Annotated in this window: 212 protein-coding genes, 6 pseudogenes and 1 other annotated feature (2 of these 219 cut by a window edge); of the genes and pseudogenes, 141 read left to right on the plus strand and 77 right to left on the minus strand. The window is 60.8% G+C overall.

Annotated features, from left to right (window positions below):
- Positions 1 to 441, plus strand: partial view of a hypothetical protein gene (locus IZV00_RS19160; protein ID WP_196227684.1) — the 3' portion only. The gene continues 291 nt to the left of window position 1, outside the view; only the last 441 of its 732 coding nucleotides appear in the window; its start codon lies off the left edge, out of view; its stop codon occupies positions 439 to 441.
- A gap of 201 nt (positions 442 to 642) precedes the next feature.
- Here IZV00_RS19160 and IZV00_RS19165 read toward each other — a convergent pair whose 3' ends face one another.
- Positions 643 to 1215: an EF-hand domain-containing protein gene (locus IZV00_RS19165; RefSeq protein WP_230463518.1), complete on the minus strand. Its 573-nt coding sequence runs from the start codon at positions 1213 to 1215 to the stop codon at positions 643 to 645.
- Positions 1216 to 2109: 894 nt separating this feature from the next.
- On the opposite strand from IZV00_RS19165, the gene IZV00_RS19170 reads away from it, so the two are divergent.
- Positions 2110 to 3762, plus strand: coding sequence for an FMN-binding glutamate synthase family protein (locus tag IZV00_RS19170; protein WP_443020091.1), 1653 nt, complete (start codon positions 2110 to 2112; stop codon positions 3760 to 3762).
- Positions 3763 to 3792: 30 nt separating this feature from the next.
- Here IZV00_RS19170 and IZV00_RS19175 read toward each other — a convergent pair whose 3' ends face one another.
- The 5 genes from IZV00_RS19175 to IZV00_RS19195 form a co-directional block, all read right to left on the minus strand.
- The gene (locus IZV00_RS19175) at positions 3793 to 3987 is read right to left on the minus strand and encodes a hypothetical protein (RefSeq protein ID WP_044663551.1); all 195 of its coding nucleotides are present in this window, start codon (positions 3985 to 3987) and stop codon (positions 3793 to 3795) included.
- Positions 3988 to 4127: 140 nt separating this feature from the next.
- Positions 4128 to 4358 (minus strand): hypothetical protein, encoded by a 231-nt coding sequence (locus tag IZV00_RS19180; protein ID WP_196227685.1) that lies wholly within the window; start codon positions 4356 to 4358, stop codon positions 4128 to 4130.
- A gap of 50 nt (positions 4359 to 4408) precedes the next feature.
- Positions 4409 to 5770, minus strand: coding sequence for a sensor histidine kinase (locus tag IZV00_RS19185; RefSeq protein ID WP_099185631.1), 1362 nt, complete (start codon positions 5768 to 5770; stop codon positions 4409 to 4411).
- The gene (locus IZV00_RS19190; protein ID WP_099185964.1) at positions 5767 to 6486 is read right to left on the minus strand and encodes a response regulator; all 720 of its coding nucleotides are present in this window, start codon (positions 6484 to 6486) and stop codon (positions 5767 to 5769) included. Before IZV00_RS19190 ends, IZV00_RS19185 begins: the two co-directional genes overlap by 4 nt.
- Positions 6487 to 6561: 75 nt before the next feature.
- On the minus strand, positions 6562 to 6906 hold the full coding sequence (locus IZV00_RS19195; RefSeq protein WP_044663548.1) for an RcnB family protein: 345 nt from the start codon (positions 6904 to 6906) through the stop codon (positions 6562 to 6564).
- Positions 6907 to 7430: 524 nt separating this feature from the next.
- Between IZV00_RS19195 and IZV00_RS19200 the strand changes: the two genes are divergently transcribed.
- The gene (locus tag IZV00_RS19200) at positions 7431 to 7700 is read left to right on the plus strand and encodes a CopG family ribbon-helix-helix protein (protein WP_044663547.1); all 270 of its coding nucleotides are present in this window, start codon (positions 7431 to 7433) and stop codon (positions 7698 to 7700) included.
- On the plus strand, positions 7697 to 7990 hold the full coding sequence (locus tag IZV00_RS19205) for a type II toxin-antitoxin system RelE/ParE family toxin (protein WP_044663546.1): 294 nt from the start codon (positions 7697 to 7699) through the stop codon (positions 7988 to 7990). Before IZV00_RS19200 ends, IZV00_RS19205 begins: the two co-directional genes overlap by 4 nt.
- Before the next feature lie 139 nt (positions 7991 to 8129).
- On the opposite strand, the gene IZV00_RS19210 is transcribed toward IZV00_RS19205, so the two are convergent.
- The 6 genes from IZV00_RS19210 to IZV00_RS19235 all read right to left on the minus strand — a co-directional run bounded on the left by IZV00_RS19210 (position 8130) and on the right by IZV00_RS19235 (position 14081).
- Complete coding sequence (locus IZV00_RS19210; RefSeq protein ID WP_230463519.1) at positions 8130 to 8774, minus strand: energy transducer TonB; 645 nt, start codon at positions 8772 to 8774, stop codon at positions 8130 to 8132.
- 361 nt (positions 8775 to 9135) lie between these two features.
- Positions 9136 to 10116 (minus strand): hypothetical protein, encoded by a 981-nt coding sequence (locus IZV00_RS19215; protein WP_230463528.1) that lies wholly within the window; start codon positions 10114 to 10116, stop codon positions 9136 to 9138.
- 104 nt (positions 10117 to 10220) lie between these two features.
- Entirely contained in the window at positions 10221 to 10880 is a 660-nt protein-coding gene (locus tag IZV00_RS19220) for an FABP family protein (protein ID WP_048574816.1), read from the minus strand.
- Between the two features lie 280 nt (positions 10881 to 11160).
- Positions 11161 to 12474, minus strand: a complete 1314-nt coding sequence (locus IZV00_RS19225; RefSeq protein WP_196227687.1) for a chloride channel protein — start codon at positions 12472 to 12474, stop codon at positions 11161 to 11163.
- Positions 12475 to 12537: 63 nt separating this feature from the next.
- The gene (locus tag IZV00_RS19230; RefSeq protein WP_230463520.1) at positions 12538 to 13527 is read right to left on the minus strand and encodes a YihY/virulence factor BrkB family protein; all 990 of its coding nucleotides are present in this window, start codon (positions 13525 to 13527) and stop codon (positions 12538 to 12540) included.
- Between the two features lie 65 nt (positions 13528 to 13592).
- Complete coding sequence (locus tag IZV00_RS19235; protein ID WP_196227688.1) at positions 13593 to 14081, minus strand: MarR family winged helix-turn-helix transcriptional regulator; 489 nt, start codon at positions 14079 to 14081, stop codon at positions 13593 to 13595.
- A 275-nt stretch (positions 14082 to 14356) separates the two neighbouring features.
- Between IZV00_RS19235 and ectA the strand changes: the two genes are divergently transcribed.
- From ectA to IZV00_RS19275, 8 genes are all read left to right on the plus strand, one after another.
- A complete protein-coding gene (gene ectA / locus IZV00_RS19240) occupies positions 14357 to 14836 on the plus strand; it encodes a diaminobutyrate acetyltransferase (RefSeq protein WP_196227709.1) in 480 nt (159 codons plus the stop codon).
- 33 nt (positions 14837 to 14869) lie between these two features.
- Complete coding sequence (ectB, locus tag IZV00_RS19245; protein ID WP_196227689.1) at positions 14870 to 16177, plus strand: diaminobutyrate--2-oxoglutarate transaminase; 1308 nt, start codon at positions 14870 to 14872, stop codon at positions 16175 to 16177.
- Between the two features lie 10 nt (positions 16178 to 16187).
- Positions 16188 to 16601 (plus strand): ectoine synthase, encoded by a 414-nt coding sequence (locus IZV00_RS19250; protein ID WP_044663540.1) that lies wholly within the window; start codon positions 16188 to 16190, stop codon positions 16599 to 16601.
- Between the two features lie 24 nt (positions 16602 to 16625).
- Positions 16626 to 17561, plus strand: a complete 936-nt coding sequence (thpD, locus tag IZV00_RS19255) for an ectoine hydroxylase (RefSeq protein WP_044663618.1) — start codon at positions 16626 to 16628, stop codon at positions 17559 to 17561.
- Between the two features lie 6 nt (positions 17562 to 17567).
- A complete protein-coding gene (locus IZV00_RS19260) occupies positions 17568 to 18815 on the plus strand; it encodes an MFS transporter (protein ID WP_044663539.1) in 1248 nt (415 codons plus the stop codon).
- Positions 18812 to 20158 (plus strand): MFS transporter, encoded by a 1347-nt coding sequence (locus tag IZV00_RS19265; RefSeq protein WP_044663538.1) that lies wholly within the window; start codon positions 18812 to 18814, stop codon positions 20156 to 20158. The genes IZV00_RS19260 and IZV00_RS19265 overlap by 4 nt, the downstream gene beginning before the upstream one ends.
- Positions 20155 to 21402 carry a mechanosensitive ion channel family protein gene (locus tag IZV00_RS19270; protein ID WP_044663537.1) on the plus strand — a complete coding sequence of 416 codons (1248 nt, stop codon included), beginning with the start codon at positions 20155 to 20157 and terminating at the stop codon, positions 21400 to 21402. The genes IZV00_RS19265 and IZV00_RS19270 overlap by 4 nt, the downstream gene beginning before the upstream one ends.
- Positions 21403 to 21538: 136 nt before the next feature.
- Positions 21539 to 23941, plus strand: coding sequence for a membrane-bound PQQ-dependent dehydrogenase, glucose/quinate/shikimate family (locus tag IZV00_RS19275; protein WP_230463521.1), 2403 nt, complete (start codon positions 21539 to 21541; stop codon positions 23939 to 23941).
- Positions 23942 to 24444: 503 nt separating this feature from the next.
- On the opposite strand, the gene IZV00_RS19280 is transcribed toward IZV00_RS19275, so the two are convergent.
- Entirely contained in the window at positions 24445 to 25764 is a 1320-nt protein-coding gene (locus tag IZV00_RS19280) for an SLC13 family permease (RefSeq protein WP_044663535.1), read from the minus strand.
- 112 nt (positions 25765 to 25876) lie between these two features.
- On the opposite strand from IZV00_RS19280, the gene IZV00_RS19285 reads away from it, so the two are divergent.
- Entirely contained in the window at positions 25877 to 26734 is an 858-nt protein-coding gene (locus IZV00_RS19285) for a hypothetical protein (RefSeq protein WP_044663534.1), read from the plus strand.
- 52 nt (positions 26735 to 26786) lie between these two features.
- Here IZV00_RS19285 and IZV00_RS19290 read toward each other — a convergent pair whose 3' ends face one another.
- Both IZV00_RS19290 and IZV00_RS19295 read right to left on the minus strand, forming a co-directional pair.
- Positions 26787 to 27533 (minus strand): hypothetical protein, encoded by a 747-nt coding sequence (locus IZV00_RS19290; protein WP_044663533.1) that lies wholly within the window; start codon positions 27531 to 27533, stop codon positions 26787 to 26789.
- A gap of 75 nt (positions 27534 to 27608) precedes the next feature.
- Positions 27609 to 28064 (minus strand): response regulator, encoded by a 456-nt coding sequence (locus tag IZV00_RS19295; protein WP_230463522.1) that lies wholly within the window; start codon positions 28062 to 28064, stop codon positions 27609 to 27611.
- A 268-nt stretch (positions 28065 to 28332) separates the two neighbouring features.
- Here IZV00_RS19295 and IZV00_RS19300 point away from each other — a divergent pair, with 268 nt between their 5' ends.
- Together IZV00_RS19300 and IZV00_RS19305 are read left to right on the plus strand one after the other, a co-directional pair.
- Positions 28333 to 29844: an ATP-binding protein gene (locus IZV00_RS19300; RefSeq protein ID WP_196227690.1), complete on the plus strand. Its 1512-nt coding sequence runs from the start codon at positions 28333 to 28335 to the stop codon at positions 29842 to 29844.
- Positions 29841 to 30527 carry a response regulator transcription factor gene (locus tag IZV00_RS19305; protein ID WP_044663531.1) on the plus strand — a complete coding sequence of 229 codons (687 nt, stop codon included), beginning with the start codon at positions 29841 to 29843 and terminating at the stop codon, positions 30525 to 30527. Before IZV00_RS19300 ends, IZV00_RS19305 begins: the two co-directional genes overlap by 4 nt.
- A 37-nt stretch (positions 30528 to 30564) precedes the next feature.
- Here IZV00_RS19305 and IZV00_RS19310 read toward each other — a convergent pair whose 3' ends face one another.
- Positions 30565 to 30894: a hypothetical protein gene (locus IZV00_RS19310; protein ID WP_196227691.1), complete on the minus strand. Its 330-nt coding sequence runs from the start codon at positions 30892 to 30894 to the stop codon at positions 30565 to 30567.
- Positions 30895 to 31063: 169 nt separating this feature from the next.
- Between IZV00_RS19310 and IZV00_RS19315 the strand changes: the two genes are divergently transcribed.
- Positions 31064 to 31414 carry an MbcA/ParS/Xre antitoxin family protein gene (locus IZV00_RS19315; RefSeq protein WP_044663530.1) on the plus strand — a complete coding sequence of 117 codons (351 nt, stop codon included), beginning with the start codon at positions 31064 to 31066 and terminating at the stop codon, positions 31412 to 31414.
- 8 nt (positions 31415 to 31422) lie between these two features.
- A complete protein-coding gene (locus IZV00_RS19320) occupies positions 31423 to 31923 on the plus strand; it encodes an RES family NAD+ phosphorylase (protein ID WP_044663529.1) in 501 nt (166 codons plus the stop codon).
- 80 nt (positions 31924 to 32003) lie between these two features.
- On the opposite strand, the gene IZV00_RS19325 is transcribed toward IZV00_RS19320, so the two are convergent.
- Positions 32004 to 32954, minus strand: a complete 951-nt coding sequence (locus IZV00_RS19325; RefSeq protein ID WP_044663616.1) for a serine hydrolase — start codon at positions 32952 to 32954, stop codon at positions 32004 to 32006.
- A gap of 326 nt (positions 32955 to 33280) precedes the next feature.
- Here IZV00_RS19325 and IZV00_RS21385 point away from each other — a divergent pair, with 326 nt between their 5' ends.
- The 3 genes from IZV00_RS21385 to IZV00_RS19340 all read left to right on the plus strand — a co-directional run bounded on the left by IZV00_RS21385 (position 33281) and on the right by IZV00_RS19340 (position 34732).
- Positions 33281 to 33661, plus strand: a complete 381-nt coding sequence (locus IZV00_RS21385) for a DUF4168 domain-containing protein (RefSeq protein WP_044663528.1) — start codon at positions 33281 to 33283, stop codon at positions 33659 to 33661.
- A gap of 159 nt (positions 33662 to 33820) precedes the next feature.
- The gene (locus tag IZV00_RS19335) at positions 33821 to 34198 is read left to right on the plus strand and encodes a Rap1a/Tai family immunity protein (protein ID WP_044663527.1); all 378 of its coding nucleotides are present in this window, start codon (positions 33821 to 33823) and stop codon (positions 34196 to 34198) included.
- Positions 34199 to 34273: 75 nt separating this feature from the next.
- Positions 34274 to 34732: a hypothetical protein gene (locus tag IZV00_RS19340; protein ID WP_044663526.1), complete on the plus strand. Its 459-nt coding sequence runs from the start codon at positions 34274 to 34276 to the stop codon at positions 34730 to 34732.
- 37 nt (positions 34733 to 34769) lie between these two features.
- Here IZV00_RS19340 and IZV00_RS19345 read toward each other — a convergent pair whose 3' ends face one another.
- Positions 34770 to 36725, minus strand: a complete 1956-nt coding sequence (locus IZV00_RS19345; protein ID WP_230463529.1) for a lytic transglycosylase domain-containing protein — start codon at positions 36723 to 36725, stop codon at positions 34770 to 34772.
- A gap of 312 nt (positions 36726 to 37037) precedes the next feature.
- On the opposite strand from IZV00_RS19345, the gene IZV00_RS19350 reads away from it, so the two are divergent.
- Entirely contained in the window at positions 37038 to 37628 is a 591-nt protein-coding gene (locus IZV00_RS19350) for a septal ring lytic transglycosylase RlpA family protein (protein ID WP_044663524.1), read from the plus strand.
- Between the two features lie 40 nt (positions 37629 to 37668).
- Here the strand turns inward: IZV00_RS19350 and IZV00_RS19355 are convergent, their stop codons facing one another.
- Positions 37669 to 38031, minus strand: coding sequence for a hypothetical protein (locus tag IZV00_RS19355; protein ID WP_044663523.1), 363 nt, complete (start codon positions 38029 to 38031; stop codon positions 37669 to 37671).
- Between the two features lie 459 nt (positions 38032 to 38490).
- On the opposite strand from IZV00_RS19355, the gene IZV00_RS19360 reads away from it, so the two are divergent.
- Positions 38491 to 38676: a hypothetical protein gene (locus IZV00_RS19360; protein ID WP_044663522.1), complete on the plus strand. Its 186-nt coding sequence runs from the start codon at positions 38491 to 38493 to the stop codon at positions 38674 to 38676.
- A gap of 267 nt (positions 38677 to 38943) precedes the next feature.
- Here the strand turns inward: IZV00_RS19360 and IZV00_RS19365 are convergent, their stop codons facing one another.
- A complete protein-coding gene (locus tag IZV00_RS19365; RefSeq protein WP_044663521.1) occupies positions 38944 to 39192 on the minus strand; it encodes a hypothetical protein in 249 nt (82 codons plus the stop codon).
- 543 nt (positions 39193 to 39735) lie between these two features.
- Between IZV00_RS19365 and IZV00_RS19370 the strand changes: the two genes are divergently transcribed.
- Positions 39736 to 41346, plus strand: coding sequence for an ATP-binding protein (locus IZV00_RS19370; RefSeq protein ID WP_052628306.1), 1611 nt, complete (start codon positions 39736 to 39738; stop codon positions 41344 to 41346).
- Complete coding sequence (locus IZV00_RS19375; RefSeq protein WP_044663520.1) at positions 41343 to 41927, plus strand: response regulator transcription factor; 585 nt, start codon at positions 41343 to 41345, stop codon at positions 41925 to 41927. The genes IZV00_RS19370 and IZV00_RS19375 overlap by 4 nt, the downstream gene beginning before the upstream one ends.
- A gap of 192 nt (positions 41928 to 42119) precedes the next feature.
- Here the strand turns inward: IZV00_RS19375 and IZV00_RS19380 are convergent, their stop codons facing one another.
- Together IZV00_RS19380 and IZV00_RS19385 are read right to left on the minus strand one after the other, a co-directional pair.
- Positions 42120 to 43118 carry a DMT family transporter gene (locus tag IZV00_RS19380; RefSeq protein ID WP_157009889.1) on the minus strand — a complete coding sequence of 333 codons (999 nt, stop codon included), beginning with the start codon at positions 43116 to 43118 and terminating at the stop codon, positions 42120 to 42122.
- 67 nt (positions 43119 to 43185) lie between these two features.
- Complete coding sequence (locus tag IZV00_RS19385; RefSeq protein ID WP_044663519.1) at positions 43186 to 44085, minus strand: LysR family transcriptional regulator; 900 nt, start codon at positions 44083 to 44085, stop codon at positions 43186 to 43188.
- A gap of 122 nt (positions 44086 to 44207) precedes the next feature.
- Between IZV00_RS19385 and IZV00_RS19390 the strand changes: the two genes are divergently transcribed.
- Positions 44208 to 44948, plus strand: a complete 741-nt coding sequence (locus IZV00_RS19390) for an SDR family oxidoreductase (RefSeq protein WP_044663518.1) — start codon at positions 44208 to 44210, stop codon at positions 44946 to 44948.
- Positions 44949 to 45080: 132 nt separating this feature from the next.
- Here the strand turns inward: IZV00_RS19390 and IZV00_RS19395 are convergent, their stop codons facing one another.
- Complete coding sequence (locus IZV00_RS19395; RefSeq protein WP_044663517.1) at positions 45081 to 46544, minus strand: catalase; 1464 nt, start codon at positions 46542 to 46544, stop codon at positions 45081 to 45083.
- A gap of 387 nt (positions 46545 to 46931) precedes the next feature.
- Here IZV00_RS19395 and IZV00_RS19400 point away from each other — a divergent pair, with 387 nt between their 5' ends.
- From IZV00_RS19400 to IZV00_RS19430, 7 genes are all read left to right on the plus strand, one after another.
- Positions 46932 to 47771 (plus strand): helix-turn-helix domain-containing protein, encoded by an 840-nt coding sequence (locus IZV00_RS19400; protein WP_044663516.1) that lies wholly within the window; start codon positions 46932 to 46934, stop codon positions 47769 to 47771.
- A 97-nt stretch (positions 47772 to 47868) separates the two neighbouring features.
- Positions 47869 to 48315 carry a hypothetical protein gene (locus IZV00_RS19405; RefSeq protein ID WP_044663515.1) on the plus strand — a complete coding sequence of 149 codons (447 nt, stop codon included), beginning with the start codon at positions 47869 to 47871 and terminating at the stop codon, positions 48313 to 48315.
- Between the two features lie 89 nt (positions 48316 to 48404).
- The gene (locus IZV00_RS19410) at positions 48405 to 48863 is read left to right on the plus strand and encodes a protease inhibitor Inh/omp19 family protein (RefSeq protein WP_230463525.1); all 459 of its coding nucleotides are present in this window, start codon (positions 48405 to 48407) and stop codon (positions 48861 to 48863) included.
- A gap of 672 nt (positions 48864 to 49535) precedes the next feature.
- The gene (locus tag IZV00_RS19415; RefSeq protein ID WP_044663513.1) at positions 49536 to 50228 is read left to right on the plus strand and encodes a hypothetical protein; all 693 of its coding nucleotides are present in this window, start codon (positions 49536 to 49538) and stop codon (positions 50226 to 50228) included.
- Positions 50229 to 50658: 430 nt separating this feature from the next.
- A complete protein-coding gene (locus IZV00_RS19420; RefSeq protein ID WP_044663512.1) occupies positions 50659 to 51855 on the plus strand; it encodes an AAA family ATPase in 1197 nt (398 codons plus the stop codon).
- Complete coding sequence (locus IZV00_RS19425; RefSeq protein WP_044663511.1) at positions 51852 to 52910, plus strand: ParB/RepB/Spo0J family partition protein; 1059 nt, start codon at positions 51852 to 51854, stop codon at positions 52908 to 52910. The genes IZV00_RS19420 and IZV00_RS19425 overlap by 4 nt, the downstream gene beginning before the upstream one ends.
- A 72-nt stretch (positions 52911 to 52982) precedes the next feature.
- The gene (locus IZV00_RS19430; protein ID WP_044663510.1) at positions 52983 to 54107 is read left to right on the plus strand and encodes a replication initiator protein A; all 1125 of its coding nucleotides are present in this window, start codon (positions 52983 to 52985) and stop codon (positions 54105 to 54107) included.
- A 1637-nt stretch (positions 54108 to 55744) separates the two neighbouring features.
- On the opposite strand, the gene IZV00_RS19435 is transcribed toward IZV00_RS19430, so the two are convergent.
- A complete protein-coding gene (locus IZV00_RS19435) occupies positions 55745 to 56803 on the minus strand; it encodes a hypothetical protein (protein ID WP_196227695.1) in 1059 nt (352 codons plus the stop codon).
- Positions 56804 to 57158: 355 nt separating this feature from the next.
- Here IZV00_RS19435 and IZV00_RS21285 point away from each other — a divergent pair.
- The 8 genes and pseudogenes from IZV00_RS21285 to IZV00_RS19475 all read left to right on the plus strand — a co-directional run.
- Positions 57159 to 57489, plus strand: a pseudogene (locus IZV00_RS21285) (transposase); the annotation flags it as partial.
- A gap of 1393 nt (positions 57490 to 58882) precedes the next feature.
- The gene (locus IZV00_RS19440) at positions 58883 to 60529 is read left to right on the plus strand and encodes a ShlB/FhaC/HecB family hemolysin secretion/activation protein (protein ID WP_044663509.1); all 1647 of its coding nucleotides are present in this window, start codon (positions 58883 to 58885) and stop codon (positions 60527 to 60529) included.
- An 88-nt stretch (positions 60530 to 60617) separates the two neighbouring features.
- Positions 60618 to 61178, plus strand: a complete 561-nt coding sequence (locus IZV00_RS19445; RefSeq protein ID WP_196227696.1) for a 2OG-Fe(II) oxygenase — start codon at positions 60618 to 60620, stop codon at positions 61176 to 61178.
- Between the two features lie 157 nt (positions 61179 to 61335).
- Positions 61336 to 61851 carry an A24 family peptidase gene (locus tag IZV00_RS19450; protein WP_044663507.1) on the plus strand — a complete coding sequence of 172 codons (516 nt, stop codon included), beginning with the start codon at positions 61336 to 61338 and terminating at the stop codon, positions 61849 to 61851.
- Between the two features lie 1741 nt (positions 61852 to 63592).
- Positions 63593 to 65050 (plus strand): beta strand repeat-containing protein, encoded by a 1458-nt coding sequence (locus tag IZV00_RS19460; RefSeq protein WP_196227719.1) that lies wholly within the window; start codon positions 63593 to 63595, stop codon positions 65048 to 65050.
- 181 nt (positions 65051 to 65231) lie between these two features.
- A complete protein-coding gene (locus IZV00_RS19465; RefSeq protein ID WP_084694449.1) occupies positions 65232 to 66536 on the plus strand; it encodes an EAL domain-containing protein in 1305 nt (434 codons plus the stop codon).
- Between the two features lie 112 nt (positions 66537 to 66648).
- Positions 66649 to 67878 (plus strand): autotransporter outer membrane beta-barrel domain-containing protein, encoded by a 1230-nt coding sequence (locus IZV00_RS19470; protein WP_044663504.1) that lies wholly within the window; start codon positions 66649 to 66651, stop codon positions 67876 to 67878.
- Between the two features lie 102 nt (positions 67879 to 67980).
- The gene (locus IZV00_RS19475; RefSeq protein WP_044663503.1) at positions 67981 to 69018 is read left to right on the plus strand and encodes a ParB/RepB/Spo0J family partition protein; all 1038 of its coding nucleotides are present in this window, start codon (positions 67981 to 67983) and stop codon (positions 69016 to 69018) included.
- 124 nt (positions 69019 to 69142) lie between these two features.
- On the opposite strand, the gene IZV00_RS19480 is transcribed toward IZV00_RS19475, so the two are convergent.
- The 13 genes from IZV00_RS19480 to cpaB all read right to left on the minus strand — a co-directional run bounded on the left by IZV00_RS19480 (position 69143) and on the right by cpaB (position 80483).
- Positions 69143 to 70021 (minus strand): response regulator, encoded by an 879-nt coding sequence (locus IZV00_RS19480; RefSeq protein ID WP_230463495.1) that lies wholly within the window; start codon positions 70019 to 70021, stop codon positions 69143 to 69145.
- A 69-nt stretch (positions 70022 to 70090) separates the two neighbouring features.
- Complete coding sequence (locus IZV00_RS19485; RefSeq protein ID WP_196227533.1) at positions 70091 to 70552, minus strand: hypothetical protein; 462 nt, start codon at positions 70550 to 70552, stop codon at positions 70091 to 70093.
- Entirely contained in the window at positions 70553 to 70939 is a 387-nt protein-coding gene (locus IZV00_RS19490) for a TadE family protein (RefSeq protein ID WP_196227534.1), read from the minus strand. It abuts the gene before it with no gap.
- Positions 70940 to 71004: 65 nt separating this feature from the next.
- On the minus strand, positions 71005 to 71199 hold the full coding sequence (locus IZV00_RS19495; RefSeq protein ID WP_099185159.1) for a Flp family type IVb pilin: 195 nt from the start codon (positions 71197 to 71199) through the stop codon (positions 71005 to 71007).
- 79 nt (positions 71200 to 71278) lie between these two features.
- Positions 71279 to 73156 (minus strand): pilus assembly protein TadG-related protein, encoded by a 1878-nt coding sequence (locus tag IZV00_RS19500; protein WP_267253127.1) that lies wholly within the window; start codon positions 73154 to 73156, stop codon positions 71279 to 71281.
- Entirely contained in the window at positions 73153 to 73392 is a 240-nt protein-coding gene (locus tag IZV00_RS19505; RefSeq protein WP_196227536.1) for a hypothetical protein, read from the minus strand. The genes IZV00_RS19500 and IZV00_RS19505 overlap by 4 nt, the downstream gene beginning before the upstream one ends.
- Before the next feature lie 3 nt (positions 73393 to 73395).
- Positions 73396 to 74064 carry a tetratricopeptide repeat protein gene (locus IZV00_RS19510; protein WP_196227537.1) on the minus strand — a complete coding sequence of 223 codons (669 nt, stop codon included), beginning with the start codon at positions 74062 to 74064 and terminating at the stop codon, positions 73396 to 73398.
- On the minus strand, positions 74061 to 74924 hold the full coding sequence (locus IZV00_RS19515) for a type II secretion system F family protein (RefSeq protein ID WP_230463496.1): 864 nt from the start codon (positions 74922 to 74924) through the stop codon (positions 74061 to 74063). Before IZV00_RS19515 ends, IZV00_RS19510 begins: the two co-directional genes overlap by 4 nt.
- Before the next feature lie 20 nt (positions 74925 to 74944).
- Positions 74945 to 75847 (minus strand): type II secretion system F family protein, encoded by a 903-nt coding sequence (locus IZV00_RS19520; RefSeq protein WP_196227539.1) that lies wholly within the window; start codon positions 75845 to 75847, stop codon positions 74945 to 74947.
- Positions 75841 to 77187: a CpaF family protein gene (locus IZV00_RS19525; protein WP_044663495.1), complete on the minus strand. Its 1347-nt coding sequence runs from the start codon at positions 77185 to 77187 to the stop codon at positions 75841 to 75843. Before IZV00_RS19525 ends, IZV00_RS19520 begins: the two co-directional genes overlap by 7 nt.
- Positions 77184 to 78353 (minus strand): AAA family ATPase, encoded by a 1170-nt coding sequence (locus IZV00_RS19530; RefSeq protein ID WP_044663494.1) that lies wholly within the window; start codon positions 78351 to 78353, stop codon positions 77184 to 77186. The genes IZV00_RS19525 and IZV00_RS19530 overlap by 4 nt, the downstream gene beginning before the upstream one ends.
- Before the next feature lies 1 nt (position 78354).
- Complete coding sequence (locus IZV00_RS19535) at positions 78355 to 79572, minus strand: type II and III secretion system protein family protein (RefSeq protein WP_196227540.1); 1218 nt, start codon at positions 79570 to 79572, stop codon at positions 78355 to 78357.
- Positions 79569 to 80483, minus strand: coding sequence for a Flp pilus assembly protein CpaB (gene cpaB, locus IZV00_RS19540; protein WP_196227541.1), 915 nt, complete (start codon positions 80481 to 80483; stop codon positions 79569 to 79571). Before cpaB ends, IZV00_RS19535 begins: the two co-directional genes overlap by 4 nt.
- Before the next feature lie 343 nt (positions 80484 to 80826).
- Here cpaB and IZV00_RS19545 point away from each other — a divergent pair, with 343 nt between their 5' ends.
- Complete coding sequence (locus IZV00_RS19545) at positions 80827 to 81888, plus strand: EAL domain-containing protein (protein WP_048574863.1); 1062 nt, start codon at positions 80827 to 80829, stop codon at positions 81886 to 81888.
- Positions 81885 to 83057 carry a hypothetical protein gene (locus IZV00_RS19550; protein ID WP_048574864.1) on the plus strand — a complete coding sequence of 391 codons (1173 nt, stop codon included), beginning with the start codon at positions 81885 to 81887 and terminating at the stop codon, positions 83055 to 83057. The genes IZV00_RS19545 and IZV00_RS19550 overlap by 4 nt, the downstream gene beginning before the upstream one ends.
- Here IZV00_RS19550 and IZV00_RS19555 read toward each other — a convergent pair.
- Both IZV00_RS19555 and IZV00_RS19560 read right to left on the minus strand, forming a co-directional pair.
- Positions 83021 to 84898, minus strand: a complete 1878-nt coding sequence (locus IZV00_RS19555; protein WP_082165917.1) for a sensor histidine kinase — start codon at positions 84896 to 84898, stop codon at positions 83021 to 83023. The two genes, IZV00_RS19550 and IZV00_RS19555, sit on opposite strands and share 37 nt — an antisense overlap.
- Positions 84891 to 85298 carry a response regulator gene (locus tag IZV00_RS19560; RefSeq protein WP_048574866.1) on the minus strand — a complete coding sequence of 136 codons (408 nt, stop codon included), beginning with the start codon at positions 85296 to 85298 and terminating at the stop codon, positions 84891 to 84893. The genes IZV00_RS19555 and IZV00_RS19560 overlap by 8 nt, the downstream gene beginning before the upstream one ends.
- 769 nt (positions 85299 to 86067) lie before the next feature.
- Between IZV00_RS19560 and IZV00_RS19565 the strand changes: the two genes are divergently transcribed.
- On the plus strand, positions 86068 to 86703 hold the full coding sequence (locus IZV00_RS19565; protein ID WP_048574867.1) for an acyl-homoserine-lactone synthase: 636 nt from the start codon (positions 86068 to 86070) through the stop codon (positions 86701 to 86703).
- Positions 86704 to 86902: 199 nt separating this feature from the next.
- Here IZV00_RS19565 and IZV00_RS19570 read toward each other — a convergent pair whose 3' ends face one another.
- Entirely contained in the window at positions 86903 to 87418 is a 516-nt protein-coding gene (locus IZV00_RS19570) for a MucR family transcriptional regulator (protein ID WP_082165919.1), read from the minus strand.
- A 757-nt stretch (positions 87419 to 88175) separates the two neighbouring features.
- Here IZV00_RS19570 and IZV00_RS19575 point away from each other — a divergent pair.
- The 4 genes from IZV00_RS19575 to IZV00_RS19590 all read left to right on the plus strand — a co-directional run bounded on the left by IZV00_RS19575 (position 88176) and on the right by IZV00_RS19590 (position 92751).
- The gene (locus IZV00_RS19575) at positions 88176 to 88553 is read left to right on the plus strand and encodes a hypothetical protein (protein WP_099185154.1); all 378 of its coding nucleotides are present in this window, start codon (positions 88176 to 88178) and stop codon (positions 88551 to 88553) included.
- A 429-nt stretch (positions 88554 to 88982) separates the two neighbouring features.
- Positions 88983 to 89414, plus strand: a complete 432-nt coding sequence (locus IZV00_RS19580; RefSeq protein ID WP_230463497.1) for a thermonuclease family protein — start codon at positions 88983 to 88985, stop codon at positions 89412 to 89414.
- 267 nt (positions 89415 to 89681) lie between these two features.
- On the plus strand, positions 89682 to 92006 hold the full coding sequence (locus IZV00_RS19585) for a catecholate siderophore receptor Fiu (RefSeq protein WP_196227542.1): 2325 nt from the start codon (positions 89682 to 89684) through the stop codon (positions 92004 to 92006).
- A 67-nt stretch (positions 92007 to 92073) separates the two neighbouring features.
- Complete coding sequence (locus tag IZV00_RS19590) at positions 92074 to 92751, plus strand: Fe2+-dependent dioxygenase (RefSeq protein WP_196227543.1); 678 nt, start codon at positions 92074 to 92076, stop codon at positions 92749 to 92751.
- A 520-nt stretch (positions 92752 to 93271) separates the two neighbouring features.
- Here the strand turns inward: IZV00_RS19590 and IZV00_RS19595 are convergent.
- On the minus strand, positions 93272 to 93805 hold the full coding sequence (locus tag IZV00_RS19595) for a hypothetical protein (RefSeq protein ID WP_196227544.1): 534 nt from the start codon (positions 93803 to 93805) through the stop codon (positions 93272 to 93274).
- 42 nt (positions 93806 to 93847) lie between these two features.
- Between IZV00_RS19595 and IZV00_RS19600 the strand changes: the two genes are divergently transcribed.
- The 10 genes from IZV00_RS19600 (at position 93848) to IZV00_RS19645 (ending at position 104237) form a co-directional block, all read left to right on the plus strand.
- A complete protein-coding gene (locus tag IZV00_RS19600; protein ID WP_196227545.1) occupies positions 93848 to 95146 on the plus strand; it encodes an EAL domain-containing protein in 1299 nt (432 codons plus the stop codon).
- A gap of 449 nt (positions 95147 to 95595) precedes the next feature.
- On the plus strand, positions 95596 to 97269 hold the full coding sequence (locus tag IZV00_RS19605) for an ATP-binding protein (protein ID WP_230463499.1): 1674 nt from the start codon (positions 95596 to 95598) through the stop codon (positions 97267 to 97269).
- 165 nt (positions 97270 to 97434) lie between these two features.
- A complete protein-coding gene (locus IZV00_RS19610) occupies positions 97435 to 99354 on the plus strand; it encodes a hybrid sensor histidine kinase/response regulator (protein WP_196227546.1) in 1920 nt (639 codons plus the stop codon).
- 271 nt (positions 99355 to 99625) lie between these two features.
- A complete protein-coding gene (locus IZV00_RS19615; protein ID WP_048574873.1) occupies positions 99626 to 99913 on the plus strand; it encodes a CopG family ribbon-helix-helix protein in 288 nt (95 codons plus the stop codon).
- On the plus strand, positions 99871 to 100203 hold the full coding sequence (locus tag IZV00_RS19620) for a type II toxin-antitoxin system RelE/ParE family toxin (RefSeq protein ID WP_196227547.1): 333 nt from the start codon (positions 99871 to 99873) through the stop codon (positions 100201 to 100203). The genes IZV00_RS19615 and IZV00_RS19620 overlap by 43 nt, the downstream gene beginning before the upstream one ends.
- Positions 100204 to 100575: 372 nt before the next feature.
- Positions 100576 to 102870 (plus strand): putative bifunctional diguanylate cyclase/phosphodiesterase, encoded by a 2295-nt coding sequence (locus tag IZV00_RS19625; RefSeq protein ID WP_196227548.1) that lies wholly within the window; start codon positions 100576 to 100578, stop codon positions 102868 to 102870.
- Positions 102871 to 103083: 213 nt separating this feature from the next.
- A complete protein-coding gene (locus IZV00_RS19630) occupies positions 103084 to 103557 on the plus strand; it encodes a hypothetical protein (protein ID WP_196227549.1) in 474 nt (157 codons plus the stop codon).
- Between the two features lie 5 nt (positions 103558 to 103562).
- On the plus strand, positions 103563 to 103853 hold the full coding sequence (locus IZV00_RS19635; RefSeq protein WP_196227550.1) for an excalibur calcium-binding domain-containing protein: 291 nt from the start codon (positions 103563 to 103565) through the stop codon (positions 103851 to 103853).
- Complete coding sequence (locus IZV00_RS19640; RefSeq protein ID WP_196227720.1) at positions 103846 to 104052, plus strand: DUF5818 domain-containing protein; 207 nt, start codon at positions 103846 to 103848, stop codon at positions 104050 to 104052. The genes IZV00_RS19635 and IZV00_RS19640 overlap by 8 nt, the downstream gene beginning before the upstream one ends.
- A complete protein-coding gene (locus IZV00_RS19645) occupies positions 104049 to 104237 on the plus strand; it encodes a DUF6961 family protein (RefSeq protein ID WP_196227551.1) in 189 nt (62 codons plus the stop codon). The genes IZV00_RS19640 and IZV00_RS19645 overlap by 4 nt, the downstream gene beginning before the upstream one ends.
- A gap of 727 nt (positions 104238 to 104964) precedes the next feature.
- Here IZV00_RS19645 and IZV00_RS19650 read toward each other — a convergent pair.
- Positions 104965 to 105141, minus strand: coding sequence for a hypothetical protein (locus tag IZV00_RS19650; protein ID WP_196227552.1), 177 nt, complete (start codon positions 105139 to 105141; stop codon positions 104965 to 104967).
- Between the two features lie 1203 nt (positions 105142 to 106344).
- Here IZV00_RS19650 and glmU point away from each other — a divergent pair.
- From glmU to IZV00_RS19695, 9 genes are all read left to right on the plus strand, one after another.
- A complete protein-coding gene (glmU, locus tag IZV00_RS19655; RefSeq protein WP_329604534.1) occupies positions 106345 to 107637 on the plus strand; it encodes a bifunctional UDP-N-acetylglucosamine diphosphorylase/glucosamine-1-phosphate N-acetyltransferase GlmU in 1293 nt (430 codons plus the stop codon).
- A complete protein-coding gene (locus IZV00_RS19660) occupies positions 107637 to 108488 on the plus strand; it encodes a metallophosphoesterase (protein ID WP_443020088.1) in 852 nt (283 codons plus the stop codon). Before glmU ends, IZV00_RS19660 begins: the two co-directional genes overlap by 1 nt.
- Positions 108489 to 108513: 25 nt before the next feature.
- Positions 108514 to 109617, plus strand: a complete 1104-nt coding sequence (locus tag IZV00_RS19665) for a DUF1311 domain-containing protein (protein WP_196227554.1) — start codon at positions 108514 to 108516, stop codon at positions 109615 to 109617.
- A 619-nt stretch (positions 109618 to 110236) separates the two neighbouring features.
- The gene (gene bktB, locus IZV00_RS19670) at positions 110237 to 111424 is read left to right on the plus strand and encodes a beta-ketothiolase BktB (RefSeq protein ID WP_196227555.1); all 1188 of its coding nucleotides are present in this window, start codon (positions 110237 to 110239) and stop codon (positions 111422 to 111424) included.
- A 126-nt stretch (positions 111425 to 111550) separates the two neighbouring features.
- A complete protein-coding gene (locus IZV00_RS19675; RefSeq protein ID WP_196227556.1) occupies positions 111551 to 112486 on the plus strand; it encodes a spermidine synthase in 936 nt (311 codons plus the stop codon).
- A 385-nt stretch (positions 112487 to 112871) separates the two neighbouring features.
- Complete coding sequence (locus IZV00_RS19680; RefSeq protein ID WP_196227557.1) at positions 112872 to 113063, plus strand: hypothetical protein; 192 nt, start codon at positions 112872 to 112874, stop codon at positions 113061 to 113063.
- Positions 113064 to 113226: 163 nt separating this feature from the next.
- Entirely contained in the window at positions 113227 to 114312 is a 1086-nt protein-coding gene (locus IZV00_RS19685) for an NAD(P)H-dependent flavin oxidoreductase (protein WP_196227558.1), read from the plus strand.
- Positions 114313 to 114499: 187 nt separating this feature from the next.
- Positions 114500 to 114964: a MarR family winged helix-turn-helix transcriptional regulator gene (locus tag IZV00_RS19690; protein WP_230463502.1), complete on the plus strand. Its 465-nt coding sequence runs from the start codon at positions 114500 to 114502 to the stop codon at positions 114962 to 114964.
- Between the two features lie 40 nt (positions 114965 to 115004).
- Positions 115005 to 115406 carry a DUF1398 domain-containing protein gene (locus tag IZV00_RS19695; RefSeq protein ID WP_196227559.1) on the plus strand — a complete coding sequence of 134 codons (402 nt, stop codon included), beginning with the start codon at positions 115005 to 115007 and terminating at the stop codon, positions 115404 to 115406.
- A gap of 817 nt (positions 115407 to 116223) precedes the next feature.
- Here IZV00_RS19695 and IZV00_RS19700 read toward each other — a convergent pair.
- The 4 genes from IZV00_RS19700 to aqpZ form a co-directional block, all read right to left on the minus strand.
- Positions 116224 to 116484 carry a GlsB/YeaQ/YmgE family stress response membrane protein gene (locus IZV00_RS19700; protein WP_196227560.1) on the minus strand — a complete coding sequence of 87 codons (261 nt, stop codon included), beginning with the start codon at positions 116482 to 116484 and terminating at the stop codon, positions 116224 to 116226.
- Positions 116485 to 116532: 48 nt separating this feature from the next.
- Complete coding sequence (locus IZV00_RS19705) at positions 116533 to 116709, minus strand: YegP family protein (protein WP_196227714.1); 177 nt, start codon at positions 116707 to 116709, stop codon at positions 116533 to 116535.
- A gap of 129 nt (positions 116710 to 116838) precedes the next feature.
- The gene (locus tag IZV00_RS19710) at positions 116839 to 117162 is read right to left on the minus strand and encodes a hypothetical protein (protein WP_196227561.1); all 324 of its coding nucleotides are present in this window, start codon (positions 117160 to 117162) and stop codon (positions 116839 to 116841) included.
- A 76-nt stretch (positions 117163 to 117238) separates the two neighbouring features.
- On the minus strand, positions 117239 to 117964 hold the full coding sequence (gene aqpZ / locus IZV00_RS19715; RefSeq protein ID WP_196227562.1) for an aquaporin Z: 726 nt from the start codon (positions 117962 to 117964) through the stop codon (positions 117239 to 117241).
- 246 nt (positions 117965 to 118210) lie between these two features.
- Here aqpZ and IZV00_RS19720 point away from each other — a divergent pair.
- A pseudogene (locus IZV00_RS19720) lies at positions 118211 to 119844 on the plus strand (nitrite/sulfite reductase).
- Positions 119837 to 120271: a DUF934 domain-containing protein gene (locus tag IZV00_RS19725; protein ID WP_196227563.1), complete on the plus strand. Its 435-nt coding sequence runs from the start codon at positions 119837 to 119839 to the stop codon at positions 120269 to 120271. Before IZV00_RS19720 ends, IZV00_RS19725 begins: the two are co-directional and overlap by 8 nt.
- 301 nt (positions 120272 to 120572) lie before the next feature.
- Here the strand turns inward: IZV00_RS19725 and IZV00_RS19730 are convergent, their stop codons facing one another.
- Entirely contained in the window at positions 120573 to 120809 is a 237-nt protein-coding gene (locus tag IZV00_RS19730) for a hypothetical protein (RefSeq protein ID WP_196227564.1), read from the minus strand.
- A gap of 484 nt (positions 120810 to 121293) precedes the next feature.
- Positions 121294 to 121557 (minus strand): DUF7662 domain-containing protein, encoded by a 264-nt coding sequence (locus IZV00_RS19735; RefSeq protein ID WP_196227565.1) that lies wholly within the window; start codon positions 121555 to 121557, stop codon positions 121294 to 121296.
- Positions 121558 to 121732: 175 nt separating this feature from the next.
- Between IZV00_RS19735 and IZV00_RS21440 the strand changes: the two are divergent.
- Positions 121733 to 122071: pseudogene (locus tag IZV00_RS21440) on the plus strand (type II toxin-antitoxin system CcdA family antitoxin); the annotation flags it as partial.
- Between the two features lie 667 nt (positions 122072 to 122738).
- On the opposite strand, the gene IZV00_RS19745 reads toward IZV00_RS21440, so the two are convergent.
- Positions 122739 to 123788: a M48 family metallopeptidase gene (locus IZV00_RS19745; RefSeq protein WP_196227566.1), complete on the minus strand. Its 1050-nt coding sequence runs from the start codon at positions 123786 to 123788 to the stop codon at positions 122739 to 122741.
- A 47-nt stretch (positions 123789 to 123835) separates the two neighbouring features.
- Between IZV00_RS19745 and IZV00_RS19750 the strand changes: the two genes are divergently transcribed.
- From IZV00_RS19750 to IZV00_RS19840, 19 genes are all read left to right on the plus strand, one after another.
- Complete coding sequence (locus IZV00_RS19750) at positions 123836 to 124606, plus strand: metallophosphoesterase family protein (protein WP_196227567.1); 771 nt, start codon at positions 123836 to 123838, stop codon at positions 124604 to 124606.
- A 34-nt stretch (positions 124607 to 124640) separates the two neighbouring features.
- Positions 124641 to 124967, plus strand: coding sequence for a hypothetical protein (locus IZV00_RS19755; RefSeq protein ID WP_230463503.1), 327 nt, complete (start codon positions 124641 to 124643; stop codon positions 124965 to 124967).
- A 1171-nt stretch (positions 124968 to 126138) separates the two neighbouring features.
- A complete protein-coding gene (gene glmS, locus IZV00_RS19760) occupies positions 126139 to 127962 on the plus strand; it encodes a glutamine--fructose-6-phosphate transaminase (isomerizing) (RefSeq protein WP_196227568.1) in 1824 nt (607 codons plus the stop codon).
- Positions 127963 to 128061: 99 nt separating this feature from the next.
- Complete coding sequence (locus IZV00_RS19765) at positions 128062 to 129987, plus strand: polysaccharide biosynthesis protein (protein WP_196227569.1); 1926 nt, start codon at positions 128062 to 128064, stop codon at positions 129985 to 129987.
- A 104-nt stretch (positions 129988 to 130091) separates the two neighbouring features.
- Entirely contained in the window at positions 130092 to 131255 is a 1164-nt protein-coding gene (wecB, locus tag IZV00_RS19770) for a non-hydrolyzing UDP-N-acetylglucosamine 2-epimerase (RefSeq protein WP_196227570.1), read from the plus strand.
- Positions 131252 to 132511 carry a UDP-N-acetyl-D-mannosamine dehydrogenase gene (gene wecC, locus IZV00_RS19775; RefSeq protein WP_196227571.1) on the plus strand — a complete coding sequence of 420 codons (1260 nt, stop codon included), beginning with the start codon at positions 131252 to 131254 and terminating at the stop codon, positions 132509 to 132511. The genes wecB and wecC overlap by 4 nt, the downstream gene beginning before the upstream one ends.
- 60 nt (positions 132512 to 132571) lie before the next feature.
- The gene (locus IZV00_RS19780) at positions 132572 to 133939 is read left to right on the plus strand and encodes an oligosaccharide flippase family protein (protein ID WP_196227572.1); all 1368 of its coding nucleotides are present in this window, start codon (positions 132572 to 132574) and stop codon (positions 133937 to 133939) included.
- Positions 133940 to 134002: 63 nt separating this feature from the next.
- A complete protein-coding gene (locus IZV00_RS19785; protein ID WP_268934801.1) occupies positions 134003 to 135181 on the plus strand; it encodes a polysaccharide pyruvyl transferase family protein in 1179 nt (392 codons plus the stop codon).
- Positions 135182 to 135334: 153 nt separating this feature from the next.
- Positions 135335 to 136420 (plus strand): EpsG family protein, encoded by a 1086-nt coding sequence (locus tag IZV00_RS19790; protein ID WP_196227574.1) that lies wholly within the window; start codon positions 135335 to 135337, stop codon positions 136418 to 136420.
- 140 nt (positions 136421 to 136560) lie between these two features.
- Entirely contained in the window at positions 136561 to 137463 is a 903-nt protein-coding gene (locus IZV00_RS19795) for a glycosyltransferase (protein WP_196227575.1), read from the plus strand.
- Complete coding sequence (locus IZV00_RS21570; RefSeq protein ID WP_196227576.1) at positions 137415 to 137732, plus strand: glycosyltransferase; 318 nt, start codon at positions 137415 to 137417, stop codon at positions 137730 to 137732. The genes IZV00_RS19795 and IZV00_RS21570 overlap by 49 nt, the downstream gene beginning before the upstream one ends.
- A gap of 75 nt (positions 137733 to 137807) precedes the next feature.
- On the plus strand, positions 137808 to 138854 hold the full coding sequence (locus IZV00_RS19805; protein WP_196227577.1) for a CapA family protein: 1047 nt from the start codon (positions 137808 to 137810) through the stop codon (positions 138852 to 138854).
- 147 nt (positions 138855 to 139001) lie between these two features.
- Positions 139002 to 140285, plus strand: coding sequence for a phenylacetate--CoA ligase family protein (locus IZV00_RS19810; protein WP_196227578.1), 1284 nt, complete (start codon positions 139002 to 139004; stop codon positions 140283 to 140285).
- 11 nt (positions 140286 to 140296) lie between these two features.
- A complete protein-coding gene (locus tag IZV00_RS19815) occupies positions 140297 to 142426 on the plus strand; it encodes a bi-domain-containing oxidoreductase (RefSeq protein ID WP_196227579.1) in 2130 nt (709 codons plus the stop codon).
- 56 nt (positions 142427 to 142482) lie between these two features.
- A complete protein-coding gene (locus IZV00_RS19820) occupies positions 142483 to 144240 on the plus strand; it encodes a heparinase II/III family protein (RefSeq protein ID WP_329604523.1) in 1758 nt (585 codons plus the stop codon).
- A 1-nt stretch (position 144241) separates the two neighbouring features.
- The gene (locus tag IZV00_RS19825; RefSeq protein ID WP_196227581.1) at positions 144242 to 145552 is read left to right on the plus strand and encodes a glycosyltransferase family 4 protein; all 1311 of its coding nucleotides are present in this window, start codon (positions 144242 to 144244) and stop codon (positions 145550 to 145552) included.
- On the plus strand, positions 145549 to 146145 hold the full coding sequence (locus tag IZV00_RS19830) for a sugar transferase (RefSeq protein ID WP_196227582.1): 597 nt from the start codon (positions 145549 to 145551) through the stop codon (positions 146143 to 146145). Before IZV00_RS19825 ends, IZV00_RS19830 begins: the two co-directional genes overlap by 4 nt.
- A complete protein-coding gene (locus IZV00_RS19835) occupies positions 146142 to 146789 on the plus strand; it encodes an acetyltransferase (protein ID WP_196227583.1) in 648 nt (215 codons plus the stop codon). The genes IZV00_RS19830 and IZV00_RS19835 overlap by 4 nt, the downstream gene beginning before the upstream one ends.
- Positions 146783 to 148015 (plus strand): DegT/DnrJ/EryC1/StrS family aminotransferase, encoded by a 1233-nt coding sequence (locus tag IZV00_RS19840; RefSeq protein ID WP_196227584.1) that lies wholly within the window; start codon positions 146783 to 146785, stop codon positions 148013 to 148015. The genes IZV00_RS19835 and IZV00_RS19840 overlap by 7 nt, the downstream gene beginning before the upstream one ends.
- Positions 148016 to 148496: 481 nt before the next feature.
- Here the strand turns inward: IZV00_RS19840 and IZV00_RS21290 are convergent, their stop codons facing one another.
- Positions 148497 to 148730 (minus strand): hypothetical protein, encoded by a 234-nt coding sequence (locus IZV00_RS21290; protein WP_230463533.1) that lies wholly within the window; start codon positions 148728 to 148730, stop codon positions 148497 to 148499.
- Between IZV00_RS21290 and IZV00_RS21295 the strand changes: the two genes are divergently transcribed.
- The 6 genes from IZV00_RS21295 (at position 148677) to IZV00_RS19870 (ending at position 156517) form a co-directional block, all read left to right on the plus strand.
- Entirely contained in the window at positions 148677 to 149429 is a 753-nt protein-coding gene (locus tag IZV00_RS21295) for an O-antigen ligase family protein (RefSeq protein ID WP_230463531.1), read from the plus strand. The two genes, IZV00_RS21290 and IZV00_RS21295, sit on opposite strands and share 54 nt — an antisense overlap.
- Before the next feature lie 107 nt (positions 149430 to 149536).
- Positions 149537 to 150190 (plus strand): polysaccharide biosynthesis/export family protein, encoded by a 654-nt coding sequence (locus tag IZV00_RS19850; RefSeq protein ID WP_230463504.1) that lies wholly within the window; start codon positions 149537 to 149539, stop codon positions 150188 to 150190.
- Between the two features lie 13 nt (positions 150191 to 150203).
- Positions 150204 to 152408, plus strand: coding sequence for a GumC family protein (locus tag IZV00_RS19855; RefSeq protein WP_196227587.1), 2205 nt, complete (start codon positions 150204 to 150206; stop codon positions 152406 to 152408).
- Positions 152408 to 153652 (plus strand): hypothetical protein, encoded by a 1245-nt coding sequence (locus IZV00_RS19860; RefSeq protein ID WP_196227588.1) that lies wholly within the window; start codon positions 152408 to 152410, stop codon positions 153650 to 153652. The genes IZV00_RS19855 and IZV00_RS19860 overlap by 1 nt, the downstream gene beginning before the upstream one ends.
- Before the next feature lie 1010 nt (positions 153653 to 154662).
- Positions 154663 to 155352: a hypothetical protein gene (locus IZV00_RS19865; RefSeq protein WP_196227589.1), complete on the plus strand. Its 690-nt coding sequence runs from the start codon at positions 154663 to 154665 to the stop codon at positions 155350 to 155352.
- A 94-nt stretch (positions 155353 to 155446) separates the two neighbouring features.
- Positions 155447 to 156517 carry a hypothetical protein gene (locus tag IZV00_RS19870; RefSeq protein WP_230463534.1) on the plus strand — a complete coding sequence of 357 codons (1071 nt, stop codon included), beginning with the start codon at positions 155447 to 155449 and terminating at the stop codon, positions 156515 to 156517.
- 199 nt (positions 156518 to 156716) lie between these two features.
- On the opposite strand, the gene IZV00_RS19875 is transcribed toward IZV00_RS19870, so the two are convergent.
- Positions 156717 to 156977: a hypothetical protein gene (locus IZV00_RS19875; protein ID WP_230463505.1), complete on the minus strand. Its 261-nt coding sequence runs from the start codon at positions 156975 to 156977 to the stop codon at positions 156717 to 156719.
- Between the two features lie 133 nt (positions 156978 to 157110).
- Between IZV00_RS19875 and IZV00_RS19880 the strand changes: the two genes are divergently transcribed.
- The gene (locus IZV00_RS19880) at positions 157111 to 157506 is read left to right on the plus strand and encodes a glycine zipper 2TM domain-containing protein (protein ID WP_044663457.1); all 396 of its coding nucleotides are present in this window, start codon (positions 157111 to 157113) and stop codon (positions 157504 to 157506) included.
- Between the two features lie 208 nt (positions 157507 to 157714).
- Here the strand turns inward: IZV00_RS19880 and IZV00_RS19885 are convergent, their stop codons facing one another.
- Positions 157715 to 158458, minus strand: a complete 744-nt coding sequence (locus tag IZV00_RS19885; RefSeq protein ID WP_044663456.1) for a MucR family transcriptional regulator — start codon at positions 158456 to 158458, stop codon at positions 157715 to 157717.
- Positions 158459 to 158549: 91 nt separating this feature from the next.
- Positions 158550 to 159842 carry a hypothetical protein gene (locus tag IZV00_RS19890; protein ID WP_044663455.1) on the minus strand — a complete coding sequence of 431 codons (1293 nt, stop codon included), beginning with the start codon at positions 159840 to 159842 and terminating at the stop codon, positions 158550 to 158552.
- 111 nt (positions 159843 to 159953) lie between these two features.
- Between IZV00_RS19890 and IZV00_RS19895 the strand changes: the two genes are divergently transcribed.
- A complete protein-coding gene (locus tag IZV00_RS19895; RefSeq protein WP_157009876.1) occupies positions 159954 to 160835 on the plus strand; it encodes a lytic transglycosylase domain-containing protein in 882 nt (293 codons plus the stop codon).
- A gap of 218 nt (positions 160836 to 161053) precedes the next feature.
- Here the strand turns inward: IZV00_RS19895 and IZV00_RS19900 are convergent, their stop codons facing one another.
- Complete coding sequence (locus IZV00_RS19900) at positions 161054 to 161554, minus strand: GNAT family N-acetyltransferase (protein WP_044663454.1); 501 nt, start codon at positions 161552 to 161554, stop codon at positions 161054 to 161056.
- A 223-nt stretch (positions 161555 to 161777) separates the two neighbouring features.
- Between IZV00_RS19900 and IZV00_RS19905 the strand changes: the two genes are divergently transcribed.
- Together IZV00_RS19905 and IZV00_RS19910 are read left to right on the plus strand one after the other, a co-directional pair.
- Positions 161778 to 162683 (plus strand): DNA-processing protein DprA, encoded by a 906-nt coding sequence (locus IZV00_RS19905; protein WP_044663453.1) that lies wholly within the window; start codon positions 161778 to 161780, stop codon positions 162681 to 162683.
- Positions 162652 to 163317, plus strand: coding sequence for a phosphoribosyltransferase (locus IZV00_RS19910; RefSeq protein ID WP_044663452.1), 666 nt, complete (start codon positions 162652 to 162654; stop codon positions 163315 to 163317). Before IZV00_RS19905 ends, IZV00_RS19910 begins: the two co-directional genes overlap by 32 nt.
- Before the next feature lie 1178 nt (positions 163318 to 164495).
- Here the strand turns inward: IZV00_RS19910 and glmM are convergent.
- Entirely contained in the window at positions 164496 to 165836 is a 1341-nt protein-coding gene (gene glmM / locus IZV00_RS19915; protein ID WP_044663451.1) for a phosphoglucosamine mutase, read from the minus strand.
- Positions 165837 to 166094: 258 nt separating this feature from the next.
- Here glmM and IZV00_RS19920 point away from each other — a divergent pair, with 258 nt between their 5' ends.
- The 3 genes and pseudogenes from IZV00_RS19920 to mazF all read left to right on the plus strand — a co-directional run bounded on the left by IZV00_RS19920 (position 166095) and on the right by mazF (position 167755).
- Positions 166095 to 166739, plus strand: coding sequence for a hypothetical protein (locus tag IZV00_RS19920; protein ID WP_157009874.1), 645 nt, complete (start codon positions 166095 to 166097; stop codon positions 166737 to 166739).
- Between the two features lie 437 nt (positions 166740 to 167176).
- Positions 167177 to 167419, plus strand: a complete 243-nt coding sequence (locus IZV00_RS19925; protein WP_044663450.1) for an AbrB/MazE/SpoVT family DNA-binding domain-containing protein — start codon at positions 167177 to 167179, stop codon at positions 167417 to 167419.
- Positions 167419 to 167755 (plus strand): annotated as a pseudogene (gene mazF / locus IZV00_RS19930) (endoribonuclease MazF). Before IZV00_RS19925 ends, mazF begins: the two are co-directional and overlap by 1 nt.
- Positions 167756 to 168169: 414 nt before the next feature.
- Here the strand turns inward: mazF and IZV00_RS19935 are convergent.
- Both IZV00_RS19935 and IZV00_RS19940 read right to left on the minus strand, forming a co-directional pair.
- Entirely contained in the window at positions 168170 to 168670 is a 501-nt protein-coding gene (locus IZV00_RS19935) for a hypothetical protein (protein ID WP_157009873.1), read from the minus strand.
- 109 nt (positions 168671 to 168779) lie between these two features.
- A complete protein-coding gene (locus tag IZV00_RS19940; RefSeq protein WP_196227591.1) occupies positions 168780 to 169001 on the minus strand; it encodes a hypothetical protein in 222 nt (73 codons plus the stop codon).
- Positions 169002 to 169336: 335 nt separating this feature from the next.
- Here IZV00_RS19940 and IZV00_RS19945 point away from each other — a divergent pair, with 335 nt between their 5' ends.
- The 21 genes and pseudogenes from IZV00_RS19945 to IZV00_RS20045 all read left to right on the plus strand — a co-directional run bounded on the left by IZV00_RS19945 (position 169337) and on the right by IZV00_RS20045 (position 189916).
- Positions 169337 to 169657: a hypothetical protein gene (locus IZV00_RS19945; protein ID WP_044663449.1), complete on the plus strand. Its 321-nt coding sequence runs from the start codon at positions 169337 to 169339 to the stop codon at positions 169655 to 169657.
- Between the two features lie 61 nt (positions 169658 to 169718).
- Complete coding sequence (gene traL / locus IZV00_RS19950) at positions 169719 to 170009, plus strand: type IV conjugative transfer system protein TraL (protein ID WP_044663448.1); 291 nt, start codon at positions 169719 to 169721, stop codon at positions 170007 to 170009.
- Between the two features lies 1 nt (position 170010).
- Positions 170011 to 170577, plus strand: coding sequence for a type IV conjugative transfer system protein TraE (locus tag IZV00_RS19955; protein WP_044663447.1), 567 nt, complete (start codon positions 170011 to 170013; stop codon positions 170575 to 170577).
- Positions 170574 to 171377 carry a type-F conjugative transfer system secretin TraK gene (locus IZV00_RS19960; RefSeq protein ID WP_044663446.1) on the plus strand — a complete coding sequence of 268 codons (804 nt, stop codon included), beginning with the start codon at positions 170574 to 170576 and terminating at the stop codon, positions 171375 to 171377. Before IZV00_RS19955 ends, IZV00_RS19960 begins: the two co-directional genes overlap by 4 nt.
- Positions 171377 to 172702 (plus strand): TraB/VirB10 family protein, encoded by a 1326-nt coding sequence (locus tag IZV00_RS19965; RefSeq protein WP_044663590.1) that lies wholly within the window; start codon positions 171377 to 171379, stop codon positions 172700 to 172702. Before IZV00_RS19960 ends, IZV00_RS19965 begins: the two co-directional genes overlap by 1 nt.
- Positions 172689 to 173558: a DsbC family protein gene (locus IZV00_RS19970; protein ID WP_044663445.1), complete on the plus strand. Its 870-nt coding sequence runs from the start codon at positions 172689 to 172691 to the stop codon at positions 173556 to 173558. The genes IZV00_RS19965 and IZV00_RS19970 overlap by 14 nt, the downstream gene beginning before the upstream one ends.
- Positions 173555 to 174409: a TraV family lipoprotein gene (locus IZV00_RS19975; RefSeq protein ID WP_052628292.1), complete on the plus strand. Its 855-nt coding sequence runs from the start codon at positions 173555 to 173557 to the stop codon at positions 174407 to 174409. Before IZV00_RS19970 ends, IZV00_RS19975 begins: the two co-directional genes overlap by 4 nt.
- 1 nt (position 174410) lies before the next feature.
- Positions 174411 to 176996: a type IV secretion system protein TraC gene (gene traC / locus IZV00_RS19980; protein ID WP_044663443.1), complete on the plus strand. Its 2586-nt coding sequence runs from the start codon at positions 174411 to 174413 to the stop codon at positions 176994 to 176996.
- 4 nt (positions 176997 to 177000) lie between these two features.
- Positions 177001 to 177342, plus strand: a complete 342-nt coding sequence (locus tag IZV00_RS19985; protein ID WP_052628291.1) for a hypothetical protein — start codon at positions 177001 to 177003, stop codon at positions 177340 to 177342.
- Positions 177335 to 178000 (plus strand): TrbI F-type domain-containing protein, encoded by a 666-nt coding sequence (locus tag IZV00_RS19990; RefSeq protein ID WP_044663441.1) that lies wholly within the window; start codon positions 177335 to 177337, stop codon positions 177998 to 178000. The genes IZV00_RS19985 and IZV00_RS19990 overlap by 8 nt, the downstream gene beginning before the upstream one ends.
- Positions 177981 to 178517 carry a S26 family signal peptidase gene (locus IZV00_RS19995; protein ID WP_196227592.1) on the plus strand — a complete coding sequence of 179 codons (537 nt, stop codon included), beginning with the start codon at positions 177981 to 177983 and terminating at the stop codon, positions 178515 to 178517. The genes IZV00_RS19990 and IZV00_RS19995 overlap by 20 nt, the downstream gene beginning before the upstream one ends.
- A complete protein-coding gene (gene traW / locus IZV00_RS20000; RefSeq protein ID WP_044663439.1) occupies positions 178514 to 179170 on the plus strand; it encodes a type-F conjugative transfer system protein TraW in 657 nt (218 codons plus the stop codon). The genes IZV00_RS19995 and traW overlap by 4 nt, the downstream gene beginning before the upstream one ends.
- Positions 179170 to 179439 (plus strand): hypothetical protein, encoded by a 270-nt coding sequence (locus tag IZV00_RS20005; protein ID WP_044663438.1) that lies wholly within the window; start codon positions 179170 to 179172, stop codon positions 179437 to 179439. The genes traW and IZV00_RS20005 overlap by 1 nt, the downstream gene beginning before the upstream one ends.
- A complete protein-coding gene (gene traU, locus IZV00_RS20010; protein WP_044663437.1) occupies positions 179436 to 180455 on the plus strand; it encodes a conjugal transfer pilus assembly protein TraU in 1020 nt (339 codons plus the stop codon). Before IZV00_RS20005 ends, traU begins: the two co-directional genes overlap by 4 nt.
- Positions 180452 to 180916, plus strand: coding sequence for a hypothetical protein (locus IZV00_RS20015; RefSeq protein ID WP_044663436.1), 465 nt, complete (start codon positions 180452 to 180454; stop codon positions 180914 to 180916). The genes traU and IZV00_RS20015 overlap by 4 nt, the downstream gene beginning before the upstream one ends.
- On the plus strand, positions 180913 to 181662 hold the full coding sequence (gene trbC, locus IZV00_RS20020; protein ID WP_044663435.1) for a type-F conjugative transfer system pilin assembly protein TrbC: 750 nt from the start codon (positions 180913 to 180915) through the stop codon (positions 181660 to 181662). Before IZV00_RS20015 ends, trbC begins: the two co-directional genes overlap by 4 nt.
- Positions 181663 to 183590: 1928 nt before the next feature.
- A pseudogene (locus IZV00_RS21575) lies at positions 183591 to 184460 on the plus strand (conjugal transfer protein TraN); the annotation flags it as partial.
- Between the two features lie 34 nt (positions 184461 to 184494).
- Entirely contained in the window at positions 184495 to 184836 is a 342-nt protein-coding gene (locus IZV00_RS20030) for a hypothetical protein (RefSeq protein ID WP_044663588.1), read from the plus strand.
- A gap of 9 nt (positions 184837 to 184845) precedes the next feature.
- Positions 184846 to 185664, plus strand: coding sequence for a conjugal transfer protein TraF (locus IZV00_RS20035; protein ID WP_443020089.1), 819 nt, complete (start codon positions 184846 to 184848; stop codon positions 185662 to 185664).
- 65 nt (positions 185665 to 185729) lie between these two features.
- Positions 185730 to 187130 carry a conjugal transfer protein TraH gene (locus IZV00_RS20040; RefSeq protein WP_044663586.1) on the plus strand — a complete coding sequence of 467 codons (1401 nt, stop codon included), beginning with the start codon at positions 185730 to 185732 and terminating at the stop codon, positions 187128 to 187130.
- An 11-nt stretch (positions 187131 to 187141) separates the two neighbouring features.
- Positions 187142 to 189916: a conjugal transfer protein TraG N-terminal domain-containing protein gene (locus IZV00_RS20045; RefSeq protein WP_044663434.1), complete on the plus strand. Its 2775-nt coding sequence runs from the start codon at positions 187142 to 187144 to the stop codon at positions 189914 to 189916.
- A gap of 1 nt (position 189917) precedes the next feature.
- Here the strand turns inward: IZV00_RS20045 and IZV00_RS20050 are convergent, their stop codons facing one another.
- On the minus strand, positions 189918 to 190106 hold the full coding sequence (locus IZV00_RS20050; protein ID WP_196227593.1) for a hypothetical protein: 189 nt from the start codon (positions 190104 to 190106) through the stop codon (positions 189918 to 189920).
- A gap of 642 nt (positions 190107 to 190748) precedes the next feature.
- On the opposite strand from IZV00_RS20050, the pseudogene IZV00_RS20055 reads away from it, so the two are divergent.
- A pseudogene (locus tag IZV00_RS20055) lies at positions 190749 to 192706 on the plus strand (BCCT family transporter).
- A 347-nt stretch (positions 192707 to 193053) separates the two neighbouring features.
- On the opposite strand, the gene IZV00_RS20060 reads toward IZV00_RS20055, so the two are convergent.
- The 5 genes from IZV00_RS20060 to IZV00_RS20080 all read right to left on the minus strand — a co-directional run bounded on the left by IZV00_RS20060 (position 193054) and on the right by IZV00_RS20080 (position 201966).
- On the minus strand, positions 193054 to 195579 hold the full coding sequence (locus tag IZV00_RS20060; RefSeq protein ID WP_044663432.1) for a DEAD/DEAH box helicase: 2526 nt from the start codon (positions 195577 to 195579) through the stop codon (positions 193054 to 193056).
- Positions 195580 to 195608: 29 nt separating this feature from the next.
- Positions 195609 to 196649: a HamA C-terminal domain-containing protein gene (locus IZV00_RS20065; RefSeq protein ID WP_052628286.1), complete on the minus strand. Its 1041-nt coding sequence runs from the start codon at positions 196647 to 196649 to the stop codon at positions 195609 to 195611.
- Between the two features lie 251 nt (positions 196650 to 196900).
- Positions 196901 to 200131 (minus strand): hypothetical protein, encoded by a 3231-nt coding sequence (locus IZV00_RS20070; RefSeq protein WP_044663431.1) that lies wholly within the window; start codon positions 200129 to 200131, stop codon positions 196901 to 196903.
- Between the two features lie 72 nt (positions 200132 to 200203).
- Entirely contained in the window at positions 200204 to 201526 is a 1323-nt protein-coding gene (locus tag IZV00_RS20075; protein WP_044663430.1) for a hypothetical protein, read from the minus strand.
- Positions 201499 to 201966 (minus strand): hypothetical protein, encoded by a 468-nt coding sequence (locus tag IZV00_RS20080; RefSeq protein ID WP_157009870.1) that lies wholly within the window; start codon positions 201964 to 201966, stop codon positions 201499 to 201501. The genes IZV00_RS20075 and IZV00_RS20080 overlap by 28 nt, the downstream gene beginning before the upstream one ends.
- An 85-nt stretch (positions 201967 to 202051) precedes the next feature.
- On the opposite strand from IZV00_RS20080, the gene IZV00_RS20085 reads away from it, so the two are divergent.
- The 3 genes from IZV00_RS20085 (at position 202052) to IZV00_RS20095 (ending at position 204297) form a co-directional block, all read left to right on the plus strand.
- Positions 202052 to 202207, plus strand: a complete 156-nt coding sequence (locus IZV00_RS20085; protein WP_196227594.1) for a hypothetical protein — start codon at positions 202052 to 202054, stop codon at positions 202205 to 202207.
- 81 nt (positions 202208 to 202288) lie between these two features.
- Positions 202289 to 203131 carry a hypothetical protein gene (locus IZV00_RS20090; RefSeq protein WP_044663429.1) on the plus strand — a complete coding sequence of 281 codons (843 nt, stop codon included), beginning with the start codon at positions 202289 to 202291 and terminating at the stop codon, positions 203129 to 203131.
- A 119-nt stretch (positions 203132 to 203250) separates the two neighbouring features.
- Entirely contained in the window at positions 203251 to 204297 is a 1047-nt protein-coding gene (locus IZV00_RS20095; protein WP_044663428.1) for an AlbA family DNA-binding domain-containing protein, read from the plus strand.
- A gap of 431 nt (positions 204298 to 204728) precedes the next feature.
- Here IZV00_RS20095 and IZV00_RS20100 read toward each other — a convergent pair whose 3' ends face one another.
- On the minus strand, positions 204729 to 205121 hold the full coding sequence (locus IZV00_RS20100) for a MerR family transcriptional regulator (RefSeq protein WP_172668347.1): 393 nt from the start codon (positions 205119 to 205121) through the stop codon (positions 204729 to 204731).
- A gap of 35 nt (positions 205122 to 205156) precedes the next feature.
- On the opposite strand from IZV00_RS20100, the gene IZV00_RS20105 reads away from it, so the two are divergent.
- The 8 genes from IZV00_RS20105 (at position 205157) to IZV00_RS20135 (ending at position 210423) form a co-directional block, all read left to right on the plus strand.
- Positions 205157 to 205945, plus strand: coding sequence for a glutaredoxin family protein (locus IZV00_RS20105; RefSeq protein ID WP_044663427.1), 789 nt, complete (start codon positions 205157 to 205159; stop codon positions 205943 to 205945).
- A 44-nt stretch (positions 205946 to 205989) separates the two neighbouring features.
- Entirely contained in the window at positions 205990 to 206334 is a 345-nt protein-coding gene (locus tag IZV00_RS20110; RefSeq protein ID WP_044663426.1) for a hypothetical protein, read from the plus strand.
- Between the two features lie 42 nt (positions 206335 to 206376).
- On the plus strand, positions 206377 to 206601 hold the full coding sequence (locus IZV00_RS20115; protein ID WP_044663425.1) for a hypothetical protein: 225 nt from the start codon (positions 206377 to 206379) through the stop codon (positions 206599 to 206601).
- Between the two features lie 116 nt (positions 206602 to 206717).
- The gene (locus IZV00_RS20120; RefSeq protein ID WP_052628285.1) at positions 206718 to 208019 is read left to right on the plus strand and encodes a hypothetical protein; all 1302 of its coding nucleotides are present in this window, start codon (positions 206718 to 206720) and stop codon (positions 208017 to 208019) included.
- A 249-nt stretch (positions 208020 to 208268) separates the two neighbouring features.
- Positions 208269 to 208826, plus strand: a complete 558-nt coding sequence (locus tag IZV00_RS20125) for a DUF305 domain-containing protein (RefSeq protein WP_044663582.1) — start codon at positions 208269 to 208271, stop codon at positions 208824 to 208826.
- Between the two features lie 151 nt (positions 208827 to 208977).
- On the plus strand, positions 208978 to 209100 hold the full coding sequence (locus IZV00_RS21395; RefSeq protein WP_268934802.1) for a hypothetical protein: 123 nt from the start codon (positions 208978 to 208980) through the stop codon (positions 209098 to 209100).
- Entirely contained in the window at positions 209097 to 209537 is a 441-nt protein-coding gene (locus tag IZV00_RS20130; RefSeq protein WP_044663424.1) for a hypothetical protein, read from the plus strand. Before IZV00_RS21395 ends, IZV00_RS20130 begins: the two co-directional genes overlap by 4 nt.
- Positions 209482 to 210423, plus strand: a complete 942-nt coding sequence (locus tag IZV00_RS20135) for a sigma-70 family RNA polymerase sigma factor (protein ID WP_044663423.1) — start codon at positions 209482 to 209484, stop codon at positions 210421 to 210423. Before IZV00_RS20130 ends, IZV00_RS20135 begins: the two co-directional genes overlap by 56 nt.
- A 233-nt stretch (positions 210424 to 210656) precedes the next feature.
- On the opposite strand, the gene IZV00_RS20140 is transcribed toward IZV00_RS20135, so the two are convergent.
- Positions 210657 to 211652, minus strand: coding sequence for an alpha/beta hydrolase (locus IZV00_RS20140; RefSeq protein ID WP_052628284.1), 996 nt, complete (start codon positions 211650 to 211652; stop codon positions 210657 to 210659).
- Positions 211653 to 211750: 98 nt separating this feature from the next.
- Here IZV00_RS20140 and IZV00_RS20145 point away from each other — a divergent pair, with 98 nt between their 5' ends.
- The gene (locus tag IZV00_RS20145) at positions 211751 to 212668 is read left to right on the plus strand and encodes a LysR family transcriptional regulator (protein WP_044663422.1); all 918 of its coding nucleotides are present in this window, start codon (positions 211751 to 211753) and stop codon (positions 212666 to 212668) included.
- A 182-nt stretch (positions 212669 to 212850) separates the two neighbouring features.
- Here the strand turns inward: IZV00_RS20145 and IZV00_RS20150 are convergent, their stop codons facing one another.
- From IZV00_RS20150 to IZV00_RS21305, 4 genes are all read right to left on the minus strand, one after another.
- On the minus strand, positions 212851 to 213792 hold the full coding sequence (locus IZV00_RS20150; protein ID WP_196227595.1) for an OmpA family protein: 942 nt from the start codon (positions 213790 to 213792) through the stop codon (positions 212851 to 212853).
- A complete protein-coding gene (locus IZV00_RS20155; RefSeq protein WP_044663421.1) occupies positions 213782 to 214672 on the minus strand; it encodes a hypothetical protein in 891 nt (296 codons plus the stop codon). The genes IZV00_RS20150 and IZV00_RS20155 overlap by 11 nt, the downstream gene beginning before the upstream one ends.
- Complete coding sequence (locus IZV00_RS20160; RefSeq protein WP_157009869.1) at positions 214669 to 215040, minus strand: hypothetical protein; 372 nt, start codon at positions 215038 to 215040, stop codon at positions 214669 to 214671. Before IZV00_RS20160 ends, IZV00_RS20155 begins: the two co-directional genes overlap by 4 nt.
- A gap of 374 nt (positions 215041 to 215414) precedes the next feature.
- Entirely contained in the window at positions 215415 to 215717 is a 303-nt protein-coding gene (locus tag IZV00_RS21305; RefSeq protein WP_329604525.1) for a PaaI family thioesterase, read from the minus strand.
- Positions 215718 to 216147: 430 nt separating this feature from the next.
- On the opposite strand from IZV00_RS21305, the gene IZV00_RS20170 reads away from it, so the two are divergent.
- Positions 216148 to 216984 (plus strand): TIGR00266 family protein, encoded by an 837-nt coding sequence (locus IZV00_RS20170; protein WP_044663420.1) that lies wholly within the window; start codon positions 216148 to 216150, stop codon positions 216982 to 216984.
- 80 nt (positions 216985 to 217064) lie between these two features.
- Positions 217065 to 217676 carry a DUF4142 domain-containing protein gene (locus tag IZV00_RS20175; protein WP_044663419.1) on the plus strand — a complete coding sequence of 204 codons (612 nt, stop codon included), beginning with the start codon at positions 217065 to 217067 and terminating at the stop codon, positions 217674 to 217676.
- Between the two features lie 296 nt (positions 217677 to 217972).
- On the opposite strand, the gene IZV00_RS20180 is transcribed toward IZV00_RS20175, so the two are convergent.
- The 4 genes from IZV00_RS20180 to IZV00_RS20195 form a co-directional block, all read right to left on the minus strand.
- Complete coding sequence (locus IZV00_RS20180) at positions 217973 to 218824, minus strand: sigma-70 family RNA polymerase sigma factor (RefSeq protein WP_084694459.1); 852 nt, start codon at positions 218822 to 218824, stop codon at positions 217973 to 217975.
- The gene (locus tag IZV00_RS20185; protein WP_196227596.1) at positions 218824 to 219279 is read right to left on the minus strand and encodes a carboxymuconolactone decarboxylase family protein; all 456 of its coding nucleotides are present in this window, start codon (positions 219277 to 219279) and stop codon (positions 218824 to 218826) included. The genes IZV00_RS20180 and IZV00_RS20185 overlap by 1 nt, the downstream gene beginning before the upstream one ends.
- Before the next feature lie 147 nt (positions 219280 to 219426).
- Positions 219427 to 219777 (minus strand): DUF2200 domain-containing protein, encoded by a 351-nt coding sequence (locus IZV00_RS20190; protein WP_196227597.1) that lies wholly within the window; start codon positions 219775 to 219777, stop codon positions 219427 to 219429.
- 458 nt (positions 219778 to 220235) lie between these two features.
- Positions 220236 to 221441 carry an MFS transporter gene (locus IZV00_RS20195; protein WP_196227598.1) on the minus strand — a complete coding sequence of 402 codons (1206 nt, stop codon included), beginning with the start codon at positions 221439 to 221441 and terminating at the stop codon, positions 220236 to 220238.
- A 95-nt stretch (positions 221442 to 221536) separates the two neighbouring features.
- On the opposite strand from IZV00_RS20195, the gene IZV00_RS20200 reads away from it, so the two are divergent.
- Entirely contained in the window at positions 221537 to 222337 is an 801-nt protein-coding gene (locus IZV00_RS20200) for an AraC family transcriptional regulator (protein ID WP_230463508.1), read from the plus strand.
- Positions 222338 to 222433: 96 nt separating this feature from the next.
- Here IZV00_RS20200 and IZV00_RS20205 read toward each other — a convergent pair whose 3' ends face one another.
- Entirely contained in the window at positions 222434 to 223915 is a 1482-nt protein-coding gene (locus IZV00_RS20205) for a SulP family inorganic anion transporter (RefSeq protein WP_196227600.1), read from the minus strand.
- Between the two features lie 70 nt (positions 223916 to 223985).
- Positions 223986 to 224041 (minus strand) — a sequence feature (sul1 is cis-regulatory element that is thought to sense ions involved in sulfur or methionine metabolism; They are found in Alphaproteobacteria).
- A 319-nt stretch (positions 224042 to 224360) separates the two neighbouring features.
- Between IZV00_RS20205 and IZV00_RS20210 the strand changes: the two genes are divergently transcribed.
- From IZV00_RS20210 to IZV00_RS20220, 3 genes are all read left to right on the plus strand, one after another.
- Entirely contained in the window at positions 224361 to 225893 is a 1533-nt protein-coding gene (locus IZV00_RS20210; RefSeq protein WP_230463509.1) for a DUF389 domain-containing protein, read from the plus strand.
- 820 nt (positions 225894 to 226713) lie between these two features.
- On the plus strand, positions 226714 to 227004 hold the full coding sequence (locus tag IZV00_RS20215) for a hypothetical protein (RefSeq protein ID WP_196227601.1): 291 nt from the start codon (positions 226714 to 226716) through the stop codon (positions 227002 to 227004).
- 15 nt (positions 227005 to 227019) lie between these two features.
- Entirely contained in the window at positions 227020 to 227226 is a 207-nt protein-coding gene (locus IZV00_RS20220; RefSeq protein ID WP_196227602.1) for a hypothetical protein, read from the plus strand.
- A 201-nt stretch (positions 227227 to 227427) separates the two neighbouring features.
- Here the strand turns inward: IZV00_RS20220 and IZV00_RS20225 are convergent, their stop codons facing one another.
- The 3 genes from IZV00_RS20225 to IZV00_RS20235 form a co-directional block, all read right to left on the minus strand.
- Entirely contained in the window at positions 227428 to 227619 is a 192-nt protein-coding gene (locus IZV00_RS20225) for a hypothetical protein (protein ID WP_044663410.1), read from the minus strand.
- An 81-nt stretch (positions 227620 to 227700) separates the two neighbouring features.
- The gene (locus IZV00_RS21445) at positions 227701 to 228270 is read right to left on the minus strand and encodes a DUF983 domain-containing protein (protein ID WP_329604526.1); all 570 of its coding nucleotides are present in this window, start codon (positions 228268 to 228270) and stop codon (positions 227701 to 227703) included.
- Positions 228155 to 229693: the 3' portion of a phosphoenolpyruvate carboxykinase gene (locus IZV00_RS20235; protein ID WP_196227604.1), read on the minus strand. Its footprint extends 69 nt past the window's final position; the window shows 1539 of its 1608 coding nt (coding positions 70–1608); its start codon lies beyond the right edge, outside the window; its stop codon occupies positions 228155 to 228157. The genes IZV00_RS21445 and IZV00_RS20235 overlap by 116 nt, the downstream gene beginning before the upstream one ends.

The raw sequence follows: 229693 nt of genomic DNA on the forward strand, positions 1-229693 counted from the left end.
GGTTCAGCAAGCCTCGATCCGCCGGATCGTCCGCGACGCATCCGGGACATCGTCGAGGCTGCGCTCGCTGACATCCTGTTGCTAGGGACCGAAGAACAGGTCCGCCTTGCTGGACACGCAGCGCGCGAACTGGTCGCCGGACGCCCGGTCCCTACTCATGATCTGGTGATCTCGCTGCGCAATTTCATCCGTGAAGCGCTTGATCTCGACCCTGTTCCCGCCGATCTGGCCATCCCCGCGCAAGGACCGGCGCGTCCCTCCGCGAGCGGCGGCAAGAACGGCAGAAATACGCAAGGCGGCGGACGGCAGGGCGGAGGAGGAGGAGGAGGAGGAGGAGGAGGAGGAGGAGGAATGGGCGGAATGGGCATGGGCGGCCTTGGCGCCGGCGTCGGGTTCGGCGCCGCCCACGCCGGCACGCCCGATGACAGCGGCCGGACCTGATCGCGCGCCCGCCCGCGCCACTTCAATCATCTCCAGTCCGGATGCCAGAGCACCGAGACGGATCCGCCATGCGCTCGACAGCTCCTCGCCTGGGCGGGCCTGGCAGGAGGGTAGCGACTCCCGGCGCGAGGCAAACGCGTCCGGGAGCCTGACGTCGCGCGACCGGGGCCTCGTGCGGTTGGCCCCGGCCCCGCCCGGCGATCAGCCCGCCGGCGTTTCCGCCGGAGCGCCCTGCCGCTTGGCACGCCATTGATCGCGCATGGCCTTGCGTGCCGCCTGCCTTTCCTCCTTGGTGACCTGCCCGTCCTTGTTGGCGTCCAGTCGGTCGAAGCGGGCGAGCGCGGCGGCCGTGAACTCGGCCTGGGTGACGGCGCCGTCCTTGTCGGCATCGGCCATGTGGCCCAACATCATGCCGCCATGGCCGCCTCGGCCCCGGCCGCCCCAGCGATGGTGCCTACCGCCTTCACCTGCATCCGCCGCGCTCGCGCCATCCTGGCGCTGGCGCCGCGCACTGAACTCCTCGCGCGAGATCTGGCCGCTTTTGTCGGTATCGAGGCGGTCGAACTGCGCGGCAAGTCTCGCCGCCCGGTCGGCCTGGTCGATCTTGCCGTCCTTGTTCACGTCCATGCGCGTGAACATAGCGACGCTGCGCGTCTCCACCTCCGTCCGCTTCGTCACCCGGTCGCCTTTGCCCTGCTCGGCATAGGCAGAGCCTGCAAAGGCCATGGCCGAGAGCGACATCCCCAGCAGAACATTGCGGGTCAGCTTTTTCATCACAACAACTCCTGTCCAATTTCCAGACCGGAAACCCCGCGGCTTCCTGCGGTTGGTTCTGCAGGTGTCTTGTCGCGCCAATATCCTCTGAAGGCAGCTATAGTGTCGCGCTTTGTATCAGGATGCACGACGCGCCATGCGCAAAATCTACGACGGGGCGGTAACCGCCCGAAGATGCTGCGAAGGCCCGTTTCTCATCAGCGGGGCCGCTGTTCGATGATCGCGAGCGGGCCGCGTTGCGCTGGGCTGAAAACTCCGTCCCGCGTCGCGTAATGACTATGCCCGAAGACCACTTCCAGGCCGTTCCGGCAGTCTTCGACAGAAGGAGGTCGTTGACTGCCTATCGAAATCTGCCTGATGGACATGTTCAACCGTATGGCGAGCCGTACCCGCAATCCGCCCGAAACCGCATGACATCCGGCTCTAAGAGGCACGGCTACCGGATCTATCCGTCCACATTGCTCACGCCTGCGACGGATCGCGGCCCCATCGCCATCCGGCCATGCTGAACTTTTTTTCCCCGCAGGCCGGACGACGGCGCTTTGCCTGCACGCAGCACCGCACTATCAACCGCGGAATGCTGCCAGGAGCAACATGGACACCCAGAACGCCGGGCGCGCACCTCGTCGACACGAGCCTCGACAGGCGCGAACCGGGCCCGGTCATCAGGCTTGGGCGCTACGGTTCGTTCACCTGCTGTGCGCAGGCGCGAGTGCATGGGGAACGCGGTTTCCAGCGGTTTCGACAAATTCGCCCCGCGCATGCCAGGCAGAGGCAGACGCTGCTTTCATATCGCGCCGGCGCCGCCCGTAAGGCATTGGATCTGACCCAGGCAGCCGCCAGAAAAATCGCCGTCCAGGCCAAGGACCATTACAAGCTTCCGGGAGAATCTCTTTGCTCAAACCGCGTCTCAGCCGCTTCACAGCATGGATCCTCGTCGTCGCCCTCTTCCTGGCGGGTCTTGCGCTAGAGCCGCAGTCGCCTGGTCAGTGGATGCTCCTCGTCATCCCCGGGCTGCTCAGCCTCCTTGGTCTGTGGGATGTGTTCCAGACCCGCCATGCGGTGCTGCGCAACTATCCCGTGATCGGCCATGTCCGTTGGATCGTAGAACTGGTCCGTCCGGAAATCCGGCAGTATCTGCTGGAGGAAGAAGACAAGCCGGTGCCCTTCTCCCGGGCTCAGCGTTCGCTCGTCTATCGCCGCGCCAAGGGTGTCTCGTCCGATCATCCCTTCGGCACCCTCCTTGATCCCTATGCGCGCGACTATGAGTTCATCCAGCATTCGATGCTGCCGGCCGTGCCGGCCGATCCCCGGACCTTGCGTATCACGATCGGAAACGACCAGTGCGCCCAGCCCTATTCGGCCAGCATCTTCAACATCTCGGCGATGAGCTTCGGATCGCTGTCGGCCAACGCCATTCGCGCACTGAACAAAGGCGCCGCGCTCGGCGGCTTCTATCATGACACCGGCGAAGGCAGCATCAGCCCCTATCACCGCGAGTTCGGCGGCGACATTGTCTGGGAGATCGCCAGCGGCTATTTCGGTTGCCGGACCGCCGACGGGCGCTTTGATCCCGACCGGTTCGCCGCCCAGGCAGCCGACCCCCAGATCAAGATGATCGAGATCAAGCTCAGCCAGGGCGCCAAGCCGGGCCATGGCGGCATCCTGCCAGCCAGGAAGGTCACCCCGGAAATCGCGCAGACGCGCGGAATTCCTCCTGAGCAGGACTGCATATCGCCATCCCGGCATTCCGCCTTTTCGACGCCGCGCGAGATGATGGCCTTCATCGACCAGCTGCGGCGGCTGTCCGGCGGCAAGCCTGTGGGCTTCAAGCTGTGCATCGGGCTGCCCTGGGAATTCATGGCGATCGTCAAGGCCATGCTGGAGACCGGGACGGTTCCTGATTTCATCGTCGTCGACGGCGGCGAAGGCGGCACGGGCGCGGCGCCGGTCGAGTTCAGCGACCATATCGGTCTACCGATGCGCGAGGGCCTGCTTTTCGTGCACAATGTGCTCGAGGGGGCTGGTCTTCGCGAGCGGGTCAAGATCGGCGTTGCGGGCCGACTGATCAGCGCCTTCGACCTCGCCGCCGTCTTGGCCATTGGCGCTGACTGGGCCAATTCGGCGCGGGGCTTCATGTTTGCGCTTGGATGTATCCAGTCGATGAACTGCCACACGAACCGTTGCCCCACCGGCGTTGCCACACAGGATCCGGCGCGCCAGCGCGGCCTCGTCGTCCCCGACAAGGCGGAGCGTGTCCGCCGTTTTCACGCCAGGACCGTACATGCCCTTGCCGACATGCTTGCCGCGGCAGGTCTTGGCCATCCGGACGATCTGCGCCCGCATCATGTGGCGCACCGGATCAGTTCGACCAGGGTACGGCACTTCGACCAGGCCCACACCTATCTCAAACCCGGCGAACTCCTCGGCGGGGCGTGCCCGCACCACTTCTATCGGGAAAACTGGGCCCGCGCGCAGAGCGCCAGCTTCGCGCCGCTGATCCGTCCCATAGCCTGGGAAACCCCGACCGTGACCATGCCGGGCTGACGGCCTTTCCTTGCAGCACAGCCGCATGATCTAGACGTCGGGTTCGGGCTCGACATCAGGCGCGATATCCCTGTTCGAGACGGCGTCGCCGAGCGGATCGTCGCCCGGTTGGGTTGACCAATGGGCGTCGCCGCGTTCCGGGGCCTTGTCATCAAATTCCCGTAATTTTTCAGCGACCACGCAAAGCGCGTCACCGGGAGATCTGGCGCAAATGGGCGGCTCCATTACGGATCGCCCCGCTTGTGCCATTCGGCGAGAGCCGGATAGCTCGCCCTGATATTACAGGAGGCGTGTCATCGCGCCGAGTGCCGTCCCGGCGCAGGATGGAGATCTGTCGCCTACGGCCGCGCGATCGACCAACCCGCTCAAAGGGCCTTGGCGTCGGGCAGATTGATACGTCCACGACCGACTCCTGGCATGTAGTTGGTCATGCATAGGATTTGCGGCGAAAACGGCAAGGTGCCCCATGGCCGTCCTGGGCTGCTTCGCGCAACCCGCTTGCCCGGCACTGGTGAAATGTCGGTTTCATCCAGTTGCCACGCCAGGATCGGCCGCGCGTCCACCAGTCCGCGGTCGAGCGGTCTTGCCGTTCTCACGTCGGTCTACGACAGGCTCGCAGCGTTTCGCCAGAGGCGTGCATATATGTTCAATAAGGCCCAGGCGTGCGGCTCTTCCCAAGCCCGGGAAGCATTATGCATGCCCTCAGTCCCTCACCGGTATCTTCCAGGACAAGCGTTCCGCCATGGCTCTCGGCGATCGCCTTCGTGATTGCGAGGCCAAGGCCGCTGCCACCCGTTTCCCGGTTGCGCGACTCCTCCATCCGGTAGAATGGGCGCATCACGCGCTCGATCTGGCCGGCGGGAATGCCTGGCCCCCTGTCCGTCACCTCGATGCGCAGCATGTCGCCGGCGGCCGCGACCGTCACCGTTGCGCTGCCGCCATATTTGATCGCATTATCGATCAGATTCTGCACGGCGCGCTTCAACTGGCTGGGCTGCACTGGGAGGACATGACGCACGGCCGGGCTCCATGCGACATTTTCGCCAAGATCCTGATATTCTTCGACCGCCGTCTCGATAAGGGCGGTGACGTCAGCAGGCCGCAGGGGCTCGCGCTGCCGTCCCGACGTCGCGAGCGACAATATGTCTTCAAGCGTCGCCGTAATTTCCCCGATCTTGGAGATCGCCGCCTCGCGCTCGTCGGCCGGCTCCATGTTTTCGAGCCGGATACGCAGCGAGGCCAGGGGTGTGCGCAGGTCGTGGCCGATGGCGCCGAGCATCCCGTCCTTCTCGTCAAGCAACGCCACGAGCCGCTGGTTCATGTCGTTGAAGGCCGCAATGGCTTCGCGCAGATCGTCCGGGCCGCTCGGCTCGACCCTGAGGGGCGCCGTCCGGCCCCGAAACTGGCGCGCGGCCATGGCAAGGTTGTGCAGGGGCCGCGCCAGACGGCGCGCAACGGCAATGGTGACGCCCAGTACCACGAGGTAGAGAAGCAGCGTCGCGGCTGCCAGGCGCGTGACGAGGCCAGGATCGCGTCGCGGCGCGGGAAGTGTGCCCGCGAGCCATTGGCCATCGGGGAGCCTCGCCGCCAGCGACACGGCATAGCGCGCCGGCCCGTCAGCGCGCCTTCGCTGCGAGGGCTGCGGATGCGCGGCGCTTGCGCGGACCTCTTGCGCGTTCGCGCCGAGATTGCGCAAATCCTCGGCAAGTCTCGCCTCGACCGCATTGCTCCGGTCGCCTTCGGCGATGCCGCTGTCGGCGCGCAGCGCGAAGCGCGCGCCGCGGTGAGACAGGTCTGCCGCAAGCGCCTTGCGGAAAATATCCTCGGCTGCGGACATGTCGGCGAAGGCGCCGGCAAAGCGCGTGATCGCCGGTCCGTCATTCTGCGCTAGGGCAAGCTTTTCGCGCTCGTTGAGGATGAGACCGAAATTCGCGAGCTGCGCGACCGCCAGCGCAGCTCCGAGAAGGAAGGCCATCCGCCCGACAAGGCTGCGCGGCAGCAGCCTCATATCCGGCGCACCTCAGCCGCCAGCGTATAGCCACCGCCACGCACCGTCTTGATCAGCCTGGGATCGGCGGCATCTGCCTCGATCTTGCGGCGAAGACGGCTGATATGATTGTCGATGCTGCGCTCGAACGCGGCCAGTTCGCGGCCCTGCGTCAGGTCAAGCAGTTGATCGCGGGTCAGCACGCGGCGGGGATGCGTCACGAACGCAAGGAGCAGGTTATACTCGCCTGTGGACAGCGCGACAGAAACGCCTTCGGCATCGACAAGCTCGCGCTCACCGGTCCTGAGAACCCATTGGCCAAATGCATAGCCGGAAGCATCGGGCGCGTGGACCAGGGCTGCCTGCTCGCTCGTCCGACGCAGCACAGCCTTGATCCGGGCGAGCAGTTCGCGGGGATTGAAGGGTTTTGACACATAATCGTCCGCGCCGATCTCCAGACCTACGATACGATCGACGTCTTCGGTCTTGGCCGTGACCAGGATGAGCGGGATGTTCGACGTCGAGCGGATGAAGGAGGCGAGGGAAAGGCCGTCCTCGCCGGGCATCATGATGTCGAGCAGGATCAGGTCGATCGCATGGACCGCCAGAATGTCCCGGGCTTGCGCCGCATTCGCCGCGGTCGTCGTTCTGAGGCCGTTCTTGCCGAGGTAGGATGCCAGCGGATCGCGAATGTCACGCTCGTCATCGACAACGAGGATGTGGGGATTGCTACTCATGTCAGCGCCTTCCATCGCAGAAGAAGCCCCCGGGGCGAAAGACCCCGGGAGCAAATTCGTTGGATCAAGGGTCTTTTAGTGGAAGGCGCCCGCCAGGACAGAGGCGATGATCCCACTGGTGATCCCGATCAGGACCGCGTCGTTGCCGGACTGCACCCAGCGATAGCCGCGGGGCGCTTCGCGCAGATGATACTGACGATAGTTTGTGACCACCCGATAATTGCGGGCCTGGCGATAATCGAACCGTTCGCCCTTTTTCCAGTGCGCGCGGTACTGGGCCGGACGGATCGCGCGGTGATTCTGGACCACGCGGTGATTCTGGATGACGCGGCCATGGCCGCCATTGTGCTGGAAAGGTGCAGCCATGGCTGGGGTGGCGGCGATCGAGGCGGCCAGGGCGGCGATGATGAACTTCTTCATGAGGAACTTCTCCGTATCACGCCGTCTGCGGCGTTGATTGGAAGATGCAGCCTGTGTGTCGCATGGATTTGCCCGGTTCGATGCTATTATGTCCCGGTTTGTATCAGCCGGCCGGGACGCCATTTGGATCCAGACGCGTAAGCCCCTGGAGCCGCTGCCTCGGCGCCGGACGCGGCGGTGAGCGAACGCGCGGCTTTCGTGCAGCTGCGCAAAGGCGTACAGGCTCTCCGGCGCAGTGCTCTACCCGATCGGCCCGATATGCTTCGCATGCCTGCCCGGCATCGGCTCGGATCGCGGATCGCACCTTGAGCGATAGAGCGTCCCTGGCCACAGACTGTTCCCGATCGCTTCGTGGAGACGCGCGAACCTGGTTTCGGCTTCCCGCCGGCCCCGGCGCGGCATTCCGCCTGCGCCGTCATTCCTGACGCAATCGAGACGTTGCTTCATCAGCACGAAGCGAGGCGCAGCTTGTCTTTCTGCAAACTTCCGATTAGATTTTAATCGATCTGATAGCAGGGGATGAAATGGCAACTGAGACGAAGGTTCTGACGGCGCATGTGCCACTTTCGCTTGCGGAAAAGGTCGAGGCAATGGCTTCCCGGCTGGAACGCTCGCGCGGCTGGGTGATGAAGCAGGCGCTCGCCGCCTGGGTCGATCAGGAGGAAGAGCGCCATCGGATGACGCTCGAAGCGCTGGCGGACGTCGACGCGGGCCGGGTTATCGATCATCAAAGCATTCAGTCATGGGCGGACAGCCTCAGCACAGACAAGCCGCTGCCGCCGCCGGCAAAATGAAGATACAGTGGACCGGCAAGGCGTCGTCGGACCTGGTGCGCCTTCATGAGCATCTGCGCCCGGTAGCGCCGGAAGCTGCGGCACGAGTCGTTCAGCAGCTTGCCCGGGCGCCGGACCGGCTGCTCGACTACCCGCGGATCGGAGAGAAGCTGGAAGCCTATGAACCGCGCGAGGTGCGGCGGATCATCGTCGGTCATCACGAGCTTCGCTACGAGATTGCGGACGCCATCATCTTCATTCTGCGCCTGTGGCACTGCCGCGAGAATCGCAGCTTCGATTCCGATGACTGAGCCATGGCCGCTGGAAGAACGGCTTTGGCCTGAGGCGACCCCTGCTATCGGTCGTCGCGTCCACCCCATCCGCTACACCTGAGCGGCCGTTTGCGTTGCGCCCGAACGCCCGCGCGGCAGCAGAACGGCATGGCGGCTTTCAACCTTTCAGCAGGAAAGGAATTTCAACGACGCCGCGCACGCGTACCGGTTCTCCGCCCTGGATCACGGGATTCCAGCGCCAGCGCCGCACCGCATCGAGCGCGGCGTCATCAAGCCTCGCAAATCCGCTCGAGCGGCTTATGGCGACGGTCTCGACCGAACCGTCAAGGGCGAGGGTGAGCATGAGAAGGACGGTGCCTTGCTCCCTCTTGCGCCGACTCTCCAGCGGATAGCGGGGCGGCTTTCCCGCAATCATCTTTGCGCCAAGATCACCATCCTGGACGAAGCTGGACGGCGCGGGCGTCGTTACGCTGGCGATGGACGGAACGGAAAAGCTTGCAGGCGCGGGAGATAGCGTCTGGTCTGGCGGCGCTGGCGCCACAAGCTGCGGCAAGGCCCGGGGTATCTCGATGAGAGGTGGCGGAGCCATGATTTGAGGATGCGAAGGCCCAGGTGGCGGCGCCTCTGCCGGCGGGGGAGGCTGTGGCGTGAGATTGATGACCGATAGTCGTTCCGCCTTGCGCGGATGACCGTGATGCCGCGCCTGCATGATCACGAATATCAGCGCGGCATGGACGGCGATAATGAGCGCGATGGCGGGCAGGCTCGCGCGGCGATCCGCCCCGTAGCGCGCTGCGGCCATGTCAGGCGCCGGCATGCTGCCGACAGGTCGGACGTGCCCAGGCCGGGGCACACGAACCGGCCCGGTCCGTTCGATATCATGTGCGATCGCGAGCATCGCCAAGTCCCTTATCCTATATCCGCCCGGCCGCGCTCTTCCAGGGAGCGCGAATGGATAATCACACCACTAATGCGAATCAAGAGCAGTTATTGCCTCGATTCAGGCCGGATCTCGCTTTTTTCTGCTCATGAAGGATCGTCGGGCAGAAATAGGGGCCTGGATAAGGAAGCGGTATGCCTCGGGCGTGTTCGAGACCAGATCAGGGAGCCAGGACCGCCCTTGCCGGGCAGGACTGGGGACGAAGGCGCGCGAGGCGCTTTTCTCACGCCTTCCAGTGGGTCGGCGACTGGACCTGTTCGTGTCCTCTCGCGGCGACCAGAAAGGATGGAGATACCGCTTTGGGTCTGAATTTCAGCTTGCGGTCGCACGAGCCCATTGAATCCAGGACGAGCCGGTAATCCGCAAGAGCCTGCATCCGTCCTGCCTCACTTTGTGACACATTGGCGTCAGGAGGTGGAACCGGTGGAAGCGAGCACGCCAGGCGATACCATGGCAGCGTGTCGCGCGCGGGAGGCTCGATGGCATCGGCGATGAGTTCGGAAAAGGAAATGTTCCACTCGGGTGGGAGGCCAGGGTGGTGCCGGACGGTGATCGAGGCATAGGATCCGTCCTGGGTACTGAGGAAAATCTGCGTTCTCCCCTCCCCCAGCAAGGCGCCTGGCACGTGCAGCAAGGAACGCACACCTGTAATCCTGGGCGGTCCATCGGGCGAAACGGCCGCTCGCAACAGGCTGCGCAACTGGAGTTCGCGTGCGTTGCTCCAGCGCAATTGCGCGGTGGGGGTGACGAGTTGCAGCTCTCCAGGCCTGCCGTCCACGCCGCGGGCGAAGATAAAGACCTCCTCCCCCTCCAGATCGTCGGCCTTGCCTCGCCAATCCAGCGGAAGATCGACCAGATACCGCACGGAACGGCCAAGGGGCTTGCGGCCCGCGAGCAGGGTCTTTGCCTGCGCCTCGACGTAGAAGCGTGTATAGCCGGGAAGAGCGGCTTGCGCGCGCTGCGGGTCGATCGGGATCTGCGTTTCGATCCGCACCAGCGCAATCATCCCCGCCGAGAAGGAAAGATCCGCCAAATCCGCGTAAGTCGGGGATCGCTCGAACAGGGTTTGTGCGTGAAGGGCCGAAGGCTGGGAAACCCATGAGGCTGCCAACAGACCCGCGACAAGCATTCGCGAAGTGAGCGGCATATGGCATTCTCCTGTCGTTCCCGGGGTCGGCCGGTCCGGCCGGCCGCGCGTCACCACCGGCAAATTAACGGACATATCAATCTGTTGGCAACCCGGTCTCGACCGGCGCGGCTGTCAGTCGAGTGGGGAGACGGGGGCCCTGGCTGCATCATGCCGGTCAATCATGCGTCGACAGGAGCCTTCCGTGTTTCGCGCAGGATCTTAGCCCAGGGGTTCAGGTCGGGCTCGGCAATCTTCGTGAGGATATTGGTATCACGATGCAGGAATGGCGTGTCGCGGCCGCGCACCAGCAGGCTCGTCTCGGACACATAGGTCCACGAACCATCGGCGTTGAAATCGACCTCTATCCTGTAGGAGTCGGTGCGGAATGCGAGTTCGAGAAAGGTGGTCGAGCAGATGCCATATTCCGTCTGGCCACGCTCCGCCGTCAAGCTCAGCCGGGTCGCGTCCGGCGCGGCATGACCTGCGGCGATGGCGACCTGGCCGCGCGGGATCGCCACGGTCTGCAGAATAAGGCCGGTGGCCGGCTCCCAAAGCCAATATCCAACCTGATCATGGAAGGCGATCTGGTCTTCCGGTGTGTTGATATGAACATGATAACGCAAACCATAGAAGAGTTGCGGCCCATTGGTCTGCGCATCAATCGGCTGCATTTCGATGCGTTCATAATAGGCCCGCTGCTCGGGCCCGTCCGCCTTGGGATTGAGGTCGACGCCCCGATGCCCTTCCCAGATGCCTGCCAGGCGGCGCAGCGGCCCAAGGTTGGCCAGCGTGTCCGAAACCGCGTCGGCTTCAGTGAAGATGTCATCCGGTATGTCCATGGATGTTTCCCCTTGACTATATTATCCCGCCGCCTCGGCCTCGACACCTGCCACGATTGGGCTGTTGGCCGTACGCGCCTATGGCCAGTGTGACCTGGAAGCTCCTGGCGGCCGCAATTTTTCCGGGATCAGCCGGTCAAGCCGACTGCACACCACCATCGACAAGTAACCGACATATCAATCCTCTGGCAACCTTCCGTCCACCGGCGTCCTGGCGAAGGAACCCGTTACCGGCACCGGAGGCGCGGGGCAGAGCGCGACCGTCAAAGGAGCGATGATGCTATGGGTGAGCCTTGTGTTCGGGACTGCTCTCGAAGCGGCGGGAAAGGCCGTGATAGAGGCGCTCCTTGCTGATCAGTTGAGCGGCGAAGTCGGCGATGAGCGCGGTCGCCAGAAGCGGCATCATCAGGCCGCGGCTCGCCGTCGTTTCCGAAATGATGATGACAGCCGTGAGCGGCGCCCGCACGACGCCCGTGAAATAGGCGACCATCCCCAGCAGGACGATCGCCCCGGCAGGATAGGCCGGGAACATGCTGCGGAGCACGTCGCCGATCCCCGCTCCTACGGACAGGGACGGCGCGAAAATACCTCCCGGGATCCCGGAAACCGCAGTGGCGAGTGTCGCCGCGAACTTCGCCGCCCCGAACCATATCGGCACGTCTGAGCCTGCGATGACAGCATGAGCGGTCTGATAGCCGGTCCCCCAGGTGAGGCCTGTGGCGGCGCCCAGGAGCGCCACTACCAGTCCGCATCCTGCCGCGAACCGCACCGGTCTTTCCCGCATCCAGCGTATCGGCGTCCTTGTCGAGCGTCCCATGCCCAGCATGAAGCGCGAGAAACAGGCTCCCGCCAGGCCGCCAATCACGCCGGCGACCGGAGCGGCCACAAGCGCCTCATGGACATTGAGCGTCTGCCGCATGACGCCAAAATAGACATAGTCGCCGGCAAGACCCAAACTCACCATGCCCGCGATGAGTACAGCGGCCATCACCAGCAGGGCCATGCGCTGCTCATAGGCCGCCGCAAGCTCCTCGATGGCAAAGGCCACCCCGGCCAGAGGCGTATTGAACGCGGCGGCCACGCCTGCCGCGCCGCCCGCTATATAGACCGATGCCCGCAACGGAACCGACATCAGCCGATGCGCATAGGCCATGATCGTTGCAGAAATCTGGACGGTCGGACCCTCGCGCCCGACCGAGGCTCCCAGCAGCAGCCCCGCAATAGTCATGACCAGCTTCACGATGGCGGTCCGTGCCGAAACCAGCCGGTTGAGCCCATGTTCGGGATCACGAGAGGCGGCCATCACTTGTGGAATGCCCGACCCCCTTGCCGCAGGCGCAAGCTTGCGGGTTGTCCAGACGATAGCGGCAAAGCCCAATGGCGTCAGCAACAGATGTGCGGCCGGCCACCGCCTTGCCAGACCGACAAACATTTCGCTCGCCTCGTCCGCCAGACGCGCGAACAGCAAGGCGGCAAGGCCGGTGAGGACGGCGCCGCCCAAAATGGCGATGCGGCGGCGCCAAATCAGGGCCTCCGGGCCATGCCGCCGCAATAATATCCGCAAATGACGCAATGAAAGGCTGGTTCCTGGCATCGTTGTCCTTCGGCTGGTGCGCCGCCGAGCATTTCGGTCAGGCAGATGATGGGCGCATGCGCGTTAACGGGCATGCGCCCGTTGCTGGAACAGCGCGCGGGCGCCGTCCATCCCCGTGCCCGGTTGCCCGCCCCCTTCTGTGGGTTCCGCGCTCGTGTCGCATGGAGCCTGCCGCTCCATCTCGGCATTGATCAGGCCGCCAATCAATACGGCATAGGCGGAAACGAAGAGCCACATGAGGAGCACGACCACGGCGCCGAGCGAACCGTAGGTAGCATCGTAATTGGCGAACCGGCTTGCATAAAGTCCAAAGCCGAGCGTCGCTGCGAGCCAGAGCAATGTTGCAAGACAGGAGCCAAGACTGAACCATTGCCATCGGGCATCGGGCCTATCGGGCGCGAACCGGTACATGCCGCCGATGGCGAAGCTGCACAGGGATGCGGCGACAAGCCAGGTCAGCGCCTGCACAGCCGTCGCGCCAGCTGGCCCTATCCCTGCAACCAGCCCTTTGGCGAAGCTGAGCATCGAAGCGGCCGCAAGGCCGATGATGCCCACGAAGACCGCTGCACCGGCAAGCGCACTCGCAAGAAAGGTGTTTTTCAGGAACGACCGCCGGTCCTCCCGCTCATAGATTATGTTGAGCGATCCGATCATGGCGCCCGAGGCTCGGGACGCGCCGAAGATCGAGACCAGCAGCGCGACCAGCAGTCCAATTCCCTTCTTTTCCTGGGCGCTCGTCGTAAGCTGCGTGAGCTGCTCCTGGATGAGCCGGGCGGCGTCGGCGGGCACGACGTCGAGAATGGTGCGCATATGCCTGGCGACCGTCGCGGGATCGGCAGCGAGGCCGTAGATCATGATGACCGCCGCCAGAAGCGGCACGAACGACAGGAAGACGTAGAAGGCGACACCGGCCGAGAGCAGCCCGAGATTGTGCCGTCCGTTGTTCACCCAGACGCGTTTGACGATCGCCTTCCACGCCACCGCCTGCATTGGTCCCGATGTCCCGGGGGCAGCGCCTCTGTGCGCCGCGCGTCCCTGTTCTGACATAGACATGTCCACTTCAGTTCATGGTGGGAACGGGGAGAAGGGCGAGGCCCCTTCTCCTGCGAAGGTTGCCCTCAGGAAGGTTCGGACCGGTCGATAAGACCGCTGTCTAGCAACGGGGCGGCATCGATATTCTGCGCATCCATCAGCATCGCCAACCGTTCGACGGCCGCAAGAATCATGGCCTGTTCCCATTGCGGCAGCTTTGCGAAGCGCTCGGTGAACGTGGTCTGCAGCAGGTCAGGCGCCTCCGCCAGAGCCTCGAGGCCCGGCGGCAGGGGCCGCAGAATGAACTGGCGCTTGTCCTTTTCGCTGCGCTGCCGCTGCACAAAGCCGAGTTGCTGAAGCCGGTCGACGATCGCGGTGATCGTGGCCTGACTGAATTTAAGGGCGGTGGCAATCGCGCTTGGGGTCGCCGAATCGCGCGCCCCGATCTCGCGCAGGACAAGCCATTGCGAAGGCGTGAGGCCGGTCGTCGCGGCCAGCCGGCGGCTGCCGATTTCAGTGGCGCGCAGGACCCGGCGGAGGGCCCGAAGGGTGAGGACGGCAACTTCTGAACTCATGATGGAAACATAGGGAAAATGGCCTTTCCTGGCCAATCCCATCCTTTGCAAACCAAAGCAATTGATAAACTCCTTCATCGGCCAAAGGACCACTTCGTGCGCCAAAGGGTTGAAAATCGAGTCTAATGCGGTATCTTCCGCCTCAAGCCAAGAGAGGGGCGCCTGAAATACGAAGATTATACTTCGGGAGATGAATTATCTTTGAGACACGGTCCGACGCGGCTTCATCGCCGCAGCGGAAGCGCGCGCGCCATCGCGATGGCGCGATAGCGGAGATCCGGCTGCGTCTTCCCACAGCGGTTGACGGGCCCTTAGTCACGAAACTTGTTGCAAGCTGTCCTCCGCTCGACGTCAATTCCGCCTACTGCAACCTTTTGCAGTGCACGCATTTTGCGCAGAGCTGCATCATCGCGGAAAAAGCCGGCCAGGTGATCGGCTGGGTGTCGGGCTATCGACCGCCGTCCGAGCCAGAGAGTTTTTTCGTCTGGCAGGTCGCTGTCGCGCCCGCAGCGAGGGGGCAGGGACTGGCCGGACACATGATCGAGGCCTTGCTCGCGCGCCCGTCATCTGCAGAAGTCACCCATCTCATCACCACGGTGACGAATGATAATCAGGCATCTTGGGCTCTTTTCGAGGGGCTCGCGAACAGATGGCGCACCAGGCTCGAGAGGAGCCCACTCTTCCACCAGCAAACGCATTTCGCCGGCGCGCATGCCACCGAATGGCTGGCGCGCATCGGCCCGCTCCCGCGCTGACCGCGCGGCCATCCCTCAAGGAGAATTGGCGACATGATCACCACCCTTCCCCGGCCCACGGGCCGCAAACCCGATACCGCCATCTATGAGCGGCGCGAATCCGCCGTCCGCAGCTATGCGCGCGTCATGCCCCGGCAATTCAATCGCGCCGAGAATGTGTGGATGCACGATAATCAGGGTGGCCGTTATCTCGATTTCCTGTCCGGATGCTCCACGCTGAACTATGGCCACAACCATCCAGTGCTCAAGCAGGCGCTGCTCGACTATATCGCGGCCGACGGGATCGCGCATGGCCTCGACCTGCACACCGACGCCAAGGCGGAATTTCTGGAAACGCTGGAAAGCCTGATCCTCAAACCCCGCCGCCTCGACTATCGCGCGATGTTCACCGGGCCGACCGGCACCAATGCGGTGGAGGCCGCAATCAAGCTCGCGCGCAAGGTGACGGGCCGCGAACTGGTGATCGCCTTCACCAACGGCTTTCATGGCATGACGCTGGGCGCGCTTGCCTGCACCGGCAATGCGGCCAAGCGCGGCGGCGCGGGCGTACCGCTCGCCCATGTCGCGCATGAACCTTATGACGGCTATCACGGACCGGAGGTAGACACCGCCGAGTTGCTGGAGCGGCGACTTTCCGATCCTTCGAGCGGCCTCGACGCCCCCGCCGCCATACTGGTGGAGACCGTGCAGGGCGAAGGCGGCCTCAACGCGGCATCACCCGAATGGCTGCGCAGGATCAACGCCATAGCCAAGCGGCACGGCGCATTGATGATCGTGGACGACATTCAGGCGGGTTGCGGCCGCACGGGAAGCTTTTTCAGCTTCGAGGGCATGGGCTTCACCCCCGATATCGTCACCATGGCCAAGTCACTGTCGGGCATGGGCCTGCCCTTCGCGCTCACGCTGTTCCGGCCTGAACTGGATCAATGGGCGCCGGGGGAACATAACGGCACTTTCCGCGGCAATAACCATGCCTTCGTCACCGCCAGCGCGGCGCTGCGCCATTTCTGGAGCGACCGGCGATTTGAGCAGGACATCGCTCGTCGCGGCGCACTCGTTGCGCGACGGCTGGAGGCGATGGCGGCGCAGCATGGCCTGTCCACCCGCGGCCGGGGCATGATGCGCGGCATCGATGTTGGGTCGGGCGATATCGCCGCCGCCGTCACCACCGCCTGCTTCGAGCGGGGCCTTATCATCGAAACCAGCGGAGCGCATGACGAAATCGTCAAGATCCTTGCCCCCCTCGTCATAGACGACGCCCAGCTTTCGGCCGGCATCGACATATTGGAAACGTGCATAGCCGAAGCATTGGGCGCTCCCTACGGCGTGGCGGCGGAATAAAGGAGATATCATGATCGTTCGCAAACTGCAGGACATCCGTAAATCGGACCGAAATGTGAAGTCGCAACAGTGGGAAAGCGCGCGCTTGCTGCTGAAGGACGACAATATGGGCTTTTCCTTCCACATCACGACCATGTATGCGGGTGAGGAAATCCACATGCATTACCAGAACCATCTGGAAGCGGTGCTGGTGCTGAAGGGAAATGGCACCATCGAGGATCTGGGCACGGGCATCACGCACCAGCTTGCGTCGGGTGTCATGTATGCGCTCAACGCGCATGACAGGCACATTGTGCGCCCCACGACCGACATCCTGTGCGCCTGCGTATTCAACCCGCCGGTCACCGGCAGGGAAGTACATGACGAGAACGGCACTTACCCGGCCGAAGCCGACATGATCCGCGCGTCTGCACTGAGTAATTGACCGAAGATGAAAGGGGGCAGTCCCTTGCAAGACATCTACCCATCCCGCCATGCCAAGATGGCGGAGTTTCTGCCGCGCCTCGATCCAGTCGTTCATAGCGCGTGGAGCAAGGACGCGCCAATCGGCAGGGACGAGGCCGCGCAGTTCGAGCGCGACGGCTATCTGGTACTGGAAAATCTGTTTTCCAGCGAGGAGATCGCATTCCTTCAGAGCGAGGCGGGCCAGCTTTTGTCGGACCCGGACGCGCTGGAGGATGAAACGGTGATCAGCGAACCGGGCAGCCGCGAAATCCGTTCGATCTTCCGCATTCACGCGCAAAGCCCGGTCATCGCGAGACTGGCCGCCGACAACAGGCTGGCGAGCGTCGCACGGTTTCTGTTGGGTGACGAGGTCTACATCCACCAGTCGCGCCTCAACTACAAGCCCGGCTTCCAGGGCAAGGAGTTCTACTGGCACAGCGATTTCGAGACCTGGCATGTCGAGGATGGGATGCCGCGCATGCGGGCCCTGTCCATGTCGGTATTGCTGGCGGAAAACATGGCCCATAACGGGCCGCTGATGCTGATCCCCGGATCGCATCGCAGCTTCCTGACCTGCGTCGGGCAAACGCCCGAGGATCATTACCGCATGTCGCTCAAACGGCAGGAATATGGCGTGCCGGACGAGGACAGCCTGGCCGAACTGGCGCACAGGCATGGCATCGTCGCGCCGACGGGCCAGCCAGGGTCGGTCGTGATTTTTGACTGCAACATCATGCACGGATCGAACGGCAATATCACTCCCTTCCCCCGGGCCAACGCCTTTCTGGTCTATAATGCCCTCAGCAACCGGCTCTGTGCACCTTTCGGGGTCGAAAAGCCGCGTCCGGAATTCATCGCAGCGCGAGGCGAGCTGCAGCCGATCGTGCCGGTATCAGGCTCTATGACCGAAAGGACGGGCATGCCAGGCCAGGCCGCTTAAGACATAATGTTCTTGGCCATCAAACCCGTCCGCAGCATTTTGCTGTCCATCTTCATGCTGATGGCGGGCAGCGGCTTTCTGGCGACGCTGATCAGCCTGCGGCTGAATCGGGCCGGCAGCGGCACGATGACGATCGGCATCGTCGCCACCGCTTATTTCGGCGGGCTGATCATCGGGTCGCTGCGCGCGGGAGGCGTGGTCCGGAGGGTGGGACACATCCGCGCCTTCGCTGCCTTCGTCGCGCTGCTGTCGGCGAGTACCCTGTCCTATGTGCTGCTGTCGCATCCGCTGTTCTGGATGCTGCTGCGGCTGGTCGACGGGATGTGCGTCGCGGGCGTGTTCGTGTGCCTTGAAAGCTGGCTTAACGACCGGGCGGAGCCGCAAATGCGCGGCAGCGTGCTGGCCGCCTATATGGTGGCGCTCTACTCCGGCCAGGCTATCGGCCAATTGCTGCTGGGGGCAAGCGGCGCCCTGCCGGCCATTCCATTCCAGCTTGCCTCCATCCTCATTTCGCTGGCGATCATCCCGCTGTGCCTCACGCGCAGTGCCGCACCTGCGCCAGTGGAGGCCAGCGCCTTTTCGATCCGGTCGCTGCTGGCGGCCTCGCCGCTCGGCGCCTGGGGCGCTGTCGCGACGGGCCTGATGCTGGGCGCATTTTATGGGCTGGCGGCCGTGCATGTGAGACGGCTGGGTCTGGATCTGCCCGAAACCGCCAGGTTCATGATGTTCGTCATCCTGGGCGGCGTGGCGCTGCAATGGCCTTTGGGCCGGCTGTCGGATCGACATGACCGCAGGCAGGTGATCATCGGCAGCTTCGCGGCGGCGGCGCTGGTCAGCATGGCGCTGTCGCTCGGCCAGGATGGCCTGTGGCTGACGGGCCTCGGCGCGCTGTTCGGGGGATTGAGCTTCGCGCTCTATCCGCTGTGCGTGGCCCATTGCAACGACCGGCTGCTGGAGACCGAGCGCGTGGCGGCAAGCGGACGGCTGGTGCTTCTCTATTCCCTCGGCGCAGCGCTCGGGCCGCTGCTGGCAGCCGGCGCCATGACCGCCTTTGGAACCGGCGGGTTGTTTCTCTTCATCGCGCTGTGCGCCGGGCTCGCCATGACCGTCGGCTTGTGGCGCCAGCGCGCGTCCGAGCCGGTGCCGGTTAGATATCAGCAGGATTTCCAGGTCCTGCCCCGCACCACGCCCATGGCTTCGCTGCTCGATCCCAACAGCGCAGACGAGACGCTGACCCAAGGACAGACGACATGACCGCGATTTCCAGTCACAGGACGGTAGCCGCCTCCCCCACGACGGCGGGCGACGTCACGTTGCGCCGCGCCATCGCCGCGTCGGCCATGGGCAATGCGACCGAATGGTTCGACTATGGCATCTATGCCTATGGGGTCACCTATATTTCCGCAGCGCTCTTCCCGGGCCCCACGGACGAGGCCGTGCTGTTTGCACTGGCGACCTTCGCGATTTCCTTCCTGGTCCGGCCGCTGGGCGGGCTGTTCTGGGGGCCGCTGGGCGACCGCCTCGGACGCAAGTCGGTCCTGGCGCTCACCATATTGCTGATGTCCGGGGCAACGCTGTGCGTGGGGCTGATCCCGGATCATGCGAGCATCGGCCTATGGGCGCCGGCGCTGCTCATCGCGCTGCGCATGGTGCAGGGCTTTTCGACCGGCGGGGAGTATGGCGGCGCCGCGACCTTCATGGCGGAATATGCGCCCGACGACCGGCGCGGCTTCTACGGCAGCTTTCTGGAGTTCGGGACGCTGGCGGGCTTTTCGCTCGGCGCAGCGCTGATGCTGGGTTTCTCTCTGATGCTGGGAGATACGGCGATGCACGCCTGGGGTTGGCGAATTCCTTTCCTGGTGGCGGCCCCCATGGGACTGGTCGGCATGTATCTGCGCTCGAAGATGGAAGACACGCCGGTCTTCCGCGCGGCCGCGGCGCTGCATGATAGCGGCCCGCCCCCCTCACCCGGCCTGCCGTTGCTGGTGCGGCGGCACTGGCGGCCCATGCTGGTCGTCGGCGGGCTGGTCGTGGCGCTCAACGTCGTCAACTATACGCTGCTCAGCTATATGCCGACCTATCTGCAAAGGCGGATCGGCCTCACAAGCGATCAGGCGCTGATCGTACCGATCATCGGCATGCTGCTGATGATGGCGGCCCTGCCCTTTGCCGGGGCTCTGTCCGACCGGGTTGGGCGGCGAACGATGTGGCGGATGTCGCTTGTCGGCCTGCTGGTCGCGGTCGTGCCGCTCTACATGCTGATGGCGACCGGCCTGATCGGCGCGATCACAGGATTCCTGTTGCTTGGCCTGCTTTATGTGCCGCAGCTTGCGACCATTTCGGCGACCTTCCCTGCATTGTTCCCGACACAGGTGCGCTTCGCGGGCTTCGCCATCGCCTACAATGTTTCCACGAGCATCTTCGGCGGGACCGCGCCGGCGATCGGCAGCGGCCTCATTGGCCTGACCGGCGACGAGCTGATGCCGGCCTATTATATGATCCTGGCCTGCATCGTCGGCTTGCTCGCGCTGCGCTTCATGCCCGAGACGGCGGGCCACTCGCTGCAAGACGATCCTTTCCAGGAGAAGCAGGCTTGATCACCAATCTTCCGGTTTCCAACGACAGCATTTCGACGCTGACCCGCGGCTATGTCACCGAACCATGGATGCAGGGCGGCCTCGCATTCCTGCTGCTGATCCTGTTCGCCTGGGGCGCGAACTGGGTCGCCAAGCGGATCGTGCTGCGGCTTTTGCTACGCCTCCTTGGACAGCTGCCCTTTCATGTCGAGGCCAAGCATATCGGCGCGATCGTGGCACGGCTGTCGAACATCGTGCCCGCACTTATTATTCAAGGCGGCATCGGGGCAGTGCCGCACCTGCCCGTTGAGGCGGCAACATTCGTGCGCAGCCTTTGCACGGCATTCATCGTCCTGACCATCGCCGTCGCCCTCAATGGCTTCCTCGCGCTGCTCAACGATCTCTATCAGCGCCGCCCGGACGCCGCCCACCGGCCGATCAAGGGCTATGTGCAACTGGGCAAGCTGCTTGTCTACGCTGCGGCCGCGATCCTGATCATCGCAGCGCTCATGGACCAGTCGCCGCTCCTGTTGCTGTCTGGCCTTGGCGCCATGGCCGCAGTGCTGATGCTGGTATTCAAGGATACCATATTGTCGCTGGTCGCGTCGGTACAGATCGGGTCGAACGACATGATGCGCGTGGGCGACTGGATCGAGATGCCGCAGTTCAACGCCAATGGAGACGTCATCGACATCGCTCTGCACACGGTCAAGGTCCAGAATTTCGACAAGACGATCACGACCATTCCCACGCACCGGCTGATTTCGGAGAGCTTCCGCAACTGGCGCGGCATGGCGGAGTCGGGTGGACGCCGCATCATGCGTTCACTGATGATCGACCAGGGCAGTGTCCGTTTTCTGGACGAGGACGACACGGACAGCATGGGCCGCTTCTCCGTGCTGCGGCCCTATCTGCAGTCCAAGCAGCGCGAAATCGAGCAGTGGAATGCCGAGCATGGAGCGCACGGCACGATCAATGGCAGGCGGCTGACCAACATCGGCACCTTCCGCGCCTATGTGCTGGCCTATCTGCAATCGCGCCGCGACATCGCACAGGACAAGACCTTGCTCGTGCGCCAGCTCGCTCCGAGCGAAAACGGCCTTCCGCTTGAAATCTACGCCTTTGCAAACAGCACGATATGGGCAGAATATGAGGGAGCCCAGGCGGATATCTTCGATCATCTGCTCGCGATCCTCCCGGAATTCGGGCTGCGACTGTTCCAGCGCCCCGCTGGCGCTGACCTGGCGGCAATGACAGCCGCGTAACTGTCGGGCCCACTGGCGGGAACCTGCATCGCACAGCCGGACGGCTCGTTCGCTCAAGGGTGAAATCAGCCTCGAACGGAACAGTATGGGTCCGTTTTCCGTTAGCCCTTCACCTTCCACATCGATGGGGTGCGCCATGGCCGAGACTGTTCCGCCGACCAGAACCGGGTCGCGATGGGCGACAACGCTCATGGGAGGCCTGATCGGGATGATTGGCCTGGTCCTGACGATCGGCGGCGCATGGCTCCTCATCATCGGCGGATCGCCTTATTATCTGATCGCCGGCATGGGCATGCTCGTCTCGGGCTGGCTCTTGTACCAGCGGCGAATGACGGGTGCATGGCTTTACATGGCCATCGTTGGCGCGACGATCATCTGGGCATTGTGGGAGGTGGGCACGAATGGCTGGGCCCTCATCCCGCGCGTTATCGCACCCCTGGTGCTGCTGATCGGCGTGCTGCTCATCATGCCGCTGCTCTCGGTCCGCCCCGACCGGTGGAAGCTGGCGGGCGGAGCGATCGCCGGGATTATTCTGCTCACTGCCCTCACCGGCTTTACGCTGGCGCAGGTCAACGAGCCCAGGGCGCGGCTTGCTCTTCCCGTGCCTTCCACCGCTATGGCGGACCCCGCGCTCCTACAGGCTGGCGCCGACTGGCCTGCCTATGGCGGATCATACAGTGCGCGGCGTTTCTCGCCTCTTGTCCAGATCACACCCGCCAATGTGTCAGCGCTCGAGCAGGTCTGGCTCACGCACACCGGCGATCTTCCCTCGCAAGCCGCCAAGAACACCTATGGTGCGGAGAACACGCCGCTGAAGATCGGCGATACGCTTTATGTCTGCACTCCCAAGAGCATCGTCATCGCGCTCGACCCGCGAACGGGGCGCCAACGCTGGCGCTTCGATCCGCGCGTGCCCGACACAGCCATCCCCTATACCGCCGCCTGCCGGGGCGTAAGCTATTATGCTGTTCCGCAGGCGCGGCCGGATCAGGATTGCGCCACGCGGATCATCTGGGGCACGCTGGATGCGCGCCTGTTTGCCATCGACGCGCTCACCGGCAAGCCATGTCAGGATTTTGGGTCGAACGGACAGGTAGACAGCAAGATTGGCATGGGCGAAACGCCTTCCGGCTATGTCTCGATCAATTCACCCCCCACGATCGTGCGGGGCGTGGTTGTGACTGGACATCAAGTGCTCGACGGACAGGACCGCTGGGCTCCTTCGGGCGTCATCCGGGGCTTCGATGCCATTACGGGCAAGCTGCGCTGGGCCTGGGACATGATGCATCCCGACTGGAACGGCTATCCTCCGCCTGGACAGACCTGGGCGCGCGGCACACCCAATATGTGGACGATTGCCAGCGCCGATGAGACGCTTGGTCTTGTCTACCTTCCCATGGGCAATGCCGCAGCGGATTATTATAGTGGCCTGCGCCGAGCGCCTGAGAATTTCTATGCCACCTCGCTGGTGGCGCTGGACGTGAACACGGGCAAGCCGCGCTGGCGCTTCCAGGCGGTGCGCAAGGACGTGTGGGATTATGACTTTGGCGCACAGGCGACGCTGGTCGACTATCGCGGTACACCCGCGCTGGTACTGCCGAGCAAGCAGGGAGACATCTATATTCTCGACCGGCGCACGGGCAAGCCGCTGACGCCGGTCGGCGTGATGCGCGCGCCGGGCGGCGGCGTGGAGCCCGCCCAAAGGTCGCCTTTCCAAATCTATTCGCGTTGGCACACGCTGCGCAAACCCGACCTGACCGAACGCGACATGTGGGGCATGTCGCCTGTCGACCAGTTGATCTGCCGGATCCAATTCCGGCAGGCAAGCTACAAGGGCTTTTTCACGCCACCGGAAAGCAGGCGGCGTTCGATAGAATATCCTGGCTATAATGGCGGCACAGACTGGGGCGGGATCGCGGTGGATCCGCGGCGCGGCGTGATCGTGGCAAATTATAACGACATGCCCAACTATGTCCGCCTAGTCCCGCGTGCAGAAGCCAACCGCAGGGGATGGGCGCCCCGTCAACAGGCGCGGGGCGATATCGGCGGGGCGGAAGGCGCGGGCGATCCGCAGGCGCATACCCCCTATGCGATTGACGTGAATGCCGGATGGCGCATGAAACTCACCGGCATGCTGTGCAAGCAGCCCCCTTATGGCGGCATCCGCGCGATCGACATGGCGAGCGGCCGCACCATCTGGGATCGTCCTTTCGGCACGGCCCGCACCAACGGCCCGTTCGGCATCCCATCGATGCTGCCGATGACTATCGGCACGCCTAACAATGGCGGCGCCGTCGTCACCGCGAGTGGTCTCATCTTCATCGCGGCGGCCACCGATAATCTGATCCGCGCCATCGACCTGTCGACCGGCAAGACGCTGTGGCAACGCAAACTGCCAGCGGGCGGGCAGGCAACGCCGATGATCTATGAAGCGGCGGGGCGTGAATATGTCGTCATCTACGCGGGCGGCCACCATTTCATGGAGACGCCAGTGGGTGATGAGGTGATCGCCTATTCTCTCCCCCAGCCGGGCAGGTAAAGAGCACGGATGCCCGAGTGCGAATACGCGAATTTTCAGTAGGCTCCAAAGGCCGGATCGATGCCATGTCGGCAATACAGGGGTCTGCTGACGCCGAACTTCATAGAGTCCTGGACGATTAGGTCTGCTTCATCGGTGGACCGGATCCACGCCGGCAGGCGAGTCAGGGCAAAAGCCAATCGCCCTTTCTCGAATGTCAGCAATGGCGCGGCGGCTGGTTAAGGCCGGGATTGTCAAACACCATGCCGCAATCGGCTTGAACGACAGCCTCTCGGATCAAGGGCGCGCCGCGTTCATAACGAGCACGGACCTTTGCCTCCGGGACGATATGGCGCCCTCTTCGACCCTTGCTCCGACGCGGGCCACGCGGCGATGATCGATGAGGCGAAAAGTCGGAAGCAGCTCGTAACATGCAGGAACAGTCGTACCTTCCTATATGGTCGAGGCCCAAGCCGTCATTTGTACTTTTCCGCCTCACTACAATGAAGTGCGCAATGCCCGCCCTAAAAGGGGAAGAACCAGTGGATCGCGGCAACTGCGGCTATCCAGGTGATGAGGTTGAGCGGCAGGCCGACCTTGGTGAAGTCGAGATAGCTGTACCCCGCCATCTGATAGACCAGCACATTGGTCTGATAGCCAAAAGGGGTGGCGAATGCCGCACTGCCAGCGATCATCACCGCCACGAGGAACGGGCGCGGGCTGACGCTCAGGCTCTCCGCCAGCGCCACCGCAATCGGCGTCACCAGGACTGCGACCGTCGCATTGGACAGCAGTTCGGTGAGTATGAGCGTCGCGCCATAGAGCAGGATGAGAGCGGCCAGCGGACCGAACAGGCCTACCCGGCTGACGAGCGCATCGGTGGCCGAGGCGGCAAGTCCGGTCTGTTCAAGCGCGATGCCGATGACGACCATGCCCACGATCAGCATCAGGATCTCGGGCCGCAGGCCGCCATAGGCTTCCTCCGGGCCGATCACGCGCAAGAGGATCAGCAGCACCGCACCCGCGAAGGCGGAGGCCGCAATGGGCGCGATGTTGAAGGCGGCGAGCGCAATGACACCGATGAAGATCGCTGTCGATACCAGCGCCCTGGTGGGTGACAGCGGCCTTTGCACGGCAAAATCCTCAATATCGCCGACCGCATCTCCGGCAATGTCCAGATGGCTGACATGGTGCGGGAGTACGGCTTCCACCCGTTCAAGCGGAGCGGGTAAAGGCCGTGCAAGCAACCGCCCGGAAAAGAGGAAGAGGTAAAGACCTCCGGTTGCGGCGACGATCAGCCCCACCGGGGTGATCTCGAAGATGGAAAAGGGCGGCTGCCCCGAAGACCGGGCCATGTCGTCGACAAGGAGATTGGTCGAGGTGCCGATCAGCGTGCAGCAGCCGCCCAGCACCGCGACATAGGAGAGCGGCATCAAAAATCGCTTGGGATCCAGCCTCAATGATTTCGCCACGTCCCGAACGACCGGCGCCGACAGCACGACGATGGGCGTGTTATTGAGAAATCCCGACGCGGCGCCACATAGCAGGATGAGGAGCCAGATGCCCAGCGCGCCGATGCGTCTGCATAACGCAACCGCCCTGGCGATCAGCAGGTCGAGCAACCCCGAGAGTTCCATCGCATGGGCAATGACGAAGAGCGAGGCGAGCGCTATGATCGCGGGGCTGCCGAATGCGCCCTGGACTTCGCTCGGGCGCACCGCGCCGGTGAGCAGCAGCAGCGCTGCCCCGGCAAGCGCGACCACATCGGCCCGTACCTTGTCCCAGATCAACGCGGCGATCACGCCGCCGAGCACGACCAGGGTAACAATTTGCGCAAGGGTCATCCCCATCGGCTAGCATAATGAGGCGGTCAACACAGGAAAAATGCGAAAAAATCTCGAAAATCCGGAAGCATAGGGGTCAATTTGCCCGGCGCGATCTGCTACGCCTGATCTCATGGCAGAACAGAATTTCCGGTCGTCCGTCCTGGGCTGGCTGATCGCCGCCGCAGCGGGTTCCGCGCTCACCTTCCTCCTTGTCGCGAAGGAACCGGTGCGCGAGCCCGTCGAAAACAAGGCCGACGTCAAGGAAAGCAAGCCGGTCGCCCAAGCACCAAAAATCCCGGTCATTCCGACGCCGCCGCCACCGCTGGACCGGGCCGCCCTGCTCGCCGCTGCGGCCCGCGCGGCGGACGCGGTAGCGAGCGGCGCCCCCCTGCCGCCGTCCAACGCTGCGCTCATCGGGCGCTCCTTCGTCCTGCGCATCGCCTTTGGCTGCGGGGAAGAAGGGCAGGATGAGACAGAACCGCAATCCTGGGCCGGCTGGACCTTCAATCCGAAGAGCCGCGCGCTGCGGTTGACGGCGCGGTCGACTGATCTTGCCGACGCGCAGTGGGTAAAGCCGCTTGCGGCCGGAATAGCCTTCGATGCGGTGGAAGGCTTCTGGATACAGCGCCCCTGGACCCGCGCGGACCAGTGCAGAGCTGAGGACGGAGGGCTGCCTCTCGCCGTGCCGAATGGCCCCGCGCAACGACTGGCGATCGCGCAATTCTACTCGCCCGAGGGATCCCGGACATTACGGCGGGGTGGGCGCCCCTATTCCTCCACTGTCAGGCTGGAAGAAGGGCGCCTCCCCTCCCCCCAAGGCTATCAGCTTCAGCTCGAAGGCAGGCTGGCCGGCTTTCCCGATGGGCAGCCGGTTCATTGTCTTCAGCAGAACCCTGCGTTCGATCCGCGCTGCCTGATCGCGGTCGAGTTTGAACGCGTGGCGTTCGTGCAGCCGGGCGTGGACGATCCGATCGTCGAGTGGCGCTAGCCAGAGCAAAAGCGCCGCAGCCTCCCGGCCACGACGCTTTGACTGGCTGACGTCAACCCGCGCTCGCGGACTGGGCAAGGACCTGCGCGGATGGCTTGTTGGCTGCGTCCACGCTGCCGTCCGCGATCATCGCCTTCGACATGGACGCAGCTTCGGCCTTGACCGCGGTATCCCCACTTGTCTGGCTGGCCCCGATCAAGGCGGCGAGAAGCAGGTTCCGGTTCACCGGATTGGCCTGTTCGGCGACAGCCTTGCGGGCGAGCGGAATGGCCTCGGCATAGAGCGGCGCGGCACCCGCCTTGTCCTGCTTGCCAAGCTTGAAATTGCCCACCTGGATGAGAATGCCCGTCAGCACGCCCCTGCTCTGCGCGTCAGTGGGCCTGGCGACCACGACCTTGCGCCAGTGGGGCAGACTCTCTTCATAGAGCGGCGCCACCGCGTCCAGCTTTTGCAGAGCAGCGTTGGCAGCTGCGGTCGCATAGAGCGCGTTGGCCAGGAAATTCACGTTGTCGATCTTGTCCGGCTGGGTCTTGACCGCGTCGCGGATCGCCGGGAGAGCAGCATCATATTTGGCAAGGGCGGTAGCATTGTCGCCTTTTTGCTGCGCCTGCTGGCCAGCGGTGAAATCCGTGACCGCCTTGTTGAAGGCCATGATCTGCTCCTGGCTGAGCGCCGGCGCGGGAGAAGAAGCCGGCGCAGAAGCAGGCGGCTGCGCGGTTGCCGGAGCCGCAGCATTGTCCTGCGCCGCGGCGGGAACAGCCAGGCAAAGCGCAAACAGGGTGGGCAGGGCACGATACATTGATTCTCTCCAGATAAAGGCCGGACCCCGGTTGGAATTGCCAGGATGCGGCGAGGGTTGCTTTGCAACTGAAACTCAGGTGGCCAACAGCGTCATCGGTTCCGAAGGCGGAAATATGGCGTTGACCATCTGCACGTCCAAGGCGCCCAGACTATAAGGCTTCATCAGCATGGGTCCGTATCGGCGCAGATCGGCTGGCAGGTCGCCCGGATCGCAGCCGCCCGACGTGATCACTATCCGCATAGCGGGCCAACGAATGGAGACCTGCCGAACAAGATCAAAGCCGTTCAGTTCGCCCGGCATGTTCACGTCGGTAAACATCAGGTCGACCTTCCCGTCCAGCTGCTCAAGAAGGCCGAGCGCCTCTCCAGCGTCCTGTGCGGCAAAAACGGTGAATTCCTGTTCTACCAGAAACTCGCACACATTCATGCTGACCAGCGCTTCATCCTCCACCACGAGGATGATGACGGGCCGCGGGAAACGGGGGCGCCCTGTCCTTTCTGCCACGGTGATCGGCATGTTCGCGTTCATGCCACCCTTGTGCAGCAGGGGCGGGCCATATCACCCGGATCGCGCATGGATGAGGTGCGGACGCTCAACTCCGCAGATAATTCGCCGTGCATGTTTTCCACTCATGATCGCCCGATCCTCCTTGAGCCGGGCGTTTCGCGGGACATATTTAGACAGGCATGATGAAACGGCGTTATTATGACTTTTATATGCATGGACCATTCAGCCCCTGCCGGCTAAGCTGGGAAATGCCTCCTTTTTGCAGTCTGTTGACGGCGGCAATTGCGTGATGGCGGGCGAACCACGTAGCGGCCTGGCGCATATGGGAGTAGAAGCCCGCACGCCAGGCTGGAGAATGATCCTTCTCGCCGCGCTCGTTGTCCTGCCGTCCTGGTTCCTCGCCATTTACGGGCAACCGGCGCTGGGCCGCGTGGCGGCGGCCTTGTTCTTTGTCCTGGGCGTGGTGATCTGCGGTGCACTGGGTGGACTGGGCGCAGCCCTCGCGGCGGCGACCGCCGCATTTCTGCTGTACAATTTCTATCTGGTCGAGCCAGTTTTCAGCTTCCGGATCTCGACCGGAAGGGACGTGATCCCACTGCTGCTGTTTACCCTGTGCGCTGTCGTGGCCGGTGTCCTGGCAGCCCGGCTCAAGGACCGGGCGAACGCCGCAGACCACAGTAACCGGCAATTGCGCAGCTTGCTCGAAATCAGCCAATCGCTGCAATCGGCGCTCCGCGTCTCCGACATCGCCAAGGCGCTCGACGAGCACCTGTCCGGCGGCGCCGGCACGACAGCGACGCTATTCCTCATCCGCGACGGATCTTTCGAAGAGGCCGAGCACGCGCGCGACGCCGACAGCCGGCTGCGGCTGGTCGGCGAGGCGAGGGAGACGCTGAGGAGTCCCCGCGAGACCGGTCCCTACACCCTATATCGACTGGACAGTACCGCAGGATTTGAAGGAGCCATTCTGTTCGAACATGGGTCCGCCCGGCGGCTCGACAGCGCCTTCATGTCCGCCCTTGCCAATCTGATTGCGCTGGCCGTTGAACGCGCCGCGCTCTCGGAGAGCAACAGCGAACGCCAGGCGCAGGCCCGAACCGAGGAACTCAAGACGGCCTTGCTCTCGTCGGTCAGTCATGATTTCCGAACGCCCCTGACCGCGATCAGCGCGTCCGCGTCCAGCCTGATCGAGTTTCGCGAACAGCTTGAGCCTGCCGCGGCCGCCCGCCTGCTGCGCGGCATCGTCAGCGAATGCGATCGCCTCAACCGCTACACCTCCAATCTTCTGGAAATGAGCCGTCTCGAGGCGGGCCAGTCGCTCGCGCACAGGCAGACATTGAGCGTGGCGGATACGGTCAGCGCCATTGTCCAGAGAATGCGGCTCCGCGCCGGTCAGCGCCGGATCGAACGTCACTTGTGCGAGGAGGATCTGCTCGTGACGGTCGATGCGGCCATGTTCGAGCTCGTGCTCGTCAATGTGCTCGACAATGCGATCACCTACAGCCAGGACGGGACGCGCATCCGCATTCATGTCCGCCGCGACAGCGACTATTGCGCCATTGCCGTGACCGATGAGGGGCACGGCATCCCGCAGGAAGACCTGCGCAAGATATTCACCCGTTTCTACCGGGTTTCCCGTCCCCGATCGTCGGCGCGCGGGAGCGGCCTTGGCCTTGCCATCGCGAAGGGTTTCGTAGAAGCGCTCGGCGGCCGGATCGGCGCAGCCTCGCCGGGCCTGGACGGCCGCGGCACAACGATCACCATCATGCTCCCCCTAGTCACAGAAGCCTCGTCCCCATGACCGCCCTGCACATCCTCGTCGTCGACGACGAACCTTCGCTCATCGACGTGCTTCAGCCCGTTCTCGAAGCCGCCGGCTACCGCATCACCGCCGCGCCGGACGGACGCAGCGCCATGGCCGCTATCGAGGCTGTCGAGTTCGACCTCATATTGCTCGACCTGGGCTTGCCCGACATCGACGGCAAGTCGCTGCTTCAGCGCGTCCGCCTTGATCAGGAGGTTCCCATCATCGTAGTCTCGGCCCGCCATCAGGAGACCGAAAAGATCGCCGCCCTTGATGAGGGCGCCGACGATTATGTGAACAAGCCTTTCGAGATCGGGGAATTGATGGCCCGCATCCGCGCGGCGGTTCGGCGCCATTCGCTATCCAGGGCGGACGCATCGACCTATTGCGCGGGCGGCCTGACGATCGACTTTCCGACACGCCGGGTGATGCTGTCAGGTGAGCCCGTCAAGCTGTCGCCCAAGGAATATGATCTGCTGCAGACCTTGGCGCGCAAGGCAGGACAGGTCGTCACCCACAAGCGGTTGCTGGCGGCAGGCTGGGGCGCCGAGACCACCGACACCCAATATCTGCGTGTCTATATCGGGCTTCTGCGCCAGAAGATCGAACAGGATCCTTCAGACCCCTGCCTTTTGCTGACCGAACCGGGCGTTGGGTATCGCTTGATCGCGGCCAGCTGAGCCGGGGAGCCCATGGCAGGTGCGCCGTCCGATCCTGTCAGATGAGGACGGGCGTCGGTGGGAGAACCTCTGGCTTGCCGGCCTCGACAAGTTCATCGAGAAACGGATTGTCAGGCAGCCGCTGCCGCGCCATGCAGATCGCCTTGTCCACGAGCATCGCATAGAGTTGTTGCCGGACCCTGACGTCGGCGGTTTGACAATCGAGTTCAGCAAATCCTTCACGCAACTGATTTTCAACCAGTGTTTGGGCAGCGCGTACAGCGCGTGTTTCACGCCAGCTATTCATGAAATGATTTTTCGCCCTTGCCAGGGTGTAGCGGACCGGAGTTTTTCCACATCTGTGCTCATTTCCTCGTCGGTCAGCCATTCCAGAAGAGTGGATAGCACAAACGTCCCGGGAGCGTTTTTATGCGATTTTTATTGTCGGGAAGGGATGGACTGTCTGGTTCAGAATGGATGAGACGCTTGGGCAGCCTCTTGATTGGCGCACAAACTGACGCTATATAGCGTCATTATAGTTGCGTCAGGACGGTGAAATGGGCCTGCTCGAATATGCCGATCACGGAATGTTTGCGCCGAGCAAGATCGCGGCGGCATTCCGCACAACAAGCGAAGAGGTCGCTCGTTCGGCCGGCTTGGGGCGCGACGCTGTCCAGCGCAAAGAACGCTTGCGCTCAGATAAGACTCAGCGCCGCTTGAGGGAGATGATCGAGGTGATTAGCAAGACCAGCCCTCGCTTCGGATCCCCGCTCATCGCTTACGCCTGGTACAGGTCTGAACCCTTGCCCGGATTTTCGGGGCAGACTGCCATGCAGCTTGTGCAGGATGGCAGGGCAAGCGAGGTGCTGGAATATGTCGACGCTGTCGATGCTGGCGTGTTCGCCTGAGTGTTTCCATGCGCTACCAGGGCAAGCTCTACCGGGCGCTGAACCCGGTATATGCGCGCGAGCCACTGTCAGGCCGGGGCGCCGAGCTATATGGCGGCCGTTTCAATCCCAAGGGAACTCCCGCTCTCTACGGCGCAACCTCATTACAGACGGCCATTAGAGAAGCAAACCAGGTCGGCGATCTTCAACCGACGACGATTGTCTCCTATCATGCCGACCTCGAGAAGATCTTCGACGGGCGCGATCCCGCCGAACTCAGCAGATTTGGCATGAGCCCGGCCGGTCTATGCGATCCGACCTGGCGCGATCAAATGAAGAAGGCCGGAAAAGCCCAAAGCCAAATCTTCGCCGAAACCCTCATCGACGAGGGTTTCAATGGCTTGCTCGTGCGCAGCTTTGCTCGCGGGGCTACCGATGACGATATCAACCTCGTGCTTTGGAGGTGGGGCGACACCCCGCCCTCAAGAATCACGCTCATCGACGATGACGGACGTTTGGGCAAAAGCTGAACTTTCGACCGAACGCGCCCTTGTCCGAGCTTTATCAGTGCGCCGCGCGCTCAGGCAACCGATCAAGGCGAAGGGTCGCATCAGTCCGTCCTGACGATGGCGCGCGTGACATTGCCCATGAGCCGCATGCGCGCCGGGATCGGCAAGCGCGTGCTCGCGATCATCACCGCCACAGCATAACGATTTCCGTCGGGCGAGACGAGAATGCCGACATCATTGTAGCCGGTCGCCAGATTGCCAAGTTCCTGGCCCGTCCCTGTCTTGTGCGCCAGCGTCCATCCCTTGCGAAGGCCCGAGCGCAATCGCTGCGGACCGGTTCTGCTGGCGCGCATCAGACCCAGGAGATGCCGGGTAGAGCGCCCGCTGAGCAACTTCCCCTGTTTCAACCGCATGAGACCAAATGTCACGCCATTGGCCGAAGCCCCGTCGTAGGGATCCGCCAGATAGCGCTTGAGCGCGCGGTTGCGCGCGGCAAAGGGCATCGCCGCGCGCGCTTTGAGAAAGCCCCATCCCCCTGCCCATTCGGGCCGCCACGTAAGCCCGGCCGTCTTTGCCTGCAGCTTGCGCTCGCCGGGGCCAAAGCCGACATCGTCCAGCCCCTTGCGCTTGAGCATCGCGCGGATCGCCTGAGGTCCGCCGACCTTCCAGAGCAGAACATCATTGCAACTGTTGGCGCTACGCGTCATCGCCAACTCCAGCAGCTTGCCGATCGTGGTCCGATAGCCCGCCTTGGTCACCAGGGAGCGAATGGGCTGGTGAAAGACAGTCAAATCGGACTTCTTCACCATCACAGGATCGGACAAGGACAATGTGCCACGATCGACCGCATCCATGACGGCGATGGCAACCCATAATTTGCTGACGCTCTGCTGGGGCAGCATCCGCTCGGCGTTGAAGGAAACGGTCCAGCCCTCATCCAGGTCGCGCACCGAAATGCCGACCTCTCCCTTGAACGATTGCCCCAGGCCTTCAACCGCGTTGAGAAGATCGGCGGGAGGCTGGGAGCGAGCCGCCTTCGTGGCATGTTTCACAGAAGCGGCATGGGCGGGAGCTGCAAGCAGGCCCGCCGGCGCGCAGCCGATGGACAACGACCATAGCAAGGAAGCCGCTAGAAAGCGGCGTGAACGGGCGACCGGCAATGTGAACCCCTTTGCGGTACAGTGGAAGGAGCAAGGCCAGGAAAGCCGAACGGTTCGAACGGATCGCCGCCGATGATGCTTCATCTGGCCGCAGCGACGCGGGAGACCTGATAAACCGGGACGCTGGCGTTTTTCAATGCCTTGGGGTAGGATATTTGCGACGAGGCCTGCGTCCGGTCATATCCGCCGAAATTCCATTCTTTGTTCAAGGATAGCTTATGCACGCCATATTCTTCGCAGCCGCACCCCTGGCTTTTCTGGTAGCTGCCCCGGTCTCTGCCTCGAACCGCGGGCATAGCGCGCAAGAAGATCCAGCCGTCGGGCCCACACAATTCTCAGCTCGGCAAATTCATGCCTATGCCGCAGCCCTCCTGGACATTCAAAAGATGAGGCAAAGCCTGTCCGCCCAGGCCGCAAAGCTTGCACCTGAGCAGGCGGCGATCCTCAAGAACAAGGCGCAGTCCGAAATGATCGCCATTGTGGAGCGGCATGGACTGGATCTGCCCGGCTTCAATGCGATCACGACAGAGGTCGAACGCCAACGGCGCCTCCGGCATGAGGTGAGGCAGCTCATGATGGAACAACTTCTGTCCACCTGATATGTGCGTCCGGCGTCTTGCCGCCAAGCAATCGGAAGGTTTCGATCGCTGCCGGCGAAACACAGGCCCTTTTCCAGCGATTTCCCGCGACCGGCTACTCGTCACCCGCTGGAAGGCCGTCAGAGGGCGAGCCGTTGCCTTTTATCCAAGGAGAAAGTCATGAACCGCGCAGTCCTTCTCCTGGTTCTGGCGCTGGCGTTTCGGGCTACGCCCGGCAATGCCGCGCAGGGCACGAGAGACATACCGGCATTTTTCTCGGGCAACCAGTTGTTCGAGATATGTTCGAACCCCAATTACGGCCAATGCTCCATGTATGTGGCCGGCGTCATCGACGGCATTTTCTTTGCCGATGGGGAAGGTGGCCGACAATCGCTTTGCCGGGGCGAGATCACCAATCAGGCCGCGGCGGAACTGGTCCTGCACAGGCTGTCGGACGATGAAGCATTGCGGGCCTTATCGGCCGCAGCCGCTGTACGCGCGGCGATCGCCGACCGGTTGTCCTGTCAGGCCTCCCCTGCCCTTGCCGAACAGTCCTGAGCGCAAGCGCTCGTCACCTGCAATTTCTGGAGAGAAACGGCATTCACGCACAATCAACAAGAGGAGGAGCTGCAAATGCGCTTTTTCATGTTGTCTGGACTGGCCATGCTGGCGGCCTGCAATCCTGATGACGTCAAGCCGTCCGTGGCGAACAATGCCGCGGGGAACGAAGAGCCTTCAGCCCAGGCTGCGCGCGAGCGGGCGGTTCCCGCTTTGCCCGCGGCAACGGCGCCTCCCACCATCACCATGCCTGCGTTCGCGCCGCAATATCCAGCGTCGGTTATAACAGCGGTGAACAGCTCCGCTTCGGGACGAAACGTGCATGAAGTGACATTAGAAACCCGGGATGACGCCTCGAGCATCATGGCGTTCTATCGGGACAAATTTATGGCCGGCGGCCTCAAGAAGACCTCGGATTTCCAGTCCGGCGGCACTGGCGTCCTGTCGGCGGCCGCCAAGGACAGAAAGGCCGCGATCGCGATAACGACGAGCGGTACGATGAATCGGGTGATCGTCACCTATTCCGGGGACTGACGAGAAGCCGGGCCGCAGACGGGGCCGCGCGGCCGCCTCATCCCGATGATGACTTACCCAGATATTCCGACAGCGGCGCCTTTGAGCCGTCAAACCGTGCATGGGCCGGGTTCATCGCCTCATAGACCACTGCATTTTCCAGCACGCGCTGTACATAATTTCTCGTCTCGAAGAGCGGGATCTGTTCGATCCATCGCAAGATGTCGGATCCGGGCTTGCGGGGATCGCCATTGGCCCTGATCCAGCGGTTAACATTGCCCGGGCCCGCATTATACGCCGCCACGGCAAGCGGGTAGCTGCCTTTGAAATAGCTCAGCATCCGCTGGAAATAGGACGAACCCAGAACGATATTGTAATCAGGCTCATCGAGTGAACTGGCCGCGTAGCGCATGCCCAGCTTCCCAGCCTGTTCACGGGCCGTACCAGGCATCAACTGCATGAGCCCCCGCGCCCCTGCGCGACTGACGATCTTCCGGTCGAACTGGCTCTCCTGGCGAGCGATGGCATGTATCATGGTCCAGCTCTGCTTTGCCCGAGGGGGCACCGTGATGCGCGGGAAAGCGCTGCCCGCATAGCCCGAAAGACCATTCGAGGCCGCACGACGGCTGGCCATCACGCCCATGTCGGGCCGGCCGATTGTTTTCGCCAGTTCAACGGCAAGATAATAGTCCGCCGCACTATCTGCATCATTGGCGATGGCGCGGGCGAATTTGCTCTGATCCGCCCAATAGCCCATCTCTCCCAGCGCCTTGACGGCGCGTACCACTGATCGGTTCGCAAATGCGGTGCGCTGGGCGGTGGAGATCTTGATGGCATGGCCGGCCGCAGAAGGAGCCGGGATCGCTCGTCCCCGCCGTTCGAGGGCGAGCTGACCGTAAAACTGCCTCGGAAAGGCAGAGGCTTGCTCGAAAAAGCCGTTCGCGCGCGCGCTCTTGCCGGCCTGGAGCGCAGCGCGGCCGGCCCAATAAAAGCCCTTGGATCTGGTCTGGGGAGACTTGGCCGCCGCCGCATAGCGATGAAACATCCTCATCGCGTCCTTCGGCTTGCCGAGATTGTAAAAGGCGGTCATGCCCGCGAGCCAGGCAAGGCTGGTATAATCGTCACGCTCGCCAATCGGCCGGCCGCTGACATCTGTGCCGGTCATATAGGCGTCGTCGAGCTTGCTGGCGATCGCATAGGCGAAACTCCACTGGGCGTCCCTGGCAGCGCCTCGCGCGTGCGCCAGCAATGTCTCGTACCATTTCTCGGCGTTCCCAGGCCGACTGATCAGCACTGGCCGATTGGCGAGATATTGCCGCGCGGCGATCGCGTTGCCGCTGCCAAGCAACCAGTTCACCTTGTCGGCGATGTAACCGGCGTCCGCGACCCCCAGCCTTTCGGCTCGCTGCATGCGCGCGGCCGCATCTTTTCCCTTCCTGCGAAAAGCGATCCGCGCTTCGTAGACCGACCGCCGGGTCGCCGTGACATAGGCCAGCATGCGCTCTGCTCCCGCCAGGTCATTGCCCCACAGCAGCATGTCAGCGCGCTGGTCGTGATCGGCCTTTGTCCAGCCGGATCCGAACAGCGACAAAAGCCGCGCTTCGTCATGAGGAGCAAGCGCGCCTCCCACCCAGGCGCTCCGCGCCGCGATCCTGGCGTCATTCCTTCGCCCCGCGCGCATGAGCGCCATGGCATGGCGGGCATGGCCGGTCGCCGTGCGCGCAGGATATCGGGAGAAGAATGCGATGACCTGCTCTGGATCGTCTCTGTCAGGATCGATGCCGGCTTCCGCCAACCGGCGCATCCGGCTTTCGTCGGGCCAACCCGGATTGGCCATGATGAAACGCGCATAGGCGGCAAACCCCAGGTCGTTGTTGCGTTGAAGCGCGCGCCACTGATCGATCGTGGCGACGATTGCGGCATCTCGCGCCACGCCGATGCGCCCCTGCGCCTGGCGCCAGGGGCTCGGTTGCTGGGACGATGCGGCGGGCGTCTTGGCAGCAAGTGCCGCCATTTCGCGGTCCGCGCTGGCGGTAAGGGCCAGGAGCAAAAAGGGGAGCGTGACAGCCATGACGGGATCTTCGAGGGCAGGTTGTCTGAGGAATGGGGCAGGTGACAGGTACGATATCCTCGCCATCCGCATAGCGTTACTATAGCTTTCCTATGCGCGCGGAAGGATCCGCGTCGCTCGAGGACCGATTGCCGTTCAACCAGACAAATATTCCATCAATGGGCCTGGCCGTGGCGGGTCACATCGCACGACGAATGCCCGCAAAGACATGGAAGGCGGGTTTTCCTGCCGCGGGGGTCAGGCTAAAGCCGACGCATGAATCGCGGACTTTCGATCAGGTGCGGCTGTGTTCTGGCGGCGATGGGAATGCTTGCGGGCTGCGGCGGTGGAACCCGATATCGTCCCGTGAGCGACGTGCCGGTGCGTATCGGCAAACCCTATGTCGTGCGCGGGGCGACCTATGTGCCGGCTGCTGACCCCACATATGATTATCTGGGCTATGCCAGCTGGTATGGCAGCGAGAGCGGGAACCAGACAGCCAATGGTGAACGCTTCATTCCCAAGGCAGTAACGGCAGCCCACACGACGTTGCCGCTGCCAAGCTATGTCGAGGTAACCGCGCTCGACACGGGCCGGACCATCCTCGTGCGGGTGAATGATCGGGGGCCGTTCGCAGGGCGGGGACGCATCATTGACCTGTCGCGTGGCGCGGCCGAACAGCTGGGGATCAGAAGGCAGGGCTACGCGGCTGTGCGCGTTCGCCTGGTCGATCCGCCCGAGAGGGATCGCAGGGCGCTGCGTAAGGGAAAACGAGCGCCCGAACGCCCACAGGTGGATGAGCGGACCCTCGCCAGCTTACGGGCGCAATTGAGTGCCCGGCGCGAGGCCAGCTTGTCCACGGATTGAAACGTCGCGTCGTGTCGGGCCATAAATGCCCAGCTGCGCCTCAAGTAACGGACCTGGAGTCCGGATAGAGCTCGTACATCCGCGCCTGTTCGCGCATGCATTGCCGCTTCTCACGAACCTTGGCCTGCATATATTTTCGTTGATTGCCCTCGCGCGCCCAGGCTTTGGTAATCAGATGCTCATCGGCGCAACTCCTGCGCTGGCCATAAATGTCCACCGACCGCCGGTATTTCTGTTCCAGGAGCTCGGCTTCACTTGGCCGGCACGCGCAGAGCGCCAGACAGAACAGTGCGGTCGCCTTCATCCACGCGCTGGCATCTGCCAGTCCTGACCTGCGGCCCTGACGGTCGAAACGCGCTCCAAGCGAAAATTTCCGCGCCACAGGCGGCGCGCTCCACTTCATGTCCTGGCCATTCGCAGGGGCGGTGGGGCATGGCGGGCGAGAAGACCAGAAGGGTGCATGATAGCCTTGGTCCGGAGCTCTACAACAGGTCGCATGGGGCTTGATTGCATGGAAGCGATATCGCGACTGCCGGACGTGAGTTACTATGGCTTTCCTATGCGCCTGGGCAAAACGCCGGAAGGACACAGCTGCTTCTCACCTGCGGCGAGGATATAGAGGCGCTCGCGCCGTCAATGCCCGCCCCGATCCACCGCCCCGCGAGCCGGATTTTTACGCAAAAGCCGATTTGCCTCCGCCCATCGGCCCCCTTTGCCCTCCTTTTCTCCGCAAAGGGATCCATAAATATTCGCAAAGCATCCGTGCAACGACTTTGCGTATTCGCAAAAAAATGGCTGGACGTGAATCCTTGCCGATCCTCCCGGCATTGCATGAAAGGCCGTCAGGCTCCATAGCGGTCTCATGACTGGGACCGCCACCGCCTTCTGCTCGATCCTGGAGCGCATCCCCCAATGGGTCCGCGATGATTTCGCGCGCAAGGACCCAGCGATTAGACAGCGGGCGGAAGAAACATTTGCAGCGATGCTCGTGATCGCTCTGGAACAATCCGCGCCAGAGGCGATGAGCAAGGAAATGCTCGGCAAATAGCCGAGCTCCAACCCGGATCATATAGCAGGAATGATCCGCCTTTCCTCGAAATCGGAGTAAAGGCGCAATGGAGATGATCTTTTTGATCTGACCGCCGTTCCTTTCTCGAATGCTCGTCAGATGCTTCAATGCTCATCTTCGACGCCGTGGTCCCGAATCGCCGACGCCGTCCGTCCCCGGGAAGAGCGAGCCGCCAAGCCGCGCCAGATGGCCCGCGCCGTTCGCCTCAAGCTTAGGACAGGACCACGTCATTGCAGCGATCAATCATCAGCGATTGAATATGGAGCTTGTAAGAAGTTGCCTGATGCTGCGCGCCTGAGCTAGCTTGGCAGGGTCGGACTGCATTTCAAGTTTCCTCGCCCAGCTTGCAAGCTCGTCGCGGACCTCGTCCTTGATACCCGGCGCGCGGCGCTCCAGTACCGTCAGCAACGCCATACCAGCTGTGAGCCCCCAGTCCATACTTGACGTCTGCGACCCGCTTGCCTGTCCAAGGCTCGACTTGATCCTTTCCCCCATTTCTGGTGCTCCCTGCCTCTCCCGGATAAAGCCGGTGCCGTAATATCAAGTCGCGGACATGGTCAACGCCGCGCTTGCGCTCGTCCCAATCATGGACAGAAATGGCCGAAACAGCCTGCCGGCGACAGGCCGGACGGCAAATCGTCCCGGCGCCACGCAAACGCGATGACGCCGGGACCCCGACGCCGGCTTGCGACCCGAATGGCCTCGGGAATTCCGGCAAGGAAAAGGGCCTGAACCATGCCGGATCCGGCCGCTCTATCCTTGTTTCGTCCGGGAGTCGAAAGAAACCGAATAGAAAGGTGAATATCGAGTATCACCCTGATATTGCGATTGCTTGACCGCACAATCATCAAGGACGCAAATGAATATGCCGCATCGTCCAGCCTGGGGGCGGTGAAGGTACAAAAGGCTTGCCCATTGTGCGCAGGTCAGGGGAAACTGGAAATGGTCTTGGCAAGATACTTGAGAAGATCGTCGAACGCTGCGGTCCCGGGTATTTTCCGGCTTTTATCGAGAAATCTCCGCTGTCAGACAAGCGGGATGATGCATCGATCTTTTCCTGCTCCTGCCGCACAGCAACGCGCGTGGTCATGGCTGCCCGACCGGCAGGTCCTGTTGCTTCTTGGTCCCTACGCGGCGGGATTCGCGTTTACGCACTGGATCGCGGCAGCATGGGGCGGGACGGGCTTTTATTCACTCTGGTACCCTGCCGCCGGACTGCGCCTCGCCTTTTTGTGGCATGCCGGAGCTCGCCTTACGCCTTTCATTGCGATCGTTGAGATCCTCGTCGGCACGGCAAAGGGCCTTTTTTCACTTGGCGTGCCCGACTGGCCGCTAACCTTATGGGGTATCGTTCGGCCGGTTTTCGCTTATGGCGCGACCGTCGCGGCGATCCGCTGGCTGGCGAGCGGGTCGCGGGCAAATGTGCTCGTCCCACCCATGCCGCTCGGCCTTGCAGCGGTGGCAGCGCCCAACGTGGCCGCGCTCTCTGCCTTGCCCGAGGCGCTGTGGCGTCCCGACCTGACCGGTGTGCAGGGCGTGCGGGACATGATCACGTCGCTGGCAGCCTTTGCCGTCGGCGATCTGTTGGGCGTGTTGATGCTCGCCCCGCCTTTGCTGTGGATCACGCAGATGTTCGCCCGTCGGCGCCGTCCCCGGCTGCGGATCGACACTGGCTGGTGGCCGGCGCTGGCCGAGAGCACTGCGCTGCTGCTGGGCGCTATTGGCCTTACCGAAATCCTCCGGCGCGTAGGCCTGGGCATGCAGCCCATGCCCGTCATCCTGGCCGTCGCATGGATCGGCCTGCGCTTCGGCCGGGCGCCTGTATGGCTTGCGTTGCTGGTTGTCACCCTGTTGATGCTGCCGCACACGGCACAGGGCATGACGACCGCAGCGCGTCTGGAACTGCATCTCAGCCTCGCGACGGTTGTCGTCGTCGGCTATCTCGCCGGTAGCTTTGCCGACGCCCAGCGACAGGCGCGCGTCGATGTCGAACGACGGGATCGCCTGCTCTTTCAGGCCGAACGGCTCAAGACATTGCGCGCCATGTCGGTCGCTGTGATCCATGAAGTCAGCCAGCCCTTGTCGACGCTGGCGATCGAGGCGAAGCATCTGCATGCCATCACGGGCGTTTCCGACCCTGAAATCGCGCAAAGCGCCGCGCTGATAGACCGCAAGGCCGCAACCCTGTCGCATCTCGTGCGCCGGCTGCGTGGATATGGCGGCCGTGTGGTCGACGAACCCACGCCGCTTCCCGTGTCGGCCTTGATCGAGAGCGTCGCTGCGCTCGTCGCGCCGGAAGCGAAGAGCCGAGGCATTACGCTCAAGGTCGCCCCTGTAGATCCCGACCTTGTCGTGCTCGCTCAGGAAGTCGAACTGGCGCAAGCTGTGGTTAATCTGCTTCACAACGCCATCCAGGCGGCGAGCGATGGAACGGTGCATCTCGCGGCGGCCCGGGAAGGCCCCCGCATACAGATTATCGTGACCAACCGCCATGGCGCGGACATAGCGCCCCATGGCGGCATGGGCGTGGGCACGCTGGTTGCCCGCGCCATTGTCGAGGCGCATGGTGGCGCCGTGTCGCGGAGCCTGACCCCCTATGGCGATGTGATCGCCACCATTTCTCTCCCCGCAATCGGAGAAACGGCATGAGGCCCGACGACGCAGCCAGGGTCTATGTGGTCGACGACGACCTCGATCTGGGGGCCAGCGTCGCCCGGCTGCTGCGGCGCCACGGCTTTGATGCCACCTCTTTTCTCGATCCGGCGCCGTTGCTTGACGTTCATGCCCGCGCCCCGGCCCATTGCATCGTGACAGACGTCATGATGGGCGATCTTGACGGCTTCACCTTCGCCGACCGGGTCAGGGAGCGTGATGCAGCGGTTTCGATCATTTTCATGACCGCCTGGCCAACGACAGCCAATGCAGTGGATTCGGTGCGGCGATACGGAGGGCTCGACTATCTCGAAAAGCCACTCGACGAGGAACGGCTGCTCGCCGCCGTCCACGAGGGGGCTGGCTGGGCGAGGGAAAGGCGGCGGACTCTCGCGCGCACCGGCGCGCTTACGCCCCGCGAACGACAGATTTTCGAACTGCTCGTCCAGGGACACAGCAACAAGGCGATCGCAGCGTTGCTCGGTCTCAGCCCCAAGACAGTCGAGGATCACCGGGCGTCAATCATGGCCAAGACGGGCGCCAATGGTCTGGCGCAACTGATTGCATTGGCCCGGTAAGGCGCAGACTTGCCCTGCCGAACCTTCTCGGACCGTTGATCGGCAAGCGCTGGCCCTCCGATGATGAGCGGACCTGAAGGCTCCGGGAAAAACCCGGATAGGCGCGGACATATTTGTCGGCCACAGGATGAAACGCGACCCGAAGGAAGCTATTTCAGCTTTCTTTTACCTGACCCGGCCTGAACGGTCGGGTCATTTTCGCTGCCCCTCGATTGAGGGCGGGTCTGCCGGCATGTCTCCGGGACGAACGCCCCTCCCCTGGCCCGATCGAGCACCCAGAATGATGCCTCCAAGGATCAAGGCCATTCCCGCCAGATGATAGCCATGCAGGGGTTCAGCAAGGAGAATGCTGGCCAGGCCAGCCCCGAACAAGGGCATCAAGGCAATGGTCTGGCCCGCTTTTGCAGCCCCTATCGACGCCACGGCCGCATTGAACAGCATATAGGCAAGGAGCGAGGGCAGCGTCGCGACATAGACGAAGGCGCCGATCACCGGCCACGCCAGCTCGGGAAAGCCCTGGCCAAGCCATTCCGCCGCGGCCAGCGGGAGCATGCAGATGACGCCGATGAGGAAGGTGGCCTGGAGAAAACTCAGCGGATGAATTGGCGGTCGCAGGCGCAAGAGACTGGTATAGAGCGCCCAGGCGATCACGCCTCCCAGCACCAGGGCGTCCCCCAGGCCAAAACGCATCTCGATGAGCGTCCGCACATCGGCCTTGAGGATGACAAGCGCGACCCCAAGGGTCGACAGGCCTACCCCCGCCACCTGCCATGCCCGCGCCCGTTGCATGAAGATCAGCCGGTCGCCGAGCAACACCATCGCGGGTATAGCGGCCTGGATCAGCAGGCCATTGGTTGCGCTCGTGTAACGGAGTCCGGCGTACAGGAAGGCGTTAAAGGCGCCTATGCCCACGACGCCCAGCAGCAGGATGACGGGGAGACTCTGCCTGAGCCGCGCCCGATCGGCGACCATGGGCCGGCCAGCGAAAGGAAACAGGATGAGCGCGGCGCCGCTCCAGCGGACAAAAGCCAGCGTGAAGGGCGGGATCTGCTCGTGAACAGCCCGGCCGACAATGGAATTGCCGGCCCAAAGCAACATCACGATCATCAGTGCGCCATAGGCGGCCGCCTCACTCTTTCTTCCCACGGTTTGCTCCTCGGCCGGATAATTGCCGCCGGGATAGATTTTCATAAGCGGACGATCCAGCAACAAAGGACATCCATGTCCTTGTTCGGTCCAGCGGGCCCTCCCGGCTGCCTCACAGGGAACCAGGATCGGTCCTGAAGCGTGCCGCAGCCCAGTCGAGGAACAGCCGCACGCGCGGCGAAAGCTGCCTGTTGGGCGGATAGAGCAAGGACACGGGCGCCGGTGGAACGGTGTAATCGGCGAGCAGCCGCACAAGGCGTCCTGCATCAAGATCGCGCTGAATGTGGAACAGGGGAAGCTGGCCCAGTCCCAATCCGAGCAGGACCGCGCTGCGGAAGGTTTCCGTGCCTGTTACGACAAGGCGGGTTGGAACGTCGATCTGGGTTCGTGCGCCGGACTGCACAAATTCGAATGGCGTTTGGCGACCGCTGCTCATCGCCCGAATGCCCACGCCCTGATGATGCACGAGGTCCCGAAGGACGTGCGGCCGACCGTGGCGGTCAAGATAGGCTGGCGCTGCGCATGTGACGCGTTCCAATGTCGTCACCGTTCGGGCGACAAGCTCACTGTCGGGCGACACGCCATAGCGCAGCACGCAATCGACGCCTTCACGCACCATATCAACCCAGCGGTCGCCCTCGCTCAAGGAGAGTTCGATCTGCGGATGCCTGTCTAAAAAGTCCGGCAGGCCTGGCATCAGGAAATGCCGTGCAATCGTGCCTTGCACCTCCACGCGCAGCATGCCCTGAGGAGACGCGCCGAGAAAGGCCCCCTCAGCATCCTCGATATCGTCCAGGATGGCAAGGCAACGGCGATAATAGGCCTCACCATCGAGCGTTGGGCGAACTGTTCGCGTGGTGCGCTGGAGCAGGCGCACGCCGAGCCGCGATTCCAGCTGCCGAACGATTTGGCTGGCTGTCGATCGCGGCAAGTCGAGATCCTGGGCCGCCCGGGTGAAGCTGCGCCGATCCACAATCCGCACGAAAAGGCGCATCGCATCAATCCGGTCCATGGCGCGTCCATTGTTCCGATTTTTCGTACAGTGATGCCATTTCTAGCGACATTATCCCCTCTGCTCCAGCGCCTATATGCAGATTCGCCCCTGGCAGACCTGACAATTTCCGGAGAAAACAGATGAGTGAAGATCAAACGAGGATCGCCATCGTGACCGGCGCCTCGCGCGGCATAGGAGCTGCGATCGCGCGCAGATTGGCGGCCGACGGCCTCAGGGTGATCGTCAATTATGCAAGCGGCGCCCAGGACGCAGAGCAGCTGGTGGGGGCAATCGAGGCGGCTGGCGGCAAGGCCACGCCCGCTCAGGCGGACATAAGCGACGCAGCCGCAGTGGCGCGCATGTTCGATTCGACGCAGGCCGCATTCGGCGGCGTCGATATAGTGGTCAACAATGCCGGCATCATGCGCCTCGCGAGCGTCGCGCAGAGTGATGACGCGCTGTTCGACGCGCAGGTCGCGATCAACCTCAAAGGCAGCTTCAACATGATGCGCGAAGCGGCAAGGCGCCTGCGCCAGGGGGGACGGATCATCAATCTCTCCTCGAGCGTGGTAGGTCTCTATCAAGCGCGCTATGCGGTCTACGCCGCCACCAAGGCCGGGGTCGAGGCGATGACCCATGTGATGGCGAAGGAGCTTCGCGGTCGGAACATCACGGTCAATGCGGTCGCCCCCGGCCCTACGGCAACCGACCTGTTTCTCGATGGGAAGCCCCAGGATGCGATCGACGCCCTGGCCAGTCTCTCCCCGCTTGAACGGCTGGGCCAGCCTGAGGATATTGCGGCCTCGGTGGCGTTCCTTGCCGGACCCGATGGCGGCTGGATCAATGGTCAGGTGTTGCGGGCGAACGGCGGCATCGTCTGAACGCGGTCATGCGGGCGGCGGCAGGAAGGCCGTGCACGGCAGATGCCGCGCACGGCTTTTGGACAGGATGGCGCCTTTCGCACCGTGGCCCTGCTGCTTAGCCTCCATGCCGCTGCCGGCATGGAGGTCGGTTCATCCCAGCGCTGCGGCCACACCCGCGCCATAAGCGGGATCGCAACGCATGCAGTTGTCGACATGGCGCTGTTTGATGAACCCGGGCGCATCGCCCAGCGCTCGCGCGGTATTGTCGAACAGGTGCTGTTGCTGCGCTGGCGTCATCTGCCGGAACAGCTTGCGAGGTTGGGTGAAATAATCATCGTCATCCTCGCGATAATTCCAGTGAGCGGCATCGCCGGAGATACGGAGCGGCGGCTCGGCGTAATCGGGCTGCTGCTGCCACTGGCCGAAGCTGTTCGGCTCATAGTGCGGCCGGCCGCCATAATTGCCGTCCATCCGCCCTGCGCCATCGCGATGGTTGCTGAACACCGGACAGCGCGCGGCATTGACCGGGATCTGATGATAATTAACCCCCAGCCGGTAGCGCTGCGCATCGGCATAGTTGAACAGGCGCGCCTGAAGCATCCTGTCGGGCGAAACACCGATCCCGGGCACCAGATTTGACGGCGCGAAAGCCGACTGCTCGACATCGGCGAAGAAATTCTCCGGGTTCCGGTTCAGTTCGAACTCTCCGACCTCGATCAGGGGATAATCCGCCTTGTACCATACCTTCGTCAGGTCAAACGGGTGGAAGCGGTAGGTCTCGGCCTCCGCCTCGGTCATGATCTGGACGAACATCTTCCATCTGGGGAACTCGCGACGCTCGATCGCTTCATAAAGATCACGCTGATGTGATTCGCGATCACCGCCCACCAGAACCGCCGCCTCGGCGTCAGTGAGATTTTCTATGCCCTGCTGGCTCTTGAAGTGGAACTTCACCCAGAAGCGCTCGCCCGCTTCGTTCCAGAAGCTGTAGGTGTGGCTGCCAAAGCCATGCATGTGCCGATAGCTTCTCGGGATGCCGCGCTCTGACATCACGATCGTCACCTGATGAAACGCTTCGGGCAAGAGAGTCCAGAAATCCCAATTGTTGGTGGCGCTGCGCAGATTGGTGCGGGGATCGCGCTTCACCGCCTTGTTGAGATCGGAAAACTTGCGGGGATCGCGCAGGAAGAAGACGGGCGTATTGTTGCCCACCATGTCCCAATTGCCCTCCTCGGTGTAAAATTTCAGGGCAAAGCCACGAATGTCGCGCTCGGCATCGGCTGCGCCACGTTCACCGGCAACAGTGGTGAAGCGGGCGAACATCTCGGTCTTCTTGCCGATTTCGCTGAAGATTTTCGCGCGCGTGTAGCGGGTGATGTCCTTGGTCACAGTGAAGGTGCCGAAAGCGCCCGATCCCTTGGCATGCATGCGCCGTTCAGGGATGACTTCGCGCACGAAATTGGCAAGCTTCTCGTTCAGCCACACGTCCTGCGCCAGCAGAGGGCCGCGCGGACCAGCGGTCAGGCTGTCCTGATTGTCAGGCACAGGTGCGCCAAATGCCGTGGTCAGTTGCGTCACGGGGCATTGGCCGGCGCTCGGATGTGTTTTGGCCACTCTGCTCGTCCTCCTTTTGCAGGTTGAGGCCGATTATTACGGCAGCGCAATCCTTGTGTCCCCATCAAATAGCGCGTCATTGTAATCGGATCGGTCAATCTATTTCCGCTTGCCGGCAGAGACGGGCAACCAGCTGGTCGCTTCCATATTGCGCGCGATCCAGGCGGCTTGCGATTGGCGGGGTGGCCAACAAGGCCGGTGTCATGAACGTCAACGCGCCACCTCAGGATCATGAACCGCCCGGCCTCGAAATCGACTGCTGCATTCCGGTCACTTTGCGAAATTTGTCTAAGGCCCGATTGTCCCGGACGGGCATCTGGTTACTGTTCCAGCCAGAGAATGATGCAAGAGGGGGCACCGCATATCGTGCGGCCCGAGGAGCGGGGCATGCGACTGGACTATTATATTCCTTCTCTCAAGCTGCAGCATCGATTGACCGCCCATGCCATTGTGGCCGAGGTGATCGCGCCGACCCTCGAAATTCTGCCGGCGATGCTCCCAAATCTCCATATCCGGCTGGCTGGAGCCAGCAGCTATGCCTTTGGCGGCCCGGTCATGCCTGCGCCCAGAGTGACCCTGCTTGGGCCAACGAGCGCGGCTTATGGGATGCACCTGGCGCCAGGGACCGAGATCGTGACAACGGGTCTGCTACCCCAGGGCTGGCTCACTTTCGTCGGAGCGCCCGCTGCGCAATTCAGCGATCGCATCATCGATGCCACCTCGATCTGGGGTGACTGCAAGATCGATCAGCTGTGTGACCGTTTGATGTGTGCGGCCAGCGACACGGCCAGGGTCGCGGTACTCGAATCATTCCTGCTCCAGGAAACACGCGATCTGTCCGACGTCACTCTGGCCAGAACCGCGACGATCGATCAATGGCTGGAGCGAAGCGCCGCACTCTCGCTCGATCTGCTGCGTGCGGAACTGGGCGTCAGCAACCGTCAAGCCGGCCGGTTGACGCTTGATCTTTATGGGGTCTCGCCAAAAACGCTGGCGATGAAATATCGCGCCTTGCGCGCCGCCGCGATCATGACCGCCCATGGCGAGGCGGGACTGGAACGGGCCTTGGAGCCATTTGCGGATCAGTCGCATCTGATCCGCGATTTTCGGCGGTTTGTCGGCTGGACGCCGACCGCCTTCGCGCGCGACCGGCGGAACATCGCCTATGCCACGCTGGAAGGGCGAAGCCGAGCTGGCGCCGTGCGGCCCCTGTCGCTGCTCAGTTGATGTCCGGTTCGTTCAATACCGGAGCGATGATGAGCGGTATGGCGTGCCCTTCCGGGAGGGGGCATCATTCTCTTTCCCGATAGCAGGGGGCTGTTGGATGAGAAGCGCGTTCCTGGCGATTGCAGGCGGTTTGATAATTCTGTCGCCTGGTTGCGGCTCCTCGCCAATCGCCGGCGAGAACCGGGCAGCCCAGCCCCAGGATATTTCGGGTGCAATCGCTCCCCTTCCGCGCGGCACGCATAGGTTGGAAGGCCGGATCGTTACCGTCCGCTTGCCCTATCGCGCCGCCGACAATCTGCTCTGGGCGTCAGCCACGGGCGTCATGGAAGCAGCTCCCTTCATGTTCCAGGATCTGGACATTCAACCCCGTGCCGGCCCTCAGGGCACGGATCTGGCGGTGTTCACCTACAAAGCCGACAAGCCCGGCACGGCGACGCTCGAATTCGGTCTCGTGCCTGTTGGCAAGACGTTGCTGGGAAATGGGACAACCCGTTTCAGAGATGAACCGGCACGTCGCTACTCCGCGACGGTGACGGCGCAATGAGGGGCTATCGTCCCTGCCCTGTCGCCTCCCTCGGAGCCCTGTTCCTGACCATGGCGTCAGCCACCGTCCCTGCATACTCGGCCGACGACATGAACGCAGGGAACCATCCATCGTCTGCTGCGCGGAACGGCGATGGCTTGCCCGAAGCGCCAGACGCCAACGCGCGCCGGATAAAAGGCATCTACCAACTGGCCGAAGATCGTGAGGGCGGCCGCGCCTGCAGGATCATTCTGACCGATGAGCGCACCATCGGAGGCTATGCGGCCCAGGCCAATCAAGCCTGCGTCGCCAAGTTCGCCCTGCCCTGGTATTGTGGCCATGGCGACGCGACCGACATGGATAAAAATTGCGCACCCAGGCCGACGGAGGACGTCTTTGCGTGGTTCGTCGCGCCAGATGGCCAGATCGTTCTGATCGATGGCGCCCGGCAGCCATTGTTTCACCTGTCTCCCTTATCGGATGGCGTTTATTACGAACGACGGGATGGCAGCGTGGGACAGGAAAGCCTGAGCTTCTCCCGCGTCGATCCGGCTGACACCGACCGGTGAGCAAAGGGGCTTTGTGGGGCGGATTTGCGGCAAAGTCAGGCGGATCCCGGCTGCCGTTCAGGGCTGGCTGCGCGAACTCATGATGGGGCCACCTGGCTGGATGGCCATCAATTCGCCGCCCTCAGTCATCTTCCAGGGCTTTCCATCCCAACGGGCTCAACAAGCCTCGCACCTGTCCGATGAGAATGTCAGCCTGCCCATGAAAATGCCAGCGGCGCATAAGGGCGTTGCGATGGCCATGGTTCGACAAAGGATCAATGGTCGCATCCACCCGCGTGCGGCGACAGGATCATAACGGCTGATGCCCGCCAACAGGAGGTCGCATGCAAGCGCAACTTCCCGGGCGATCTACGCGTCCTCACGCCCGCCGACGGATCGGTGCGCAGCAGCGCGCCGAAAAGCATGCCAAAACTCCAGGAACGATAGTTCCAATGTCCAATTCGGACCATTTCGCCTTCCAGATAATATGGGCGCTGACATCCATCTGCCCGACAAGAGCACAGCTGCTCTTTGGCCACACGGCGCAGAACGCCGAGATCCTCGAACCGGCGCCGGACACCTTCGCAGCGTCCTGTCCGTAAAGAAGGCTCGATGACGCTGCCGCGGCGCCTTAAGACGTTCACAACCTCATCCGTTCATAGGAGGAATGACAACACGGAAGGGCTGGCAATCATGACGTTCTTGCAGAATTATATCGCGAACATCGCCCACAAGCGTTCGGCGTTAATGAACATCTATGAAATCACCGACCTGTGGCCACGGCAAAATTCCGAACGGCATTGGATCGCCGGACAGGGTGCCTTCTACGGCGCAACCGCCGCATGCGCGGGGTTCATTCTCATAGGATTTTTCATGATCTTTTCCACGCCGATCCACTCGATGTCCGACGAACTCGGCAGGGACCAGGTCATGGGGCTGGTCGTCGCGCTATTCTTTCTCTTCTGCTGGATCAGCATCTTCTGGCATCACCATTTTCTGAAAGCCAAGCTCGAAATCATCCGCTCGGCAAAAGCGCGCCTGGCACGCGATGCCGACCTGCACGACGAATATCTGGCGTGCGTTGAGCGAGCCGGGGCTGTCGCGATCGCTCATTCGCGCGCTGCAGCCGCAGCGCAGGAGGCCAGGAACGCCGTCCTCGAAGGACAGGCGATGCAGGCCCAGGTCCGCGCTGCAAATGCACAGGAAGCAGCCGTGCGCAAGGATGAGGCGTCGCGGCTGTCGATTGCGGAACGGCATGCCCTCGCTGCCTCCATTCGCCACAACACGGAGACGGCCGAGCTCAATCGGCGCAAGGGTCTGAGCGGGGCGACGAACGCAGGTCGCGCAGCGGCGGATGCTGCCAAACTCGCGGGTGGACGTCGATAAGACCGTTGAACAGCTCAAAAATTGCTGAGTGAGCGGAGAGCTTGACAGACGGAAGGAAGACCAGACCCAGCCAGGATACGGCTTGCGCTCACCATAATCTCGTGCCGTCCCTCGCACACCGCTGTTGATGGGTGCGTGTGCGGCTTCGAGACCAACCGGCAGCAAGCGCGTCGCTCGCTTGCCGCTCACCTCTTTCGCCTGGTAAGCGGCAGGACGGAAACGCTGCGATCGGTACCAGACGATGGGCGAGGACCATGCCGCTGTTTGTCTGCGACAGATGTCGAGAATCGTGCGCTGTCCTGATTTCTTGGCGCATTGCGGGAGAATTTGACTAACCCTCCTGAATCGCCTTATATGTCCGGGCTTGCAGGCGAAATTCGGCCTTTTTTGACGAACCGACTATGGTAAACGAGAGCTTGGGGGGCGGGCCATGTTGTCAGGCCAGATACTGGATACGATGATCAGCTCCTGCGAGAACGCGAAAACCGTTCTGCGCCGCGCCGCCATCGACCCATCAGACCGCAAGACCCTCAACATCACCATGGGCGCCACGGTCGCTGCGGAGTTTCTCGGGCGAACTCCGGAGGCTCTCGCCAAGGCTGAAGCTCGCGGGCGCCTTCCCGCTCCAAAGGTTTCCAATAATGGCCGCCGCTTCTACACCGTAGAAGATCTGATCGCCATTCGCGAGACGCTCGGCATCAAGATGGGCAAGCTGCCCGACGAACGGGCGGTGGTTATCGCGGTTCAGAACTTCAAGGGCGGCGTGAGCAAGTCCACCACTTCGAAACATCTCGCCGATTATCTGGCGTTACGCGGTTATCGCGTCCTCGTCGTCGACTGCGATCCCCAAGCCTCCATGAGCGTCATGTTCGACGTCGATCTGGAGGGACTGGTGGACGAGACGCATACACTCTCCAATTTCCTGTCTCCCCGTATCGATGAGGCGGAGTCGTTCCGCAAGACCATCAGGCCCACGGCCTGGCCCAATATCGATATTTGCCCGGCGAATCTGGGATTGCAGGACACGGAATGGGAACTGACGGCGACGATCGAGGAAGGCCCTCAAGCGATCGCCGGGGCCTTCCGGATGCTGCGTATCGGATTGGAGGAAGTCCGCCGCGATTATGACGTGATCATTCTCGATCCGCCGCCCGCGATGGGCTTTCTAGGCGTCAATACCCTGAGCGCGGCGGACGGCCTCCTGATCCCCGTTCCTGCCCGCCAGCTTGATTATCTCTCCACCATTCATTTCATGCAGACCTGCCGGGAAGCGATGAGTCTGGTATCCAAGTTCGATGCGTCGATCGACTATGGATTCATCCGCGTGGTTTGCACCATGTTTCAGCCGAACCGCACGAACGAAGCGCAGATGCTCCAGGTCATGGAAAAGACCTATGCGGGCCAGATGCTATCCACTCCGATCCTGCTCTCGGAGGAAATAAAGAACGCCGGCATTGCAATGTCGTCGGTCTACGAAATCAACAAGCCCTATGGTTCGCATCAGACTTATACGCGGTGCCGCAACAATCTCAATTCAGTCTTCCGCGAACTGGAAAAGGATATCTGCAAGCAGTGGCCGTCGCGTATCGTGCAGCTCGGCACTGATCGCCTGACGGAGGCAGCATGAGCAGCGGAGCGGGACGACGCCGCAGTCTTTTGACAACTGCCATCGACAGCCTCGGCTCGCCGCCGGCGGTTTCCGAACCAGAGGCGCCGCATGCGGCACCGGCTGAACCATCTCGTCGCGAGCCTGCCGCCCCCTCCTTCCTGGAGAGGCGCGGGGTGGCCTTTGACGAGATCGCGCGCACCGTAAAGCGGCTGACCATCCGTGTACGGCCGGACGAATGCAGCGTGTGGCCGGGCAATGCGCGTGATTATGCCGGGCTTAGCTATGAGCGTTGCGCTTCCCTTATCGACTCCATCAAGGAGGAGAATGGCAACCGGGAACCCGTGGTCGTCCGCCGGACGCCGGACGGTGAAAAGCCCTATGAACTGATCGTCGGGACCAGGCGCCATTTTTCGGTGTCATGGCTGCGCGAGAATAACCACGCCGAGATTGATCTCATCGCGCGCATTGAAACGCTTGACGATGAAGGCGCCTTCCGGCTCGCCGATATAGAGAACAGAGAGCGCGAGGACGTCACCGACCTTGAGCGAGCGCGCAATTATCTTCACGCGGTCGACGCCTATTATAACGGCATCCGCAGCCATATGGCCGATCGCCTCGCGATCGGGAAGCAGAACCTGCACAATCTGCTGCAGCTCGCCGAATTGCCCGACGATGTGGTGCGGGCATTCGCAGATCCGGCCGATATCAAGGTTCGTCACGGCATGAAGCTGTCTCCCCTCCTCAAGCAACCAGGTTTGCGTGAAGCGATCCTGGAGGTCGCAAGAGAGATTACGCGCGAGCAAGGTGAACGGCGAACGGCGGGAGAGACTCCAATCGAAGGCCCGCAAGTCTTCCAGCGCCTTGCTTCGGCCAGTCCGGTAAGGCGGGAGCCCGCGCGCCGCGTGAAAGCCGCGGTCAATGCCCTGGACGGCGATCAGATCGGCATGATTGTCTCTGACACACGGGCGCGCGGAATTACGATCAACATCAATCCGCGAAGGCCGATCAACGTAGACGAAATTCTCTCGGCCCTGCGCCCGGTCATCGAGGCCGCGAAGTTCAGCAAAAAATAGTTTTTTCGCGCTAAAACAATACCTTACTAATCGGTAAAACATGTTTTACCAGACGCTATCCGGGGAATGGCAATGGTTTCCAAGAAGGTCGGTCGAGACGACAGTCAGGTAGACCTGTTCCTCCCGCAGCTCACCGCCCTGCCCTTGCGCGATCAGCGCGAGACGATGGAGCGTCCCTTTTTCTCGCTTTCAAAACGCAAGCGCCTCAAGCCGATCGATTATGTAAGTCCCGACGGAAAGGTGACGGTTCACGTCAGCGCCAACTCGGAATATGGCCTTGCGACCATCTATGATCTGGACGTCCTGATTTATTGCGCCTCGGTCCTGATCGAACACAAGAGGCGGGGTGTGAACGACATCCCCCAAACCCTTCACGTCGTCCCCTATGACATGCTTTCAACGCTCAAGCGTGATGTGGGCGGCAGGGCCTATGAATTGCTCGGCAATGCACTGGACCGCCTGCAGTCGACGACCGTCAAAACCAACATCCGCTCGGGCGATGCGGTGGAAACCACCTTTTCCTGGATCGACAGCCACAGCCAGCTCAAGGACCGCAATGGGCAAGTGCGCGGGATGCGGATTACGCTGGCCAAATGGTTCTATGATGGCGTTCTCATGGAAGGCGGCGTACTTGCCATCGATCCGGCCTATTTCTCGCTGACGGGTGGGCGAGAGCGCTGGCTTTATCGCGTAGCGCGCAAACATGCGGGCGGAGCCGGCCCTGACGGATTCTCGATTTCCATGCCGACATTGTACGAGAAATCGGGCGCGGAGGGGGATTATCGTCGCTTCAAATTCGAGATGACGAAAATCGCACGAGAGAACAGTCTTCCTGGATATTCGCTGGAACTTCTTCAGCGCGATGGCGGCGAGCCGTTCCTTCGGATGGCCAAACGTGCTCTGGATGAAGTCCCCTCCCCCTCCCCTTCAAGCGGCTTCGCGCCCGCCGTTGACGCCTCGAAGCCCGGGACCGCCGCTGCCGAGGAAGAGCCCGTGAGTTTCCCCTTGCAGGGATCGATCGCCTTTGGTGCTTTTGGAGCGATTGCCCGGGCTAATCTTCCCTCGCCGCAGCGCGATCACGAGGCTGTTGCAAATGATTTCAGGAACTTCCTGAGATCGCGCGACATCGCTTTCGACGCCAGTAACATCACCCAGATTTTCGCGACCTTCTGCACCAAACAACGTTCCGCGATCTGACCTGTCCGTTCCGGGCAGGCCCCCTGCCCTGCCCTTCCGACTCTCCTTCATTCGATAGCCGCTTGGCCATCCTATTCCCGGGCAAGCTCCCAGGATGGCGGCGCACGGTGCGTTCCTGAAATACCGCGATCTGTCCACCGATCTCATGAAACCAAGTCCCGCTATGCTGGAACATCTGTTCAGCGTGGCATGGTCTCTCGCGGACCCGCGTCCCCGCCTACGGCCGCACGCTCTCCTCCCTTCCCTATTCGAACGGCACGCTGCGGCTAAGGCTGCGACAGTTGATTCATGGAAAAGGCGATCATGGGTCGATCCCCGGTGCTCACGCGGTTCAGAATCCGAAGGCCAGTCACCCACATGGGCCTGCGACCGGCTTCACGGCGTCCCCCCACGCCTGGAGGCGGGGCCGTTGGCTGCCAGGCCCGGTATTTCAGGAACAGCCAAGGCGACCCTCAGAAATGCGCACATTAGCGTGCTTGCTCCTGTCTGCGATCACTCGATCAGCGGGAATGCAGTCCGCCCAACTCACAAGCCGACCCGACAGGCTATGATCGGAAATGCTCCTGACAGAGCGGGACGTTCCTGAAGTACCGTCGATGGCCGCAGGCAAGGCGAGAATACTGCCCATCGCCCGACGCAGTCCAGGGCTAGCTACCGCCAGACCATGGGAGCGCCTGCACGAGTGCTCCGGCTTAAGGCGCATTGCCGCACAGCATCCTCCTGAGCTCTGCAACCTGGCCGATCAACGCGGGATACGGTTACCCTGGCCCGCGTTCCTGAAATCCCGTGCTCAAGCGTGAGCTTCGCAGGGGGGCTGCCGCGCGCTGCCTATCGAATGACCACCGAATATGCTTGGCACCGACGTGTTCCCGATATCCCGTGGAAAGAGCAAAGCGACACTAGTGCGATTCTTGGACGAACCCCTTTTGTGTCCGGCGCAAGACACGGATATACCGCGACATGCCATGATCGCATATGCTCTAAACCCCGGTTTTCCGGGCCTTTCCGGCAGAGTAAAACATGTTTTACTCATTGTGGACGCCTCGGTCCCGCACGGGATTTCGGGAACAGGCCACGGGACTTCAGGAACCGAATCACGGTGCATTGGGAACGCGGACTTCGGGACATTGGGAACGAAGCGACGGGATTTTGGGAACGGGCCAAATCCGCGACTCGTGGAGAGTCAACGATTCGCGCTAGGAGTGGGCAGGCGTAACTCTTTATGGATTCTTTTAACGGATCTAAACCGCGCCTCTGGCGCATCCTCTTTTTTGAGTGATTGAACGGAACGTGAGAGAATGAGAGGGAGGAAGGACCCGGCACCCGACGGAACGCACTATGTGGCGCCACAACCCGCCCCACCTGCATGAGAATCGGGAAAGCAGCAAGCTCTGCACGCCGCAAACGCAGTTCTCGCCAGGTGTCAGAAAAGGGATTCAGGCAGATGGCCTGACGATCATGGCCGCAACCGAGCGGCCATCGGCCTTCGAACTATTTGCAGCTGATCGGCGCGGAAGAAGGGCAGGGCTGGGAAGGGGAGCGATTCTTCGCGATGGAGCGAGAACTAACGGCGCAATGCCCCTAAATCGCCGTTCAAGCCCTGCTGAGAAGGCGTGAGGTCCCGGGGGTAACTCGCCTCACTCCTCACCTCTTTTGCCGCTCACAGGGGCTGGTGCGCCCGTATCATCGCTCTCATCGTCCCAAATTGTGAGCTCAAAGATGTCAGCAGATGCCGGACGATGCGTTCTAGGCACAGCCTTCGGTCCGGACAAAGGCACCATGTAACTGCGGTAACTCGCCTGACCCGTCCTTTCGACGAGCAAGCCTTCCAGCTCCGCAGTCAGCAGAAGCTTGATGGCGCCAGCTGACGTCAGGCCCAGATGCCGGGCAACCTCACCGCTCGTAATGGCGGGCCGTGCCATGGCAAAGGAGAGCAGGTCCTTCAGCCGTCCTGGACGCCGGCGAACGGCGAGATGCATTCTCGCGCGGCGGGCAAAGCCCCGCAGCTGAACCTCGATCTGAAGATGGGCGTTGGCGCCCGCCGCGATCGCGTCGAGCCAAAGCCGATCCAGTTCGGTGTCTCTGGCGACTTTCCACCGTCCTCCAGCCAGTTTGAGACCCAGTGCGGTCAACCCTCCCTGCGAGCCTTTCCATCGCCCGGGACCCCATCGATCGCCTACCAGAAGGCTGGCCACCACATCGCCTCGGCCGAGCGGAGAGTGTTGCCGCCACAAAGCGGCGATCCGACCGGAATGGACGAGGGCAGGGGAGGGGGGTAAGGCCTTGCAGGCCTTGCTCCAGGCTTCGACCGCCGACGTCAGCTCCCATGCCTCACGGTGACCCAGGGCGTTCTGGCGCGGCTGCGTCATGTCCATGCCGAACCACTGCAGAAGGGCAGAAGCATCGGTGACGAGGGCATTGAGGGTGATCGGCATCCCGATCGCATGTTTCCAGTGCGTCAGGTCATACACGCTGGTCGTCAGTCGGCCTCGGCCGTCTATGACCACGGCTTCCTCGGGCAAGTCGGCCATGTCGATGGCGGCGAGAGCCTGTCGTTCGGATAGCGCGATGCGCGCTCTCAGGGGCTGGCGGACAGGACTGAGGCGAAGACGCTCCTCGAGCCGCGCCAATGCGGCCTGTGCTTCCGCATAGCAGACCATGAGCGATGGGCTGGGGAGGGGAGGGGGGATCGTCATGAACCTCGCTAACAGGCGTTCGGTCGGCGCCAATGTGATCATTTTTCAGGGCAGCAAGAAGATGAGCATTTTTGAACCGCGGAAGGCTGAAATTCAACTGAAAGCGGCCTTTAGAAAGTCCGTCACGATGCGGCTGGAGTCAGTCCCGCTGGCGCTTTGCTCGGACGATCGACGACCGCCGTCGCGATTATTTCCGTGGTGCCAACGAGCTGGGGTCTGTCGGCTTCGTGGTACTAAGGGCGCTCGGCCGTCCATAGTCGGCGCGGGTAGGCGCAGCGGAGGAGGCAGGGATGTGCCCCCTGGACGTGGTGCGGCGTCACTGTAGCGAAGCTGGCCGGACGCGCGCTGGTTACGCGAGAAGAGCGCGGCGCGACAGGCCCGGCACAACGGGAGCGTCGGGCTGCGCATCCCCAAACTGCGCACCGGCAGCTATTTTCCTTGCTTGCGGGACCTGCACCATCTGGCGGAGAAGGCGCTGGCCGCGGCGATCCATATGGAGCATCTAAACGCGGGCAGTCGATGATCTGGTCAAAGCGCTCGGCATGAGCGGGCGCCGGTGGCGCCAGGAGATTGTGAAGGTCTTCCTTGATCGCCCGATCGAAGGCGGCTGACCCTATCTCTGGATCGATGTCACTTACCTCAAGGGACGTTTCCGGACTGAACGGACATCTTCCATCGCGAGCATCCGTCCCGCCTTTCCCCGGACTTGGGAACGTCGCCCATGCAAGATCCACGCTGGTGGGGCGCTGGAACACAGGAGTTTTCCCAATCGCGCGGCCTGATGTCTGCAGTTCACGTTCCCGCCCGGATCGCGGCCACGACCTGCCCTTTCCCTCCGCGTTATTCTCCGTTCCATCTTTCTATATCGTGTCCCCGCGGTGAGGGACGCACCAGCGCAGAACAATTGGCTTTCTATGATCCCTGGTTCAAGGCCAATGTTGCCGAAGCAACATGCCTCCCCATCTCGCTCGAACATTGGCAATCTCACGCGGGTCCAGCAGCACGGATGTTCGTGGTTGATCGGCGGCTGACTTCACTGGCTACACAATCCCCCGGGCGTCAAAGCCGAACTGTCGAGCTCCCCGGCGTGCCGCGTAGTCGAGCAATGTACCATGCTGGTCGGAGACGGCGGTGAGCTTCAGTCATGTCGCCAGCTCAGCAGCGTTTCATGACCGCCAGCCTTGACCGACGCCTTCCTGCCAGATGCCCACGCAGCCAGGGACGGTGTCCCCCATTTTTACATCCTGTCGAGGTAACGCCGATCCGCATGCTACCTTTCCTCGGATTGGTTGGCCCAGTTCACGCGCGAGGGGGAGAAGGGAACAAATCATGAATTATCTCTAAAATCCCCTCAGAAGCCCGTGGAGCGCAATGAAGGGGTTAGATAGGGAAAGTATCGACAACCACCAAAAGTCCTTCTGAGAGAGCTTCTGAGCGCCTCGAATTTTTCCGCCCCTCACCGCATTTTTGCCCAATTGCCAGCCGACAAGATTGACTCACAAGGTCGTTCCAATCTCATCGGCCTGACACGAATCGCCATTGGCCCAATTTTGGGGTCTACTGCACATATTGGCAGGGACGATGGAATGCCGGCGCGAACATGGCGTCCCGCGCGGCAGGACATCCGCGTGACGGTCACCAGCCAGACGCGGGGGTAAGCTGCGCATGCGGACCCGATGCAATATCAACCAGGAAGGGGAGGGTGCCTCCGACGCAAGCGAACGGCATGCGCCATAGCTGTCGCACGGGAGCATTTTCGAAACATGGGGTTGTCGCCTGCCGGCGTGGACCATGCGGAAGACAAGAGATAAGGAGAGCATGATCCCATTCAATCTGATCGGACCATGCTCTGGCCGCACCCATGGGATCAAGATCGCCATTCAAGCAACCAGCGTCATTGAATCATGCCAAAGCAACCGATTCGGTTCTTGTTACTGATGAAAGCTTTGGTAAATCAAGTAACCGTCTTTTCCAATGGAAAGAAACAGGGCAATTTCGGTGCTCCCCGGCATCTCACGGGCAACTGGCCGCTTATCCGGGCAACAGAGGCCGGAAGGCGTAGTAAAACTCGTCTTGGTGATGATCCTTGCGATCGTCTTGCTGTTGCCCACCATCGCCCGCGCCCAGGGTGCACAGGCCGGCGTCAATGATTTGGGCAGCGCGCCCGTTATCGACCGCGACCGAACCGACCGGGTCGCGCCGCGTCTGGAGCAGGGGCCCGCCACTCCCGCGGCATCCGCGCCATCGCCTCAAGTGGCGCCTGCGTCGCCTTCTGCTGCCAGCGTCCAGCTCGCCCGTGTGCGTTATGAAGGCTCCTCGCTCCGCCAGTCCGTCCTGGATGAAGCAGTCGCGCCGTTTATCGGTCACCCCCTGACTAACGCCACCTTGCAGGGGGTCGCCAACGCAGTGACCGCCGCCTACGGTCGAAGCGATATTGCTTTTTATGCTGTCTCGATCCCCGCCCAGGCGCCCGTGGGCGGCGAGATCAAAGTCAGGGTCGTTGAAGGGCGAATAAAAAATTATACGTTGAGCGGCATCTCGCCTAGCGCCCCGGTGAAGTTGATCGGGGCCCATATGCAGCGTCTGATGCGCGAGGATCCACTGCGTAAATCCACGCTGGAACGCACTTTGTCACTGCTGCGCGATATCCCGGGGCAGACGGTCAATGTAGCTGTTCGCCAGATGCCAACGGCCGGTGATCTGATCCTCGATGTGATCGTCAAGCGTAAGCAACTCGATATTGGACTTACGATAGACAATAGCGGGGTAAGCAATGTCGTGGAGGGCGTCCAGGCGCAACTTTCGGTAGCGGCGCATGGACTTGTTCGCGAAGGCGATAGTACAAGGGTTTCCGCTTATCTTCCCTTCTATCCGGATCGATATACATATTATTCGCTGAGCCACAGCACGCCATTGGGAAGCAATGGTCTGACTTTGTCCGCGAACTTCGCGCAGGTTAATACCAAGTCTCGGGGAACGCACATAAAAGGTGAGGCGACGCTCGCGGGGGTTTCCCTTACATATCCGATCATCCGATCGTACAAGAAAAATCTGTCCGCAAGCCTGTCGCTCGATGGAATCAACAGCACCAATTATTATCTCGATACCGAGTTTGGTGATTATCGGTCCCGAGCGGTCCGAGCGGGGCTGTCATGGTCCGATGTGGGGCCCAAGAATGGCTATGCTGCATCTGCCGTGGTGAGCCAGGGGATCAACGCCATTGGCGCCAAAGCCTTTACCGGATTTTCGGAGATTAAATTTTCCAAGGTGAATATACAGGCAATAGCGGTTAAAACGCTATTGAATAACTTGACAGCAAAAGTGACTGTTAAAGGGCAATATTCCAAGGATAAGCTTCCGGTAACCGAGAGATTTTCCTTGGGGGGAAGGGGTGCCGGCATGGCTTATCGGATCGGTACCATAACATCCGATCAGGCACTTGCATCCAACCTGGAATTGAGCTGGTCGCTTCCGGCGAAGTCTCCGGTTTTGAAGGCGACATCCTTGTTCGCTTATGTGGATGGTGCAGTAGCCCACGCTGTTGCGCGACCATATTATGGGATTGCTGCGCAGGATTATTCACTTGCATCGGCCGGCGGCGGCGTGCGCGTGGGCGTAGGGAAGGGCTGGCGCGCGAGCGCCGAAATTGCACTCCCGGTCAAGCGCCCTAACGACGCCTATAGCAGGAAGGCGCGCTTCTTCTTCGGGCTTGGTCGAGCGTTTTAGCGATTTTGCGTATACGCAAAATTGGCCATTCACCAGATCCAAAGGTCCGGAACGGCGGGCGGTCTCTTCCAACGAAAGAAGTTTGGCTATGAAGAATGTCTGGGAAGTGTGGCCGGCGATATTGTCACCTGCGGACTGTGACGCTGTTATCGAGAAGGCGGAGCAATATCCTGTGCAGTCCGCGACCGTTGGCTTTGACGAAGCGCAACGTGATGACCATGCTTACCGCAGCTCTACGATCCGCTGGCTGGATCCCGACATTGAGGCCGAACTCGTCAAGACATTGATGCGCTATGTTCATGCGTCGAACAGGACCAATTTCGGCGTGGACATCGTGGCGCCGTTCGACCTGCAATACACGGAATATCACGGCACGGCGCACGGCAAATATGATTGGCATCATGACGTCTGGCTGGAATCCCCTCGGCCCTATGCACGTAAGCTGTCCTTCGTCGTCCAGCTCTCCGAACCGGAGGATTATGAGGGTGGGGCTTTTGAGTTTTTCGGCCTTCAGCAGCCCGGCGCTACCTTCGCTCCGCGCGGCAGCATGTTGATCTTTCCATCATTCCTGCAGCATCGTGTTCTCCCGGTGACGAAGGGTATTCGGCGTAGCCTTGTAAGCTGGGTCGAGGGGCCGCGATGGAGATGAGTGATCACGCGGTCCAAAACGATTTTGGATGGCGGTTGCCTGGCGGATCGTTGCCCGATCTGTAAGGGACAATTCGCGCCCGATCGCCGCGATCCCGCGCTTCTGATCGGCTGACGGGATTCTCCTATCTTTCCCCAATTTGCAGGCAGTGCAGCCAATGTCACCATCGGCTCTTCCGTCGATCCCCTTGCTGAGCGGGGGCAGCTTATTGTGCCTGTTCATTCTGCTGGGCGCCGCAGTCTATTTCGACGTCTGTTTCCGGCGGATACCCAATGGTTTGTCCCTGCTGGCCGCCATTGCCGCGGTGCCCTATTGGATTGGGGTGTCGGGGGACGCTATGCCAGCCTCGATCGGACAACAATTTCTCGTTCTGCTGGTCGCCACAGGGCCGTTGCTGCTGCTCTTTGCTGTGGGCGCCGTGGGGGGCGGAGACATCAAACTGCTCGGCGCGCTGCTATTGTGGATCCGTGCCGGAGACGTTGTTGGAATGATCGCAGTCATCATTCTTGCAGGAGGGGCGGTTGCCGCAGGGGCAGTGGCGCATGCGCTGTGGAGGCGAAGGCAATGGCGCGAAGCGACGGTGCCCTTCGGCGTTGCGATTGCCGCGGGCGCCATGCCGGTTCTGGCCGATGACCTCGTCTTCACGTTAAAGGCCGCGGGGGTTCTGGGCTGAAACAGCGACTTGGCGGTGGTTCGCCGCGGGAGCGCCCCCTTGGACCGGTCCCCGCGATCATTCTGCAGGTCGGGTTCCAAGAGTCCGGTGCACACCGGACCCAAATGCTTCCTCGCACCTGGCGACGTTCGGCTGAACATTGACCCGGTCATATACTCATATGGGCGCCACGGTCTGGCCTGCGCGCGGATGATATGAAGGGGTGGGGGACCTCGTTTCAGCGACCTCAATGGGGCGGCCCGGAGCAACCATGCATTCTGGTGTGGACGGTGCCGCTTGCCGAGCTGAAGATGCGCTAAAGGGGCTCCTCAGATCGCCTCCAAACCGCTCGTCAGGCAACGGCAATGAGACGGTGGTGGGCGCGGGGACAGGAAATGCCTGGCCGCCGACGGTGCGGGTGGGGCCATGTCCAGCGTTCAGGATGGCTCCAGTACCGAAGCCTTATGCCGCTGTCTTGGCAGATGCGCGTGTCGCTCGGCAGTCGATGGGGAAGGGGCGGCATGAGTGGCATTCATCCAGACGAGCCATGGCGTTGGGCAATGACCATATATCGGGTTGGTCATGAAGGCGCAGATTCGTCAGCAGACGATGCAGCCTATACCCGGACAGATCTTCGTTCCTGTCGCACACCCCCAATGCGCAGAGCTCAGGATCCTCAGCACGGCGGCGTGGCGTCGGCGGCGGTATTTGGACAGAAACAACCGATCCGGTTGTTTGGAGAATTGAGATCGCGACTTGAGCGGAAAGCTGCATTTGCGTAGCATTGAGCGAGAAGGCGATTGGATTTGCTGAGGAATGGGTGAATTTCGGAATATCGGTTAGTCTGTTGCGGATATTCAAGGCATGATATTGTCCGTCCAGATACGAGATAATGGCGTCCTGTAAGGGTTATGACCGCTTCGGTTTCTTCTGCTCGCTGACCGTGCGCCGGTTCGGGCTATTCGTCCCTCGTCGCGAGAGTCTCGCAATAACAGGGAGTACCCCAATGGCATTTCATGGATCGCTCCGTTCAGGACGGCGCTATCTCCTGTGCGCCACGGCCATTCCGCTTCTTCTCCTGGGGGCATGTGCCGATGGCGTCGGTTTCGACATAGGCGCGGGCGGCGGACAAAATCCCTCCGGCCCCTCCGGCCCGGGTGGTCCAACCGGCCCCACTGACCCGAGTGGTCCTGGCGGTCCGACTGGTCCCGGTGGTCCGTCCGGCCCCACTGATCCGAGCGGCCCTGGGGGCCCGACTGGTCCTGGTGGTCCGACTGGTCCTGGTGGTCCGACTGGCCCTGGGGGCCCGACCGGTCCTGGTGGCCCGACCGGCCCTGGTGGCCCGACCGGCCCTGGTGGCCCGACCGGCCCTGGTGGCCCGACCGGCCCTGGTGGCCCGACCGGTCCTGGCGGCCCGACCGGCCCTGGTGGCCCGACCGGCCCTGGTGGCCCGACCGGCCCTGGTGGCCCGACCGGTCCTGGCGGCCCGACCGGTCCTGGTGGCCCGACCGGTCCTGGTGGTCCGACTGGTCCTGGCGGCCCGACCGGTCCTGGTGGCCCGACTGGCCCTGGTGGCCCGACTGGCCCCGGTGGTCCGACTGGCCCTGGTGGTCCGACTGGCCCCGGTGGCCCGACTGGCCCTGGTGGTCCAACCGGCCCGGGAGGACCTACTGGTCCATCCGCGCTTAACGGGCCGATCGTTGGTGGCAATGTCGGAAATGTCACGGTTGGTGGTCCCAGCGGCTCCAGCACGCTGGTCGGCGTGAATGTGTTGCCGGGTTCGTCTTCATCGACAGGCGTTCTGGCGACCGTCGATGTCCTGACCGACGAAGGCACCGTTGCGCAGGTCACACTGCCTACCACCACTGAGCAGGTCCAGCAGGGTCTCGCGCCGGTTGGCTCCTTGACGGGCGCACTGCTGGGGGATCAGGTGGGAGGTGCTGTAACACAGCTCACCAATGGTCTTTCACCTACCGTGGCGGCCGTCACATCGACCGTCGACCAGGTGACTGGGCCGCTCCTCGATACCGTGAACGGTGTCCTGGCGCCGGTGACCGGGCAATTGATTGGCGACAACGGCGCTCTCGCACCGGTGACGGGGCTCGTCGAGAACCTGGTCGGCGGACTGACTGGCACATTGCCGGGGAGCCCAACCGATCCGGCGGGCACGCTCAATGGTCCCTTGATTGGTGCCAATGCCGGCGGCAATTCGCTGACCGGGGCAAGCACCGCCGATACGCTGGCAGGAGTCAACCTGCTGAACCCGACGGGCGAAAATGCGGCCACGGGTCAGCTCGTCACGGTCGGCGTGCTCTCGCAGGGAACCATCGTCGATGTTGCGCTGCCAACCACCGCGGCAGGCGTTGAGGCGGGCCTTGCGCCCGTCGCCAACCTGACCGGAACATTGCTCGGCTCCCAGGTCGGAGCAACGGTCGGTCAGGTCACAACCGGTCTCGCGCCGGTCGCCGCCGCTGTCACATCGACTGTGGACGGCGTGGTCTCGCCGGTCCTTGACGCCGTCAACACCCTGGCTCCTGTCCTGAACGGCGCTACCGGCGGATCGCCGCTTGCACCCGTGACGGGTATCGTGGGCTCCGTCCTTGGCGGCGAGGGTGCTGGAACGGGATCGGTGCTTGCACCTGTGACGGGTGTCGTCAGTTCAGTCCTCGGAGGAGTTACGTCCGGCGGCGCGACTGGCGGTGTGCTTGCGCCCGTGACTGGCGTTGTTGACTCTGTCCTGGGGGGCGGAACGGGCGCCGGTTCGGTGCTTGCTCCGGTCACTGGAGTTGTAAACTCGGTCCTGGGCGGTGACGCCACTGGCGGGGCGGGCTCGGTCCTGGCACCTGTAACGGGGGTCGTGAACTCCGTCCTTGGTGGAGATGCCACCGGCGGTGCGGGCTCGGTCCTCGCCCCGGTCACCGGAGTTGTGAACTCGGTGCTGGGCGGTGGCGCGACAGGTGGAGCGGGCACCATTCTCGCCCCGGTCACTGGTCTCGTCAATTCAGTCGTCGGTGGCGCCACTGATGGTTCGGCCGGAGGCGTTCTGGCTCCGGTGACCGGCGTTGTCGGCTCTGTGCTGGGAGGAGGCACGGGCTCAGGCTCGGTTCTCGCTCCCGTAACGGGCGTCGTGAGTTCGGTGCTTGCACCGGTCACGGGCGGCAGCGGCACGGCTGCGCCGGTCACGGGCCTTCTCGGAGGTCTCCTCAAGGGAGGAAACTGACATTGAGCGCCGTCCGGCCCTGCCCCAATTTTGGGCCGGACGATGCTCATGAGCCATCGCTGCTTCACGCAGACACAGCGGTGATGGCCGGGGGGCGAGGGGACAGGCGGGTCGCACTGTCCCCTCGGCCTTGAATTGGAAAGGCGATGATGATGTCGCAGTCTTGCATGAGGTGCGTAGTATGAAAGCGGTCGAAAAGGAGAGCAGGCATTATCTCCTCACGGTTCGTCTGAATAATTATTCAGCACTCTGTGCAGCCTATGGCGACGAGTTGGCCAACAACGCTCTCAAGCATGTTCGAAGAAGTCTTGAGCGCCATCTCGGCAAGGTTCTGATCGCAGCGGTTGAGAGTGAGGCGCTGACAGTTCTGGCGGAAAACAGGCTCCTTGAGAGCTATTCCCCCGACGAATTGGTTGAAATACTCTGTTCCATCACAAGCGCCGAGCCCTTTCGCTGCGCCGATGTGGACGTCCTGCTTGACATATGCGCGGCCTACAGACCTGTCGATGCCTCGACGACCCCTGAGGACTTCGAGCGCCTCCTGGCCGAGGCTACTGCCGAACTGGAATTTGCCCATCCGCGTTCCATTGCTACCTGGCGTAGTATGTCGGCCAAGGAAGAGGCGCGTTACCGTGCGGACATGGCTCGCTCTGTCGCTTTGCTGAAAGCCATCAGGCGCCGGACAGCATTTTTAGTATGGCGGCCGATCGCCGATCCCAACGACCGTGGCCGCATTCTCTATTATGACGGCAGATTGCGGCAGGCCAACGGAAGCGGTCAGCAGGTGGAATGCGACACTGCGGTCACAGCATTTGAACGTCTTGGCCTCTCTCATATCATCGATCTCCAGCTTGTTTCCGACGTGCTGGACGAGCTACAGGCCGACCCTCTGGCGCGGTTGTCTATTCCGGTGTCCGCGAAGAGTCTGAGCGCCAGTCTCTTTGGCCGGGAAGCGGGATGGAATGAAATCTTCACGCGGTTGCATCGCGATGCAGCGCTCGGTCCACGACTGATCCTGGAGGTCGCCGACACGAGTGACTTGCCTTCCGATATCGAGCTGGAGCCTTTTCTCGATCGGATTCGAGCCTTGGGCGTTCGCCTGGCCGTCGGCCGTTTCGGCGGTCTTGCATCGTCGATCGAGCAGCTTATCGGCATTGCGCCGGACATCATCAAGATCGACAGCGGCTTCCTCCATACCGCCCATCAGTCTGACAGAAGCCGTGCGCGTGTTGGCCCGTTGCTTGACCTCGCTCGGACTGTGGCGCGCATTGTCGTGCTTGATGGCGTTGCCTCGTCCTGGCACCTGTTGTTGGCGCTCGATGAAGCTGCTGAATGGGTGGCCGGATCCTATGTCGGCGGAACCAGTATTGGCCGCGACTGGGTCAAGGCCGATTATGGGGATGCAGTCGCAGGCCTGAGCAGCTTCAATCATGCCTTCGGCGATTATGGCAGCGGGCCGCGAAACGGGCATCACACGACACACTAGTTTTTTAGGGGCATTTTTGCGTTTACGCAAAAATGCCCCTCCGACCGGCAGGATCGCCCGCGATGTGCAAGGCGATCAGCATAAAGAATAGAAGAAAAGGGGATCAGACCCAATGTTCAAGGCAGAGACGACATTCAGGCGGTTCATGCAGAAGGGCCTGATGGCCGCCGCGTTGCTGGGTGCGGCGGGCATGACGGCAGCCCATGCCGCGCCCTATGGTCCTTATGCAAGCACGCCAGGGGAGGCCTCGCTGGGCTCTTCGCTTGATTCAGCAACTACCGCTCCGGTAGGCGATCGCGCGGCGATGCTGCAATCTCTCGACGCTCTTCCCACCGCTGCAGAGCGTGCAGATGCGCTGGGGCAGTTGTCGGCGCGTAGCTATTCCCTCTTACCCCGCCTTTCGATCCAGTCCATGGACTCGGCTGATCGCGAAATCCGCAGCTATCTTGTCGAGCGGCGCAATATCGCTTCGAGCGCGAGCGCGGATGTGCCGGTCCGCGGCGATCGCACCATCAACATGATGCTGGTGGGGGGGCTGAAGCAGGCGACCTACAAGGGCCGGGTCGACCGGCCGGAAGCGAAGAGTGATTCACGTTCGGTCCGCTTCGCCATCGATGTGAGCCCGATTGAGAATCTCATCGTCGGTGCGACCCTGGGGATCGACGGAATCGATGCGAAGCTGGACTCAGGACAGAAGCCCCGGATCACGGCGTTCAATACGAACATCGGACCCTATGCGAGCTTCAATAACGGCAAATTCTACATCGACGCGACGGCGGGCTATAATTTCTCCGAGTTCAAGCTGCGGCGCCAGGTCGGCTGGACGGGCTTTTCCGACAGGATGCGCGCCAATGTCGATGGCGATGGCTGGCATGCGACAACGGAAGTGGGCGCCATGCTCCGCGCCGCCAATATCAAGCTGCAGCCCTTTGTCGGCCTGCAATATCGCTATGCCGACATTGGCGGCTTCATGGAAGGTGGCGGGGCCGCATCGCTCGAAGTTGCCAGCTATCGCACCAAGTCCCTGCGGGCGAGCGTCGGTGCGCGCGCGTCGGCCACGATCGACACGGGCCGCTGGGCGATCCGGCCGTCAGTAGAGGCTCAGTATCAGCGGGAACTTCGCAGCCAGCCCGACAGCCGCATCGAAGCCCGCTTCGTGGCCCGCGACCTCGACATCTTCACGCTCAATCCGACACGGCTGGCGCGCAATGCGGCGTTGCTGAGCGCAGGAGCGTCGGCGACCTATAACAGCCGCACGACCTTCCGGCTGGGCTATACGGGAGAATTGAGCTCGGATCGCAATGTTCATGCGGCAGTTCTTTCGGTAAGCCGACGCTTCTGATGGGGTGAGCGGGGCAAAAACAACCGAAGCGAACGCAATTGCGCGCGATGTATGCGCAATGTGGCGCTATGAGGCGGGGAAAGGCGATAGCGGGAGCGTTCCATGGCTGGATTCATGAAGGACATATTGGAAACGCTCTCCTATGATCCGGCCCCCATGCGCCAGGTGGCAGCACGGGAGGACGCGCTGAGCCGTCTTGACCAGCGGCTTGCCAATGTCGCAGGGGCTGGATCCGATGGGCGTACTACCATCCGTATCCAGCCGGGCGAATGTGTCGTCTGGGATGGAAATCCGCGGGACCAGCCGGGTCTGACGGCGGAAAGCTGCCAGTCGCTGATCGAGTCCATAGCGCAGGAAGGGGGAAACCGGATCCCCGTGCTCGTCCGCATGAACGGGGCGGACGTGGATCGGCCTTATGAGCTGATCGTAGGCAGCCGGCGCCGCTTCGCGATTGACTGGCTCAACCATAATGGCCGCCCCGAACTGCGCCTGACGGCGCTGGTTGTTGATCTGTCCGACGAGGAGGCGTTCCGGCTCGCCGATATCGAGAATCGAGAGCGGGCAGACATCACCGAGCTCGACCGCGCGCGCAGCTATCAGGCTGCGGTGGATCGCTTCTACGGGGGCGTTCAGTCCCGCATGGCCAATGCGCTTAACCTTTCGAACAGTCAGTTGAGCCGTCTGCTCGCGCTTGCCCTGTTGCCCGAGGAAATCGTGGATGCGTTCGGTACGCGCGCGGAACTTCGGGTCAGGCATTCGGAAGTCCTGACACCGCTCCTCAAAAGGGTGGAGCAGCGCATGCGCATGCTGGCGGAGGCCCGGCGGATCTCCGCGGAGCAGCAGGAAAGGTCGGTCCAGGGGGATCGGCTGCTTGCACCGGCAACGGTTCTGGCGCGCCTGCGGGAATCGGTCGCCAGCCCTGGGCAGGATGAGCCGCGCGACATCGAGATCATTGCTGGAGGCGAACGGGTTGGACGCGCCAAGCCGGCAAGGGGCGGGGGCGTCCAGATCGATCTCAATGTGACCGAGGAGACGGATCTGGACGAACTGCTTTCCCGCCTTCGGGCCACGATCGTTGCCGCACGGGCTGGTGGAGGAGGAGAGGGAGAGCAGGTGGCCTCTGAAGAGGCGGCAGCCTAGAGCATTTTCCAGGCAGATGGCATCATCTGCTGGCTCGCAAAATGCGGGAAACAGCAGGCAAATGGAGCATGGTCCGAGTCAGTCTGATCGGACGATGCTCTACCTCCGCTCGATGGCGGCCCTATCATTTCGTCTGCCCGCTGAGATGATCCAGGATGACCTGCTCGACATCGGGACTGATGAGCAGAAAATCGCGCCGGCCATCCTTGTCGTCGGGTATGCGGCAGAGGACCTCATTCTTGACCATTCGGTTGATCAACCGAAGGGCAGTCGTCGTTGGCATGCCCGATGCGATGCAGGCGCTTGAAACAGAGACGGTGCGTCCTTCGAACTTCGCGAGCAGAAGGTCGAGCAGCATGTGCCAGGCCGGGTCGCCGAAAATCTCGCCGCCGATCAGTTCCCGCCTTTTGAGTTCCGCGCGCAATTGCGCGCGGATATAGTCTGCGTCAATGGGCACCGCACGGCCGTGGGCCTGGACGGGATCGTCCATTTGTTGCGCGAGGCGTTGCAGTTCGGAACTCAGTGAGGAGATCTTGTTGAGGAGCGTGGAGCGGCTGGCAGGGGTGTCGTGAAGGCCGCTGACGCGCAGGATGGATCGCCTGAGGTCGTCCCTGCTGACCGGTTTCTGCAGGAAATCCGCGATAGAGGCGCGCATCGCGCCGACGGCGACATCGACTGTCGCATGGCCGGTGACCATGATGAAGCGCAGGCTCCGATCCTCTTCCTCGGCCCGGGAAGTCAGTTCCTGAACCAGGGCAAGGCCGTCGCAGTCAGGCATGCTGTAGTCGACGATGACAAGTGAGATGTGTTCGTCGTGCATATGGACGAGGGCCTCTTCGGCCGAGCAGGCGCTGACCGATGGATAACCAAGCATATCGAGCATGAAGGCGCACTCGGAGGCCCACTCACGATCGTCATCGACGATCATCACGGTGCCGATATGCGGAAGCTGCGCCTTGGCGCTATCAGGCAGGCCCAGATCCTCCAGCCGCGCACGTGGCACAGGCCTTTCTTTAGCCTCCCATCCATTCATCCGGATGTTCATTTCTGTAAGCCCCATACAGAAAGGTTATCAAGTCGCCAAACCTTGATGAACCTGAACAATCAGAATTGCAATAGCTGCGATTGCTTCAGAATCGGGGCGCAATACTGCTTTTTTGCGTATACGCAAAAAAATGACCGAGATCACGAATAGTAGAATGGCCAACGAAAGCATGAGCACTGCTCCAACAGGGCCAAGCCATGCAGCGCCGGCTGCCATAAGCTTGATTTGGCCGCCAGAAAGGAGGCGCAGCTTGCAGGTCCTGCGCATATAGGCGATCGCGCCGGCAAGAAGGAGCAGAATGGCGATGCCTGCGGCAAGCGAGACGATCGCACCACCCAAGCCCCGAGAGGTCAAGGTGAAGGCGATGCCCGCCGCGCCGAGCAGGAGGTAGAGCCAGTTCGGAACATTACGCTGTTCCCACGCCAGGACGATGATGGGAAGCAGGATGAGAATGAGTGTGGAGATCGCGATAAGCTGCACGCCCGTCATTCAGTAGCTCCCGTTAGTAACGGTAGTCGTCGCACTGATGGGACTTGGTGGCATGGGTAGGAAGCTATAGTCGTAGAGGGCGCTTTCGCTGATGTTATAGGTAACTTTCACTTTGAAAGTTTCGACAGAATCTCCGGTCGTAGCCTCAACTTTTGCGCCTTCGCCTGCAGCCAGCAAAGGACCATAGGCATTGATCACCGCATCGGCGCGATTTTTCGCCAATTCTTCCCGTTGGGAGATGGAAATGCCAGCAACGGCGGCACGGGCGCCTTCTGCTGCAGCCTGTCTCACGCCCATTACGGCCGCAAAATAGAAGGAGTAGAGGACAATGATGAAAATGAGTGCGAACAACGCTGGAGCTATGAGAATGAACTCCAGCGCTGCCATGCCCTTCTCGCAACGAAGAAGTCGTCCCGGAAGATGAGATTTTCTGCTCACGAGAAGGCTCCTACTTATCCGGCTGCCGGACCTGCCTGAATCTTGTCGAAGAGACCGCTCATCGTGTCTTGCAGGCCGGTCCGGAGGGTTGGCGTCAGCGCCAATATGGCGGCGACGAGAATGGCGCCCATAACGGCATATTCGATGGCCGCGAGGCCGCGCTCATCCTTTTTGAACCGTGCGATGAACTGACGCGCTGACTGCATCATGATGGTTATCCTTCCAATAAGCCCCCTCATTGGATGGTCGATCGGATGGGGCGTTAATCCCGATCGCCAATAGCGAAATTTAGACGAGGACCGGAACCCCGCAGCGGGCACCTGTCACCCAAACTCGCGCATTCCCTAGCTCGAGGCCGAGTGCGGCGAGCAGATTGTCCAGGACGGGGCCTACAAGCCCGTCGAGCAGGCCGGTTAAAAGCGGCCTCAATAGGTTTCCGGCGAGCTGGAGAAGTGGCGTCAATATATTGAGCGAAATGCCAGCGACGCTCGGTTGGATGTCGAGGTTGGTGACGAGCGTGCTAATTGTTTGGCCGAGTAGAACCTTATTGCTTTTTGCATAGGGAGTGCCGGTGATTTCTGCGCTTTGCGCTGAGCCAGGCGTTCCAATTTGTGGATTGCCGCTGCCGCGAGGGCCAAAGGTCACCGTAGTGTCGCCGCCGGTAACTGGAAGAGCAACGGCTTTGGCCGTTATGCTGGTGAGGGGAATCCCCAGCAGCTTGGCATTGAGGATCGTTACGGGCGTGACGGCAGCGGGATCGATATAGGGCATGGTGTTGTTCACGGCATCTGCTCGCACCTCGCCGACATAGGCTGAGATCAGCGCCGGAGAAACGGTGACGTCAACCTGGGCGTCGCGGGCCTGTTCGCCTGTTTGCGCGCAGCGTATCTCCTTGATGGTCGCATTGCTATCTCCGATGCTGATGAGCACCGGGATGTCGTTTGCAAGGTCGATGCTGACGCCCAACAACCTGAGAATACCGAGGAGGCCGGAAGAAATGCCGGTATCGACAAGACGAACCTTCAACTGAAGGCGCGAGACGGAGGAGCTGACACTGGTTTCACCGGCAGGCCCAAAGGAGAAGCGGGGTCTGTTCGTCGGGGTGCTTCCTATGATGGTCAGTTTGACGGTGCTGTCGGGAAAGGCCGCGCCCGTTAAACTGGATAAGTCGAGGGAAGAAGCGCCCTTAACCTGCGCTGCATAGGTCAGGAGTTGATAGGCGTTCAGACCTGCGCGCAGCCCGGGTTGGGCGTTAGCCTCGCCAACAGGCATGTTCTTCCAGACACCAAGGCCAAACAGGCCATGCAGATCGATAACCCTATCGGCTGACACTGATCCTGCCAGGCTCGCGAGAGCCTGGGATGTTACGCCGTCGGAAGACGCTTGCGCCGCAGACAGGAGAAGATCCTTCATGCTGGCCTTTTCCTCCAGCACTCTCCCATAGGTGATGTCGGCCTTGGTTCTGCCAACCCCATTCACAAGGCCCAGATTGACCGCCAGGCGATCGAAGAAATTGCCAGCATCGACATTATGCTGCATCATCGCGATGACTTGCTCATCTGTGAGGGCAAGCGTTATGCCAAGAAGTTGGCCGAGCAGTTTGTTGACGCTCTGCAGGAGGCCCCCCACGAGCTTGGTGCCGTCTGTTCCAAGGATATTTCCCGTCGTGGCAATACCGGCTTCATCGAGACGGGCGGCCGTGGCAGTTGCGGCGAGCTTAGGAATGGGATTGAAGCTGCCAAGCACGTTGGTCAGGAAGCGCGTACTGTCTTTCGTGGCTGTGACGCGGACAGCATTGGCCTGGGGATCCGTTGAAATGGAACCGGGACAATTGGCCGTGGGCCCGATGAATCGCGCTTTGGGATCTGCGATATTCTGGTCAGCACAATAGCGCCCGAGTTTGACATCATTCGGGTTGATAAGTCCGGGAAAGCCATTTTTGCCGAGATAGTTGTTGGCGCGATTATAGGCATCGTTCGGGTTGACTGCCGCGGCGAGCGCAGCGGCCTCCGTGGCGGTGCGGAGCTGTTGGTTCTGAACATAATAGAGCCCGACATCGAGTGCGAAACCGGCAGCCCCAATCAAGGGAACTGCAAGCGCTGCCACCATCGGGGTGACAGCAGCTCGCTCGTCGCGCCAGAATGCGAGGAGCCGCCGCCCCATCATCGGGCGTTCGATCCACCACTGGAATCCGGCTTCTCGAGCATCTTGCCGATCGACCCAAGATATCGCCTGTAGATGGCCTCCGCTGCTGAAGCCTCGAGGCGGATATCCTCCTCGGACCGCGGCTGCGCGCGCAATTGCCATTCGACGACCGACCGCGCCTCGCTCTCGATGGGCAAGGGGGCTGGCGGGGCAGGGGTTGCGGCCGGAGCAGCGGCGAGAATGAAAAGTGCCAGCATGGATCAGCTTCCTTTGCCTTGTGCTCGCGGGAGAGACAGGTGAATGCGTTCGACCTCGGCCAGGAGCGTCTTGCGCAGATTGGCACGGACGTCGGTATCGCGGATGCCCTGGAGGGCCCGGTTGGCCTCCGCGCGCTGACCGGCGGCGAGAAGGGCGAGAATGAGATTGTTGCGGATGACTTCGTCGCCAGGGGCCAGATCGGCAGCACCCTTCAGGGCATCGACCGCCTCGCTGTATCGTCCGACGCGTAGAAACGCATAGCCAAGGGCATTGCGAATGAAGGGATCTGCCGGGCGGGCTGTGCGTGCGGTCTGATAGTAAGCGGTTGCGCCGGTCCAATCATTCCCGGCGGCCGCGACATGGCCACGGACGGCGCTAACTGTACCATTCCGGTCGTCCGGAAGGGCCTGCGCCAAGGTGCCGGCTTCCTCGACTCTGCCGAGGTCAAGAAGGCTGTTCACGCGAAGGATGCGTGCTTCAAGGTCGTGGGGATAGCGCCGTTCGAAGTCATCGAGATAGGCGAGGGCTGCCCGGGGTCGACCATCGATCCGTGCCTGTTGGATGAGCTGAAGGTAGAGCGGGCGGGTCGAAGGCACATCGTCTGGCGCCCGCGCTGCCTGGAGCGGCGCGCTTAGGGCGAGCGCAAGGATAGGAAGAATAGCGCCTTTCATTGGTTCATGCCCCGCAACGTATCGAAGATTGTCACGACTGGTGGCCCGGCGAGGACGATGAAAAGCCCGGGCATGAAAAAGACGATCATGAGGACCACCATCTTGACGGTGATCTTGCCCATTGCCTCGCGTGCCCGCGCGACGCGCTGCTGGGTAAATTCCCGAATGAACTCCCGAAGGGCGGGGGCCAGTTCGATGCCCTGGAACAGGGCCTGGCGGAAGAGCGCGGCAAGCTCACGCGCTCCCTTGACCGCGACGCGTGAGGCCCAGCGGTCGAGCGCTGCCTCATAGGTCATCCCGCGATCGATATCGGCAACAAGGTTCGCGATGAGAACGGCATGGTTGGGAACCGCTACGATTTCATCGCGCGCGATCGAACGGAAGCATTGATCAAGCGACACGCCGCTTTCGAGCATCATCAGCATGAGGTCGAGGAGGAAGGGGAACTCGGCGGTGATTTTGTGGGCGCGGGCGGCGGCAAAGATCTGCAGCACCTGCTTGGAGGCGATGAAGGCTAACCCGGCACCGATCAGTGGCAGGATGGGCCGCGCGAACAGGCTTCCCCAAAGGACATGGCTCAGGAGCAGAAGGCAAAAGGCCGTGCCAAGCGTCGCGCCGAGGCGAATCCATACGAAATGTTCGACCGCGCGGGGGCCCTGGAAGCCTGCCAGCCGCAGCTTGTCCTCGATCTCCGTTCGATCGCGGCCCTTTGCGGAGATGAAAGCCGGCAGCCGGATGGCCCGCCGCGGCTCGCGGGTCTCACCGACACGGGCGGACAGGCGCGCTTCCAGACGCTGTTCCGCCAGAAGTGCTTTACCGCCGTGGAATGCCGCCACGAGGCCGGCGAGCGCCAGGGCCATGCAGAGGAGGGCGAGCGCGCTCAAAAGGAGAGCCTCATCATGCGACGCATGACCATGACGCCCGAGCCTTGAAGAACTACAGCGGCAAGTGCGAGCGTATGTCCTCGCGGATCATGAATGAAGAAAGCCGGATAGGTTGGATTGAGGGAGAATAATACGGCGACAGCAACAAAGGGTATGGCGATCAGCACACGTCCGCTGACCCGGGCTTCGGAGGTCGCTGCCAATAGATCGCGTTTGATGCGGATGCGTTCGCGCAGGATGTTCGACAGGTTCTGCAGGATCGTCGTGATCGAACCGCCAAAGCGGCTGTTGGTCCGGATCGCGGCGGCAAGCATGGAAATCTCGGCGATATGCAACCGGTCGGCCTGTTGCTGCATCGCTTCGGCAACCGGAGCGCCCAGTTCAAGCTTGCGCGCAACGGGGCCCAGGAAGGAACGGACAATCTCCGGCGCTTCGTGAAGCGCGCGCTCGATCGCCTGGCTAAGGGAGCTTCCGACCGTCTGCATCTGGCGAACGGCATCGATATAATGCGGGAGCGCCTCGATCAGCGCGGATGTCCGCTGATAGGCTCTGTGCCGGATCCAGAAGAGCAGGACGGCGGGAGGGGCCAGGAGGAGCAGGAGCGCGACGACAGGACCGGCGAGCAGAAGCGCGAACAGGGCCACGAGGAGGAGGACGCCAGCGGCGATGCCGAGCGCGCGCATCGTGAATTCGACCTGCGCCTGGGCGAGCAACGGCGCCAGCATCTCGGGCACCGTGACGGGCGCCAAAAGTGGCGAAGCCGTCGGCGCCCGCGCGGCAATGCCGTTGAGGCGCCGGTCCAGTCTCGCCTGGTTCCGGCGCTGCTCGGTCAGGACGAGATAGCCTATGCCCGCCAGGACCAGGAGCCCCAGGATCAGGAAGGCGACGCCGCTCAGCACAGGCTTTCCCCAACGGAACCAGGAACATAGTCCTTGAGGCGATGGGCGAAGAAGGGACGGGGCGAGAGCGTGCGGAACTCCCCCTTGCCCGACATGGGAGGCTGCTCGTCGAAGCAGAACAGTTCGTTGAGCGAATAGGCTTCGCCTTCCAGGCCGGTTACCTCCACGATCGAGACGATGCGCCGGCTCCCATTGGCGAGGCGCTGGATCTGGACGATGATGTGAACGCTGTTGGCGATGAAACGGCGGATCGCGCGAACGTCGTTCTGGAGGCCCGCAAAGCCCAGAAGCATCTCCAGCCGGGCGAAGGCATCGCGCGGCGTATTGCCGTGCAGGGTCGCCATCGAGCCGTCATGACCCGTCGACATAGCCTGCAGCATCTCGACCGCTTCGACGCCCCGGACCTCTCCCAGGATGATGCGATCAGGACGCATGCGCAGCGCGTTGCGGACCAGTTCGCGCGCGCTCACCTCGCGGCTGCCGTCATGATTGGGCGCCCGCGTTTCCAGGCGGACGACATGCTCCTGCCGCAGCTGCAGCTCGGCTGCGTCCTCGATCGTGATCAGCCGCTCATGATCGTCGATGAAGGTCGAGAGCATGTTGAGAAGCGTCGACTTGCCCGCGCCGGTGCCGCCGCAGATGAGAATGTTCAGCCGGGACCGCACCGCTGCTGCAAGATAGGCCGCCATGTCGGCGCTCATGGCCTGCCGTTCGACGAAATCCTCGATCGTGCGCGCCTGCAGGCGGAACTTGCGGATCGACAGGAGCGGGCCGTCAAGCGCAATGGGGGGGATGACGATGTTGACACGCGAGCCATCGGGCAGCCGGGCATCGACATAGGGCGATGCCTCATCGACGCGTCGGCCAATAGGCCCGACGATTCGCTGGATGATGTTCATGACATGGGCGTCATCGCGAAAGCGGGTTTCCACCTTTTCAAGAAGGCCTGCGCGTTCGGCGTAAATGGCGTTGGGTCCGTTGACGATAATGTCATCGATGGTCGGATCGCGCAGCAGTGGCGCAAGCGGGCCAAGGCCCACGACCTCGTCTTCGACATCCTCGATCAGCAGCAGGCGCTCGGCTGAATTGAGCGCGAGCTGCCCGCGCCGGCTTCTGCTGGTGATGACGAGTTCGATTTCTTCGCGCAGGGCGCGGCGTTCGAGCGATTCGGCCGTATTGCCGCGCGCTTCGAGCTGCTCGATGACCTGTTGGCAGGTCTGGGCCTTGGCGGCCTGGTAGCTGTCGCTCATGCGCTGGGCGGCCGAGGGCGCGATGGTCGTGGGACGCGCGGTTCCCGGGGTTCCCGCGACGGGAGCGGTTTCTTCGGTGAGAAGGCTCATGGCCGGCGCTCCAGCTTCCGCAGGACGCCGCGGCGCAACTGCTGGATGGCGCCGAGCGCACCCTTTGCCTGATGAGGCCGAGCGCCACAGGCCCGGCGAAGGGCCTGCTGATAGGCGCCCCCGTCCGGGGCGATCCCGAGCGGCTGTCCCGCGTTGAGGGCATTGCGGCTTTGCGCGCGATCGACCGGCAGGGGCATCATGGATCCCGTGCCCAGCGCATCGGCCATGCGGCGCCCGTCGAGCAGCACTGTTGGCTGATGATCCCAGACAAGCAGCCGCATCCGCTCGAGCGTGGCGTGATCGGGGCTGATGCGGTCGAGGAGACGACGCGCGGCCTCGAGTTCGCGGATCGACTGGGCGCAGACGATGTCGACCTGGTCGGCAAGAAGCGCCAGTTCGCGCAGCAGGCCGCCGTGACGAAGGCTCCCCGCGCAAAAGACGACTTCGCTCGAGCAGGCCCGCAGCAGCCGGACGAGCGCCGCGATATCGGTAGGGGCGATGCCCGCGGGTTCCGCTCCGGTGCCGCCATCGAAGGTAAGCAGTCCAAGACCGCTGGCCGCGTGGCGGGCGAGCGCGCTGGAAAGCAAGCTTGCATCGAGACGCTCGATGTCCGCGATGGCAGAAGCCAGGCCATAGGTCACGTCGAGGTCGAGATAGGCCGCAGCGGCGCTGGTCGGGAGCGAGCAGTCGATCAGCAGGCTGGGCTGGCGGTCCGCGCTCCGGATGAGCGCCATGTCGCTCGCCACCATGGCGGTTGCTTCCTGATCGACCCCCAGGACCAGCGTGAGCCGTCCCCCGGTGCTTTGCTGGGCGATCGTCGCGTTGAGCAGGCGGGACAGAACATTGGCGATCTCCGCCCCTTCAGCGTCGCGCGCGATCACATCCTTGGCGCCCGCCCTGACGGCGTGCAGTATCTGTTCGCTGTCCTGTTCGTCGGTCGCAAGCACGATCGAGCGGCCCGCCGCCTGATCCGCAACGGCGCTGATCGATGCGGCGAGGGACCGGTCGGACGGGAGCGCCGAGCGGTCCATCACGATGACGCCGGGGCGGGTGAGAGGCTCGGCGTCGAGCGACTGGACCATCCTGACATCAACGCGTTGCCCCATGGCATCGCCAATGCGCTGGGCCAGCATCCGATCGATGGAGAGCAGCAGGATTTCGGCCATGTCAGCGCCTCACCACGCCGAAGGGGGCGGCATGTTGTTCAACGCCATCTGCTCCAGTGACCATGTCGGCGAGGCCCGGATCGACCGACGCCGTGGCGCTTCCCGGCAGCGGCGGCGCATCCTTGGCATCGACAGGCCCAACCAGGCGCGGCGTGGCGACGATGATGAGTTCCTGCCGTTCCTTCTGGGTCTGCTGGCGCTTGAAGAAGGCGCCGAGTATCGGCAGGTCGCCGAGCAGCGGTGTTTTCTCCTTGGAGACGTTGCTGCTGCTGTAGCTCAGGCCTGCAATGACGAAGCTCTGGCCGCTGCCCAGTTCCACCGTGGTCTCGGCCGATCGCCGTCGGATGCCGGGAACGACATAGCCCTGAAGCTGGACCCCGTTATTATAGTCGAGCTCGCTCACCTCTGGTGCGATCTTCAGGACGATGCGATCCTTGGAAAGCACAAAGGGGGCCACCGATAGACGAACGCCAAATTCCTTGTACTGGATGGAAATGGTGCTGCCGGCTCCGCCCGACGATTGCGGAACGGGAACCGGGAATTCGCCGCCCGCAAGGAAGCTTGCCTGTTCGCCCGAGCGCACGAGCAGCGTGGGCTGCGCCAGAAGCTGGGAAAGGCCATTGGAGGAGAGCGCGCTCAATACGGCGCCAATGCCCCGATTGGGCGCGGAAAGGAAAAGATTGAACGCGTTCTGGATGGGCGCTGTGGATTCGAGCGACAGATTGGGCGACATGGAGTAGCTGCTCAACGTGCTGGGCGAGACGATCGCGCCCTGCAGATCGCCGCTCAGCTTGGAGAAGTTGAAACCAAGGGCCTTGAGGGTCGACGCGGAAATGGCCGCAAACTGGACGTCGACCGCGACCACCTGCTCGCCGCGGGTCGAGAAACTGGCAGGAAGAGCCTTGAGATCTCCGCCAGTCGAACCGGCAGCTGCGACCACGCTTACAGGCGTTTGGGCGATCAGGCGGCCGTTGATTCCATAGACATTGACCGTCACCTCGCCAGGACCAATGCCCGTGATGCGGAGCGACTTTGCGGACGGGGCGGCGACCGACACGACGCCTTCCTTCTCGATCGCGATGCGGCCGATCGGCGATGGATAGGAGAAGGTCCGCTGTTGCCGGACAGAGATCGTTTCCCCGTCTTGCGCCCAAGCGGAATTGCTGGCCAGCAGGGGAGCGGTAAGGGCCATCAGCCCGGCGATACGCCAGTTGTTCATCGCGCAGTGCTCCCGGAATAGATGACCTCGCGGCGGTCTCCCACGAGCAGTTCGATGGCGTGCGACGGCTGCCGCGCAGCGCGTTTGGGCTGCGCGGCAGCGCGCGGTGGCGGTGCTGTCGCGTCGCGCTCGCCCGGTGCGGCGAGCGAGGGCCTGGAGGTCATCGCGGCCACGGCGACCTTCTGATCATCGATGGGATTGCGAAGCGAAAGATAGAGGCCTCCCGTGCTCTTGGCGAGCGACAGGGTCGAGACCTGTTCGGGCGTGAGGGCAAGGGTGACGGTGCGGGCGGGAGGCTGCGGCGTGCTCTGCTGGCCGTCGGGGCCGGTCTTCTGGTTTGTCCCGACCACAAGCTCGCCGACAGCGAGGACCTGAACCATCTGGAGGAGCGTTTCGGCGCGGCTTCGGCCCATCCCGCGTGCGCCGCTGATGGCGTCGGCGCCCGGATAGATCACCTGGACATCGACGCGGTCTCCTGGCCTTACCAGCCCGGCCACCGCGATTTCGGCGGTGGTGTCGATGCTGACCGCGCGCATGCCGATGGGCACCCGGATAGCCAGCTTCGTCTCAGCGCCCACTGCGTCGCGCGCCACAAGCATGTTGGCTGCGATGTCACGCGTGGCGACCTTGCCGATCACTTCGGGGGCTGTCGCGGCATAGGGATAGCGCTGCGGATCGCCTGGCCTGTTGCGGACCATGTCCGCGGTGATTGTCTCTCCGGTCCTGATGGGCCGCACGGCCGAGAGAAATACAGGCGACGGCGCCGTTGCCGCAGCTTGGCGGGACGGACTGGCAGCCTGTGCCGGAGACGGCGGTGTGCGCGTCAGCTCCCTGATGCCGAGGACCAGAAAACAGGCCGCAACCATCAGCCCGACGAAAACCGTCACTCTAGCCCGCATTCCCAGGCGCATTCGGCCCCCCTTTGCGCATACGCAAAAATCCGCCCGACGGGCATGAATATTACGAATCAATAGAACGGTCGCCGTTCAGCACGGTTAAGTAACCGTTCAGCGCAGAATCAGGGAATGGAGATGGAACCATTTTGATTGTAACGCCGGAATTGCGCAAAAATGACGGTCATTCCATGGGAGTTGCGTATATAGAAAGCATGATTGCGTCCGGATGCTATATGACCGTTTCCCAATCCTTGACGTTCGGGACATGAAAATGGGTATTGGGGAGCATTCATGCCGTTCCTGTTGCAAGCTGGGGCTTTTCAAGGTCACGGCTTGGACATCCCTCTAAACCTGAGCATTGAAGGCCATTTTTCTGAAAAGCGGGCTTGATATCCTCCTGATGATCGATGACGGGGCGGCGGCTGTCGAACTCGCGGAATTCCTGCGCCTTCTGGGCCATAGCGCAACGGCGTGGGAAGCGTGGACCGAAGACCGTTGCTTTGATCTGGTCATGGTGGATACCGCTGACCAGGGAGATTGGGAGACGCATCTTGCGATCGCCGCTGCAAGAGGCGTGTCATGGGCCATCCTTCTGGTGGATGACGGAACCGATATCCCTGCCGTGAGGAACGTTGGCGGCCTTCGCGTCATCGGAACGCTGATGAAGCCGTTGACGCCGGTTCGCGTCGCTGCCTTTCTCCGGAATTACGGGAATGGGAGCGATGGTTCTGTGGGCCAGCGGGCCGGGGACGGCCCGGTTCGAATGCCCGGACGGTTCATATTCCGGACGAAGCATGCGCTGAGGGGGGATGCTGTTGTCGGCTATGAAGCAGTGGCATGGCAGGAGGGCGCAGGCGCCTCGCCGGATCATGACAGCTTTGCAGGGACCATCTGGGCGGCAGAGGCGGCCCTTGGCCTTGCCGGTCGCCTTGCCAGGGCGCGAGCGAAGGTGCCGGTTGCCTTTTCCTGCTCGGCGGCCATTTTCGCCGACGCGCAATTTGTTCGCGAAATGCAGCTGCTCACGAGATATGCGCGGGTGGATCCCGGTGGCCTTCTTGTGGACGTCGCGCTCGCCACAAGCACGCTTCGTGCCTTGGACCTGAGCGAGGCGGCGGAGCGCTGCGCGGCAGCTGGATTCCATGTCGCGCTGGGCAGGCGCGGTGAAGCCGCTGAGAGTTGGGAGCCGTGGACCATGCTTTCGCTGAGCGAGATCAGGCTGGATGGCTGCGGCGCCGCCCTGCCGCCTGGGGAGGAACGCGCGCTACAGCGTGAAATCGTGGCGTTGTGCCGGCAGCGGGGCATCAGGACGACAATCGGACGGATCGATTCGGAGGCGGACCTGCGGGATGCTCGCGACACGGGCGCCGATCAGGGATTGGGAGCCTATTGGGGCGCGCCGCTGCGCGATGTGATCTTGTGAGGGATGAGCTGCGAACATGGGGCGCACCGCGCGGCGTCTATCTGCCCGTCCTGACCTTTTCCGTTGTTGGCATTGCGGGCACGGCGCAGTTCCTCCCTGCCCTGACGCCGCTCGGGGCGGCATGCGCGGGAGCCTTGATGGCGCTTCGCCGCCGGCTTTGGCCGCTGATCGGTATTGCGTGCCTTGGTTTACTCATGATCATGGGCCTGGTCGCTCGCGCGCCAGGCCATCACTGGTTCCTTGTGGCCATGCTCCTGATGGGGGCACTCCTGCCCTACAGGAGGATGCCTGCGGCCGTGTTCCTGCCGCGGCCCGTGTGGGCGATCTGCCTTGGGGGCGCCATGGCATCCATTTGCCTGTCGGTCAGCGTGGGGCCGGACCATGCCGCAGCCCTGATCGCTCTGGGCAACGTCCTTGCTGGGGCCTTGGGCGCTGCATTGGTGAGACAGCTTGCATTGTCCAATGGCGGCTTCCCCGTAGCCAGGGACATGAGCGTTCTTGACGTCTCGCGAGATCTCCTTCTGGGGCGGGTGACCAGCGGCATGCTTCATGACCTGGCGCAACCGCTCAACGTCATCTCCATGGCTAACGGCAATCTGGGCTATATCATGGAAAGTCTGGAGATGCCGCCTGCGCAGCGAGCGCAACTTGACGAAAGATTGAACCGGATCGCCGCGCAAACGGAGCATGCGGCCTCCATTCTCAATCTGTTCCGCTGGTTTGGCCGCGACCGGGAAGGGGCGATGCTGAACGTCAAGAGCGCGCTGCAACAGGCGGTGGCCGCCACGCGCTCGAATGTTCGCCATGGCGGTGTCGGAGTGCGCCTGGGCGGCGATGCGCTCGATTATCCCCTTGCCGGGCGGCATGGCCTGCTGGAGATGATGACGGTCGCGGCGCTGTTGAGTTCATTTGGAACATTCGTGCTGGCCGATGGAAGCAAGATCAAGGGTCTCGTCCATGTCCATGCCGAACTTAGCCCGTCATTCATCGTGATTGCTATCTGGTGCGAGGATGAGACCGCAAGGCCTTGCCCTGCCGGTCCGATCGACCAGACAACCTTATGGCTGCTCGAGCAGATTGCGCGCGCGGGCGACGGCGATTTCCGCCGCGCGCCGGAAAAGCATGGCCTCGCTCAGTTCACGATCCGGCTGGCGCGCGACGACATCTGATCGGCATGGCCCGTTGCGGGTAGCTCGATCGCGAGCAGCGCGCCTTCGTGCAAGGAGGGGCGAAGGCTCACATTGCCGCCCGCGCGAAGAATGATCTCGCGCGTGATGAAGAGCCCGAGCCCTGTCCCTTCATCCGCTTTGGTGGAGAAGAAGGCGTTGAAGGCGGCCTCGGCATGGCGGGGGCTTACGCCCGCGCCATTGTCCGCTATGATACAGGAAACAAGGCCGTCGCAAGTCGCTACGGAACATGTGATGCGTCCTGTTCCGGTCCATCCTTCGCGCCGCCTGCTGACGATGCTGTCAGCGGCGTTTTGGAGAGCGTTGACGAAAACCTGCTCCAGCTCGACCGGCGACATGATGGTGCAGTGCCTTCCATCTTCTATCGAGAAATCGAGTTCGATCGCGCGCTCTTCCAGCAGGGGAGCCAGAAACGCGCAGGATCGGCGCAATGTTTCTGCCACGTCCAGTTCGGCTTCCGAGTTTGCGCTGGTGCGGCCATAACTGAGGATCTGCTCGATGATCGCCGTGGCGCGGATCACCTGCTCGGCGATGCGCTCCGCCCGCTCCGCGATCTGGCCTGTGCTTCTGTCGGACCTGTCCGCTCTGGCGAGCATGAGGCGCTGGCTCTCTGCCGCCACCGAGATTGTAAACAGCGGTTGGCGCAGTTCGTGGGCGATGGCCATGATGCGCGCGCCAAGGTCGGCATGGCGCGCCCGCTGCGCCAGCGCCATGGAATAGTGGCGCTGATCGCCGCGGTGGAGGAGGATGCCGGATTCCCATCGCCATTTTCCCGTCCGGCAGCTCATGGCGAGTAGCATTGGCTCAAAATCCGGGCCTGTCCTGGCGCGGAATGTGAGGATCGTGTCGCCGCGGCCCACGCTTTCGATCACTCGGCTCGCGTCGGCGGGATGAATCTGCAGGCTGCCTGGGTGTGAGGCAGCGTCTTCGCAAAAAACGAGCCTTCCCGCGTGCGCATCGAAGCAAATGCCCGAAATTGATCGGAAGGCGGGCGTCCCGGAGGCGTCCACCAAGGCGCCGCGATTTTCCTCATAAGCCACCGATCCGCTATCCTGTGCGACCGCGTTCCCTGCGGCATTCTCTCCGGGCAGGAGCGAGGCGGGCGTAACCTCTGCTCTTGCCTCCAGCGCGCGCGCGAGCTGGCGGCTGTACAGCTGGAGCAAGAGGGCCAGGATCAAAAATGCCGGGAGGGTCAGACGCTCGCCGATGAAGGCGAAGGTGAGGGCAAGCTTGTCATCGACCGATCTCGCCAGGGCGCCGACCATTATGTCGAGGATGACAATGGTGAGGATGTTGATGATGGCGGCAAGAGCAGCGATCGGCGCGAGATAGGCCGTCTCCCCGTCAGGCGAAATGCGCTTGTCTTGCAAGGCCGCAGCGACAGCCAGATCCGCCACGGCCGCTCCCAGTGCGAAACCAGCCGCCCAACGCAGCGCCTCTTCGAGTGGCGCCCAGCCTGCGACGAGGATGACTGGAAAAATCAGGCAGCACGCCAGGAGGGTCGCATCGGCGGATTGGCGAACCCATTTACGCAATCCGTGGGCCACCAGAAAAACGCAGGCCGCGGCCAGGGCCTGGAGGCCGCCTGCCCATTGCATGTGCGCGAGCGCAAAGGCCGCGAAGATCAGCAGCATCCGCGGCAGCGCCCAGTGGCGTTTGAGGAGCCAGGCCAGGAAAAACACCAGCGTAGCGGCGGGCGCCCGGCCGAATATGGGTGTCAGGCTCAGCGTTGCAATGAGAATGACTGCCAGACATATGGACGCGCGGCGTCCAGGAAGAGCCGCGAGGTTGCCACCAGTTAAATGCTGAAACCGCTCAAGCATTCGAAGCGTCCGGGGCAGCCAGCATTCGCTGCAAAATCTCGATGAACGCGCGTGGTTGCACCGGCTTTGAGAGCAGATGATATTCTTTGTGCGCGAGGGTGACCTCCGGCCGCATGGAATCTCCGGTCATGAACACGAAACCGTAGGCACGGGTGGATAGGTGCGGATGTCGGGCAATAAGCTCGAGGATTTCCAATCCCGATTCTCTTGCAAGCCTGACATCGCAAGCAATCGCCCTGAGTAAGGGCGCGCTTTCGAGCGCCGCCATGGCGGCCGGCAAGGATCCGGCCCCAATGGCAGGGATATCAAGAAGCGAAAGCATGGTGACAAGCTCATCGACGATCTCCGGCACGTCATCGATGATGAGCACCAATGCTTCGTGCGGCAGGGTCTCATTCATATTCCGATCCTTTGCGAAGGCCGAACCATCCGTGCCATCGTCTAGGGCAAAGTGACGCGCGTTTACAATCACATCTCCCCGTCATTGCGGGTTGCCGTAGCGTCTCGACGCAATGGAAGAGGGCGGTCGCGCGCGCAGATTGCCGCGCCCGGGAAGGGAAAGCCTGGCAGACGAACCATGCTCTAAAAGTTATGGGATTCTCGATATGCTGAGCGAGAAGTCGGATCCGGAGCTGCGGCTGGCACGATGTGCATAAGATCGGCAAGGAACGGGCATAGTGCTGGCAATAATGGGCGAGCTGGGGTGAATCGGGTGTGCTGACCGGCCATCAGCTGCGGCTCGTTTATGCAAGGTTAAGGTTGACCATGGCTATCCTGGGTTAATTTCCTCTTGGGACCGTTTTCGCCTTGTCCTCTCGAGCCGGTTGGCGATAGGGGGCGGGAGGCTATCTCGAGCAAAGAATTTCTGTTGAAGATCAAGGCTGTCGGAATTGTATCGGGACCAGGACGACCTCTTAACCATGTGCCGGACACGTGCGGGTTGGACGCGACGAGGCCGGTTTGAAGGATGAAGAAGCAATTGGAAGGCGGGCTATTCGAGCGGACGGTGCGCTGGTTCTTTTGCCTTCAAGACGAACGACAGATGGGCGTGACCGACCGCGGAGCGCTGATTTTCTCATGAATTTTAGCGAGTGAGGCGGATGGGAAGTGCTAATCGCCCTATTGGGCTATCTTCCGGTGGCAGCAGTGCAGAAATTGCTGCGCCACGATTGGTCAACATCGTCTGCGACAGAAAGGCTCTGCCTGCCGCCTGCGCCAACTGCTGGCAAAGAGATAGCGCTTCGTGCGATCTCGTTCCGGTCGATGCGATAACCGAGCTTCCCTTCGACCCAGATGAGTATGACGACAAATTCGCCGAATATCTGGTGGTACGCGATCCCCTGACGAATAGACGCATGGGATCTTTGCGGTTGCTGCGGACGGATCGGCCTCACATATTGGGTTCTGTATTTCCAGACCTGTGTGACACGCCTGCGCCCAGCGGACTTTCCATTCGGGAGGTAACGCAGCTGTGTATCTCGCCAGGCCTGCGCCTGCGCGAGCGGCGGATGGTCAGCCGTCAATTGGCGAGCGCGCTTGTGGAATATGGGCTGTTAACGGGTATCACGGCCTATACGACGGTGATGGAATTGGTTTGGTCCCGGCAGCTCATGTCCATGGGCTGGGATTGTGAGCCGCTGGGATTGGGGCGCCCGGTGGGGGACACATTGCTGGGTGCGTTCCAGGTTCATATCGACGCCAGCACGGTCGGCGGCTTGAGAGCGGCGGGCTGTTATGTCCCGGGTAAATTGGAGATCGTCGAAAGGGACAATCAGGCGAGCCTGTTTGACTCGCTGGCGGCCTGAATCAAGGCTGGCAGCGTGGCTCATTGGATCGGATCCGATGAGCGGCACCAAAAGGAAAAGAACAGGATTTTGGGCTAAAGCGCCACAGGCTCGGGCGCCCAGCAAGGGCCGTCGAATTTCCTGGTTCTTGCGGTGGCTGTGGGCCTCTCAGAACGCTGGCTCTGGGAGGCCCTTGGGATCGGAACGAAAATCCTTGCGCCTAGACTTTCGCCGCACGCCCTGATTTACGGCGGGAAGACGTAGCAGGGGGCTTGGGAGCATCCTTTTCCACCGGCGAGGGCAGCTTGGTTGCGGTCCGCTTCCCCTTTGGCTCGGCCCGAAGGCCCAGGCCGATCTTGTGGGCGAGTTCCCGTCGCTGATTCGTGTAGCTCGGCGCAGCCATGGGATAGTCGGCGGGCAGTCCCCATTTGGCGCGATATTCCTCCGGGGTCATCTGATATCGGGCCCTGAGGTAACGCTTGAGCGTCTTCAGCTTCTTGCCGTCTTCGAGGCAAACAATATAGTCCTCCTTGATGGAGGAACGGATAGGAACGGCAGGATCACGCTTCGCGGTTTTCTCTTCTTCCGGAGATTCCAGCTTGGACAAGGCCGAATGAACACTTTTGATCATTTCGCACAGGTCTCCAACGGCCATGGGGTTGTTGGAAACATTTGCCGACACGATATTAGCAGTCAGTGATACGAGAGAGCCTTTTTCGTCATCGATACTTACCATTTTGCGCCCCAACTTCTTCGCAGTCGAAATATAGAATCAACGAATGCAAGATAACGATGCTGACCCCATCTTGCAAACCATTTATTAACATATAATTAAGCACAGAGATATATATCTAACGACATGCTCGCCGCCGCGATCCGCACAGATATTTGAAGACTTTTTAATGGGTTGCAAGAGGGGCGTAAACTAAAGGGTGTTTGCGCCGTCTCGATAGCCGCACGATGCATCGCGGGGCTGCCCGTTAATTCCTTCGAATCGAATTCTTGCATCTTGCAGCTTTCGCTTCATCCCCATCGCTGTCCGCAACGCCTATGCTGCGGGTGGACAAGCGGAAGCGACAATGGCAAGTCCTGGTAAAGAATCGATTGATCGATGGCCGGTGTGTCGGAGGTCAGAAAGCTCTTCAAATGCGAGACAGGCGCGATTCTGGCGGCGTCGGGGCGGAACCTGGATACATGTTGATTTGCGGTTCGGGGCAGCCGAAATCAGAGTTGGCATGCATTGATCCGCCGTGATGCTGCAGGAGTTCTCGGCGGGACGGCCAAGGCGGACATGGCTTGGCGGAGATCGCGGCTGACATGCTTTGCAGGATCGAAGGGCCGGTTTCGGATAGGCATAACCTCGTTGGCGTGGATTGCTTGTGAGACGGAATATCGCTGCATCTTTTGCCAGGCCCTTTTGCTGGGTCGGCGTAGCCGGGGCAGGGGCGGGCATCTGGCTTTTTGACGTACCGGCGCCTTCGACCTTGTCCATCATGCTTTTGCAGCTTCTCGCATTTTCGTTTCTGACCCTTGTCACATGGGTCGCCTATGGGGACGCGGGACTATTGCGCGTTGGCGAGAGGCTCGTCCTGTTTCGTGCGGTTCTGGAGTTGGGCCAATCGGTTTCGATCGTTCCTGGGACCTGCGATCTGTTGGATTGGTGCCGCGATTGCAGTGCAATCGTTGCGGTGTTGAGTGTGATAGGGCTGGCGCGCAAAGCCTGGTTAGGATTGGTAGCGATTGATGAGGAAGGGTCGGCGGCTCGAAAGGCGATTTCCGCGTCCGGCTGCGAGATTATCGACATGAAGGCTTGGAAGATGCGGGCGCGGGTCGTCGGCCCGGCCTCGAATGTGCGTAATCACCGCCGCTGAAAGATGTGCAAACTGCCGGGCCAGACTATGGCGTCGGCGGAGGCTGCCTGACCCGGATGATGCCTGCTCAGGCGCCATCGCCCTGACTGGAAATCGCGGCGTCTGCTTGTCGCAAGCGAACGAGCTGTCATCTTACGAGCCGGAAACGCCGACTGGATGTCGACCTGTTGGCCACACCGGGCAGATTGCCTGCAGACTGTCAGAGGATGGGCCGAGTTGAGCCTCATGTGGACGCGCCAATGAGCGATCATCGGGTCTTGCCACGGACTGGATGACAGACGGCGGCAGCGTGTAGATAAGACCCTCATGAAGAATGATTTCGATTTCCGCAGGATGCTGGGAGCTCCGCCCAGACGGCGGCATGCCAAAGTCAGGCCCTTTCGTCGCCGCCGGAGCAAGCAGGGCGCCAGGAGCCGCGGGGTACTTTCTTTGGTCGCACCAGCGATTATCGCGGGCCTTGCCATAGGCCTGGTTGTCACTCAACTCGAAGGCAGGCTGCCTGACTGGTCTTTGACCGGTCATGACCCGACGTCAGAGGTGGGGTGCGTCAGCCCACAGGTTCTGGACGGCGACACATTACGGTGCGGCGCGAGGCGCATTCGCCTATCCTCGATCGATGCGCCGGAGCTGCCGGGCCATTGCCGGCCCGGCCGCGCTTGCACGCCCGGGGACCCCTATGCAAGCACAGGCAATCTCCGATCGCTGGTGGTGGGACAGGCGGTTTCCTGCCGCCAGATTGACACCGACCATTATGGGCGGACGGTCGCACGATGCGCCGTGCAGGGGCGGGATTTGTCCTGTGCGCAGGTGCAGGGCGGCTTCGCTGTCGAGCGCTATGGCGCCCTTCTTTGCGGGCCGTGACATTGAGCGGGGAAGGCATGGTTGAGCCCGCCTCAGGCACGGCCTTGTTGCCATCTTATTGCAGTGATCGGCAAGCGGCTTGCCATGAGAAGGGCGGTTCATGCGGTGCCGCATCGATGCTTCGCGCAGCAGTACGCCCTGAAAAGTTCGTTCAGCGCGCTTGGAAATAACAATCGGCAAGGATCGGACGAGCATTCGCGACGGGAGATTAGGGGGGTTGCATTAGATGCAAATAGCTCGCATTAGCGGCGCATCTGTTTCCAATCCATGTCCGAAGGGGGTTATTGCATGTCCTTGTCGCGTCTCCGCGCATCGCTGGCGTCCGCCGCTCCAACCTATCTTGCGCTGAGCTGTTTTGGCCTTGCAGCATCGCCAGCCATGGCCCAGGATTCCGGCGCCCAGGAAGCGCCCGCCGCCCGGCTTGGCGGCGTCACCGTCACTGAGACGGCGCTCGACGAGCAAGGCATCAAGGTCGATCGCGTTTCGTCACCCAAATTTACCCAGCCTTTGCAGGATACACCGCAGACCATTCAGGTGATCAGCAAGGAGCTGTTCAACCAGCAGGGCGCGACGACGCTGACGGAAGCCCTGCGCAACAGCCCTGGCGTGGGCACTTTCTATGCCGGCGAAAATGGAAACACGACGACCGGGGACGCGATCCGCATGCGTGGCTTCGACACCTCGAACAGCATCTTTGTTGACGGTGTGCGTGACCTGGGCTCGATCGCCCGCGATATCTTCAACACCGAGCAGGTCGAGGTGACGAAAGGTCCTGCCGGGACCGACAATGGCCGTACCGCGCCAACCGGCGCCATCAACATGGTCAGCAAGCGGGCTTCCCAGGAGGCGTTGCTGGCGGGCGCCGTTTCAGTTGGCGTTGACGGCCAGACGCGAGCGACCGCCGATATCAACCAGCCGATCGAGGCGCTGCCCAACGCGGCCTTTCGCCTGAACGCGGTCTGGCAGGACAGCGATGTTGCTGGCCGTGATCATGTGAACAACAAGCGACTGGGGCTGGCGTCGTCGCTGGGGCTGGGGCTTGGAACAGAGACCCGCGCCTTCCTCAATTTCCTTTATGTCGATCAGGACAATATCCCGGACGGCAATGTCCCCACGATCGGCGTCAAAGGCTGGCAGCCGCAGGCGGGGCTGGAGCCGCTGGTCGGACATCCGGTTGATTCGACGAATTTTTACGGCACGCGGCGCGACCATGACAATGTCACGGCGAAAATGGCGTCACTGATCCTCGAACATGATTTTTCCGATAGCGTGAAACTGACGAACATCGCCCGCTGGGGCGAAACGGAGCAGGATTATCTGCTCACGGCCTTCATGTCGACGGGAGCCAATATCACGGCTGGCGATCCTGCGGACCTGTCCACCTATGTGATGACCCGCGGCAATCCCACGATCAGGGACGCAAGGAACCGCATCCTGACCGACCAGCTCAATCTGCGTGCGGATTTTGCGACCGGTTCTGTGGAGCACAGCCTGAGCGTCGGCGTGGAGATCACGGGTGAAAAGCAGGTGATCTACGGCAACAGCACGACGGGCGCGCTGCCTGTCGCCAATCTCTACAATCCCAACTGGAACGACACGAGCGCATTTGGCTATGCGCGCAATGGCGCTCTTTCGCGGGGCAAGACCAACACGCAGGCATTTTATGCGTTCGACACCGCGAAATTCTTTGATGGCCAGCTGTTGGTGACGGGCGGGGTGCGCGTCGATCACTACAAGACCAGCTACACCAGCACGGCGCTGTGCAACAACGGCACGGGCCGCGGAGCCGTCCCCTGCGGCGGTCAGCCGATCGATTCCATCGTCACGACGGCCGATCTGAGCGCGAGCGACACGCTCTTCAACTGGAAGCTGGGCGCGGTCTTCAAGCCGGCAGAACCGCTTAGCCTCTACGTGAACTATGCTCTCTCGCAGCAGCCGCCGGGCGGCGACAATTTCACGCTCGCGACGGGCGATAGCGCCAACAATCCCAATCTCGATCCGCAAAAGGCCAAGACCATCGAGGCCGGCGTCAAATGGTCCGCGCTGAACGGCATGTTGGCTGTCAACGCCGCGGTGTTCCAGACCAAGGTCCTCAACGAGATCAACGGGTCCGATCCTTCCGACGTGCAGAGCGGGTCGAAGCGGGTGAGGGGTGTGGAACTCTCGGTGGTCGGCAATATCACCGAGGACTGGACGATATCGGCCGGTTATAGCCATCAGAAGACCAAGGTTACGAACGGCTCAGCAATCGCGGTCGACGGCAGCTATAATCTGACCTACGCGCCCGACGACAGCTTCACGTCCTGGACCACCTATCGCATGCCCTTCGGGCTGGAGGTCGGCGGCGGCGTCCGTTATGTCAGCGGCCTGCATCGCGGCACCGATGGCGCGGTGGGCACTCCGGAGCGGACCGAAGGATATACGGTTGTGGACGCGATCTTGTCCTATGCGCTGACGGACAACGTCAAGCTGCGCGTGAACGCCTATAACCTGTTCGACAAGGAGTATGTCGTGGCAATCAACAAGAGCGGGTACCGCTACACGCCTGGTCAGGCGCAGACCTTCCTGTTCAGCGCCGACTTCCGTTTCTGATTCCTGTAGGGCAAAAGACAATGGCGGGGGATATCCCCCGCCATTTCTTGATGTATCGGACGCTTCCATGTTGCTGCACATTCCCGATGTTCTGACAGGTGAGGAAGTGGCGGAATTTCGTCGCAGGCTGGATGCGAGCGATTGGACAGACGGTCTCGAGACGGTTGGCCCGCAGGGGGCCAGGGTCAAGCATAACCAGCAGCTGCCTGACGCATCGCCGCTGAGGGCTGAACTTGGCCAGGCGGTACTTGCCGCGTTCAGGCGGACCCCGCTTTTCTTCGCCGCGGCCTTGCCGCGCAAGATCCTGCCGCCGCGCTTCAACCGCTATGCCGGTGGCGGGGAATATGGTTTTCACATCGACGGCGCCGTGATGAGCCTCGGCGAGGAAGAGCAATTGCGCTCGGATATCTCCTGCACCCTGTTTCTGAGCGATCCCGATGACTATGATGGCGGCCGGCTGATCATCAGCGACACTTATGGCGAGCATAGCGTGGCGCTTCCCGCGGGCGATGCGATCATCTATCCTTCGAGCAGTCTTCATCGCGTTGAGCCTGTAACCCGCGGTGAACGGCTCGCCTCCTTCCTCTGGATACAGAGTCTCATACGCGATGATCGGCAGCGGCGCATGCTGTTCGAACTCGACACATCAATCCAGAAGCTGACCCTCGATGGCGCCGACGAGGATGCAGTGCTGCAGCTTACCAGTGTCTATCACAATCTGCTGCGCCTCTGGTCCGAAACCTGAACCTGCGGTCCGGCGGCGCGTTCCGATTAACGGACAGGAAGAATGGCTGACGCGCCGTGCGCCGCCAACTCAGCCCCGCGTCACCAGCCATCCCAGGCCCAGGAAGGCAAGGCCAAGGAGCACAGGTCCACTCCAGCGCGAAACCCGCTGCACCAGTCTTTCACACCTCTCGGCGAGGTCCGGCGAATGGTCCGGGGCATAATCGTCCGCCCGGAGCAACGCATGGGCGGGATGGCGCCTGCTTTGGGGCCTGTGCGAGCCTGAGCATTCTTCATCCGCAGGAAGATGTGGGGGCATTGGCCATCCATGTTCGCGGTAGTCGGGCATCAAGATCCCTGTTCTCCTGGCAAAAGGCTTGGGCCGTATGTGTGGATGGGAGCGGCATCATGTTGAGCCAGGGCAGGCGGAGACCGGTCCCCCTGCTTGAGGCGTGCAGGTCGGCGACACGCATGAACGACCATTCATCATGGTGAGAGCTGCCCCGGAACTGTCCCAATCCTCACCAGCATCAGGTGACGCGTCAATGGTCATTGATTGCCTCAGCCATCGTCCTGTTTTCCGGGATCCGTAAAATCTTTGACGCAAAAGCGACATGCGCCAGTAACGAGCAGTGAATGTCTTCTACAGGACTTGCCTTGGTATTGATCGAGTCGCTTTTTTCCACAGTCGAGGATCTTTGAGAGCCATCGCCATCCTGCAGGAGATGACTGATCAATTCCCGCAACCTGATCTCATGTCTGCGAACCAGGCAGCAAATGTCGCTCAAAGCCCGTTCCCGTTCATCTGCCGCCATCTCCATGTCGGCCTGCGCCAGTTCCAGCTGCCAATGTGTGGGTTCCACAGAAGTCCTCATTTGTCTGTCACTGTCCTGATGAGACAGCCGGCCGATCCACGGCGGAGCTCTCAGGAGTGCTGCGTGGCAGGCCTGCGGATACTCGACGCGGTCCATGAGCGGGCCTTTCGTCGCATATCCTGCCATCGGATGCATGGCAATGCAAAACACTATCAAATAGTAGACAAGGAATGGTCGAGGTGTAACGTAGATCAGAGACATGCGAATCCTTATCAATGTTGATGGGTGCTGGAGGGATCTGAGGTGGGAGCACTGGATATTTCGCCGATCTGCCCTGATGACAGCGGCCCGCTTCCGTCAGCGTTCCTCCTGGTCGCATCGATAGCCAATCTGCAGGAAATTGAGTTGAGTTTCGGGCTTGCGGCGCGGAAGGAAGCTTTCGAGCGTCTCCGGTTGGAGATGCACCGGATTGCACGCCGACCCTTCGTCACGGAACTCGAGTCGGCAGGCGTCATCGAGGCTGTCATCGAATGGGAGGCAGGGGAGGGGCGCCCCGACCATCTGATCCATCGCCTTGCCTGCAATATGCTGTCGCATCCGATCGTCTCGGAGAGCGGATGCTTCTATGTCGTGCCGGAAATCGGCGGCGCGGCGCTGGACCGGGAACATGGCGACATCGATTCCGCCAAGGCCGGTGCCTATCGGCAGCTGGACAGCAGTTCTGTCAAGATCCAACAGCCCTGGCACCTGTTTCGCTATCGCGAAGATATGAGCCGGGCAGCGGAGCTGCTTCAGAAAATCGACCGTGGCGAAGCGATGCTTGTCTGGCAGGCGATCGTTTCCCCTGCAGACAGGGCGCCCTTGCTGTATTTCGAGGGATTGCTGCGCGTCTCGGACGAGGATGGGGCGCTGTTCTCCTGCGAGGCCAATATCAGGGCTGCCGAACGCGTGGGTCTCGCCCCTGAGCTTGATCGCCGGCTGGTATCTCGCGCTCTTGACCAGCTCGAGACGGACGACGACGTCCGCATGGGGGTGAACATTTCCGCGAGGAGCGCCTCACTCCACCGTTATGGCAGGGATGCCGGCTGGCGTGAGCTTAGATCACGTCTGGAGCGCGAGCCCGAGCTGGCCCGCCGCCTGGTGATCGAGATCACCGAGACGGCCGACTTCGCCTCCCTTGATGAGGCCGCTGAATTTGTATCGTTCATGCAACATCTGGGCTGCCAGGTGGCCATTGATGACTTTGGCGCCGGTCGGGGATCGATCATCCAATATGGAGCGCTATGCGCTGATATCATCAAGATCGATGGCAGCTTCGTCCAGCAGGCGGGCCAAAACGAGAAGGGCCATGCGACCTTCCGGCATCTTGTCGGACTGGCGCGGGCGCTGGCGCCGCAGGTCGTGGTGGAGGGCGTTGAAACGGCGGATCAGGCAGAATTGGCGCGCGGAATCGGGATCGACTGGTTCCAGGGCTATCATTTCGGACGCCCCTCGCCGACGCGCGCGCTCGGCGTTTCGGCCGATGCGCGAGCCATCATGGCGCTGAGAAATTTCCAGGATCGGTTTCGCGCCTTCTCGAAGGCCGGCGGTGCCCTGGCATGATGCGCCGGGTCATCCTGGAGAAGCGGCGGATATGGCGGGCCTTGGGCTGCGCTGAGCGATTGCCCGCGCGCCCCGCAAGATCGGAAGGATGAAGACCGCAAACCCAATGGCCAGCCAGGCCACGCGCCCGCCACATGGGACGTGTTCGTGGTCCTTGCTCATGACGAAAGGATGAGCCTCGATGGCCCGGGCTATGGCAGGCCCCCTTGGCGATCTTGCGACGGGATGAGCCTGGACTGCTTGGAAAAGCATCAGGAACGCTTTGTTTGAAAAACAGAAAATGACAGAAGAAAAACGGAGGGTGGCATGACCGAACGGCAATTGGGGCCAATAAGAAACATAGGTAGATCATGCAGAACACCAACACGCAATGCGGCGACCTTGGAGATGATGGAGACTCATTAAACGCTGTAATGCTGGCGGAGCGATGGTCACAGGCCGCCGCCGCAATGGCCAGGCTGGCGGCCGCGCGGGATCTGGGGGATATCGTGGCAATCCTGCGGCAATCGGCCCGCGCCGCGGCGAATGCCGATGGCATTGCGATCGTGCTGCGTGAGGGCGATGCATGTCATTATCTTGCGGAAGATGCGATGGAGCCGCTGTGGCAAGGTCAGCGCTTTCCGCAAGATACGTGCGTTTCGGGCTGGGCGATGCAGAACAGGACATCCGCCGCCATCGCCGATATCACCCTTGATCCGCGCGTGCCGCAGGATGCCTACCGGACGACCTTCGTCAAGAGCATGGCGATGGTTCCCATCGGGGATGGCGAGCCTGTCGCGGCCCTGGGCGCTTATTGGGCTTCAATCGGCCATCCCGATGCCCATGAAATGGCCGTTCTGGAGGCGCTGGCGCAGGCAGCCTCGACAGCGCTGGCGCATGGGCGCCTGGTCGCTGAAATGGCAGAGCTCAATCGCGATCTTGAAGCACGCATCGAGGAGCGGACCAAGGAACTGGAAGCTGCGCATCAAAGCCTCATGCAGACTCAGAAGCTCGAGCTGATGGGGCAATTGACCGGGAATGTCGCCCACGATTTCAATAACCTGCTTTCACCGATCATGACGAGCCTGGATCTTATCCTCCAGACAGGGTCTCCCGGACAGGCTGCCCTCGCGCCGGCCCAGGTGGCGATGGAAGCTGTCGAACGCGCCCGTGCGCTTGTCCAGAGGCTGCTGGCATTCGCGCGGCGGCGCCCGCTCGCGCATGCCGTCATGGACATCAGGTCGCTCCTCAAGGGAATGCAGTCGCTGCTCGAGAGCACCGTTGGCGGACGGATCCAGCTCCATATTGCTGCACCGCCCGGCCTGCCCCATGTCGCGGGTGACCGGCAGCAACTGGAAATCGCGATCCTCAACCTTGTGGTCAACGCGCGCGACGCCATGCCCGATGGTGGCGTTCTCGCCATCTCCGCAAGCTATCCATCGGCCCCGGAAGGCCATTTCGCCAAGGATGACGGCTTTGTCCGGCTGGTCGTAGCCGATCAGGGCGAGGGCATGGACGAGGCGACCAGGACGATGGCGCTCGAGCCCTTCTTCACGACCAAGGGCGACGGCTCGGGCACGGGGTTGGGCCTGTCGATGGTGCATGGGGTCGTGCAGGAGCTTGGGGGCGTCATCGGCATCGCCAGCGAACCCGGGGCAGGCACCCAGGTGAGCCTCTGGTTGCCGATTACCCATGATGTGGAGGCCCAGCGGCCGGCTCCCAGAATCGCGAACGTGGCGATGGAGGTCGAAGGCATTGCGGTCGTGGTGGACGATCATAATCTGGTGCGAAGGGGCACCGCTGCAATGTTGCGGGAAGAGGGGTATAAGGTCGTCGAGGTTGAAAGCGCAGAAGCGTGCCTTGTCAGGCTGAAGGAGGGGCTGCGGCCGGCGCTTCTCATAACCGACCATGTCATGCCTGGCATGACGGGGCTTGATCTGGTCCACCGCGTGGCGGATCTTTATCCGCAGGTGCCCATTCTCCTCGTCTCTGGCTATGACGGGCTTGATGCGACGCCGGCCGATATCGTGCGCATGACCAAACCGTTCCGTCAGCACGAACTGCAGGCAGCGATCGCGCGCGCGCGACGGCAGGCCCAGATGCGGAGCGGGAGCGCTCCATCCGGTGTCAGCAGGGCCGGATGATGCATGGTTTTCAAGCGAGGCGCTTTGGCAAAAACATCGGATCCCGCTGGCCAAGACCCGCCGCCACGGCTCGCGCACAACGCCGCCGCGCTTGATCGATCCTCCTTAGTCTTCCATTGACGGGGAGGGGCGGGTTTCGGTGAGTCGGTTTTGCGAGGTTCAAGGATGGTCAAGCCCACCTTCAAGCAGTCCGAGGTGAACGAACAGTTCGATAGCCCGCTTGGTTCCTGCGCCGAACTGGCGACAGCCATGCTGGATCCGCAGGGATATGTCGTGAGCTGGAGCTCCGGTGCGGAGCGGTCGAGAGGATATGCCGCCAGCGAGATCATAGGAAAACATTTAAGCGTCCTGTTTACACCCCAAGAGCGTGAAGCCGGGGTTCCCCAGCATGCTCTTGAAGCTGCGCGCAGTGGCCGCTTCGAAACGCAGGGCTGGCAACTTTGCAAAGCGGGCCCCGGTTTTCTTGCGCACATCGTGATGGATCCGGTCTGGAACAGGCATGGCGATCTCACCGGTTTCGTGCTGATCACGGCCGATGTGACAGCCGGGCAACGGCGTGAACAGGCGCTTGTCGAGAGCGAGCTTCAGTTCCGGCTGCTGGTCGAAGGGCTCCGCGAATTTGCCATCTACATGATCGGTCCGGACGGAACCGTCACCAACTGGAATGCGGGCGCGAAAGCCATCAAGGGTTACGACGCCCCGGAGATACTAGGCCGGCATTTTTCATGCTTCTACACGCAGGAGGACCGTTCGCGCGGAGTGCCCGCCGCAGCTTTGGAGGAGGCTCTGGAAAGGGGGAAATTCGAGGCCGAGGGATGGCGTGTGCGCAAGGATGGTTCTCGCTTCTGGGCGCACGTCGTCATCAGCCCGGTCTTCGACGATCTTGGCGAGCATAGGGGGTTTGCCAAGGTCACGCGTGACGCGAGCGAAAAGCGCAAGCAGGAGGAGGAGCTGCGGCAGGCCCAGGAGGCGCTGTTGCAGTCACAGAAGTTGCAGGCGCTTGGGGAGCTTGCGGGGGGCATCGCGCACGACTTCAACAATCTCATGACAGTGGTGCGGGGCACCGCCGATCTCCTCCTGAGGCGGCCCGATCTGCCCGAGGAGAAGCGCAGCCGTTATCTCCAAACTGTGCTGGAGACGTCCGAGCGCGCGACCAGTCTGACGTCTCAACTTCTGGCCTTTGCCCGTCGTCAGCCGCTCGAGCCTGAGGTCATCGACCTGAGCGTTCGTCTCGATGCCCTTGCCGAGATGATCCAGCGCACGCTTGGCAATCAATATAGGCTGGAGCTTGACCTTGCTCCCGCGCTATGGCCAGTCGAGATCGACCCGACAGGCCTGGAGACAGCGGTGCTCAACGCCGTCCTGAATGCCCGGGACGCGATGCCCGATGGAGGCGAAATCAGAATTGCGACGAATAACCTCAGTGCCGTGGAACCCGGGATGGTGAGCCTCTCGATTGCCGATACGGGGCCTGGCATCCCGCCCGAGCAGGCCGAGCGCGTCTTTGAGCCTTTTTTCACGACGAAACCGGTGGGCAAGGGAACGGGCCTTGGCCTCTCGCAGATCCATGGCTTTGCCGAGCAGTCGGGCGGCTCTGTGACGTTCCGGTCAGCGCCCGGTGAGGGCGCGATGCTGGAAATTCGTCTGCCTGGCACAGGCAAGATGCCGCCGGCCGCGAAACAGGAGCAGGATCATATTGTGCTGGCGAAGGGACTGCATGTCCTGCTTGTCGAGGATAGCGACCATGTCCGCCGTTTTGCGCGGCAACTGCTCGAGGATCTGGGATGCGAGGTGCTCGAGGCGAGCAGCGCGGAAGATGCGCTCGAATTGCTCAAGGGGCACGCGGTTGACCTGGTGTTTTCAGACATATTGATGCCGGGCCGGACGGGTCTTGAGCTGGCGCAGGACATCAAGGCCGTTTACGGGCTCCCCGTGCTCCTTGCCAGCGGCTACAGCAGCGAGCAGTTCGTTCCGAAAGATCAGCGCGAATTTCCCATCCTGCGCAAGCCCTACAAGCTCGAGACGCTCGCCGCCAGCATCAACGAGCTGGTGGGCGGGCCGCGACGCCAGGCCGGGCGGGCTTGAACCGGACAACGCGGAAGGAAAGGAGACAGGGCGGCGGCAGGCACGCGGTGTAGATGCCGGCGCCGGATCACTCTCAATAATGCCATGTCCAACACTCCATGACCCCTCGCTCCCAAAGTCAGGGGTGAGCTCAACATGGGTCATTTCTCAGTGGAAATTGTGTCCTGCCTAGATCACCTCTCAGCGGCAATCAACAGGCTCCCAACCTTGTTGCTGTGCTAGCGTCCGTGTGTTATTATGCACTAATCATGTAACACATGGAGCGAAGCCCATGACAGAAGCGACATTCACCTTTCGGGTTGATGAAGCATTAAAAAGCGAGTTTGCCCAAGCCGCCAAGGCCAAGGATCGCACCGGCGCGCAGCTTCTCCGCGACTTCATGCGCCAGTATGTCGAACGCCAGCAGGAAGTGGCGGCACATGACGCATGGTTCCGGCAAGAGGTTCAAATCGGATTGGACGCGGCAAATGCCGGTCATCTGATCCCCGGTAATGAAGTCGAAGCCGAAGCAGCGGCATGGCGTGCAGCAACCCGGCGCAGGATGGCAGGCGAGGCGTGAGACTGGTTTGGACTGTCCCGGCAAGCCTCGACCGGAAACACATTCGCGAATACATAGCACAGGACAACCCCATCGCTGCAATCGCGCTGGATGACCAGTTTGCCGATAAGGCGCGCCGCCTTGTAGATTACCCCGGCTTAGGAAGGCCGGGGAGGATGCCGGGAACTCGCGAACTGATCGCCCATCATAACTACATACTGGTTTATGATGTGGCCGGAGAAGCCGTGCGAATCTTGCGTGTCCTTCATGCACGGCGACAATGGCCGCCCAGCGTTGCAACCGGGGATTAAGTCAAGGAGCCTGCCAGATGACCGGGCAGACGTTCACCCGCTATGACAGCGCCGACTGTCTGGAGACAGAAAGATGTTGCGGCCTATCTTGAAGCCGTAATGAACGAAGAGCGGTAATCGGCCGCCGACTATGACGGTCGGACGGGCGAGGCGGTCCGGTGGGCGCGTGTCGAGATCGGCCAGATGCTTACAAGCAGAAGGATGTGTTCTGCGGCTACGACGCTGCCCTTTTCAAGCAATCGCAATTAACCGCGTCCCGAGTCCGACACTTGGCCGGGTCAGGCTCGTGGGAAGGCTCGAGCGAATCGTTAATGATTTTCCCTTAGCGGAGGAGGCGGAGCGGACGGGTCGGGGTGGAAAAAAGCGCTAAAAATGGGTCGGAATTCTGGACAATTGGTCAGCTGGCTGCTTGGCTCGCCACTCGATCCTCCCCCTCCGCTTGCCGCCGAGCTGAAGAACGGCCTGTTCACCTCCGTGCCCATATTCATGGGCGGGGTATTCAACACGCTGTTGGTCGCGGCCATCGCAGCCTGGCGCCATCCCACCCCGGTTTTCACGGGCTGGGTCCTTTTCGAAGCCGTTCTGGGCGTGATGCGCCTGACCTGTCTGGTGCGGGGCCGGAAGGCGATTCAGGCGGAACGGAAGCCGCCGCGTCATGCTGCGGCGCTGCTTTCCTGCGCCTGGTCCGCATCCGTGGGCGTTGGCACCTTCCTTTGCCTCCTGAATGGCGACTGGATACTTGCAACGATTGCGTGCCTGTCCGCGGCGGCGATGATCTGCGGGATATGCCTGAGGAACTTCGGCACGCCCAGGCTGGCTGTCTTGATGGTCTGCGCGACGGTAGCCCCCTGCGCGATCGCGGGGTTGCTCGTGTCCGAACCGGTCCTGACGGTCATCAGCCTTCAGCTTCCGGTCTTTACATGGACCATCTTTATCGCGTCGTTCGGCCTTCACAAGATGCTCGTGTCCCGGATGGTCGCCTTGAGCGAACTCGAGCGCAGCCAGTCGCTCAATCGCACCATTCTGCAATCGAGTCCCGAGCCTACCTTTCTCCTTGATGAGGCGCATCGACTGATCTTTTCCAACCCGCCGGGCCGGGAGTTGTTTGGAGAGGATGTGGCCTATGGCGAGCCATGGTTGTTCATGCTTCCCGCAGGCGACCGGGCGCGGGCTGAGGCGGTGCTTGAGCGGGCCCGGTCCGATCCTGCCAATCTGGTTGTCGAGTTGACCCGTCCTTCCGGTTCGAGCGCCTGGTTTGATATTGTCATCAACCGGACCGCAGCCGCATTGAAAGGCTTTGTCGTCGTCGCGCGCGATATCAGCGACCAGAAGGTGTCGGAGGAACGGGCGATCTGGATGGCCCGGCATGACGCGCTGACGGGACTGCCAAACCGCACCATATTGCAGGACCGGCTGGACAAAATTCTCGATCGTGGCGAGGCATCGGCCGGCGCAGCGTTGCTGATCGTCGATGTCGATAATTTCAAGACCATCAACGACAGCTTCGGACATGATTGCGGCGACGCGTTGCTGTGCACGGTAGCGCAGAGATTGCGCGCGACCCTCCGCGCAGACGATCTGGTGGCAAGAACGGGCGGCGACGAATTCACGCTTGTCATCGCCGCCGCCTGCGAAGCGGACGTGATGGAGACTGCCCGGCGGATTTACGGGCAGCTGGAGGCGCCGATGCGCCATCGAGGACTGCTGGTCGAATGCGGTGTAAGCATCGGGGCGAGCCTTGTCCCGCGCGATGGACGGAAACGTTCCGACATATTGAAGGCTGCGGACGTCGCCCTGTACGCGGCCAAGACGGACGGCCGCGGCCAGATCAAGATCTTTTCGCCTGCGATGCTGATTGAAGCGGAAAAGCCCAGGGCGATGATCGCATCTGCCCGGGACGCGCTGCAGCGCGACGCGGTCCTTCCCTATTATCAACCCAAGGTGTCGCTGTACGACGGCAGGACCGTGGGCTTTGAAGCCTTGCTCCGCTGGCGGGACAAGGCAGGAACGATACGAAGCGCCGAGGCGCTTGTGGCCGCATTTGAGGATCCGACCCTGGGCGCCATGTTGAGCGATCGCATGCTGGCGCGAATTCTGGACGATATTGAACGGTGGGCGGGGGCAGGCGTGCCCTTTGGCCATGTGGCGTTCAACGTGAGCGGCATCGACCTGCGCCGACCGGCCTTTGCAGAGACGATACGCGCTCATTTGGTGTCTAGAAGCCTCCCGCCGCAATGTCTGCAGATTGAGGTCACCGAGCAGGTCTTTCTGGGCCGTGGTTCGGACCAGGTGCAAGAGGCGCTGCAGCGACTGAGCGACTGCGGGATACGGATTGCGCTCGATGACTTCGGGACTGGCTATGGCTCGCTGTCGTGCCTCAATCGCTTTCCTGTCGACGCCCTCAAGGTCGATCGCTCGTTCGTCCGGCAGGTCGGTCGCGGGAGGGATGCGGAGGTCATTGCCTCGGCGATCATCGGCATGGGCCGCTCGCTCGGCCTCGAAATCGTTGCCGAAGGCATCGAAACCGCTGCCCAGGAAGCCTATCTGATGAATGCAGGATGCGACCTGGGACAAGGGTTTCTCTATTCGCCGGCCATCCCCGCTGACGGCGTGCCCGCCATCCTTGCGCATCAGGGCCAGGGTCTGCGGCAGGCGCTGCGAGCATAGGTGGGCGGGGCACTTTACGGCCTGTCGTGACCGGATCCAAAAGCAGGTACGAAGGCGGTGCGCGGCAGGGGAATGCTGCTCTGCGGACGGACTGCTCCGCTCCTATCGCTTGAGCCATCCTGCTCATTTCGCAAACAGGGGTCCCATCTTCAATATTTTGTTACGGTTCGCATTTACCTCATTCATCGATATCATTCGCGAGGGACATGGAGGATGATTTTGAAGCTTGCCGCGTTCACGCTTGGGTTGACGGTTGCGACAGGCGCCGCTGCCGCTCCGCTCCATCTCGTTTGCCTGGGCAATGGCTCGGCCAACAGGATCACCAGCAGTTCCGGTTCCGCTTGGGCCAGCAACGGCGCATCGGCCTGGGGGCAGGTGATCGGCACCCGCGACGTTCCTTTTGACGATCAGGTCAATATCGAGCTGGCGGACGACGGGACAGGTCAGATAAGGATGCCTCGCGCCATGTTGCCGAAAATCCGCGGGGGAAAAGACGGCTGGTTCGAGATCAGGGATGTCGTCAAGGGCCAGGATGAAATAACCGGCACCGTGCAGGTCAATGTTTTCAACTCCCCCAAGCTGCGGATCGACCGCATTCGCGGCCATGTCAGCCTCAGCGGAAAATCCGGCGATTATGCAGGGATCTGCCAGCCTTTTGATCCCGCCACGGTCCAGCGGGCATTCTGATCGTCATGCGGACCAGCCTCATCCTCGCGAACCTGATTGCCTTGCCTGCATCGTTGGTCTCGGCCCATCCGGGTGGATTGAACGCGCAGGGTTGCCATAATGACCGCAGAACCGGCGGCTATCACTGCCATCGCGGAGAATCCGTAGCGACCCGCCGCCAGGCTCTGGCCGGTGGTGGAGGGGCATTTCCCAACTGTGCCTCAGCGCGCGCTGCTGGCGCGGCCCCTGTCGGGGCTGGCGATCCGGGTTATGGACGCCACCTGGACCGCGACGGTGACGGCATAGGATGTGAATGATGCATCGGCCCATGCGATAGACCTTGTTGGCATTTTGCTGGAAAATGGAACCTTTCCCATTTTGCGCATGCCCGATGGTGGCGAGTGGCGGCTGGAAATCCGGAGGCGATACAGGCATCTGCTGGGTATGCGGGTGAAAGTGACGGGCACGAGAAACGGATTCGACATTCTGGCGGTCGACCGTATCGAACGGGCATGACACGCGATCAGGAGCTCTGGGGGATGGCGGCCACGCTGCTTCGTCACCATGGCGACAAGGCCCCATTGCGGGTCGCTGAGCGTATCGGGGCCCTGGCGATGCAGGGGGAGATGGGCGGCGTGGAACTTTGGCGCGAAGTCGCCCGCCGGATGCTCGCCTTGACAGCCCAGGCCGGCAAGGCTTGAGGCTCGTTCGTCGCGCTGGCCCGGCTTGTGCATGATGCATGTCCTGCTGCGTTCATGCGCAGGCCGAAACAGGCGTGGCAATTGGTCGTCATCATCTCAGTCTCTGCCGATGGCGCAGGAATAAAGACCGGGAAGAGAGAATGTCCGTTCCCTTGCTATCATATGATAATTTTCTACGCGGCAGTCATGAATAACAGCGATCTAAAAGCGATAATTCGTGCGCTTGTAGGCGTGATCGAGCATAATGATGGACAGCGAAGGGCTTTCATCGCCGGATTTGTCTGCGCAGATCTTCCTCTCCATTCATCGGAGCGGGCCCCAAGCAATTTTCGTCTCGGACGGCGGACAAGGGAAGCGCTCAAATGAAGCAAATATATTCCTGATCGGACATCCGTCCGCGGTGCCGCGTAGAGCATGCGTTGAATCAGGCGCAGGACGCACGCTCTAATTCTTGGTTGTCGCATCGCTTCTGCGCAAAAGCGGGTTCCCACTTCTGCGCGCGATGCGCTGGGGCAAAAGCTAATCCGACGCGATCGGATCGCAACCCATCCCTGCTCCAGGCACCAGGGGCAGGCAAAGCCGGCAGATTTGATCAGCAAGATGCCGGCCTTGAACTTGAGCCGCGATGCGAGCGCATATTTGGGCTGACTTCATGCTTCCGCCTTGTGCGGTTCATGAGGACAAGCCGTGGTTCTTGTGACCAGGAATAGCGGGATGGTTCCCATTTTCAGCGGGCAGCAGGGTGCCAGCCAGGTCTCAGCGTCTCTTCCACCTCCTCCAGAATCGAGAACAATTCAAGCGCTCCCACGTCATCGTGCCGGGACAAGGCGAGGGCGATCAGCTGCTCCACATAGGGCGGAGCGTGCGCTCCATATTGTCTGACCAGCTCTTTTGCATTCAACATGAGACGCCTTGGCTGATAAATGGTGAAGAACCATAAGCAGTCGGAGCAATCATATCCTGTTGTAAAGGATTGAAAGATGATCCTATCCTCTATTTCATAGCATTCATATACGAATCGGAAAAGAGGCGCGGATGGCTGACGTCGATTGGGAAGTCACAGAAAGCGGATCGATTGTGGCGGAGGCTGTGAGCCGCTCATTTGTCGCCCCCGCATCATCGCTGGTCGCCATAAGGATCGAGATTTCAGATACTGAAGGAGGCTCTGGCCGCGCGCATCAGTTTTTCGTGACATCTGATCTGGCCAGGTTGGTCGGCCGCCGATTGATGAAGGCCGCCGATGCCGTGGATCAGTATCGCAGCTGGGAACGCCGATGGCGCCCATCGCGCCTGAAGCTGGGTTGGACCTCCCGTCATCGTGTAAGCATGAGGGGCCCGCGGCGAAATTATATGGTTGCAGCTGAATGAGAGATGGGCTGCGGCGCTGAGGCTTTTTGAACAGTCGATTTGACCGTCGTTGGACCTTGCGGCCGTCATTGGTGAATCGATCACTGTCCCCCTTTGTTGCGGCTGTCCCAAGCACAACGGCCCATTTGGGCAATTGACGGCTCGTCCGCCGAGAGCGCAAAAAAATGGCCTGGCCAAAAGCCATTCTGATCTTCTGCTGCTTTCCTTCTCATTGGAAATGAGCCTGACGCCCCGCAAATTTGCGGAACGTGATTGCCTTCTCTCATCGCTCGCGGCCGGCTTGCCCCGAGGGAGCGAGTGCATTGCTGATCCTGTGGCTCGTGGGCCAGCGGGGAGATCTGCCGGGCCGATGCCCGCGCCCCGGCAATCGGTCTATGCGCCATGGCCTATGCTGACTCCTGATGGTGACGGCCTACCCTCCAGTGGGGGAGCGGTGGCGGTCGCTCCTGACGGTGAGTGACCATGGAGGCGCGTTCGATGCGGTGAGTTCCGGCTTTGCCGAACCTTGCGTGCCTGCAGTCTGTTCAAACATTCGCTGGGCAATCGCGCTTCATCGCAAAATTGGAATCCTGAGCTCGTACCCCCGTAGGAGATTTCCGCCGCGTCTGCGGTGGCAATGGCAAGTCAAACATGGCACAGACGCTCCGATTCCTGGTCCCTTTCCAAAAGGATGCGATCAATCGTGACCCTCATTCGCCCACTTGCCGTCATCATTCTTGCCGCAGGGCAGGGCACGCGCATGAAGTCGGCCCGGCACAAGGTGCTGCACACTGTCGCCGGCCGTCCCATGCTGCTGCATCTGCTTGCCAGCGTCGGGGAGCTCCAGCCTGAGCGGCGGATCGTCGTGGTCGGCGCGGGACGCGAGCAGGTCCAAAGAGCGATAGCCGAGACGGACGCGAGAATCGTGGTTCAGGAAGAGCAGTTTGGGACCGGTCACGCGGTAGCGCAGGCGCGGGATGCGCTTGGCGGCTTTGCGGGCGACATTCTCATTCTCTATGGTGATGTTCCGCTGGTTCGGCCGGAGACGCTGGCGGCCATGCTCGAGCGCCTCAACCGGGAGGACCAGCCGCGAGCGGTTGTGCTCGGTTTCCGGCCAGCGGATGCTGCGGCCTATGGACGGATCATAGCCGATGGTGATGGCGTCATTGAAAAAATGGTGGAATATAAGGACGCCGATGCTGCCGAACGCGCGGTGACGCTTTGCAATTCGGGGTTGATGGCCGTTCGGTCGGCCGACCTGTTTGGGCTGCTCGACAGGATCGGTAATGATAATGCTGCGGGCGAATATTATCTCCCCGACATCGTCATGCTGCCTGGCGCGCCAAGTGCCGTGATCGAGGCGGAGGCCTGGGAAGTCGCTGGCGTTAACAGCCGGGTGGAACTGGCCGGGGTCGAGGCTTTGTGGCAGGACCGCCGCCGTGCTGAAGCCATGCGGGACGGGGCTACGCTGATCGCGCCCGAAACAATATTCTTCAGCTACGACACAGTGCTCGGCCGGGATGTCGTGGTGGAACCGAACGTGGTTTTCGGACCTGGGGTCACGATTGCGGAGGACGTGACCATCCATGCTTTCTCGCACATCGAAGGCGCCACCATCGGCAAGGGCGCACAGGTCGGCCCCTATGCCCGGCTAAGACCCGGCGCGGCGATCGGCAGCAAGGCCAAGGTCGGCAATTTCGTCGAGATCAAGCAGGCTGGGCTCGGCGAAGGCGCCAAGGTAAACCACCTGTCCTATATCGGGGACACGCAGATAGGCGAGGGCGCCAATGTCGGTGCAGGCACCATAACCTGCAATTATGATGGCTTCCGCAAACACCGGACCGAAATTGGCGCGGGCGCCTTCATCGGGTCTAACAGCGCCCTGGTGGCGCCGGTGCGTATCGGAAATGGAGCCATCGTCGCGGCGGGGAGCGTCGTGACGCAGGATGTGGCCGCCGATGCCCTTTGCCTCGTCCGTCCACTTCAGGAAGAAAAGCCGGGCTGGGCTGAACAATTCCGGGAAAAGTCGCAGGCGCGAAAAGCGGCCGGATAATGGCACAGCCCTTCAGCTGGCGCTTGATGGGGGCGCTGTTGCTGCTCTTCGCCATGATGGGAGGGGTGATCCTTCGGCTGGTCGGCAACGCCCGGGCGATGCCGGTCGTCCGTCATCTGGAGATCGCCCTGCCCTTTCCGAAGGACGCGCATCGTCAGCCGATAACGCTCGCGCTCATGACCGATACGCATGTGGGGCCTGAAAATAGTCCCGAGCGCATGGCGCGCATCGTGGATCAGGTGAATGCGCTCAAGCCCGATCTCGTCGTGCTTGGTGGTGATTATATAGCGGACGCGAAGGGCGGCGGCGCCTATGGGCCCGCTGCAAGCATCGCGCCATTTGCCCGTTTGCGGGCAAGGCTGGGGGTGGTGGCGGTATTGGGCAATCACGACAGCCCGAGCCATTCGCGCATTGACCGGCGTCAATGGCATGACCTGTTCGCCGCGATCGGCATCCGTCTGCTTGACAATCAGGCCGTGCGCCGCGGTCCGCTCGCACTAGGAGGGCTGCGCGATATTTATACCGGCAGACCGGATATCCCCGGCACGCTCGAGCAGATGCAGGCCCTGGGCGGGGTTCGCGTCGTTTTGTCGCACGGGCCAGATGTTTTTCCCCAGCTGCCGGATCAGCCCATGCTTGCCCTGGTTGGACACACGCATTGCGGGCAGGTCGCCTTCCCATTCCTCGGCATCGTCAACGTGCCGTCCCGGTACGGTACGCGCTATGCCTGCGGCATCTATCGTGAGGGCGCCCGGACCATGGTGGTGTCGGGCGGGGTTGGCACCAGCCGTTTGCCCATCAGGATGCTGGCGCCGCCGGACCTTTGGCTGATCACCATTCATCCGCAGTGAGCGCTGGCCGGGGCCATCCCGCACCATGCCCGACAGGCTGATCGATCCCCTCAGACGCCACATCGGAGGACAGGCCGCTGGGGGGTACGGATCCCTTCTGCGCCGGCTATCGCTGGACCGTCAAATCCAGCACGGGACTGAGCATCGAACCGATCTACATAATTTCATAACCGTCACGAGATTAGGCAGGGGCGTCTTCAAAAAAACGGGGGTAATGATGGTTCGTTCGGTTGTTGGGCTTTTGCTTGCCAGCGCATGCTTGGCCGGCTGCGGTAATGTGGGAAGCCCATTCGGCGAAAAACTGAGCTGTTCATCGGCAGCAGGGCAGGACACTACCATCTCGATCATCAAGGACGAGGTCGAGAAGACCATCTTTGCTGGTAGCCAGGAAGCCTATGGTGCGGTTATCTCGAAGTCGAAAATCCGCGCGGCGCTCGACCAGATCAAATTCCTGATCGAGGATGTACGGACCTCGAAGGAAGATCCGAACAGCACGAAGAAATTCTGCACGGGGAAGCTGAAGATCGTCTTCCCCGACGCGATGATCACGGACGCCGACAAAACCCGCGAATTGCAGGGGGTCAACAAGGTGTCCGAGCTTGCGGACAACAGCGGCGCCGAGCGCGAGGCCAATGCATTCACGATGGACATCGATTTCAATGTCCAGCCGACGGACGATGGCGAGAAAGTCTATTCCGAACTGGAGAATGCCGATGCGGCGCCGACGTTCGTGAGCGCAATCCTGGGCGGCCACCTTGGCTACAAGATGGTGCAGCAATCGCACCAGCAAGAGCAACAGCAGACGCAACTGGCCGAGCAGCAGGAACAGGCGGCGCTTACCGAGCAGAAGCAGGCCACTTTGGGCGAGGCGAAGGCAGAGTTCGACCTCTCGACCCAGACGATCAACGCCATCTGGGGCTCCATCCCGTCCGACCAGCGTGACCAGATCCTCTCTCTCCAGCGCGCGTGGATCAAGAAGAAAACGGCCGATTGCAAGGTTGAGGCAGCGCAGGCATCACTCGATCCAGCTGAGCGGGAGTCCACTCGTCTCCGCTGCGAGGCGCGGATGAACAACGAACGTTCGGGCCAGCTTCGGCGTTTCACCTACGGTAACGACACTGGCTATTAAGAAAGGGGCTCCGCGCCCTTGATTTCTCGAGCCAGGCCAACGAACCGGGTAATCCGCAGACAATAGGGCGCCTCGAGGCCAGGCGCCGCCGCCCAGGCAGTGCCTGGCCAACGGTCGTCGGATCTAATCCATTGAGTGGAAAGGCGTCCGCCCAAATGGTCGAGGACTGGCGTCCATCGCCGGAGGGGTTCCAGGTGTTGCGCCCCTCAGGGTCGTTCGAAGCTGGAGCGTAGACACGCCGCGCCTTCAACGCTGGGTTACATGCAGAGCACCCTGCGGCAGCTCTGCGTTATTGGGGCTACTTGCGCCATCGCCTCGCACCGCTGGGCAGCCCCGTCATGCTGCAGCAGCACGTTGATCGTTGGTCCGTCGGCGGCAAATGCCGCCAAGCCTGAAACGACCAGCTCCATTTCGATCATTGTTCGCTCGCGTAAGCGGGAGCGGCTGGGAGCACACCATCCAGGCTCTGCTGGCGGCTCCCGTGCGATGGCTGTCATGCCTATACACATGCCTTGTGAAATGCTAAGGATTAAACATGATGTTTTAGACATCATTCTTGGCATGACTTATTGCGGCGCTGCTTCGGCGCGGCGCTGGCAAATCGGGAAGGGGCGGGATTTTGCAGGACATCGTCATTCTATCTGGAGCACGCACCGCGATCGGCGATTTTGGCGGAAGCCTCAAAGGCGTCGCTCCTGCGGAACTGGGACGTATTGTCATAGATGCGGCGATCAGGCGTGCGGCCATTCAGCCTCATGATGTTCAGCACGTCGTGCTTGGTCAGGTCATTCAAAGTGAACCTGCCGACATGTATGTCTCGCGGGTGGCCGCCATGGCAGCGGGCATCCCGGACCGGACGCCGGCTCTCACACTCAATCGCCTGTGCGGATCGAGCGTACAGGCCGTTATTTCAGCCGCGCAGATGATCGCTCTTTCGGAGTGCGAGATTGTCGTTGCCGGTGGCGTGGAGAGCATGAGCCAGTCGCCTCATGTCGTCAAAGGCCTGCGCTGGGGGCGGCGCATGGGCGATGAAGCGATGGTCGACGCGATGACGGCGGCACTGACCGATCCTTTCGGCGCGGGGCATATGGGGGTTACTGCCGAGAATATCGCGGAGAGATATGATATCACACGCGAGATGCAGGACGCGTTGGCGATTGAGAGCCATCGGCGCGCGGCGCGGGCGCAGAGCGAAGGCCGGTTCGAGAGCCAGATCGTGCCGGTTGAGATCAAGGGACGCGGAACCGTCAAATCGTTCAGCCGCGACGAGCATGTTCGTGCCGAGGTAAGCGCTGCCGATCTTGCCGCCCTGGCCCCTGTTTTCCGCAAGGACCGGGGGACCGTGACGGCGGGAAATGCCAGCGGTCTGAATGACGGCGGCGCGGCGCTCGTGTTGGCATCCGGGGCGGAAGCCCGGCGTCGCGGCCTCACGCCCATGGCGCGCATCGTCGGCTGGGGACATGCCGGTGTCGCGCCAGAGGTCATGGGACTTGGGCCGGTTGAGGCCGTGCCGATCGCGCTGCGCCGCGCTGGATTGACGCTCGCTGACATCGATGTGATCGAAGCCAATGAAGCCTTCGCGGCCCAGGCCTGCGCCGTGGCCAAGCTGCTCGATTTTCCGCCCGACAAGGTCAATCCCAACGGCAGTGGTATCGGCCTTGGACACCCGATCGGCGCGACCGGAGCGATCATCACCATCAAGGCGATGTATGAGTTGGAGCGAGTAGCGGGCCGCTATGGGCTGATCACGATGTGCATCGGCGGTGGCCAGGGGATAGCCCTGGTTATCGAGCGCGTCGGGAACTGAGTTCTTCAGCCGTGACAACGCTGGCGACCGGGTCGGTCGCATATCCCCGTACGGCTGGCAATGGCCTGCGCCTGCGCTACGTGAACGTCGGTCCTTTGCCGTGGACCAGCCGCTGCGAGCGATGGCGTGCCTGACCATTCCGATCAGGAATTCGATTGGGATCGGCTGGGCGTCTACAGCGACGATGTCGTGCGCGTCCTCGACCTTTTCGCTGATTCCCATGACAGCGGCGCGCAAGGTGACTATGCGCCTTATTCAGCACCCGACAGTGACGAATGTGGACAGTTCCCTCCGCCGATCAACATTGCGCTGGCGGCGCCGATCGGAGCCGACGGGCCGCTGGTCTTCGACCTTGGGGATATGCGGACCTTGTTGTTCAATTCCGTCATTATCCAGAGCGGGATGCGGATCAGCGATCCGGTTCGGCTGATCTTCGACTATACGCAGATGATGATGGCATTTCTCCTCTTCCATGAGGCACCTGGCGCGATCGAGATGATCGGCCTTGGTGGCGGATCCCTTGCAAAATACTGCTACCATTATCTGCCCGACAGCCGGATTGTTGCCGTCGAGATCGATCCTGACGTGATTGGTCTGAGGGCCCGCTTCGGGATTCCTGACGACGATCACCGGTTTAGCATATATTGTGCCGATGGCGCCGATCATGTCCAGATTGACCGGTCGCGGCCCGACGTCATTCTCGTCGATGGTTTCGATGGGGACGGCCAGTCGCCACAGCTTTGTTCCGAGCGCTTCTACAACGACTGCTACAATCGGTTGAAACCGGGCGGCCTGCTCGTGGTCAATCTTTGCGGGGACCGGGAGGCTGATTATATTGGTCCGATAGCCCGCATTCGGCGAAGCTTTGGAGAGAATGTCCTTGCGGTGCCAACCGAATGCGGTGCAAACAAGGCCGTCTTCGCCCGAAAGGTCGCGGGATTTGTGTCATCGCCCGATGAGCTTGGGATAACCGCGTCCCGCCTGGCGCCGCGTCATTCCGTCCCGTTCGAAGCGCTGGCGGAGCGCATCGTCGGCGAGATGAGCGCGATCCGTCCTGGATAATGGAAGGGGCTGACGGCTGCGGCATTTTTCCAGGTCTAGACTGACCCACGACGTCGCGTGTAGTCTGCCGTGTCCGCGCTTCGCTGTACCGGCGACGCCTGGGAAAAGGGCTGGAGCTTCCATCGTAGCTCCGCCGACATCCCGGCAGCAACAAAGGTCGAATGCGCCATGGCGCAATGACTGCCCCGCGCTTCATCTGACCGTCCGCGGCGAATGCCCAGTGCGGTGATCGATTCTGGTAAATAGTCTAGGTCGCCCGTGGCTTGCGAGGTAAATGAACAAATCATATAAGCGCCGGAATAATGGGGTATCGCCAGAGCTACGGTGTGATTGGCCAACCAGCGCGCAAACATGTGCCGGAATCCGTCCTGGAACAAGCGTAACGATGCATAGAAGCACTGGACCTTTCGCCGATGCCGTCCTGTTCAGCCTGAAAGATGGGCTGATATGGGCGCACCTGCCCACCCACCCAGCGCCAATCGTCCTGGGAAATAGCGAGACAGTGATCTACATGATGCGCGACTTCCTGGCTCAGTGCGAGCTTGCAGAACGGCTGGGCGATCCGAACTGCCGATAGCGAAGCCGGGTGTGCCCGACGTTTGCGGTCAGCTTTGTGCCGCTTTCAAGGTTTTTGGCGTCCCGTTCGTCGATCCCGGGCTGGTGGCTGGGTCAGGAGCAGGATCCATCAGCCCGTTTGCAGGACGTCCGATCTTTTCCTGGCGTGAAGGAGCACGGTAGATATGACCCATTGGCCCGATAATCGGATCACCAAATTGTTCGGCATCGACGTTCCGATCATTCTGGCGCCAATGGCCGGGCCGGTAATGGCCGACATGGTGATCGCCGTTTCGCAGCAAGGTGGGCTGGGTTCGCTTCCATGCGCGCTGCTGGACAGCGGGCAGGTGGATGTTGAGCTGGCCAGGATTCGCGCCGCGACTTCCAAGCCGGTCAATCTCAACTTTTTTTGCCATGCTCCCGCAGCCCTTGATCCGGCGCGCGAGGCGGCATGGCGGGATCGGCTGAGGCCTTATTATCTGGCGCTCGGCCTCGATCCCGACATTGAGGTCAAACCATCGCATCGTGCAGCCTTTGACGAAAAGGGTTGCGAGATGGTGGAGAAATGGCGCCCGCAGGTGGTCAGCTTCCATTTCGGTCTGCCAGCGGCGTCGATGCTCGAACGCGTGCGCGCGACGGGCGCAAAGATCATTTCATCGGCGACAACCGTTCGGGAGGCGGAATGGCTTGAGGCGCAGGGATGCGACGCGATCATCGCCCAAGGCTCGGAGGCGGGCGGGCATCGCGGCATGTTCCTGACGGATGATGTCTCCAGCCAGATCGGCACCATGGCCCTCGTACCGCAGATAGCGGACGCGGTGTCCGTGCCGGTCATTGCAGCGGGCGGTATCGCTGACGCGCGTGGAATTGTGGCCGCCGCGGCGCTGGGAGCGTCGGCGGTTCAGATCGGGACGGCTTTTCTCCGCACTCCCGAAGCGAAACTGTCGCCTGTGCATCTCGAGCGGCTATGCAGCGCACAGGCTGACGAGACCGCGATCACTAACCTGTTCACTGGCCGCCCGGCTCGAGGGATCATCAATCGCCTGATGCGTGAACAAAGCCCGATGGTCAACGACGTGCCCGCCTTTCCCCTGGCGGGTGGCGCGCTCGCACCCCTGCGTGCAGCCTCGGAGCCTTCTGGATCCCCCGATTTCATGGCGCTTTGGGCTGGCGAAGCCTTTCGCATGGCCCGGCCGCTTCCCGCTGCTCAATTGACGCAGGCGCTATGGACCGAAACGCTCGATCACCTTGGCCGAATGCGTCGTCGTTGAGTCCGCGCATGCTACCGACCCTCGTCAGAATGTCAGCGCGCGGCCTTCCAGAAATCGATAACCTCGAGACTATGCGCGGGCTACGTTCCAGGCCTGAGGGTAGCGGAACAGGGGTGGCGCCCGAAAGTATCGGCTCTAAAATATTGTTGACTAGGAAACATGATTGTGGTTGTTTCCTAGTCAACAAATGGAGCGATTCATGCCTTCGGTCTCCGAATTACCTGATCATACCGGGTTCTGGATGCGCATGGTGTCCAACGCCGTTTCGCAAGGGTTCGCCCGCAAGGTCGAGACCGAAGGCGTCACGGTGGCGGAATGGTCTTTCATGCGGGCGCTTTACGAGAGAGATCCTACGCCCCCATCGGTTCTGGCCGACAGGATGGTCATGACGAAGGGGGCGATCAGCAAGCTTGCAGATAGGTTGCTGGCAAAAGGACTGATCGAGCGGACGGAAAGCCCACACGATAAGCGCGCTCACAGCCTCTCCCTGACAAGAGAGGGACGAGCCAAGATTCCTGTTCTGGCATCGTTTGCCGATGAAAACGACGCCGAATTCTTCGGCGTCCTGACAGAGGATGAGCACGAAACGCTCGGCCAAATATTGCGAACTCTCGCCGAACGGCGCGGTCTCACGGCAACCCCGGTGGACTGACCTCCGGCCGTATTCAACATGACCCGGAAAGGAATCCGCCATGGACGCGGAACGAACGTCTATTGCCGCAACCTGTCTGCAGGCTGCTCACGACGGAAGCCTGAGCTTTCCAGAGATCGTCGGCAAACTGCTTGCAGCCGGCTTCGAGGGGTACGCCATCGACTATCGCCGCAACAGGCAGACATTCTATCTGCCTGACGGAGATAGTCTGGAGCTCGACATTTCGCCCTCCGACAACCCGGTCGCCGCTGCTTTCGATGCCAGCGAGGTGGAGCGCCTGGTGCGATGGGCGCAGGCAAACCCTGCCGACTACAATTATGTCGCCTTCTGCGAAAAGGTGAAGGCGGCCGGCTGTGCGGGATACCTCGTCTCTTTCCTGGGTCGGCGCGTCGTCTATTTCGGGCGCACCGCAGAGACCCATGTCGAACACTTTCGGAAGTGACGAGGGCTGTCACGAATCCGGCAGGAGGGGCGAAGGCGCCGCGGGTCAGGGCAAGGGCAGGCTCAAGCGAGACTTGATCTAGACCGCGTTGCGAAGAGCGTTCACGATCTGCGAATACCTATCACAGAAAAATGCTTCTACGAATATCGTTCACCGTCGCGGTATGAGGCAGGTCCGGTGAATGATGACAGAGCAGAGGTCGCCGACCTGTGTCAGAACGTGAAGCGCCGGCAGATATTGGGTTTGGGGAGATCAGTATCGATGGTGTGCTCGCAAGAGACCTTGAGCCATGGAAGTCGCGCGTGCGGCCCGGATGTGTAAATGGCGAGCGATCCCACCAAGCCCCTGCTGAGGCTGACACCAGACCAGCCGAGACAACGCCCCGCGGGCCAGGCAAAATTTCCCCTGGCCACCTGAGCCTTTCCCCCGGGATCGCCAGCAAGCTACATTCGGGCCGAAATTCGCCTCCTTGCCCAGGCATTGCCAGCACGATCCGGCTCCCTGCAGCCCGATCGATGAAGCCGTGCCATTCGGCCTGGCGGCCACGATCGCTATGCCTGGAATCGTGGGTCTCTATACACAGGTTGCGCAGCGCCGATCATCGAAAGATATGCCAGCGCTCCCCGTGCCGGGGTGCGGGAATGGGTGCCTTGGGTAGCGATCCGTAAGGGCTGGCCATCGCTGAACCTGAAAACTTGCAAGCACCGATGAAGGAATGGCGCCTCCCCAATGGGTTGCCGCTGAGGCAAGCAGCGATCCATGTTTCAGCCAGTACGGCGGTTGCCCCGACGCGTGCTGCTCAAGTCTGAAGGGGTTATCACACTTTACCGCGTTGAATCAGGTTCACGATGCCGAGTAGGACAATGGCGCCGACCACGGCAATGACAAGGCCCGTGATCGAGAACTCTTTGACCGTCCCGGAGATGCCGATAACGCCGGCGATCAGGTTGCCGATGACAGATCCGACACAACCGACGACGATGTTCCAGAAAATGCCCATCGAGGCGTCGCGGTTCATGATCATGCTGGCAAGCCAGCCGGCAATGCCGCCCACGATCAGTGCAATGACCCAACCCATGATGTTCCTCCTGCTGACGTCCCCGATGGGGGAGAGACAAGGCTCGATTTATTCGGCTTCTCGAATTTCTGCGGCGGGGCCGTTTTTCAGGATCGATTCAATGGCATTCCTGGCGGAAGCTTTCGAAGAATATCCTTCGGTCCAGAATATGGATTCATTATTATATTTGAAATATGCAACGAACTCGCCAGACTTGTTCTTCTTTATTTCAAAATAGTGAGCCAAAATTGCCTCCATTCTATGGTTTGTCCGTCTCACGGCCCATTCAGATCAGGACGATACTGATTATGCGCCCCCTATCTTTCGCTGCCCGCATGCGGCATGGCGGATGACGCCGTCTGGTCTGGGGATGGCCTATTTTTGACCAAAGAGTTTTCCTGCCATTCCCGCCAGGTCGCCAAGCGGATTGCCGTCGCCATCAGCATCGAGCATGCTTGCGAAATTTCCAAGCGAACCCTCACCGCCAATGGCGCTGACGATTTGACCAAGAACCGCGCTGTTCACGCCCGTGCTTGCCGAGGCAAGTTCCACCGTGTCCCCCTGCATGGGATGCGCCTTGGCCAGGGCCAGAATGGCTGTTTCCGCCATTTTGGGATCGATCCCAAGCGAGTTGGCGAGGTTCGCAATATCGCCGGGTGAACCGGCAATGGTCTTCATTATACTGTCTATCAGGCTCATCTGGACACTCCTTTGCATTGTTTCGCATGGGCTCTGTCATCCCAGGCCGAGAGGCAGATCGTCTGTGCCCTTGTGCTCAATGATCTGCGCTGTCGCCACCGATGTTCGCCAGGGATTCTTCGGGTGCAAGAAGCAGGCGCCAGATCAGGGCGCCGATGATCCCGCCGGCCAGTGGCGCAAGCCAGAACAGCCAGAGCTGACCGAGCGCGTCTGTCTGGGCAAAGAGCGCTACGCCTGTGGAGCGGGCGGGATTGACTGAAGTGTTTGTGACCGGAATCGAGACCAGGTGGATGAGAGTGAGCGCCAGGCCGATGGCCAGGGGCGCGAAACCTCCGGGAACGGCCCGCGACGTGGATCCGAGGATGACGATCAGAAACCCCGCCGTCAGAATGATTTCGGTGAGCACAGCTGCCTGCAGCGAGTATCCGCCGGGAGACAGGTCGCCAAAGCCGTTCGACGCGAACGCGCCAGCCTCGAAGTTCGCCTTGCCCGACGCGATGGCATAGATCGCCGCACCTGCGGCCACTGCGCCAATGACCTGAGAGATCCAATATGGGATCAGATCCTTCCACGCGAAGCGGCCGGCGGCCGCAAGGCCAAGGGATACCGCCGGGTTGAAATGCCCACCTGAGATCCCGCCGACCGCATAGGCCATGGTGAGAACCGTAAGGCCAAATGCCAGCGCGACCCCTGCAAAGCCGATGCCAAGGTCGGGATAGGCCGCTGCCAGCACCGCAGAACCGCAGCCGCCGAATACCAGCCAGAATGTGCCGAAAAACTCTGCACTCAGCTTCCGTATCATGACACCTCCTCCGATTGTATTTTAAACCCAGGTTAATCGCTTGGCCGGCTGGTGCAATGCCTTTTGTTTCAGTTACGAAATGTGCGCCGTTTCAGCACGGAAGACGGAATGTTGATTGCCCAGGGATCCCTGGGCGACAGGGAGTATACAATAAAGAAAGTTATAGATAACCGCATTAATATTCATTTTCTTATCGGACATTGATGAGGCCATGTTGTTGTCTGATCCAGACGCAAGGCCGATTTGATGTACAAATATGATGACTATGACCAGGCCATGGTTGATGCCCGTGTCGAGGAGTTTCGCGACCAGACCCGCCGCCGGATCGAGGGCCATCTGAGCGAGGACCAGTTCAAACCGCTCCGGCTCAAGAACGGCCTGTACCTCCAGCTCCACGCATACATGCTGCGGGTCGCGGTTCCTTACGGGACGCTCAATTCCAGGCAGATGCGCAAGCTGGCGCACATCGCGCGTACTTATGACCGAGGATATGGGCATTTCACAACGCGGCAGAACATCCAGTATAACTGGATAAAGCTCGCAGAGGCGCCCGATATCCTCGCGGAACTGGCGACGGTCGAAATGCACGCGATCCAGACCAGCGGCGAGAGCATTCGCAATCTGTCGGCCGACCATTATGCTGGCGCTGCTCCCGACGAAATCTGCGATCCGCGCCCATGGGCTGAACTGATCCGCCAGGCGACCACCTTTCATCCGGAATTCAGCTATTTGCCGCGCAAGTTCAAGATCGCGGTGATCGCAGCAAAGGAGGATCGCGCGGCCTTGCGCTGGCACGACTGCGCCCTGCGCATCGTCGAGAATGAGAAGGGCGAGCGAGGCTTCGAGGTCTATGCCGGCGGCGGCATGGGCCGCACACCCTTTATTGCCTTTCTCATTCGCCCCTTTTGCCCGGCTGGCCAGATCTTCTCCTATATCCAGTCGATCCTGCGCGTGTGGAATCGCCATGCGCGGCGCGACAACATCCACAAGCAGCGCATGAAAATTCTCGTGCATGAACTCGGCGAGGATGAGTTTCGCCGCCAGGTTGAGGCCGAGTTCGAGCATTTCCTGACGCTGGGCCGGGATTTCCCGCAGGCCGAATATGACCGTATCGCCGCACATTTCGAACCGCCGCCGTTCGAGACGGGTCTCGCCGAAGCGATCGATCGCTCCGATCCGGATTTCGCTTTGTGGGGCGATCGGCAGGTGGAGGCCCATAAGGCGCCCGGTTATGCGATCGTCAATATCAGCCTGAAGCCTGTCGGCGGGATCGCCGGCGACATCTCGGCGGAGCAGATGGAGGTGGTGGCCGATCTTGCCGAGCGCTACAGCTTCGATGATCTGCGCTCTACCCATGTCCAGAATCTCGTGCTGCCCATGTGCGCAGGCAGGATCTTCACGCCGTCTGGAAAGCGCTCGACGCGGCAGGATTGGCGGGCATCAATCTCGACCTCGTCACGGACATCATCGCTTGTCCTGGCCTTGATTATTGCACTTTGGCCAATGCGCGATCGATCCCCGTCGCGCAGCAGATTGCGGATCGCTTTGCCGAGCTGGACCGGCAGCTGGATCTGGGCGAACTCAAGATCAAGATCTCGGGCTGCATCAACGCCTGCGGCCATCACCATGCGGCGCATATCGGCATATTGGGCGTCGATCGCAAAGGGACCGAACATTATCAGCTGCTCCTGGGCGGGTCGGGGGCGCAAGATGCCTCCCAGGCCAGGATTACGGGTCCGGGTTTCGACGAAACCGGCATTGTCGATGCGGTCGAGCGTACCATCGAGCGCTACCGTCAGATCCGCGAGCCGGGCGAACGCTTTCTTGATTGCTACCGCCGGGTAGGAATGGACCCGTTCAAGGAGGCGATCTATGGGTGATCTCTTGCGTTTTCGCGACGATCCGGCTCCAGATAAGCCCGGCGTCACCCTGGATGCGTTTCTCGATCAGAAGGATGCGACCTCGGTTCTTCTCGAGGCAGGCGACGACGTCCGGATGCTGTTGCCGGTGCTGGATCGCGTGCGTCTTGTGGAGATCGATTTCCCACGCTTCCGCGATGGCCGCGGATTCTCGAGCGCATGCATCCTGCGGGAGGCGGGCTATACCGGCGAGATCAGGGCGGTCGGCGACGTATTGGTCGATCTGCTGTTTTTCATGCGTCGCTGCGGGTTCGACGGTTTCGAGCCTGACAATCCCTTCGATCCGGTTGCTGTCGAGGCGGCGCTGAGTCGCTATCCCGGGGCTTATCAGTCCGCGACCGACGATCTGACGCCGATTTGGGCATTGCGGCAGTCTGCAACCGCTTAGCCGGCGGTCCCCATGAAACGGCGGCGATCGCTATTTGGCCGTTTTCGGCACGCGGATCCAGGAGGCATCAGCGCGCTCGCATCTAAGAGAGGTGGCGGGCGGAAAAAGATCACCGAGCGACCACTGCTACGGCTGATCGATATTCAGGCGCCATTCGTTTTGGGCCGGCCATGGCGCTGGATGCGAATGTTCCGACCAAAGACCCATATCTTGAACCTGCTGCACAGGCACTCCGATGGACAGCCGCTCCCGACGCCGCCTCTAACGGCACCGCAGGCGTTGAGGCGGGTCATTGGCCCGATCACGCATCCTGTCGGCACAGTAGCTTGACCCGGTCAATCATTTTAGACGCTCCGGAAATGTCAAATACCGAATGAACTTGTTGGCCGCGATAGGTAGAGACTGTTGCAAGGAGCTCCTTGCCGCCGTTCAGGAGGGCTCCAAACTCATTGACGGCGGACATGCCCAGGGTGAAGGCGGAATGCTTGCCATAATACCACCTAAGCGTTTCCGCCGGTTCTCCATCGATCTGGAACATTATTTCCCCTTTCCGCGTCCTTGAAGGCTGCTGGGAGCACTGAGAAATTTATCGGTTATAAGCCTGAAGCGGACTGGCGCGCTACCGCGGTTCGAATCCGAGCAAGCGAAAGATAGGATCGCGTTCCCGTCCTTCGAATAGACGGTCCCTTCCGATTTGCGTTTGTCAGTCATGACGGCCGCATTCTCTGAGACCTTCCACGCGCCTATCGCTTCAGATGACGTTACTGCGGCCATGAGAAGAAGAGACGCAAACATCATTTAGCCTGCCTTATTGAAAACATGTTGTCCGCCGCGCCAGGGATTTGACAGGTGAGTGCGATAGCGGCTGCTGGAAAAGAAGAGGAGGTCGTCGCGACCGCGCATGATATCGCCAATACCCGATTTCTTCAATTCAACACCCTTCTTGGAACCATTGTTGTCCTTGAAACGCGGGGCCGCAACGCGAACCGGCGAGACAGTATCAAGCGGAAGCCCCTGTACTATCACTTTGGTCGCTTCTTGAAATAGACGCGCTCCGCATGCGGTTCGGCGATTACGTCGAACCCTGCATCGACCCACGCCCGCTGATGCGGAGCCAGACGGCCGGAGGCGCCGTCGACCTGCCACCAGCCCGGCTTTGCCGCAGCGTTGGGCAGCAGCGCGTTGATGATGCCTTCGATCTGCGCGAAGGTCAGTTCGACGCCTTCCGCGTCGTACCGGATATTCCAGCGTTTGAGGAAAGCGCCCAAGCTGTCATATTTGCCCATTGCGCTATTTCAGGACTTCATGTCCCATTCGTCAAGGTTCTGAAAAGGATTCGATCCCGGATGTTCGATGCCAGGCCGCAGGCTGATGGCCCTTCACGGGCATAGATATGCGCGTGAAGGGGGCTGCGACGGGTAGTAGGAACGTGAATCTGCAGGGCAGACTCGCAAGCCAACCAATGTGCCGCTCGATATATCGCTGGTCGCCGAAGCGAAGCGGCTGGGTACCAATATCTCGCGTGCGCATGAGGCTGGGCTGATAGTCAGGAAGCGGGAGCGCATATGGAAGACGGAAAATGCCTCTGCGTTGGAAAGCTCCAACAGCTACGTCGAACAGGATGGGCTGCAGCTAAGCCAGGAGCCGTCAATTCCGACGGCGAAAGTCGACATGTACCGTCGAAAGAATGGCGGTCCTTTCGTTCTCGCTTGTCTGGCGAATTTGCTCGGCGCTCTCAACGATCGTCTCGTCGCCCCCTTGCTGCTGATGGACCGAGCCCCGAGCCTGCAGCGCGGTTGACCCGATATTGGAGGTCGATGGAGCGCGGCTGGTGATGGTTACGCAGTTCGCCGCGAGCCTCTCGGCCCGTGGTTGAAGCCGGTCCGTGCCTGTAATGGGCCGTGTTTCGTCGCGGCACCCGGTCGCAATCCCGGCGCCAAGTGCCGCTGAAAGCAGCCGGCGCCGGGATTCCCCGTGCCGTCGGGGGGACCGGAGCCGGCACGGGACCCAATCACGAAGGGGGCCTATGGGGTAGGCGGATCGGGTCGATCTATTCTAGCCGCGAGTTCCGGACATGTCGAAGAATTTGTCGCATGGGTCCAAGCATTCAGTCATCCAATGCTTCGAAAGCGCCGACACGGCCTGCGAACAATCGATCTGATTGTTGCGGATGCCTCACTGTTTCGCGTGGGACGAGGATGTCCTGCCAACGTCCATACGGCCGAATGAGCGATGTTCCTCGCTCTCCCGGACTCATATGCGTTGCTGAATTATGTCTGATTTGTAGCAAAAACGTCATTTCCTTGTGGATTTGGCCGCCTCGGCCAAAATGTTCGTGGCGCCTTTGCTTTGCAGGGTGTTTTCCAGTCTTCGGCCGATTTTACCGGATTGGCCTTGGATCCACCTCATGGCGCGTTAGGAATTGTCCCTGCGGGAAGCCGCGATTGTTCGAACGCGCGATCGAGGTTCAGTGACCATGGTCCAGCAGGGTCTGCCAGTTGCCGTCGAGTGGCTTGTTGCGCGCGGCCAGGATTGAGGGCCGATGCGGACGCTCTGGCCCCAGATCTGCGATGGCGCGTTCGATCACCCTGACGCGATCCTTCCAGGCCGGGTGGGAGCGGCTGCGGATACCCCCGTCATGGGCGGGCCCGAATGCACGCCAGAAGATGACGGCGATAGCAGGATCGAATCCCGCATTGGCGAGGAGCGAGACCGAGAGGATGTCTGCTTCCAATTCGGTCTGGCGGAAATAGCCGACATTGCGGCCCATGCCTGACAACAGGCCATAGTCCACGCCTCTCGCCTCAAGCCGCTCGCGGTGCCGCAGGACATTATGCGCGAGTTCATGGGCGATCGGCGCGACGACCCAATCGGGATAATCTGCAAAGAAGCGGCTGCCGATCTGCACGACTTCGCCATCCGCCTGGGCAAGGAAATCGGGGCCGAGCACCACCTCGAAGCGCGTGCGGCAAGCGGGCTCCGGCACGACGACACGCTCCTGGTCGTGCCCGCCGCGACGCAAGTGAAGCGTGAGCGGGCGATCGACAGGGAGCGCCATGATGCGACGCGTGGCGTCGGCCAGTGCGGAGGTGTTCGCCCTGGCTTGAGGATCGGCAGGCGGGAAACGCGCCGGTCCCACGGCCATCAACGTGTCATCAGCGCGAATGCCTGCGGCGGCCGCCGGCGATCCCTCCACGACCGCCTCTATTCCGATGGGACCATCGAAACGGAAATGACGGATGGCTGCCGCGCGGACATCGCGCGCATATTGTGCAGGCGTATGCAGCATCAATCCCAGGCTGGGCTCCTGCCGGTCGCACAGGCTGGCGTTGGCGACGGCGAGCCGTCGGCCAAGCCGCGCCATTTCCGCATCGACCGCGCGAATGGCTTCGAATGGTGGAGACACGTCCGCCGAGGCAAGTGGACCAGGAACGGCAAGCGCGATTGCCATGATCATGGGGCGGAATGCTTCCCGCTTCCACCATTTTGCGCTTGCAACCCTGTCAACTTTACCCATTGCTGTCATCTCGTCCTTTAAGAACCATCAAGGTGCAGCATCCGCTGATGCTCGAAAGACTGCTTTCCCGATTTGCAAAGACCCCGCCTGCTGCCGTGCGCGCTCCGGAAGGACGCAGGCTTTACGCCATCGGCGACATTCATGGCCATCTTGATCTGCTTGGGGGCCTCCTCACGCAAATAGGCGCCGACGAGGCGGCGCGCAGCGGCCCCAGAGGCGAACTGATCTTCCTGGGCGATCTTATCAATCGTGGACCGCAGTCTGCGCAAGTTATCGATCATCTGATTGCGTTGCAGGCAGAGCGGCCCGAGACGCGATTCCTGCTGGGGAACCATGAGGAGGTCTTTCTCAAAGCCCTGAGTGGCGACCGCGGTGCGCTACGGTTTTTCGATCGGATGGGCGGCGCGCAAACGATCCTGAGCTATGGCATAACGAGGAATGCCTATGAGGCGGCGGACTATGACGAATTGGCCGCAATGCTCGAAAAGGTGGTTCCACCCGCGCATCGCGCTTTCCTCGCGAGTTTTGAGGATATGATTGTCGAGGGCGACTATGTCTTCGTCCATGCCGGCGTTCGCCCGCGGGTGCCGCTTGAAGAGCAGAAACCAGGCGACCTGCGCTGGATTCGTGATGATTTTCTCCGCGAAGCCAGGCCTCTGATACCGGGAATGGTGATCGTTCATGGCCATACGATCTTTGAGGACATTATCGAGCGGCCGGGCCGGATCGGGCTCGACACAGGCGCCTATCGCTCGGGCGTGCTGAGCGCCATGGGGTTTGAGGGTAGCGAGCGATGGATCCTGCAAGAAAATTCGTGATTGCTTGCAACGCACCAGCATTCGAAGCGTTTGAATGGCATTCAATGGGGTAACGCACTTGCACAATGCCGAATCCAGTGATACCAAAGCACAAATTTCAACTTCCAAAGGGACAACCGACATGCGTATCCGCATTCTTCTTGCTGGCCTGGTGGCGTCGTCTCTGGTGGCTGCACCGGCCATGGCGAACTCTGCTTCCGCGCTTTCTGTCGCCAAGGCGACGCAGGTCAAGGCCGCGACTCCTGCCAAGAAGGCAAGCAAGCTGCAGGGCGTTCCTGTGATTGCCCTGGTGGGTCTTGCTGCCGTGGCGGTCGGCGCGGTCGTGGTGGTTGCCGATGACGACGACTCGGACAGCAACTGACCTCTAAGCAATTGTAAGAAAAGTGGCGGCCGCGAGCCGCCATTTTTTTGCCTGTCTTTCGGGGTGAATGCCGCCTGATTTGCCGAATCACGCTCGCGGCGCAAACCCGAGCGGGCCGACTCGGGTAAGGAAAGGCCGGGGTCGCGAAAGACTTCGAAACAGCAACCCGTGTCTCAATCTTATTACGACCAGTAAGCAGAGATCGGCCGGGCTCATCTGGTCAGCCGATCTTGATCAGAACCGGCTGGCGCTTTCCTACAGTATGATTCGGAAGACTGACTTGGATCATGCTCTATTCGTCTTTTGCCCGCATTTTGCGAGCCAGCAGATGATGCCATCTGCTTCGAAAATGCTCTAGCGCATGACCTGGTGGAGTTTTATTCGTTCAGGCGCAACTTGCTTCTCGTTTTCCGGACCGTCCGAGCTCGATGGCGCAGCCCGCTCCGGACATGCTGGGTCGCCAAAGGTCGATTCGACAGGGACGTATCCCCATCCGTCGAAGAGCATCGGCTTGTTGCTGGTGGCCCGGCGAAATTCTCCATCCCGAAAAATCATGAGAACCTCCCTGTCATTGGATGGAGCCTTCCTACTATGAAGCGGTTCGGTATGGAACCGAAGAATTGACAAGCATTCGCAGCCTATGTTTCAAAGGGGACGGATGAATGCTGCGATTCCTCCATGATTACCTATCATTGTAACAATCGGCTCGCATAAGCCATCACCAGGATGGCCCAACTGAAAGGATGTGTGGAATTCTCGCTTCGGCCTGACAGCCAGAAATGGCGCTGGTCGATTACCATGTTGCGACGACCCATCAGCAGGTCGTTATTTGAGCTGCTGAAGCAACAGGACGCCCATCCGGCTCTGCATGTCATGCTGAGCTGCCGTATTTCTGCGTGTGCGGATAGTTGATCGGTCGTCATTGAGATTCCCTTTCATTTTGTGGCCGAGGCCTTGGGAGAGGGGCCGGGAATAGCAGAAGCGCAAGCCGTTGGGGCTGCTCCAACGGCATAGATTTCTTGCGATGGCGAGGCTGCACCCTGCTGTCCTCATGCCTGTTTACGAACCGGGTCGGGCCCCGAGTTTTCGCAAATAACCGTAAAGGAATCGCAACTTGCATCGGATTGGATGCTGTGCATAAGAAGCACTCGCAAATTGGGGCTGAATATTCATGTGTGGAATCGTTGGTATCATAGGCCATGATGATGTGGCAGCCCGACTGCTGGACGGCCTCAAGCGGCTGGAATATCGGGGATATGATTCCGCTGGAATCGCCACCTTGAACAATGGCAGGATCGAGCGGCGCCGCGCATCGGGGAAGCTGAACAATTTGTCCGGAGAGCTTGAAGCCGCTCCGTTGCAGGGCGCGATCGGTATTGCGCATACGCGCTGGGCGACGCATGGCGGCCCGACGACGAACAACGCGCATCCGCATGCCACCGCCGAGGTCGCGGTCGTTCACAATGGTATCATCGAGAATTTCAAGCCGCTTCGCGACATGCTTGCCGCGCGCGGTCGGGTGTTCACGAGCGAGACCGATACGGAAGTCGTCGCGCATCTGATCAGCGAACAGGTAGAGGCCGGGCGCGGTCCCATCGAAGCGGTCCGCGAAGTTCTCCCTGAATTGCGCGGCGCCTTCGCGCTGGCGATCCTGTTTCGGGAGCACCCGGACCTCCTGATCGGCGCCCGGCTGGGTTCGCCGCTGGTGGTGGGCATTGGCGAGGGAGAGACTTATCTTGGCTCCGACGCGCTCGCGCTCGCGTCGCTGACCCAGCGTGTCGTCTATCTGGAGGAGGGCGACTGGGTCGTCTGTACGCGCGAAGAGGTACGGATCTTCGACCAGGATAATGAGCCAGTCGAACGTGCGGTAACCCTGTCGGGTGTCGATGGCGAACTGGTGTCCAAGGGTAACCACCGCCATTTCATGATCAAGGAGATTTACGAGCAGCCGATCGTCGTCGCGCAGACTTTGCGGTCCTATCTGCGCCGCATTGACGAGACGCTGACGCTGCCAATCCCGGACTTCGATCTGTCCGGGATCAAGCGAGTCACGATCGTGGCGTGCGGCACCAGCTTTTACGCGGGAATGATCGCCAAATACTGGTTCGAGCAGTTCGCGCATGTTCCGGTCGATCTCGATGTGGCATCGGAATTCCGCTACCGCGCGCCAGTGATCGAGCCCGACGGGCTGGCGCTTTTCATCAGCCAGTCGGGTGAAACCGCCGATACGCTGGCGGCATTGCGCCATGCCCGGGAAGAAGGGCAGAAGATCGCCGTCGTGGTCAACGTCCCCACGAGCAGCATGGCGCGCGAGGCGGACCTGGTGCTCCCAACCCATGCGGGTCCTGAAATAGGCGTTGCTTCGACCAAGGCCTTCACCTGCCAGCTGGCCGTACTGGCAGCGCTCGCGGCCAATCTGGCCCGCGCCAAGGGCCGCATGACGCAGGAGGATGAGCAAGGGGTCGTCAGGCATCTTGCTGAAGCGCCGGCGGCATTGAATGCTGCCCTCGCCTATGAGGAAACCATCCAGACCGTTGCGGCCGAGATCGCGGCGGCGCGGGACATTCTCTATCTGGGACGCGGGACCGATTATCCGCTCGCGCTCGAAGGCGCGCTCAAACTCAAGGAAATCAGCTACATCCATGCCGAGGGCTATGCGGCCGGCGAGATGAAGCACGGCCCGATCGCGCTCATCGATGAAAAGGTGCCGGTCATTGTGATCGCGCCTTCGGGTCCTCTCTTCGAGAAGACCGTCAGCAATATGCAGGAAGTCCAGGCGCGCGGCGGTAAGGTTGTGCTGATCAGCGATTATGACGGGATTGAGGCTGCTGGCGCCGGCTGCCTGGCGACGATCACCATGCCCAAGGTTCACCCGCTCATTGCACCGCTGGTGTACAGCGTACCGATCCAGCTCCTCGCCTATCATGTGGCGGTCACCAAGGGCACGGACGTGGATCAGCCGCGCAATCTCGCAAAATCGGTCACGGTCGAATGACGTGCGCAGTGTCTGCCCTTCGTTCAGCCGCGACGCTGGCTTCGAGCTGACCATCGATCCATTTCGCAAAGAAAGCACATCGACAGAGGTGCCCAAGCAATGACGAAAGAAATCGCCAATCCTATCCTTGACGCTTTAGAAGCGCTTACGTCGCTGCCGCGCTCGGCTCGGCGATGGCTGGTCTTCAGTCTGGATGGGGTGCTTTGTTTCGGCGCGGCATGGATCGCGCTTGCCCTGCGATTGGGCGAATGGCCCGATGATGTAAATGTGCTGCTGACACTGGCTGGCACAGCGCTGCTTTTCTGGGCGCCGCTGGCGTGGCGGATGGGTATCTATCGTAATCTGATCCGCTTTTCCGGTGCCAGAGCGTCCGGCAGACTGTTCTATGCCTGCGCTCTATTGTCGGCGCCGCTCACGATCATTTTCGGATGGGTGCAGGTTTCGGGCGTTCCGCGCACGACATCGCTTCTCCATCCCATGATCTTCTTCCTGCTCATGCTGTTCCTCCGCTTGAGCATGCGTTTTGTCGTCAGCGATCTTCTGCATATGGCAAGGGGGAATGGAGAAGGGCGCCGGCGGCTTTTGATCTATGGCGCGGGACGTGGCGGCCAACAGCTCGCCAACAGCTTGCGGCAGGAGCCGCACCTGGTCCTGGTCGGCTATGTCGACGATGATCCCCGGCTGAGCGAGCAGCAGCTTGATGGTTTTACCGTCTGGCACTCGACATTGCTGGATCGGATATTGGAGGAGCGGCAGGTGGATGAAGTCCTGCTCGCGATTCCAAGTGCCCTGCGAGGCCGCCGCCGTGAGATCGTGACGGCGCTGCAGACGCGCAAGATCCGCGTCAGGATGCTGCCCGGCATCGGTCAACTGATCGACGGCCATGTGACGGTAAGCGATCTTCGCGATGTGCAGGTCGAGGATCTGCTGGGCCGCGATCCGGTTGCGCCCAACGAGATGCTGATGGGGCGCTCCTTGCTGAGCAAAAATGTGCTGGTGACGGGGGCGGGCGGATCCATCGGCAGCGAACTTTGCCGTCAGATCATCCGCTCGCATCCCCGGCGCCTGATCCTCGTCGAGCAGTCGGAATATTTCCTGTACGCGATCGAGCGCGAACTGCGGCAAATGGCCTCGCAGGAGGGGCATGATGTTGAAATCGTGCCTGAGCTTGCCGATGTCGCCGATCGGGACTCTGTTTTCCGCATCTTTCGCCGGTGGCAGCCCGAAAGCGTCTATCACGCTGCTGCCTACAAGCATGTGCCCCTGGTGGAGAGCAATCCGATCGCGGGTCTGCGGAATAACATCTTCAGCACTCTGCATTGCGCGCTTGCCGCCGAAGCGGTGGGGGTCAAGCGTTTCATTTTGGTGAGCACTGACAAGGCTGTCCGGCCGACCAATGTCATGGGCGCGTCCAAGCGGGTTTGCGAGCTCATTCTTCAGGCGCGGGCGCAAGAGCAGAAGAATACGCTCTTCACGATGGTGCGCTTCGGCAATGTGCTGGGGTCGAGTGGGTCTGTCGTGCCCCTTTTCAAGGCGCAGATCGCTGCAGGCGGCCCGGTGACGATCACGCACCGGGAGGTCACTCGTTATTTCATGACAATTCCCGAAGCGGCTTTGCTGGTCATTCAGGCGGGTGGCATGGCCCTGGGCGGCGAAGTGTTCGTGCTCGACATGGGGCAGCCTGTCCGCATTCTGGACCTTGCCGAGACGATGGTCAGGCTTTCCGGACTGTCCGTGAAAGATGAGGCAACGCCTGACGGCGACATCGAGATTGTCGAGGTAGGCCTGCGTCCCGGAGAGAAACTCTATGAGGAGCTCCTGATCGGCGACGATCCTGCCCCCACCGCACATTCGCGGATCATGCAGGCGCGGGAGAACATGCTCGCCTGGGCCGGCTTGTCTGCGAACCTCGACCGGCTTGGCGCCTTTTTGAGCCACGGGGGGTCCAGTGGCGCTCTTGCGGTCCTTCGTGAGCTTGTCCCGGAATATCACTCGCCAACGGTCATGAAGGACGTCGCGTCCTGATGGTGACCTCTTAGCAGACGGCCGGCCTGCGGGCCGATCACATTCATTCCAGTCTCTTCGGTCAACCTGGTGAAGGGGGCCATGAAGCAAAGGGAAATCCACCCATGTCGATCAAAGTGATGCTCGTGTTCGGGACACGGCCTGAAGCCATCAAAATGGCGCCTCTTGCGCTGATGCTGAGCAAGGACAGCCGATTTGACTGCCGCATCTGCGTGACCGGCCAGCATCGGGAGATGCTGGATCAGGTCCTGAAAATCTTTCGCCTGGAGGCCGCCTATGATCTCAAGATCATGCGTCCCAAGCAGGATCTGAGCGACGTCACCAGCGCGGTACTGCTCGGCATGCGCGAGGTTTTTCAACAGTTCCGGCCTGACATGGTGCTCGTCCACGGCGATACGGCGACAACGTTGTCGGCTAGCCTTGCGGCCTATTATCATCAGATACCGATCGGCCATGTCGAGGCCGGGTTGAGAACGCATAATCTCTACTCGCCATGGCCTGAGGAGGCCAACCGCAAACTGACCGGGGCGCTGACGGCGCTGCATTTTGCGCCCACGCAGTCCGCGCAGGCCAATCTGCGTCGCGAAGGGGTGGATGCGGGCGACATTCTGGTCACGGGCAACACCGTGATCGATGCGCTTCTGCAGGTCGTGGAGCGGCTGAAGGGAGATAGCGCCCTGGTGCAGGATGTGCAGCGGCAACTCCCGCAACTCGCCGGCGATCGGCGAATGATCCTGGTGACCGGACATCGGCGGGAGAGCTTTGGGGGTGGGTTTGAGCGCATGTGCAAGGCGCTGGCGACGATCGCCTCGGATTTCCCGAACGTCGATATCGTCTATCCGGTCCATCTCAACCCCCAGGTGCAGGAACCGGTCAATCGATTGCTTGCTGCCATACCGAATATTCATCTGATCGAACCGCAGGAATATCTGCCCTTCGTTTATCTGATGGATCGGGCGCACCTCGTCCTGACGGACTCCGGAGGCGTGCAGGAAGAGGCTCCGTCGCTCGGCAAGCCGGTGCTGGTCATGCGCGATACGACGGAACGTCCCGAAGCCGTGGAAGCCGGAACCGTAAAGCTGGTCGGGACCGATGCGCAGCTGATCGTGAAGGAAGTCACGCGGCTTCTCTCCGATGACGAGGAATATGCGCGGATGAGCTTTGCCCACAATCCCTACGGGGACGGCGCTGCATGTCGGCGCATCGCAGATGCCCTGGTCCACTGGACGGAACAGCATTTTCACAACAAGGACAGCGAAGCAGCATGACCAGTCCCACCATCTCCGTCATTGGCCTGGGTTATATCGGTTTGCCGACCGCGGCGATGTTCGCATCACGCAAGGTCAAGGTGATTGGCGTCGACGTCAACGCGCAGACGGTTGAGACGATCAACCGGGGTGAGATTCACATTGTGGAGCCGGATCTCGATATCGCTGTCCATTCCGCAGTAACGGAGGGCTTTCTCCGCGCAACTGCCAAGCCCGAACCTGCTGACGCCTTTTTGATCGCGGTACCCACCCCGTTCAAGGGGGATGATCATACTCCGGATCTAAGCTATATCCAGGCGGCCGCACGGGCGATCGCTCCCGTGCTGAGCAAGGGAAATCTCGTTGTTCTGGAATCTACCTCGCCGGTGGGGGCGACGGAGCAACTTGCGGCATGGCTGGCCGAGGCCCGGCCTGATTTGACCTTCCCACAGGCCGCTGGCGAGAACTCCGACATCCGCGTAGCGCACTGCCCTGAACGGGTTTTGCCGGGCAAGGTCATGCAGGAACTCATCCATAACGATCGCGTAATCGGTGGCATGACGGATAAATGCTCCGATGCAGCTGTCGCGCTCTACAAGACCTTCGTTGATGGCGAGTGCGTGATCACAAATGCTCGAACGGCGGAAATGGCCAAGCTCACTGAAAATAGCTTCCGCGATGTCAACATTGCCTTCGCCAATGAACTGTCGATCATTTGTGACAAGCTCCATATTGACGTGTGGGAACTGATCAGGCTTGCCAACCGTCATCCGCGGGTCAATATCTTACAGCCAGGCCCTGGCGTCGGCGGTCACTGTATCGCAGTAGACCCTTGGTTCATCGTATCGAAAACGCCAGAAGAAGCCCGCCTGATCCGAACAGCACGTGAAGTGAATGATGCAAAGCCTCGTTGGGTGCTGAACAAGGTCAAGGATGCTGTAGCCCAGCACCTTGCCGCTAACCCCGAGCAAACTGCTGCAGATGTGACTATTGCTTGTTATGGACTGGCATTCAAGCCTGACATCGATGATTTGCGGGAAAGTCCGTCCGTTGAAATCGTAAAGCAGCTAACCGAGATTCATTCAGGACCTGTGCTAGCAATCGAACCAAATATCGAAAGGTTGTCACCGGAGATTGCTAAGGCGCATCTTGTCGATATCGGAGATGCAAAAGTCAGTGCGGACATTCATCTATATCTCGTACGACATCGTAATTTTACCACCGATCACCTTAGCCGACCACAAGAACTAGATATATGTGGCCTATACAGGTCGTAACCGTTGCTGGCTTCCCTCTAATAAAGCCAAACACTACGAAAGTTGGCAGATCTAAGTTAGGTGTTCGATTTGAAATCGTCTAAATGGATCCAAATCTTGGCTAATGCGACGCTCGGTCTTCTGCCGAGAAGTGCTCGCGCCCGATTTGGTGATGCCAATTACCTCGGGCGTTTCGTCAAACTCGCATCGTGGAGCATGATTGCATTTGCGTTGGAGAAGGGCGCGCAAACTATAACAATACTGTTTCTGGCTCGAGTCCTAGGAGCAATGGAGTACGGTCGGCTTACGCTTGCGCAAGGCATGGTCAATTCGGCTCAGCTCTTTGTGGTACTCGGAGCGGGTACGATTTTGGCTCGCTATATTCCTGCCATGTTAGACGTGAGTGTTAAGCGAGCGATCGAAATCGTCAATCTATGTTTCGTGCTGATTTTCGGAACAGCATCGCTGCTCCTTGTGATCGGAATTACCGAATCATCAGCAATCGCAGTCTCAATCCTCGATCTTCCTGCCGGCTCATCGCTCCCCTATTGGGTCATGGCGTGGATCATTTTGACAGCGCTAAACGGCCTCCTACTTACTATCATGCTCTCGTTCGAAAAGGGGCATGTGACCGGGATCGTCTCTCTCGCTGTCGCCATCTCAACAATTGCTATCGTTCCGCTTTCCGCTGCCAAATGGGGATTGCACGGTGCGATCATTACCTTCACCCTAACCAGCCTCCTCCGAACTATATTGTTTGTCGAGTTTTATTTTAAGCTCTTGCGATCCCACAGCGTATCGGCGTGGATAGCGCCAAGCCGAGGAGATTTGCCTTTGCTATTCTCCTTTGGCTTGCCGGTATTTCTGAGCTCCGCAATATGGGCGCCAACCATGTGGTTGGCGCAGCTTATCCTCAAAGAATATTCACCCGACGGCCTAATTTCAGTTGGGCTTTTTGGTTTCTGCAATAATATTCTCGGCCTCGTCATACTAATAAGTAGCATAACCAACAGAGCGGCACTTCCTATCATGTCTTCTCTGAAAACGCAGGGTAATAGGGGTGCGGAACGGCGGTTTATTATACCAGTTATTACTATCCAAATCGCCGCATCGTTGTTGATCGCAGCTCCAGTGGTAATTTTTTCGTCGACCGTCCTGTCAATCATGGGTGGTGAGTTTGTTGGGGGGGAGGCGGTCCTTATTGTGATGGCTGCGGCAGGGATTGTAATATCTGGGCAGCAGCCGCTGATCAACATGCTGCTTGTGAATGATATGGCTCTGACGAACCTCATGGGGATGGCCATTTGGGCGGTGATCCTTTTGGGCCTCACGACCATATTTGTGCATATGGGGGCTCTCGGTGTGGCTTATGCGGTTCTCGCCTCCGCGATTGTCAAAGGTATATTTGTTATGGTTACGACAATTACGCCTCGAGCAGCGGCTCTGTAGTTTTTTTCGAGTTTTGATGAACTTTGGATTGATCCTCAAGGATGTGATCGGCGGAGTGGTATTGTGTCTAATCAAGCAGTAACATCAGAGCCACAAGCGTCTAGGCGGGCGCATGTCTTGCTAGATGGCGCATACGGTGCGGCCAATCTCGGCGACAACGCGATTGCTTACTGCATGAGTCAGTTTCTTATCCGTAACAATGTTGATGTTACAATATCGTGCAATTATCCTGAGTATATTCGTAGTACGATGGGGATAGAGTCGGTCCCTGCTCTCAATTTTCGCAGTCTCGACATCGGAATTCTGAGAGATGTTAGGAAGTATGACGCAGTCGTTGTAGGGGGCGGACAACAGCTACAGGAATTTCGGATTCCCAATCCGTTTATCGGTATGTTTGCTCGAGTTTGTCAGATGGCAAGATCTGCACATAATCATCGCGTTCCCTTCGTTGCATGGGCGGTAGGCATGGATTGGCCGCTATCGCGGTTAGGTGGTTTCCTTGCGCGACGGTATCTGGGGGATCGAAACGCCACATTGATATTCCGCGACGGTAAGTCGTACGAGCGTGGTAAATTGTTACTCTATGGGAGGGATTGCCGGATAACGCAAAGCACGGATGCCGCGTTCATGCTTTCTACGTTGGCTGATCAAAGCTTAACCGCCAACCTCGAAAAATATGGGCCTACCAATAAGAAGCGCCTGCTTATGTGTGCAAGCGTCCTAGAAAATTATGACGGAGCCGTTGGTAGGTTGGTCGAAATCTGCCGAGAGGCCGCCGCTCAAGGGTATGAAATACTTGGCTGGCACTCGGAAATACGGCCGAATTATGATCTCAGAGTCAGAGAAATGGCGGATTGGGATTCGATCCCAGGCTTTCGATGGCTACCGCCTGAGCCAATAGACACGAATGAGGTGGCGGCCTTGATCAGATCGTCATCGATTGTGATAGCAACACGTATGCATCCTGCAATTATCGCGGTATCGCAGGGCGTTGCGGCATATGGTATCGCAACGAATGGGAAAATGGAAACGGTGTTCGAGGAGCTGAAGATGCCCTATTCCCACGTGAGTAAGCTTTCGGACTTGACGTTTTCGGCTATCGCCAGCCGCGAATTCTCGCCTTCATTCGCAATGGCGACACAATTTGCGCAGGAAGCCGAACGCGGCGGCAGACAGGTGCTCGCAGCAATACATAGAGGCTGGATTTCGGCTTCAAGCTTAAAGCGGAAATGTTCTGCCTGAACTCTTGATTTCAACAACTTCTGCATGCGTAACGAGAGGCGTCCAGATGAATGAAAGTCATGCACCAATTTCAGAAAGTCTCGGGGTTGTTGACATTTACGGGGATGGAAGCATGTACTTGGCTATCCGCTCCGTGCCGATGCGTATGCGCGCATGTATAGATATCTTGCCCGTCGCCTCACTTATTTCGAAGCCATATTCTCCATTCAGAATAAGGGGATATCTGTGAACGACTTATCTGCCCAGAGGATGTGTCGGGCGGATGATCTATCGTCCGATAGAAAATGGCGGCGCATACATAAAATAGCAGTGATTGGTGCTGCATTTATAGCGGGCTATTTGTTCTCTCTATGGCTGTTGGATGCGTACTATTTAGGCGATCCGGAACACTATGCACGCTTTTATTATTCGATGTACGGTGTGAATCCCGAGCATTGGGGCTCTTTACAAAAGAGCCACCTTGGTTCCGCCGAGCCTTTCTATCGCTATATCGTCGGTGTTCCGGCATATTTTGGGGTTGATAGGATCGAATACATAGCGGTTTGGAACGGTATATTCACGTCTATTATTGGATACATTCTTCTGAATTATAGAAGCTCCATAATTTTTTCGGTGTGTGTATTCACTAACTATTATTTCATAATACTACTTGGCTCAGCTGAGCGACTAAAATTCTCATATATATTTTTGGCATTGGCAGTGTGTTTAGGAAAGCCATGGAAGAAATACCTGGCCTCAATAATATCGGTATTTTTTCATACACAGGCCTTGATCCAGTTCATTTCGTCTTTCGCTTATTATGCTGCAAAAAACTATAAGCAATTTCTATCATCTCCAATGAGAATCCTCTTTGTTTCTCTAGGAGTAGTAATTTCGTTGGCTCTAGCAGGATACCTTTTCCTCGGATCGGTGGGTGATGTGGTTGCCGCAAAATCAGCTGGATATTCGGAACGTTCTGGAGGCATCTCTGAGGTTGTTCAATGGTTTCTGCTGCTGATCGTCGGGGTTTATGTCTTTCGCGACAAAATAGCTATAATTTGTGGAATGTTACCAATGGGGCTGTTTACCTTCATGTATGGAAATCGAGTTAACGTTGCGACATTCGCGTTTTTCGCGATCATGGCGATGGCTCACCGCAAAACGAACAGTCCATGGATATTAATGGTGATGGCATATATGTCGTTCAAGAGTATCCATTTTATTCAAGATATAATTCAGTTTGGTACGGGTTACCCGTGAACATTGTCGAAGGAGAAGGGAACCGATCTCATGGCCGTAATATCATCTCGTCACTGAGACGAATTCTTGCGATGGGTGTATTAAAACTCCTTCATTCGAACCATGTTTCTCAATCACCGTATGTGCCGGGTTTTTGACCAATGATGCGATCGCCTTCCGTTCTTACATTCGCTGGCTTTTTTCTCCCTGGCTATAAGGCTGGCGGGCCAATTCAAAGCGTAGCCAATATGGTGGCCCATTTGGGGAATCAGTTCGACTTTCGAATAGTTACCCGTGATCGAGATTCTGGCGATGCTTCACCCTATTCCAGCGTCGTGCCAGGACAGTGGCAGAGAGTAGGTAAAGCGCAGGTTCGCTATTTATCGCGGGCGGATCAGTCGTTGCGGACGATTGTTGCGCTGCTGCGCGAGGCGCCATACGATATTATCTATCTCAACAGTTTCTTCCATTGGCGGTTGTCAGTGTTGCCGCTGCTTGCGCGCAAATTGGGATGCGCTCGACATATACCTGTTGTTCTGGCGCCACGAGGCGAGTTTTCACAGGGTGCGCTTGGGCTTAAGTCGGGCAAGAAGCGAGCGTTTCTGAAGGTCGCGCGGATCCTGAGATTGCATCGCGATGTGATCTGGCATGCATCATCTGAACATGAGGCGCGCGACATACGCACGGTCCTAGGCGCTAAACTACAGATCCATGTAGCCTCAGACTTGCCGCGTGCGGTCCAGACGGGCTTGTTGCGCAAGCCCCGCATACCGGGAGAGGTTATCCGCGTCGTTTTCCTATCCCGAATTGCGCGGATGAAGAACCTCACGTTCGTACTGGAGGTTCTCAAGCGTGTCAGGGTGCCTGTAAGTCTGTCGATCGTTGGCTTCATCGACGATCCGGCGTACTGGGATGAATGTCAAAGCTTGATTGCGGAACTTCCTCCTCACATTAAGGTGAGCTATGATGGAATGGTTCCTGCGGAGCAGGTTCCTACCGTCCTCGCCAGAGCGATGTGTTCTTTCTGCCGACGCTGGGTGAGAATTTCGGCCATGTCATCATAGAAGCTTTAGGCGCTGGTACACCCGCCCTGATCAGTGATAGGACGCCTTGGCGAGATTTCGATCGTGCTGGCTGCGGCTGGATAATGCCGTTGGGCAATGCGCAGCTTTTTGCTGATCGCATCGATTCTCTGTTTGAGGAAGAGCCAAGGGTCAGCGAGGGACGACGGGCAGCGGCGATCGATTACGCGCGCCGCTTTGAAGATGACAGTGGTGTCGTAGATGCCAACCGTAAGTTATTTCTCCGCGCTATGAGACGAAGTTTGAGCTAATAATGGTGCTCACCGTTGCGAAACCTAGCCTGCTAGTGGTCATCTACGACGGATCGATGTTTAAGGAAAATAACAATGATATTTCTGGGTGACGTGGCCCATCCCTTCGAATTGGCACCTGACTGGTCCTCGTTGAATGAGGTGCTCGATGGTCAGTCGGTTGTGCTTAATCTCGAAGGTGCTTTAACTTCTGACGTCGGTTGCCGCTCAGAATCCAAACTATTCAATCACCTATCCGTATTGGAAACGATGCATAAGGTTGGTACGCAGATCGTATGTCTTGCGAATAACCACATCACCGATATCGATCTTGGTGCAACTAACACGGCCATTAGATTGCTAGACGAGGATATTCTTCCCGTCGGGGCCGGAAAAAATTTGCGTGATGCTGCGACGCCGCGAGCATTCGTGGAAAATGGGCGAACTTACATCTTTGTTGCATTCGGCTGGCCGACAATTCAGTGCGTGCCTGCGAGAGGTGCCAAAGAAGGTGTAAATCCGTTGGATCCCGCGCATGTGATAGAAACTATTGCCAATTTGCGGCGCAGCGGGCCTGACCATATTATTATAGCGATGTTCCATTGGAACATTGAATTAGAACGCTATCCTCAGCCCGCTCATAGGCAATTGGCCTTCTCAGTAATTGAGAATGGCGCAAATGCGGTTATCGGTCATCATCCACACTGTGTCGGAGGTTTTGAAATGTATCAAAATTGTCCGATTGCGTACAGCTTAGGTGATTGGTGGATACCGCATGGTGTGTTCTTTGATGGAAAGCTTTCATTCCCGGACTACACCTTGCCCCAGATAGCCTTTGAATGGGATATTGACCGACAGCCAGTATTGCACTGGTTTGAATATGAGCGGGAGACGCATTCGATCTCGTATCGCCAAAGCCAATTTCTGGAATCTGATGCTCAGCCATCTGATCACACACCTTTTGCGGGACTGTCACATAAGGCATATAAGAAGTGGTTCCGACGTCACCGTGTCAAGCGCAAGGGGCTTCCGATTTATTATGATTTCAGCGCGACCCTTAGAAACGGTCTTCGCGACCGCTTTATAGGAGGACGGCATGTGGCGATATCGTTGATCAGAAGGATGTCAGGCGGAACAATCTGATAGAATCGAAATCGACCTGATTATTTTGCGAAATGTTAGAATTCGTGATCTGATTTTTAGGGTCATCTTTCTGTTTGTAAGGCTTAGGCGCGGAAAATGTCACTTCTCCTTTTTGCCAAGAACAAGTTAAGTCGGCTGCCATACCCCGTGGGATGGGCAGTGGCCCAGCTACCATTTTCTTGTCGGCCTGGGATCGCGGGCGTCTATAATCGGCGACAGCGAGATGTCATATCTGTGGTTCAGTTGTCGGCATTGGAGCGGCAGAGATTTGTATTCTCTAAAGTTCAGTCCATCGCGTGTTGGGCGTACAATAATGTCCCGTTTTACGCAGATCTTTACCTGTCTGAAGGTGTCGACCCCACAAAATTCCGTCATTTTGAGGATATATCGTCGCTGCCTTTGGTAACCAAGCAAGCGTTACAAAAGGTTCCTATCGAATATCGGTCTGCAAAGCTGCCGAAAAAATCGCTTGAGAATACCGGAGGAAGCAGTGGTCAGCCCCTTAGCTTTTATATCGAGCCAGATAGCATCCCCCATGAGTGGGCGCACATGCATTCAATATGGCGGCAAGTTGGCTACCGTTCAAGCGATCTGAAGATCGTTTTTGCGGGGCGTTCGTCGATTAGAAATGTCTTGGATTATGATTCAGTGAGGCATCACTATGCAGCGGATATATATGCCGGCTGGGCCGCCGTGGCCGATAAGATTTTAGCACTTCCATCTGTTTTGCTGCCGAGATTTTTGCACGGCTATCCCAGTGCGATATTCGACTTTGTTCACTGGTTGGATGCTCACGGCCATCCGCTTTTACCGGTGTTGCGTGGTCGAATTCGTGGGCTGATGCTCGGTTCGGAATACCCGGTGCCTGAGGCACGTGCACGAACAGAGCGATTGTTGGGATGCGCGTCAGTATCTTGGTATGGTCATACGGAACGGTCGATTTTGGCCCGTGAAATAGATGAAAAATCCGTTTATCATCCATTTCCGAGTTACGGGTTTGTGGAAGCGATCGGTAGCGATATTGGACATCGTCTTATCGGTACTTCCTATTATAATAGGGCGTCGCCGTTTATTAGATATGATACCGGTGATTTGGTCGAGGCTGAATCTGTAGATGGTATTGTTGAGTCATTTAGGGTCGTTAAAGGTCGATCTGGTGACTTCATAATCGACAAGGATGGAAACAAGGTTTTCCTGACGGGTTTGATCTTCGGTAGGCATCATAAGATTTTTGATCATTCTCGATTTATTCAAGTTCGTCAGATATCTCCTGGCTCGGCGAGCATTTTGATAGTCCCGAGGGGACAAGGAGTAGAAGATTGGCGTTCGCTATTTGACGGATCGAACCTGAAAATAGATTTGGACTTTTGTGAGCTTCCTGAACCCGTCAGAACGACGTCAGGTAAAGTTCCTTTATTAATTAAGGAATAGAGACGATATTCATGAGGCAGATTCTCCAGGACCTCTCCGCAGGCAAGACCGAACTTGTTACGTGCCCGGCACCGTCAGCGCGGCGTGGTCAGGTGTTGATAGATACTGCGGTTACGCTGATTTCTGCAGGCACCGAACGAATGCTTGTGGATTTCGGTCGCGCCGGTCTGATCACGAAGGCTCGGCAGCAGCCGGAGAAGGTTGCGCAGGTCCTCGACAAGGTGCGCACGGATGGTCTGATGACGACTGTCGAAGCTGTGCGCTCGAAGCTGGGTCAACCAATCCCGCTTGGATATTGCAATGTCGGTGTCGTACGAGACACCGGAGCCGGTGTGGATGGGTTCCGGCTGGGTGATCGCGTGGTGTCGAACGGGCCGCATGCCGATGTTGTTTCGGTACCGCGGAATCTTTGTTCCCGCATACCTGATGCGGTGACTGATGAGGAAGCTGCCTTCACGGTAGTCGCTGCCATCGGCCTACAGGGTATCCGCTTGGCCCAGCCAACCTTGGGGGAAGCCTTCGTCGTCACGGGTGCCGGGCTGATAGGGCTCCTTGCCATTCAGCTTCTGCGCGCGCAGGGATGCCGGGTTCTCGCGATCGATTTCGATGAGGCGAAGCTCGCCATCGCGAAGAGCTTTGGCGCAGAAATCTGCAATCCGGCGAAGGGAGAAGACCCGGTTTCGGCGGGGATCGCCTTCAGTCGAGGAGCGGGTGTGGATGGGGTGATCATCACCGCATCGACCAAATCTTCCGACCCGGTGACGCAGGCGGCCCGTATGTGTCGGAAGCGCGGGCGGATCGTACTCGTGGGGGTTACTGGCCTAGAACTCAATCGGGCAGACTTTTACGAAAAGGAACTGTCCTTCCAGGTTTCGTGCTCCTATGGCCCGGGCCGCTACGATCCGGACTATGAGGATCGAGGGCAGGACTATCCGATCGGCTTTGTACGCTGGACCGAGCAGCGTAACTTTGAGGCGGTGCTAGATTTGATGGCTGGCGGTCAGATCGATGTCGGCCCGCTCGTTTCACACCGTTTCGCATTCGACGACGCGCCGGCGGCCTATGAAACACTGGCAAGCGACAAGGGCTCTCTGGGCATCCTGCTGAACTATCAGCATGGCCTTGAGGAGCGGCACTTGCGCACCGTGCAGTTGAAGGCGCCTGAACGAGCTTTCGAGGCTGCGGCGCCCATCGTCGGCTTTATCGGAGCGGGGAACTATGCCGGACGCATGCTCGTCCCGGCCTTCCGCGAAGGCGGAGCGGCACTGCATACGATCGCATCTGCGGGTGGGGTCAGCAGCGTGGTACAGGGCAAGCGGCTCGGCTTTGCAAATGCCACGTCGGACACTCGGAGCGTGCTCGACGATGGGGAGATCAACACCGTTGCTATCGCAACGCGCCATGATAGTCACGCCGGCCTCACGGTCGATGCCCTGAAAGCGGGTAAGAACGTCTTTGTCGAAAAGCCTCTGGCTTTGACGTTAGCTGAACTGGAGTCGGTCAAGGCGGCCCACGCCGCCGCGGGTCGTTTGCTGATGGTTGGGTTCAACCGGCGCTTTGCGCCATTGGTGCAGACGATGAAGCGCCTGTTGGAGCCTGTGCGTGAGCCCAAGTCTGTTATCATGGTGATGAATGCGGGTGCTATACCTGCGGATCATTGGACCCAGGATGGCGAGGTTGGTGGTGGCAGGATCATCGGCGAAGCGTGTCACCACATTGATCTCATGCGTTTCCTGGTGGGGGCACCGATCGTTTCCGTGACCGCGCGCAGAATGGGAGACAGTGCTGCGGTCGAGGTTACCGAGGACAAGGCCGTGATCACCCTCGGCTTTGCTGACGGTTCGTTCGGAACCGTTCATTATCTTGCCAATGGCGGAGCGTCATTCCCGAAAGAACGGGTTGAAGTCTTCGCGGCGGGACGGACGCTGCAGCTCGACAACTTCCTGCGCCTGCGGGGGTTCAACTGGCCTGGCTTTCGCAACCAGAAGAGCTGGCGGCAGGACAAGGGACAGCAGGGCTGCGCCGCCGCATTCCTGTCGGCGGTCAAGGATGGGACGGGCGCGCCCCTTCCCTTCGAGGAGCTTGAGGAAGTGGCGCGTGTGACCATCGAAGCTTCGGAAATGCTGCGCACGCAACGATGAGCCGATGGACTGTGCTAAAGACGCTGGGGGCGCTCGGTCCCCAGTCGGTGACGCGCGTGGGCGCTTATCGTCTCGGTCTTAAATCGGGCCGGCATCCGGTGCAGCGAATCAGCGCTGTGGCGCCGTCCACGCCTTTGTTCGCTGCTCCAACAATAAAGGCTGGCCTTCCCGAGGCCAACACCCGCTGGTCAGATCGTCTGTGGTGGTTTGACTGGTTCACCACCGAGCATTTGGGGGAGGCTCCGGTTTGGCATTACAGTCCCTTCGGCTCCGGCCCGGCAGACAAGGCAAGCAATTGGTGGGCCATTCCGGATTTTGCCGGTTCTGGTGATATCAAGGGTGTTTGGGAACTCTCACGCTTGGGCTGGAGCGTCGCGTTCGCGACGCAGGCGGCCCACGGCGATGTTGAGGCACTGGCTACCCTCAATCGCTGGCTGCAATCCTGGTTGCGGGATAACCCGCCTTATCGGGGCGCCAACTGGAAATGTGGACAGGAGGCTTCGTTCCGGATCATTCATTTGTTGGCGACGGCGATCATTCTCGGACAGGAGCGAACACCGGAGCCAGCGCTGGCTGAAACAATAGCGCTGCACCTTGAGCGTATTGCTCCGACCATGTCCTATGCGATTGGGCAAGATAATAACCACGGTACGTCCGAAGCGGCCGCCATGTTTGTCGGAGGGTCGTTCCTTTCGGCCCTTGGTTGGCCAAAGGCAAGGCACTGGACCGCCACCGGACGGCGATGGTTGGAAAATCGGGCTCGCCATCTGATCGCACCTGATGGCAGCTTCAGCCAATATTCAGTCGTTTATCATCGACTTATGCTCGACACCTATTCTTTCGTGGAGATGTGGAGGCAGCGGTGGGACCTGGCTCCTTTCTCGGGTACGATGCACACTCGTTTGATAGCGGCGACCCGCTGGCTGGATGCCATGGTGGATCGTACGTCGGGCGATGCTCCCAACCTTGGGGCCAATGACGGCGCCCGCCTCCTGCCGTTGACGGAAAGTGACTATCGCGATTTCCGTCCGTCACTTCAGATGGCGTCGGTTCTTTTCCGCGGTCAGCGAGCCATCGGTGATCACGGGTCCTGGGACGATCAACTGCGCTGGCTGGGTATTTCACCGGATACGACGACATTGTCGCGGCCTGCCAGCGAAACATTCGATGATGGAGGGTTCCACGTGCTTCGGACAGGGAGGGCATCCGCTTATCTGCGCTATCCTAGGTTCCGGTTTCGTCCGAGCCAGGCCGATCTGCTGCATATGGATCTATGGGTCGACGGGCTCAATCTACTCCGCGACGCGGGAACGTTCAGCTACAATGCCGAGCCTGAAACAAGCGAATATTTCGCGGGGACCGCGTCACATAATACGGTGCAGTTCGATGAGCGTGATCAGATGCCGCGACTGGGCCGATTCCTCTTCGGAGCCTGGCCGAAGGCTCGCCGTGTTGAATTTGTGAGCAAGGGCGAGACCTTGCGATGTGCCGCTGCCTACACGGATCATCGCGGAGCGCGCCATCATCGCGAAATTCTTCTCCGGTCACATGGCTTCACCTGCACCGACACGATCGACGGACGATTCGATGCTGCCGTGCTTCGTTGGCGCTTGCTGCCTGACGCATATCGCCTTGAGAATCATCGCCTATCAAGCAATAGGATGCGATTGTCGATAAACTGCAATGATTCCGATATAAGAATCAATCTTACGAATGCTTGCGAATCAAGATACTATATGCATCGTGAGCAGATTCCGACGCTTGAGATAGCGTTCAATCATTCGTGTAAGATCGTTACAACGGGCGAATTCTAACGTGCATATCCTCTATTTTCACCAGCATTTTTCCACGCCCGACGGGGCTGCGGGCACGCGCTCCTATGAGATGGCGCGCCGGTTGCTGCGTGAAGGGCATAGCGTGACGATGGTCTGCGGCTCATATTCCCAGGGGGCTACCGGACTGGCCGGCCCATTTCACAAGGGCTGCAGACGCGGCACAATTGATGGCATCGATGTCGTGGAATTCGACATGCGCTATGCCAATGAGGACGGGTTCATTCGGCGATCAGGCGTTTTCGTCAAGTTCGCGCTGGCATCCATAAAGCTGGCGTTGCGCGAGAAATATGATCTCGCTTTTGCGACAACGACGCCCTTGACGGCGGGCATTCCGGGCATTTTTGCCCGATGGTTGCGGGGCAAGCCTTTCGTGTTCGAGGTCAGGGATCTCTGGCCTGAATTGCCGCGTGCCATGGGTGTGATCACCAATCCGGTTATCCTGGGCGCGATGTCCGTTCTGGAATGGGCCTCATACCGCTCGGCAACACGGTGTATAGGTTTGTCGCCTGGAATCGTTGATGGGATTACGCGCCGCGGAGTCCCGCGATCCCGCGTCAGCATGATACCGAATGGCTGCGATGTGGAGCTGTTTTCCGACAGCCGGCCCGCTGCTGACGCCAGTTTCCGCAAGGCGAATAATATCTCGGACAAGCAGCTCCTGGCTGTTTATTGCGGAACGCATGGCCTGGCCAACGGTCTGGACGCAGTCGTTGATGCCGGTATTGAGCTGCGCAATCGGGGCCGGACTGACATCGTCCTCGCTCTTGTGGGCAAGGGACAGGAGAAGGCGCGCCTCAAGGAACGGGTGAAGGCTGAAAGGCTCTCCAACGTCCGGTTTTTTGACCCTGTCTCAAAGCGGCGTCTCACATCATTGCTCGGAGAGGCCGACCTTGGCCTGCAGATTCTGCGGAACATTCCCGAATTTGCTTATGGTACCTCGCCCAACAAATTCTTCGACTATTTGTCGGTTGGCCTGCCAGTGCTGAACAATTATCCCGGCTGGTTGGCGGATATGATCGAGGAGCATGAACTCGGCTTCGCCGTCAGGCCTGATTCACCGGCGGCATTCGCTGACGCGCTCGAGCAGGCTGCCGAAGATCGCGCCGCGCTTGTGGAAATGGGGCATAATGCAGCGGCATTTGCACGCGGCGCCATGAATCGCGATCATCTTTCAAAGCAGTGGGTCGACTGGGTGACCGCCGGTGTCGGACGCGTCAGCCTGGATGGCGACGGGCCTTATTCCGCCATATTGTCAGCACGGCCCCCCGCTTTGGCGGTGGAACAGAAATGAGGAAGCGGCTCCTGGACATCATCGTTGCGACTGCGGCGTTGCTGCTCCTTTCACCGCTCATGGTTCTGATCGGGATTTTGGTGCGCTTCGATCTCGGATCGCCTGTCCTTTTTCGCCAGCTCCGTCCTGGCCGGGATACCAAGGCGTTCCGCATGGTCAAATTCCGGACAATGCGCGACGCGCAGGATGCCGCGGGGCAGCTGCTGAGCGATGCTGAGCGATTGACGCGTTTCGGCCGCTTTTTGCGCGCGACCAGCCTCGATGAATTGCCGGAGCTTTGGAATGTCTTGAAGGGGGATATGAGCCTGGTGGGGCCTCGACCCCTGCTGATGGAATATCTGCCCCGCTATTCGATGGAGCAACTGCGCCGGCACGAATTGCGGCCTGGCATTACCGGATGGGCGCAGGTCAATGGTCGTAATGCTCTTGGCTGGCCGGAGAAGCTGGCGTTGGACATCTGGTATGTTGATCATCAGACTTTTTGGCTCGATCTCAAGATCCTCATGCTGACGGTGTTCAAGGTGGTCGCCCGCGACGGCATCAGTGCCGCGGGTGAAGCAACAATGCCGAAATTCCAGGGAAATGAGATATGAAACCCTTGCTGGGCGTTTATGGGGCGAGCGGCTGTGGACGGGGCGTGATGCCCATCGTTCGCGCGCGCTACGGCCATGAGGCGGACCTCGTGTTCATCGACGATGCGCCAATGAAGGAGGCGAACGGTTATCCAATCCTGTCGTGGGATGCTTTTCGCGCGAATCCGGCAGAGAAGAGGGTTTGCCTCGCGATTGCGAATTCCGAGATACGCGCGAAACTTTCCGATAAATGCGCGAGTGCAGGGATCCCCCTGTTCGAAGCCCGGGCGCAGAATGTCGTGGAGATGCATGATGTCATCATAGGCGAGGGAGCGATTCTTTCGCCCTTCGTTACGCTGACTTCAAACATCCGCATCGGCCGATGCTTTCATGCAAATCTCTATTCCTATGTCGAGCATGATTGCGTCATAGGGGATTTTGTCACCTTCGCGCCGGGCGTCAAATGCAACGGCAATATCGTGATCGAGGACCACGCCTATATCGGCTCCGGCGCCGTCATCAAACAGGGTCGCCCAGGTCATCCGTTGACGATCGGAAGAGGGGCCACAGTTGGTGCGGGCGCCGTGGTCACCAAGGATGTCCCACCCAATATGACGGTCGTCGGCGTCCCTGCGCGGCAGCTTGAGAAGGAGCTTGTATGCTGAATCAGGGCGTCGCCCCTTGGCCGGCCTTTTCCCGCGAGGAGATAGAAGCGGTTTCGGCGGTGCTGTCGAGCGGCCGCGTCAACTATTGGACGGGCGAGGAATGCCGTGCATTCGAGCGCGAGTTCGCAAGCTGGGCGGAAGCGGACCATGCCATCGCCGTCGCGAATGGGACCGTGGCGCTCGACCTTGCGTTGCATGGCCTGGGCATCGGGCCCGGGGATGAGGTGATTGTGACGCCGCGCACGTTCATCGCCTCGATCTCCTGTGTCGCCAACGCGGGCGCCACGCCGGTTTTCGCGGATGTTGATCCGATCAGCGGCAATCTGTCCGCTGGGACGATCTCCGCTGTGCTGAGTCCTCGTACGAAGGCGGTCATTGCGGTGCATCTGGCGGGTTGGCCTTGCGACATGGACCCGATCATGGAACTGGCTGAGACCCATGGCTTTAAGGTGATCGAGGATTGCGCGCAGGCGCATGGTGCACGGTATAAGGGCCGCAGCGTCGGTTCGATCGGCCATGTGGGAGCCTGGTCTTTCTGTCAGGACAAGATCATGACCACCGGTGGCGAAGGGGGCATGGTGACCTGCAACGATCGCGGTCTTTGGTCACGCATGTGGTCCTTCAAGGATCATGGCAAGAGCTGGGAAGCCGTCTATGAGCGGGCCCATCCTCCCGGCTTTCGCTGGCTGCACGAAAGCATTGGCACCAATTGGCGGATGCTTGAGATGCAAGCGGTCATCGGCCGTATTCAGCTGCGGCAGATGGCGGAGTGGACAGAGGCGCGCACGAAGAATGCAACGCTTCTTCATAACGCACTGGTGCCCTTTTCGGGCGATCAAGGGATCGTGGGGCTGAGCGGACCACTCGCCAGGGACCCCGGCTGCTGGGAGGAAGGCTCGGTCCACGCCTATTATAAATATTATGCCTATATCCGGCCTGAAAACCTGCTGGCTGGCTGGTCCCGGGACCGGATCGTCAATGAAATGACCGCTCGCGGGATTCCCTGCTTCCAGGGATCCTGTTCCGAGGTCTATCTGGAGAAGGCGTTCGAGGACACAGGATGGCGGCCGCATGACCCGCTGCCAAACGCACGGGAACTGGGGGAAAAGAGCCTCATGTTCCTCGTCCACCCCACCCTGACAGCTGATGACATGCAGCGCATGACACGGGTCATGGGCGAGGTGCTGCACGAAGTGGCCGGCGCTGACAGGCACGCTTTTGCATGAATGACGATAACCGGCGCTTGCCCTGCTTGATTGCCATGGCCGTCGGCGAGGTAAAGCCGTGAATATGGTCATTCTTCCCGCCTCTCCGCGCAGGTGGAGCGCTGCTCCGACGCTTTTGTTGCTGCTGCTGAGCGCCTTGTGGATGGCGGGAGGAGCGTCTCACGCGGACGTCATGGGTCAGGTCGTGACTCGTGCGGCCGCATGGCTGACGCTGGTTATCGCGCTTCTGTGCGGCCTGAAGCCTGATATTATCAAAACCGGAGCTGTGGCATGGCTGCTCCTGGCGGCGGTCCTGCTCGTTCTGCTACAACTGGTGCCGCTACCACCTGCTGTCTGGACGCTGTTCCCGGGCCGCGGACCGTTTCTCGAAAGTGCTCTTGGCGCTCCGCCCTGGCGTCCCTGGGCGATCGTGCCATGGGCCACGATGAATGCGGCGTCCTCGCTCATTGTTCCTGTGGTCACGTTCTATCTTCTGAGCGTTCTAGACGATGATGAAAGGGAGCGCCTCCCGGGCATTCTGCTCGGCATGATCTTTTTGTCGGCGCTGGTCGGATTGTGGCAGTTTTGCGGATTTTCCTTCAACCATCCCTTGGTCAACGACACGGATGGAAGCGTCAGCAGCATCTTTGCCAATCGCAACCATTTTGCCCTTTTCCTGGCGATGGGATGCCTTGTTGCACCTGTCTGGGCCTTTTCGGGACAGCAGGGCCGTCATTGGCGGGCGCCTGTCGCATTCGCCCTCGTCATCCTATTTGCGCTGACCATTCTTGCGACAGGATCAAGATCCGGGATCCTGACGGGCCTTCTGGCCATCGGGATGGGACTGATGGTCAGCTGGCGCGACATCCGGCACGCGTTTCGCCGCGCGCCACCTTGGGTATTCCCGGTGTTGGTCGCCGCAATCATCGGCATTATCGCGCTTCTTGTCCTGATCAGTATTGCTGCTGACCGGGCCGAATCCATCAATCGCGCCATCGAGCTGGACCCCGGAGAGGACATGCGCCGCCGCGGGCTTCCCACCGTACTGGCCATGATCGGCGCCTATTTCCCGGTAGGAACGGGCTTTGGCAGTTTCGATCCGATGTTTCGGATATATGAACCGCTTGAGCTGTTGAAGCGAACCTATTTCAATCATGCGCATAATGATTTTCTGGAGATCCTGCTCGATGGTGGATTGCCCGCGCTGGTGCTGCTTCTCGTGGCGCTGGGATGGTATATCCGCGCGAGCATTCGAGCATGGCGGGCCGATCCGGCCTATTATGGATTGGCCCGGCTCGGGTCGGGAATGCTGCTCCTGATTCTTGTCGCCAGTGTTTTCGATTACCCGGCACGAACCCCCATTTTTATGGCGATTATTGTGATTGCTGCGATTTGGCTCGGTCAGGGCGCATCACGCATCGCTTTACGCAGGTAGGATCAGCATCTAATGCAGATCCAATTCTTTTGGTCGCGGAATTCATATACATGCGGAAAATTCTTGTTTCACTGATTATTGCGACGAGTGTCGCTGGATGTGCAGGAATGCCTCCGCCCCAGCCGAGCGCGCAGCTGACGGTCGTGCCGGACAGCCAGGGGCTTCCAGCCCCCCATCGCAGCGATCTGGGCGCGGCTGACCGGCCGGCCCTCATCGGTCCGCTCGACACGATCGGCGTGGACATTTTCAATGTTCCCGAGCTCAGCCGGGAAATGCAGGTCGATGCAAGCGGGCGCATTTCCATGCCGCTTATCGGCACGGTCGATGCCCGCAACAAGACCGCCGACGAACTGGCGCGGACCATCGAGAATGCGCTCAAGGGGCGCTATGTTCGCAATCCCCAGGTGACGGTCAATATCAAGAGTTCGGTCAGCCAGGTGGTCACGGTCGATGGCGAGGTGACCGAACCGGGGCTCTATCCTGTCACCAACCAGATGACGCTGATGCGGGTCATCGCCTCGGCCAAGGGTCTCAACGAGTTCGCCAAGCAGGAACAGGTGGTGATCCTGCGCACGGTCGACAACCAGCGCATGGCTGGCCTGTACGACCTCGGCGCGATCCGCCGTGGGGCTTATGTCGATCCGCCCATTTATGCCAATGACGTGGTGATCGTTGGCGATTCCCCGGAACGCCGGCTGTTCCGCGACATCGTTTCCCTGGCGCCTCTGGTCGCCGCTCCGCTTGTCGCCATCTTGCGCTGAGGCCTGCAGTCACATGAATAGCATTGTTTCCAAGCTTGGCGGCGACACGGCATTGGCTGCGCTGCATCAGTCGCAATCCGAAGAAGCTTCGGTCCCCATCCTGCGCCAGTATCTGCGGATGGCCATGCGATGGCGCTATGTCATCCTGGGGGCAGTCGCGATCTGCTTCCTGATTGGGCTGGTGGTCACGCTTTTGATGACCCCCCAATATACGGCGTCCTCTACCATCGAGATCTCGCGGGAATCGGACAAGGTCACCGATCTGCAAGGGGTCGAGCGCGATGCGAGCATTGCCGACCAGGAATTCTACCAGACGCAATATGGATTGCTGCAGTCCCGCTCGCTCTCAGAACGCGTTGCAGCCGAGCTCAAGCTCATCGATTCCCCGAAATTTTTCGAGATGTTCGATTTCGAGAGCGAAGACCCTGCCTTCAAGCTGGTCAATGGGCGCTTTGCACCCGCCGGCCGCGCGACCCGGCAGCGCGTGGCAGGTGAAATTCTCCGCAAGCATCTGAGCGTCAATCCTACGCGGCTGTCACGTCTGGTAGATGTGAGTTTCACCAGTCCAGATGCTGCTTTTTCCGCGAAGGTCGCCAATGTCTGGGCCCAGAATTTCATCCAGACCAATCTCGACCGCAAGATCCAGGCGACGTCCTATGGCCGCAATCTTCTGCAGGGCCAATTGGCCCAGCTCAAGCAGAAGCTAGATGAATCCCAACGCCAACTGGTATCCTATGCGTCGCACGCGAAAATCATCAATCTGCCCGCCCAATCGGGCAGTGGGGATTCAAGCGCCGAGCGATCCATCGTGGTCGATGATCTGGCGGCCCTCAACGGCGCGCTGGCGCAGGCTACCGCCAACCGGATCGCGGCGCAGACCCGCTATGAGGAAAGTGGCAAGGCTGGGGCGTCCGCCCAGGCGCTGAGCAACACCGCGATCAACGGTCTGCGGCAACGCCGGGCCGAACTGGCGGCCGAATATCAGCGGCTGATGACGCAGTTCGAGCCTGGATATCCTGCCGCTGATGCTGTGAAGGCGCAGATAGATCAGCTCGATAGCAGCATCGCGAAAGAGGAAGGCCGCGTCTCCAATTCGCAATTGGCTGACTATCGCCAGGCCCAGGAACAGGAACAGGCTCTCAAAGCAAAGGTGGAGCAACTCAAGGGAGACTATCTCGACCAGCGCCGCAGGAGCATCCAGTATAATATCTATCAGCAAGAGGTCGATACCAACCAGGCCCTCTATGATGGCTTGCTGCAGCGATACAAGGAGATCGGCGTAGCCGGCGGTGTAGGCGTCAATAATATCGCTGTCGTTGATCCGGCGCAGGCGCCCAAGCTGCCCTCGAGCCCCAGGCTGCTCATCAATCTTGCAATCGCCATTCTGGCGGGTCTCGGGATCGGCGCTGCCCTCGCATTCGGTCTTGAGCAGATCGACGAAGGGATCACTGACCCCGCAGAGGTCAAGCGAGCGCTCGGGCTGCCGTTGCTGGGTTCCATTCCCAAGGTGGACGCGGCGCCCAGAGACATCCTGCTCGACCGCAAATCGGATCTGGTGGATGCCTATCTTGCAGTACAGACCAATCTGTCCTTTTCGACGGATCATGGCGTTCCCCGTGCCTTCGCCGTCACCTCGACGCGCCCGAGCGAAGGCAAGTCGACAACGTGCCTTGCGCTGGCCTCCACGCTGGCCCGCGCCGGGAAAAACATCATCCTGGTCGATGGTGACATGCGGAATCCGTCCATCCATCAACTGGGGGGTGTTGCGAACCGGCGTGGTCTCAGCAATTTCCTGAGCGGGGAAGACGATATCGCGTCGCTGCTGTTCTCGATGGAGGATCTGGGTTTCGTGGCCATGTCAGCCGGGCCGCTTCCGCCCAATGCAGCGGAGCTTTTGACCGGCGATCGCCTCGCGCATCTGATAGGCCGCCTGCTTGAAACCTATGACCATGTGATTATCGATTCCCCGCCGGTCATGGGTCTGGCTGACGCGGCGCTCATCGCCACAAGGGTGGAAGGCGTCATTTACGCTGTGGAGTCGCATGGCATCCGCACCAATCTTGTCAAGGATGCGATCGGTCGTCTTCTCACGGCCAACGTCCGGATCATCGGTAGTGTTCTGACGAAGTTCGATGCGAAGAAGGCGCATTATGGCTACGGCTATGGCTATGAATATGGCTACAGCTATGGCCGCAAGACTGAAGCCCAAGCGGCCTGATGAAAGGGGCAAGAATCCGGCGGCAGCGACGTGCTCGACCCAATTGGGTCGCGCGGCTCGCACTGGCGGCGATTGCGGCCCTGCTGGGCTATTTCTCAGTTATGCAGTCGCTGGCCCTGGTGTTGCCGAACAGCAGGATCGAAGAGGCCTACGCCCTTGCGCCCGGCAATGGTCATGTAGCAGCGCGTTTCTCGCAGCAACTAAGTGGTCCCGAGGCCTCGCTTCAAGACCGTGCGCGCGCCGTCGCTGCGGCGCACGAGGCCTTGCGGCATGATCCGACCGCGGTTGAGGCTGTCGCAACGCTTGGGCTTGATGCAATGCTCAGGGGCGATGAGTCCAAGGCAGACCGTCTGCTCGCCTATTCGCAAAGAATGTCGCGGCGGGATCTGCGCACGCAGCTCACGGCAATCGAACTTGCTGTTGCGCGCGACGATATCCCAGGCGCCCTTCATCATTATGACATCGCGTTGCGGACCAAGAAGGATGCGCCAGGCCTCCTCTTTCCCGTGCTGGCCTCGGCGCTTGGTGATGACGCGATCCGGACGGGTCTCGTGCGGACGCTGGCCGATCGGCCGATCTGGGCCCTCGACTTTGTCCGCCATGTCGCGCGAAGCGACGCCGATCCGGTTGCGGCCGCCGCCTTTTTCCGCGCTTTGACAGCGCAGCGCTTTCCGGTTCCCGATAGCGCCAGCTCTGCTGTCGTGAACAAGCTTTTGACGGGGGGGCTGTCCGAGGATGCCTGGTCCTATTATGCCGCGACCCGCCAGGGGGCTGACAGGCGCAGTTCGCGCGATCCCAATTTTAGGAGCCTTCTGGAAGCGCCAAGCGCTTTCGATTGGGTTGCCATGAGCGGTACGGGTGTGTCGACGGCCCTTGTTCCTGATCCGGCAAACGGACTTTTCGACTTCACGGTCTCGATGGGCAATGGGGGGGCGCTGTTGCAGCAGCTGCAGATGCTTCCCCAAGGCGATTATATACTGGAAGGGCGCAGCCGCGGCATTGAGCAGCCCACGGGATCGCGGCCCTACTGGACCGTCCGCTGCCGGAACGGGCAGGAGGTTGCGCGGGTTGAGGTGACCAATTCATCACAGGCGAAGGGACGCTTCGAGGGACAGGTCCGCATTCCGGCAAATTGCCCTGTCCAGACGCTGGCACTGGTGGCGCGTTCCTCTGATGATGCCGCGGGGGTGACGGGACAGATCACCCATATCCTGCTACGTCCTGCGAATGCGCGCCGGTCATGATGGGAAAGCGGACAAATTCCTGCAAGCTCGTCATATTGGGAGTTCTTCTGCTCCTCGCCCGTCCCGTTGGGGCCCAGGAGGCCGCGCCACAACAGGGGCATCTTGCTGATTCCGCCGTCGGAGAAGTGGGGCAGCGCCAGACGAAAAGCAATTCGCCGACTGGCGCCGGACCTATGGGGCGCTTGAACAGCCGCGTGGCGAACCGCGTCCAAAGTCGCCTCCGTAACCGGATCGACCGATATTATGATCCGCGTGCCAATACGACATCGCCGTTCGAGGTGGCCGCAGAACGCAGCACACGCGTTCAAACTCCCCGCCGATAGCGGGCCTTGTTCGCGAGAAAACGGGCCTATCCTGCGATCTCAAGGAACGAGCGACGCGGGGAACCTGCTTTGCTGAGAGATCTGGAGATGAATGCCTGGACCGTGCACCGTCACACTCCTCTCTGAAAAGAATCGGTGCCCGGATGCTGTGATAAAACTCCCATATTTGTTTCGACTCCGATCTGATTATTGAATAGCGTGGAAAAGATCCTGCCTGACGATTCCCTCGTCTTTGACCCGAGGCGGGGTCCTGAAGTTTGCCAAACCCTTTGCGGCCTTCAGCGTCCCGGTGCCCCAGCCGCTTTCAGCGGCGCGACCAACCCCCTGGGCGCCGGGACATTCCATTTTTTCATGTGCGCTCTCATGCATTCTCGAAGCAGGTGGCATCAACTGCGGACTCGGGAAAGCGAAAAAAGGAGCGTGCGCGTACAGCATGGGGCTGTCGGGCGGGACCGCCGACAGGTCATGCCCGAACCCCTTGCAGATCCTGTGCGGCCGGTCCTGGAGCCCTATCGCTCGGACAGGATCCGGATCGCGTGAGGAAACGGCTGACCGAACGGATGCGCTCAAGCAATCGGACAGCAATCGACCGTTCAGCCGAGGCAATGGTGCGATGAGTCGAATAAGCGCACATATCGATGTTTGTTCAATATGTTAGAACGCCCGGGAATAGCGAGGAGTTGAGCATTGAAGCAATTTGCACTGTCGGTATCTGTCTGTGCGCTCCTCTTGGCAGGCTGCTCCGATCCCAAGGAGGCGAGCAAGGGAAATTTCAAAACGGCTATCAATGGCTGGATCGAGAAGCATCCGCCATGCATCTCGGTTCCGCGGGGACAGGTATCGCCCGCCGAGAAGAGTAATGCGGCATTTCCGCGTTATGTGGACGCATCGCCGCTGACGGCAAAGTTCGCGCAGGAAAGCCGGGCGCGCGTGGAAGCGCCGCTTGCCGCGTTGGCCGATGCTGGCCTGTTGACGGTGAAGGACGCCAGCATCCAGATCAAAGCCGGTCTCTTCGGCGATGGACTGAAGGAAATACCGGTGCATGCCTATGAATTGTCGGATGACGGCAAGAAGGCGGTTGCGACAGAAGGCGAGCAGACCGCCTTCAATGCAGCCGCGCCGAAATTCTGTTACGGGACGCCAACGGTGGACGAGATCCTTCAATATACAGAGCCGGCCGAGGCGATGGGCATGAAGCTTTCCCAGGTGACCTATCGTTATCACCTCAATGATGTGCCGACCTGGGCGGGAAACTCCAAGCTGAAGGCGACCTATCCTGACCTGGTGCGGAACACCGCCGCAAGTCTCGAGGGGAAGGCGGCGGTCATTCTCACCAACGAGGGCTGGGTTCACGAGAAAGCCAGCGGTTTGCATTGATCCGATGATTGGAACGCCCTGGCATCTGGCTCAGTGCTGCAATAACCGGATGAAAATGCGATCTTGGGCTTCCGCAGGGATTTTCGGTCTGGCAATGTCGGTTGCGCCCGTTGCCGCCCAACCGTCGACCGACCAGTTGTCGGGTCGTTACTATCTGTCCGGAGTGATGGAAACCGGCTCCGAATTGCTCCTGCGCCCCGATGGCAGCTTTGAATGGGCTGTGACCTATGGGGCGGTCGATGCGGCTGCAACCGGCCATTGGTCAATTGACGGCAGGGCGATCAGGCTGCAAGCCACGCGGCGGCCTCAGTCCGAAGGCGCGGCCTATCGATTGGGCGAAAGAGGCGCCTGGAGCGGACGGGCAACCCACGCGCTGGAGTTACGGCGAGAACGGGGAGCGATGGCAGAGCGGGCTGCCCGTTGCCCCTTGCCGTCGCTTGCCGAGGAGGTCGTGCCGGACCTCAGCCTGGTCGCCTATGGCGACAAGCAACCGTCACCAACCGAGATTGCGCAAGTCGAGGCGGAGGCTCGGCGGGCCCGTGATACCGCGCAGCTGGCACTCGATCGGCTAAGGCGGACCGCCGCCTGGCAGGCGAATAAAGCGCTGATCCTCGAAAGCGAAGCGGCGATCCAGGCTTTTCAAGCCAGATTGAGCGCGGCGCAGGGCCTTCACGCAGCAAGCGGGACGCACGGCCCCGAGCTGGCCCCATTGAAACTTCCGGCTGAATGCCAGCTCCCCGACCCGGAAAGACTGGCACGAACATTTCGCGGTGCGGCGATCCAGCTTTTCGATCGGGACCGCTATCTGAGGGGCGAGGGTATTTGCATAGAGGCGCGCTATGACAAGCGCGCGCCGATAAGCGATGTGGTGGAACGGGGCTATGCCTTTTTCCCGGTTGCAGACGACGAGCGGATCGTAGGACTAACCCTTTCTGCGCCGGGAACGCAGGTGGGAAAAGGGACGACCTTGTCGGTCAGTCTCCCGGCGGGTGTGGTCCAGATCATCGACGCGGATCTGGCAGGCACCGTGACGCCGCCATTCCAGGAGATCGTCCTGCCCGTTGGCGCCGATCGATCTCTGGGCGCCCAGGCGTTGTTCCGTCGGGGCGCGTACAGGAAAGCCGTCGATGCATCCTCCGATTCCGGTCACAGAAATTTGCGATGAGCTCGCAGCGGAAAGTTCTGCTTGGCCCCGCTAATACGCCGCGCGCGCGGATTTTTCACAGGCCGGGGCGGCGTTCAGCAGGTCGGCCGTAAGATGGGCATGGAGAAAGGGGGTGCTGTCGCAGCAGCAGGCTCAGCACAACCATGCCTGGCTCTGCATCTTCCTCACCTCCTTTCGCTGACGAGGCGGGAAAGGATATTCAGGTCGGACGGTCATTATCAGAGGGCTCATCCTGATGCTCCGCCACATCCTTCAGCATCCCGGCCCAGCATCCCAAAATCATTCCTTCCGCTTCATCCGCCTGGCTGGTGGCGACCGCATAAAGCCCGAGGAGATCGGCGAGTTCGCTCATGTCGGCAATGCCGCGGCGGGTCAGGAGGGTCGCGAAGATGGAAAGGGCGCCGCCCATCGCTCTTACCAGGGCAGCGTCAGGCAGAGGAACGTCTTCAGCAGGCGACATGGCGATTATCCTTTCTGGCAGGATCCAGAGCTTATCGCCAGGCATTGCGAGAAAAAGGAAGAAATGATTCAATCGCTCATAAAGCATTCATGCGCGATTGCTTTTAGAGATGACCGGAACACGGGAGACAATCATGGGAAAGCAATTTATGGGTCTGGTATCGGCGATGGCCGTGGGCCTCACGCTCGTTTCAGGGGTGGCGGATGCCAAGCCTTCCCATCATCGGAAAGACGACAGGGCGCGCTACGAGTGGCGCGGCAACCAGCGCAATTGGGAGCCATCGCGCAGCTACCGGAGCGGCAATTATCGCGAGCGCCGTCTTGGCCGTAATGACCAGATCTTCCGGGGTCATGATGGCCGCGCTTATTGCCGTCGTTCCGATGGGACGACCGGGCTTGTCATTGGCGGCGTTGGGGGCGCGCTCCTGGCGAATCTTGTCGGGGGCAAGACGCTCGGCACGATTGCAGGCGGCGTGGGCGGCGCGCTTCTTGGCCGCGAAATCGATCGCGGCAAGGTGAAGTGCCGGTAACAGGATGATTGCCTCATAAATGTTTCAAGGATCGCTGTGACCCCGCATGACGTTGGAAGCATTGCGCCGCTTCCCCGGATTATCCGGTCAAGGGGTGGATCATCGGGAGCAGCGAGACGGGCCGCCAGTGCATGAGCCGGCCCGGCGAGCCTCCCGGTAAAGGGCACGCCGCTTTACCGGGAGGCTTGTTGGGGTCAGCGGCTCGACTTCAACCCATGGTTTTGGTCGGCGACCGGCGCTTCGTGGGGCGCCTGCCTGCGCTCCGGACCGGCGATCTGGTTGGTCCGGGGACTGCGGATTTGTCATCGGTCGATGCCGGGGTCGACCCGCTTTCCTCGCCAGCCGATTTGGGCTTTTCCTGCTCCGCCATCTTGAAGGACAGGCGCAGTTTTGAAGCGCGCGGCTTCCTGGCGGAGGCCGGCGTCTGCGGAGGCTGCGCCCTGGGGCTTGCGGTCACAGCTGATGGCGCCGGCGACGTCTCTATTGCCGCGCGGGCGGGATCTGCATGTGCGGTTGTCTCTGATGGCTGTGGCGGTGGAGAAACCGCGCTCGTCTTGTGACCGAGGCGCAACTTTTGTGCGACGGCGCGGCGCGCCTGCGAATAGCTCGGCGCTACCATGGGATAGCTCGCCGGCAATTTGTAGCGGAGGCGATATTCGTCAGGCGTCAATCCGTTTGTCGCCAGATGCCGCTTCAAAGTCTTGTAGGGCTTCCCGTCGATCAGGCTCAAGATATGGTCAGGCGAGGCAAGGCTTTTGCGGACCGAAACAGCGGGCGTATATTCTTTCGCGACGCTGGCGTCCGGGGATGGTGTGATGTCCTGCGTCAGTGCCGCGCGTGTCGTTTTGATCAATTCCGCGAGTTGATCGCTCGGCACGCTGTTCTTCGAGACAAAGGCGCTCAGCAATTGGACGGTGAGGGTGGTAATGTCGGAACTGGTCTCATCTGCCATGTCTGGGCCTCATGATGGGAGGAATGTTGGGGCGACTTGGGGCGCTGTACAGGAAATATAAGAGCCGTGAACAGTTTTGATGCGGTCGGCGTTACAGATGAAGAGCATTCAGCAGCTTTTCCGACAAGGGGGCGTCTTCCCAGTTCTGTGGAGTGAGCCTCAGCACGGATCTGTCATGGGCAGGAGACGCGGGAGCGCTGATGGGCGCGGGGTCCGAGGCGTCTGGACCTCTCGCCTCCAGGACAAGCTCACGGACCTCCCCGGTCTTCATGGAGCGTGCCTCGATCAGAAAGTCGGGTCGGCATGAACCGGACTGGGTCAACCGGTCGAAGACCGGCTTTTCCACCGCAAACTCAATATGATATCGCCGCAGGGAATATTGGACCCGTAACAGCTCCTGCAAGATGGTGCGCTCGAACTCTGATGCCACCGGTACGAACCTGCGCCCCGAGAGGATCGGCTGGGCATAGGCCCTGAGCGGAGAATAGCCGCGCGATTCCGGATATTGGCCGACAACAACCAGAACGAGATAGGGACCTGCGATACGATTGGTAAGGACCGATGGAGACTGGACGCGGTTGGCGAGATGTACCGGTTCGGCGCCTGCGGCGCTGACGACATTGCCTTCGAATTTGTCCGCGAACAGCGCCAGGAATGCCTGTGGCGCATGTCCGGTCGGCCAGGTTTCGGCGAGCCGGCGGAGCGCTGCATAAACCTGTTTTCCATGCAGTGCTCCAGCATGTGTCCAGAAAAGCCGCCCGAGCTCGATCCCGGGAGCGATCTCGATCTGCCCCGCCGATCGGCCAAGCGCCCTGAATTCGCGAGCGATGGAATGGTCGCGAGCCGTTTCGGCAAGGGGCGGCAGCCGGTTTACGCCCGATGCATCGATCAGCCGCCAGAGCAGCCGGGCAAGGCGCGGAATGGATGCGTTGCGAGTACGATCGTCGGTAAGCTCCCTCTCGGGTCTTTGCGCCAGCTTGTCCGGCGCTGGCCTGAGAACCTCGAAAAAGCCGGTCGGCGGGTCGACCGGGTCCGAATGATTGCGCACATGGGTGATGCGGTTGGTCGCGGAATCGCGAAAGAAGGGGCAATCGGACCGGTGCTCGGGCCGGTTCGTTTGCGTCAACCGCCGCAAATAATAGGTTTCCGCTTCGCTGAGATATGCCGGCGTCAGAATGGGCGGCAGCGAGGCATGGCCAAGGCAATTGCAGGCGATCCACTTGCCGCCGATCCGCGCCTGCTGCACGAGCGTGATGCCCGCTGCTTCGTCGTCCCGGCTGCCGGCGCCTATATACCAGCGTATGAGCGCCTCCTGCAGGACTGCAGGGAGCGGGATCCGGCGACTGCCTGCCCTGCCGTCGGTCTGCCGGTCGATCAGCCACATGCATGGTGCTCCCGATGGGATGAACCGCACAAGTTTCGAGCAATGGGCAGGGCTTGACAAGTTTAAACCTGCCGTTCTCTCCTTGAACTCCCAAGCAATGGCGAGGCATTCATGCGAGACATTCTGGCATTCATCGCCGTCATCTTTCTCCTCCCTGGCACGACATCTGCGCAAACCCTCGACGTGGGACGCGCGGTCCAGCTGATCGAGATGAGAAATCCGGCGCAGCTTCTTGTGGGACAGGACCCTGCGATCCTGGCGGCTCGGGCACAGAAGAGCGAAGACCTGTCGCGGCCTGCTTTCCAGATGTTTCTTGTGGGGCAGGCGGAAACGCAAAAGCCGCCGCTGTCCCAAGGATCAACGATCGGCGACCAAGACATGTACGGTCAAGCCCGCCCCACGGAGGACGGGATCGCGGCGCTCGAGATCCCCTTGTGGATGAGAAGCGGACCGTCCGGTCCCCAATTCTCGCCGGGCGACTGCTCGCAGATGGCCTATCGTCCATCGGGCTTCCTCGAAGCGGACGCAGAACGGAGGCGGGCGGCCCATTTTGGGCTTATGCGGGAGGCGGCCTGCCAACATGGCATACCGGTGGGACTTTTCGATGCCATGATCATCAGCGAGAGCCGCTATAACCCTTCCGTCGTTTCGCCCAAGGGTGCTTTCGGTTTGACGCAGCTCATGCCGTTGACGGCGGCGGAGCTAGGCGTCAATCGCTATGACAGCGCGGAAAATCTCAAGGGAGGGGCTCGATATCTGCGGGCCCAGCTGGACCGCTACGGCGCCTATCATCTTGCTCTGGCGGCCTATAATGCAGGACCCGGCCGCATCCGCAACGGCGCGGTGCCGCAGATTGGGGAAACCCAACGCTATGTTGCCCGGACGCTCGCCAACTGGGATCGGCTTGGCCGGGTGCAGGATCGTGCCTTGATCAATGACATGGAGCCATCTCGGCCAGCCCCGCGCAGAATGGCGATCGTTACCCTCTTCTGAAGCCATTTCCTGGCTCATGGCACTGCGTTGTCGGTCAACATGACCGTCATGCCTTGGCCATCTACGCACGCAAGGTGGGCCTGCGGTGAGGCGGCGACCCTTGCAGTCCTTCAGGAAGGCCGCCGCCTGCGCCTCCCGATAGCAGCCGCGAATGACGCGAAGATGAACGAGGATAAAACGCGTTATGGGGTGGAGAGTGGATGGCTACCGGCGACGGTTCAACGACCGTGGAACACTAGCAACTCGCGTCCGGGGCGGTCGCCCTGCTGTCCTGTAGCGCGGAAGCCTAGCTTGTGCAGAAGGTTCCAGGAACCCTCGTTTCCGGTTCTACATTCCGCCGTCACCTGCCGGTTGGGGTGCAGACGCTGCAATTGTGCTATGACGCCTGCCACGGCTTCGGCCGCATATCCCTGGCGCTGGAAATGTGAACCGATCCAATATCCTACTTCCAACCGATCGCGACCGTGTGCGTGGATCCCCACAACCCCGATCAGGTCACCCTGCCTCCAGACACCAAGAAAGCAGTTCGCATCGTTATTGCTGGCGATCAACGCCTCCGCCTCGCGGACGGTGAAGGGTGAGGGAAGGAAATGAACAACATCCGTTATTGCAGGATCATCCGTGAGGCAAGCGACGGCGGGCGCATCCGTCATTGCAAGTGGCCGGATGTTAAGGCGCTCAGTGCTGAGAGGCGAAAAGGCGCAGAGATGTGGATTCATGGTCGCGCCATAACTCTCTTCAGAAGTTCCGCACAGGGGCGTTTCCCGCCGCGACGATCGTGGCCCGGCGCTTACCCACGAGTGATCCATGCCGCCATCCAGCCAGTTTGACGATGTTCCTTATTTGTTCTATGCTCTCCGCAGCAATTTTTCATAGGCTGGCCGGGGCGATGATTGACTCCCGCAATCCCAGCGGCTTTGGTTGACCGGAAGGGGACACGCCGTGCAGCAGCACACTCTTTGGAACGTTGACGACCGCGCGGAGCCTATTGCCGCGCCGTTCGACGCTGTTCTCGAACTCGGCGCATATGAAGCGCTCTGGTCGGAACACAATGCGAGTTTCAAGAGCATCGCCGCCACATTTCGCAATAGTCCTGGAGCGCGTCCCTCCGACCTGGTCCCTGAGAACGAAGCGCGGGAAATCGGACGGCGCGTGCTGGAGAAGATTCGCGCTCGCACGCCTCACAGATTTGATGTTCGCGTTCATGGCGAATGGGAGTATCCAGAACGGCTCAGAGATGCGACGGACCCAATCGAGTTATTCTATTTTCAAGGCAATTGGGCACTCGCAGCTGAGCCGGGGGTGGCGGTCGTCGGCACTAGAAAGCCATCCGAGGAAGGTCGTGCGCGCGCGGCCTATGTCGCCAAGCGTCTGACGCAGGATAGCCTCACCGTTGTGTCTGGCTTGGCTGAAGGCATTGACACGGCAGCTCATCAGGGGGCGATAGCAGCAGGCGGGCAAACGATCGCCGTGATCGGCACGCCCTTGGGGCAAGCCTATCCCAAAGCGAACGCTGCACTCCAGGATCTGATCGCGAAAGATTATCTGTTAATCAGCCCGATCCCAGTGGAGCGCTACGACGCACAAAACTTCCGAACGAACCGGTTCTTTTTCCCCGAACGCAACAAAGTCATGTCCGCGCTCACCAAAGCTACAATCATCGTGGAGGCCGGTGAGACGTCAGGAACGCTTGTCCAGGCGAAGGAGGCGCTCCGACAAGGGCGGAAGCTTCTTATCATGAAGAGCTGTTTCGAGAGGAGTGATTTGACCTGGCCTGCTCGGTTCGAGAAGGAGGGCGCGATCCGAGTGGATAGTTATGACGAAGTCAGACGACAGCTGGTCGGGTAAGCCTCGCAAAATCACAGAACTCGAACGGGGAGATCATCATCATCTGACTGAGGGTGATGAGTGCTACTTTGTTGGCGAGTATACGCCGCGCGCAGGCTTTGCCCACAGCGCCACCAACCAGTTGATTTCGAATTTAAAGAAGAAACCAAGCACGCGCGGCACGTTCCAGTGGAAATACAAGGTTCAGGCTATCGGGGATGCTGCGGCGGCACTCGCCAGCAGTCTGAATCCGGCATCCCTTGGTTCGTGCGTATTTGTGCCGATACCGCCTTCCAAGCTGCCAGATGACGCTGAATATGACGACAGGATGGCTAAGGTTTGTAGGGCTATCCATCCCACGGCTAACGTTCTCGAGCTAGTCACTTTGGCTCAAGCTCGCGATGCGGCGCACGAAAATGATGATACGCGCGACCCGGATGCCCTACGGGCGAAGCTTCGCCTTGCAGTGTCTATGCTGGAAACACTTCCACCTATCGTTTTTCTCGTCGATGACATGTTGACCACAGGGTGCAGCTTCAGGGCTTGCAAAGACCTTATTCTGGAACACGCCCCGGAGTCGCGCGTGATTGGCTTTTTCATTTCGCGGCGCGTCCCAACGAGTGGCTTTGAGGCGATCAACATAGATGATTGGTGATCGCGGCACACTGCCCTCATGGCGCGAACAGTCACATCAGCACATGAGCGACGAACGCATCGCGATCGCCATGATCCGTTCTGCGCCACAGCGGTTGCCGCTCGACCTGTCGTACGAGACCGGCATTTTGCGCTGAAAAGAGCTTCGTACTGCTGCGCGAGGTACCCAATAGCGGCTGCGGTTGGCACCGCTGTAGCATTGATGACAGGACGGGCCTCGCCTTCCCTCCTTTGCCCTGCGGTTTGCCTCGCCCCATGCCGGACGTGAACCAAGGGCGCGATGAGCAGGGCAATGGCGGCGAAAAAAGCCCCGACGCTGTGTCATGAAGCCGCTGTAAGCCGCCAGCGTCGGGACAGGCTGGCCGGGAGGAAAGGGCCCCGTTAACCGGCCGTCGCGACACAGCCCAGACTGTCTGTGTGAGAGCTGAGTCGTTGCGATCATTAGAGATTTGACGCGGCAGAGTCCAAGACCCCAGACCTGATAGGGCGAAATTTGGTCACGGCGCGTTGGATGGCGGCCAGCGATTGGGTGATTATCAGCGATTCAAAGTGCCCCGGCGCAGCGCCATGCCACTGAGCATGCAAGGCGCGCACCGGGACAGATGGACGACCGAGGAGAGTGGCCGGCCATAGACTCAACTTGCCGATGGGAAGGCTGAGGCTGAGTCTTCGCACAGAGTAACCCACGGAAAAAGCAGAGCGCAAGGTGTCGGCTCCTGGCCTGGGAGGCCGGCGATGAGGGGGCTGTTTTGCACCTTTTATGCAAAGGGCGGGTCGCCATGTCATAACGTCCGGGCGCTTTGAGCGCATCACCTACCCCTCAGCGGTCGCGATGATATGGGCGCGCGGATCGGGAGGCGCGTTCTTGAGACCCTGCCTTCCGCAGGGCGGCGAGAGCAGCCGCTAATGGAGCGCGTGCCCTGCTGTAAGCGCACCGCACTTGGGGCTCCTCCCGTGCCTGTCTGTATCCTCGCGGCGTATCCCGTAATCGCGCTGTTGCCCAATGCGGCCGTATCGCGACGCGCCGATCGCGAATTCGGCGCGGATTTTTCGCAAAGGATGGTTCGATGCACGAGGTTGCCCACCTGCCAGCGGAAAGGATCGCTTGATCCGATCGGCTCGCCCGGGAGGTGGGCCGCGCCTCCTGGCGGCGTCAGACATGGGCATCAATACCCGCGATCATGCAGCAGCCATGGCCACGGCGTTGCAGATCCGCTCGACCACGTCCTTGACCTGGTCTTCCCGGTCGCCTTCGGCCATCACGCGGATCACAGGTTCCGTGCCTGAAGGCCGGATCACCAGCCTGCCGCCGCCATGCAGTTCCTGTTCGGCCTGTGCAATGACGCGCTTGACCGCGTCATGCTCGAGGGGCTTGCCGCCTTTGAAGCGGACGTTCCTGAGCAGCTGCGGCACGGGGTCGAACTGGTGCAGCAGCTCGCTCGCCGGCTTGCCTGCGCGGACCAGGGCAGCAAGCACCTGCAGCGCCGCGACCGTGCCGTCGCCAGTCGTCGCATAGTCCGACAGGATCATGTGCCCTGACTGTTCACCGCCGACATTATAGCCTCCCTCGCGCATCTTCTCCAGCACATAGCGGTCGCCTACCCTGGTCCGTTCCAGCCTGATGCCGTGCGCGGCCAGATGGCGCTCCAGGCCCAGGTTGGACATGACCGTGGCTACCAGGCCGCCGCCGCGCAGGGCGCCTGCCCGCGCAAAATCTCCTGCGATCAACGCCATGATCTGGTCGCCGTCGACGATCGCGCCATGCTCGTCGACCACGATCAGCCGGTCGGCGTCGCCGTCGAGCGCAATGCCGATATCGGCGCCCGAGGAGAGCACCGTTTCCTGCAGCAGACGCGGCGCGGTGGACCCGCACTGGTCGTTGATATTGGTGCCGTTGGGCGTGACCCCGATCGCCACCACTTCTGCTCCCAGTTCCCAAAGCGCGGAGGGCGCCACCTGATAGGCTGCGCCATGGGCGCAATCGATCACGATCCTGAGGCCGTCGAGCCTGAGGTCAGCCGGAAAACTGGATTTGACGGCATGGATATAACGGCCCCGGGCGTCTTCGACGCGGCGGGCCCGGCCGATATCCTGGGATGCTGCGAGCGGGATGTCCTGGTCGAGCATCGCCTCGATCCTCAGCTCATCCTCGTCCGAGAGCTTGTACCCGTCCGGACCGAACAGCTTGATCCCATTGTCATAATAGGGATTGTGGCTGGCCGAGATCATGACGCCAAGGTCCGCGCGCATCGAATGGGCGAGCAGCGCTACGGCGGGGGTGGGGATCGGCCCGAACTGCACCACGTCCATGCCGACGGCGGTGAACCCCGCGACCAGCGCATTTTCCACCATATAACCCGATCGGCGCGTATCCTTGCCGATCACCACGCGATGGCGGTGGCTGCCACGCTGAAAATGCTTGCCGGCGGCCATGCCGACCCTCATGGCGAGGTCAGCATTCATCGCCCATTCGTTGGTTCGTCCACGAATGCCATCCGTGCCGAAATATTTCCTGCTCATCTTTGCTGCCTCAATGGTCCGAAATCTTCATCGATTCCTATATCAATCTTTGTTCGACATTCTACCGGCGAGCCGTCATCGTCGCATGAAAGGTGAAGCATGCGATCTGCAGCGCCTATCGCGGTTTGCCTTCATTTGAATGACAGGGAAGCGGGGAGTTTTCATGATGGCCGGAGAGCCCGGAGGAACTGTGGCAGATGCGGCAGCCGGTCGCGGCAATGCAACGCCCGCTCATGTCCCGAGCCGCGGAGGCGTGGCATGGAGGTATTCGTGACCTGTCGTCGAGCCGCCGACATGCTGCTGCGTCTTCAGCTTGCGATAGCTGTTGTGCTCTGCCTGGGCTTACTGTTCCCTGCGGCTGCCCGGGCGGAGGTCGTCGCCACCTTCTGGTCGCAGGAACTGGGCCGTAATTTCCCTCATGCGTTCTTCACCCTCCACGGGACACGCATTGACGGAACACGGGTGCGCGCCAGCTATGGGTTCACGGCCAAGGCGATAACGCCTGCCATCCTGTTCGGCACAGTGCCGGGCCGTATCGAGGAGGCGACTGACGCCTATATCGCCCGCAGCAACGCTCATTTTTCCGTGGTGCTCACGCAAGCACAGCATGACGCGATCATGAAACTGGTGGCGGAATGGGGTGAAGAAGGCGATCATCGTTATCGGCTTAACAGCCGGAACTGCGTGCATTTCGTGGCCGAAGCCATGCGGCGCGCAGGGCTGGTGGTCGTTGAGGACAAGAAGCTGATGAAGAAGCCCCGCAGCTTCATCCAGTCAATCGAACCCTTGAATGCCGGACGTATCCGATCGATCGAACGGGAGGCGCCGCATTATGTGGAATGGTCCAGGGGCGAGGAGGTGGAAATCGGGACTGCCGGCGGATCCCCAGCGATGATCCAATAGGCGAACGGGCGGGCCCCATGCACGAATGGGCGTGAGATCGGGGAACAGGCCGCGCACTTTATTGATGAGCAGGGATTGATGCAGCTTGTTATCGGCTGCTTCGGTGAAGAAGGCATCGATTGCAGAAGGATGGATCACCCGTGACGTGGCAACCAAGCCGGACGAGAGAAGCGCGGCAGGAAGTGTTTGCTCGACTTCGTGCTCGGTTTCGATGAACACAGGTGGGTTTCGTTCAAGCGCCGCGCGGGCTGGACCCAAGCTTTGGGTCATCCGACACTGCGGGTTGATAGCTACTACCACATGATGGGCGGACCACGCGGCAGTCTATGCGGGAGCGAATCGCTCACTAACGACCCATCTCCATCGTTGATACATTTGTCGACACAACGTGCCATTCTGGTAATGGAACACTGATGCTGGAACCAAAGGAATGTCTGATGGGTATTCAGGTAAAGAAGTGGGGTAACAGTGCGGCAATCCGCATCCCCTCCGCCATCATGGCGGCTGCTGCGCTGAATATCGGTCAGGAGGTCGAGGTTCGCCAGGAAGATGGCAGGCTCATCATCGGACCCGTTTTGAAGCCTGTTTACACGCTCGACGAATTGCTCGCGGGCATGAAGCCAGAGAGGTTTCACGAGATTGTCGATTTTGGTCCCCGGATCGGCAATGAAATGCTTTGATGGCCGGTCGCTATATTCCCGACACTGGCGATATTGTGTGGCTGCAATTCGATCCCCAGGCAGGACATGAGCAGGCGGGACATCGTCCAGCCCTTGTCCTCTCCCCTGCGACGTACAACAAAATGCGGGGCACGATGATTTGCTGTCCTATGACGAGCCAGATCAAGGATTATCCTTTCGAAGTGGTTGTCTCTCAGGCACCGCCCAGCGCAGTTCTGTCCGATCAGATCAAGAGCCTTGGTTGGAAGGCGCGAAAGCGCGAAGAAAAAAGGCTGCGGATCAAAGGTCGTGATCGATGAGGTACGCGCAAAGATAGGCGCACTCTTGGGCTTGTAGCTGGGGCTGAGGCCAGCCTCACAGTAACTTATGACCACATTTGCCCGAAAGCAGTGTTCGATGAGCCGGTCTTAGCGGACCCTGGCATCGGCAGTGCGAACAACCAGACAGGGTGGTCAGCGTTCGCGCCCGTGATGCACCTGATGATCGCATGGCCGTTTGCGGGGGCACACGCGCCGGTTCGCAGCACGACAGCGCCCTCTGTTTCCTGTAGAAACCACCACGCCTCCCTCCGTCAGGCCAGGCCGGGCGCGGAGATCGGCTGGAAGGCTCATCCTGCCGTCGGGCGATGTTGAGGTGGATCGTCATATCCACTTCATGGATATGCTCCTCCGCTTCGGCTCCAGCCCAATATCGCCTGCCTCGACGCTCGGTTGAGTCGACCATGGACGGGCTGCTCGTCCCGCCAGATCATCAGAGTTCGGTCAGCAGGTCCCGGCGCAACTGGCACTGCATGACCACTTCCTTGAGCTTCTTGGCGTTCGCAACCGCCAGCGCTTCGGCCCATTCGGGCCTGATAAGTGATCCATCCATGCCTTGGATATCCTTGATGGCATTCATGACGAGCAAGGGAAGTGCGACATAAAGGCGCGCAAGGAGGTCAAAGAGCGAGGTGAAGGTCTCATCGCTATAGTGGCTCGCTTCCATCATGACGGATGCCTGGATGGGATTGAGGCCCATCGCCTTCAATATCAGCAGGATTTCAGCATTCTGCGCTACCCGGCGCTTGCCCGGGTCGGGATGCAATATATAGCCCAGCCGGGTCTTGTTCAGGCCGCAGACAAGAGCAAGCTTGCGCAGTGTCAGCTTGTCGCGTTTGATTTCTCCCCGGATCCAGTCGATCAAGACTGCCTGATCCTGTTCTACGGCAAGACGGATAGCTTCAGCGTTAGCGATCGGTATCGTGATTTGCACGATTGCGCCCCCTATCTGATTGTTCACGCAGACGTAACAATCTGAACAGATATTAATCCATTGGGCAAGTGCATTTATGATTCTTTGATCACGGTCGGCATGAATGCTTTTAGATCCGGCGCGATTCCTTGGAATGGCGAAAGGCTCCTGCCGATTGGCGGAGGATGAGCAATCCCGCGTAGAGGCGCTTCGTCAGCGCATCCTGATCTGTGTTCTTCGCCGACGATTCCGATTTGCACACGGTTTTCAATGACATCCTTCGCATCATGCGCCTTGCTTTCTGCAAGGCCTTCTCCAGGACCGCAGGACGTGCCGCCGTGCCGCCGCGCATTTCTCGAATTTTCCCCTCACGGTCACGAAAATCATTCGGATGCGCTTCACAGGAAAAACCATAATGCAGGCGAGGTGATTCGCCTGATCGTGAAGGAAAAAATTACTTGTCCTCAAGACCGGGACAGTCGGCCTTCAATCAAGGAAATTTTTGTCCCGGCTTTATTGGCACTTGTCCTTGCCTGCGGGACAGGCCGCCCAATTTCTGATGCAATCGACAATTTATAGAGGGAAATGACGCATTCGCTTCCCTGTCGCTCTTGATGAACCCGCCAAGTGCCTGAAGCCTCTGGTCAGGCGCAGATCAGCTGTGCCGTTCACCGGAAGGAAACTTTCATGCAGTCTCTCCTTAAATCGGCCGGACGTGCTGAAGCGGCTATGTTTTTCCTGGTTCTTCTGGTTCTTGCGCTTGTCCTGTTTGCATCGCCGGCCTTTGCCGGCGCCGACGCGACATTCGACACCGCGGAGAACACCTTTACCGGCTTTCTCGAAGGATCCGGTGGCCGGATTATCACCATCCTGTCTCTGGTAGGCGGCATCGTCGGTCTTGCTTCGGGACGCTTCTCGCTCGGCCAGATCGCCATTCCCGTTGGCGTCGGGGTCGGAGCCGGCACCGGCATTCCGATCGTGACCTCGACCGTGACGGCGACGATCTGAAGCATTCCCGGCAGTGCCTGGGTGGTGGTCACTCCAGGTGCGGCCGGGGGAGGGTGGCGACATGGCGCAGGGTAAATATGGTATCCCGGCTCATCTGGACGATCCCGAGCTGATCGGGCTGTGGACGCTGGATGAGTTCCTGGCAATGGTCCTTCCATTCATATGGGGCATCCTGTCTCAGCATATTCTCATTGGCATGGCGCTTGCCGCGGCAGGCTGGTGGGGTCTGCGGAAAGCAAAGGCAGGGCGCGCGGTATCCTGGCTCCTGCACCTAGCCTATTGGCATCTGCCTGCCGGCTTCACCGGTTTGCGGGCCACGCCGCCCTCCTACCTTCGACTGATGGCAGGATGACATGGACATTTCGTACCAGCATTCGCGCAATCAGCAGATCCTCAAGCAGCGCAATCTGCTGGCATTGAGCGTAGCGGCGCTGGCCTGCCTGACGCTGGTCCTGCTGCTCATCCTTGGCACCCGGGACCGCGAAATAATCCTTCAACCGGTTCTGCGCACCCCGCTGACGATCAGCTCTTCAGGCGTTTCGCATGACTATCTTGAAATGGTGACGCGCGACGCCGCGCTGCTGACCCTCGATCGCAGTCCGCAGAACCTCGATTACTGGCTGGATGCGGTTCTGGCGATCACCGCGCCACGCGTCCAGGGAAAGATCAAGGCCGACCTTCTCAAGATCGTCGATGAACAGCGCGGATCGTCCATCGCGCAGTTTTTCACGATCCAGTCGATGAAGATCGATACCCGCAATCTGCGCTCGGAAGTGACCGGGGACCTGAGCACGATCGTCGGCAGCAAGGTCGTGTCCAAACAGCATCGCACCTTTCGCTATGACTGGGAATATGCGGGGCTGAGCCTCAAGCTCATTGGCTTTGGCATGGTCGAAAAGCCTGAGGGGAAGGATCAATGATGTCGATCTACCTCATGGGCAGCATCGCGGTGGGCCTCGTCCTCTTCTCGCGGGTCGAATGCCTTGCCAGCAGGTTGACGGGTCTGTGCTTTCTCATTCTGGCGTTCCTGTCCGCAGGCAAGCCCGCCTTCGCCGATCAAACGGTCATGGCAGCGGACAGCGCGCAAGTGGACTGCCACGCCTCGGCGCGGGATCTGACCCGCATCAGCCTTGTCGATGATCAGTTCGCGAGTGTCTCGAAGATTTCCACCGGCAATCCGGCCGCGGATTTTTCGGTCGTGAACGAGCCCGTGCGCGGTGACATCTACCTGTCGGTGCCCGACGGCTTTGCAAAGCCCGCCTTGTCCTTCTTCGGCACCAGCAAGCGCGGTTATGTCTACAAGTTCGTATGCCGCATCCAGGGCGACCAGGCCGTGCAGGTCTTTGTCTCCAACCCGGCGATCGGCAAGGAGCGAAAGACGCCGGGCGACCTGACCGACAAGGCCGGACCACAAGATGCGGCGATCATGCTGATCCAGGCCATGGCCCAGAACAACGAGGCGGAAGGTTACGAGCGGCGGCAGCGCTCCTTGAAGCCAGTGACGGTCGGCGAGCTCCAGGTCCAGATGATCGCGGAATATCGCGGCGAGGATCTGAGTGGTCAAAGCTTGCGGATCGAAAATCTGGGCAGGACGGCGGTCGCGCTCGACGACAAGACGATCGCGCCGTCCAACGCGCTCGCGATTTCGATCGCCCGGCCGCGACTTGAGCCGGGTCAGGCGACGACCGCCTATCTCGTTTCGCGCAATGGGAGGCCATGATGGGCTTGTCCGATCTTTTCGCCCGCAAGCCCGGGGACAGTGGCGCCGGCAATGGCGACGACATCTCGCCTGTGTCCTCCGATCCTGGCGGCAACGAGGCGGTCCGCAGACGGCAGCGCCTCCTGCTTGCCGGCGCCTCTCTTGCTGGACTGCTCGCATCGTCCTTCTGGGTTTTCGGCGGGGGCGAGAAGAAAGTCGATCCAGGCGATGACGGGGTGAGTGACGTCACCGTATCCACCAGGGACCTTGTGAATCGCAATCTCTCCCAGCAGGAGTGGATGGCGCTTTCGGAAAATCAGTTCGAGGCCCAGGAAAATCAACTCAAGGCCGTTGGCGGTCAGCAGCAGCGTATCGACGCGCTGGCCGCGCAGGTCGAGGCGCTGAAAGGGCAGAACCAGGCGATGCAGGCCGACGGTCAGAGGGTGCTGACCGCCTATCAGGCCGAAAACGACCAACTCAAGCGCCAGATCGCCCAAGAACGCTCAGCCAGCCCCCCTGCGCCGGGTCCTGCAGCGCTTTATGGCCCGGGCGGGACGCAGGCCTATCAACGGCCCGACGCATCCGATGGCAGGGCGCCGCCCATGGCTGCTGCGCCTGGGCCTGAAGTGAAAATGGTGAGTTTCGCAGGGGTCGAGCAGGGGACCGCTTCGAAGGTTGAGAAGGGTAACACTGTCTATACCGACAGCCCAAACTATCTGCCTCCCAACAGCTTTGCCCGTGCGCGCGTCATTGTCGGGGTGGACGCCAGCGCCGGCGTCAACAGTCAGACCGATCCGCTGCCTGTTGTCCTGCGCGTCACCGGGCCGGCCCGTTCGGTCTTCGCCGATGGCAAGCTCCTTACAACCCGGATCGAGGGATGTCTGGTCAACGGTGCGGCGCGCGGGGATCTTTCGAGCGAGAAGGTCTATGTCAAACTCCAGAAAATGACCTGTCCCCAACCGGGCGGACGTTACGCCGTCTCCCAGGTGAAGGGGTTCATCGCCTTTGGCGGCAAGACAGGTGTCAGGGGAAGAGTGGTATCGCGCGAGGGTTCTCTCGTCACGCAAGCCTTCATGGCCGGTTTGGTCGGCGGTTTTGGCCGAGGCTTTTCGGCCAATGCCAATAGCGTGTTTCAGGGCACCAATATCAGCACCGGCGGCAAGCGGGACAAGCTTTCCACCTCGGAGATCCTGGAAGGCGGTCTCGGCGAAGGCGTCGCCCAGACCGGGGACATGGTGTCCAGATATCTGATCGAGCGTGCCGAGCAATATCAGCCGGTCATCGAGATGCCGACCGGCATCGATGTGGAAATCGTCTTCCTGGAAGGTGTCTATGTCCGCAATTGAGATCATTCGCCGTCTTGCCTGTGCCTTCCGGCCCTCGCGCGTCTTGCTGTCCGCGACGGCCTGCGCGGGGCTGGGTAGCCTCGCCCTTGCGGCTGACGTAAACCAAGAGGACAGCGCCGTGCGCGACCTGCTCAAGGCGCGCCTTCCCAAAACACAGGTGAGCGAGGTGAACTGCGCGAAGGTCAGGGGACTTTGCGAGGTCACGGCGGGATCGAACCTCTTCTATGTCGACGGCTCGGCGCGTTATCTCATTATCGGCCGCATCTACGACATGCAGACGCGCCAGGACGTCACGGCAGCCCGGCTGCTGGAGATGAACCCCGACATGCTGGTAGGCGCGGCGGCTTCGGCCAATGCGGCTGCTACAAGCGGGGAAGTGCGAAAGGCAGCCGCCACGCACGCCATGGCTTCCCATGTCGTGCCGGATTCCCCGCATATCCTGTCGCTCGCCGGATTGCCCGGGGATGGCGCGATTATCTGGGGCAAGGCTGCGGCGCCTTCCGTGACGGTCTTCTCCGATTTCCGGTGCAGCTATTGCCGTGCGCTTTCGAACGAATTGCGTTCGATGAACGTCAGGGTGGTCGAGCGGCCCATTTCCTCGCTCGGGAGCCGCGACCTGTCGGAGCGGGTCTATTGCGCCAGGAATCGGGAGGAGGCCCTGCACGCGGCCTATGCCGGAGAGCCGATCAAGCCAGGACCGGCCTGCGATACCAGCGGTCTTGACGCCAACGAAGCCTTCGCGGCGCGGAATGGGCTGAATGGCACGCCAGTCATCGTGCGCAGCGATGGCGCGGTGCTGGAGGGCTATCGCCCCAGAGCGTTCCTCGAAAAATGGTTGAAGGAGGTTCGGTCGTGAGCCGAGGCGCGATTCCCGCACCGGCCGGACGGGCGGCGGCGGTGGCGGGGTGCATCGTCCTTGCCGCGCTGCCTGGCTGCGTCGGGCTGGGGGGCAAAGTGAAGAGCAGCTTTGCCTGCAGGGCGCCCGACGGCATCTGCGCGCCCAGTGCCGTCATCGACGACCGGGCGCTTGCCATGATGAGCGGGGACCCATCGTTTGGCGCCTTGCCCGCCGCGTCTGCGCTCACAGTCGCCAAATCCGCCTCGAGGCAGGCGGTACGCGGGCCGGTTGCCGCAGACGCCGGGAGAACGGGAGATCGCGTGATGCGAATTGTGTTTCCCGCCTATATCGATGAACAGGGGCGGCTGCATGAAGCGAGCGCGATCCATGCCGTGGTGGCGCCTGGCGAATGGCAGGCGGTCGCTGCCGAAGCCTCGCCTGCGCGCAATGCGCTTGCCGCCGCGCCGCAGATGCAGGAGCGTGCCAGCGCCGCCGGCACCCGCGATCCTTCGGAGCTTGAGGTCGATCCTCACCTTCCCGACCCCGATGCGGTCGCGGCCGCCCGCAGGCGCGGAACCGATCCCATCGCGCAGATCAAGGCCGATGTGCAGCGGCGCCTTCGGCCTGCGCCGCGGCGGGGCGAGGGGCAAGCGCCCTGGGCTGTGGACGCGCGCACGACCGCCCTGACGTCGTCCGGCGGGAAACAGGGGACTGGGCTCGTACAGGGCGCGGTCGTTCCCATCGTGCGAGAGGAACTGGTCCCGGAGTCCCTGCCGACCTCTCGCAGCGCGGATGCGCCGCCGGTTTCGTCTTCAATCCACACGGTGCGGGCGGGAAGCTTTCCAGCCTCCGTTCCGGAAGATCAGTGACATGGCGCAGAAAGGTCTTGTGGAAAGGGCGATGGCCGGTCTGTTGGGCTGGATGGGCCGTCCGGACGCTGAGCGACCGGCGATTGGCGTCCCGATGCTGGCCCATTGGCTTCCCTATCGCAGCTACGACGCGAAAAGCGGCATATTCTACAACAGCGCCTCACGCGGCTTCGTGCTCGAAATGGCGCCCATGGTCGGGGCTGACGAGCGCAGCGGCGAGATTTTGACGCAATTTCTCTCCGAGGCGATCCCCACTCCTGGCTGCCTTCAGTTCCATCAATGGATGAGCCCGCGCGTCAGCGAGCTGCTTTCGACATGGTATGTCCCGCGATACAGGGCGCGCGGGCTCTATGAGCAGATGGCCAGGCATCGCATCGCGCTGATGACGCAGGGTGTCTGGTCTTCGCTCTCGGCCGACGCACCTTTCTTCCTGCGCAATCACCGCGTTGCCGTCTCCTATTCGACGCCGGAAAATTCAAAAGTATCCAATGAGGACATTGTCGGTGTCATGGACGGCCTGGTGTCCGCGCTCGCCTCCATCAATGTGAGCGCCCGCAAGATGGATCCTGCGGCCCTCATAGCCTGGATCGACGACATCACCTCTCCCACGACGGCACCGGGAGAAGATGCCGTCAGCTACAATCCCTTCGACAGTATCGCCGATCAGGCGATCCGCCGCGACATCGAGATGCGGGTGGAGGCAGACCGGATATTGCTGCGCACCGAACGCTTTCGCCCAACGGGCCGGGAACTCGACGGCACGCCCGAAATCGGTGAAATCTATCCCGATTGCTTCGACGTGCGCGCATTTTCCGTGCGCAATCTGCCCCAGCATTGGGCGCCCTGGGATGTTGCCCGGCTGATCGGAGACATGTTCACCGACAAGCTGCGTATGCCTTGCCCTGTCTCGACCAATCTCTGCATCGACTTTCCCGACGTAGAGGCTGCTGCGAGCAGGGCGGGCTTCAAATATATGCGTACGACGAGCCTGGCGGACAGCAGATCGGCGCGGTTCCTGCCACAGCTTAAGGAACAGAGCCGCGAATGGGCGCATGTGAATGATGAGATGAAGCAGGGACGCAAGCTGGTGCGTCTCTTCTACTCGGTGACATCCTTCTCGCCCCACGGGAAGGGCGATGCCCATGAACGGATCCTCAAATCCGTTTATCGCGCCGCCGGCTGGGATCTGCTCGATGACCGCTATCTCCAGGTGATGGGCCTCCTTTGCGCCATGCCCATGACCATGGCCAATGGACTGTCGAAGGATCTGGAACGCATGAAGCGCATGCGCACCATGCTGACGACCACGGCCGCCCACCTTGCTCCCCTGCAGGGAGAATATCTCGGCGGAGCGATCCCCCACATGCTGCTGATCGGCCGGCGGGGCCAGCCCTTCTTCTGGAGTCCGTTCGAAAACAGGGCGGGCAATCACAATGTCGCGGTGTTCGGCAAATCGGGCTCCGGCAAGTCGGTGGCCTTGCAGGAACTGTGTGCCTCGCTGTGCGGCGCGGGCGCGCGGGTGGTGGTGATCGACGATGGCCGCTCCTTTGAGCATTCGGCCAAGCTCCAGGGCGGCGCCTTCGTCGAATTCACGATGTCCGCCGGCTTTTGTCTCAACCCCTTCAGCATGATCGATGGAGCCCAGGCGGCGCAGGACGAGGATTATCTGCTCGATTGCATGGCGATGCTCAAGGCCATCGTCAACCAGATGGCGCGTCACATCGACAAGCTGAACGATACCGAGCGCGGGCTGATCGATGGAGCAGTCAACCGCGTGTGGGAAGAGAAGGGGCGAGCCGGGTCCATCGATGACGTCATCGCCGCCCTCGACGCGACCGATAATCAGATGGCGCGCGATCTTGGCATTGCGATGGGGCCGTTCTCCTCGCGGGGAACATATGGCAAATTCTTCGAGGGAGAGGTCTCGTTCGAACTGTCAGCGTCGTTGACGGTGTTCGAACTGTCCGATCTTTCCTCGCGCGAGGAACTGCGCAGTGTTGTGCTGACCGCGATCATGTTTCTTTCACAGCAGATGATGCGCAAGGTGGATCGCGCTATTCCCAAGGCACTGCTGCTCGATGAAGCCTGGCAGATGCTGCGTGGCGGAGCGATGGCCGATTTCATCGAAACCTATGCGCGCACATGCCGCAAATATGGCGCATCTCTGGTGACAGCGACGCAGTCACTCAACGATTATTACAAATCGGCGGGCTCGATTGCTGCGCTCGAGAATAGCGACTGGTTCTTCATTCTGCAGCAGAAGCCGGAGACCATCGCCGATTTCAAGAAGCATGATCGCTTCGAGATGGACGATTACACAGATGCCCTGCTGAGGTCGCTTAAGCGCAACGGTTTTGAATATTCCGATATTTTGATCAAGGGCCCCGAGACATTGGCCCTCGGACGCCTGGTTCTTGATCCTTATTCGGCCGCCCTGTTCTCGTCCAGTCCCGATACATTTGCCGCGATCGAGCAGATGGTCGGGCAAGGCATGAGCATGGAACAGGCGATCGAGCGCGTCGCCTTTCCTGACGATCCTGAAAAATGGTCGGGAGCGGCGCCCGGCGCCGCCCGTGCTGCGGAGTAGGGCGATGACCGGCGGCAAGGATGAGAGAAAAGCGCGGTATGTCCCGATTGTACGGAGCGCTGAGCGGGTGATCGGTTGGGCGGGCCTTGCATGGTTGATCCTCGACATGGCCGCCTTCCTTGCCGGCATAGTGCTCATGACCTGGGGCCTGTTCGTCTTTGCCTTCCTGTGCCTGGGAGGATTTTCGCTCGACGGCATGATGCATCAGCTGACCAATCTTTCCTCGCGCTACATCGCGGCCAGCCCGGAGCGCGCCCTGTCTTTCCAGATGCTGCTGCTGGTTTCCCACCTTCTGCTCTCGCTCATTCTCCTCTTCCTGCGAAGGCATCGCATTCCCCATGTCTAAGCCCACACAACTCGACCTCACCCTTCCGCCTCCTCCCGCGCCTTCCGCCGCTGCGCAGCGGCGCAGGCCGGTTTTCGCCGGATACAGCCGCGGTCAGATCCTGGTTGGGGCTGTGATCCTCCTGGGGCTCATCTGGGCAATGTGGGTGACAAGGACGCTTCTTGCGCCGCGCCGCGACCAGATCGTTTCCGCCCGGCTGTCGGCCATTGTCGGTGAATATGTGCAAGCGCAGGCGCGATCAGCCTCGCCGCCCGAACAGATTGCGGCGGAGACGCGCCGTTTCATGGCGAGGCTGGAAGGAGAATTGCAGCGCCGCTCCCATGACGGGCAGGTGGTGATGGCAGGAGAAGCGGTGCTGAGCAGGAACGTGCCGGATATCACCGAGAGTGTCAAAAAAGCGGTCTATGCTTCGGGCATTTCCCTGCCGAGGCAAGCGCGTGTGCGGGAAAAGGAACCGCCTGTGCAAGGGGCCGTGCCGGCCGCGGCTGCCGCTGGCGAAGGACCGGACCTGCCAGACCCTTTTGCCGCCGCTGCACCCCCGGCGCAACGGACAACTCCGGGCGCACAGGGCGTAAGCGATGCGACCGCCGCGCCGGGCTTTGCCGCAGGCGCCTCGGTCGCGACCTTTGGAGGAACCGATGGCGCGACCGCACGGTGATAGCGCGCCCCGGCCGTGGCGGGCGGCGAGACGTCGATGGTTGCTGCTCACAGGCGCAGTCCTGTTGTGCCTCGCCCTGAGCGCGCTCCAGCATTGGCGCAGCTCTCACCTCCTGTTGATCAACCTGACCCAATCGCTGCCGAATTGGGCCTTCCTGGTCGAGCGGGACCGATTGCCGGCGAGGGGTGACTATATTTTCTTCCAGCCGCCGCCCGGAGCGCTGCTCCGCCGCCATTTTGGCGAAAGGCGCCAGCCCTTCGGCAAGCTGGTTCTGGGCATGCCGGGCGATGTCGTAGCGCATCAAGGCGCCCTCGTGACCATTAACGGGCGTCCGGTGGTGACGATGAAGCCCCGTACGCGCCTTGGCGAACCTCTGACCCCGGGACACACTGGCCCCGTGCCGCGCGGCTGCTATTTTGCGGGGTCCGCGCATAAGGATGGGTTCGACAGCCGTTATGCCGAAATCGGCTTTGTCTGCAGTCGCCAGATTATTGGCACAGGGGTTCCGATCCTGTGAGGCGGCTCTTGTCCGGCGCCGGCATTGTGGGGTCCCTGGCGGGGGCTGCGTTCGCCATCGGTTCGATGGGCGCAGACGCGAAGGATTATGGGCAGGCCGGACAGACATTCCCCGTCGTTGAGCCGGACCTTCTTGCAACGATCGAGAGCCGGCTGAAGCGAGCCGAAGCCAGCGGTGAGATCGCACGGATGAACGAGCAGTTTGCCCGGCGGGTCGAAGCAAAGGTGCGCAGACCCGATCCGGTGAGCGGGCTATCTCCAGCCAATCGGCCGAAGGAATGGGATTTCGATCCGTCGGTCATTTTGGAGCGGGACATTCGGGACCAGAAGGGGCGACTGATCGCGGCGGCCGGACAGAAGATCAATCCGCTCGATTTCCTCAAGATCGCTCAGGACCTTGTCTTCATAGACGGCGAAAATCCTGCCCAGATGCAATGGGCGACCTCGCGTTACGATGAAAGCCAGGCCAAGATCATCCTCGTGGCGGGCTCACCGATCGAGGAAATGACCCGCCGCCAGCGGCGTTTCTATTTCGACCAGCAGGGCCGCCTTACCGCCAAGTTCGGCATTCGGCACACACCGGCCGTGGTGAAGCAGGCGGGCAAGGTCATGCGCGTGCGCGAGATCCTGCTGGTGAAGGGGAGGGCGAGCTGATGCCTCTCTGGCTGGAACTGCTGCGCACGCCGATGGCGGCCCCGGAGACCGCGCGTCTCCGCCGGCTGCGCATGGCCTGGCAGCTTTTGTGTGTTTTGACGGCCCTTTGCGTCGCCTTCTTCTCAACGATGCGCGCGCTGATGGGAAGGGCCGCCCTCTATCTTGTCGCGATCATCCTTGCGCTCACCCTTTTGCAGAGCCTCCTCTACTGGAATGCCAAGCAGCGCGCCGACAATCGCCTGTTCGATAGCGGGGAAGAAGGGGAATGAACCGTCTCCTGCGGCACTCGGTCCTTGCTCTGACGGCCCTGCTGTCCATTGTTGCGATGGCGCCTGCGGCCATTGCCGCGCCGAGCTGCAATGGCAAGTTCGTCAATCCCATCACCGATGTCTGCTGGTCCTGCCTCTTCCCCCTGTCGGTCGGCGGGCTCAAGATCTGGCCTGGCAATCGGCCCGATGCCAGTAATCCGTCCTCGCCTGTCTGCGCCTGCGCCGACCCCATTCCGCGCATCGGCATTTCGATCGGCTTCTGGGAGCCGGCAAGGCTCGCCGATGTCACGATGAAGCCCTGGTGTTTCCCTAATCTTGGCGGGGTGCGGATCGCGCCGGGCTTCGATATCGGCCAGGGCTATATGGCAGGCCCATCGATGGTCGGTGGCCGGTCGCAAAGCACCGCCAAATGGCACGTTCACTGGTATGTCTATCCGCTTCTTTACTGGATGGAGCTGCTCACGGACTTTCTCTGCTTCGAGCAGGCGAGCTTCGATATAGCCTATATGACCGAGGTTGACCCGCTCTGGCAGGACGATGCCTTGTCGGGCCTCATCAATCCGGAGGCGATCGTGTTCGCCAATCCCGTCGCGCAGGCCGCCTGCGCCGCCGACTGCGTAACGGCGACAGCTTCCATGCCGATCGACACGCTGTTCTGGTGCGCGGGCTGTCAGGGCTCCATGTATCCCATGAACGGGAACATTCCCTCCTCGATCGGACATGTTCAGTCTTCCCGCCTAGCGCTCTCGCGGTTCGCGTACAAAATGCATCGCCAAGGGCTTGCCTGGGGAACGATGGGGTCGAAGGGGCTGTGTGAAAAATATGTCATGCCGATCATGCGAAAACAGCAATATCGGTTCCAGATGGTGAACCCGATCCCGACGGTGTCGGGTCGCTATGCCTGCTCGCCGATCGGCGCATCCACCATGCCTCCAGGAACTGGACGCTCCTACCCCGCCGGCGGCGAGGACATGGGCTACCTTGTCTGGAGGAAGAGGAATTGCTGCGTGCTATGAGCGAGCCGAAGGCAGCCCAAAGCCTCGTGATGGACGCTTTGACCGCAGAGGGAGGCGCTGCGTCGGCGCTGGGCACGGCATTCCGCCGGATCCGTCACGTGCTCGAGGGCCGCGAACTTTCCGGGAGAATTGATCGGCATGAGCAGGATATTCTCGATGTCGCGCGGGCTTCATTGACCCTTCTTGACGAAATCGAGGAGGGACGCAGCGGTAGCTGGGCAGCGAGGCACTTGCGTGATCTTCTTGAAAGGCAATTGGTAGCTGGCTGCAGGGGCGATATCGGCGCTCCGCGCATCCGGGGTAAGGGCGTCAGGTCCGCCCTCCTTGGCGGCAGCCTCCTCTTCGCGATGGTTCTTGCCGTCGTTTTGACGCTCGGCGCCAGGAACGGAGAAGCGGACAAAGGCGAATTGCACGCCCCCCACATGCAGCTCTCGACGGCAATGGAGGAGCCTGGACGATGAAGCATGCCTGGACATATGTCGCTGTCGCTATTCTGCCTGGCGTTGTCGGGGTTTCGGCGCTTGTGGCGCAGAAGGCCGATGGCTTGGACATCCAGGCCGTCAAACGCCGGGCCGCGAGCATCCAGAGCGACGCCGAAGCGTTTGCCAGCCATGTGAAGGATCGGGGTGAGGCTTTCCGCGAAGACGCCCTTGCCGTGCAGGCCGGTGGCACCGCCAATATGCGCAAGGTCGCGACGGCGAGCCTGCCCGACGGTCCGGACGGTTCGATAGATTTCGATGAGATCGTCTCGGGCGCCGCCGCCAATCTGGAAGGCGGTCGTGGCGAGGCCTCGCAATTCATCGCCTTCGCCAGCCTGTCCATGCCACCCGCTTCTCTTCGGCAGATGGTTCGAGATACCGCGAAGGCCCGAGGCATCGTCGTATTTCGCGGATTTCCTCGCAACAGCATGAAGGTTTTTTCGGCCGCGCTTGCCAGGGTGGTCGATGAAAAGGATTTCCCGGCCATCGGGATTGATCCGCGGCTTTTTCGCGCCTTCGATGTCAAGGCAGTCCCCACTTATGTCGCGGTGTCGTCGGATTTCGACCCATGCTCAGGTTTCAACTGCCGGACCAGCGTCCCTCCCTATGATCGCATGACCGGCAATGTGACGGTGCAATATGCGCTGGACAGCTTCGTCGATGGAAATGGTCCAGGAGCGCAAATCGCGGCCATTGCTCTTGCCAACCTTGAGCGAAACCGTCGATGAAGCGGTTCACCTCCCTTCTGTTGCTGGCCTTCCTTGGGCTTGCCATGCCGACGTCGGCGCAAATGACGAGCCAGCAGGCCCGCGAGGAAGGTAAAGCTCTCGGCGCGGCGATGCGCAGTGATGAAAACTGGGTTCCGACGCGCGAGTCCCAGGCGGTCGTACCTGGCTACCAGGGTGTGGAACTCCCCGAGGCGGACTATTTCAGCAATCCTGACAAGCTGGCCAGCGACGCCAATGCGCTTAAAGGGACAAGCCAAGCTTATCAGATCTCGACCGACGCCGCAAAAAGCCGGCCCACCTTCTCTCTCGATGAGATCAAGGCGGTGACGGCCAATGCTTCCGCAATCGAGAAGGATCCCTCCACGCAGCTGGGCGGTGAGACCATCAGCGGCGCCAGCGGCGAGTGCAAACCTCTGCCGGCGCAAGAAAGCCAGATCTATTATGATGCCACCTGCGACACCGGCGTCGTCGTCAATTCCGTGCCGGCTGAGACGATCTATAGCTGCCCTCCCGGATGGACGCTCGATGGCACGACATGCTTGATGACGGAAGTGGTCCCAGCCAATATCAGCTATAGCTGCGATGCAGATTGGACGTTGGACGGTTCACAATGTGCGCAATCACAGCCCGCCAATGTGAGTGCCTATAGCTGCCCGCCGGGCTGGAGCCTCAGTGGTAGCCGATGCAGCCGCACCTTGTCGCAGGAGGCCTCTGTGACGGGCTATGCGTGCCCCGATGGATACAGCCTCGCCGGATCGACTTGCCAGACGACAATAACGAGCGCGGCGAGCCCTAACTATTCCTGCCCGAGCGGCTATTCGCTCGCGGGAACGATGTGCGTGCGCAATTTCAATTATCAGGCCACGGTAACCTATTCATGCGAAGCAGGCTGGACGCTCAATGGATCGACCTGCACGCGGCAGGTCACACAGCCGGCCACGCAAAGCTATTCCTGTCCACCTGGATATAGCCTGGACAATGGAACCTGTACGCAGAGCGCCAACTATCAGGCAACGGCAACCTATAGCTGTCCCAGCGGCGGGACGGTGCAGGGCGATAAATGCGTTACCACCAGCACGACATCGGCCACCCCGGCTTATGCCTGTCCCTATTATTATTATAATCCCACCGGCTTTTCGGGTGGACCTCATTGCGTGATGCGCAAGGCGGAATTCGCAAGCCGGAAATGCGCTCCCACGGTCGACAGGCCCGGCAGTATCGAGTTCGTTCGGGAAGAGAAGAAATATGGCGATAAATGGTGCCTGTACAAGCCCCTGACGACCTATACCTGTCCCAGCGCATTCTGGAATTTCGATCCTGCCTATAGCCAGTGCGTGTCAAACATCGTGCAGGATGGCACGGTCACCTATACATGCCCGCAAGGTGGCAATTTGCAGGGGACAAGCTGCTATCGCACCAATGTAACAGGCGCCACCGTCACACATGTCTGCCCTGCAGAATATACGTTATCTGGACAAACATGTGTGAAATCGGAATATAAGTCCGCCAACGTCCAATATGGTTGCCCTGGCGGGGGCGCTCTGTCTGGCGCAACCTGCTCGGCAAGCGAGCAGATCGCCGCCTCGGTGACCTATTCCTGCCCTTCGGGATACAGCCTCAACGGTACAAGCTGTTCGCGCACCGAAGCACTGGCTGGTACGCCGATTTATGCCTGTCCCACAGGCTATGCGCTGAGCGGTGCCACATGCAGCAGGCTGGAAGATCAGGGGGCGACACCGATCTACGCCTGCCCCGCAGGCTATGTGCTCTCGGGCTCGCAATGCACCGCGACCGTGGCGGCGCAGCCCAATCATTATTGCCCGGTGGATTATACGTTATCGGGCCAGCAATGCTCCAAGGTCCACAGCCAGGCAGCCTCCTCTCATCAGCAATGTCCGGCAGGATCGAACAGTAACCCCGACGGGACGTGCTATACTGAAGACCCGCAAACGGACTGCGGCGATCTCCAGGCAAATCCGCAATGCAGCTGGAAATACGATAATTGTCTGGACGAGACTCCGTCCGGCGACGCCTGCAAGATGACCGAGCGCGTCTTCCGATGTCCGGTACCAGGTGGAAAGATCGAACAGCCGGCCGAATATGTGTGCGGCGACGATGTCTACTGCATCAACGGTGATTGCGAGGCGATCGAGCGCGAAGCTTCCACCGAGTTCAAGGATGCGCTGACGGCTCTCCATGCGGTCGACACCGCCGGGAAGGATTTCGATCCGGACGACATGCATGTTTTCCCCGGCGAGCGCGACACATGCAGCAAGAAGATCTTCGGTGCCGTGAACTGCTGCGCGGGCAAGGTCTCCGGATTGGTGCCGCTGGGCGTCGGCGGCGCCGCGCTCGCAGGCGCTATCAGTGGCAATGTCGCCGCACTGGCGGGAGTCGCGACGCAATTTCTTACCACCTTCATGTGTTCTACCGAGGAGAAAATGCTCGATGTGAAGGATCGTATGGGCTTCTGCACCTTCGTTGGAAGCTATTGCTCTTCCAGCATCCTGGGTGTCTGCACCACCAAGCGGAAGACCTATTGCTGTTTTGAAAGCAAGCTGTCGCGCATTCTGCAGGAACAGGGGCGTCCTCAGATCAACAAGCCTTTCGCAAAGCCCAGAAACGAGCAGTGCGAAGGCTTCACGGTCGATGAATTTTCGCGCCTCGATCTCTCGGTAATGGATTTCACGGAAGTCTATGCAGACTTCATGGATGCGGTTCGGATGCCCGACGAAGTTCAGACGATGACCGATATCCAGCAAAAGATACAGGACTATTATGAACTTCACAGCCAGTGACGCGCCTTCGCGGCATCAGCCATTTGATTGGGAGATGACGGCCTTTGAGCTGGCCGTTTTCATTTGCATCTACCGAAGTCCAACCCCTCTTTTGCTTGATGAGGTCCGTCGGGAAGTCAGTCTCTGGTTTGAGCGGGTGATCGGTTCCGAGGACCTGAAAGGCTGTATTGAATATATGCTGGGGCGACGATGGCTGTTGCAATCGGGAGACCGGCTTCGGGCCAGCAACAGGGGCCGGATCATAGCTCGTCCTCTCGTGAACGGCATCATCCGGATGCTGGATCAGGGGACCCGGCTCCTCGATGTAGCGCTGATGATGTCGATCCTTCGGCTGACGCATGACCAGTTGGCCAATCCTGTTGAAGATGATGGGTGACAAGGAACCATGGCGATGACGAAGACGATCACGCAAATCGCGACCTTGCTACTCGCTGCAATAGTCTCGCCAGGGGTGGCCATGGCACAGCTTACGTCTTCCGAAGCCATGCAGGCTGAGGATCACGAAGACGGCTTTTACTGTCGCGAGCGGCGACTGGGACAGTGGTTCTATTGCACCAGGCCCAAGGATCCCGAGCGCCCTTCTTTGGTTCCGCAGGCCAGCGCCGCGGAACGAATGGCGGCCATCAGCCGGGAGCTCGATGAACTGAAGGCCAGGGCGATACTGGAACCGACGCAAGAGAATGTCATCGCCTATGTGCGTTTCCAGCGCGAACAACTCGACCGAGCGTCGACATTCTCCGATACATGGCAACGGGCGCTGTGGCAGAATCCGGATCTCGACTACACGCTTCAGCGCCCTGTGAATACCGTGGGCAAGCGGGCGTGGCTCGATAATCGCAAAGCCGATCGGGATACTGTTCTGACCAATCTCGGGCAGCGCTACGGTCTATTCTATTTTTATGCGCAAAGCTGCGGGGCCTGCGAGATTTTCGGGCCCATACTCCGTTCGGTTGCCGATAGTCATGGGATGACCGTGATGGCCGTTTCCATGGATGGTGGCCCGAACCGGGACTTTCCCAATTATGTGGTGGATTCAGGGCAGCGCGCCCGCATGGGTGTTGCCGGCAACCAGACGCCCGCGCTGGTGCTGTTCGACACCGCCACCAGGCGCACCATCCCTGTAGGTTTCGGTCTCCTCTCCGCTGAGGAGATAATGGATCGGATCTTCATGTTGACCAACACGAAGGTAGGGAGCGACTTCTAATGCCGGAAGGACATGAAACCGGTTGGTCTCGCCGCATGCTCAAACGTGCAGGCTCCGCCATAACCATGGTTGTCGCCGTTCACCTGGCGCTCGTTGGCGTGGCAGATGCAAATGTTGCTTCAGAAATGAACAATTTCTTCAGCGAGGCGGGCGGCGCGGCCAATGTGACGGGGCCTTCGTCGTTCCAGGGTCAGTCAGCTGGCTATTATTCGCTCGGGAATGTCTGGACACGCTTCCCTCAAAAGAGCGTTGCTCCCTTCAATCTTCAGCTTCCCGGCGCGCGAGCCGGCTGCGGCGGCATAGACCTGTTCAGTGGGAGCTTCTCCTTCATCAATGCTTCCGAGATCGTGGCGATGCTCAAGGCTACGGCCAACAACGCGCTCGGTTTCGCCTTCAAGCTGGCGATCGATTCCGTTTCCCCGGAGATTGGCAAGGTCATGGACGAGTTCAGCCAGAAGGCGCAGCTCCTCAACCAGATGAATATCTCGAGCTGCGAGACGGCCCAGGCTCTTGTTGGCGGCCTTTGGCCAACCATGGACACGACCCGCGCCACGATCTGCGAGGCGGTTGGCAATTCCCAGGGCGTATTTTCCGACTGGGCTGCATCCCGCCAGGGTTGCAATAATGGTGGAAGCCGCGACAGCACGATCGCCGGCAATGCTGACGCTGCGATGACGGATCAGCTCGTAGGCGAGAATCACAACTACACCTGGGAAGCATTGAAGAAATCAGCCAAGTTCGGCGCCTTCGACCAGGAATTTTCCGAATATATCATGACGTTGGTGGGGACTATCATCACCCGGCCATCCGCCGATGCCAGCATAGGCGGGAATGTGATCATGTATGGGCCAGCCGAGGAGGCGGTTGTCACCGCGCTCCTCGACGGCACCGAAAATGGGCCCGCCATCAAGGTGCTCAAATGCAATGATCCAAATTGCTACGATGTGGGCGAGACCACGCTCGCCATCCCTTCTTCCGCGGCTCTCCGTCCCCGGATCAGGCAAATGATCAGGGACATGAGCATCAAGGCTCGCACAAACGGGAGCCTGACATCGGCGGAGAAGCAACTGCTCAATATGGCGACTATCCCGCTCTACAAGATCGTCACGGTGCAGGCTTTCGCTCACAACGCGCTGACCGATGGCGAGATAGAGGCCTTGTCCGAGATTGTGGCTGTGGACATGTTGAACGCGATGCTGGACAATATGCTCGATCGTGTCGAGCAGGCCAGGGTTCACTATCAGACCGCGGACCAGGCAACCGCAGAGCAATGGAAGGCACAGATTGCGGCCACCCGGCAAAAGTTCGGCGCCCGGGAAGTCAAGCTCAGCAACAAGCTGCAATTGACCTATCAGGTTATCAACCGAAGCATATTCCTTGAATCGACATTGCAGAACAGCATGTCGCCGGGCATGTCCGCTGCGCTCAATTTTTCACGCGGCCTCAGCGCCCAGGGACTCCAGTAGGCGTTCGGGCGGTGCTGGAGGTCTTCACGGTTGGCGGGGGCGAATATCTCGTCAACATGTTCAACGCCGTGGCTGCCTGGACCGGGGGCGGCGGCTATCGCTCCATGATCCGCGTGATCATGGTGATGGGCCTTATCTATTCGCTGTTCGTGGTGGCTTTCACGCTCAACTACAAGGCGTGGCTCAACTGGTTCATCCAGGCCACCGGCATCTACATGTGCCTGATGGTCCCGACAGTGGACGTCAAGGTGACGGACCGGATCAATCCGGGACTCGCGCCGGCGACGGTCGCCAACGTCCCGCTCGGGCTTGGGGTTCTTGCCAGCTTTACGACTCAGATCGGGGATTATCTGACGCGAACGGCCGAGACGGTCTTTGTGATGCCGGCCGAGCTCAACTACAGCCGGAACGGCCTGGTATATGGCGCGCGCCTGTTCGATGCGGCACGCCATTTCAATATCCAGGACGCCGAATTTTCTGCCAATCTTGATCACTATATGAAGCAATGCGTCTTCGGCGATATCATGCTCTATCAAAAGTCCCTGACCGATCTTGCGAAGGCGACAAATCTTTGGGCGGCCATTGGCTCGACCGCTGAATCGCGGTCGCAGGAATGGCTCGAACGCAGCGGCGGGACGGTCGCGGCCTATATCGTGACGTGCCGGGATGCCTATGCGATGCTTGATGCACAATGGGCTTCTATGATCGATGCAAATTCGAAGCTATGGGGTCTGGAAGTCTATCCCAAGCTCAGTGAATCGATCGCCCAGGCCAAGCTTCGCAACGACGTGCCGATCGCGAACCAGGCCTTCACGCAATCGACGGACGGTTTTGCCGAGACGATGCGGCAGAACACCGCCATTCATGCATTCATGCGGGCTCGCAACAATATGAGCGGCAGCACCATTGATGCGTTCGCACAAACCCGCGCGGACATACAGGCCCGCAACACCTATAACAGTATCGCGCAACAGGCGATGACATGGGTGCCGATCCTGAACATCGTACTGACGGTTGTTTTCTTCGCCATGTTTCCGGTCATCTTTCCGCTTTTCCTGATGCCCCAGACGGGTGTCTCCGCGCTCAAGGGTTATGCGACGGGATTCTTCTATCTTGCAGCCTGGGGACCGCTCTATGTCATTTTGCACATGATCTGCATGACGCGCGCCGAGGCCGCCGCGGCAGGGGTGGCCAAGGGCGGCGTCACATTGGGGACCTATGCCGGCATCGATGCGGTGAACGCAGAGACGGCGACCATCGCCGGCTTCATGCTGATGAGTGTGCCCTTCCTTGCCGCAGGCCTGGCGCGCGGCGCGATGTCCATCGCGGGCCAGTCCATGTCCATGCTGGCGCCAGCGCAAAATGCGGCAGAGGCTGCCGCACTGGAAGAGACGACTGGCAACTACGCCTATGGCAATGTCAGTTGGGCAAACCAGACGTCGAACATGCGTCAAAGCGATCAGTGGAACACGGCGCCCGCCTACCAGACGGGAAGCTCGGCGTTCAGCGTTCGCCAGGCCAATGGCACAATTGTATCGAGCTTTGGCAACGGGCAGGAGGTGATCGACACCTCCCATGCGATTTCCCGCCTTGGCTTCGTGCCGACGGCGAGCACCGGGTTCGTGTCCGAGATGCGGGAGCAGGCCCATGAAGCCCATCGCCAGGCCCAGGTCTATCGTGCGGCGGCCAATGATATTCTCACCAGCACGCATACGGATCGTAGTTCATCCGGCATGTCGTCCGAGCGTAGCTCGGGATGGGACAGCAGCTCTGGCCGGAGTGCGAACAGCTCAATGGAGGAATTCGACCGGCAATCAGGAAGCAGCTCATCGGGTATCGACCAGAGAAGCTCGACGGGCTTTGGACAATCTGAAAGCCGTGGGCGGGATTGGACCTCCAACTGGAATGAACAGGTTAGCGGGGCTCTAAGCGGTCAGCTTGGTTTCGCCGGGAAGGGCGGCCGGGCGGGCTTAGGGGCCGGTATGAACGGAAATGCAGGGTTCACGGCCAATCAGAATGATCAGTTGAGTCAGGGTTCCAGAGAATCGCGGTCCCATGATGAAACCAGCAGCTCCTACAGCGGCGTTCGGGACGAGCATTCAACCGGTAACAATATTTCGATGTCCGATGGCACTTATGAAAAGGATGGAGTGTTCAGCCGCGCTTCAGTCGCTTCGTCTTCGTTCCAGGGGCGGGAAGACGCGCTCTCCCGTGCCCGTTCCTATCAGGAATCGGCGGAAAAGCTGGAAGAGCTGTCGCAGCAGCTTTCTCGCGATGCGAGCTATGCGGAAACCCACGGCATGCAGTTGAGCGAGAATTTGAGCCAGGATCTTGCCCAGTGGTATCGCAGGCAGCAGATGAATAACCCAGGCCTTGATGCTCCCGAACTATGGGCGACGGATCTGACCGATCATCAGCGCATGGCGCGAGATAGCATGATCAGCCGCTGGATGGGTGAGAAGCAAGATGCGATCCGCGCGAGCGTGCAGGACAGCTTGCGCGAACCTGCCCTTGTCGATGTGCCCCACCGCGACATCGGTGATGCAGCTGACGTCAGGAAAGCCTATCATCCGCAAGGTGTGTCAGATCTTCCAAATGGACCGGACGTCGGCAATCCCGACACTGCCTCAGCATTCATCGAGCAGGGAAAGACGGCCTTTGCGACGGACAAGTCCGCGGCAGCCGCAGTGAGAGTTGGTCACGCAGAGGCAGGGGCAGAATTACAGAACAATGTGAACCGCGAGACGGGACGGAAGTTCTTTCAATCTCTTCCGCCGGATGAGTGACTTATCCAGCGAGATAGAAATAAAGCAGCACCCCGATGACCAGAACCAAGCCAATCGCTCGCCCAATCAACGCTCCTGTTGAAAGTTCGACCACATCATCCCCATAATCGTAGGCTTCGGGAGGGACCTGCCTAATGACGGGTCCCCCGGTCGTGTTTTGGGTCGTGAAATACGTATTCCAGTCCATCATCTTCCCAAACCTCCGAAGCTGTACTCTACGAAACTCAACGTTTATTCGCAAGTTTTCAGAAACAGATGGTGCCCGACGTCTATCATTATTGGCTGTATCAATCGGAGGTCGCAAAAAGCAGAACGGAGCTAGCCAGAGGTGCGGTTCGGCAATGATGGCCATTTCCCTGTAGGTTGACGATCGCCGACAAGCGCAGGCATGAGCTGACGGGGGACCATAAGGGGAACTGTTCGATGACGGTTACGACGAGATGGCGGAAGACCTGCGGGTTGCCACCATCGCTGGCGCTCCTTACGCGCAGCTTCCAAGCTGAGTACACCAACACGCCATCAGGTCATGATAGATTGGCATCTCGCTCGACTGTGGGCAGAATCTCCGCGTCATCCAATGTAGGCAAGCCGTGTGCCGTACATCGCGCACTATGATGGAAGTTCGAGCACACTGACGAACGCAGGGGCTTGGCAGAGGATCGTTTATTCCGGGCACCGGCCAAGGCGCAACGAGGCCACGCATCGGGGCTGCCTGCCGACATTGAAAAGCCCACGCGCGATATCCTAAGGTGCATTTGCTGAAATTAAAGATGGAAAGCCTTCATTGACCGAGCCCATATTCTCCGCTGACAAGCCATCCTGGCTACCCTCGATGCGAGACATATCCCCGGTCACATTCTTCGGCTCGGCCATTGTCGCTGTCGGACTCATCATATTTGCCAGCATTTTTCCCGAGAAGGCCGCCACTCTGTTCCAGAGCAGTAATGCGTGGATCATCCAGGATGTCGGCTGGTTCTATCTGCTGTGCGTGGGCATCTTCGTCGTTTTCCTCTTCCTCCTCGCCGCCAGCCCACTGGGACGCGTGCGACTGGGGCCAGATGATTCCGTTCCTGACTATAAATTCAGCACATGGGTCGCGATGCTGTTCAGCGGCGGCATGGGCATCGGCATCGTTTTTTATGGCGTCGCCGAACCCATCACGCACTTCTCCCATCCGCCCGACGCTGGACCGGGAACAGCGCAGGCCGCGCGCGACGCGATGGAAGTCACGTTCTTCCATTGGGGCATCCATGCATGGGCGATTTACGCGGTCATGGGACTGGCGCTGGCCTATTTCGGGTATCGGCGGGGCGAGCCGCTCTCCATCCGTTCGGCCTTTCTCCCCTTTTTGGTGAGCGCGTTCGTGGGCCGCTGGGCGATTTCATCGACATTTTCGCGGTGGTGGGCACGCTCGCCGGGCTAGCCACATCACTCGGCCTGGGCGTGTCGCAACTCAATGCATCTTTCACCTATCTGATGGGCATTGCCCAGACGCTGGACATGCAGATGTGGCTGATCGCTATCGTCACCGTGTTGGCGACGATCACGGTTGCGACCGGCCTGGACAACGGCATCAGGTGGATGAGCGAGGCGATCATCGTCATCTCGGGTATCCTGATGCTGCTGATCCTGGCGCTTGGCCCGACACAGTTCCTGCTGCAGGCTTTCGTCGAGAATATCGGGCTCTACCTCAACGGCTTCGTCGCTCGCACTTTCCACATCTATGCCTATCAGCCGACCGACTGGATTGGCAACTGGACGCTCTTCTATTGGGGTTGGTGGATTTCCTGGGCGCCGTTCGTCGGGCTGTTCATCGCCCGCATTTCGGGGGGGCGGACGATCCGCGAGTTCCTGCTGGGCGTCCTGCTCGCGCCGGCCGGATTCAGCTTCGTGTGGTTTACCATCTTCGGCGACGCTGCGATCTGGCTCGACACCAATGTCGCACATGGCGCGATTTCACGAACCGTCGCCGAGAACATGCCGATCGCGCTGTTCTCGCTGTTCGAATATCTGCCCTTGTCGACGGTTCTCGCCTGGATGACCGGGCTGTTGGTAGCAATCTATTTCGTCACGGCTTCCGATGCCGGAGCGCTGGTGATCGCAATGATTACCGCGCGCGATACGAACGAGGTTGAAGAGCCGGCGCTCTGGCTGCGCGTCTTCTGGGCGCTGACCTGTGGTGGCGTCGCTGCCGTGCTGCTGCTTGCGGGTGGTCTCGCCGCTGTACAGATGGCGGCGGTCATCGCCGCTTTCCCTCTCGCGATCATCATGCTCGCCATGTGCTACGGCATATGGATTTCGCTCCGGCGCGAGACGGCGATCGCCTGGGCCGAAAACATGCCTGCGGCGCCATTGGTAGGAACAAAGGGGCAATATGAATGGCGGCGACGCCTGGGCGCAATCGTCAGCCATCCGACCGAGCAACAGGTCCGCTCTTTCCTCGCTTCGACTATCCACAAGGCGCTGGATGCAGTGGCAGAAGAATTGCGCCGGCGGGCGATCAGCGCGACAGTAGCCGAGGAGGCCGACGGGATCATGCTGCGCGCCGAGCATGGCGCGGAAGGCGACTTCGTTTATGCGGTGCGCGCCGTCCCTCATCCGCTGCCGGCGTTTGCGCTCGTCGATTCCGCTCGCAAGCGGGATGACCGCCGACGTCGCTACTATCGCGCCGAGGTCTATTTGGAAGGCGGCGGTCGAGGGTATGATATTTACGGCTATGACAGCGAACAAGTGATCGCCGATGTCATCGCCCATTATGATCGATATCGTCACTTCCTGACCACCCAATAGAATGGAATTGTGGGTGTCAGACTTTATCTATGACGCGATCTCGACGGCTTTGTCTATATCGCTTGCGTGATCGACGTCTCCATGGCTGCAGAACTTAAGCCAACTAGCCTCCGGTTAATCTGAGTAGTTCATTCCCCGGCTCTAACGAACAGGAATGACGTAGCCGGGGACCTTTGCGAAAGGCGGCTTATGGATCGGAATCGAAGGAAGCGGACATTCAGCGTTGTACGCACCACATCGCTGAATGACAGAAATTCGGCCGTTGTTTGCACGTACGCGTCCGAGATGGTGGCCGCCTGAAGACGACATAGCCTCGCTAAACCGGACTTGCGCTGCTAGCAACTAGATCAGCGGGCCACCCGGCGTATCTCCTCGACTAGCAACGGTGACAGTTCGTACGCATCGAGCGTGGCGTCCTTCAGCCAGGCACGCGCCTCGCTGATCGTCATGTTCTTGTTGACCGCGGCATCGTTGAGAATTGCTGCGGCGACGCGCGACAGTCCGAGGCCCATGAAGCTGATCATCGACCGGTCGGAGGCACCAACCTCGAGATAGAGGGATATCGGAGGGACTGAGCCCGCCATTTCCGACAAGCCGATCTCATCCATAACTTGAAGGAGCACGGCGCAGTAGCACGACATCAGCCGGACCACCTCGAACCGGATCACCTTCTCTATGGTATCGAGAGTGTTGCGGATTACCGCCCGAGAGCTTTTCTTCTTGTCATAGTTGATGGCGCTGTCGATGATCTTCGGGAGAGGGGCGCCGCTCATCCAGAACACCGCCATCAGGGCATGGTACCTGTGCGATCCGTGGGTCTCCGGAAGTCCCAGCAGGTGCGTATGGCAGAGCCTCAGCAAGGACGCGTAGGAGGCGTATGCTCCGCTCTCGCGCGGATGTGCGGGAATCAGCGCGCGCACGCTCGCCTTTTCCGTACCCGCTCTGGCGAGAAGCGCCGCGTGAAGCGACTGCTGCCGATGCGGCGACAGATTCGGACTTTGGCGCACGACCTCGACAGGCAGCGTCAGCACTTCGACCACCTCGTCGAGTGCGGCCTGGACCCGTTCGGCCGACGCCGATGGCACGCCCGCCGCGGTCAGCCGCGACAGTGTGGTCGGCAGCTCGCCGCGCGAATAATCATCCAGGAGCCGGATGAACAGAGTCTCGAGGTCGCCGTCCGGCTTCCTGTCGTCACCATCGTCGTCGGCCATCGTCGCGACGAGATCCTCCAGCCGCTGCGTGACACCTTCCTGCAGGGCAGGTACGATATCGCTGTCCCTCTCCTGATCGAGCGGCTTGGCCTTCCACTCATCATAGTCGATCAGGAAGATGTTGCCCTGGAACTCGCGGCGGAGCCGCCCGGCGCGACCCGCGAGGTTCCAGAAGTCCGTACCCTCTAGAGGCCGCTGCCTGCCCTTCTCCGGCCTGCACATGAAGACGTTGCGGGCCGGCAGGTTCACGCCCTGCAGAAGCGTACTGGTGCACACCAGGAAGTCGATCGCACCATCCGCGAAGGCATCCTCCACGGCCTGCCGGACCTGCGCTGGCATGTTGGAGTAGTGGAAGCCAACACCCCGGCGGACCGCCGCCGCCAAGACGTAGGAGGGGTGCACCGACTGGGCGACGAGCTGTGCAACCGCCTCGCGCCGCGGCGTCGTCTCCCGGTCAGCAAACAGGTCGGCCAGCTGGATGGCCAAGTCCTCCGCCTCGGCGGCGCCGTTCGCATACACGATGGTAGGCGCACCCTTGCCGAGAGCGGCCGATATCTGTACGAGGCGCTCCTTCTTTGACGCGATCGTCTGTCCGATCGCGAACTCGCCGACCAGCGCCTCTTCGCCGCCCGGCTCGATGCTCGAGACGGAGAATTCGCCTTGGCGCGACGAGGTTACGCGCACGATCAGGAAGTTCTGTGCTACCGTCGGCTCAGTCGACGGAAGCGTCTCCACGCTATCGAGGCCGAAGGTGCGGCCGAACACGTCCAGATTACGGATGCCCGGGCTGGCGAAAAGCAACTGCGCATCCGCGCGCCGGCGGAGCAGGTCGTCCACGACCCACTGCAGCAGGATGCCGCGACCTTGGTCGGCAATGCTGTGGGCCTCGTCGACGATGACGATCCCGGCGCTCATCTCCGGATGCGCCGCCAGCATCAGCTGGGTCCTCTCCTGCGTCATCACGAATATCGCACGCGTCGGCAGCGGCTGATCTCCGTCGAGCGGCACGGTGACGATCTCCGGCGCCGCCTCCGTGCCGAAGAACAGGTCCGTCAGATCGCGTGCGACCTGCGCGATCAATGCACGGGTCGGCACAAGGTAGACGACGATGCACTCCCCGGCCTCGTCGAACACGCGGGCGAGATGGCCTTGGAGGATGAAGGACTTTCCAGCCGACGTCGGCGCGGCGACGGCGACGCTGCGCCCTTCGCCAAGTTTGCTCCACAGGTCGTGCTGGAAGCTCGTCAGCAGCGCGGGGCGATCCCGCAGCAGGACGCGGCGCCGGTCAGAGAGGGCCATCTCCTCGATCGCGAGATCCAGCGGTAGGTCCGCCGCGGCGGCGCCGACGTCCTCGCGCGTCTCAAGCGCTGGAAAGTTGCCAAGCCGGGCCAGCACCACGCGGAGCGCCTGCTGCATGGGCAGCGTTTTCGCGCCCACCACCTCGTAGGTCATGGTCGCTGAACGATATGCCTGGCGGCGATGCACCGGATCCGTCGAACAGGCCAGGATCGCTGAGGCCTGCATCAGGCGGACCGCTTCCTCCATTGTCACCTCGGGGTCGAGCGGCCTCCCCAGCTCGCGTGCCAGCCACGTCCGATGAGCCAGCGCAGCCGCATCATGGAAGCGGCTGTTCCCCCATATCTGATCGGCGAGTTCCTGCATCGGTCGACGTCCCCTTCGTGCTGTGCGTCCTACTTCTTGCCAGCGCTCTTCTTCTTCGGCGCCTTCTCGGTGGCCGGGTGCTTCCAGCCGATCTTGTCCTGGAACAGGTCGCGCAGCGTCGCCACCGACGGAACCGGCATGATGAACATCTCGACCTCCTGGTGCTCGATGCCTTTCGCCTTGAGCGCCTTGGCGATCTTCGGGGCGGCCTCCTCCAGCTTTGCTAGAGCCAGCCGGCAAAACTCCTCCTCCGCATCGGTCTCGCACGCCAGCGCGGCCGCGAAGGCGTCAAAATCGAAGGCGACGAGGCAGGAGATAACGTCGTGACGGTTCGCGTATCCCGATCCATAGGGATCGAGGAAGTCGAGCATCGCCTTTTTGGCGTCCGGGGTCAGGCCGGATAGGTCGAGATGACGCTTCACAAGCGTGATCTCGTGCTTGATCTTCTTGTCATCTAGGGACTCGGCGATCGACTTCGCCGCCTCCGTGATGGCCTGGTCGAGGTTGCCATAGAGCTTCGACTCGCCCCAGTATATGTAGAGCCGTCCCGTGACCGCGCAGTATCGGACATGCACTCCGTCCGCGCCATGCACCGGCATCTCGGTGTTCGTCTTCAACGACATCTTCGCGACGATCTGGGGCGCCTCAAGAAGCCACTCCGTCAGCAGATACAGAATCAGCTCGCCGGCCTCGCCGTTGCGGTTCGTCGCGACATGGGCGCGTTTGAAAAGATCGAAGGCCTCCTGACGAAGCACCTCGAACATTTCCGTGAAGTCCTCCGCCGAGACCTTCCCGTATTGATGGTTGAGGTCTGCGACCTGCTGGCGGGGCAGACAGAAGTTGACGATGTACGTCGAGACGGTGTCCACCAACTCCGACACCATCGGCTTGCGCTGCCGAAATGCGGGATAGTGGAGGCGAAGCGTCAGCGCCTTGCACTCGGTCTCCACCGTATGATCGACCGCCTTGAGCCGCGCCGAAAGCTTCGACAGATCGCGTTTCAGCGACGCGAGCGCATCCTCGAGCAGGCCGGTCGGCGGTGCGGACGGAGCGGCGGCGGTAGCGGTCAAAGGAGCGCAGGCCTGCGGGGCACGATCGTCATGCTGTCGGTATGCTCATTTTATCGCCGGCACTCGCACATATTCGAAATGGAAATCAGTTGTTATGCTCGGGCGCGGCATGCCGTCAATTGCACGAAATCTAAACTCCGAAACGGCGCACAAAGTCGGTCTTTCTGCCACGCGCCTCGAGCAGAATGAACCGACGGCAGGTTTCTGGATCGCCATATACGCGGTCGAATGGCTGGAGTAGGCGCCGGCGCCTAACGTCCCTGCGCTTGCCTTACTGCCATTAGCTCGATGTGCTGGTCGGTGAGATCCGCCGCTTCGTAGATATTTAGGGCGCGCTTCAGGATTGGAACATTGGTGAGAAAACGGGGCTCATCCATGCCATTGTTCCAAATGGCGGGAATGAGATAGTAGGCGCCGAACTGACGATACATCGCCAGGAACGTATCTAGATTGCGGTCGCTCGTGGCTTCCGTCACGAGCGACCGCGCTGTGAATGCGACAATTCGGCCGGATTCCATCTCTGTGCGGTCTGGGTTCGCGCTAATCTGGATCGAGTAGTGATAGCGATCGACGTTCGGTATTCGCCGGATGATTGAGAGGCGGATGAGGTCCTTTTCGTCATAGGGTCCAATGCGCTCGCGCCACCGTTCAAATATCTTGGTTGCAGCTGCTTCGTCCTCAAACAGCAGCGCGTAGAACGGCGGATATCCTTCCTCGTTTCCAAGGAACCCTGCGCCGCGCCAGTTTGCCGCGTCCCAAAGATGGAGATCGATGACGGTGCGGATACCATATTCTCGGTGGCTCTCGCCGCGCGGTTCACGCTCGCGAAGCTCGTCGCGCGATTTTCCAGATTGCTTTGCCACCAGGCCTTCGATGTCGATGCGTTCGATCTTGGGCCGCGTTCGCAGAGGGTATGGCCGACATTCCGTCTCGACGAGATCGGACGCGCGCGTGAGGTGTCGGGAGAATATGCGATGATAGCTGTTAGGCGAGGTGGTCGCGATTGTCATCCGGTCGATCGCCCGTTCCTCGCGCGTCAAGGCCGTTAGGACGTTCTCGGTGTCAGGAACGATGCAGGTCGCATCCAGAAGCTGCGCGGCGACGCTCGGCCAGAGATCGCGAATGACCGCTTGTTCGCTAAACCGCGTCGGCGGCAACGATGTGGGCCATTGAAGCGAGCCCACCATACGGTCGCGATCGATCGAGAACGTAGGCTGTTCGCACGTATCGTCTTCCGACACTTCGATCGTGAAATGCTCGGTATGTGGCATGATCCGATGCTCGATCGCGGTCGCGAGGAAGGCTTCCAGACTGCTCAACAACATCTCGGCAACCAGAATGCCGTTATCACTTCCAAGGGTACGGACATCGACCGTCATACCCAATATGCGTGTGGTGAAGCGCTGGGTCTTGCTCGTCTCATTGAGGATCGGGCTATTCTCGGGCCTTTGCGATCCGATCGGCTGGCTGAGCATCACCGAGAACATTTGCGCCACGCTTTCGGGCGTCTCGGCTTCGGGAATGCTGCCATCACCGCGAAGGACGTCCTCATAGCCGAGCGCGTACAGCAGCGCCGTGCGCACAAGGAAAACCTCGTTCTGCTCGAGGACATCCGGCCACTCGGCGAGGCGGGCCAGTTCATCATCCGACAGGTTCAGTATCTGACTTCCGGCGCTGATTTCGAACTCTTCGATCTGCTTGCCAAACTGCGCGCGCGCTTCGTCGCTATAAGGAAGCCCTGCGACCAGCCCTCTGAGTAGCGGCAGCGCGACAGCGATGTCTGGATAATGGCGAAGGTCGAGGGACAGGCTGATCCAAATCTTCAGCAGAACGCCAAAACGGAGCGGAAGTCGGTCGCCTTCTTCGACCTCGATCAACATGGTGGAGATAGCGAGGATGCAGGTCGCTCGTGCTGCAAAGGACAGTCCTGCACTGCGATACGCGATCGCCAGATAGGAGAGTGCATCTTCGAGACTGTGGCTGTGTTCCTTCTTGGTGAGATGCAGGACGGCCTTCGAGAGCAGCCTGATCATCTCGAAATGCCTGGTCAGCTCAAGCTTCTTCGCACGGCGCAGCAGGAGTAAGGCCCCTTGCGACTCACCTTCACGCTCCGTCACGAAATCCGCGAGTTTGTCGATCAATTCCTCGTAAGCGGGATCGTCACCGGCCACCGCCTCCGCGGCCTCTATCAAATTTGCGACACGCTCCGCATCGAACTCGCCGAGCCCTTTGGCTCGATCAATAATGTCGGCGTAGCCACGCCAAATGGCGGTCAGCGCATCGGCATCCCTGCTCATCGCCGCCCAGTTCATCTCGATGTGTAGCAGTGCTGCGTCGGCCTCGAGCTGATTGTTCGGCCGCTCGCCGTCTTCGCTCATAGGCGTCAGCAGCTTGGCGATTCTAGCGATGCGCTTGTCGAGCTGAATGGCTTCCCGGCCCGCGTGTCCGTGGAGGACCGCGGTGAACAGAAGTTGGCCCAGGTTGACGAGAAATCCGAGCGTTCGCGCGTGCGAGGCTTCGCTGGCGAGCGCTTCGATTGGGTCAAACTCATCGTCGAGAAAGGCGAAATCGTCGTACCACCAGACCGCCGTCCAGATGCGCTCGTACCGAGCTTCTACCCTCTGATGGAGGTTGCCATGCTTGTCCGCGAGACGGATCGCGCGATCGAATCGCCCGTCAGTCTCGAGCCTGGGCTTTTCCATCCCACGCGACAGCTTTGCCGCGACGAGGGCGTCAAGAACATGATCGCGGCCGATCCCCGGCCCGGAAGCCGCACGAGCCAAGTCTCGTTCGATTTCTTCAAGTTGCTGCAGGCGGGAATAGTCGGTCGGGCCAAGCTTGCTCTCGTCGGTGATTTCCTTGCCGACCCCGAGATAATTATAGGCAAGGTCCTTGCGCCCATGGTCGAGAACCTGGTCGATGACCCAGGTGCGGTCGTGGATCGTGATCGGAACGCCGGTGCTTTGGGAAAGCTCGTCTTCGAGCGCCGCGCGCTCCTTCGATTTGATATACTGGCTCGTCACGCAAATGATGCGGTCATAGCTGCGACTGGTCTTTATGAGCCCGTCGACATCCTCGCGAATCTTTCGCTTCCATTCCCCCTTCGCGCTGAATGCAAAGCCCCAGCGTTCGCGGCCCGAATTGGCTTCGCCCTCGAAGAAGATGTCGCTGAGTTCGTCGGCGACGGGAAAGCTCTCGCCATCGGCCTTGCTGTCGCCGCCGCCATCTGGACCGGTTTGCGCTCTAAGGTTGGGACAGATCGCGCGCTCGCAGAGTTTTCTGCAAAAAATCTCGAAATCGTGAGTCTGGTTACGCCGGGTCAGGGTCTCAAGGTGATGATCGAAGACCGCTCTGTCGAGCTCATAGTCCGTCCGATCAGCGGTGTCGGAATAGATTTCCGGCCGCCTCTCCCGCAGGAACTGGGACGGCAGGATGCCGTGAGAATCATCGTCGGAATCGGTCGGGGCAGAAGCGCTCGCCATGGGAACAAGATTAGAACAGGTTCGCGCGTACGTCCATGCTACTGGCAACTGGATCGGGGCATTACCCTGTCATCAAGACGAACCTGGATACTCCTCGACGTCCAACAGCTGCTCCTGCATCTTGCCTTCGACGAAATAACCAAGGTCGCGGCGAATATCCTCGGCTTTTTGAGCCTCCTCCGCGGTCCAATCAACGGTGTCGAGATAAACCAGATCTTCCGACGATCCATCGCCGCCGGGGGCATCGAGGCCGATGCCGACAATAAAGCGTGCTTGCGGGCGAGCAGCCTTCGCGGCGTAGCAACGAAGAACCAGTTCCTGCGACCGCTGCGTTCGATACTCCTTATATTGGTCGCGGCGCGCGCCAGGCCCCATCAGCAACACATAGAGGACATTCGGATCCTGGGATGGAAGAATGGACCCGATCCAGCCACCGCGCGCTCGCTCGGCGCGATCCTCGATCGCCTGTGACAGGATGCGTCTGTAGAACCGGCTTTCGCTTGCCATGACCCGAACGAGGCGCTCGTGGTCTGACATTGTCGTTTCGTTGCCGAACTGGAGTTCCTCGGCAAGATAGAGCCGGGTCACGCGATCGATCAGCCGGTCCCACAGGCGATGGCGGCGGTTGAGTTCGCGGCCTTCCCGAAACGGCTGCTGCGCTTCCACCTGTTGCCAGAGATTTGGTTGAAGCACGAAATCCTGCTGGGCGTCGGGGAATGTGCGGCCATGATGGAGATAATAGGCAAGCAAGTCCGCTTCCGTCGGCGCCCCCTTGAATTTGCCTCTCGCCACAAGATGGGCTTTTGCATCGAGATATTCCACAAAGTCGCTGATGGTATCGAGCTCTCGCATCACCAAGGCGAGTGAATCTGCATCGAAGACGTGGAGGAAGCCGTGTGCTTCGGGCACGGTTCCGATGCGCAGTGGCGCCTTGTCGCCTGTGGCTGTAAAATCCAATCCGAGCATCGGCTGACCGGTTACGCGGCGGCAATGTCCCGCTGCACCTGTCGCGACGCAAATACGATGGATTTTGAGAGTGTCAGGAGGCGGGAGGTCGATGGGCAACGGTTCCGTTGCCTTGGCGTCGAGAAATATGCGGGTCGGCTGACTTCGAAGCCAACGTTCGGCCTGTTGCACTTGATGGGCAGATTTTGCGATGGCACGCGAATACCAACGCTTCCAATCCAGTTCAGGATTATCCGTTTCCGGATAGGCGCAGCTCTTGTCTGAAAAGAGGAGCACGTCGTTGCGAAAGACAACCATGAGGTCGATCATTTCCTTCGCGGCCTTCTTGAACAGATTTGGGTATGTCCACAGCGCAAAGAACGATTGCTCGCATAGCGAGGCAAGAAGCGCTTCGGACTCTGTCAGTCCTTCGGATTTTGTGAAGCGCATTCGCCGTAACCCTTGCTCAATCGTGCATGAGGTGCCCGAAGGCCATCGCTTCCGTCAGCACGGCATGCGCCTCTTTGACCAGCGTAAGGTCGCGATCCCACTGGTCCACCCGTGAATTTTTCTCCGTGAAGAAAGCTATTCCGCACGCGACATACGCCTTGAACTATCAACTCGTGCACGTTGGTGAGCGGCGAGGTTTTCTCTGGTGACCAAGTCATGTCTGCCATCAGTCGACGCGGTGGATCGCCAATGAGTGTGTTGGCGATCTCCTTCTCGACTATATGCGCGAAAAAATCCGCCCCGAGATCGCCGGCGAATGAGTCCCAGTCCGCCTCGGCGACGTCCTTGTTCTTTCGAAGATAGTCGGAGCGCTTGAGCGCATATTCCGTCCGCCCGAAATCAAGTGCGAACGCTTTGGCGGTTTCGTAAGGGTTTTCCATTGCACCGCGTATTTGGTGCTGGCTCCCCACTTCCCGCAAGCCTTAATGCAACAATTGCGATTTTAGCGGCTTGCGCTTCGCGCGAATGGTTTGCCAATCCCTCAGGCGTGACGCCGTCGCGCTGGATGAAGCGCATGTGCGCGCGGGAGACTTGGCCGGTCTTACCGGCAAGCCGGATGAGACTCGCTTCTACGACCGCGCGGCACCCGCGAAAACCGGCCAACCGGTCGCGGCTCGATAGTAGGCGACCGATGCTCGCGCCGCGTCCGATCGGGCTGAGGTCTGACATCGGAATTACGCCGGTCACATGCTAGCTGGTCGCATGGATAATGAAGAAGCACTATGCGAAGCCTTGGTCCGGCTACTTGAGCACGAGTTCAAGGTGACGCGGTCCGATGTGACCTACCCGGAAAAGGACGGATCGGGTCCGCCGGTCGAGATGCGTTTGCGATTGGGCGACCGGCGCATTGCCATTGAGCACACGCTAATCGAGCCATTCCCTCTCGCGATCCAGACGGGGAAAGAGTTTGGCGAACTGACGGCGGAGATGGAAACCAATCTCAACGGCAACATGCCAAAGCCGGGCACGTACGTGCTACTTTTTCCTGTTCACCCAACCTTGGCGAAGCATCGGCGAACACACGCCGAACTGCGCGAGAGGCTTTCGGCTTGGATCGTGGAGGCAGGCAAGCGGCTTCATGACGAGTGCCCGGAACGAAAGGATCGCCACCACTGCCCGCATGGATATCACGGATCGCGTTCTGACGAGATCGAAGGGATTCCTCTTGAGCTGACGCTGCGGGTGCACTGGAATGAGTCCGGGCGTCACGATGGCGCACTGTTCCTTTCACGAACGGTCGGAGAAGATGTCGAGAATCTGCGCCTTGAGCGAATGCGGACGGCACTCAAGAAAAAGCTGCCCAAGCTCCACGACTGTGCTCAGGAGGGAGACACGACCTTCTTGATCCTCGAATGGTCAGATATTGCTCTCAGTAATCACATCTTCATTGCTGAGGCGCTCGAAGCGGCTCTCGCAGAGCGAGACGACTGGCCCGACTATGTCTTTCTGGCCGACACCGCGACCGATCAGTGGCACTTCTTCCAGCCCGTCATTGAGGGCCAATTCTCGATCGAGATGGAGTATATCGATATCGAAAGGCCTTAACCCGGCGAAGTGCCGGCAGCGAAGGCTCGATTACTGGAGGAGCTCCAAGTCTCGTGATTACGATTACCACCGTTGAAGGTCCGAAAGAACCGCGGCGTCGTCGCAATGTTATCGCCCCTTTGAGCATCTCGGAGATCGGAGGTGGAGACCTTCAGGAAGGGCAGGATCTTGATTTCAAACGGCAGATCGACTTCGACAAGCCAGAAACCAAGACGCGCTTGCTCGATGACGTCGTCGCCTTCCTAAACCGTGGCCCGTCACGCATAATTGTTGGGGTCGAAGAACGGGATGGCCGTTTCGACCGCTTCCGCCCCATGACTGACAACGCCGACAAGTTCGCGCTTCGGGTTCAAACATTGATCCAGGATGGCATCACCCCGACGCCTGATGATGTTGAAGTGGTTCCGCTTCACATGGATGGCGGGTTCATTCTCGACATTCGGATACCCCGCCACCCGACCGGGCCGTTCATGAACCGACTGACCGGAGGATATCTTATCCGATCGGGCGCAAGGAATCTGCCTATCGATCCGGGGATGCTACGCAGCCGGTTCGTCGACGAACTGCTGTGGCTGCGTACCCTCGACGAACTGACCGCGGAAGAAGATGCGCGGCTGGCAGCCAACAACGTAGTCGCACCCGGACGAGCACTTCGCATCGGCATTCTCCCCCGCGATCACTTCGATCATTTGCGGCGGCCTTTCACACAGGAAGACCATGTCCGATCGTCGGCGCCGAGCTTCAGTGAGGGCGGGCCAGGCTGGTTCAAGGTTTGCGAAGATGGACACCAAGTCCTCAATCATGACTTCAATCAGCGGGGGATCGAACGGCTGTTCGTTCGTGACGACTGGTTCATCCACGCGCACGCCTCGTTTGCCCTCTATCAGACGAGTGGCGAAGGACGGCTCGCGCTTCACGAGTTCGATCTGAGCGTCAAACGCTACCTGAAGGACCTCTCCGAGTTCCTCATGGAGCAGGAGATCGAAGGGCCATTCGCCGTTACCCTGGCCTTGAAATCACTCGAGGAGACCGAGAACTTCGGTGCCTGGTTTCGAAACACCAACACCGTTCGCACGCTCAGGCCGCAGATCGTTTCGTTCGTCGATGACGAGACAATGATCGCAGATTTCCTGCGCCGGGTGCGTCAAGCCTCGGTGTACGGTTAGCCAATGAGAACCTCCCTCCGGCTCCAATACCATGATCACCACTGCGGTCACGGCGCGTTGTCCTTTGCCACAGGCGGGTATGGGCGCGCTGCTGCCCTACGGCTCAATGGAACAGGAATGGCGGGTTCGGGCAGGAGCGGCACTAACGCGCGCGGCGTGGAACGGCTTAAGTTGGTCGCGAGCCGTCAGAAAGCGGACGGGCGGCACTTGGAGATCGGATATTGACGGCTGAGTGTCCATGATGGGTCGGTTTGACCGGCAAGCGAACGCCGTATCGTGGGGCTCTTCGGTCGTTCCAGCCTAGTTTCGCGTAATGCGGTTCGCGGCAGAAGCAGACCTTCGAACGTCCCCGCTCTGACACCTACAAGAGCATAGTTGGTCGCTTGCTCACCCAGCGGTGGAGGTACTGACAGGTTAGCGCGGCTGCGGCGTCAACCCTCGAAGGCAGTGATTATCGGACAGGGACCAGAACTGCCGTGCCCGCAGGCATCCGCGAGACGCACGAGCGATGCCCGAGCGTACTGGAGTTCCGCAATCTTCGCGTCCAACGCCGCGACGCGCGATCGCGCCAGCTCCCTCGCTCGGGCGCGGTCGTCGATAGCATCCAGATTGAGCAGCTCTCCGATCTCCTCAAGCGTGAAGCCCGCCGCCTGGGCTTGGCGGATGAAGCGCAATCTCCGTACGTCCGCATCGCCATAGCTGCGGAAACCGCCGCCGTCCGGCCTCGCCGGCTCCATAAGCAGACCACGTCGCTGATAGTAACGCACGGTCTCAACTCCGACCCCGCCGGCCTTCGCCAGGCTTGCGATCGTCATTCTCACCATAAGCACTTGACTCCGGACTATACTACGGACCCTATATGGGCTGGGTGCCGCATTTGGCAATCAGGAGCGCACCCGTGTCTACCCGTCCCACCGCTATCCTCCATCGCATGGTGATGCCCGAGCACACCTGCCCTTATGGCCTCAAGGCGCTCGATCTCCTCAGGCGCAAGGGCTTCGACGTGGACGACCATCACCTCACGACGCGAGCCGGGACGGACGCCTTCAAGGCCGAGCATGGCGTGAAGACGACCCCGCAGGTGTTCATCGCGGGCGAGCGCGTCGGCGGATATGACGACCTGCGGCGCCACCTCGGTCTCCACGTAGCAGAGCCGGGCGCGACCAGCTACCGGCCGGTCGTCGCGCTCTTCGTCGTGACGGCGCTGCTGGCGATGGCGACGAGCCATGCCGTCCTCGGCTCGCCGTTGACGCTCCAGGCGCTCCAGTGGTTCGGCGGCTTCAGCATGGCGACGCTGGCGCTGCTCAAGCTCCAGGACGTCGAGAAGTTCTCGACCATGTTCCTTAACTACGATCTGCTCGCCAGGCGCTGGGTGCCCTACGGCTACGTCTATCCGTTCGCTGAGGGGCTCGCCGGCGTGCTGATGGTGGCCGGCGCGCTGACCTGGCTCTCTGTTCCCATCGCGCTTTTCATCGGCAGCGTGGGCGCTGCGTCCGTCTTCAAGGCGGTCTATGTCGACCACCGAGAGCTGAAGTGCGCATGCGTGGGCGGATCGTCCAACGTGCCGCTCGGCTTCGTGTCGCTCACCGAGAATCTAGGGATGATCGCCATGGCGGTCTGGATGCTCGCCCACACGGGCGCGATGTGACGGCCTCGGTTGTCGATCTCCCGCCGCGATCCTAGAACCATCCCATGGCGCGCATCCTGCCTCGATCCCCCACCGCCGTCCGGCACTTTCTGCTGGCGCTGCTCGCGATCGGACTGGTCCTTCGCATGGGCGGTGCGTGCGAGGCGATGGCCGCGTCCTTCGCGGCACCTGCCGCGCACGAGCCGCACTGCGCCGATATGCCAGCGAATCCGGACAAGCCCATCACGTCGAACGCCGCAGCGTGCGCGCTGTGCATCGCATTGCCGGACGCGGCGGCCCCGAGGGTCGCCTCGGCCATCCTATCGGCGGCCGACCCCGTCGCCGCCCTCCCTAACCGCCTGACGGGCCTTTCCGGCGGTCCGGCACCACCACCCCCGAAGATCGCGTGACCCCGACCACGACGAACGTCACTGATCCAAGGAACAGGTAACATGAAAAAGATCTCGATCATCGCCGCGGCGCTCGCGCTCGGCGTTCCCGCCACCGCCTACGCGGCTGCCGACTGTTGCAAGGGGATGGAGTGCTGCAAGAACGACGCCGAATGCTGCAAAGACGGCAAGGGCGACTGCTGCAAGGACACGAGGCAGAGCGGCGACCCCGCCGGCCACGAAATGCACGGCGACCATGAGGGGCACGCCCCCGCGCAGTCCAAGTAACGACAGACGGCGGGGCGACCTGCGCCCCGCCGTCACCATTGGCACCGGACCGCGACCGCCCGCGCGCATCTTCGCGCGTGCGCGGCTGCGGCCGGACACGACAGAACGGATACATCATGTTGATCAGGACCCTCCTGGCCGCGACGGCGCTCACCGCGCCTATGGCCGCCAACGCCCAGTCGATGCCCGGCATGGACATGGGGCAGCACGAACACCACGCGCCCGCACCGATCGAGGCGCCGCCAATGCCGTTGAACCACGGATCAATGGACCACGCATCGATAGCGCCGGCCACGTCAGCCAAACCGCCGCAGGACGCCGCCGCTCCCCAACACGCCGCGATGGACCATGGACCGATGACGGGCATGGACCATTCCGGCATGGACATGCACGGCATGAAGGGGATGCTTGGGGGCTACAGCATGATGCGCGACGCGTCCGGGACCGCCTGGCAGCCTGACAGCTCGCCGATGTGGGCGATCATGGGCAAGCGCGGCGCCTGGTCAACGATGGTCCACGGCTACGCGACCCTCGTCCATGACGACCAGGGAGGCCCGCGCGGCGACCAGAAGACCTTCGTCGCCTCCATGTTCATGGGCATGGGGCAGCGCGAGCTGGCCGGCGGCACGCTGACGCTCAAGGCGATGGGCAGCCTCGATCCGCTGATGGGCAAGTCGGGCTACCCGCTGCTGCTCGCAACCGGCGAGACGGCGGACGGCCGCACCGAGTTGGTCGACCGCCAGCACCCGCACGATGCGTTCATGGAGCTGTCGGCCACCTACAGCCATCCGCTCGGGCGCGACCTGTCGGGCTTCGTCTACCTCGGACTGCCCGGGGAGCCGGCGCTAGGGCCCGCCACATACATGCACCGCTTCTCCGGCGTTGCGAACCCAGAGGCGCCGATCTCGCACCACTGGCTGGACTCGACGCACGTGACGTTCGGCGTCGCGACCGCGGGCATCGTCTACAAGGACCTGAAGCTGGAGGGTTCCGTCTTCACCGGCCGCGAACCCGACGAGAACCGCTGGAACATCGAGCGGCCGCGCATGGATAGCTGGTCGATCCGCGCGACGGTGAACCCTAACTCCAACCTGTCGGCGCAGGTGAGCCATGGATTCATCAAGAGCCCCGAGGGTCTTCACCCAGAGGAGAACGTGCGGCGCACCTCCGCGTCGGTGACCTGGAACCTGCCGCTCGGCGACAATCGGAACTGGCAGTCGACTTTCGCCTGGGGGCGCAACGATCCCTCCGGCGGCGACCACGGGCACACCACCGACGCGTTCCTGTTCGACACCGCGCTCCAGATCGGCCGCTGGACGTTGTTCGGGCGGGCCGAGAACGTCGACAAGGACGAACTCTTCGGGACGAGCACGGCGGTGATCCGCTTGCCGGCCGTGTATTCAACGTCAGCAAGCTGAGCCTCGGCGGCTACCACTCAATTCCGTTCGGCAAGGTGGCGCTCGACCTGGGCGGACTGGTCAGCAGATACGACCTGCCTCGCGACATTCACCCCCGCTACGGTTCTGATCCGACGAGCTTGATGCTGTTTACCCGTCTGAGGATCACCGGATGAGCAACCGTCGCGCACTCGCGCGTTCTATCGATCGGAAGAGGAGCATGACATGGACAAGCACAAGCAGGGCAATCATAGCCACGGCGGCATGAGCATGAGTTACAGTCGCTTCGCCGTGATGATCGCCACGTCCACCATCGTGATGTTCGGCCTCATGTATCTGAACACCTACGCCCTGAGCCACGTCGAATACAGCCAGACCCGCACGTGGATGGCGGTTTTGATGGGTGCCGTCATGGCGCTCATCATGATCGGCTTCATGTGGAGCATGTATCCCAACCGCCGGGCTAACATTGGCATCGTCGCCGGGGCAATTACCGTCTTCGCAGGAGCGCTCTGGCTGATCCGCAGTCAGGAGACCGTCGGGGACGTCAGCTACATGGAGGCGATGATCCCGCATCACTCGATCGCGATCATGACCAGCGAACGCGCCCACATCAAAGATCCGAAGGTGCGCCTGATCGCCGACCGGATTATCGACGCGCAAGTGCGCGAAATAGCCGAGATGAAGCGCGAGATCGCCCGGCTTGAAGTACACCCCACACCGAATGGCGCGCCAGACTTGCTGTCGTATCGTGATCGCGGCGCGTCGCCGCCAGAGGGGGAGACGAACGTCGAGGCCGGCGTGAACACGGTCCAGCCTATCCGATAGCCTGAGCGCGCCAGCTCACGATATAGATCGAGCTATTCGCTACAAAGCGGCGCTTTCATCCGATGGCGGCTATCAGTCTTAACCGGCATCGCGTTGACGCCCATGAGCGGCGGGTCTGGGTCGATGGGAAGCAAAGATATGCTCCCCCTTCGTGGGCCTATGGTTCGGCGCGCCCGCCGACGACCGCTCGCTGGTTCCGGACGAAAATCCACGGATCGCGCCTACGCGCTTCGATGAGTGGCTTGCCGCTCATGCGCAGGAGAGCGCCGCATGAGCCGGAAGCTTCCGCTGGCACTTGCCGCAGTCCTTGGTCTCGGATCCGCTGCCAACGGCCTCTTCATGCTGGCCTCACCAGCGAACTGGTACTTCGCCGTGCCCGGTGTCACCACCACCGGCCCGTTCAACCAGCATTTCGTGCGCGATATTGGCCTGATCTTCTTGCTCGTTGCAATCGCGATGCTCGCAGGTGTCGCCCGGCCGGTGGCCCGCGTCCCCCTGTGGTCTGCCGCCGCCCTCTGGCTTGCGGGCCATGCGCTGTTCCATTTCTGGGAAGTGGCGGTCGGCATCCGCGGGCCAAGTGCGTTGGCCCAGGATTTTCCTGCGGTGACCTTACCGGCTATAGTGACGACCGTTCTTGCCCTCTGGGCGTGGCGCGATGCCAAGCGCAGTCGCCGAACACATTCGATGGGGGACAGTCTTGCTGCACAGTGATGAACGTCTCGCCGATTTTGAAGCTGAGCGACCAAGGCTGTTGCGTCTTGGCTATCGAATGCTTGGTTCAGTCAGTGAGGCGGAAGATATCCTGCAGGAGGCGTGGCTGCGTTGGGCGACAACGGCGCAGAGCGTCGACACGCCGGCAGCCTATCTGACCCGCATCGTCACTCGACTTTGCCTAGATCAGCTCAAGTCCGCCCGCGTGCGCCGGGAGACCTATGTCGGTGCCTGGCTGCCTGAACCGTTGATGGGCGCGACTGAGGAAGAGGAGGCAATCGCCGACGACGTGACGTTCACACTGATGCTTGCAATGGAGCGCCTGTCCCCGCTGGAGCGTGCCGCTTTCCTGCTTCACGACGTATTCGACATGGCGCTCACCGACGTCGCGACGACATTGGGCCGCGAGCCCGCCGCCGTGCGACAGCTTGCCTCGCGCGCACGCAAGCATGTCCAGCATGCGCGACCGCGTTTCACGGTTGAAGCAGCTGAGGCCGATCGGATTGCGCGCGCCTTCTTCACTGCTGCCCGCGACGGTGACACAGTCGCATTGTCCGCACTGCTGACACGGGATGTCGAAATTCACTCCGACGGCGGCGGTAAGGTGATTGCCTTCCGCAATGTGGTGCGTGGGCTCGAGCGAGCGCTTCGCCTATTCGCCGGGCTGCGTCGCAAGTACACGTCAGCGCCCACGCTCCTGCGGACAGCGACGATCAACGGCCTGCCCGGCTACATCAGTATCGATCGTGGCGACGTGCTGCAGACCACCGCGCTCGACGTGCGCGATGGCCGCATCGCGGCGATCTATATAGTCCGTAATCCCGACAAGCTCCGTCACCTAGAGGCAGCGTTCGGCACTGACGGTCATCCACAGCACGGCCACTGAAGGTCGTGAATTGGTCGACAGCGGCTGGGATAGCTGCCGGTCCGCACCTGATGAGCAAAATTTGGCAGCTTAACGGCAAAGAAGGGTCGAGGCCGGAAGACACCATCGGGACTTTGCTGCCGTTCACCCTGCGCTTGGCGAAAGGCAAGTTCGCCCGAAAGCAGTCGCTCGGGCGGCAACCCACTCGCACATTGCGGTCCTCCTCGCGCGTCGCGGGAGGGCGCGGTCGATGCTCAGGTGAGCCATTTGCGGAAATGTGCGGCAATGCGGTCAACGGACTGACGAACTGTCTCGGCATCATCGTAGAAATCGAAATGCTCGCCCTCGGCCCAGTGCATTTCCTTTGGTCCGGCTAATAGGCCGTAAGCCTTGCGGGCTTGATCCGGGAAAGCTGCGCCGTCCGAATGGATAATCAGCGCGGGGGCATGGACCGAGGCTGCCTGAGTGATGGGATCGAATGCCAGCCAATCTTCCCAACCCATCGATGCAAATTCATTACGCCAGGGCCGGACGCCGCCGCCACGGGTCTTGTCCATGTAGTATTCGCTGGCGCTGGCGCTCACCGCCTGCTTGTTGCCAGGTTCGTAGGTCGGCACAATGTCGATGACGCCAGCTTCATCATAGTGCTTGCGGGCTGCACGGCTTATGGCTCGTCGCTGGGCTATTCCTTCCTCGCCCATCATCTGTTCCATGAACGAGGGCTCGCCGAACATGCCGGCGGCGGCCGCAATCGCACCAACGTTCGGGTCATTGGCCGCGGCATACATGATCGTCCCGCCCGAGGTGCAGATGCCCAGCAGGCCGGTGCCAGCGACGTCGGAGCGCTTCTTCAGGAAACGGAGCGCGGCAGACAGATCCTCGGCTTTCGACGCCTGATCCTCATACTGCCGCTTGGCGCCACTGCTTTCGCCGTAATTGCGATAGTCGATCGCCAGCGCGATGATGCCGCGACGCGCCAACTCACCGGCGTAAAGGCCGCCCATCATCTCCTTGACCGAACTCAACGAGCCCCCAACTGCCACAGCCGGGCAGCGATGAAACAGGTTTAGGTCCTCAGGAAGGTACAGGTTCCCCACGACAAAGCCATCGCCGCTCGGGAAGCTGACCTTCTGCGGCTTGGACTCGCTGCGCTCAATAAGTGTCTCTGACATGACAGTTCCTATGCTGAGGATGCCGGCGACGGCACCTGCGGTGATGCCGAACGCCCGCCGCGTGAGTGAAATGGACATCGGTGCGTTCCCTGTTGCGATCGCCGTAACAAATGGTGCATCATAGCTGACTTGATAATAACGTTTACACTTGATGCTGTTGTAAGGTGAATTTGATAATGAAGCCCGACCTGTTCGACGGCGTCGTCATTTTCACGCGCGTAGCGGAACGGAGGAGCTTCACCGCTGCCGCAAAGGAATTGGGCATCACTCCTGCGGCTGTAAGCTGGAGCATCAAGAGCTTGGAAAAGCGCGTCGGCGCGCCTCTGCTGACCAGAACCACGCGCTCCGTTGGGCTTACCGAGGCAGGCGAGATGTTCCTGCAACAGGCGAGGGTGGGAGTAATGCACGTACAGGCTGCCGTCGACGCCGCGCAGCGGCTCGGCGCAAGCCCACAAGGCTTGCTGCGCCTGAGCGTTCCGTTTGTCGCCCACACGTTCCTTGCGCCGCTGCTTAAGGGGTTCGCCGCCGCCTATCCCGACATTGAGTTGGAGTTGGTCTTCGAGGACAGGTTTGCTGACGTGGCGGCAGAGGGTTACGATGCCGGCATCCGGATCGGCGAAATGATTGCCGAAAACATGATAGCTGTTCGCCTCACGCCCCCATGTCCGAAGGTGATCGTCGGCTCTCCGGCCTATTTCGCCGAACGAGGCATGCCAGAACGGCCCGAGGAACTTGAACATCACTCTTGCATTCGCGCTCGCCTGATGGATGGTTCGTTGCATCGGTGGGCGTTTATCGATGGCGGTGGCAAGGAAAGGCAGCGCACCTTCTCGATCGCAGTCAATGGACCGCTTATCGTCAATGGACCGGCAATGTGCGTTTCGGCTGCGCTAGCCGGGATTGGACTCACCTACATCACAGAAGAAGCCGTTCGAGCCTTGATCCATGATGGGCGGCTAGCGACGTGCCTCGAACCGTTCCTTGCCGAAAGCCCTGGGTTCTTCATCTACTTTCCCAACCGGAAGCATGTACTGCCCAAGCTTCGAGCCTTTATTGACTTTTGCCAGTCGCGGGCACCTGAACGAGAGACCTGACGATCCGCAGCTGGGTGCAAGAAAATGACGGGTGAGCGTCTCACAAGGGTCGGATCATCCCTGTGATCAGCAAAATGGCATCTCCATTCTGACCGGTGCGGCACAGGTGGATGATGCAAGCGGTACGGCGTCGCAATTTATGTCCTCGCCCAGCCGCTCCATCTAAGCTCGAAACGAACAGATCATGGAGGACTGCAACGCAGATCCACCTCGACGACGCGGTTATTGCTGGCTTCAAGACCGAATTGCACCGTGGCACCGCCTGAAAGAGCAGCTATTGATCCTGGGGCAATGCCCTGACCTATGAGGTTCTCTCGGACGGCCCGGGCGCGTCGTAGGCCCAAAGCCAGATTGGCCGTGGGGCTTCCCGACCTATCCGTATAGCCTACGAGAAGGATACGCGCTTGTGGACAGGTCTGAGTGAATGCGCTCACTGCCCCTAATGCTTCACGCAAGGGTTGGGGATCGGCAATGGTCGAGCCCAGGTCGAAGCGCACCAACGTTGACCTACTGGAGGTCAGCGGGTTGGGCAGGCGTGTTTCGAGGTTCGCAAGGCGACTATCGATCTGGGCGAGCCGGGCGGGCAGATCCGCCGTCTGTTCGGTCCCCTGGCGCCTACTTGGCTCAGGGAGGCTTTCGCCTTCCGTCTGGGTTTTGAAGGTGGATGTTTCCTGCTCGCTCAGCGCTTGTGCGAAGCCGGCTTTCAGTTCGACCAGGGCGCTCTGAAAGGCTTGCGGTGTCATCGTGGATTCGGCAACGTGGCTAAGGGCGGCCTTCGCCTCACGATATTCCTGATCGGTGCTCTCGAACCGCGCCCATTTCTCGCAAGCGTCGATGAACAGTCGGATGCCGATCAGATATTGGTTTTGTGCGCCGGTGTTGCGGAACTCGGCATCGCGCATATTCAGTCCATAACCCAGGATCGAGAAGCCGGCAGACCGGTCCCGACTGGGGCGAAGTGGATCGCTCCAGCCTTTGCATTCCTTCATCCGGATCTTGGCCGCCGGCTGCAGCGGCCGCGGGATGCCCTCCAGGTGAGATTGGCAGGCGGTGACGAGGGAGAAGCAACAGAGCATCCCTGCGATACGGCGCCCAGCGCCTCTCGTTTGCAGTTCAGGCGGCATTTGCTGCCGGCTGCGGTGACTGCTGTTGCGGCGTCTCGCTTTTCACAAGTGCGTCTTGCAGATCTTTGGCCTGATCCTGCACGCATTTGACCAAGGCAGGTGTGACAGCGGGTATTCTCTCTTCAACCTGGCTCGCCGTCATTTGCCGTGACATCTGACTGCCGGCGAAAATCCACAAGTCAAGTTTCGCGCTGCTCTGATCGCCGGTCAAGAAGGTCAGCACAGTGGCTCTGATCGTACCCAGCTTGGCGAGAATGGAGGGGTCTATTTTGCGCATCGATCGGGTCATGAAGCCGCCGCACGCTTCAAGGTTCACGCCTGGGATGCTGGCGTTGGCCAGTAGCGTGGTTATCTTGACGGTGTCGAAGTTCGGGTTGGGCAGGATCTTATCGATTTCTGCCGCGCTGAAATGCGGGATACCTGCGATTTCCTCGGCGAGCTGATCGCGGATCGCGTCACGTTCCTCGGTGTTCTCAGGTTGCCAGCGCCCGATATCGAAGTACCGATCCAGAGTCAGAATGAAATCCTTCTCAGCATTGTCGAGTGCCTTGACCTTAACCGGGTCCGCTTGCAGCTTTTCGCGCGCGCAAGTGAAGAAGGACCGCACGGTTTCGCTATAGGCGTCCTGCGCGAGACCACCGGCGGCCGAGATCGCGTAACCGGCCTTGATGGTGACGGCCTTGGAGGACTTGCTTTCGCCCAAGCCGCTGGCCAACTGATCGGCGATGTTCTGCGCAGTCCGGGATGCCATCTCGAGCTTGGCCTCGCCGGCGATCTCGGCCAGTTTGCTCTGATACCGGAACGTGCAATCGGCATGCGCGAGTTGAGGACAGAAAAAGGCCCCAGCCGCAACTGCTGCTGACATAAGCGAGTATTTCATGGCTTCTCCCTGTTGTCAGCAAGACTGACGGGAACGACGCCTACCGCGCCTGCGAGCAAATGAAAAGTACATTGCGGAAGCACAACGAGCGCCTTGTTCGCAGACAAACAGAGCGTCAACCGCGCCTGATCGAACTTGCACGCAATTGCCGTGTAAGCTTGATCTATCAAGATGCTTCCAAAACCGGACTTCACCTTGAAACGGCTAGCCTTGAGGCACAGTGCCGAAATCGAAATTTTCCGGTCTGCACCTGAAAACAAACATTCGCTGAGTGATCGAGCAGAGTTGGCGTAGAGGCGATGTAGAATTTGGGTAAGTTTATTCAAATTCGCTGATTTCCAGCCTTTCTGCGGCAGGATTTGGCCCACCGCTCGCTTTCCTGCGCGTTTTTCTTGCGGCGCGCCCGCAGGAGGTGTGCAACGGATTATCGAATATGCTCGGGCTGCTCGCGAGCGCGTTTCATGAATCGTGGCGACGCAAGGTTGGGCGAAGCGCGCCCCGTCCCATCTGATCGAACATTGCAGCCAGGGAACGATCGCCGACGGCCAGATCCTCGGCGTCTTGGCGCCAGGGCACAGGGTGTGGGGCGCAGGCTGCACCCTCGCGCCCCACACATTAGGTCACTTCTCGGTGATGGCGGTGATCACGCCGGCACCGCCCTCGAGCTTCAGGTCGAAACTTACTTCGTCTCCGACCTTCAGGCTGTCGATGAGCGCGGCTAGGGGAGGGGTCCTGGTTTGGTCTACGGTTGCGCATACCCGACCGTAGCCTGCGCCACGAGCCGATCCTCGCTTCCTTGCCAGATCCTCACATCAACTGTCGATAACTTGCGTCCGAGTTTGAGAAGCCGGGCGTCGGCATAAATGGGTCTGAATTGACAGGCGTGCAGAAAGGAGATCGAAAGGCCATGCGTTACTGCCATCGGCTCAGGCCCGTGGTGCGTCGCAATCACGGCGTAGGCTGCCACGTCCGCCAGAGCCATGAGCGATGGGCCGGACACGATTTTACCGGGCCTTGCCATAGCCGGGGTCGGCTCGAGGAGCATTCGCACGGTCCGGGAACGATTTCCACTACAGAACCTAGACCGGCGCGCGCTTCGGGCGGAAAGGCCTCGTCGAGAAATTTGGACAGGCCGTCAAGATCGAGCTGGGGTTGAGGATATTCCCTATTCATAGCTTCTGGCCTTATCGGACAAAGCTGGTTTCCAACAATAACAACATGGCGAGACCGATCATAACGGCAGCTGACACGCGGCGCCCCAGCGCTGGCCGATCCGGGGCGTGTACGCAGGGCTGCTTTCGAACCATATTCAACTGTCAGACAGACCAATGCGCAGTTGACGATGTGAATGCCGCCCAGCCCGAGAAGCTGCGCCGGGACCGGTCAGGCGCTCGAGCGACCGCCTGGCAGCCCCTTGTGCGTAGCGAAGTCGCTCCGCAAAGGCTATTGGCGCTGGAAATAGAGGAGTGACAGACATGCCGAGCCCCAGCCCCTGGCAGCATCATCGCAGCGCCGCCCTGGCTGACGACATCGACTTCGAGATCAAGGGTCAGGAGTTGCAGTTCCTTGAGATAGAACTCGATCCGGGCGAAAGCGCCGTTGCAGAAGCAGGCGCGCTGGTCTGGAAAGACGCGGCTGTGGGCATGACGACCGTGTTCGGTGATGGAAGCGGAGGCAGCGACGGCGGCTTCATGGGCAAGCTGTTGGGAGCCGGAAAGCGACTGATCACAGGCGAGAGCCTCTTTACCACCGTGTTCACGCATAATGGCCAAGGCAAGGCAAAGGTCGCTTTTGCTTCACCGACGCCGGGCGCGATCCTTCCCATCCGGCTTGATCAATGCGGCGGGCGACTGATCTGCCAGAAGGACAGCTTTCTTGCAGCGGCCAAAGGCGTGTCGATCGGCGTCCACTTCCAGCAACGGATCATGACCGGCCTGTTCGGCGGCGAAGGCTTCATCATGCAGAAGCTGGAGGGCGACGGCTGGGTGTTCGTCCAGATGGGGGGCGCGATCGTCGAACGCGAACTGGCGCCGAGTGAGCAATTACATGTCGATACCGGCTGCGTCGCGGCCTTTACCGACACGGTTGCTTTCGACCTCGAACGCGCTGGCGGGGTGCGCAGCGTCCTGTTCGGCGGAGAGGGCCTGGTTTTTGCTCGGCTCACCGGCCCCGGCAAGGTGTGGATACAGTCCCTGCCATTCTCCCGTTTGGCAGGGCGGATGCTGGCGGCGGCCGGCAGTCGCGGCGGACAGAACAGGGGTGAAGGGTCAGTGCTCGGCGGCCTGGGGGACCTGATCGGCGGCAATAACTGAAGCTGCTCAAAAGCAGTGCTCGCGGGCGGGGAACGCGCGGCGCAAATCGCGCGTTGGCCGACCTTGAAAGGGAGAGCAGCATGACCCGCCTTACCCCCATATGTCTGATCGCTGGTTTGACCCTGGCTGCATGCAACCAAGCCGCAGAGCGACGCGCGGAGAATGCGGCAGGATCGGCCGCAGCCACTGCCGAGGTTGTCGGCGACCGGATCGAAAATGCTGCTGACAATACGGCCAGCGCTATGAGGCCGACGCCGAGCGCGCAAGAATTCGTGAACCAGGCAGCCAAGAGCGACGCTTTCGAGATTGCGGCGGCGAAGTTGGCCGAGACGCAGGGGGTATCGACCGAAGTGAAACTGTTCGCCGCGCAAATGATCGAGGCGCACACGGATTCCACGGCCAAGATCAAGGAAGCGGCTGGCAAGGCCGAGCCTGCGATCCAGCCCGATCCAGCGCTCACTCCTGACCAGAATGAGGATCTGGCGGAGCTGCGGAAGCTGACCGGTGCCAAATTCGATGAGGAATATGTCGATGGCCAGGTGGATGCGCATGAAGACGCCTTGGCGTTGATGCGGTCCTACGCGTCGGGCGGCACGGACGCGGCGCTGAGGGCCGTTGCAGCTGAAATCGCGCCGGTGGTCGAAGGGCATCTCAAGATGGCACGCGAGCTTGAAACAAAGACTGACCGTTGAGTCCAATATTGTCAGCGAAAAGTCATCCAGGTGATGAACCTGCTCGCTTCCGACTTGGCACTCCCGATCCTGGGCGCGATCGGTGCCGGGCGGGAATATCGCGCAAACCCAGCGGGGTCCCGTACACGCTTGTGCGAGGCGGGGTTCAAGCCTTCAGCCATTAGCCAGCGTCTTGAAGGGGATAGTGTGAAATTCACGTCGGCGGTGAGCGATGCTCAAGAGGAGACGATGGAGGAATTGAGCATCGCACTGTTCCGGGATCCCGTCATGCTGACAGCGGCCGCAAAGCCTCTACATCAGTGCATCATCCCATCCACGTGCCGCAGCTTATCCGGGTTTCGCATGATATAGATCGCCTTCACGCGGCTGTCTTCGATGAGGAGCGCTGTCGTCTGTAACATGCCGTCGGCCTCCCGCGTAACAAAGCCGGGCAAGCCATTCACAAATGCCCGCCTCACCAGTTCAGGATCGCCGCGGCGCAGACGGATAATAGTGGATAGTCCGCGTAGAACCTCGTGTGCGCCGTTGAGGACACGGCCCGCCGCCGGGCGTATGCCTCCTCCATCGGAATGAAAGCGTACATCGTCTGCCAGCAGCGAACCGAGCTTTGTGACATCGCCGGCCCGAGCCGCTTCATAAAAGGCTGCGGCGATCGCTTGGCCCCGGTCGCGTTCGACAGGAAAGCGCGGCCGCTCGCGCCGCACATGCTCGCGTGCCCGCGCAGCAAGCTGACGGCAGGCGGCAGCGCCCCGGCCAATGGAGGAGGCGACGTCATCGAAGCTTTCTCCGAACACATCATGCAGCAGGAAAGCCGCCCGTTCGAGCGGAGAGAGACGTTCGAGCGCAAGCATGAGGGGGAGGGTGACGTCCTCTACGGGCTCGGCCTCCACGATGGGGTCGGGCAGCCACGGGCCAACATAGTTTTCCCGCCGCACCCTCGCGGATTTCAGGTGATCGAGGCACAGACGCGTCACCGTGCGGCGCAGGAACGCGGCGGGGACACGCACGGTTTGCCTGTCTGTCGCCGCCCAGCGGATGAATGCGTCCTGCACTACATCCTCTGCGTCAGCCATCGAACCGAGCATGCGATAGGCGACGCGCAGCAGATTGGTCCGCTGCGCGTCAAAGCTCGCAAGGCGATCGTCGATCACGCCGGCCAGCCAAGCGCGGGGTCGTAGAGATGGAAGCCGACCGCCAGTCGGTTCCAGCCGTTGATGACGTTGATCGCCAGTGTCAGTTTCACCTGCTCCTCCGCGCTGAATTCCGCTGCAAGGGCGGCATAAACGGCATCAGGCGCGCGCCTCGTGGCAATTTGCGTCAGATGATCGGTCCAGCCAAGAGCCGCCCGCTCCCGCGCGCTATAACATGGCGCCTCCTCCCACGCGCCGAGCAAATGGATGCGCTGCTCCGTCTCGCCTGCCTTGCGGGCATCATGCGTGTGCATGTTGAGGCAGTTAGCGCAGCCGTTGATCTGTGAGGCGCGAATCTTGACCAGTTCGAGCAGGTTCTTTTCAAGCCCGGATTTCTCGACCTGCATCGACAGATCGTACCAGGCTTTGAAAAGCGGCCCGCCATCGGCATAGATATTGGTGCGGTCATGCATATGTCGGCATTCCTTCATCGCTGTTGGATACCCGCATGACGAGGCAGCCGGAGGCTCTGTGACACGCCTGGCGCATTTTCTTTCGGCCCGTATCGGCTATGCGCCAATGCCGGCCAAAGCAGCCAATGGTGTCGGTCGGTCTTCGCATCACTCGCGAAGTATCTTCTCCATCGCCTTCCCCTGTGCGAGCTCGTCGATCAGCTTGTCGAGATAGCGGATCTCCTGCATCAATCCGTCTTCGATAGCTTCGACCCGAACGCCGCAGACCACGCCTCGGATCAACTTTCGCGAGGGGTTCAGTAAAGGCGCCTGACCAAAAAATTTCTCGAAGCTGCTTTTCTTTTCCAGCTCCGCGTCGAGCTCTAACCGGGTATAGCCCGTCAGCCAGTGGATGATCTCATCGACCTCCGCTTTGCTGCGGCCTTTCTTTTCCGCCTTGGTGACATAGTGCGGATAGACACTGGCAAAGCTGATGCCGAAGATGCGATGTTCCGCCATGATGCGCTTCCCTGTCCCGAGCCGTTCAGCCACCGCGCCGCAAAGCTGCCGCCAAACCTATGGTGCCGCCGCGCGCATGACATAAAATCTGTGCGTTCGTAGACGATGTCTGCTGCGCCTGCCAACGGCGTGCGCCCGGGCCGCCTCAAACGCCGCGCCTGTGTAGACCTTCCTATGGTCGCGACCCGCATTCAAGGCTCGCATGGCAAGGCGTCCTGTTTTGTCCGGAGCGCGCTCTTTCTCTCGGAACATAGCATGCCAGCTATACGAAGATCGACTAACGTTTTCGCCGGCAGCAATCGCGAGACCGGCGTCCTTCGCACTGGGCGTACCGAGGACTGGACCGGCGCCACCCACCAAGGGAGCCATGACCTGGCTCGCCCGGAAGATGGCGCGTTCGCAGCCCGAAGCGCATCACTGGGTCATGGAGCGTGTGAGGCAAGGGAAAGCTGGCATGATCATTTCTTCCTGGGATCGGGCAACAGGATGGCGAGCAACCCGATCGCGGGCAGGAACGCGCAGATGCCGTAGACCGTCTCAATGCCCGAACGATCGGCGACCTCACCCAGAACGGCCGCGCCCACGCCCCCCATGCCGAAGGAAAAGCCAAAGAACAGGCCAGAGATCATGCCGATCTTTCCGGGGACCAGATCCTGCGCGTACACGACGATGGCCGGAAACGCGGAAGCAAGGATCAGGCCGATCGCAACCGCCAGTGGACCGGTCCAGAAGAGGTTCGCGTGAGGGAGGAGCAAGGTGAAAGGGAGCGCGCCCAGGATCGAGAACCAGATCACATATTTCCGCCCGAAGCGATCTCCCAGCGGTCCGCCCGCGATCGTGCCTAGCGCGACTGCGGCAAGAAAGGCGAACAGGTATAGCTGCGCGACGTCGACCGACACGCCAAAACGATGGATCAGATAGAAAGTGAAGTAGCTGGTAAGGCTCGCCATATAGACATATTTGGAAAAGATGAGGGCGAGCAGTACGGCGATGCCACCCAGGACTTTTCCTTGAGGCAGGTCGACAATGACTTTGCCACTGCCTTTCCGTGGGGACAGGCGCGCAAGGCCATGATGTCGATACCATTGGCTGACATTCCAGAGGATGGCACAGGATAACAGGGCCAGCATCGCGAAAAAGGCAAGGCTGGTCTGACCCCAGCGCAGGACAATGAGCGCGGCGGCCAGAGGACCAAGCGCGGATCCGGCGTTGCCACCGACCTGGAACATCGACTGGGCAAGGCCATGTCTGCGCCCGGCGGCCATGCGCGCGACGCGCGAGGATTCGGGATGGAAGACCGAGGAGCCCATGCCCAGCAGGGATGCGCCTGCCAGCAGCAGCCCGTAGCTGTGTGCGACAGAGAGTACCAGCAGCCCCGCCAGGGAGAAGAGCGTTCCGGCCGGAAGTGCAAGCGGTGTCGGCCGCTTATCGGAGTAAAGACCAATGAGCGGCTGCAGGATCGACGCGGTCATCTGGTAGACCAGGGTCACCAGTCCGACCTGGCTGAACGACAGGTCAAGTTCCGTCTTGAGGCTGGGATAGATGGCGGGCAACAGCGACTGCAGCATGTCGTTGATGAGATGACAGGCGCTGATCGCCGCGATTATGCCGAAAACCGTTGCGTCGGCGGCGGGGGCGGGCAGGGCTGATCGTGTGGCGTTCATGCTATTCTTGTCCTTGATGACAGAGCGGCCTTAACCCCTCCCGCAAGCGCCCGCATTCCTATATGGGACTATCATCTTCGCGATCGGGACATGCCGTGCCTTGGAACGACCCTGCCTTCGTCGAGAATATCGCTCGGCCCATTGTCGGGATCGGCAACGAATATCCGCCTGCCTTCGAGCTGGACTGGCATCAGCATCGGCGCGGGCAATTGCTCTACGCAGCACGTGGGGTCGTGGTCGTCAGCACACCTTACGGTGCGTGGGTCGCGCCGCCTGAGCGCGCGGTCTGGACGCCGGGCGGCTGCCCGCACGCCATCAGGATGGTCGGCGCCGTCAGTACCCGCGCTGTCCTGATCGAACCCGGCACGGATGGCTCGCTTGGTGACAGCAACAAGGTGATTCAGGTGTCGCCGCTGCTTCGCGCGCTGCTCGAAGCGGCGTGCGACATTCCGCCGGAATATGATGAGGACGGGCGCGACGGCAAGGTGATGGCGCTGCTCCTGGCTGAACTGGCGGCGGCGCCCACCGTACCTCTGGCTGTTCCTTTTCCGAAGACCGGGCCGATCGCCGCCCGGTGCCATGCCTTTCTCGAACGCCCGACCCCGCATGACAGCATCGATCAGTGGTGCAATGATCTGGGCATGGGCCGCCGCGCCTTCACCCGTGCCTTTCGCCGGGAAACGGGCCTTAGCTTCGGAGCATGGCGGCAGCAGGCCTGTATTCTCATAGCGCTGCCGCGGCTTGCCGAGGGCCAGTCTGTTACCGCGATCGCTTTCGACCTTGGATATGACAGCGCCGCCGCCTTCTCGACGATGTTCAAGCGGCGCGTCGGTGTCTCACCAAGCCACTATCTTCCCGCGGGTGAAGGGGGGACAAATGCAAGTACGGGCCCCTAGACCAAAGCCCATATGCGCAGTCCTCGCCGCTGGGACATGGCCTGATCCAATGGAAGGCCGGGCGGGGGCCTGACCCTTTTCATGTTACCATGTCGGCTAGGAGCGTCCGGTCGAAACGGCGGGCGCCAGCCTGTCGACAAGGATGGCGCTGGCCCGGTTGAGACCGATCACTTCCACTCCAATGCCATGACGGCGCATTTTCATGACGATCTCTTCCAATGCGCCAACGGCCGTGATGTCCCATAAGTGGCTGGCGGACAGATCTATGCGAACCATCGATGTTGTGTCCCTCAAATCGAACCGATCGGCAAATATGTCTGCGCTGGCGAAGAAAATCTGACCGGAGACGATATAGGTCCGCGTGTCTGTCGTCTCGTCATAATGCGACCTGACTTCCATCATGCGTGTCACTTTGAAGGCAAAGAACACGCCGCTCAGGAGCACGCCGACAGCCACGCCCGCCGAAAGATCATGCGTTGCGACCGTGACGATCACGGTCGCCATCATGACGATGCCCGATACCTTGGGATGGCGCGCAAGGTCGCGGATCGACGCCCAGGAAAAGGTGCTGATCGATACCATGATCATGATTGCGACCAGCGCCGCCACGGGCACCTGCGCGATCCATGGGCGTAGCGGTACCATCACCAGGAGAAGAAAGACGCCGGCGACGAGGGTGGACAGCCGCCCGCGCCCCCCATAGCGGATATTGCCGACCGTTTGCCCGATCATCCCGCAGCCGGCGATGCCGCCAAACAGCCCCGCCGCGACATTGGCAAGGCCCAGGCCGGTGCATTCGCGCGCCTTGGAGCTTGTGGTTTCCGTCAGGTCGTCCACGACGCTTGCTGTCATCAGCGATTCAAGCAGTCCTACTGCCGCCATGGCAATCGCATAGGGAAGCACGATCACCAGCGTCTCCCAATCGAGCGGCACGCCGGGCCAGGTGAGAGACGGCAGGGAAGAGGGCAGGCGGCCAAGGTCGGCGACCGTGTGGATCGGCATGGGAAAGGCGATGCTGATCGTGGTGAGCACGAGAATGCAGATGAGTGGCGAGGGAATGGCAGTCGTGATCCGGGGAACGAGATAGATGATCGCGAGGCCGCCCGCGATCATGGCATAGCTATGCCAGCTCACGTGCAGCATCTGCGGCAACTGCGCGGAGAAGATGAGGATGGCGAGCGCGTTCACGAAGCCCGTCCGCACCGATCGCGAGACGAAGCGCATGAGTATATCGAGCTTCATGAGGCCGAAGGCGATCTGGAGCAATCCGGCAAGCAAGGTGGCGGCGAGCAGATATTGCAGTCCATGAGCGCTCACCAGCGCCGCCGCGACCAGCGCAACCGATCCCGCAGCGCCAGAGATCATCGCCGGACGTCCACCTGCAAAAGCGATGACGATACCGATGATGAAGGACGCGAACAGCCCGACCTCCGGATCGACGCCGGCGACGAAGGAGAAGGCGATCACTTCCGGGATCAGCGCGAACGTACCGACCATGCCGGCGAGAATATCGCGCCGGGCGTTGGAGGCACCGTCGAACCATTCAGCGCGGTAGCGCGATAAAGAGGTGCTGTTCATGGGTTGCAGAAAACCGTCGAAGTCGCAGGGATGATGTAGCGTGATGTGGCGAATATCAGCCTGCGACAAACATTGTCCGGCGGATCGGCGGCCGGAATAGCCACCCGGATTTTCACCGGGTCCTTACGAATGGGCGGCTCCTAACGTCATGGGCTCACAAGCGCAATTGCCACCTCCCCGCGGGCGACGGGATTGCTGGATGGGAAGGTCGCGCATCGCGGGGCAAAGAGGGACACGCCCGCTCACCATGGCGGGCGTGTCGAAAGGCTGCGGCCGCGCACCCATGGTCGGCCCAGGCACGGGCGATCCGCAGGCACGCGTTGCACAATGGCCGGGTAGCCAACACTGCAGCCGTCTGGCGTTGCTCTTGGCGGCTAGCGCCGGTTGCGAGCACGCTTCCCATACCCTAGCAGGAACCGCTCTACCCCATTCGAGAGGTTATATCGTGGAAGTCGCTGACCGCGAAGGCAGAAGCAAGCTGCGTCGTTGGTGGAATATCTGGGTTGTGGGTGGCGTCGATCACGCGGCCGTTCTCGATCAGATAAGCGAGGACTCCGGCTGGTCGGGCCGCTATCTTTTTCTCGTCCTGATTTCCGCTTCGATTTCCCTTCTGGGTTTGTTGATGCCGTCGGTAGCGGTGCTGATCGGCGCCATGCTGCTCTCTCCCCTGATGATGCCGATCATCGGTTTGGGTTTCGGGATCGCAACGCTCGACTTCCGGGAAGTCCGGCGCGCCGCAACCGCCTTGGGCCTTGGATCGGCAGTCGCGATCATCCTTTCAGTTGTCCTGATTTCCCTCTCGCCGGTCCAGACGATCACGAGCGAAATCGCGGGCCGTACACAGCCCACTTTGTTTGATCTGCTGGTAGCCCTGCTCTCTGCCGTGGCGGGGGCCTACGCACTTATCCGGGGGCGTGGCGGCACGGTCGTAGGTGTAGCCATCGCCATCGCGCTCATGCCGCCGCTGGTCGTGGTGGGGTTCGGCATCGCCACCTGGAACTGGACCATCTTCTCAGGCGCACTGCTGCTCTTCATCACCAACGCGGTTACGATCTCGCTGACAGCCGCGCTGGTTGCGCGGGTCTATGGCTTTGGCAGTCATCTCTCGCCACATCATACCGGATGGCAGTTAGTCCTGTTTTTTGCAGCGCTTGGTCTTCTGTCTGTCCCACTGAGCGCAGCATTGAGGCAAATCGCCTTCGAAGCCCTCGCCCAGCGTCAGGTGCGCGATACCGTCCGTGCGCGCTTCCCGTCCGATGCACGCCTGAGTCAGGTCGAAATCGACTATGCGCGCTCGCCGATCCGCGTGCGCGCCGTCATGCTGACGCCGGGGATCGTTGCCCGAGCCGATGCACTGATCGCCGACGATCTCCAGGCGCGGCTGGGCCGCCCGGTGGACATCCATGTTGATCAGCTGCGCACATCCCAAGACGCGGGGGCGACAGAAGCGGCCCAGATCGCGCGGGCGAGCGATACCGGCCGCCAGAATCTCGATGGTAGCCGCCATCAGGCTACCGCCACTCTCGGCCTGATCGTGGGCGTCGAGCCAACCGCGGTGCGGCTTGAATTGGGGGATCGAACGCTGACAGCGGCCGCCGCCGTCTTGCCGGGCCTTGGTCTTGAAGGGTATCGCGCGCTCGAGGATCGTGCCCGGCGCGCGCTGCCGGATTGGACGGTGCTGCTGACGCCGCCCGATCAAGCAGTTTTGCCTGACGTGCGGATCGACCAGGGCGTCGTCGATGGCAAGGTGCTGGATCTTGCAGCATGGGCATCGACACGCAGATCGCAGGAGCTGACCGTAGAGGGAGGGACGGCCGCTCAACGCCGCGCCATAGCAGAGGGCATCGTTTCCCGAGGAGGACGTGCAAGGGTCGGGGCCGCGGCGGGAGCCATCCGGCTAGCCTGGATTGAGCGCGAGACGTCCATGCCGGGCGAGGGGCAGGGCGACGCCATCCAGGTCACCGGTCCGCGTCCCTGAAACCCGAAATTGCGCCGCGATGGGACTCTGTCTGGAAATCCCCCTTCAAATCAGCAGGGATACCGCATAGCGCAGGCCATTTCGGGCGGCTGTTTGACAACATAACCGTTGGACTATGGATTCACGGTCGGCGAATGCATGTTCCGGCGGCCGCGGCGATCGCACGTTCGGCCCCAACCCAATTGCAGCGGGTGACCCATTTCCCAGGCTGATCTGCAAGGAGCTCGCCAGCAGCATTGGAAGATGGGCTAAATCCCCAGAAGCTGCATCTGGGGGGCAGGCGAATGAAGCTCATAGCAGGAGCGTTGAGGGATGATGACTCGCTGCGCTGCGGCGGCAAATCCTCTGGGGCGTGCCGCTCGATAAGTGCGACGCCTTCTCCCTTCTATCCGCAATCCACCTCGAAGCAGAAGCGAGTCCATTCAGCTATGACGGGCTCCTTGCGGCGGGGTTGGGCAGCGCAGGGGCGAGGGTCCGCTGGACGGGCATGGGAGCGCTTGGGCCTGCGCTGAAGTCGCACCATCTGAACATCTCCACCCTGCCTGAGGGCCGTGATGATATGCCCGCCTGGTTAACATTTTATTAATACGCTATTTGGGTGTCGAACAGGGTTTTGTAAATGGGCGGTCTTCAACCCTGACGCATTATTCAGGCCGGTGGATGGGTTCGCGCTGCTATGATCGCGTCTGGCCTGGCCCGCGTACTTGCGGGCAACAGCGATGTGCGATAATATCGCAGAACGATATAATTATCTGTTCGGTAGGTGGAATCGCGAGGCGCTGCCCGGCAAGCTTTCCAGCAACCGAGAAGCGAGGTCGCCATGCCATTGCTGAAAATCCTTGTCGAAGCTGTCGCGCTGATCGCCGGCAGCGTTTTGGCAGCGATGATCTCGGCTGTGCTGGCCTGGAACATCGCACGTCGCCTCCATTGCCGCCGCCAGGCGTGGCTGATCCTACTCGCTGCAGCCGCGGCGACGCTTCTCGCTTTGGGTGACAGTGAGTTTGTGAGGATGAGTGCGATTCTCGGGATTGCAGCTTCAGCCGCACTCTATCTCCAGGGCGTGGACGAGGGACGAGGAAAACGCCAAAATGGCATACAGCGCCATCGTTAACAGAGAGGAACCAGCATGGCCCGGGAGCAAATTTGGTCTTATCCCGCGATTGTCGCAGCGATCGGCCAGGCAAGATTGCCGACGTTCGGCGAGATGCGCTTTTTGATGAGGCGGATTAGTCGCGAAACCCGCACCGTTCCTGATGATAGACTGCGCCGCAAAATCATACGCGATCTCGCGGGAGCGATTGTGCAAGGTCAAGAGGCTTCAGGCGGAGCCTGAACTCCGACCTGGCACTGCGCGTTCATGATGGACGCACATGTCCTTCACGCCGGCGGCCGTCGATGCCCGGGGCAATCTTGCTCGCCATCGGTGGCACGAGCCCAGTCCGCAGGCTGCTTCTCTGCGAACCGCGCCATGGCCTGTCGACGATCAACGCGGTACGCTTGAACTTCATTTCCGCGAAAAGGCTGATCGCGCAGATCAGTTATGCTGATCGTCGGACAGGGACAGGATGATGGCGACGAGCGCGTCCTCGGCCCGCTCCCTTCTCTGCGCATCGGTGGCCGAAAGGTCTGCCCGCAACCATGCCGGAAGGCGCCTCACAAGCTCCCGCAGGTTGTTGTCGCCGATCTCGGTCGGCGGCGCCCCTCCAGTTGACAAGGGGTCATTCATACAGGTGACCAGAGCTGCAGACTGCTGGTCGCGACCCGGACCGAAGCGACATTTTTTTCGATGGCGAATGGGCAATCCTCATCAGCCATCACCCGGCAGGCGTTTGAAACCGTGCATTGAATACCACCATTGGATTGCGATGATGGCGCCTTTGGCAGGCTGAAGCAAACTGACCATCAGGATGACGGCAAGCGGCAGGATAATGGCGACCACCACACCTGCCGAGAGCCCGGCATCCTTCGTCAGCGCGATGATGAGAGGCGCCAGGAGATGACCCGTCACAAAGATCGATATATAAGCCGGAAAGTCGTCCGCCTGTTGAGGCGTCCAGTCCTGACCGCATGCGCTGCAGTGCGCGACGGGCTTGAGGAATCGCGGGAACAGCCAGCTTCCGCCACAACGGGGGCATCGTCCGATCGCACCCCGTCTCACGGCTTCAAGGGCTGATGCGGAGACCGTCGCGCAATTGTTCCGGCGGTCTCCACGCGCAGCCGGGCATCGTTCGATGCCGTTGCCTGGGGGCGTGAAGCCTTCCTCAGGCATCGACCCTGGCCGTGGGGGCGGCCGACCGCACGCTTGCGTCGACATGATCTTCAAATTGCGCGAAATTATCGATGAACTTGGCCACCAGCTCTCTTGCGGTTCTGTCATATTCGGCAGGATCGGCCCACGCACCACGCGGATCGAGCAGCTTGTCATCGACGCCGGGCACCGCGATCGGCACCTCGAAGCCAAAATTGGGGTCCTCACGGAATTCAGCATTATTGAGGCTGCCATCCAGTGCCGCATTGAGCAGGGCGCGCGTGGCCTTGATCGGCATCCGGCTGATGCCTTCCATGGTCGCCTTGCCGCCTGACCAGCCGGTGTTGACCAACCAGCATTTGACCCCGCCCCTGGCGATCCGTTCCTTGAGCAGATTGCCGTAGACAGAAGGGTGCCGGGGCATGAACGGTGCTCCAAAGCAGGTCGAGAAGGTCGCCTCCGGCTCGGTCACGCCGATCTCGGTGCCGGCGACGCGCGCTGTATAGCCTGACAGGAAGTGATACATCGCCTGGTCCGGAGTCAGCCGGGCGATCGGCGGCAGCACGCCATAGGCATCGGCAGTGAGAAAGATGATGTTTTTCGGCACCGGACCGAGATTGTCCCGAGAGGCATTGGGAATGAAGTCGATGGGGTAGGAGCCGCGGCTGTTCTCCGCGAGCGAGGCGTCATCGAGGTCAATCTCGCGCGTGGCAGGATCAATCACCACATTTTCGAGCACCGTGCCAAAACGGCGGGTGGTCGCGAAGATCTCCGGCTCGGCGTCCGCCGACAGACGGATCATCTTGGCATAGCAGCCACCCTCGAAATTGAACACGGCGGTATCCGACCAACCATGCTCGTCGTCCCCGATCAACGTGCGGCTGGCGTCAGCCGACAGCGTCGTCTTGCCCGTGCCCGACAGGCCGAAAAAGACGGCGGTGTCGCCCTTCGGACCGATATTGGCCGAGCAATGCATCGGCATCACGCCCTTGGCCGGGAGCAGGTAGTTGAGGATGCCAAAGACCGATTTCTTCATCTCGCCCGCATAGGCGGTCCCGCCGATGAGGATCAGCTTCTCGGTCAGGTTGACGGCGACCACCGTCTCGCTGCGCGTGCCGTGGCGCGCAGGATCGGCCCGGAAACTGGGAAGGTCGATGATGGTGTACTCGGGCAGGAATGCGTCGAGCTCTGCGGCGGTAGGGCGCACAAGCAGGGTGCGCACGAAGAGACTGTGCCAGGCGAGCTCCGTGATGACGCTCACCTGAACGCGGTGCTCGGGCTGCGAGCCGCCGAAGAGATCCGCGACGTAAAGCCTGGTCCTGCCCTCCATGACCTTTACGAAATCGGCGCGCAGATTGGCGAAATGTTCAGGCGTCATCGCTACATTGGTTTTGCCCCACCAGACGCTGCTTTCGGTTTCCACGTTCCGGACAATGAACTTGTCCTTCGCCGAACGCCCGGTGTGCTTGCCCGTCGCAACCACGAACGGGCCGTCCTTGGCAAGCAATCCCTCGCCGTTCCGGACTGCTTCCTCGATGAGTTGCGCCGTTCC

Source organism: Sphingobium sp. Cam5-1, from assembly GCF_015693305.1.
Taxonomy (GTDB): Bacteria; Pseudomonadota; Alphaproteobacteria; order Sphingomonadales; family Sphingomonadaceae; genus Sphingobium.

Excerpts from the sequence above, each read along its gene's own strand:
- IZV00_RS20015 (WP_044663436.1), top strand. The coding sequence starts at position 180,452 with ATGAGCGAGCCGAAGGCAGCCCAAAGCCTCGTGATGGACGCTTTGACC.
- IZV00_RS19385 (WP_044663519.1), bottom strand. The coding sequence starts at position 44,085 with ATGGACCGGATTGATGCGATGCGCCTTTTCGTGCGGATTGTGGATCGG.
- IZV00_RS20145 (WP_044663422.1), top strand. The coding sequence starts at position 211,751 with ATGAAGCCCGACCTGTTCGACGGCGTCGTCATTTTCACGCGCGTAGCG.
- IZV00_RS19535 (WP_196227540.1), bottom strand. The coding sequence starts at position 79,572 with ATGAACAACTGGCGTATCGCCGGGCTGATGGCCCTTACCGCTCCCCTG.
- IZV00_RS21295 (WP_230463531.1), top strand. The coding sequence starts at position 148,677 with ATGGGATGCCTTGTTGCACCTGTCTGGGCCTTTTCGGGACAGCAGGGC.
- IZV00_RS20215 (WP_196227601.1), top strand. The coding sequence starts at position 226,714 with ATGCCATTGCTGAAAATCCTTGTCGAAGCTGTCGCGCTGATCGCCGGC.
- IZV00_RS20105 (WP_044663427.1), top strand. The coding sequence starts at position 205,157 with ATGGGCTGGGTGCCGCATTTGGCAATCAGGAGCGCACCCGTGTCTACC.
- IZV00_RS19510 (WP_196227537.1), bottom strand. The coding sequence starts at position 74,064 with ATGAAAGGCGCTATTCTTCCTATCCTTGCGCTCGCCCTAAGCGCGCCG.
- IZV00_RS20125 (WP_044663582.1), top strand. The coding sequence starts at position 208,269 with ATGAGTTACAGTCGCTTCGCCGTGATGATCGCCACGTCCACCATCGTG.
- IZV00_RS19470 (WP_044663504.1), top strand. The coding sequence starts at position 66,649 with ATGTTCAAGGCAGAGACGACATTCAGGCGGTTCATGCAGAAGGGCCTG.
- wecC (WP_196227571.1), top strand. The coding sequence starts at position 131,252 with ATGACCAGTCCCACCATCTCCGTCATTGGCCTGGGTTATATCGGTTTG.
- IZV00_RS19615 (WP_048574873.1), top strand. The coding sequence starts at position 99,626 with ATGACAGAAGCGACATTCACCTTTCGGGTTGATGAAGCATTAAAAAGC.
- IZV00_RS19310 (WP_196227691.1), bottom strand. The coding sequence starts at position 30,894 with ATGGCTGACCGACGAGGAAATGAGCACAGATGTGGAAAAACTCCGGTC.
- IZV00_RS20220 (WP_196227602.1), top strand. The coding sequence starts at position 227,020 with ATGGCCCGGGAGCAAATTTGGTCTTATCCCGCGATTGTCGCAGCGATC.
- IZV00_RS19205 (WP_044663546.1), top strand. The coding sequence starts at position 7,697 with ATGAAGATACAGTGGACCGGCAAGGCGTCGTCGGACCTGGTGCGCCTT.
- IZV00_RS20150 (WP_196227595.1), bottom strand. The coding sequence starts at position 213,792 with ATGCCGCCTGAACTGCAAACGAGAGGCGCTGGGCGCCGTATCGCAGGG.
- IZV00_RS19355 (WP_044663523.1), bottom strand. The coding sequence starts at position 38,031 with ATGAAGTGGAGCGCGCCGCCTGTGGCGCGGAAATTTTCGCTTGGAGCG.
- IZV00_RS19685 (WP_196227558.1), top strand. The coding sequence starts at position 113,227 with ATGACCCATTGGCCCGATAATCGGATCACCAAATTGTTCGGCATCGAC.
- IZV00_RS19280 (WP_044663535.1), bottom strand. The coding sequence starts at position 25,764 with ATGACCCTTGCGCAAATTGTTACCCTGGTCGTGCTCGGCGGCGTGATC.
- IZV00_RS19945 (WP_044663449.1), top strand. The coding sequence starts at position 169,337 with ATGCAGTCTCTCCTTAAATCGGCCGGACGTGCTGAAGCGGCTATGTTT.
- IZV00_RS20175 (WP_044663419.1), top strand. The coding sequence starts at position 217,065 with ATGACCCGCCTTACCCCCATATGTCTGATCGCTGGTTTGACCCTGGCT.
- IZV00_RS19940 (WP_196227591.1), bottom strand. The coding sequence starts at position 169,001 with ATGCGCGGCGGCACGGCGGCACGTCCTGCGGTCCTGGAGAAGGCCTTG.
- IZV00_RS19525 (WP_044663495.1), bottom strand. The coding sequence starts at position 77,187 with ATGAGCCTTCTCACCGAAGAAACCGCTCCCGTCGCGGGAACCCCGGGA.
- IZV00_RS20070 (WP_044663431.1), bottom strand. The coding sequence starts at position 200,131 with ATGGCGAGCGCTTCTGCCCCGACCGATTCCGACGATGATTCTCACGGC.
- IZV00_RS19695 (WP_196227559.1), top strand. The coding sequence starts at position 115,005 with ATGGACGCGGAACGAACGTCTATTGCCGCAACCTGTCTGCAGGCTGCT.
- IZV00_RS19850 (WP_230463504.1), top strand. The coding sequence starts at position 149,537 with ATGCCTCCGCCCCAGCCGAGCGCGCAGCTGACGGTCGTGCCGGACAGC.
- IZV00_RS19185 (WP_099185631.1), bottom strand. The coding sequence starts at position 5,770 with ATGAGGCTGCTGCCGCGCAGCCTTGTCGGGCGGATGGCCTTCCTTCTC.
- IZV00_RS19190 (WP_099185964.1), bottom strand. The coding sequence starts at position 6,486 with ATGAGTAGCAATCCCCACATCCTCGTTGTCGATGACGAGCGTGACATT.
- IZV00_RS20040 (WP_044663586.1), top strand. The coding sequence starts at position 185,730 with ATGGTTGTCGCCGTTCACCTGGCGCTCGTTGGCGTGGCAGATGCAAAT.
- IZV00_RS19445 (WP_196227696.1), top strand. The coding sequence starts at position 60,618 with ATGAAGAATGTCTGGGAAGTGTGGCCGGCGATATTGTCACCTGCGGAC.
- IZV00_RS19275 (WP_230463521.1), top strand. The coding sequence starts at position 21,539 with ATGGCCGAGACTGTTCCGCCGACCAGAACCGGGTCGCGATGGGCGACA.
- IZV00_RS19910 (WP_044663452.1), top strand. The coding sequence starts at position 162,652 with ATGACGAAGTCAGACGACAGCTGGTCGGGTAAGCCTCGCAAAATCACA.
- IZV00_RS20120 (WP_052628285.1), top strand. The coding sequence starts at position 206,718 with ATGTTGATCAGGACCCTCCTGGCCGCGACGGCGCTCACCGCGCCTATG.
- IZV00_RS19725 (WP_196227563.1), top strand. The coding sequence starts at position 119,837 with ATGGGTGATCTCTTGCGTTTTCGCGACGATCCGGCTCCAGATAAGCCC.
- IZV00_RS19500 (WP_267253127.1), bottom strand. The coding sequence starts at position 73,156 with ATGATGGGGCGGCGGCTCCTCGCATTCTGGCGCGACGAGCGAGCTGCT.
- traU (WP_044663437.1), top strand. The coding sequence starts at position 179,436 with ATGAACCGTCTCCTGCGGCACTCGGTCCTTGCTCTGACGGCCCTGCTG.
- IZV00_RS19750 (WP_196227567.1), top strand. The coding sequence starts at position 123,836 with ATGCTCGAAAGACTGCTTTCCCGATTTGCAAAGACCCCGCCTGCTGCC.
- glmS (WP_196227568.1), top strand. The coding sequence starts at position 126,139 with ATGTGTGGAATCGTTGGTATCATAGGCCATGATGATGTGGCAGCCCGA.
- IZV00_RS19990 (WP_044663441.1), top strand. The coding sequence starts at position 177,335 with ATGTCTAAGCCCACACAACTCGACCTCACCCTTCCGCCTCCTCCCGCG.
- IZV00_RS19505 (WP_196227536.1), bottom strand. The coding sequence starts at position 73,392 with ATGCTGGCACTTTTCATTCTCGCCGCTGCTCCGGCCGCAACCCCTGCC.
- IZV00_RS19895 (WP_157009876.1), top strand. The coding sequence starts at position 159,954 with ATGCGAGACATTCTGGCATTCATCGCCGTCATCTTTCTCCTCCCTGGC.
- IZV00_RS19340 (WP_044663526.1), top strand. The coding sequence starts at position 34,274 with ATGCGCTTTTTCATGTTGTCTGGACTGGCCATGCTGGCGGCCTGCAAT.
- IZV00_RS19795 (WP_196227575.1), top strand. The coding sequence starts at position 136,561 with ATGATGCGATCGCCTTCCGTTCTTACATTCGCTGGCTTTTTTCTCCCT.
- IZV00_RS19815 (WP_196227579.1), top strand. The coding sequence starts at position 140,297 with ATGAGGCAGATTCTCCAGGACCTCTCCGCAGGCAAGACCGAACTTGTT.
- IZV00_RS19265 (WP_044663538.1), top strand. The coding sequence starts at position 18,812 with ATGACCGCGATTTCCAGTCACAGGACGGTAGCCGCCTCCCCCACGACG.
- IZV00_RS20225 (WP_044663410.1), bottom strand. The coding sequence starts at position 227,619 with ATGAATGACCCCTTGTCAACTGGAGGGGCGCCGCCGACCGAGATCGGC.
- IZV00_RS19595 (WP_196227544.1), bottom strand. The coding sequence starts at position 93,805 with ATGTCTCTGATCTACGTTACACCTCGACCATTCCTTGTCTACTATTTG.
- IZV00_RS19200 (WP_044663547.1), top strand. The coding sequence starts at position 7,431 with ATGGCAACTGAGACGAAGGTTCTGACGGCGCATGTGCCACTTTCGCTT.
- IZV00_RS20140 (WP_052628284.1), bottom strand. The coding sequence starts at position 211,652 with ATGTCCATTTCACTCACGCGGCGGGCGTTCGGCATCACCGCAGGTGCC.
- traL (WP_044663448.1), top strand. The coding sequence starts at position 169,719 with ATGGCGCAGGGTAAATATGGTATCCCGGCTCATCTGGACGATCCCGAG.
- IZV00_RS19610 (WP_196227546.1), top strand. The coding sequence starts at position 97,435 with ATGGTCAAGCCCACCTTCAAGCAGTCCGAGGTGAACGAACAGTTCGAT.
- IZV00_RS20075 (WP_044663430.1), bottom strand. The coding sequence starts at position 201,526 with ATGCGCTTCACAAAATCCGAAGGACTGACAGAGTCCGAAGCGCTTCTT.
- traC (WP_044663443.1), top strand. The coding sequence starts at position 174,411 with ATGGCGCAGAAAGGTCTTGTGGAAAGGGCGATGGCCGGTCTGTTGGGC.
- IZV00_RS20005 (WP_044663438.1), top strand. The coding sequence starts at position 179,170 with ATGCCTCTCTGGCTGGAACTGCTGCGCACGCCGATGGCGGCCCCGGAG.
- IZV00_RS19360 (WP_044663522.1), top strand. The coding sequence starts at position 38,491 with ATGACTGGGACCGCCACCGCCTTCTGCTCGATCCTGGAGCGCATCCCC.
- IZV00_RS19970 (WP_044663445.1), top strand. The coding sequence starts at position 172,689 with ATGTCCGCAATTGAGATCATTCGCCGTCTTGCCTGTGCCTTCCGGCCC.
- IZV00_RS19285 (WP_044663534.1), top strand. The coding sequence starts at position 25,877 with ATGGCAGAACAGAATTTCCGGTCGTCCGTCCTGGGCTGGCTGATCGCC.
- IZV00_RS19250 (WP_044663540.1), top strand. The coding sequence starts at position 16,188 with ATGATCGTTCGCAAACTGCAGGACATCCGTAAATCGGACCGAAATGTG.
- IZV00_RS19650 (WP_196227552.1), bottom strand. The coding sequence starts at position 105,141 with ATGTTGAATGCAAAAGAGCTGGTCAGACAATATGGAGCGCACGCTCCG.
- IZV00_RS19420 (WP_044663512.1), top strand. The coding sequence starts at position 50,659 with ATGTTGTCAGGCCAGATACTGGATACGATGATCAGCTCCTGCGAGAAC.
- glmM (WP_044663451.1), bottom strand. The coding sequence starts at position 165,836 with ATGAGCAGGAAATATTTCGGCACGGATGGCATTCGTGGACGAACCAAC.
- IZV00_RS19805 (WP_196227577.1), top strand. The coding sequence starts at position 137,808 with ATGATATTTCTGGGTGACGTGGCCCATCCCTTCGAATTGGCACCTGAC.
- IZV00_RS19320 (WP_044663529.1), top strand. The coding sequence starts at position 31,423 with ATGCGCTACCAGGGCAAGCTCTACCGGGCGCTGAACCCGGTATATGCG.
- IZV00_RS20060 (WP_044663432.1), bottom strand. The coding sequence starts at position 195,579 with ATGCAGGAACTCGCCGATCAGATATGGGGGAACAGCCGCTTCCATGAT.
- IZV00_RS19700 (WP_196227560.1), bottom strand. The coding sequence starts at position 116,484 with ATGGGTTGGGTCATTGCACTGATCGTGGGCGGCATTGCCGGCTGGCTT.
- IZV00_RS19755 (WP_230463503.1), top strand. The coding sequence starts at position 124,641 with ATGGCATTCAATGGGGTAACGCACTTGCACAATGCCGAATCCAGTGAT.
- IZV00_RS19885 (WP_044663456.1), bottom strand. The coding sequence starts at position 158,458 with ATGGCAGATGAGACCAGTTCCGACATTACCACCCTCACCGTCCAATTG.
- IZV00_RS21445 (WP_329604526.1), bottom strand. The coding sequence starts at position 228,270 with ATGACAGAACCGCAAGAGAGCTGGTGGCCAAGTTCATCGATAATTTCG.
- IZV00_RS20190 (WP_196227597.1), bottom strand. The coding sequence starts at position 219,777 with ATGGCGGAACATCGCATCTTCGGCATCAGCTTTGCCAGTGTCTATCCG.
- IZV00_RS19590 (WP_196227543.1), top strand. The coding sequence starts at position 92,074 with ATGTTGCTGCACATTCCCGATGTTCTGACAGGTGAGGAAGTGGCGGAA.
- IZV00_RS19880 (WP_044663457.1), top strand. The coding sequence starts at position 157,111 with ATGGGAAAGCAATTTATGGGTCTGGTATCGGCGATGGCCGTGGGCCTC.
- IZV00_RS19735 (WP_196227565.1), bottom strand. The coding sequence starts at position 121,557 with ATGGGCAAATATGACAGCTTGGGCGCTTTCCTCAAACGCTGGAATATC.
- IZV00_RS19635 (WP_196227550.1), top strand. The coding sequence starts at position 103,563 with ATGCGGACCAGCCTCATCCTCGCGAACCTGATTGCCTTGCCTGCATCG.
- IZV00_RS19830 (WP_196227582.1), top strand. The coding sequence starts at position 145,549 with ATGAGGAAGCGGCTCCTGGACATCATCGTTGCGACTGCGGCGTTGCTG.
- IZV00_RS19555 (WP_082165917.1), bottom strand. The coding sequence starts at position 84,898 with ATGCTTGAGCGGTTTCAGCATTTAACTGGTGGCAACCTCGCGGCTCTT.
- IZV00_RS19450 (WP_044663507.1), top strand. The coding sequence starts at position 61,336 with ATGTCACCATCGGCTCTTCCGTCGATCCCCTTGCTGAGCGGGGGCAGC.
- IZV00_RS19390 (WP_044663518.1), top strand. The coding sequence starts at position 44,208 with ATGAGTGAAGATCAAACGAGGATCGCCATCGTGACCGGCGCCTCGCGC.
- IZV00_RS19365 (WP_044663521.1), bottom strand. The coding sequence starts at position 39,192 with ATGGGGGAAAGGATCAAGTCGAGCCTTGGACAGGCAAGCGGGTCGCAG.
- aqpZ (WP_196227562.1), bottom strand. The coding sequence starts at position 117,964 with ATGATACGGAAGCTGAGTGCAGAGTTTTTCGGCACATTCTGGCTGGTA.
- IZV00_RS20195 (WP_196227598.1), bottom strand. The coding sequence starts at position 221,441 with ATGAACGCCACACGATCAGCCCTGCCCGCCCCCGCCGCCGACGCAACG.
- IZV00_RS19860 (WP_196227588.1), top strand. The coding sequence starts at position 152,408 with ATGAAAGGGGCAAGAATCCGGCGGCAGCGACGTGCTCGACCCAATTGG.
- IZV00_RS19475 (WP_044663503.1), top strand. The coding sequence starts at position 67,981 with ATGGCTGGATTCATGAAGGACATATTGGAAACGCTCTCCTATGATCCG.
- IZV00_RS20030 (WP_044663588.1), top strand. The coding sequence starts at position 184,495 with ATGACGGCCTTTGAGCTGGCCGTTTTCATTTGCATCTACCGAAGTCCA.
- IZV00_RS19370 (WP_052628306.1), top strand. The coding sequence starts at position 39,736 with ATGATGCATCGATCTTTTCCTGCTCCTGCCGCACAGCAACGCGCGTGG.
- IZV00_RS19515 (WP_230463496.1), bottom strand. The coding sequence starts at position 74,924 with ATGGCCCTGGCGCTCGCCGGCCTCGTGGCGGCATTCCACGGCGGTAAA.
- IZV00_RS19840 (WP_196227584.1), top strand. The coding sequence starts at position 146,783 with ATGCTGAATCAGGGCGTCGCCCCTTGGCCGGCCTTTTCCCGCGAGGAG.
- IZV00_RS19195 (WP_044663548.1), bottom strand. The coding sequence starts at position 6,906 with ATGAAGAAGTTCATCATCGCCGCCCTGGCCGCCTCGATCGCCGCCACC.
- IZV00_RS20185 (WP_196227596.1), bottom strand. The coding sequence starts at position 219,279 with ATGCATGACCGCACCAATATCTATGCCGATGGCGGGCCGCTTTTCAAA.
- IZV00_RS19955 (WP_044663447.1), top strand. The coding sequence starts at position 170,011 with ATGGACATTTCGTACCAGCATTCGCGCAATCAGCAGATCCTCAAGCAG.
- IZV00_RS19380 (WP_157009889.1), bottom strand. The coding sequence starts at position 43,118 with ATGAAAATCTATCCCGGCGGCAATTATCCGGCCGAGGAGCAAACCGTG.
- IZV00_RS19710 (WP_196227561.1), bottom strand. The coding sequence starts at position 117,162 with ATGAGCCTGATAGACAGTATAATGAAGACCATTGCCGGTTCACCCGGC.
- IZV00_RS19790 (WP_196227574.1), top strand. The coding sequence starts at position 135,335 with ATGTATAGATATCTTGCCCGTCGCCTCACTTATTTCGAAGCCATATTC.
- IZV00_RS19585 (WP_196227542.1), top strand. The coding sequence starts at position 89,682 with ATGTCCGAAGGGGGTTATTGCATGTCCTTGTCGCGTCTCCGCGCATCG.
- IZV00_RS19405 (WP_044663515.1), top strand. The coding sequence starts at position 47,869 with ATGAGAAGCGCGTTCCTGGCGATTGCAGGCGGTTTGATAATTCTGTCG.
- IZV00_RS19440 (WP_044663509.1), top strand. The coding sequence starts at position 58,883 with ATGATCCTTGCGATCGTCTTGCTGTTGCCCACCATCGCCCGCGCCCAG.
- glmU (WP_329604534.1), top strand. The coding sequence starts at position 106,345 with ATGAAGTCGGCCCGGCACAAGGTGCTGCACACTGTCGCCGGCCGTCCC.
- IZV00_RS19745 (WP_196227566.1), bottom strand. The coding sequence starts at position 123,788 with ATGGGTAAAGTTGACAGGGTTGCAAGCGCAAAATGGTGGAAGCGGGAA.
- IZV00_RS19235 (WP_196227688.1), bottom strand. The coding sequence starts at position 14,081 with ATGAGTTCAGAAGTTGCCGTCCTCACCCTTCGGGCCCTCCGCCGGGTC.
- IZV00_RS19415 (WP_044663513.1), top strand. The coding sequence starts at position 49,536 with ATGACGTTCTTGCAGAATTATATCGCGAACATCGCCCACAAGCGTTCG.
- IZV00_RS20090 (WP_044663429.1), top strand. The coding sequence starts at position 202,289 with ATGGATAATGAAGAAGCACTATGCGAAGCCTTGGTCCGGCTACTTGAG.
- IZV00_RS21305 (WP_329604525.1), bottom strand. The coding sequence starts at position 215,717 with ATGCTCCTCGAGCCGACCCCGGCTATGGCAAGGCCCGGTAAAATCGTG.
- IZV00_RS19570 (WP_082165919.1), bottom strand. The coding sequence starts at position 87,418 with ATGGTAAGTATCGATGACGAAAAAGGCTCTCTCGTATCACTGACTGCT.
- IZV00_RS19430 (WP_044663510.1), top strand. The coding sequence starts at position 52,983 with ATGGTTTCCAAGAAGGTCGGTCGAGACGACAGTCAGGTAGACCTGTTC.
- IZV00_RS19485 (WP_196227533.1), bottom strand. The coding sequence starts at position 70,552 with ATGACGGGCGTGCAGCTTATCGCGATCTCCACACTCATTCTCATCCTG.
- IZV00_RS19835 (WP_196227583.1), top strand. The coding sequence starts at position 146,142 with ATGAAACCCTTGCTGGGCGTTTATGGGGCGAGCGGCTGTGGACGGGGC.
- IZV00_RS19225 (WP_196227687.1), bottom strand. The coding sequence starts at position 12,474 with ATGCCAGGAACCAGCCTTTCATTGCGTCATTTGCGGATATTATTGCGG.
- IZV00_RS19665 (WP_196227554.1), top strand. The coding sequence starts at position 108,514 with ATGCCCGACAGGCTGATCGATCCCCTCAGACGCCACATCGGAGGACAG.
- IZV00_RS19425 (WP_044663511.1), top strand. The coding sequence starts at position 51,852 with ATGAGCAGCGGAGCGGGACGACGCCGCAGTCTTTTGACAACTGCCATC.
- IZV00_RS19295 (WP_230463522.1), bottom strand. The coding sequence starts at position 28,064 with ATGAACGCGAACATGCCGATCACCGTGGCAGAAAGGACAGGGCGCCCC.
- IZV00_RS19660 (WP_443020088.1), top strand. The coding sequence starts at position 107,637 with ATGGCACAGCCCTTCAGCTGGCGCTTGATGGGGGCGCTGTTGCTGCTC.
- cpaB (WP_196227541.1), bottom strand. The coding sequence starts at position 80,483 with ATGCGCCTGGGAATGCGGGCTAGAGTGACGGTTTTCGTCGGGCTGATG.
- IZV00_RS19560 (WP_048574866.1), bottom strand. The coding sequence starts at position 85,298 with ATGAATGAGACCCTGCCGCACGAAGCATTGGTGCTCATCATCGATGAC.
- IZV00_RS19960 (WP_044663446.1), top strand. The coding sequence starts at position 170,574 with ATGATGTCGATCTACCTCATGGGCAGCATCGCGGTGGGCCTCGTCCTC.
- IZV00_RS19375 (WP_044663520.1), top strand. The coding sequence starts at position 41,343 with ATGAGGCCCGACGACGCAGCCAGGGTCTATGTGGTCGACGACGACCTC.
- IZV00_RS19690 (WP_230463502.1), top strand. The coding sequence starts at position 114,500 with ATGGAGCGATTCATGCCTTCGGTCTCCGAATTACCTGATCATACCGGG.
- IZV00_RS19220 (WP_048574816.1), bottom strand. The coding sequence starts at position 10,880 with ATGGACATACCGGATGACATCTTCACTGAAGCCGACGCGGTTTCGGAC.
- IZV00_RS19335 (WP_044663527.1), top strand. The coding sequence starts at position 33,821 with ATGAACCGCGCAGTCCTTCTCCTGGTTCTGGCGCTGGCGTTTCGGGCT.
- IZV00_RS19870 (WP_230463534.1), top strand. The coding sequence starts at position 155,447 with ATGTCGGTTGCGCCCGTTGCCGCCCAACCGTCGACCGACCAGTTGTCG.
- IZV00_RS20050 (WP_196227593.1), bottom strand. The coding sequence starts at position 190,106 with ATGATGGACTGGAATACGTATTTCACGACCCAAAACACGACCGGGGGA.
- IZV00_RS19465 (WP_084694449.1), top strand. The coding sequence starts at position 65,232 with ATGAAAGCGGTCGAAAAGGAGAGCAGGCATTATCTCCTCACGGTTCGT.
- IZV00_RS20110 (WP_044663426.1), top strand. The coding sequence starts at position 205,990 with ATGGCGCGCATCCTGCCTCGATCCCCCACCGCCGTCCGGCACTTTCTG.
- IZV00_RS19645 (WP_196227551.1), top strand. The coding sequence starts at position 104,049 with ATGACACGCGATCAGGAGCTCTGGGGGATGGCGGCCACGCTGCTTCGT.
- IZV00_RS19350 (WP_044663524.1), top strand. The coding sequence starts at position 37,038 with ATGAATCGCGGACTTTCGATCAGGTGCGGCTGTGTTCTGGCGGCGATG.
- IZV00_RS19305 (WP_044663531.1), top strand. The coding sequence starts at position 29,841 with ATGACCGCCCTGCACATCCTCGTCGTCGACGACGAACCTTCGCTCATC.
- IZV00_RS19300 (WP_196227690.1), top strand. The coding sequence starts at position 28,333 with ATGGCGGGCGAACCACGTAGCGGCCTGGCGCATATGGGAGTAGAAGCC.
- IZV00_RS20135 (WP_044663423.1), top strand. The coding sequence starts at position 209,482 with ATGCCAAGCGCAGTCGCCGAACACATTCGATGGGGGACAGTCTTGCTG.
- IZV00_RS19575 (WP_099185154.1), top strand. The coding sequence starts at position 88,176 with ATGCTTTTGCAGCTTCTCGCATTTTCGTTTCTGACCCTTGTCACATGG.
- IZV00_RS20205 (WP_196227600.1), bottom strand. The coding sequence starts at position 223,915 with ATGAACAGCACCTCTTTATCGCGCTACCGCGCTGAATGGTTCGACGGT.
- IZV00_RS20115 (WP_044663425.1), top strand. The coding sequence starts at position 206,377 with ATGAAAAAGATCTCGATCATCGCCGCGGCGCTCGCGCTCGGCGTTCCC.
- IZV00_RS19400 (WP_044663516.1), top strand. The coding sequence starts at position 46,932 with ATGCGACTGGACTATTATATTCCTTCTCTCAAGCTGCAGCATCGATTG.
- IZV00_RS19630 (WP_196227549.1), top strand. The coding sequence starts at position 103,084 with ATGATTTTGAAGCTTGCCGCGTTCACGCTTGGGTTGACGGTTGCGACA.
- IZV00_RS19260 (WP_044663539.1), top strand. The coding sequence starts at position 17,568 with ATGTTCTTGGCCATCAAACCCGTCCGCAGCATTTTGCTGTCCATCTTC.
- IZV00_RS19625 (WP_196227548.1), top strand. The coding sequence starts at position 100,576 with ATGGGTCGGAATTCTGGACAATTGGTCAGCTGGCTGCTTGGCTCGCCA.
- IZV00_RS20085 (WP_196227594.1), top strand. The coding sequence starts at position 202,052 with ATGGTTTGCCAATCCCTCAGGCGTGACGCCGTCGCGCTGGATGAAGCG.
- IZV00_RS19730 (WP_196227564.1), bottom strand. The coding sequence starts at position 120,809 with ATGTTCCAGATCGATGGAGAACCGGCGGAAACGCTTAGGTGGTATTAT.
- IZV00_RS19925 (WP_044663450.1), top strand. The coding sequence starts at position 167,177 with ATGGGTATTCAGGTAAAGAAGTGGGGTAACAGTGCGGCAATCCGCATC.
- IZV00_RS19890 (WP_044663455.1), bottom strand. The coding sequence starts at position 159,842 with ATGTGGCTGATCGACCGGCAGACCGACGGCAGGGCAGGCAGTCGCCGG.
- IZV00_RS19210 (WP_230463519.1), bottom strand. The coding sequence starts at position 8,774 with ATGGCCGCAGCGCGCTACGGGGCGGATCGCCGCGCGAGCCTGCCCGCC.
- IZV00_RS19605 (WP_230463499.1), top strand. The coding sequence starts at position 95,596 with ATGGCCAGGCTGGCGGCCGCGCGGGATCTGGGGGATATCGTGGCAATC.
- IZV00_RS19435 (WP_196227695.1), bottom strand. The coding sequence starts at position 56,803 with ATGACGATCCCCCCTCCCCTCCCCAGCCCATCGCTCATGGTCTGCTAT.
- IZV00_RS19165 (WP_230463518.1), bottom strand. The coding sequence starts at position 1,215 with ATGAAAAAGCTGACCCGCAATGTTCTGCTGGGGATGTCGCTCTCGGCC.
- IZV00_RS21290 (WP_230463533.1), bottom strand. The coding sequence starts at position 148,730 with ATGACGGCCCTGCTGTCCCGAAAAGGCCCAGACAGGTGCAACAAGGCA.
- IZV00_RS19230 (WP_230463520.1), bottom strand. The coding sequence starts at position 13,527 with ATGTCTATGTCAGAACAGGGACGCGCGGCGCACAGAGGCGCTGCCCCC.
- IZV00_RS19985 (WP_052628291.1), top strand. The coding sequence starts at position 177,001 with ATGACCGGCGGCAAGGATGAGAGAAAAGCGCGGTATGTCCCGATTGTA.
- IZV00_RS19410 (WP_230463525.1), top strand. The coding sequence starts at position 48,405 with ATGAACGCAGGGAACCATCCATCGTCTGCTGCGCGGAACGGCGATGGC.
- ectB (WP_196227689.1), top strand. The coding sequence starts at position 14,870 with ATGATCACCACCCTTCCCCGGCCCACGGGCCGCAAACCCGATACCGCC.
- trbC (WP_044663435.1), top strand. The coding sequence starts at position 180,913 with ATGAAGCATGCCTGGACATATGTCGCTGTCGCTATTCTGCCTGGCGTT.
- IZV00_RS20035 (WP_443020089.1), top strand. The coding sequence starts at position 184,846 with ATGGCGATGACGAAGACGATCACGCAAATCGCGACCTTGCTACTCGCT.
- IZV00_RS19765 (WP_196227569.1), top strand. The coding sequence starts at position 128,062 with ATGACGAAAGAAATCGCCAATCCTATCCTTGACGCTTTAGAAGCGCTT.
- IZV00_RS19965 (WP_044663590.1), top strand. The coding sequence starts at position 171,377 with ATGGGCTTGTCCGATCTTTTCGCCCGCAAGCCCGGGGACAGTGGCGCC.
- IZV00_RS19345 (WP_230463529.1), bottom strand. The coding sequence starts at position 36,725 with ATGGCGGCACTTGCTGCCAAGACGCCCGCCGCATCGTCCCAGCAACCG.
- IZV00_RS20155 (WP_044663421.1), bottom strand. The coding sequence starts at position 214,672 with ATGAAATACTCGCTTATGTCAGCAGCAGTTGCGGCTGGGGCCTTTTTC.
- IZV00_RS19920 (WP_157009874.1), top strand. The coding sequence starts at position 166,095 with ATGGAGGTATTCGTGACCTGTCGTCGAGCCGCCGACATGCTGCTGCGT.
- IZV00_RS19875 (WP_230463505.1), bottom strand. The coding sequence starts at position 156,977 with ATGTCGCCTGCTGAAGACGTTCCTCTGCCTGACGCTGCCCTGGTAAGA.
- IZV00_RS19495 (WP_099185159.1), bottom strand. The coding sequence starts at position 71,199 with ATGATGCAGTCAGCGCGTCAGTTCATCGCACGGTTCAAAAAGGATGAG.
- IZV00_RS19995 (WP_196227592.1), top strand. The coding sequence starts at position 177,981 with ATGGCGCGACCGCACGGTGATAGCGCGCCCCGGCCGTGGCGGGCGGCG.
- IZV00_RS19680 (WP_196227557.1), top strand. The coding sequence starts at position 112,872 with ATGCATAGAAGCACTGGACCTTTCGCCGATGCCGTCCTGTTCAGCCTG.
- IZV00_RS19900 (WP_044663454.1), bottom strand. The coding sequence starts at position 161,554 with ATGAATCCACATCTCTGCGCCTTTTCGCCTCTCAGCACTGAGCGCCTT.
- IZV00_RS19490 (WP_196227534.1), bottom strand. The coding sequence starts at position 70,939 with ATGGCAGCGCTGGAGTTCATTCTCATAGCTCCAGCGTTGTTCGCACTC.
- IZV00_RS20080 (WP_157009870.1), bottom strand. The coding sequence starts at position 201,966 with ATGGAAAACCCTTACGAAACCGCCAAAGCGTTCGCACTTGATTTCGGG.
- IZV00_RS20170 (WP_044663420.1), top strand. The coding sequence starts at position 216,148 with ATGCCGAGCCCCAGCCCCTGGCAGCATCATCGCAGCGCCGCCCTGGCT.
- wecB (WP_196227570.1), top strand. The coding sequence starts at position 130,092 with ATGTCGATCAAAGTGATGCTCGTGTTCGGGACACGGCCTGAAGCCATC.
- IZV00_RS20130 (WP_044663424.1), top strand. The coding sequence starts at position 209,097 with ATGAGCCGGAAGCTTCCGCTGGCACTTGCCGCAGTCCTTGGTCTCGGA.
- IZV00_RS20100 (WP_172668347.1), bottom strand. The coding sequence starts at position 205,121 with ATGGTGAGAATGACGATCGCAAGCCTGGCGAAGGCCGGCGGGGTCGGA.
- IZV00_RS19530 (WP_044663494.1), bottom strand. The coding sequence starts at position 78,353 with ATGGCCGAAATCCTGCTGCTCTCCATCGATCGGATGCTGGCCCAGCGC.
- IZV00_RS21385 (WP_044663528.1), top strand. The coding sequence starts at position 33,281 with ATGCACGCCATATTCTTCGCAGCCGCACCCCTGGCTTTTCTGGTAGCT.
- IZV00_RS19620 (WP_196227547.1), top strand. The coding sequence starts at position 99,871 with ATGGCGTGCAGCAACCCGGCGCAGGATGGCAGGCGAGGCGTGAGACTG.
- IZV00_RS19315 (WP_044663530.1), top strand. The coding sequence starts at position 31,064 with ATGGGCCTGCTCGAATATGCCGATCACGGAATGTTTGCGCCGAGCAAG.
- IZV00_RS19175 (WP_044663551.1), bottom strand. The coding sequence starts at position 3,987 with ATGGAGCCGCCCATTTGCGCCAGATCTCCCGGTGACGCGCTTTGCGTG.
- IZV00_RS19855 (WP_196227587.1), top strand. The coding sequence starts at position 150,204 with ATGAATAGCATTGTTTCCAAGCTTGGCGGCGACACGGCATTGGCTGCG.
- IZV00_RS19290 (WP_044663533.1), bottom strand. The coding sequence starts at position 27,533 with ATGTATCGTGCCCTGCCCACCCTGTTTGCGCTTTGCCTGGCTGTTCCC.